The 223567-nt window shown below is 71.6% G+C and carries 222 protein-coding genes, 6 tRNA genes, 1 other RNA gene, 2 pseudogenes and 1 riboswitch (2 of these 232 cut by a window edge); of the genes and pseudogenes, 79 read left to right on the top strand and 152 right to left on the bottom strand.

Going from position 1 to position 223567, the window contains the following annotated elements:
* Window positions 1-334, top strand: partial view of a valine--tRNA ligase gene (gene valS, locus AC4H2S_RS07435; RefSeq protein ID WP_491496325.1) — the 3' end only. The gene continues 2303 nt to the left of window position 1, outside the view; only the last 334 of its 2637 coding nucleotides appear in the window; its start codon lies beyond the left edge, outside the window; it ends in the stop codon at window positions 332-334.
* A 50-nt stretch (window positions 335-384) separates the two neighbouring features.
* On the opposite strand, the gene AC4H2S_RS07430 is transcribed toward valS, so the two are convergent.
* The 4 genes from AC4H2S_RS07430 to AC4H2S_RS07415 all read right to left on the bottom strand — a co-directional run bounded on the left by AC4H2S_RS07430 (window position 385) and on the right by AC4H2S_RS07415 (window position 3919).
* Entirely contained in the window at window positions 385-1131 is a 747-nt protein-coding gene (locus AC4H2S_RS07430; protein WP_491496324.1) for a hypothetical protein, read from the bottom strand.
* A 132-nt stretch (window positions 1132-1263) separates the two neighbouring features.
* Entirely contained in the window at window positions 1264-2544 is a 1281-nt protein-coding gene (gene clpX / locus AC4H2S_RS07425) for an ATP-dependent Clp protease ATP-binding subunit ClpX (protein WP_491496323.1), read from the bottom strand.
* A gap of 155 nt (window positions 2545-2699) precedes the next feature.
* Window positions 2700-3308, bottom strand: coding sequence for an ATP-dependent Clp protease proteolytic subunit (locus tag AC4H2S_RS07420; RefSeq protein WP_186340784.1), 609 nt, complete (start codon window positions 3306-3308; stop codon window positions 2700-2702).
* Between the two features lie 5 nt (window positions 3309-3313).
* Window positions 3314-3919 carry an ATP-dependent Clp protease proteolytic subunit gene (locus AC4H2S_RS07415; protein WP_056908601.1) on the bottom strand — a complete coding sequence of 202 codons (606 nt, stop codon included), beginning with the start codon at window positions 3917-3919 and terminating at the stop codon, window positions 3314-3316.
* Between the two features lie 148 nt (window positions 3920-4067).
* On the opposite strand from AC4H2S_RS07415, the gene AC4H2S_RS07410 reads away from it, so the two are divergent.
* From AC4H2S_RS07410 to AC4H2S_RS07390, 5 genes are all read left to right on the top strand, one after another.
* On the top strand, window positions 4068-4919 hold the full coding sequence (locus tag AC4H2S_RS07410) for a hypothetical protein (protein WP_491496322.1): 852 nt from the start codon (window positions 4068-4070) through the stop codon (window positions 4917-4919).
* 92 nt (window positions 4920-5011) lie between these two features.
* Window positions 5012-7699: a hypothetical protein gene (locus AC4H2S_RS07405; RefSeq protein WP_491496321.1), complete on the top strand. Its 2688-nt coding sequence runs from the start codon at window positions 5012-5014 to the stop codon at window positions 7697-7699.
* Window positions 7700-7776: 77 nt separating this feature from the next.
* The gene (locus AC4H2S_RS07400) at window positions 7777-8766 is read left to right on the top strand and encodes an AAA family ATPase (RefSeq protein ID WP_491496320.1); all 990 of its coding nucleotides are present in this window, start codon (window positions 7777-7779) and stop codon (window positions 8764-8766) included.
* 10 nt (window positions 8767-8776) lie between these two features.
* Entirely contained in the window at window positions 8777-9919 is a 1143-nt protein-coding gene (locus AC4H2S_RS07395; protein WP_491496319.1) for a DUF58 domain-containing protein, read from the top strand.
* Window positions 9916-12099, top strand: a complete 2184-nt coding sequence (locus tag AC4H2S_RS07390; protein ID WP_491496318.1) for a transglutaminase TgpA family protein — start codon at window positions 9916-9918, stop codon at window positions 12097-12099. The genes AC4H2S_RS07395 and AC4H2S_RS07390 overlap by 4 nt, the downstream gene beginning before the upstream one ends.
* Here the strand turns inward: AC4H2S_RS07390 and AC4H2S_RS07385 are convergent.
* From AC4H2S_RS07385 to AC4H2S_RS07335, 11 genes are all read right to left on the bottom strand, one after another.
* Window positions 12086-13708, bottom strand: a complete 1623-nt coding sequence (locus AC4H2S_RS07385; RefSeq protein WP_491496317.1) for a serine/threonine-protein kinase — start codon at window positions 13706-13708, stop codon at window positions 12086-12088. The two genes, AC4H2S_RS07390 and AC4H2S_RS07385, sit on opposite strands and share 14 nt — an antisense overlap.
* Before the next feature lie 146 nt (window positions 13709-13854).
* Window positions 13855-15273, bottom strand: a complete 1419-nt coding sequence (gene tig / locus AC4H2S_RS07380; RefSeq protein WP_491496316.1) for a trigger factor — start codon at window positions 15271-15273, stop codon at window positions 13855-13857.
* 119 nt (window positions 15274-15392) lie between these two features.
* Window positions 15393-15465: transfer RNA gene (locus tag AC4H2S_RS07375), tRNA-Pro, on the bottom strand.
* Window positions 15466-15511: 46 nt separating this feature from the next.
* A tRNA-Gly gene (locus AC4H2S_RS07370) sits at window positions 15512-15585 on the bottom strand.
* Window positions 15586-15677: 92 nt separating this feature from the next.
* Window positions 15678-16733 (bottom strand): PP2C family protein-serine/threonine phosphatase, encoded by a 1056-nt coding sequence (locus AC4H2S_RS07365; protein ID WP_491496315.1) that lies wholly within the window; start codon window positions 16731-16733, stop codon window positions 15678-15680.
* Window positions 16730-17641, bottom strand: a complete 912-nt coding sequence (locus AC4H2S_RS07360; protein ID WP_491496314.1) for an Fpg/Nei family DNA glycosylase — start codon at window positions 17639-17641, stop codon at window positions 16730-16732. The genes AC4H2S_RS07365 and AC4H2S_RS07360 overlap by 4 nt, the downstream gene beginning before the upstream one ends.
* Entirely contained in the window at window positions 17634-18167 is a 534-nt protein-coding gene (locus AC4H2S_RS07355; protein WP_491496313.1) for a ribose-5-phosphate isomerase, read from the bottom strand. Before AC4H2S_RS07355 ends, AC4H2S_RS07360 begins: the two co-directional genes overlap by 8 nt.
* Before the next feature lie 69 nt (window positions 18168-18236).
* Window positions 18237-19106, bottom strand: coding sequence for an alpha/beta hydrolase (locus AC4H2S_RS07350; protein ID WP_491496748.1), 870 nt, complete (start codon window positions 19104-19106; stop codon window positions 18237-18239).
* Window positions 19107-19155: 49 nt separating this feature from the next.
* On the bottom strand, window positions 19156-19731 hold the full coding sequence (locus AC4H2S_RS07345) for an LURP-one-related family protein (RefSeq protein ID WP_491496312.1): 576 nt from the start codon (window positions 19729-19731) through the stop codon (window positions 19156-19158).
* 9 nt (window positions 19732-19740) lie between these two features.
* Window positions 19741-21555, bottom strand: a complete 1815-nt coding sequence (gene metG, locus AC4H2S_RS07340; protein ID WP_491496311.1) for a methionine--tRNA ligase — start codon at window positions 21553-21555, stop codon at window positions 19741-19743.
* 78 nt (window positions 21556-21633) lie between these two features.
* Window positions 21634-22233 (bottom strand): mycothiol-dependent nitroreductase Rv2466c family protein, encoded by a 600-nt coding sequence (locus AC4H2S_RS07335; RefSeq protein ID WP_491496310.1) that lies wholly within the window; start codon window positions 22231-22233, stop codon window positions 21634-21636.
* Between the two features lie 91 nt (window positions 22234-22324).
* Between AC4H2S_RS07335 and pepN the strand changes: the two genes are divergently transcribed.
* Window positions 22325-24892 (top strand): aminopeptidase N, encoded by a 2568-nt coding sequence (gene pepN / locus AC4H2S_RS07330; RefSeq protein WP_491496309.1) that lies wholly within the window; start codon window positions 22325-22327, stop codon window positions 24890-24892.
* Window positions 24893-25265: 373 nt separating this feature from the next.
* On the opposite strand, the gene AC4H2S_RS07325 is transcribed toward pepN, so the two are convergent.
* Window positions 25266-25649 carry a DUF5130 family protein gene (locus tag AC4H2S_RS07325; protein WP_491496308.1) on the bottom strand — a complete coding sequence of 128 codons (384 nt, stop codon included), beginning with the start codon at window positions 25647-25649 and terminating at the stop codon, window positions 25266-25268.
* Entirely contained in the window at window positions 25636-26025 is a 390-nt protein-coding gene (locus AC4H2S_RS07320) for a hypothetical protein (protein WP_491496307.1), read from the bottom strand. The genes AC4H2S_RS07325 and AC4H2S_RS07320 overlap by 14 nt, the downstream gene beginning before the upstream one ends.
* 31 nt (window positions 26026-26056) lie before the next feature.
* On the opposite strand from AC4H2S_RS07320, the gene AC4H2S_RS07315 reads away from it, so the two are divergent.
* Both AC4H2S_RS07315 and AC4H2S_RS07310 read left to right on the top strand, forming a co-directional pair.
* The gene (locus AC4H2S_RS07315; RefSeq protein ID WP_491496306.1) at window positions 26057-27175 is read left to right on the top strand and encodes a mechanosensitive ion channel family protein; all 1119 of its coding nucleotides are present in this window, start codon (window positions 26057-26059) and stop codon (window positions 27173-27175) included.
* 31 nt (window positions 27176-27206) lie between these two features.
* On the top strand, window positions 27207-27584 hold the full coding sequence (locus tag AC4H2S_RS07310; RefSeq protein ID WP_491496305.1) for a globin: 378 nt from the start codon (window positions 27207-27209) through the stop codon (window positions 27582-27584).
* Here AC4H2S_RS07310 and AC4H2S_RS07305 read toward each other — a convergent pair.
* Window positions 27568-28428 (bottom strand): acyl-CoA thioesterase, encoded by an 861-nt coding sequence (locus tag AC4H2S_RS07305; RefSeq protein ID WP_491496304.1) that lies wholly within the window; start codon window positions 28426-28428, stop codon window positions 27568-27570. The two genes, AC4H2S_RS07310 and AC4H2S_RS07305, sit on opposite strands and share 17 nt — an antisense overlap.
* 232 nt (window positions 28429-28660) lie before the next feature.
* On the opposite strand from AC4H2S_RS07305, the gene AC4H2S_RS07300 reads away from it, so the two are divergent.
* Both AC4H2S_RS07300 and AC4H2S_RS07295 read left to right on the top strand, forming a co-directional pair.
* Window positions 28661-29872, top strand: coding sequence for an acetyl-CoA C-acetyltransferase (locus AC4H2S_RS07300; protein ID WP_491496303.1), 1212 nt, complete (start codon window positions 28661-28663; stop codon window positions 29870-29872).
* A gap of 35 nt (window positions 29873-29907) precedes the next feature.
* Window positions 29908-30402: a MarR family winged helix-turn-helix transcriptional regulator gene (locus AC4H2S_RS07295; RefSeq protein WP_491496302.1), complete on the top strand. Its 495-nt coding sequence runs from the start codon at window positions 29908-29910 to the stop codon at window positions 30400-30402.
* 104 nt (window positions 30403-30506) lie between these two features.
* Here AC4H2S_RS07295 and ettA read toward each other — a convergent pair whose 3' ends face one another.
* Window positions 30507-32189 carry an energy-dependent translational throttle protein EttA gene (gene ettA, locus AC4H2S_RS07290; protein ID WP_491496301.1) on the bottom strand — a complete coding sequence of 561 codons (1683 nt, stop codon included), beginning with the start codon at window positions 32187-32189 and terminating at the stop codon, window positions 30507-30509.
* Between the two features lie 149 nt (window positions 32190-32338).
* On the opposite strand from ettA, the gene AC4H2S_RS07285 reads away from it, so the two are divergent.
* Both AC4H2S_RS07285 and AC4H2S_RS07280 read left to right on the top strand, forming a co-directional pair.
* Window positions 32339-32860, top strand: coding sequence for a SigE family RNA polymerase sigma factor (locus AC4H2S_RS07285; protein ID WP_491496300.1), 522 nt, complete (start codon window positions 32339-32341; stop codon window positions 32858-32860).
* Entirely contained in the window at window positions 32857-33741 is an 885-nt protein-coding gene (locus AC4H2S_RS07280; protein ID WP_491496299.1) for a hypothetical protein, read from the top strand. The genes AC4H2S_RS07285 and AC4H2S_RS07280 overlap by 4 nt, the downstream gene beginning before the upstream one ends.
* 55 nt (window positions 33742-33796) lie before the next feature.
* Here the strand turns inward: AC4H2S_RS07280 and AC4H2S_RS07275 are convergent, their stop codons facing one another.
* The 4 genes from AC4H2S_RS07275 to AC4H2S_RS07260 all read right to left on the bottom strand — a co-directional run bounded on the left by AC4H2S_RS07275 (window position 33797) and on the right by AC4H2S_RS07260 (window position 39035).
* Entirely contained in the window at window positions 33797-34234 is a 438-nt protein-coding gene (locus AC4H2S_RS07275; RefSeq protein ID WP_491496298.1) for a single-stranded DNA-binding protein, read from the bottom strand.
* Between the two features lie 146 nt (window positions 34235-34380).
* A complete protein-coding gene (locus AC4H2S_RS07270) occupies window positions 34381-36036 on the bottom strand; it encodes a YfjP family GTPase (RefSeq protein WP_491496297.1) in 1656 nt (551 codons plus the stop codon).
* A gap of 42 nt (window positions 36037-36078) precedes the next feature.
* Window positions 36079-37920, bottom strand: coding sequence for a dynamin family protein (locus AC4H2S_RS07265; RefSeq protein ID WP_491496296.1), 1842 nt, complete (start codon window positions 37918-37920; stop codon window positions 36079-36081).
* Complete coding sequence (locus tag AC4H2S_RS07260) at window positions 37917-39035, bottom strand: PrsW family intramembrane metalloprotease (RefSeq protein ID WP_491496295.1); 1119 nt, start codon at window positions 39033-39035, stop codon at window positions 37917-37919. The genes AC4H2S_RS07265 and AC4H2S_RS07260 overlap by 4 nt, the downstream gene beginning before the upstream one ends.
* 106 nt (window positions 39036-39141) lie before the next feature.
* Here AC4H2S_RS07260 and AC4H2S_RS07255 point away from each other — a divergent pair, with 106 nt between their 5' ends.
* From AC4H2S_RS07255 to AC4H2S_RS07240, 4 genes are all read left to right on the top strand, one after another.
* Window positions 39142-40548: an aminopeptidase P family protein gene (locus AC4H2S_RS07255; RefSeq protein WP_491496294.1), complete on the top strand. Its 1407-nt coding sequence runs from the start codon at window positions 39142-39144 to the stop codon at window positions 40546-40548.
* Window positions 40541-41710: a 23S rRNA (uracil(747)-C(5))-methyltransferase RlmC gene (gene rlmC, locus AC4H2S_RS07250; protein ID WP_491496293.1), complete on the top strand. Its 1170-nt coding sequence runs from the start codon at window positions 40541-40543 to the stop codon at window positions 41708-41710. Before AC4H2S_RS07255 ends, rlmC begins: the two co-directional genes overlap by 8 nt.
* 267 nt (window positions 41711-41977) lie before the next feature.
* Window positions 41978-43372 (top strand): dicarboxylate/amino acid:cation symporter, encoded by a 1395-nt coding sequence (locus AC4H2S_RS07245; RefSeq protein ID WP_491496292.1) that lies wholly within the window; start codon window positions 41978-41980, stop codon window positions 43370-43372.
* Window positions 43373-43456: 84 nt separating this feature from the next.
* Window positions 43457-43532: transfer RNA gene (locus AC4H2S_RS07240), tRNA-Arg, on the top strand.
* Window positions 43533-43692: 160 nt separating this feature from the next.
* On the opposite strand, the gene AC4H2S_RS07235 is transcribed toward AC4H2S_RS07240, so the two are convergent.
* From AC4H2S_RS07235 to AC4H2S_RS07225, 3 genes are read right to left on the bottom strand one after another with little or no spacing between them, the layout of a single operon-like run.
* Window positions 43693-44706: an adenosine deaminase gene (locus tag AC4H2S_RS07235; protein ID WP_491496291.1), complete on the bottom strand. Its 1014-nt coding sequence runs from the start codon at window positions 44704-44706 to the stop codon at window positions 43693-43695.
* 25 nt (window positions 44707-44731) lie between these two features.
* On the bottom strand, window positions 44732-45514 hold the full coding sequence (locus tag AC4H2S_RS07230) for a DsbA family protein (protein ID WP_491496290.1): 783 nt from the start codon (window positions 45512-45514) through the stop codon (window positions 44732-44734).
* Window positions 45480-46025 (bottom strand): MauE/DoxX family redox-associated membrane protein, encoded by a 546-nt coding sequence (locus AC4H2S_RS07225; RefSeq protein WP_491496289.1) that lies wholly within the window; start codon window positions 46023-46025, stop codon window positions 45480-45482. The genes AC4H2S_RS07230 and AC4H2S_RS07225 overlap by 35 nt, the downstream gene beginning before the upstream one ends.
* A 74-nt stretch (window positions 46026-46099) precedes the next feature.
* On the opposite strand from AC4H2S_RS07225, the gene orn reads away from it, so the two are divergent.
* Both orn and AC4H2S_RS07215 read left to right on the top strand, forming a co-directional pair.
* Complete coding sequence (gene orn / locus AC4H2S_RS07220) at window positions 46100-46744, top strand: oligoribonuclease (RefSeq protein WP_491496288.1); 645 nt, start codon at window positions 46100-46102, stop codon at window positions 46742-46744.
* 45 nt (window positions 46745-46789) lie between these two features.
* Window positions 46790-46862 (top strand) — tRNA-His (locus tag AC4H2S_RS07215).
* Between the two features lie 189 nt (window positions 46863-47051).
* Here the strand turns inward: AC4H2S_RS07215 and AC4H2S_RS07210 are convergent.
* The 3 genes from AC4H2S_RS07210 to AC4H2S_RS07200 are packed head-to-tail and all read right to left on the bottom strand — an operon-like array spanning window position 47052 to window position 50335.
* Entirely contained in the window at window positions 47052-47888 is an 837-nt protein-coding gene (locus AC4H2S_RS07210; protein WP_491496287.1) for an MBL fold metallo-hydrolase, read from the bottom strand.
* Complete coding sequence (locus tag AC4H2S_RS07205) at window positions 47875-49239, bottom strand: MFS transporter (protein WP_491496286.1); 1365 nt, start codon at window positions 49237-49239, stop codon at window positions 47875-47877. The genes AC4H2S_RS07210 and AC4H2S_RS07205 overlap by 14 nt, the downstream gene beginning before the upstream one ends.
* A complete protein-coding gene (locus tag AC4H2S_RS07200) occupies window positions 49229-50335 on the bottom strand; it encodes a carbon-nitrogen hydrolase family protein (RefSeq protein ID WP_491496285.1) in 1107 nt (368 codons plus the stop codon). Before AC4H2S_RS07200 ends, AC4H2S_RS07205 begins: the two co-directional genes overlap by 11 nt.
* A 174-nt stretch (window positions 50336-50509) precedes the next feature.
* Between AC4H2S_RS07200 and AC4H2S_RS07195 the strand changes: the two genes are divergently transcribed.
* The gene (locus AC4H2S_RS07195) at window positions 50510-51349 is read left to right on the top strand and encodes a TrmB family transcriptional regulator (protein WP_491496284.1); all 840 of its coding nucleotides are present in this window, start codon (window positions 50510-50512) and stop codon (window positions 51347-51349) included.
* Here the strand turns inward: AC4H2S_RS07195 and AC4H2S_RS07190 are convergent.
* Window positions 51322-52398, bottom strand: coding sequence for a MerR family transcriptional regulator (locus tag AC4H2S_RS07190; protein ID WP_491496283.1), 1077 nt, complete (start codon window positions 52396-52398; stop codon window positions 51322-51324). The genes AC4H2S_RS07195 and AC4H2S_RS07190 overlap by 28 nt on opposite strands.
* A gap of 71 nt (window positions 52399-52469) precedes the next feature.
* Window positions 52470-53570, bottom strand: a complete 1101-nt coding sequence (locus tag AC4H2S_RS07185) for an FUSC family protein (RefSeq protein ID WP_491496282.1) — start codon at window positions 53568-53570, stop codon at window positions 52470-52472.
* A 175-nt stretch (window positions 53571-53745) separates the two neighbouring features.
* On the opposite strand from AC4H2S_RS07185, the gene AC4H2S_RS07180 reads away from it, so the two are divergent.
* Complete coding sequence (locus AC4H2S_RS07180; protein WP_491496281.1) at window positions 53746-54063, top strand: rhodanese-like domain-containing protein; 318 nt, start codon at window positions 53746-53748, stop codon at window positions 54061-54063.
* Window positions 54064-54194: 131 nt separating this feature from the next.
* On the opposite strand, the gene AC4H2S_RS07175 is transcribed toward AC4H2S_RS07180, so the two are convergent.
* A complete protein-coding gene (locus AC4H2S_RS07175; RefSeq protein ID WP_186340752.1) occupies window positions 54195-55094 on the bottom strand; it encodes a universal stress protein in 900 nt (299 codons plus the stop codon).
* Window positions 55095-55248: 154 nt separating this feature from the next.
* Here AC4H2S_RS07175 and AC4H2S_RS07170 point away from each other — a divergent pair, with 154 nt between their 5' ends.
* Together AC4H2S_RS07170 and AC4H2S_RS07165 are read left to right on the top strand one after the other, a co-directional pair.
* The gene (locus AC4H2S_RS07170; protein WP_491496280.1) at window positions 55249-56817 is read left to right on the top strand and encodes a phytoene desaturase family protein; all 1569 of its coding nucleotides are present in this window, start codon (window positions 55249-55251) and stop codon (window positions 56815-56817) included.
* 59 nt (window positions 56818-56876) lie between these two features.
* Window positions 56877-56949 (top strand) — tRNA-Lys (locus tag AC4H2S_RS07165).
* A gap of 286 nt (window positions 56950-57235) precedes the next feature.
* Here AC4H2S_RS07165 and AC4H2S_RS07160 read toward each other — a convergent pair.
* The 8 genes from AC4H2S_RS07160 to AC4H2S_RS07125 all read right to left on the bottom strand — a co-directional run bounded on the left by AC4H2S_RS07160 (window position 57236) and on the right by AC4H2S_RS07125 (window position 62582).
* Complete coding sequence (locus tag AC4H2S_RS07160) at window positions 57236-57379, bottom strand: GPGG-motif small membrane protein (RefSeq protein WP_186340748.1); 144 nt, start codon at window positions 57377-57379, stop codon at window positions 57236-57238.
* Window positions 57380-57476: 97 nt separating this feature from the next.
* A complete protein-coding gene (locus AC4H2S_RS07155; protein WP_491496279.1) occupies window positions 57477-59486 on the bottom strand; it encodes an NAD(P)-binding domain-containing protein in 2010 nt (669 codons plus the stop codon).
* Window positions 59487-59518: 32 nt separating this feature from the next.
* Window positions 59519-59851, bottom strand: coding sequence for a GroES family chaperonin (locus AC4H2S_RS07150; protein ID WP_491496278.1), 333 nt, complete (start codon window positions 59849-59851; stop codon window positions 59519-59521).
* Window positions 59852-59856: 5 nt separating this feature from the next.
* Window positions 59857-60105, bottom strand: coding sequence for a DUF3618 domain-containing protein (locus tag AC4H2S_RS07145; RefSeq protein ID WP_491496277.1), 249 nt, complete (start codon window positions 60103-60105; stop codon window positions 59857-59859).
* Entirely contained in the window at window positions 60102-60857 is a 756-nt protein-coding gene (locus tag AC4H2S_RS07140; protein WP_491496276.1) for an energy-coupling factor ABC transporter ATP-binding protein, read from the bottom strand. The genes AC4H2S_RS07145 and AC4H2S_RS07140 overlap by 4 nt, the downstream gene beginning before the upstream one ends.
* Window positions 60854-61522 carry a cobalt ECF transporter T component CbiQ gene (gene cbiQ, locus AC4H2S_RS07135; protein WP_491496275.1) on the bottom strand — a complete coding sequence of 223 codons (669 nt, stop codon included), beginning with the start codon at window positions 61520-61522 and terminating at the stop codon, window positions 60854-60856. The genes AC4H2S_RS07140 and cbiQ overlap by 4 nt, the downstream gene beginning before the upstream one ends.
* Window positions 61522-61896: a PDGLE domain-containing protein gene (locus tag AC4H2S_RS07130; RefSeq protein ID WP_491496274.1), complete on the bottom strand. Its 375-nt coding sequence runs from the start codon at window positions 61894-61896 to the stop codon at window positions 61522-61524. The genes cbiQ and AC4H2S_RS07130 overlap by 1 nt, the downstream gene beginning before the upstream one ends.
* Window positions 61893-62582, bottom strand: coding sequence for an energy-coupling factor ABC transporter permease (locus AC4H2S_RS07125; protein WP_491496273.1), 690 nt, complete (start codon window positions 62580-62582; stop codon window positions 61893-61895). Before AC4H2S_RS07125 ends, AC4H2S_RS07130 begins: the two co-directional genes overlap by 4 nt.
* Before the next feature lie 190 nt (window positions 62583-62772).
* Here AC4H2S_RS07125 and bcp point away from each other — a divergent pair, with 190 nt between their 5' ends.
* The 3 genes from bcp to AC4H2S_RS07110 all read left to right on the top strand — a co-directional run bounded on the left by bcp (window position 62773) and on the right by AC4H2S_RS07110 (window position 64280).
* On the top strand, window positions 62773-63243 hold the full coding sequence (gene bcp / locus AC4H2S_RS07120; protein WP_491496272.1) for a thioredoxin-dependent thiol peroxidase: 471 nt from the start codon (window positions 62773-62775) through the stop codon (window positions 63241-63243).
* 7 nt (window positions 63244-63250) lie between these two features.
* A tRNA-Leu gene (locus AC4H2S_RS07115) sits at window positions 63251-63327 on the top strand.
* A gap of 62 nt (window positions 63328-63389) precedes the next feature.
* Window positions 63390-64280 (top strand): bile acid:sodium symporter family protein, encoded by an 891-nt coding sequence (locus AC4H2S_RS07110; protein ID WP_491496271.1) that lies wholly within the window; start codon window positions 63390-63392, stop codon window positions 64278-64280.
* Here the strand turns inward: AC4H2S_RS07110 and rdgB are convergent.
* Together rdgB and rph are read right to left on the bottom strand one after the other, a co-directional pair.
* Entirely contained in the window at window positions 64269-64898 is a 630-nt protein-coding gene (gene rdgB / locus AC4H2S_RS07105) for an RdgB/HAM1 family non-canonical purine NTP pyrophosphatase (RefSeq protein WP_491496270.1), read from the bottom strand. The genes AC4H2S_RS07110 and rdgB overlap by 12 nt on opposite strands.
* Window positions 64895-65623, bottom strand: a complete 729-nt coding sequence (gene rph, locus AC4H2S_RS07100; protein ID WP_491496269.1) for a ribonuclease PH — start codon at window positions 65621-65623, stop codon at window positions 64895-64897. Before rph ends, rdgB begins: the two co-directional genes overlap by 4 nt.
* 247 nt (window positions 65624-65870) lie before the next feature.
* On the opposite strand from rph, the gene AC4H2S_RS07095 reads away from it, so the two are divergent.
* Both AC4H2S_RS07095 and AC4H2S_RS07090 read left to right on the top strand, forming a co-directional pair.
* Window positions 65871-67025: a sensor histidine kinase gene (locus tag AC4H2S_RS07095; RefSeq protein ID WP_491496268.1), complete on the top strand. Its 1155-nt coding sequence runs from the start codon at window positions 65871-65873 to the stop codon at window positions 67023-67025.
* Entirely contained in the window at window positions 67022-67672 is a 651-nt protein-coding gene (locus tag AC4H2S_RS07090) for a response regulator (protein WP_491496267.1), read from the top strand. The genes AC4H2S_RS07095 and AC4H2S_RS07090 overlap by 4 nt, the downstream gene beginning before the upstream one ends.
* Here AC4H2S_RS07090 and AC4H2S_RS07085 read toward each other — a convergent pair.
* Complete coding sequence (locus AC4H2S_RS07085) at window positions 67669-68466, bottom strand: MBL fold metallo-hydrolase (protein ID WP_491496266.1); 798 nt, start codon at window positions 68464-68466, stop codon at window positions 67669-67671. The two genes, AC4H2S_RS07090 and AC4H2S_RS07085, sit on opposite strands and share 4 nt — an antisense overlap.
* Window positions 68463-69287: a glutamate racemase gene (murI, locus tag AC4H2S_RS07080; protein ID WP_491496265.1), complete on the bottom strand. Its 825-nt coding sequence runs from the start codon at window positions 69285-69287 to the stop codon at window positions 68463-68465. Before murI ends, AC4H2S_RS07085 begins: the two co-directional genes overlap by 4 nt.
* 92 nt (window positions 69288-69379) lie before the next feature.
* Here murI and AC4H2S_RS07075 point away from each other — a divergent pair, with 92 nt between their 5' ends.
* A complete protein-coding gene (locus tag AC4H2S_RS07075; protein WP_491496264.1) occupies window positions 69380-70429 on the top strand; it encodes an alkaline phosphatase family protein in 1050 nt (349 codons plus the stop codon).
* Between the two features lie 37 nt (window positions 70430-70466).
* Entirely contained in the window at window positions 70467-72008 is a 1542-nt protein-coding gene (locus AC4H2S_RS07070) for a CotH kinase family protein (protein ID WP_491496263.1), read from the top strand.
* A gap of 13 nt (window positions 72009-72021) precedes the next feature.
* Here the strand turns inward: AC4H2S_RS07070 and AC4H2S_RS07065 are convergent, their stop codons facing one another.
* Window positions 72022-73950, bottom strand: a complete 1929-nt coding sequence (locus AC4H2S_RS07065; RefSeq protein WP_491496262.1) for an FUSC family protein — start codon at window positions 73948-73950, stop codon at window positions 72022-72024.
* A gap of 87 nt (window positions 73951-74037) precedes the next feature.
* Window positions 74038-74985: a PLP-dependent cysteine synthase family protein gene (locus AC4H2S_RS07060; RefSeq protein WP_491496261.1), complete on the bottom strand. Its 948-nt coding sequence runs from the start codon at window positions 74983-74985 to the stop codon at window positions 74038-74040.
* An 89-nt stretch (window positions 74986-75074) separates the two neighbouring features.
* Between AC4H2S_RS07060 and AC4H2S_RS07055 the strand changes: the two genes are divergently transcribed.
* Genes AC4H2S_RS07055 through AC4H2S_RS07040 form a run of 4 tightly spaced genes read left to right on the top strand, consistent with a single transcriptional unit; the run spans window position 75075 to window position 78591 of the window.
* Complete coding sequence (locus AC4H2S_RS07055; protein ID WP_491496260.1) at window positions 75075-76010, top strand: ABC transporter ATP-binding protein; 936 nt, start codon at window positions 75075-75077, stop codon at window positions 76008-76010.
* Entirely contained in the window at window positions 76007-76765 is a 759-nt protein-coding gene (locus AC4H2S_RS07050) for an ABC transporter permease (protein ID WP_491496259.1), read from the top strand. Before AC4H2S_RS07055 ends, AC4H2S_RS07050 begins: the two co-directional genes overlap by 4 nt.
* Before the next feature lie 36 nt (window positions 76766-76801).
* Window positions 76802-77953: a sensor histidine kinase gene (locus AC4H2S_RS07045; protein ID WP_491496258.1), complete on the top strand. Its 1152-nt coding sequence runs from the start codon at window positions 76802-76804 to the stop codon at window positions 77951-77953.
* Window positions 77950-78591 (top strand): response regulator, encoded by a 642-nt coding sequence (locus AC4H2S_RS07040; protein ID WP_491496257.1) that lies wholly within the window; start codon window positions 77950-77952, stop codon window positions 78589-78591. The genes AC4H2S_RS07045 and AC4H2S_RS07040 overlap by 4 nt, the downstream gene beginning before the upstream one ends.
* Before the next feature lie 10 nt (window positions 78592-78601).
* Here the strand turns inward: AC4H2S_RS07040 and AC4H2S_RS07035 are convergent, their stop codons facing one another.
* Window positions 78602-78889, bottom strand: coding sequence for a MoaD/ThiS family protein (locus AC4H2S_RS07035; protein ID WP_491496256.1), 288 nt, complete (start codon window positions 78887-78889; stop codon window positions 78602-78604).
* Window positions 78889-79359 carry a M67 family metallopeptidase gene (locus AC4H2S_RS07030; RefSeq protein WP_491496255.1) on the bottom strand — a complete coding sequence of 157 codons (471 nt, stop codon included), beginning with the start codon at window positions 79357-79359 and terminating at the stop codon, window positions 78889-78891. The genes AC4H2S_RS07035 and AC4H2S_RS07030 overlap by 1 nt, the downstream gene beginning before the upstream one ends.
* Before the next feature lie 87 nt (window positions 79360-79446).
* On the opposite strand from AC4H2S_RS07030, the gene AC4H2S_RS07025 reads away from it, so the two are divergent.
* Complete coding sequence (locus AC4H2S_RS07025; RefSeq protein WP_491496254.1) at window positions 79447-80700, top strand: MFS transporter; 1254 nt, start codon at window positions 79447-79449, stop codon at window positions 80698-80700.
* Between the two features lie 102 nt (window positions 80701-80802).
* Here the strand turns inward: AC4H2S_RS07025 and AC4H2S_RS07020 are convergent, their stop codons facing one another.
* From AC4H2S_RS07020 to clpS, 3 genes are read right to left on the bottom strand one after another with little or no spacing between them, the layout of a single operon-like run.
* Window positions 80803-82008, bottom strand: a complete 1206-nt coding sequence (locus AC4H2S_RS07020; protein WP_491496253.1) for a DUF429 domain-containing protein — start codon at window positions 82006-82008, stop codon at window positions 80803-80805.
* Between the two features lie 7 nt (window positions 82009-82015).
* Complete coding sequence (locus tag AC4H2S_RS07015) at window positions 82016-82606, bottom strand: DUF2017 domain-containing protein (RefSeq protein WP_491496252.1); 591 nt, start codon at window positions 82604-82606, stop codon at window positions 82016-82018.
* Window positions 82607-82651: 45 nt separating this feature from the next.
* The gene (gene clpS, locus AC4H2S_RS07010) at window positions 82652-82957 is read right to left on the bottom strand and encodes an ATP-dependent Clp protease adapter ClpS (RefSeq protein WP_491496251.1); all 306 of its coding nucleotides are present in this window, start codon (window positions 82955-82957) and stop codon (window positions 82652-82654) included.
* A gap of 18 nt (window positions 82958-82975) precedes the next feature.
* On the opposite strand from clpS, the gene AC4H2S_RS07005 reads away from it, so the two are divergent.
* The 5 genes and pseudogenes from AC4H2S_RS07005 to AC4H2S_RS06985 all read left to right on the top strand — a co-directional run bounded on the left by AC4H2S_RS07005 (window position 82976) and on the right by AC4H2S_RS06985 (window position 89213).
* Window positions 82976-84277 carry a nicotinate phosphoribosyltransferase gene (locus AC4H2S_RS07005; RefSeq protein WP_491496250.1) on the top strand — a complete coding sequence of 434 codons (1302 nt, stop codon included), beginning with the start codon at window positions 82976-82978 and terminating at the stop codon, window positions 84275-84277.
* Between the two features lie 211 nt (window positions 84278-84488).
* Window positions 84489-84977: pseudogene (locus AC4H2S_RS07000) on the top strand (ATP-binding protein); the annotation flags it as partial.
* Between the two features lie 215 nt (window positions 84978-85192).
* Window positions 85193-87253 (top strand): LuxR C-terminal-related transcriptional regulator, encoded by a 2061-nt coding sequence (locus tag AC4H2S_RS06995; protein WP_491496249.1) that lies wholly within the window; start codon window positions 85193-85195, stop codon window positions 87251-87253.
* A 102-nt stretch (window positions 87254-87355) separates the two neighbouring features.
* The gene (locus AC4H2S_RS06990; RefSeq protein WP_491496248.1) at window positions 87356-88513 is read left to right on the top strand and encodes a methyltransferase domain-containing protein; all 1158 of its coding nucleotides are present in this window, start codon (window positions 87356-87358) and stop codon (window positions 88511-88513) included.
* Window positions 88514-88637: 124 nt separating this feature from the next.
* Window positions 88638-89213, top strand: coding sequence for an isochorismatase family protein (locus AC4H2S_RS06985; RefSeq protein WP_491496247.1), 576 nt, complete (start codon window positions 88638-88640; stop codon window positions 89211-89213).
* A 6-nt stretch (window positions 89214-89219) separates the two neighbouring features.
* Here the strand turns inward: AC4H2S_RS06985 and AC4H2S_RS06980 are convergent, their stop codons facing one another.
* The 3 genes from AC4H2S_RS06980 to AC4H2S_RS06970 all read right to left on the bottom strand — a co-directional run bounded on the left by AC4H2S_RS06980 (window position 89220) and on the right by AC4H2S_RS06970 (window position 91622).
* The gene (locus AC4H2S_RS06980) at window positions 89220-89756 is read right to left on the bottom strand and encodes a DUF1697 domain-containing protein (protein ID WP_491496246.1); all 537 of its coding nucleotides are present in this window, start codon (window positions 89754-89756) and stop codon (window positions 89220-89222) included.
* Window positions 89757-89787: 31 nt separating this feature from the next.
* Window positions 89788-90597, bottom strand: a complete 810-nt coding sequence (locus tag AC4H2S_RS06975) for a hypothetical protein (protein WP_491496245.1) — start codon at window positions 90595-90597, stop codon at window positions 89788-89790.
* A 116-nt stretch (window positions 90598-90713) separates the two neighbouring features.
* On the bottom strand, window positions 90714-91622 hold the full coding sequence (locus tag AC4H2S_RS06970; protein WP_491496244.1) for a LysR family transcriptional regulator ArgP: 909 nt from the start codon (window positions 91620-91622) through the stop codon (window positions 90714-90716).
* A gap of 72 nt (window positions 91623-91694) precedes the next feature.
* Between AC4H2S_RS06970 and AC4H2S_RS06965 the strand changes: the two genes are divergently transcribed.
* Window positions 91695-92294 carry a LysE/ArgO family amino acid transporter gene (locus tag AC4H2S_RS06965; protein ID WP_491496243.1) on the top strand — a complete coding sequence of 200 codons (600 nt, stop codon included), beginning with the start codon at window positions 91695-91697 and terminating at the stop codon, window positions 92292-92294.
* Window positions 92295-92297: 3 nt separating this feature from the next.
* On the opposite strand, the gene AC4H2S_RS06960 is transcribed toward AC4H2S_RS06965, so the two are convergent.
* Both AC4H2S_RS06960 and hppD read right to left on the bottom strand, forming a co-directional pair.
* The gene (locus tag AC4H2S_RS06960) at window positions 92298-93095 is read right to left on the bottom strand and encodes a helix-hairpin-helix domain-containing protein (protein ID WP_491496242.1); all 798 of its coding nucleotides are present in this window, start codon (window positions 93093-93095) and stop codon (window positions 92298-92300) included.
* Window positions 93096-93158: 63 nt separating this feature from the next.
* Window positions 93159-94391: a 4-hydroxyphenylpyruvate dioxygenase gene (gene hppD, locus AC4H2S_RS06955; RefSeq protein ID WP_491496241.1), complete on the bottom strand. Its 1233-nt coding sequence runs from the start codon at window positions 94389-94391 to the stop codon at window positions 93159-93161.
* Between the two features lie 82 nt (window positions 94392-94473).
* On the opposite strand from hppD, the gene AC4H2S_RS06950 reads away from it, so the two are divergent.
* Complete coding sequence (locus tag AC4H2S_RS06950; protein WP_491496240.1) at window positions 94474-94947, top strand: Lrp/AsnC family transcriptional regulator; 474 nt, start codon at window positions 94474-94476, stop codon at window positions 94945-94947.
* On the opposite strand, the gene AC4H2S_RS06945 is transcribed toward AC4H2S_RS06950, so the two are convergent.
* The 5 genes from AC4H2S_RS06945 to AC4H2S_RS06925 form a co-directional block, all read right to left on the bottom strand.
* Window positions 94940-95575 carry an IclR family transcriptional regulator gene (locus tag AC4H2S_RS06945; protein WP_491496239.1) on the bottom strand — a complete coding sequence of 212 codons (636 nt, stop codon included), beginning with the start codon at window positions 95573-95575 and terminating at the stop codon, window positions 94940-94942. The two genes, AC4H2S_RS06950 and AC4H2S_RS06945, sit on opposite strands and share 8 nt — an antisense overlap.
* A gap of 24 nt (window positions 95576-95599) precedes the next feature.
* Window positions 95600-97282, bottom strand: coding sequence for a DEAD/DEAH box helicase (locus AC4H2S_RS06940; protein ID WP_491496238.1), 1683 nt, complete (start codon window positions 97280-97282; stop codon window positions 95600-95602).
* Window positions 97283-97374: 92 nt separating this feature from the next.
* Window positions 97375-97662 (bottom strand): DUF3039 domain-containing protein, encoded by a 288-nt coding sequence (locus AC4H2S_RS06935; protein WP_491496237.1) that lies wholly within the window; start codon window positions 97660-97662, stop codon window positions 97375-97377.
* Window positions 97663-97673: 11 nt separating this feature from the next.
* Window positions 97674-99014, bottom strand: coding sequence for a WD40 repeat domain-containing protein (locus AC4H2S_RS06930; protein WP_491496236.1), 1341 nt, complete (start codon window positions 99012-99014; stop codon window positions 97674-97676).
* Window positions 99015-99127: 113 nt separating this feature from the next.
* Window positions 99128-99682, bottom strand: a complete 555-nt coding sequence (locus AC4H2S_RS06925; protein WP_491496235.1) for a YqgE/AlgH family protein — start codon at window positions 99680-99682, stop codon at window positions 99128-99130.
* A 133-nt stretch (window positions 99683-99815) separates the two neighbouring features.
* On the opposite strand from AC4H2S_RS06925, the gene AC4H2S_RS06920 reads away from it, so the two are divergent.
* Window positions 99816-100466, top strand: a complete 651-nt coding sequence (locus tag AC4H2S_RS06920) for a TetR/AcrR family transcriptional regulator (RefSeq protein ID WP_491496234.1) — start codon at window positions 99816-99818, stop codon at window positions 100464-100466.
* Here AC4H2S_RS06920 and AC4H2S_RS06915 read toward each other — a convergent pair.
* The 3 genes from AC4H2S_RS06915 to AC4H2S_RS06905 form a co-directional block, all read right to left on the bottom strand.
* Window positions 100450-101412: a DUF3048 domain-containing protein gene (locus AC4H2S_RS06915; RefSeq protein WP_491496233.1), complete on the bottom strand. Its 963-nt coding sequence runs from the start codon at window positions 101410-101412 to the stop codon at window positions 100450-100452. The two genes, AC4H2S_RS06920 and AC4H2S_RS06915, sit on opposite strands and share 17 nt — an antisense overlap.
* Window positions 101413-101634: 222 nt before the next feature.
* Window positions 101635-102252, bottom strand: a complete 618-nt coding sequence (locus AC4H2S_RS06910) for a C40 family peptidase (protein ID WP_491496232.1) — start codon at window positions 102250-102252, stop codon at window positions 101635-101637.
* 18 nt (window positions 102253-102270) lie between these two features.
* Window positions 102271-102464, bottom strand: a riboswitch (cyclic di-AMP (ydaO/yuaA leader).
* Window positions 102465-102573: 109 nt separating this feature from the next.
* Complete coding sequence (locus tag AC4H2S_RS06905; RefSeq protein ID WP_491496231.1) at window positions 102574-103341, bottom strand: SDR family NAD(P)-dependent oxidoreductase; 768 nt, start codon at window positions 103339-103341, stop codon at window positions 102574-102576.
* Window positions 103342-103471: 130 nt separating this feature from the next.
* On the opposite strand from AC4H2S_RS06905, the gene AC4H2S_RS06900 reads away from it, so the two are divergent.
* Window positions 103472-104524 carry a phosphatase PAP2 family protein gene (locus AC4H2S_RS06900; protein ID WP_491496230.1) on the top strand — a complete coding sequence of 351 codons (1053 nt, stop codon included), beginning with the start codon at window positions 103472-103474 and terminating at the stop codon, window positions 104522-104524.
* A gap of 19 nt (window positions 104525-104543) precedes the next feature.
* Here the strand turns inward: AC4H2S_RS06900 and AC4H2S_RS06895 are convergent, their stop codons facing one another.
* Entirely contained in the window at window positions 104544-104954 is a 411-nt protein-coding gene (locus tag AC4H2S_RS06895) for a winged helix-turn-helix transcriptional regulator (protein ID WP_491496229.1), read from the bottom strand.
* Between the two features lie 137 nt (window positions 104955-105091).
* Between AC4H2S_RS06895 and AC4H2S_RS06890 the strand changes: the two genes are divergently transcribed.
* The gene (locus AC4H2S_RS06890; RefSeq protein ID WP_491496228.1) at window positions 105092-106489 is read left to right on the top strand and encodes an MFS transporter; all 1398 of its coding nucleotides are present in this window, start codon (window positions 105092-105094) and stop codon (window positions 106487-106489) included.
* 22 nt (window positions 106490-106511) lie between these two features.
* Here the strand turns inward: AC4H2S_RS06890 and AC4H2S_RS06885 are convergent, their stop codons facing one another.
* Window positions 106512-106976 (bottom strand): HIT family protein, encoded by a 465-nt coding sequence (locus AC4H2S_RS06885; RefSeq protein ID WP_491496227.1) that lies wholly within the window; start codon window positions 106974-106976, stop codon window positions 106512-106514.
* Window positions 106977-107237: 261 nt separating this feature from the next.
* Between AC4H2S_RS06885 and AC4H2S_RS06880 the strand changes: the two genes are divergently transcribed.
* The 3 genes from AC4H2S_RS06880 (at window position 107238) to AC4H2S_RS06870 (ending at window position 109416) form a co-directional block, all read left to right on the top strand.
* Window positions 107238-107861: an MSMEG_6728 family protein gene (locus AC4H2S_RS06880; protein ID WP_491496226.1), complete on the top strand. Its 624-nt coding sequence runs from the start codon at window positions 107238-107240 to the stop codon at window positions 107859-107861.
* 311 nt (window positions 107862-108172) lie between these two features.
* On the top strand, window positions 108173-108886 hold the full coding sequence (locus AC4H2S_RS06875) for an excalibur calcium-binding domain-containing protein (RefSeq protein WP_491496225.1): 714 nt from the start codon (window positions 108173-108175) through the stop codon (window positions 108884-108886).
* Window positions 108887-108900: 14 nt separating this feature from the next.
* Window positions 108901-109416, top strand: coding sequence for a putative immunity protein (locus tag AC4H2S_RS06870; protein ID WP_491496224.1), 516 nt, complete (start codon window positions 108901-108903; stop codon window positions 109414-109416).
* Between the two features lie 30 nt (window positions 109417-109446).
* On the opposite strand, the gene AC4H2S_RS06865 is transcribed toward AC4H2S_RS06870, so the two are convergent.
* Window positions 109447-109875, bottom strand: a complete 429-nt coding sequence (locus AC4H2S_RS06865) for an organic hydroperoxide resistance protein (RefSeq protein ID WP_491496223.1) — start codon at window positions 109873-109875, stop codon at window positions 109447-109449.
* 41 nt (window positions 109876-109916) lie between these two features.
* Here AC4H2S_RS06865 and AC4H2S_RS06860 point away from each other — a divergent pair, with 41 nt between their 5' ends.
* Window positions 109917-110366, top strand: coding sequence for a MarR family winged helix-turn-helix transcriptional regulator (locus AC4H2S_RS06860; protein ID WP_491496222.1), 450 nt, complete (start codon window positions 109917-109919; stop codon window positions 110364-110366).
* A 132-nt stretch (window positions 110367-110498) separates the two neighbouring features.
* On the opposite strand, the gene AC4H2S_RS06855 is transcribed toward AC4H2S_RS06860, so the two are convergent.
* The 15 genes from AC4H2S_RS06855 to AC4H2S_RS06785 all read right to left on the bottom strand — a co-directional run bounded on the left by AC4H2S_RS06855 (window position 110499) and on the right by AC4H2S_RS06785 (window position 125266).
* The gene (locus tag AC4H2S_RS06855) at window positions 110499-111161 is read right to left on the bottom strand and encodes a fasciclin domain-containing protein (protein WP_186340696.1); all 663 of its coding nucleotides are present in this window, start codon (window positions 111159-111161) and stop codon (window positions 110499-110501) included.
* A 126-nt stretch (window positions 111162-111287) separates the two neighbouring features.
* A complete protein-coding gene (locus AC4H2S_RS06850; RefSeq protein ID WP_491496221.1) occupies window positions 111288-111962 on the bottom strand; it encodes a DUF6629 family protein in 675 nt (224 codons plus the stop codon).
* A 195-nt stretch (window positions 111963-112157) separates the two neighbouring features.
* Window positions 112158-112528, bottom strand: a transfer-messenger RNA (tmRNA) gene (ssrA, locus tag AC4H2S_RS06845).
* Between the two features lie 69 nt (window positions 112529-112597).
* Window positions 112598-113992 carry a hemolysin family protein gene (locus AC4H2S_RS06840; RefSeq protein WP_491496220.1) on the bottom strand — a complete coding sequence of 465 codons (1395 nt, stop codon included), beginning with the start codon at window positions 113990-113992 and terminating at the stop codon, window positions 112598-112600.
* A 9-nt stretch (window positions 113993-114001) separates the two neighbouring features.
* A complete protein-coding gene (locus tag AC4H2S_RS06835; RefSeq protein ID WP_491496219.1) occupies window positions 114002-115003 on the bottom strand; it encodes an ROK family protein in 1002 nt (333 codons plus the stop codon).
* Window positions 115004-115355: 352 nt separating this feature from the next.
* Entirely contained in the window at window positions 115356-117449 is a 2094-nt protein-coding gene (locus tag AC4H2S_RS06830) for a YhgE/Pip domain-containing protein (RefSeq protein ID WP_491496218.1), read from the bottom strand.
* Window positions 117446-118261: a hypothetical protein gene (locus AC4H2S_RS06825; protein WP_491496217.1), complete on the bottom strand. Its 816-nt coding sequence runs from the start codon at window positions 118259-118261 to the stop codon at window positions 117446-117448. Before AC4H2S_RS06825 ends, AC4H2S_RS06830 begins: the two co-directional genes overlap by 4 nt.
* Before the next feature lie 116 nt (window positions 118262-118377).
* Window positions 118378-119307 carry an urea transporter gene (locus AC4H2S_RS06820; RefSeq protein WP_491496216.1) on the bottom strand — a complete coding sequence of 310 codons (930 nt, stop codon included), beginning with the start codon at window positions 119305-119307 and terminating at the stop codon, window positions 118378-118380.
* A gap of 81 nt (window positions 119308-119388) precedes the next feature.
* Window positions 119389-120429 (bottom strand): urease accessory protein UreD, encoded by a 1041-nt coding sequence (locus tag AC4H2S_RS06815; RefSeq protein WP_491496215.1) that lies wholly within the window; start codon window positions 120427-120429, stop codon window positions 119389-119391.
* Window positions 120396-121031 carry an urease accessory protein UreG gene (gene ureG, locus AC4H2S_RS06810; protein WP_491496214.1) on the bottom strand — a complete coding sequence of 212 codons (636 nt, stop codon included), beginning with the start codon at window positions 121029-121031 and terminating at the stop codon, window positions 120396-120398. The genes AC4H2S_RS06815 and ureG overlap by 34 nt, the downstream gene beginning before the upstream one ends.
* Window positions 121032-121073: 42 nt before the next feature.
* Complete coding sequence (locus tag AC4H2S_RS06805) at window positions 121074-121772, bottom strand: urease accessory protein UreF (RefSeq protein ID WP_491496213.1); 699 nt, start codon at window positions 121770-121772, stop codon at window positions 121074-121076.
* A gap of 7 nt (window positions 121773-121779) precedes the next feature.
* Complete coding sequence (gene ureC / locus AC4H2S_RS06800; RefSeq protein WP_491496212.1) at window positions 121780-123504, bottom strand: urease subunit alpha; 1725 nt, start codon at window positions 123502-123504, stop codon at window positions 121780-121782.
* Window position 123505: 1 nt separating this feature from the next.
* Window positions 123506-123925: an urease subunit beta gene (locus AC4H2S_RS06795; RefSeq protein ID WP_491496211.1), complete on the bottom strand. Its 420-nt coding sequence runs from the start codon at window positions 123923-123925 to the stop codon at window positions 123506-123508.
* A gap of 127 nt (window positions 123926-124052) precedes the next feature.
* Window positions 124053-124964, bottom strand: a complete 912-nt coding sequence (locus tag AC4H2S_RS06790; RefSeq protein ID WP_491496210.1) for a sirohydrochlorin chelatase — start codon at window positions 124962-124964, stop codon at window positions 124053-124055.
* Window positions 124961-125266: an urease subunit gamma gene (locus AC4H2S_RS06785; protein WP_491496209.1), complete on the bottom strand. Its 306-nt coding sequence runs from the start codon at window positions 125264-125266 to the stop codon at window positions 124961-124963. The genes AC4H2S_RS06790 and AC4H2S_RS06785 overlap by 4 nt, the downstream gene beginning before the upstream one ends.
* Window positions 125267-125442: 176 nt before the next feature.
* On the opposite strand from AC4H2S_RS06785, the gene AC4H2S_RS06780 reads away from it, so the two are divergent.
* The 3 genes from AC4H2S_RS06780 to crcB all read left to right on the top strand — a co-directional run bounded on the left by AC4H2S_RS06780 (window position 125443) and on the right by crcB (window position 129786).
* On the top strand, window positions 125443-128886 hold the full coding sequence (locus tag AC4H2S_RS06780) for an FUSC family protein (RefSeq protein WP_491496208.1): 3444 nt from the start codon (window positions 125443-125445) through the stop codon (window positions 128884-128886).
* 79 nt (window positions 128887-128965) lie between these two features.
* A complete protein-coding gene (locus AC4H2S_RS06775) occupies window positions 128966-129409 on the top strand; it encodes a fluoride efflux transporter FluC (protein ID WP_491496207.1) in 444 nt (147 codons plus the stop codon).
* On the top strand, window positions 129406-129786 hold the full coding sequence (crcB, locus tag AC4H2S_RS06770) for a fluoride efflux transporter CrcB (RefSeq protein ID WP_491496206.1): 381 nt from the start codon (window positions 129406-129408) through the stop codon (window positions 129784-129786). Before AC4H2S_RS06775 ends, crcB begins: the two co-directional genes overlap by 4 nt.
* A 7-nt stretch (window positions 129787-129793) precedes the next feature.
* On the opposite strand, the gene AC4H2S_RS06765 is transcribed toward crcB, so the two are convergent.
* The 5 genes from AC4H2S_RS06765 to ftsE all read right to left on the bottom strand — a co-directional run bounded on the left by AC4H2S_RS06765 (window position 129794) and on the right by ftsE (window position 134209).
* Window positions 129794-130669 (bottom strand): amidohydrolase family protein, encoded by an 876-nt coding sequence (locus AC4H2S_RS06765; RefSeq protein ID WP_491496205.1) that lies wholly within the window; start codon window positions 130667-130669, stop codon window positions 129794-129796.
* 7 nt (window positions 130670-130676) lie between these two features.
* On the bottom strand, window positions 130677-131156 hold the full coding sequence (gene smpB, locus AC4H2S_RS06760) for an SsrA-binding protein SmpB (protein ID WP_179617930.1): 480 nt from the start codon (window positions 131154-131156) through the stop codon (window positions 130677-130679).
* A gap of 42 nt (window positions 131157-131198) precedes the next feature.
* Entirely contained in the window at window positions 131199-132467 is a 1269-nt protein-coding gene (locus tag AC4H2S_RS06755; RefSeq protein WP_491496204.1) for a peptidoglycan DD-metalloendopeptidase family protein, read from the bottom strand.
* Between the two features lie 87 nt (window positions 132468-132554).
* Entirely contained in the window at window positions 132555-133463 is a 909-nt protein-coding gene (ftsX, locus tag AC4H2S_RS06750; protein WP_491496203.1) for a permease-like cell division protein FtsX, read from the bottom strand.
* 56 nt (window positions 133464-133519) lie between these two features.
* Window positions 133520-134209, bottom strand: coding sequence for a cell division ATP-binding protein FtsE (ftsE, locus tag AC4H2S_RS06745; RefSeq protein ID WP_186340665.1), 690 nt, complete (start codon window positions 134207-134209; stop codon window positions 133520-133522).
* Window positions 134210-134365: 156 nt separating this feature from the next.
* Between ftsE and AC4H2S_RS06740 the strand changes: the two genes are divergently transcribed.
* A complete protein-coding gene (locus AC4H2S_RS06740; RefSeq protein ID WP_491496202.1) occupies window positions 134366-134890 on the top strand; it encodes a DUF3995 domain-containing protein in 525 nt (174 codons plus the stop codon).
* A 126-nt stretch (window positions 134891-135016) separates the two neighbouring features.
* Here the strand turns inward: AC4H2S_RS06740 and AC4H2S_RS06735 are convergent, their stop codons facing one another.
* The 9 genes from AC4H2S_RS06735 to AC4H2S_RS06695 all read right to left on the bottom strand — a co-directional run bounded on the left by AC4H2S_RS06735 (window position 135017) and on the right by AC4H2S_RS06695 (window position 146862).
* Complete coding sequence (locus tag AC4H2S_RS06735; RefSeq protein ID WP_491496201.1) at window positions 135017-135319, bottom strand: hypothetical protein; 303 nt, start codon at window positions 135317-135319, stop codon at window positions 135017-135019.
* A 9-nt stretch (window positions 135320-135328) separates the two neighbouring features.
* Complete coding sequence (prfB, locus tag AC4H2S_RS06730) at window positions 135329-136444, bottom strand: peptide chain release factor 2 (protein ID WP_491496200.1); 1116 nt, start codon at window positions 136442-136444, stop codon at window positions 135329-135331.
* 153 nt (window positions 136445-136597) lie between these two features.
* Entirely contained in the window at window positions 136598-137374 is a 777-nt protein-coding gene (locus tag AC4H2S_RS06725; protein ID WP_491496199.1) for a hypothetical protein, read from the bottom strand.
* A gap of 45 nt (window positions 137375-137419) precedes the next feature.
* Complete coding sequence (gene treZ, locus AC4H2S_RS06720) at window positions 137420-139183, bottom strand: malto-oligosyltrehalose trehalohydrolase (RefSeq protein ID WP_491496198.1); 1764 nt, start codon at window positions 139181-139183, stop codon at window positions 137420-137422.
* Window positions 139183-141528 (bottom strand): malto-oligosyltrehalose synthase, encoded by a 2346-nt coding sequence (treY, locus tag AC4H2S_RS06715; protein ID WP_491496197.1) that lies wholly within the window; start codon window positions 141526-141528, stop codon window positions 139183-139185. The genes treZ and treY overlap by 1 nt, the downstream gene beginning before the upstream one ends.
* Window positions 141525-143705 carry a glycogen debranching protein GlgX gene (gene glgX / locus AC4H2S_RS06710; RefSeq protein ID WP_491496196.1) on the bottom strand — a complete coding sequence of 727 codons (2181 nt, stop codon included), beginning with the start codon at window positions 143703-143705 and terminating at the stop codon, window positions 141525-141527. The genes treY and glgX overlap by 4 nt, the downstream gene beginning before the upstream one ends.
* Window positions 143706-143778: 73 nt before the next feature.
* Window positions 143779-144198, bottom strand: coding sequence for a hypothetical protein (locus AC4H2S_RS06705; RefSeq protein WP_491496195.1), 420 nt, complete (start codon window positions 144196-144198; stop codon window positions 143779-143781).
* A gap of 1 nt (window position 144199) precedes the next feature.
* Window positions 144200-146131 carry an ABC transporter permease gene (locus AC4H2S_RS06700; protein WP_491496194.1) on the bottom strand — a complete coding sequence of 644 codons (1932 nt, stop codon included), beginning with the start codon at window positions 146129-146131 and terminating at the stop codon, window positions 144200-144202.
* Entirely contained in the window at window positions 146128-146862 is a 735-nt protein-coding gene (locus tag AC4H2S_RS06695) for an ABC transporter ATP-binding protein (protein ID WP_491496193.1), read from the bottom strand. The genes AC4H2S_RS06700 and AC4H2S_RS06695 overlap by 4 nt, the downstream gene beginning before the upstream one ends.
* Before the next feature lie 110 nt (window positions 146863-146972).
* On the opposite strand from AC4H2S_RS06695, the gene AC4H2S_RS06690 reads away from it, so the two are divergent.
* Together AC4H2S_RS06690 and AC4H2S_RS06685 are read left to right on the top strand one after the other, a co-directional pair.
* On the top strand, window positions 146973-148175 hold the full coding sequence (locus AC4H2S_RS06690) for a sensor histidine kinase (RefSeq protein WP_491496192.1): 1203 nt from the start codon (window positions 146973-146975) through the stop codon (window positions 148173-148175).
* Entirely contained in the window at window positions 148172-148828 is a 657-nt protein-coding gene (locus tag AC4H2S_RS06685; RefSeq protein ID WP_491496191.1) for a response regulator, read from the top strand. Before AC4H2S_RS06690 ends, AC4H2S_RS06685 begins: the two co-directional genes overlap by 4 nt.
* Window positions 148829-148888: 60 nt before the next feature.
* Here the strand turns inward: AC4H2S_RS06685 and AC4H2S_RS06680 are convergent, their stop codons facing one another.
* Genes AC4H2S_RS06680 through AC4H2S_RS06650 form a run of 7 tightly spaced genes read right to left on the bottom strand, consistent with a single transcriptional unit; the run spans window position 148889 to window position 152507 of the window.
* Entirely contained in the window at window positions 148889-149332 is a 444-nt protein-coding gene (locus AC4H2S_RS06680) for a Tad domain-containing protein (protein WP_491496190.1), read from the bottom strand.
* Window positions 149325-149807: a hypothetical protein gene (locus AC4H2S_RS06675; RefSeq protein ID WP_491496189.1), complete on the bottom strand. Its 483-nt coding sequence runs from the start codon at window positions 149805-149807 to the stop codon at window positions 149325-149327. The genes AC4H2S_RS06680 and AC4H2S_RS06675 overlap by 8 nt, the downstream gene beginning before the upstream one ends.
* Window positions 149804-150199: a TadE/TadG family type IV pilus assembly protein gene (locus AC4H2S_RS06670; protein WP_491496188.1), complete on the bottom strand. Its 396-nt coding sequence runs from the start codon at window positions 150197-150199 to the stop codon at window positions 149804-149806. Before AC4H2S_RS06670 ends, AC4H2S_RS06675 begins: the two co-directional genes overlap by 4 nt.
* Window positions 150200-150206: 7 nt before the next feature.
* A complete protein-coding gene (locus AC4H2S_RS06665; RefSeq protein WP_491496187.1) occupies window positions 150207-150404 on the bottom strand; it encodes a hypothetical protein in 198 nt (65 codons plus the stop codon).
* 23 nt (window positions 150405-150427) lie between these two features.
* The gene (locus tag AC4H2S_RS06660) at window positions 150428-151369 is read right to left on the bottom strand and encodes a type II secretion system F family protein (RefSeq protein ID WP_491496186.1); all 942 of its coding nucleotides are present in this window, start codon (window positions 151367-151369) and stop codon (window positions 150428-150430) included.
* Window positions 151366-152220, bottom strand: a complete 855-nt coding sequence (locus tag AC4H2S_RS06655) for a type II secretion system F family protein (protein WP_491496185.1) — start codon at window positions 152218-152220, stop codon at window positions 151366-151368. The genes AC4H2S_RS06660 and AC4H2S_RS06655 overlap by 4 nt, the downstream gene beginning before the upstream one ends.
* Complete coding sequence (locus AC4H2S_RS06650) at window positions 152220-152507, bottom strand: hypothetical protein (protein WP_491496184.1); 288 nt, start codon at window positions 152505-152507, stop codon at window positions 152220-152222. Before AC4H2S_RS06650 ends, AC4H2S_RS06655 begins: the two co-directional genes overlap by 1 nt.
* A 455-nt stretch (window positions 152508-152962) precedes the next feature.
* Between AC4H2S_RS06650 and AC4H2S_RS06645 the strand changes: the two genes are divergently transcribed.
* Window positions 152963-154681 carry a hypothetical protein gene (locus AC4H2S_RS06645; RefSeq protein WP_491496183.1) on the top strand — a complete coding sequence of 573 codons (1719 nt, stop codon included), beginning with the start codon at window positions 152963-152965 and terminating at the stop codon, window positions 154679-154681.
* A gap of 141 nt (window positions 154682-154822) precedes the next feature.
* Here AC4H2S_RS06645 and AC4H2S_RS06640 read toward each other — a convergent pair whose 3' ends face one another.
* Window positions 154823-155005, bottom strand: a complete 183-nt coding sequence (locus AC4H2S_RS06640; protein WP_491496182.1) for a hypothetical protein — start codon at window positions 155003-155005, stop codon at window positions 154823-154825.
* A 148-nt stretch (window positions 155006-155153) separates the two neighbouring features.
* Here AC4H2S_RS06640 and AC4H2S_RS06635 point away from each other — a divergent pair, with 148 nt between their 5' ends.
* The 3 genes and pseudogenes from AC4H2S_RS06635 (at window position 155154) to AC4H2S_RS06625 (ending at window position 157274) form a co-directional block, all read left to right on the top strand.
* Window positions 155154-155303: a DUF6578 domain-containing protein gene (locus tag AC4H2S_RS06635; RefSeq protein ID WP_491496181.1), complete on the top strand. Its 150-nt coding sequence runs from the start codon at window positions 155154-155156 to the stop codon at window positions 155301-155303.
* 478 nt (window positions 155304-155781) lie between these two features.
* Window positions 155782-156960 (top strand): annotated as a pseudogene (locus AC4H2S_RS06630) (IS3 family transposase).
* A gap of 11 nt (window positions 156961-156971) precedes the next feature.
* Complete coding sequence (locus tag AC4H2S_RS06625) at window positions 156972-157274, top strand: IS3 family transposase (RefSeq protein WP_491496747.1); 303 nt, start codon at window positions 156972-156974, stop codon at window positions 157272-157274.
* Between the two features lie 275 nt (window positions 157275-157549).
* Here the strand turns inward: AC4H2S_RS06625 and AC4H2S_RS06620 are convergent, their stop codons facing one another.
* The 15 genes from AC4H2S_RS06620 to AC4H2S_RS06550 form a co-directional block, all read right to left on the bottom strand.
* Window positions 157550-158224 carry a GntR family transcriptional regulator gene (locus AC4H2S_RS06620; protein ID WP_491496180.1) on the bottom strand — a complete coding sequence of 225 codons (675 nt, stop codon included), beginning with the start codon at window positions 158222-158224 and terminating at the stop codon, window positions 157550-157552.
* A gap of 41 nt (window positions 158225-158265) precedes the next feature.
* Window positions 158266-159435, bottom strand: a complete 1170-nt coding sequence (locus tag AC4H2S_RS06615) for an alpha/beta fold hydrolase (protein WP_491496179.1) — start codon at window positions 159433-159435, stop codon at window positions 158266-158268.
* Window positions 159436-159453: 18 nt separating this feature from the next.
* Complete coding sequence (locus AC4H2S_RS06610; protein ID WP_491496178.1) at window positions 159454-160116, bottom strand: ABC transporter ATP-binding protein; 663 nt, start codon at window positions 160114-160116, stop codon at window positions 159454-159456.
* Window positions 160117-160153: 37 nt separating this feature from the next.
* Window positions 160154-161065 (bottom strand): ABC transporter ATP-binding protein, encoded by a 912-nt coding sequence (locus AC4H2S_RS06605; RefSeq protein WP_491496177.1) that lies wholly within the window; start codon window positions 161063-161065, stop codon window positions 160154-160156.
* Window positions 161062-162066: a branched-chain amino acid ABC transporter permease gene (locus AC4H2S_RS06600; protein ID WP_491496176.1), complete on the bottom strand. Its 1005-nt coding sequence runs from the start codon at window positions 162064-162066 to the stop codon at window positions 161062-161064. The genes AC4H2S_RS06605 and AC4H2S_RS06600 overlap by 4 nt, the downstream gene beginning before the upstream one ends.
* 3 nt (window positions 162067-162069) lie before the next feature.
* Entirely contained in the window at window positions 162070-162984 is a 915-nt protein-coding gene (locus AC4H2S_RS06595) for a branched-chain amino acid ABC transporter permease (protein ID WP_491496175.1), read from the bottom strand.
* A 70-nt stretch (window positions 162985-163054) separates the two neighbouring features.
* On the bottom strand, window positions 163055-164176 hold the full coding sequence (locus tag AC4H2S_RS06590) for an ABC transporter substrate-binding protein (protein ID WP_491496174.1): 1122 nt from the start codon (window positions 164174-164176) through the stop codon (window positions 163055-163057).
* A gap of 253 nt (window positions 164177-164429) precedes the next feature.
* A complete protein-coding gene (locus AC4H2S_RS06585) occupies window positions 164430-164750 on the bottom strand; it encodes a hypothetical protein (RefSeq protein ID WP_491496173.1) in 321 nt (106 codons plus the stop codon).
* On the bottom strand, window positions 164747-165091 hold the full coding sequence (locus tag AC4H2S_RS06580) for a Dabb family protein (RefSeq protein WP_491496172.1): 345 nt from the start codon (window positions 165089-165091) through the stop codon (window positions 164747-164749). The genes AC4H2S_RS06585 and AC4H2S_RS06580 overlap by 4 nt, the downstream gene beginning before the upstream one ends.
* A gap of 4 nt (window positions 165092-165095) precedes the next feature.
* Window positions 165096-165824: an aspartate/glutamate racemase family protein gene (locus AC4H2S_RS06575; RefSeq protein ID WP_491496171.1), complete on the bottom strand. Its 729-nt coding sequence runs from the start codon at window positions 165822-165824 to the stop codon at window positions 165096-165098.
* Between the two features lie 83 nt (window positions 165825-165907).
* Entirely contained in the window at window positions 165908-166849 is a 942-nt protein-coding gene (locus AC4H2S_RS06570; RefSeq protein ID WP_491496170.1) for a hydroxymethylglutaryl-CoA lyase, read from the bottom strand.
* Window positions 166846-168048, bottom strand: coding sequence for a CaiB/BaiF CoA transferase family protein (locus AC4H2S_RS06565; RefSeq protein WP_491496169.1), 1203 nt, complete (start codon window positions 168046-168048; stop codon window positions 166846-166848). Before AC4H2S_RS06565 ends, AC4H2S_RS06570 begins: the two co-directional genes overlap by 4 nt.
* Window positions 168049-168101: 53 nt before the next feature.
* Window positions 168102-168425, bottom strand: coding sequence for a hypothetical protein (locus AC4H2S_RS06560; protein WP_491496168.1), 324 nt, complete (start codon window positions 168423-168425; stop codon window positions 168102-168104).
* A gap of 31 nt (window positions 168426-168456) precedes the next feature.
* Window positions 168457-168636 carry an FAD-binding protein gene (locus AC4H2S_RS06555; RefSeq protein ID WP_491496167.1) on the bottom strand — a complete coding sequence of 60 codons (180 nt, stop codon included), beginning with the start codon at window positions 168634-168636 and terminating at the stop codon, window positions 168457-168459.
* Window positions 168633-169895, bottom strand: coding sequence for an FAD-dependent oxidoreductase (locus AC4H2S_RS06550; RefSeq protein WP_491496166.1), 1263 nt, complete (start codon window positions 169893-169895; stop codon window positions 168633-168635). Before AC4H2S_RS06550 ends, AC4H2S_RS06555 begins: the two co-directional genes overlap by 4 nt.
* Window positions 169896-170041: 146 nt before the next feature.
* On the opposite strand from AC4H2S_RS06550, the gene AC4H2S_RS06545 reads away from it, so the two are divergent.
* The 3 genes from AC4H2S_RS06545 to AC4H2S_RS06535 are packed head-to-tail and all read left to right on the top strand — an operon-like array spanning window position 170042 to window position 172684.
* Window positions 170042-170815, top strand: coding sequence for an SDR family NAD(P)-dependent oxidoreductase (locus tag AC4H2S_RS06545; protein ID WP_491496165.1), 774 nt, complete (start codon window positions 170042-170044; stop codon window positions 170813-170815).
* A 58-nt stretch (window positions 170816-170873) separates the two neighbouring features.
* Window positions 170874-172109 (top strand): homogentisate 1,2-dioxygenase, encoded by a 1236-nt coding sequence (locus AC4H2S_RS06540; protein ID WP_491496164.1) that lies wholly within the window; start codon window positions 170874-170876, stop codon window positions 172107-172109.
* A complete protein-coding gene (locus AC4H2S_RS06535) occupies window positions 172106-172684 on the top strand; it encodes an NADPH-dependent FMN reductase (RefSeq protein ID WP_491496163.1) in 579 nt (192 codons plus the stop codon). Before AC4H2S_RS06540 ends, AC4H2S_RS06535 begins: the two co-directional genes overlap by 4 nt.
* Window positions 172685-172692: 8 nt before the next feature.
* Here AC4H2S_RS06535 and AC4H2S_RS06530 read toward each other — a convergent pair whose 3' ends face one another.
* Entirely contained in the window at window positions 172693-173187 is a 495-nt protein-coding gene (locus tag AC4H2S_RS06530; protein WP_491496162.1) for a carboxymuconolactone decarboxylase family protein, read from the bottom strand.
* A gap of 226 nt (window positions 173188-173413) precedes the next feature.
* Here AC4H2S_RS06530 and AC4H2S_RS06525 point away from each other — a divergent pair, with 226 nt between their 5' ends.
* Window positions 173414-173770 (top strand): hypothetical protein, encoded by a 357-nt coding sequence (locus tag AC4H2S_RS06525; RefSeq protein WP_491496161.1) that lies wholly within the window; start codon window positions 173414-173416, stop codon window positions 173768-173770.
* A 389-nt stretch (window positions 173771-174159) separates the two neighbouring features.
* Here the strand turns inward: AC4H2S_RS06525 and AC4H2S_RS06520 are convergent, their stop codons facing one another.
* The 6 genes from AC4H2S_RS06520 to AC4H2S_RS06495 all read right to left on the bottom strand — a co-directional run bounded on the left by AC4H2S_RS06520 (window position 174160) and on the right by AC4H2S_RS06495 (window position 180097).
* Window positions 174160-175860, bottom strand: a complete 1701-nt coding sequence (locus AC4H2S_RS06520) for a CocE/NonD family hydrolase (RefSeq protein ID WP_491496160.1) — start codon at window positions 175858-175860, stop codon at window positions 174160-174162.
* A 678-nt stretch (window positions 175861-176538) separates the two neighbouring features.
* A complete protein-coding gene (locus AC4H2S_RS06515; protein ID WP_491496159.1) occupies window positions 176539-176928 on the bottom strand; it encodes an ATPase, T2SS/T4P/T4SS family in 390 nt (129 codons plus the stop codon).
* An 81-nt stretch (window positions 176929-177009) separates the two neighbouring features.
* Window positions 177010-177456, bottom strand: coding sequence for a hypothetical protein (locus tag AC4H2S_RS06510; RefSeq protein WP_491496158.1), 447 nt, complete (start codon window positions 177454-177456; stop codon window positions 177010-177012).
* Entirely contained in the window at window positions 177447-178199 is a 753-nt protein-coding gene (locus tag AC4H2S_RS06505) for a rolling circle replication-associated protein (RefSeq protein WP_491496746.1), read from the bottom strand. Before AC4H2S_RS06505 ends, AC4H2S_RS06510 begins: the two co-directional genes overlap by 10 nt.
* 340 nt (window positions 178200-178539) lie before the next feature.
* Complete coding sequence (locus AC4H2S_RS06500; protein ID WP_491496157.1) at window positions 178540-179676, bottom strand: hypothetical protein; 1137 nt, start codon at window positions 179674-179676, stop codon at window positions 178540-178542.
* Between the two features lie 13 nt (window positions 179677-179689).
* Window positions 179690-180097, bottom strand: a complete 408-nt coding sequence (locus AC4H2S_RS06495; protein ID WP_491496745.1) for a hypothetical protein — start codon at window positions 180095-180097, stop codon at window positions 179690-179692.
* A 38-nt stretch (window positions 180098-180135) separates the two neighbouring features.
* Here AC4H2S_RS06495 and AC4H2S_RS06490 point away from each other — a divergent pair, with 38 nt between their 5' ends.
* The 4 genes from AC4H2S_RS06490 to AC4H2S_RS06475 all read left to right on the top strand — a co-directional run bounded on the left by AC4H2S_RS06490 (window position 180136) and on the right by AC4H2S_RS06475 (window position 184898).
* Complete coding sequence (locus tag AC4H2S_RS06490) at window positions 180136-181806, top strand: recombinase family protein (protein WP_491496156.1); 1671 nt, start codon at window positions 180136-180138, stop codon at window positions 181804-181806.
* A gap of 934 nt (window positions 181807-182740) precedes the next feature.
* Complete coding sequence (locus AC4H2S_RS06485; protein ID WP_491496155.1) at window positions 182741-183673, top strand: hypothetical protein; 933 nt, start codon at window positions 182741-182743, stop codon at window positions 183671-183673.
* Between the two features lie 81 nt (window positions 183674-183754).
* On the top strand, window positions 183755-184045 hold the full coding sequence (locus AC4H2S_RS06480) for a hypothetical protein (RefSeq protein WP_491496154.1): 291 nt from the start codon (window positions 183755-183757) through the stop codon (window positions 184043-184045).
* A 46-nt stretch (window positions 184046-184091) separates the two neighbouring features.
* Window positions 184092-184898 carry a hypothetical protein gene (locus AC4H2S_RS06475; protein ID WP_491496153.1) on the top strand — a complete coding sequence of 269 codons (807 nt, stop codon included), beginning with the start codon at window positions 184092-184094 and terminating at the stop codon, window positions 184896-184898.
* Between the two features lie 1181 nt (window positions 184899-186079).
* On the opposite strand, the gene AC4H2S_RS06470 is transcribed toward AC4H2S_RS06475, so the two are convergent.
* The 6 genes from AC4H2S_RS06470 to AC4H2S_RS06445 form a co-directional block, all read right to left on the bottom strand.
* Window positions 186080-186355 (bottom strand): HNH endonuclease, encoded by a 276-nt coding sequence (locus AC4H2S_RS06470; protein WP_491496744.1) that lies wholly within the window; start codon window positions 186353-186355, stop codon window positions 186080-186082.
* 495 nt (window positions 186356-186850) lie between these two features.
* Window positions 186851-188872, bottom strand: coding sequence for an ATP-binding protein (locus AC4H2S_RS06465; protein ID WP_491496152.1), 2022 nt, complete (start codon window positions 188870-188872; stop codon window positions 186851-186853).
* 62 nt (window positions 188873-188934) lie between these two features.
* Window positions 188935-189513, bottom strand: a complete 579-nt coding sequence (locus AC4H2S_RS06460; RefSeq protein WP_491496151.1) for a hypothetical protein — start codon at window positions 189511-189513, stop codon at window positions 188935-188937.
* Complete coding sequence (locus tag AC4H2S_RS06455; protein WP_491496150.1) at window positions 189510-189827, bottom strand: hypothetical protein; 318 nt, start codon at window positions 189825-189827, stop codon at window positions 189510-189512. Before AC4H2S_RS06455 ends, AC4H2S_RS06460 begins: the two co-directional genes overlap by 4 nt.
* A gap of 488 nt (window positions 189828-190315) precedes the next feature.
* A complete protein-coding gene (locus AC4H2S_RS06450) occupies window positions 190316-191569 on the bottom strand; it encodes an RNA polymerase sigma factor (RefSeq protein ID WP_491496149.1) in 1254 nt (417 codons plus the stop codon).
* On the bottom strand, window positions 191566-191922 hold the full coding sequence (locus AC4H2S_RS06445) for a YciI family protein (RefSeq protein WP_491496148.1): 357 nt from the start codon (window positions 191920-191922) through the stop codon (window positions 191566-191568). The genes AC4H2S_RS06450 and AC4H2S_RS06445 overlap by 4 nt, the downstream gene beginning before the upstream one ends.
* Before the next feature lie 190 nt (window positions 191923-192112).
* Between AC4H2S_RS06445 and AC4H2S_RS06440 the strand changes: the two genes are divergently transcribed.
* The 3 genes from AC4H2S_RS06440 to AC4H2S_RS06430 all read left to right on the top strand — a co-directional run bounded on the left by AC4H2S_RS06440 (window position 192113) and on the right by AC4H2S_RS06430 (window position 193425).
* Window positions 192113-192259, top strand: a complete 147-nt coding sequence (locus AC4H2S_RS06440; RefSeq protein ID WP_491496147.1) for a hypothetical protein — start codon at window positions 192113-192115, stop codon at window positions 192257-192259.
* Window positions 192260-192321: 62 nt separating this feature from the next.
* On the top strand, window positions 192322-192729 hold the full coding sequence (locus AC4H2S_RS06435) for a DUF3224 domain-containing protein (protein WP_491496146.1): 408 nt from the start codon (window positions 192322-192324) through the stop codon (window positions 192727-192729).
* A gap of 189 nt (window positions 192730-192918) precedes the next feature.
* A complete protein-coding gene (locus AC4H2S_RS06430; protein ID WP_491496145.1) occupies window positions 192919-193425 on the top strand; it encodes a DUF1269 domain-containing protein in 507 nt (168 codons plus the stop codon).
* Window positions 193426-193469: 44 nt separating this feature from the next.
* Here AC4H2S_RS06430 and AC4H2S_RS06425 read toward each other — a convergent pair whose 3' ends face one another.
* From AC4H2S_RS06425 to ligD (AC4H2S_RS06410), 4 genes are all read right to left on the bottom strand, one after another.
* Window positions 193470-194660: an NAD(P)/FAD-dependent oxidoreductase gene (locus AC4H2S_RS06425; RefSeq protein ID WP_491496144.1), complete on the bottom strand. Its 1191-nt coding sequence runs from the start codon at window positions 194658-194660 to the stop codon at window positions 193470-193472.
* A gap of 22 nt (window positions 194661-194682) precedes the next feature.
* Window positions 194683-195375 (bottom strand): response regulator transcription factor, encoded by a 693-nt coding sequence (locus tag AC4H2S_RS06420; protein WP_491496143.1) that lies wholly within the window; start codon window positions 195373-195375, stop codon window positions 194683-194685.
* Window positions 195376-195452: 77 nt separating this feature from the next.
* Window positions 195453-196355 carry a non-homologous end-joining DNA ligase gene (ligD, locus tag AC4H2S_RS06415; protein WP_491496142.1) on the bottom strand — a complete coding sequence of 301 codons (903 nt, stop codon included), beginning with the start codon at window positions 196353-196355 and terminating at the stop codon, window positions 195453-195455.
* On the bottom strand, window positions 196352-197284 hold the full coding sequence (ligD, locus tag AC4H2S_RS06410; RefSeq protein WP_491496743.1) for a non-homologous end-joining DNA ligase: 933 nt from the start codon (window positions 197282-197284) through the stop codon (window positions 196352-196354). Before ligD (AC4H2S_RS06410) ends, ligD (AC4H2S_RS06415) begins: the two co-directional genes overlap by 4 nt.
* Window positions 197285-197376: 92 nt before the next feature.
* Here ligD (AC4H2S_RS06410) and ku point away from each other — a divergent pair, with 92 nt between their 5' ends.
* On the top strand, window positions 197377-198354 hold the full coding sequence (gene ku / locus AC4H2S_RS06405; protein WP_491496141.1) for a non-homologous end joining protein Ku: 978 nt from the start codon (window positions 197377-197379) through the stop codon (window positions 198352-198354).
* Window positions 198355-198437: 83 nt separating this feature from the next.
* On the opposite strand, the gene AC4H2S_RS06400 is transcribed toward ku, so the two are convergent.
* Genes AC4H2S_RS06400 through AC4H2S_RS06385 form a run of 4 tightly spaced genes read right to left on the bottom strand, consistent with a single transcriptional unit; the run spans window position 198438 to window position 203419 of the window.
* Window positions 198438-199337 (bottom strand): alpha/beta fold hydrolase, encoded by a 900-nt coding sequence (locus tag AC4H2S_RS06400; RefSeq protein WP_491496140.1) that lies wholly within the window; start codon window positions 199335-199337, stop codon window positions 198438-198440.
* 58 nt (window positions 199338-199395) lie between these two features.
* Window positions 199396-200874: a carboxyl transferase domain-containing protein gene (locus AC4H2S_RS06395; protein ID WP_491496139.1), complete on the bottom strand. Its 1479-nt coding sequence runs from the start codon at window positions 200872-200874 to the stop codon at window positions 199396-199398.
* A complete protein-coding gene (locus tag AC4H2S_RS06390) occupies window positions 200871-202091 on the bottom strand; it encodes a CaiB/BaiF CoA transferase family protein (RefSeq protein ID WP_491496138.1) in 1221 nt (406 codons plus the stop codon). Before AC4H2S_RS06390 ends, AC4H2S_RS06395 begins: the two co-directional genes overlap by 4 nt.
* An 8-nt stretch (window positions 202092-202099) precedes the next feature.
* The gene (locus AC4H2S_RS06385; RefSeq protein ID WP_491496137.1) at window positions 202100-203419 is read right to left on the bottom strand and encodes an SLC13 family permease; all 1320 of its coding nucleotides are present in this window, start codon (window positions 203417-203419) and stop codon (window positions 202100-202102) included.
* 120 nt (window positions 203420-203539) lie between these two features.
* Here AC4H2S_RS06385 and AC4H2S_RS06380 point away from each other — a divergent pair, with 120 nt between their 5' ends.
* On the top strand, window positions 203540-204247 hold the full coding sequence (locus tag AC4H2S_RS06380) for a FadR/GntR family transcriptional regulator (protein ID WP_491496136.1): 708 nt from the start codon (window positions 203540-203542) through the stop codon (window positions 204245-204247).
* The gene (locus AC4H2S_RS06375) at window positions 204244-205014 is read left to right on the top strand and encodes a sulfite exporter TauE/SafE family protein (RefSeq protein WP_491496135.1); all 771 of its coding nucleotides are present in this window, start codon (window positions 204244-204246) and stop codon (window positions 205012-205014) included. Before AC4H2S_RS06380 ends, AC4H2S_RS06375 begins: the two co-directional genes overlap by 4 nt.
* Here the strand turns inward: AC4H2S_RS06375 and AC4H2S_RS06370 are convergent.
* Window positions 205000-205662: a TetR/AcrR family transcriptional regulator gene (locus AC4H2S_RS06370; RefSeq protein WP_491496134.1), complete on the bottom strand. Its 663-nt coding sequence runs from the start codon at window positions 205660-205662 to the stop codon at window positions 205000-205002. The genes AC4H2S_RS06375 and AC4H2S_RS06370 overlap by 15 nt on opposite strands.
* Before the next feature lie 59 nt (window positions 205663-205721).
* On the opposite strand from AC4H2S_RS06370, the gene AC4H2S_RS06365 reads away from it, so the two are divergent.
* Window positions 205722-206228, top strand: a complete 507-nt coding sequence (locus AC4H2S_RS06365) for a cupin domain-containing protein (RefSeq protein ID WP_491496133.1) — start codon at window positions 205722-205724, stop codon at window positions 206226-206228.
* Window positions 206229-206275: 47 nt separating this feature from the next.
* On the opposite strand, the gene AC4H2S_RS06360 is transcribed toward AC4H2S_RS06365, so the two are convergent.
* Window positions 206276-211129 (bottom strand): NAD-glutamate dehydrogenase, encoded by a 4854-nt coding sequence (locus AC4H2S_RS06360; RefSeq protein ID WP_491496132.1) that lies wholly within the window; start codon window positions 211127-211129, stop codon window positions 206276-206278.
* Window positions 211130-211309: 180 nt separating this feature from the next.
* On the opposite strand from AC4H2S_RS06360, the gene AC4H2S_RS06355 reads away from it, so the two are divergent.
* Window positions 211310-211783 carry a DUF2505 domain-containing protein gene (locus tag AC4H2S_RS06355; RefSeq protein ID WP_491496131.1) on the top strand — a complete coding sequence of 158 codons (474 nt, stop codon included), beginning with the start codon at window positions 211310-211312 and terminating at the stop codon, window positions 211781-211783.
* Window positions 211780-212421: a maleylpyruvate isomerase N-terminal domain-containing protein gene (locus tag AC4H2S_RS06350; RefSeq protein ID WP_491496130.1), complete on the top strand. Its 642-nt coding sequence runs from the start codon at window positions 211780-211782 to the stop codon at window positions 212419-212421. Before AC4H2S_RS06355 ends, AC4H2S_RS06350 begins: the two co-directional genes overlap by 4 nt.
* Here the strand turns inward: AC4H2S_RS06350 and AC4H2S_RS06345 are convergent.
* Genes AC4H2S_RS06345 through AC4H2S_RS06330 form a run of 4 tightly spaced genes read right to left on the bottom strand, consistent with a single transcriptional unit; the run spans window position 212414 to window position 216128 of the window.
* Window positions 212414-212629 (bottom strand): hypothetical protein, encoded by a 216-nt coding sequence (locus AC4H2S_RS06345; RefSeq protein WP_491496129.1) that lies wholly within the window; start codon window positions 212627-212629, stop codon window positions 212414-212416. The genes AC4H2S_RS06350 and AC4H2S_RS06345 overlap by 8 nt on opposite strands.
* 37 nt (window positions 212630-212666) lie before the next feature.
* Entirely contained in the window at window positions 212667-214295 is a 1629-nt protein-coding gene (pruA, locus tag AC4H2S_RS06340; protein ID WP_491496128.1) for an L-glutamate gamma-semialdehyde dehydrogenase, read from the bottom strand.
* A gap of 43 nt (window positions 214296-214338) precedes the next feature.
* Complete coding sequence (locus AC4H2S_RS06335) at window positions 214339-214683, bottom strand: DUF6912 family protein (protein WP_491496127.1); 345 nt, start codon at window positions 214681-214683, stop codon at window positions 214339-214341.
* Entirely contained in the window at window positions 214680-216128 is a 1449-nt protein-coding gene (locus AC4H2S_RS06330) for a WS/DGAT/MGAT family O-acyltransferase (RefSeq protein ID WP_491496126.1), read from the bottom strand. Before AC4H2S_RS06330 ends, AC4H2S_RS06335 begins: the two co-directional genes overlap by 4 nt.
* A gap of 110 nt (window positions 216129-216238) precedes the next feature.
* Between AC4H2S_RS06330 and AC4H2S_RS06325 the strand changes: the two genes are divergently transcribed.
* A complete protein-coding gene (locus tag AC4H2S_RS06325; protein WP_491496125.1) occupies window positions 216239-216664 on the top strand; it encodes a hypothetical protein in 426 nt (141 codons plus the stop codon).
* A complete protein-coding gene (locus AC4H2S_RS06320; protein ID WP_491496124.1) occupies window positions 216661-218004 on the top strand; it encodes a hypothetical protein in 1344 nt (447 codons plus the stop codon). Before AC4H2S_RS06325 ends, AC4H2S_RS06320 begins: the two co-directional genes overlap by 4 nt.
* On the opposite strand, the gene AC4H2S_RS06315 is transcribed toward AC4H2S_RS06320, so the two are convergent.
* From AC4H2S_RS06315 to AC4H2S_RS06305, 3 genes are read right to left on the bottom strand one after another with little or no spacing between them, the layout of a single operon-like run.
* A complete protein-coding gene (locus AC4H2S_RS06315) occupies window positions 217967-218866 on the bottom strand; it encodes a calcium-binding protein (protein ID WP_491496123.1) in 900 nt (299 codons plus the stop codon). The two genes, AC4H2S_RS06320 and AC4H2S_RS06315, sit on opposite strands and share 38 nt — an antisense overlap.
* Window positions 218867-218919: 53 nt before the next feature.
* Complete coding sequence (locus AC4H2S_RS06310) at window positions 218920-220239, bottom strand: CpaE/TadZ family protein (protein ID WP_491496122.1); 1320 nt, start codon at window positions 220237-220239, stop codon at window positions 218920-218922.
* 5 nt (window positions 220240-220244) lie between these two features.
* The gene (locus AC4H2S_RS06305; protein ID WP_491496121.1) at window positions 220245-220970 is read right to left on the bottom strand and encodes a CpaB family protein; all 726 of its coding nucleotides are present in this window, start codon (window positions 220968-220970) and stop codon (window positions 220245-220247) included.
* Window positions 220971-221070: 100 nt separating this feature from the next.
* On the opposite strand from AC4H2S_RS06305, the gene AC4H2S_RS06300 reads away from it, so the two are divergent.
* Window positions 221071-221310, top strand: coding sequence for a helix-turn-helix domain-containing protein (locus AC4H2S_RS06300; RefSeq protein ID WP_491496120.1), 240 nt, complete (start codon window positions 221071-221073; stop codon window positions 221308-221310).
* 56 nt (window positions 221311-221366) lie between these two features.
* Here AC4H2S_RS06300 and AC4H2S_RS06295 read toward each other — a convergent pair whose 3' ends face one another.
* The 3 genes in view from AC4H2S_RS06295 to sigE are tightly spaced (each overlapping or abutting the next) and all read right to left on the bottom strand, a layout consistent with a single transcriptional unit that may run on beyond the window.
* Entirely contained in the window at window positions 221367-223007 is a 1641-nt protein-coding gene (locus AC4H2S_RS06295; protein ID WP_491496119.1) for a S1C family serine protease, read from the bottom strand.
* Window positions 223004-223516: a zf-HC2 domain-containing protein gene (locus AC4H2S_RS06290; protein WP_491496118.1), complete on the bottom strand. Its 513-nt coding sequence runs from the start codon at window positions 223514-223516 to the stop codon at window positions 223004-223006. Before AC4H2S_RS06290 ends, AC4H2S_RS06295 begins: the two co-directional genes overlap by 4 nt.
* A protein-coding gene (gene sigE, locus AC4H2S_RS06285) for an RNA polymerase sigma factor SigE (protein ID WP_491496117.1) crosses the window boundary here: on the bottom strand, window positions 223516-223567 show its 3' end. 548 nt of this gene lie beyond the right edge of the window; the window shows 52 of its 600 coding nt (coding positions 549-600); its start codon lies off the right edge, out of view; its stop codon occupies window positions 223516-223518. The genes AC4H2S_RS06290 and sigE overlap by 1 nt, the downstream gene beginning before the upstream one ends.

Genomic DNA, 223567 nt, shown 5'->3' with positions numbered 1-223567 from the left:
GTGGTGGCAGGAGGGCTCCATCCACCACGCCGCCTGGCCCACCGCCGCCGACCTCGGCGCCGCGGCCGCTGCCCCGCCCCTCGTCCTCGACGCCGTGGCCGCCGCGCTGACCGGCATCCGGGGTGCCAAGTCGCAGGCCAAGGCCAAGATGCGCACGCCTCTCTCCCGGGTGGAGATCACCGGGCCGGCGGCGCTGCTCGAGGCGGCCCAGCAGGCGCAGGACGACCTGCGCGCCGTGGGCACGATCACCGGCGAGCTCGACTTCGTCACCGACGAGTCGAGCGCCGAGCTGCGGGTGACCGCGGCCGAGCTGGCGCCCACCCCCGAGGACTGACGCTCACGGGGTCCCCCGCGCCCGCCCGGCGGTGCGCGAGGGGCTCCGGCTCAGCCCTTGCCGGGGCCGTTGCCGGGGCCGGGGCCGTGGCCGTGGGCCGGGCCCTGGGCCGCGTCGCGCTCGGCCTTCGCCGCGTCCCGGTCGGCCTTGGCAGCGTCACGCTGAGCCTCACGCTCGGCCTTCGCGACGTCACGCTCGGCCTTGGCAGCGTCACGCTGAGCATCCCGCTCGGCCTTCGCGGCGTCACGCTCCGCCTCCCGATCGGCCCTGGCAGCCGCCCGGTCGGCCTTGCGCTGAGCCTTCTGGGCGTCACGATCGGCCTTGGCAGCCTCCCGGTCGGCCGTGCGCTGAGCCTTCTCGGCGTCGCGCTCGGCCCGGCGGGTGGCCCGGTCGGCCTCCTGCTCGTCGGTCTGCTCGTCGGTCTGGTTGGTGTTGGTCGAGCCCTGCTCGTCGTCGGTCGCGACGCCGGACCCACGGCCCGAGCCGGACCCGCGGACGAGCGAGGCGCTGGACCGTCCGGCGGTGCGACCGGCGCCGGGAGCGGCCGCGGCGGCGGCAGCGGCGACCACGCCGATCGGCTGTGCGGTCAGCTCCGCAGGGATCGTGGCGGCCTTGCGGACCGCCTCGGCGGTGCGCGGCTCGGGAGCGGCCGGCTTGGCCCGCTCCGCGATGGGGCGACCCTGGTGCACGAGGCCGTCGAGGCCGAACCCGCGCCCGACCGACACCATCATCAGGACCGCACAGAGCACGGTGACGAGAGCGAAGCCGATGAGCGGCCGCTTCTGGTCAACCCCCACCGGGTCCCCTTCCCACATGCAGACGAGACGCCAGTGTCTCCGGACCGTGACGCGGCTCCCGCGTCCATGGCCCGGAATAGCCCGAAATGACTAGACCGGTCCGGCCCGATCGGGCCAGGGCCAGGGTCAGGGTCAGGCGGACTTCTTCTTGCGGCCCTCGGCCTCGCGCAGGACCAGGGTCGGGGCGACCCCGTCCTCGACGACCTCGCGGGTGACGATCACCTTGGCGACGTCGCCGCGCGACGGGACGTCGTACATCACGTAGAGGAGCACCTCCTCGATGATGGCCCGGAGCCCGCGGGCACCGGTGCCACGCTCGAGCGCGGCCTCGGCGATCGAGTCGATCGCCTCGTCGGTGAACTCGAGCTCGACGCCGTCGAGGTCGAAGAGCTTCTGGTACTGCTTGACGAGCGCGTTGCGCGGCTCGGTGAGGATCTGGACGAGCGCCTCGCGGTCGAGCTTGCTCACGCTGGCGATCAGCGGCAGACGGCCGATGAACTCCGGGATCAGGCCGAACTTGGTGAGGTCCTCGGGACGGACCTGGGCGAGCAGGTCGTCGGCCTCGCGCTCGGCGGCGCCGCGCACGTCGGCGGTGAAGCCGAGGGACTTCTTGCCCACGCGCTGCTCGATGATCTGCTCGAGACCGGCGAAGGCACCACCCACGATGAAGAGGATGTTGGTGGTGTCGATCTGGATGAACTCCTGGTGCGGGTGCTTGCGCCCGCCCTGCGGGGGCACCGACGCGGTGGTGCCCTCGAGCATCTTGAGCAGCGCCTGCTGGACGCCCTCGCCGGAGACGTCGCGGGTGATCGAGGGGTTCTCCGCCTTGCGGGCCACCTTGTCGATCTCGTCGATGTAGATGATGCCCGTCTCGGCCTTCTTGACGTCGTAGTCGGCGGCCTGGATGAGCTTGAGGAGGATGTTCTCGACGTCCTCGCCGACGTAGCCGGCCTCGGTCAGCGCGGTCGCGTCGGCGATCGCGAAGGGGACGTTGAGCATCCGCGCGAGCGTCTGGGCGAGGTAGGTCTTGCCGCAGCCGGTGGGGCCGATCACCAGGATGTTGGACTTGGCCACCTCGACCGCGTCCTCCTTGGCCTTGCCGCTGACGGGCTGCAGGCCGGACTGGACGCGCTTGTAGTGGTTGTAGACCGCGACGGCCAGGGACTTCTTGGCGTGCTCCTGGCCGATCACGTAGGAGTTGAGGAACTCGAAGATCTCGCGCGGCTTGGGCAGCTCCTCGAGGCTGACCTCGGCGCCCTCGGCGAGCTCCTCCTCGATGATCTCGTTGCACAGCTCGATGCACTCATCGCAGATGTAGACGTTGGGGCCAGCGATGAGCTTCTTGACCTGCTTCTGGCTCTTTCCGCAGAAGTTGCACTTGAGCAGGTCGCCGCCGTCACCGATTCGTGCCACGAGTCGTGTCCTCCAGTCGTGCCGGATGGGGGTTCCGGCTCCTCACACCTTGCAACAGGCCGTACGACGGTACCCCGAGCCGGCCCCCGACGGGGGCCGGACACGGGATGTCGGCGACCATGATTTCGAGCCTCTCGACCAGCCTCGGCTCACCCTCAGGTGAGGGCCGGGGCACCCTTGCGGGACTCGATGACGGCGTCGATGAGGCCGTACTCGACGGCCTGCTCGGCCGTCAGGATCTTGTCGCGCTCGATGTCACGGCTGACCTGGTCGATGTCCTTGCCGCTGGAGTCGGCGATCATCCGCTCGAGGAGCTCGCGCATCCGCAGGATCTCGTTGGCCTGGATCTCGATGTCGGAGGTCTGGCCGAACGTGCCCTCGGTGTAGGGCTGGTGGATCAGGATCCGGCTGTTGGGCAGCGCCATCCGCTTGCCCTTGGCCCCGGCGCCGAGGAGGATCGCGGCCGCCGAGGCAGCCTGGCCCAGGCACACGGTCTGCACGTCGGGCTTGATGAAGCGCATCGTGTCGTAGATCGCGGTGAGCGCGGTGAACGAGCCGCCGGGGCTGTTGATGTAGATGCTGATGTCGGTGTCGGGGTTCATCGTCTCCAGGCACATGAGCTGGGCGATGACGGCGTTGGCGACGTCGTCGCTGATCGGCGTGCCGAGGTAGATGATGCGCTCTTCGAAGAGCTTGGCGTAGGGGTCGATGCGGCGGAAGCCGTAGGACGTGCGCTCTTCCCACTGCGGGATGTAGTAGTTCATTGCTGTCAGTCCTTGGTCCGGGCCGGGCGGCCCTCGTCGGCGGCTTCGCGGGCACTGGTGATGACCTGGTCGACGAGGCCGTACTCGACGGCCTGGTCGGCGGTGAACCACCGGTCACGGTCGGCGTCGGCGACCACCTGCTCGACGCTCTGGCCGGTGTGCTCGGCGATCAGGTCGAGCAGCACCTTCTTGATGTGCAGCGACTGCTGCGCCTGGATCTTGATGTCGGAGGCGGAGCCACCCATGCCCGAGGAGGGCTGGTGCATCATGATGCGGGCGTGGGGCAGGGCGTAGCGCTTGCCCTTGGTGCCGGCGCACAGCAGGAACTGGCCCATGGAGGCCGCGAGCCCCATGCCGACGGTCGCCACGTCGTTGGGGATGTAGTTCATCGTGTCGTAGATGGCCATGCCGGCGTCGACCGAGCCGCCGGGGCTGTTGATGTGGAGGAAGATGTCGGCCTCCGGGTCCTCCGCGGACAGCAGGAGGAGCTGCGCACAGATCGCGTTGGCGTTCTGGTCGCGCACCTCCGAGCCGAGGAAGACGATGCGCTCACGGAGGAGGCGCTGGTAGATGTGGTCGTCGAGGCCATACATCCCACCGGCGCCGTTCATCTCGGGCGAGAGGGCTGGGCTGGAGTTCTGGTTCACGCTGGCGACACTAGCCGGAAGGACGGACACTTCCACGCGAGACCGGCCCTTGTTCGCCCACAGCGGATCGAAGCGCCTCGCGGGGCCCTGACCGTGTGGTCTACTCGGGCCCATGCTGCGGGTCACGCTTCGGGGGGCAGACCTGCCCACTGCCACGCTCGGCAGCGGCGAGCGCCTGCTCTTCGGGCGCGCGCCCCACCACGGACTGCGCACGGAGGAGCCCGACAAGGCCCTCGACGTCACGGTCCTCTCGCTCCCCCACTGCGCACCGCACGTGTCGCGCCTGCTGGGCGAGCTCGAGATCGGCGAGGAGATCGCCCGGCTGCGCTGGCACGGGGCGGGCGAGACCCAGGTGGCGAGCCTGTTCGACGCCCCGGGCGGGGCCCGGCGGGTGACGCTGGTCGAGGGCATGTCGCTGCTGCTCGACGAGGGCGAGAACCACCTCGTCGTGATGCGCGGGCGCGAGCGCGACCCCGAGGTCTACGACGACCTGACGATCGTCGTGGAGGTCTCCACGCCCGGGGAGGAGGCGGCGCCCCGCCCCACGGTCTCCGACAGCGGCGTCGACCGCGACTCCTCGGCCACCGCCCCGTCGCCGGGGCTGGTCCGGCACTCGCGCGAGTGGTACGTCGCCCTGGCGCTGGCGGAGCCCTGGCTGGTCGGCACCGACGACTACCCGCGTCCGCCGACCAACCGCGAGATCTACGAGCGCGTCCTGCGGTGGCACGGCTACGCGTGGAACCTGGAGCGGTCCCAGCGGGTCGACGACGCGATCAAGGCCATCTCCTCGCTGGCCTTCAGCGTCCGCGACGACCCGTTCCGGGCCAGCAGCGGACGCGCCAGCAACGTGCGCTTCGCCGTGGGCCGGCGCACGGCCGAGGTGCGGCTGGTCACCGCCGACGACCTCGCGGGCGCCGAGGCGGCGGCCCGCGAGCGCGCCGCGGGAGCCGCGCGCCCGGACTGACCGCGGACGGAACGGAACGTTCCGCCGTGCGCACGGTGGTGCCGGGCGGGAGGTTCTGTGAGACTCGCCGCGCACCGCGACGAGGGGGATCCATGGGGGCAGGTCGGGCGACGACGGACGCCGGGCGCGCAGGCGCGCCCCGCACCGCGAGGCTGCGCAGGCTCGCCTCGAAGCGCCAGTCGAAGGGCGCGGCCGAGCTCTCCGTCGTCCTGGTCGCGGCCTCGCTCGTGGCCGGAGTGCTGTTCGGCAACGGCCTGTCCCGCACCGCGGTCGAGCTGGCCGACGGCCTCACCTGGCTGGCCGACGACCCGAGCGGCGACGTCATCCAGGTCAACCCCGCCCTCGGGCGCGCCGAGGTGCGTCGCTCGGTCGCCGCGGCCGGCAACGACCTGACCCTCGCCCAGTACGCCGGCTTCCTCTACGTCGTCGACAACACCGACGGCGTCCTGTCGACCATCGACGTCACCACGCTGGAGCAGTCCGGGCGCCGCAGCGTGCCGGGCGACGGCGCCGCGGAGACACTGAGCGACGGCACGACCGTCTTCCTCGTCGACCGCACGGCCCACAGCCTCGCGGCGATCGACCCCATCACCACCGACGAGATCGGGCGGGTGTGGGTCGAGCGCCGCGGCCTCGCCGACGTGGCCGTCGACGGGCAGGGGACGGTGTGGTCCCTCGACCGCACGGGCCGGCTCACCGCGCTGCGGTGGTCGACGACGTCGGCGGAGTTCCTCGAGCAGGACACCCACCAGCTCGACGTCCGGGGCGACGCCGTGGTCGTGGCGCACGATCGGGGCGTCACCGTGATGGGCGCCGAGCCCGGCGTGGTGCAGCAGGTGGCCACCGAGCGCGAGGTGCGCACGCCCACGACCGCGCTGGAGGGCGAGGTGCTCGCGCCCCTCCGGACGCCGAGCGAGCTGACGGCCGCCGCGGCGCCGGACTCCTCGACCGTCGTCATCCTCGCCGCGGGCCGGCTGGCCGAGGTGGCCGTGGCCGCCTCGGGATGCGACTCCCCCGGGCGCCCCGAGGTGTTCGCCGGACGCGTCTACGTGCCCTGCGCCGGCCAGGCCAAGGTCCTCCAGCTCGACGCCGCCGGCGAGATGGCCGGACCGCCCATCGTCACGCCCCGCGGCAAGGACCCCGAGCTCGTCCTCGACGACGACACCCTCCTGATCAACGTGCCCGGTGCGCGCACCGGGATCTCCGTGGGGGCCGACGGCTCCCTCTCGGAGTTCTCCCGCGGCAGCGGCGGCGACGCCGTCACCGACCCGCAGGAGATCACGATCCCCGAGACGCAGGCCGAGGCCGACCGGACGGGCGACGAACAGGCGGTCGAGGACCAGACGCAATCCGGGTCCGATGCGACGCGGGGCGGGCGCGACCCGGGCCGCAACGGCGACCAGGGCACCCGCGGAGGCGGCAACGGGGGCGGGGGCGGCCGCGACGACGAGGACGACGAGCCGGTGCCGGACCCGACCACCTCGCCCACGGCGACGCCCACGCAGGTCCCCACTCCCACCACCACCCCGACCGCCACGCCCACCACCACCCCCACCACCACCCCCACCGCCGCGCCGAGCGCGCCCACCGACGTGAGCGCCACGGTGCTCGGCAGCACGCAGGTGCAGGTCGACTGGTCCTACAGCGGTGAGACGCCCGACGACTTCGTGGTGACCCAGCCCGGTGGCCCGGCCCTCGCCACCGTCGGCGGCACCAGCCGTCGCGCGGTCGTGGACGTCACGCCCGGCTCGAGCCTCGCCCTCGTCGTGACCGCCCGGCTCGGTGGCCAGACGGCCACCTCGACGGTGTCCAACACGGTGACCACGCAGCCCGACCCGGTCCTCGGCACGCCGACCTCGGTCCAGGCCTCGGTCGTCTCGAGCACCCAGGTCCAGCTCGGCTGGGCCTACACCGGCGACGTGCCCGACGAGTTCGTCCTCGCCACCACCGGCGGCACCCGGGTCGGGCGGGTCGGCGGCGACCAGCGCCAGGCGGTCGTCACGGTCCCGGCCGGCCAGCAGGTCGCGTTCCGGGTCACGGCGTTCCTCGGCAGCGACTCGAGCGCCTCGGCGGCGTCCAACGCCGTGACCCCCGCCGGCGTGCCCGGGCAGCCGCCCGGTGTCGCCGCCACCGGCGTCTACGGCGGCAGCTGGCAGGGGCCGACGTACGCCGTCACCCTCCGCTGGGGCGCCGCTCCGGACAACGGCTCGCCCATCACCGGCTACCGGGTGACGGTGTCCACCGGCACCAGGTCCGAGACCGTCACGCTGGGCGCCTCCGCGCGCTCGCACACCCTGCTCAGCAGCTGCGACCGCACCCAGGACGCCTCGTGCTCCCCCGGTGGCAACGGCACCGCCTCGGTCATCGCGATCAACGGCGAGGGCGCCGGCCCCCAGGCCTCCGCCGGCGCCAGCGACACCGGGAGCATCCCGGTCGAGCCCTTGCCGGGAGGCGGGCGACAGCACGTCACGGGCCAGTCGGGCGGCGATCTCAGCATCGAGGGCATCGGCACCTCGCGGCTGCAGCTCGCGCCCGCCGACTGGGCGGGGTTCGGGGGGACGTGCGCGGTCGACGACGGGTCCGGCTGGTCGCCCATCAGCTGTGGCGCGACCTCGCTGGAGATCCAGCACAACGGTGACTACATCCGGGAGCCGAGCTCCGGCGTCCGCTCCCACTCCGTCCAGTTCCGGGCGAGCAACAGCTCGGGCAGCGTGCTGAGCGCCCGCTACACCTGGGAGACGAGGCAGCCCACCCTCTGCGAGGACTGCCAGATCCCCTGACCTGCCGCCGACCTGCCGGCCCGCCCTCCGCTCGCCCGACGCCCCACGCCACCTCTCGTCCCCCAGGAGCCATCCTCGTGACCACCCTCGCCCCGAGCGCCGCCACCACCGAGCAGGAGGTCGTCGAGTTCCGCCGGGTGCACCAGCGCCTCGGCGACGCCGTCGAGGTCGCCGTGCGCGGCAAGCGCGGCGTCATCGACCTCGTCCTGGTGGCGACGTTCGCGCGGGGCCACGTGCTCGTCGAGGACCTGCCCGGCACCGGGAAGACCACGCTGGCCCGGGCCCTGGCGAAGGCGCTGGGCGGCGAGATGCACCGGGTCCAGTTCACCCCCGACCTGCTGCCCAGCGACGTGACCGGCACGAGCGTGTTCGACCCTCGCGACGGCCAGGTGCGGTTCCGGCCGGGTCCCGTCTTCGCCAACGTCGTGCTCGCCGACGAGATCAACCGTGCGGCCGCCAAGACCCAGTCCGCCCTCCTCGAGGTGATGGAGGAGCACACCGTCAGCGTCGACGGCACCGCACACCCGGTGCCCGAGCCGTTCACGGTCGTCGCCACGCAGAACCCCATCGACCTCGACGGCACCTACCGGTTGCCGGAGGCGCAGCTCGACCGGTTCATGGTGCGCACCAGCCTGGGCTTCCCCGACCTCGAGCACGAGCTCGACGTGCTGCGTCCCGGCAGCACCGCCGGCAGCATCGACGACGTGCCCACCGTCAGCGACCCCACCGAGATGGCCCGGCTCGCCGCCGTCGTCGAGCGGCTCCACGTCGCCGACCCGATCCTCACCTACGCGCGGGAGGTGGGGGTGGCGATCCGCGAGGACCGGCGGGTGCGCCTCGGCGCGAGCACCCGTGGGCTCCGCTCGCTCGTGCGCGCCGTGCAGGCCCACGCCGCCTCGCGTGGTCGTCACTACGCCATCCCCGACGACGTGCGCCGCCTCGCCGAGCCCGTCCTGGCCCACCGCACCGTGCTCACCCGCGAAGCGCTCCTGGAGGGCCACACGTCGACCGGCGTCGTGCAGCAGGCGCTCGAGCGGGTCGCCCCACCCCAGCCGGACCGGGTGTGAGGCTGCGGCGATGACGCCGTGGCGTGCCACCGCGCCCCGGGGCAGGTGGATGCTCGGCACCGGCCTGCTGCTGGCCGCGAGCGGGGTCCTGCTGCGCTATCCCGTGGTCGCCGCGCTCGGCACCTTCCTGGTCGTGCTGGTGGTCGTCGAGGTGGTCGCCGTGCTCCGCCGTCCCGACGTCGACGTGCACCGCACCGTGGACCCGCTCGTGGTCGTCCGTCAGGACCCCTGCGCGGGCCACCTGCGGCTGGCGGGCCGGCGCGCCGGCCTGGTGCGCACGCTCGCGCAGGAGAGCGTCGACGGGCGGCTGACCGCCCCGGTCCAGGTCGACCCGCGCGGCGCGGAGACGACGTACGACATCCCGACCAACCGCCGCGGGGTGGTCGAGGTCGGTCCGCTCAGGCTGCAGCGGGTCTCCCTCCTCGGCATGGCGGCGACCACCACCGAGGCCGGCGACGTGGTGGGGCTGCGCGTCCTGCCCCGTCGCATCCCGCTGGGCTCCCTGCCCGCCGGTCACCGACGCGCTGCCGTCGGCGGCGGCGACAGCCTCGAGCTCGGCGGCACCGACCTGGTCGGCCTGCACGAGTACGCCGTCGGCGACGACCTGCGCCGGCTGCACTGGGCCACCAGCGCGCGCACCGGGACGCTGATGGTCCGCGAGGACGCCGACCCGGCCCAGCCCCACGTCTGCGTGCTGCTCGACGACCGGCAGGAGAGCTATGCGGGGGCGGACGACTTCGAGGAGGCCGTCGAGCTCGCCGCGGCGCTGTGCCGGGTCGCCGTCGAGAGCGGCGACCCGCTGTGGTTCGTCACGTCGAGCGGGCGCCACGACGTCACGGTCCCCGGGTCGACCACCCGCCAGGTCCCGCGGGAGGCCCACGAGCTGGAGCTCATGCTCGCGGAGATCGACGCCGGCACCGGCCGCGGGCTGCAGCCGGTGCACCACCGCGGTCTCGACGTCGCGGCGGTCGTGACCGGGAGCGTCGCCGACCTCGGCGTGCTCGCGCTCGCCGTCGGTGCGGCCCTCGACGCCACGCTGTGCGTGGTGGACCCGCAGCCCGCGACGCCCTCGGGCGTGCTCGGCGGCACGACCGTGCTCCGCGCACCCGGCTCGCGGGCGCTGGCCCGGCTCTGGGACGGGCGGATCCCGTGACGACCCTCGCTCCTCCGGCTCCGCCCGCACCCGCGCCCTCCCCCGAGTCGTCGGCGCCGGTCGCCCCGGCGGCCCCGGCGGCCCCGGGGCTCTGGACGGGCGCGTGGGCGGGCGCGCTCCTGGTGCTCGGCGCCCTGTCGCTCGCGACGGCGTGGAGCGGTCCGCTCCCGGCGCTGTGCCTGGCGGGCGCCGCGGTGGTGCCGCTGGCGGTGTGCCGGGGGGTCGTCCGCCTCGGGGTCTCGCCCTGGGCGAGCGCGGCGGTCCTGGTGTCGCTGCTCGTCCTGGCGGCCTACGTCCTCGCCGCCGACGCCCAGACGGCGTTCTCCGACACCGTCACCGACGCCGTGCCGCGCCTGCTCACCACCCCCCGGCCGCTCCCGGCCCGGGCCGACGTCCTCGTGGGCCCGTTGCTGCTGACCGCACTGGTGTCGCTGCTGGTCGCGATCCGGCTCACCTCCCGCCGGCTCGTCGCGCCCGTCGTGGGAGCGCTCGCGCTGTACGTCGCCGGGGCGCTGCTCACCACCGGCGAGGGCGACCGCTGGGGCCTCCTGGCCTCGCTCCTCGTGGCGTGCGCGCTGCTCGGCTGGGTCGTGCTCGACGAGCACCGGCACCGGACCGGGCGGCGGGTCGCATTGGCCCTGGTCGCGGCACTGGCGGCCACGGGCCTGCTGGTGGCCTCGACCACCGTGCAGTGGTCCGCGCCGTTCGAGCCGCGGACGCTGGTCGACCCACCGAGGGTCGACGTGGTCGCCAGCAACCCCCTCGCCCAGCTCGGGGCCTGGGCGAGCGACCCCGACCGCGAGCTGCTCGACGTGTCCGGCCCGGTCGGTCCGCTCCGGCTGGTCACGCTCGACGGCTACGACGGGGCGCAGTGGAGCGCCGGCACGCGCTACTCACCCGTCGGCGAGACCTACGACGCCGCTCCCCTGCTCGGCGGCAGCACCCGCTCCACGACGGTGGAGGTCGAGATGGTCGACATCGAGGGGCGCTGGCTGCCGAGCCCGGGCTGGCCCACCGAGGTGTCGACCGACGACGCCGTGGTCGAGCCGGTCTCCGGCAACCTCTGGCTCACGAGCGACGACGGCCTGGTGCGCGGCGGCACCGACGCCCCCACCACCCGCGGCGTCTCCTACACCGTCACCGGGCTCGTCGACGATCCCGACGGCAGCCGGCTGGCGAGCGCGACCGTGCCCGTCGACGGCGGCCTGGCCCCCTACCTCGAGCTCCCGCCCCTGCCCCAGCAGCTGAGCACCTTCGCCGAGCAGACCGTGGCCGGCGCGGTGACGCCCTACGACCGGGCGGTGGCGATCGAGACGATGCTGCACGATCGGGCCCGGCTGTCCCCGAAGGCGGTCTCCGGGTCGCAGCTGTGGCGGATCACCACCTTCCTGCTCGCCGAGCCGGGCACCGTCGGCGCGCGCGTCGGCACCGCCGAGCAGTTCGCGACGTCGTTCGCGGTGCTGGCGCGGCACAACGGCCTGCCGACCCGGGTGGTCGTGGGCTTCCGCCCCGACGAGGACGCCCGCCGGGCGGCGACCGGCGGCTGGTCGGTGCGCGGTCGGCACGCCACCGCGTGGCCGGAGGTCTTCTTCCAGGACCTCGGCTGGGTGGCGTTCTCCCCCACCGACGCACGCGAGGTGCCGCGGGCGGAGGAGGAGACCGTCGAGCGCGGCCGGGGTGACGACCCGGGCCCCGGGCCCACCCCGGACGACTCCGCGACCGGCACGGGGTCGGGCACCGGCACCGGCGAGGCGGGTCGCTCGCGGCCCGGCGGGTCGGGCGGGTGGGCCGTCCCGGCCGCTGCAGGTGCGGGCGGCCTGGTCGGGCTCCTGGCACTCCTGCTCGCCGCGCGGCGACTGCGGTCGTGGCGACACCTGCGACGCGGCCCGGGCGGGGCGTGGGCCGAGGCACGCGACGCGCTGCGCCTCGCCGGGCTCCCGGTCACGGCGCACCAGAGCGCCGACCAGGTCGCGGCCATGGCGGGCGAGCGCCTCGGCACCGACGCGGTCCACGTCCTCGCCGCCATGTCGCAGCGAGCGGCGTTCGCCCCACCCGGGACCGACGCCGGCGACCATCGACCGGCGCTGCACGACGTACGCCGTGCCGCGCGCGGGGCCGTGCCTCGCTGGCGCCGGTGGTGGTGGCCCTTCGACCCGTCGGTCTTCCTCAGCCGAGGGTGACGCACCGCTGGTCGGAGCGTCCGAGCGAGCCGTCGGGCATGTGCAGCACCATCACGAAGCAGGCCCGTCCGGGAGGCTGGGGCAGGCTGAACGTCGCCTCGGTCAGGCCGGTGTCGAACTCCTGCACCGGCCGGGCCTCCGGGCTGGTCTGGGAGATGTGGAACCAGCCGGTGCCCTCGCTCGGGTCGTTCCACACCACGGTGACCTCCCCGGCGCTGCCACGGAGGTCCTCGATGCGGAAGGCGAGCGCGGGGTCGAAGGCGTCGGGCGGCCGGTCGGTCAGGCCGGGGTCGTCCTCCTCCGGGGCGGTCATGCCGAGACCCGCCTGCTCCTGCGAGTCGCTGGGTGGGGCGTCGCCGTCGCCCTCGCGCAGCAGCGCGCCGGCGAGGCCGAGGGCCGATCCGACGACCAGCGCGAGCACCCCCAGCAGCGCGACGGCGCGGCGCCGTCCGGTGGGCCGGGCGTCGCCGTCGGCGGGCGACCCGTCGGCGTCAGGCCCGGCGTCGGGCTCGTCGTCGGGGCGTGGCCGGAGGTGGGTGTGCTCGTGCGCTGCGGGCGACGGCACAGGGGGAACGGCGTCGGCCTCGACGCCCGCGGGGGCGGGCACCGCCGGCAGCGGCGCGACCGGGACGTCGGGCCCGTCGCCGCGGCGACGGGTCGCCTCACGGGGTGGCGGCGCGGCCGCCTGCCCCGCGACAGGCGCCCCGACAGGCGCGGCGACCTGCTGGCCGGCACCGGGCTCCCACGCGCCGTGGCGCATCCGCAGCAGTGCGTGGTGCACGTCCGTGACGCTGCCCCACCGCTGCGTCACGTCCTTGACCAGGCAGCGACTGATCACCTCGCCCAGCGCGCCGACGTCGGTCGAGAACGGCCGGTGCGGCTCGGTGCGGGCGCGCCGCAGGTAGGCCAGGGCCGAGTCGTCGTCGGGGTCGTCGCTGGCGAACGGCGCCCGCCCCTCGAGGAGGGTGTAGAGCGTGGACCCGAGCGACCAGATGTCGTCCGCGGGGGTCGGGGGGTGGCCGTCGAGGATCTGCGGCGAGGCGTGCCGGTAGGTGAACGCCTCGACCGACGAGGTGTACTCCGCGTCGACCAGGCGGGCGATGCCGAAGTCGGCCAGCACCCACGAGGTGGGCAGGACGAGCACGTTCTGCGGCTTGACGTCGCGGTGGAGGAAGCCCTGGTCGTGGGCGAAGGCGAGGGCGTCGGAGAGCACCAGGCCGATGCGGACGACCTCCTCCGGCGGGAAGGGACCGTGCTCGCGGAGCCGGTCGTTGAGGGTGCCGCCGTCGTAGTACTCCATGACGATCGCGGGTCGGCCGGATTCCGTCGTGCCGGTGTCGAGCACCGTGACGATGTTGGGGTGCTGGCGGCCCAGGCCGACGGTGATCTCGATCTCCCGGGCGAACCGGGCTGAGCTCTCGGCGTCGTCGACGAGCAGCACCTTGACCGCGACGTCACGGCCCAGCCGGGGCTCGCGGGCCCGGTAGACCACCGACTCCCCGCCGCGTCCCACCACCACGAGGTCGGTGTAGCCCGCGAGGGACTCAGTGGGCGGCGGTCCGTCGGCAGGCGGGCGCCACGCGTGGTGCTCGCTCGCGCTGTCGACCATCCGTGCTCCCCCGGTGTGTCCGATCCCCTCGGACAGCCGCGATCGTACCCGGACCGGACCGGGTCCGCGGGGGTCCGCTGACGAGCCGGGAAATGCGGGACCGGCGCCCACCCGAGGGTGGACGCCGGTCGCGGGAGCGGGTCGGGTCAGGCCTTGCCGGACTCGTCGGTGCTCTCGTCGGTGCTCTCCGCCGCGGAGTCCTCGGCGGTCGCGTCGGCGGTCGCTTCGACGGGCTCGCCGATGGTGCCGTCGGGGCGCAGGTTCTTGAGCTCGACCACGTTGCCCGACGCGTCCTTGACGGTGGCGGCCTCCACGATGGTGGCCAGCGCCTTGCCGCGCAGGATCTCCTGCACGAGCTCGGGGATGTGGTTGTGCTCGAACATGTGGTTGGCGAACTCCTGCGGGTCCTGGCCGGACTGCTGGGCGCGCCGCACGAGGTGCTCGGAGAGCTCGGCCTGGTCGATGCCGAACTCCTCCTTCTTGGCGACCTTGTCGAGGATGAACTGGGCGGCGACGGCGTCGCGGACCCGGCGGTCGAGGTCGGCCTCGAACTCCTCCTGGGTCTGGCCCTCGTCCTCGAGGTACTTCTCCATCGCGATGCCGGCCATGGCGAGCTGCTGCTCGATGTTCTGGCGGCGCGCGTTGAGCTCGTCGGTGACCATCACCTCGGGAAGCGGGACGGAGACCTTCTCGAGCAGGGCCTCGAGGACCGCGTCGCGAGCGGCGGCGGCCTGCTCGAGGCGCTTGCCGCGGCTGAGGCGCTCGCGCACGTCGGCGGTGAGCTCGTCGACGGTGTCGAACTCGGAGGCCAGCTGGGCGAACTCGTCGTCGTACTCGGGGAGCTGCTGCTCCTGCACGGCCGAGACCTTCACGGTCACCTGGACCGGCTCGCCGACCAGGTCGCCGCCGACCAGCTCGGAGTCGAAGGTCTTCTCCTCGCCGGCGGAGAGACCGACCAGGGCCTCGTCGAGGCCGTCGATCATGCCGCCGCGGCCGACCTTGTAGGACATCCCGGTGACCTCGCCGCCCTCGACGGTCTCGCCATCGCGGGCCGCGACCAGGTCGATGGTCACGAAGTCGCCGTCGGCGGCCGCGCGCTCGACCGGGACGAGGGTGCCGAAGCGCTCACGCAGCGCCTCGACCTGCTCGTCGACGTCGGCGTCGGTGATCTCGACGTCCTCCACGCTGGCCTCGAGGCCCTCGTAGTCGGGGAGCTCGAAGTCGGGCTTGACGTCGACCTCGGCGGTGAACTCGAGGGACTCGTTGTCCTCGAACTTCGTCACCTCGATCTCCGGCTGGGCCAGCGGCTCGAGGTCGTGCTCCTGGAGCGCAGCCATGTACTGCTGCGGGACGACGGCGTTGATCGCCTCGTCGAGGACCGGACCACGGCCGACCTGACGGTCGATGACCGCCGGCGGGACCTTGCCACGGCGGAAGCCGGGGACGTTGATCTGCTTCGCGATCTTCTGGTACGCCGCGTCGAGGCTCGGCTTGAGCTCCTCGAAGGGCACCTCGACGGTCAGCTTGGCCCGGGTGGGGCTCAAGGTCTCGACGGCGCTCTTCACAAATGTCTCCTGATGCTGAAGGTCATGGGTACGCCTGCGGACGAGCCGGGGGAAGAGGCGTCCGCAAACCATGTGAGTCTATCGGCGCTGCGGGCACAGGCCGAATCAGGCTCCAGCGGTCGGGGCGACAGGACTCGAACCTGCGATCTCCTGCTCCCAAAGCAGGCGCGCTAGCCACTACGCTACGCCCCGCCAAACCGGCCCCGGTGCGCTCCCGACGGAGGCGCCGCGGCCTGCTTGGAGCGGATGACGGGAATCGAACCCGCGTAGCCAGTTTGGAAGACTGGGGCTCTACCATTGAGCTACATCCGCGCGCGTCCGACGGCGTCCTCGCCGCCGGTGCGGGAGTCATGGTGCCACACCCGCCGTCCGGCACCCCAACCGCCTCGTGAGCTCCACCCGCGTCAGCGCCGGTGCACGAGGAGCAGCGCGCGGTCGTCGTTGCGCGAGCCGAGCGCCTCGACGAGCCGGGTGGCGCCGCCCTCGAACTCCCCGCGCAACAGCCGCTCGGCCTGGCCGAGCATCCGGTCGATGCCGAGCGAGATGTCGCGGTTGCGCGTCTCGACCATCCCGTCGGTGTAGAGCAGGAGCGCGTCGCCGTGGCGCATCTCCCCCGAGACGGCGGGGAAGGTCGCGTCCTCGATCAGCCCCAGGACCGGACCCTCCGACTCCAGCACCTCCCAGCGCCCGGAGCCCGCGTGGCGCAGCGCGGCCGGCGGGTGGCCGGCGCTGCGGATGTCGTAGCGCCCGGTGGCGAGGTCGAGCGAGAGGTGGATGGCCGTGGCGAAGCCCTCGTCCCAGTCCTGCTGGAGCAGGAACTGGTTGGCGCCGTCGAGGAACTCGCTGGGCGGCAGCGCACTGAGCAGACCGCCCAGGGCGCCGCACAGCAGCAGCGCGCGGGTGCCGGCGCCCTGGCCCTTGCCCGACACGTCGACCACCGCCACCTCGAGGCGGCCCTCGACACGCGTGGCGACGACGAAGTCGCCGGCGAACGGCGTGCCACCGGCGGAGCGGAGCTCGCTGGCGGCGTACCACTCCGGGGGCAGGTCGGGGATCCCGCCCTGCCGCAGGATCCGGTCGCGCAGGTCGACGAACATCGTCTCGCCCTGGATGCCCGCCACGCCCAGGCGCGTGCGGCGCAACGACGCGACCAGCACCATGAGGCCGAGGCTGTAGATGATGACCACGGTGAGCACGATGCGCAGGTCGATCTCGTCCTGGGCGGGCACCACGAGCGCCACCACCAGCAGGACGAACACGACGAACCACGGCAGCTGGCGCGGCCCGAGCACCAGGCTCGAGGCCAGCAGCGGGACCAGCAGGGTGACGAGCGGGACGCTCTCGTGGAAGCGCCAGATGGTCAGGCCGATGAGCAGGGTGACGACGACGAGCAGGACGAGCATCCGCGACCCGCGCGGGATCAGCCGGCTCGCGGCGGCACTGAGTGATGGAGAACTCACGGACGAGCCCCTCCTGATCTCCCAGTCCCCTTGGTGGGAGATCGTAAGGCCCGCGAGCGGAACTTCGGCTGGCATCGGGGGCACCAGAACGTGTTGCGTCCGACGAGCTCGCCCGTGCGCACGGCCGTGCCGCACACCAGGCACGGAAGCGACGTGCGCCGGTAGACGTAGACCTCGCCCCCGTGGTCGTCCTTGCGTGGCTCGCGGCCCATCGCCGCGGGGGTGTGCTCGGGGCGCACGGTGTCGATCCGGCCGGTGCGCACGCCCTCGGCCATGAGCCCGACGAGGTCGTCCCACATCGCGCGCCACTGCCCGACCCGCAGGGTGTTGCCGGGCCGCAGCGGGTGGATGCGGTGGCGGAACAGGACTTCCGCGCGGTAGACGTTGCCGACGCCTGCCAGCACCTTCTGGTCCATCAGCAGGTCGCCGATGGGGCGCGGGCTCGCCGAGATCCGGCGCCAGGCGCGATCGGGGTCGGCGTCGGGTCGCAGCGGGTCGGGTCCGAGGCGGTCGATCACCTCGGCGCGTCGGGCGGGACCCACGAGGTCGCACACGATCGCGCCGCGCAGGTCGGCGTACGCCGGGGGGCGCGGGCCGGGGTCGGGGAGCGTGACGAGCCGCAGCCGGACGGCGCCGACCGGGTCGGGAACCGCCCCGAGCCCTCCCTCGACGTCGGCGTGCACGTCGAACTGGCCGATCAGGCCGAGGTGGACGTGCACGAAGCGCTCGCCCTCGAGCTCGAGGAACAGGTGCTTGCCGGCGGAGTCGGCGTCGACCACCCGCGACCCGTCGAGCAGCGCCGCGTCGGCCGCGAACCGGCCCTGCGGCGACGTGACCCGCACCCGCCGTCCGGCGAAGGCCGCGGTGAGGTCGTCGGCGAGCTTGCGGAGGGTGTGCCCCTCAGGCATCCGTGCGATCGGGTGAGGAGTCGGGGACGGTGCCACGCAGGGCCGACTCCGGCAGCGGCGGCAGCTCGCCCGTCTCGTCGTACGTCGTGAGCTGGCCGATGCGCCGCACGTGGCGCTCGTCGCCGGAGAAGGGGGTGGTGAGGAAGAGCTCGATGAAGCGGGTCATCTCCTCGACCGGGTGCATCCGGCCACCGACCGAGACGACGTTGGCGTCGTTGTGCTCGCGCGCCAGCACGGCGGTCTCCTCCGACCAGGCGAGGGCGCACCGGATGCCCTCCACCTTGTTGGCAGCGATCTGCTCGCCGTTGCCCGAGCCGCCGATCACGACACCCATGCTGTCCAGGCCGTCGGCGCGGTCGGCGGCCACGCCCTCGGCCGCCCGCAGGCAGAAGCACGGGTAGTCGTCGAGGGCGTCGTAGACGAACGGTCCGTGGTCGACGACCTCGTAGTCGTGGTCGACCAGCCAGGTGGTCAGGTGGTCCTTCAGCTCGAGTCCGGCGTGGTCGGAGCCCAGGTGTACGCGCATGGGAGGAGTCTCCCAGAGCAGCCCGACGCCGACACCACCCCCACGAGATCGCGGATGTCCTCCTGCGGCTCAGGCGAGGTGCAGGTCGAGCCAGCCGGCGACCTGCCGCACCAGCGGCTCGGACGCGGTGAAGCCCGCGTGCCGCCAGAAGCCGTGGGTCTGGCCCAGGTAGCGCACCCCGACGGTCTCCACGCCGGTCTCGGCGACCCGCCGGGCGAGCTCCTCCCCCTCGTCGCGCAGCGGGTCGGCCTCGGCGGTGGCGACGAACGTGGGCGGCAGGGTGTGCAGCCGGTCGGAGAGCAGCGGCGCGAGGTCGGGGTCGTCGTAGTCGGCCTCGCTGCGTGCGTACTGCTCCCAGTACCACCGCGCCTGGTCCGGGTCGAAGCCCGAGTCCGCCCCCTGCTGCCACGACGGGAACGCGTTGCGCGGGTCGAGGAAGGGGTAGACCAGCGCCACGGCGCGGAAGAAGCCGGGGTTGCGCAGGGCGGCGACCAGGGCGAGGTTCGCGCCCGCCGAGTCGCCGTGGGCGGCGTACGCGCCCGGCGGGCCCTCGCGCCGCAGCCAGCCGACCACGGTGTCGAGGTCGTCGGGCGCCGCGGGGAACGGGTGCTCCGGCGGGCGGCGGTAGCCGACGCTCAGCACGGGCCGGCCCAGGCGGTTGGCGAAGCGGCGGCAGATGCCGTCGTGGACGTCGATGTCGTGGAGCACGAACCCGCCGCCGTGGGCGTGCACGACGAGCCCCGGCCGGGCGTCGGCGGGCGTGTAGAGGCGGCAGCGCACCCCGTCGGCGTCGACCTCCTCGACCGCCGCGACGTCCTCGCGCGGCTCGAGGAGGCTGGCACGGCGCGCCTCCTCGCGGTGGGCGGCGAGGTCGAAGCCGGGGGCGCGGAGGTCGGCGCCGTCGTCGGCGGCGAGCGCCGCGCGCACCTCGGGATACATCACGTCGGGTCTCCTGGTCGGGGAAGTCGCGGAGTCGGGGAGTGGGTGGCTAGCGCGACATCAGCGCGTCGAGGCCGACGGCGACCGCGGCGGCGACCCGGAAGTCGACCCGCTGGTCGGGCACCGTGACGCGGTAGCGGTCACCGATCGACATCTTGCGCTCGACCGAGAAGAGCGGCGCGCCGGCGGTGTCGACGAAGTCGAAGTGGATCGGGATGAAGTCCACGTCGGTGAATCGGCGCACCAGCGCGACGGCCTGGTTGCGCTCGCGGCCGGAGCCGGCGTAGCCGGGCCCCTCGACCAGGAAGGTCGAGCGGAGCAGCGAGGCGCCGAACTCCTTCTTGAAGAAGCCGATCGACGCGCCGGACTCGTCGGTGATGTCGTAGCCGGCGTTGAGGTCGAGCGCACGGCGCGCCTTGAACCCGAAGACCGGGCGCGACTTGCTCGCGTCGGCGAAGAAGGTGACCTGCTCCTTGAACGCCATCCGCTTCTGCTCCGCCAGCGCCATCAGCCGCGTCGGGTTGCCCGCCTCGTCGGACTCCGAGATCTCGTAGCGGTTGATCATCATGGTCAGCTTCTGCTTGACCACGAACTGCGGCAGGTACATCTCGGCGGTGTCGGACATGGGGGGAGCCTAGCCAGCCGCGCGGGCGAGCTCCTCCTCCACGACCGACGGGTCGAGCTTGGTGAACACCGGCGTCGGCTTGCCGACCTTCGCGCCGACCGGCACCGGCCGCGACTCCCAGGCGGGCGTCGCGGAGTAGTCGCCGGTGATGATCGTGTACGACGTGTGGCCGGCACCGTTGCCGGGCTCGAGCTCGTCGACCTGCTCGACGCGCGGCATCGGCATCAGCTCGCCCTCGCCGCCGAGCACCGCGTGCACCTTGTTGGCCGCGTGGGGCAGGAACGGCGACAGCAGCGTGTTGCAGTCGCTCACGCACTGCGCGGCCACGTGCAGGACCGTGGCGAGCCGCTCGCGCTGCGACTCGTCCTTCATCTTGTAGGGCTCGGTGACGGTGAGGTACTTGTTGACCTCGCCGACCACCCGCATCGCCTCGGCGACGGCAGCCCGCAGCCGGTGCTTCTCGATCAGGTCGCCGACGCTCGTGAAGCCCCCGCGCACGGTGGCGAGCACCCGCTCGTCGACCTCCTCGAGCGGCCCGGCCGCCGGGATCTCGCCGAAGCTCTTGGCGATCATCGTGGCGGTGCGGTTGACCAGGTTGCCCCAGCCCGCGACGAGCTCGGAGTTGTTGCGGGTCACGAAGTCGGCCCACGTGAAGGCGGCGTCGGAGGTCTCCGGACCGGCGGCGCAGATGTAGTAGCGCAGCGCGTCCGGGCCGTAGCGGGCGAGGAAGTCGCCGACGTAGATGACGTTGCCGCGGCTGGTGGAGAACTGCGAGTCGCCGAAGGTGAGGAACTCGCTGGAGACCACCTCGGTCGGCAGGTTGAGCATGCCGAACGCGCCGGGCTCGCCGCCCTTGTCGCCCTCGCCGTTGTAGGCCAGCAGCTCGGCCGGCCAGATCTGGGAGTGGAAGACGATGTTGTCCTTGCCCATGAAGTAGTAGGACTCGGTATCGTGTCCGTCCTCGGCGGGGTTCCACCACGCGCGCCACTTGTCGGGCTCGCCCAGCCGGCGCGCCCACTCGATCGAGGCGGAGAGGTAGCCGATGACCGCGTCGAACCAGACGTAGAGCCGCTTGGTCGGCTGGTCCTCCCAGCCCGGGACCGGGATGCCCCAGTCGATGTCGCGGGTCATCGCCCGCGGGCGGATCTCCTTGAGGATGTTCTGGCTGAACTTGATCACGTTGGGGCGCCACAGGCCGGTCGCCTCGCGCTCGTCGAGCCACGTGCCCAGCGCGTCGGCGAGGGCCGGCAGGTCGAGGAACCAGTGCTGGGTGTCGCGGAACTCCGGGGTCTCGCCGTTGATCTTCGAGCGCGGGTCGATGAGGTCGGTCGGGTCGAGCTGGTTGCCGCAGTTGTCGCACTGGTCCCCGCGCGCCTGGGCGTACTTGCAGATCGGGCACGTGCCCTCGATGTAGCGGTCGGGCAGCGTGCGGCCCGTCGAGGGGCTGATCGCGGTCTTCGTCGTCTCCTCGACCATGTAGCCGTTGCGGCGACACGTCTCGAACATCTCCTGCACCACCGCGTAGTGGTTGCCGGTGGTGGTGCGGGTGAAGAGGTCGTACGACAGCCCGAGGCCGCAGAGGTCGTCGACGATCACCTGGTTGTACTTGTCGACGAGCTCGCGGGCGGGCACACCCTCGTCGTCGGCGAGCACCAGGATCGGCGTGCCGTGCTCGTCGGTGCCGCTCACCATCAGCACGTCGTGGCCCGCCATCCGCATGTACCGGCTGAACACGTCGGAGGGCACGCCGAAACCGGCCACGTGGCCGATGTGGCGCGGGCCGTTGGTGTACGGCCAGGCGACGGCGGACAGGACACGAGTCATGGACGCAAGCCTAGTGACCGGGTGCCACCCGGTTTGCGCGGGTGGCACCCGTGGTCACGGGCGGGCGGCGAGGCCCGGTCAGGAGAAGTCGAGGTCGCCCGTGCGCGAGCGCTTGAGCTCGTAGAAGTAGGGGAACTTCGCGACGGCGACGGCGCCGTCCCAGAGCTCGCCGGCCTCCTCGCCGCGCGGGATCTTCGACAGGACCGGGCCGAAGAAGGCCGAGCCGTTGATGTGGATGGTGGGCGTGCCCACGTCGTCGCCGACGGGGTCCATGCCCTCGTGGTGGCTCTTGGCGACCGCGTCGTCGAGCGAGGCGTCGTCCCAGGCCTCGATCAGGTCGGCGGGCAGGCCCACGTCGGCGAGCGAGGCGGCGACCGTCTCCCTGGTCAGCTCCTCGCCGTTGTTGTGGTGGCGGGTGCCGACAGCGGTGTACCAGTCGCCCAGCGCCTTGTTGTCGTGCTCCTGCGCGATCTTGATCGCGACGCGCACCGGCTTCTCGGAGCCCGTGAGCATCTCCCGGTACTCGTCGGGGATGTCCTTGTCCTTGTTGAGGTAGGCCAGCGACATCACGTGCCACTGCACGTCGATGTCGCGCACCTGCTCGACCTCGCGGATCCAGCGCGAGGTGATCCAGGCGAACGGGCAGAGGGGGTCGAACCAGAGGTCAGCGGTAGCCATGTCCACCACAAGACCCCGGCCCGGCCACCTATTCCCCACCGCTCCCCCACCGGTATGGGCCGGCGACCCACCCCGGTGGCAGGATGCCCGCATGCCTGGAACCAACCTCACCCGGGACGAGGCCGCCACCCGCGCCGCCCTCCTGGACGTCACGGCGTACACCGTCGACCTGGACCTGACGTCAGCCACCCAGCCCGAGGAGACCACCTTCGTCTCCACGACCACGCTCGAGTTCACCTGCCGGGAGCCAGGGGCCGCCACCTTCGCCGACCTGGTCGCTCCCAGCGTCCGCGAGATCACGCTCAACGGCCGCAGCCTCGACCCGGCCACGGCGTACGCCGACCACCGCATCGCGCTCGAGGGGCTCGAGGCGACCAACACGCTCGTCGTGACGGCCGACTGCGCCTACTCCAACACCGGGGAGGGCCTGCACCGCTTCGTCGACCCCGCCGACGACCGGGTCTACCTCTACAGCCAGTTCGAGGTGCCCGACGCCCGGCGCGTCTTCACCACCTTCGAGCAGCCCGACCTCAAGGCCGTGTTCACGTTCAACGTCACCGCGCCCTCGCACTGGGTCGTGGTGTCCAACGCCGCGACCCCCGAGCCGGTGGAGGCGGGTGACGGCGCCTCGCTGTGGCGCTTCCCCACCACCAAGCGGATGTCGACCTACATCACCGCGATCGTCGCCGGCGAGTACCACGGCGAGTTCGACACCTACGAGGGCAAGTTCGGCAGCATCCCGCTCGGCCACTACTGCCGCCAGTCGCTCAAGGAGCACATGGACACCGCCGAGCTGGTCAAGCTGACCAAGCAGAGCTTCGAGTGGTTCGAGGAGCAGTTCGACTACCCCTACCCGTTCGGCAAGTACGACCAGCTCTACGTGCCGGAGTACAACGCCGGGGCGATGGAGAACGCCGGCTGCGTGACCCTGCGCGACGAGTACCTCCCCCGCAGCCGCCAGCCGCGCTCGTTCTTCGAGTTCCGCGCCTCGGTCATCACCCACGAGATGGCGCACATGTGGTTCGGCGACCTGGTGACGATGAAGTGGTGGGACGACCTCTGGCTCAACGAGTCGTTCGCGGAGTGGGCCTGCTACTGGTGCGAGGCCAACGCCACCGAGTTCACCGACGCGTGGACCGGCTTCGCCAACGCCCGCAAGCAGACCGGATACCGCGCCGACCAGCTGCCCTCCACCCACCCGATCGCGGCCGACAACGTCGACCTGCACGCGGTCGAGGTCAACTTCGACATGATCACCTACGCCAAGGGCGCGTCGGTGCTCAAGCAGCTCGTCGCGTGGGTCGGCATCGAGCCGTTCCTGAAGGGCCTGCGGTCCTACTTCAAGGAGTGGGAGTACGGCAACCCGGAGTTCAAGGACCTGCTCGCCACGCTGGAGAGGTCCTCGGGCCGCGAGCTGCAGGGCTGGGCGCAGGAGTGGCTCCAGACGGCCGGCGTCAACACGCTCGCGCCGGTCTTCGAGCTCGACGACGACGGCGCGTACTCGTCGTTCGCCGTCGCCCAGTCGGCGCATCCTGACTGGCCGACGCTGCGCCGCCACCGCCTCGGCATCGGCCTCTACGACGAGGTGTCCGACGAGGAGGGCGCCGGGCGCCTGGTGCGTCGCGACTACCTCGAGATCGACGTCGACGGCGCCAGCACCGATGTCCCCGGCCTCGTCGGCACCCGCCAGCCGGCCCTGCTGCTGCTCAATGACGAGGACCACGCCTACGCCAAGATCCGCCTCGACGAGCGCTCGCTGGCGACCGCGATCTCGGCCCTGTCGACGTTCGAGGACTCGCTCCCCCGGGCGCTCGTGTGGGGTGCCGCGTGGGACATGACGCGCGATGCCGAGATGCGCACCCGCGAATGGCTCGACCTGGTGCTCGCCAACATCGGCCAGGAGACCGACGCGTGGGCGGTGACCCGGATCCCGGCGTCGACCGCGCTCGCCGTCAACTTCTACTCCGACCCCGCGCACCGGCCCGAGCTGAAGGCACGGTGGGAGACCGGCCTGCGCGAGCTGCTGCTGGCTGCCGAGCCCGGCAGCGACCACCAGCTCACCTTCGCCCGCTCCTACGCCGGCGCCGCCCACAGCGACGCCGCGCTCGACGACCTCATCGGCCTGCTCGACGGGTCGTTCGAGGTCGAGGGGCTGGCGATCGACCAGGACATGCGCTGGGTGCTCATCACCGCCCTGGCCAAGCAGGGACGCTTCGGCGACGCGGAGATCGACGCCGAGCTCGAGGTCGACCGGACCATCTCGGGCAAGGAGCAGGCCGCCGCCGCCCGGGCCGCCCAGCCGACCGCGGAGGCCAAGGCCGCCGCGTGGGACGCGCTCCTCGACCCGGCGACGCCCAACGAGACCTCGCGCGAGATCGCGTTCTCGATCTTCCGCTTCGGCCAGGAGGACGTGCTCGAGCCCTACCTCGAGAAGTTCCTCACCGCGTCGCAGACGCTCGTCGACACGCTGGGCTTCCACAAGGCCTCGACGATCCTCGAGTACGGCTTCCCGCGCCCGCTCGGCTCCGCTGCCACCCTCCAGCGCCTCGACGAGTGGCTGGCCGACGGCTCCGCGCCCAAGCAGGCGCAGCGCTACGTCGGCGAGGCGCGCGCCGAGATCGCCCGCGCGCTGGCCGCGCAGGAGCACGACGCCCGCTGACGGGTCGAGTGGGCGCGTCCTGACACCCCAGAAGGGTCGAGTGGGCGCGTCCTGACACCCCAGCAGCACCGAGTCGGCGCGTCCTGACACTCCAGCAGCGTCGAGTCGGCTCGTCCTGACACCCCAGACGGGTCGAGTGGGCGGGTCCTGACACTCCAGCAGCTTCGAGTCGGCGCATCCTGACCCATCGAGGTCAGGATGCGCCGGCTCGGGGCCATTTTGGCGCGAGGATGCGCCGGCTCGAGGCCATTGCGGCGCGACGATGCGCCGACTCGAGGCCATTTTGGCGCGAGGATGCGCCGACTCGGCTCGGTTGCGGCGCGACGATGCGCCGCCTCGACACCACTTCGGCGTCAGGACGAGCCGCCTCGGTTCAGGCCGGGGCCGACTCCTGCGCCTGGGCGCGCTCGGCCAGCATGGCGATGCCGCGCTGGAGGCCGGCGAGCAGGTGGCCGGCGGCGAACTCCGACGACATCGCGTCGACGGCGTGCTCGACCTCGGCGTCGGACACGAAGCGGCGTACGTCGCCGCCGGTGACGACCTCGACCACCCGGCGACGCGGGTCGACGAGGACCAGCACGCTGCGTGCTGGGACGACGAGGCGGTTGTGCAGGCGGGTCGCCCAGGCGCGCGTGTCGTCACCCTCCACCGGACCGACGTAGACGGAGAACTCGAAGCGGGAGGCCTGCTCGGCGAGCCGGATGGACTTGTCGAGGGCCAGCCGGTCGGTGTCGCTCAGGGCTTCACCAGCGGCCACTGGCGCCACCTGCTCGAGAGTCCGCGCCGTCGGGGGCGGGGAGCTCGGCGACACCCTGGCGGGGACCGCCGATCCACTGCGGCTCGCCGGCCGAGTGGTCGGGCAGGAGGCGCTCGCCGCGGATCATCGGCGGCAGGTAGACCGCGACCGCGATCACCACGAACGCCAGGAGCGGGATCCCGACGAACAGCGCCAGGGAGTGCAGCGAGTCGAGCTGCATGCGCTCGGTCTGGCCTCCCCAGCCCTCGGGGACGTCGGCGCGGGCCGGCGCGGCGAGCAGGGCGAGGGCCGTGCCCCCGGCGAGGGCCGCGGCACGGCCGCCCCAGCGGGCGCGGGCGCTTCGGGGTGAGCGGGAGGGGCTGACGTGCGTGGTCACGGGTCACAGCGTATCGCCCATACTGGCGGGCATGCCTCACCCCCTCACCACCCCGATCATGCTGATGAGCGAGGCCTCCGGGAGCGAGACCAACCCCTGCAAGGACGACGGCCGGCTCTGCGACTGGACCTGGGAGCGCACCGGCGACGCGTCGCTGTCCACGGCGGTCGACTGGGTCGTCGGCAAGCCGCTGGCCCTGGTCGGCCTGGTGATCATCGGGTTCGTGGTGCGGTGGATGCTCCACCGGCTCGTCGACCGCATCGTGAGCAGGGCCGAGCACGGGGTGCTGCCCGACCGCCTGAGCCGCGCGATCTCGGGCGGGCGGATGGGCGCGGCCCTCAACCTGCGCGAGGACCCGACCTACACGCGGCGCGTGCAGCGTGCGGCCACGATGGGCTCGCTGCTCAAGAGCGTCATCACCGGCGTCGTCCTCACCGTGGTCTCGCTGATGTTCATCGCCGAGCTGGGCTACGACATCGGGCCGCTGATCGCCAGCGCCGGCATCATCGGCGTCGCCATCGGCTTCGGCTCGCAGGCGCTGGTCAAGGACTTCCTGTCGGGCATCTTCATGATCTTCGAGGACCAGTACGGCGTCGGCGACGAGGTCGACCTGGGCGAGGCCTCGGGCACCGTGGAGGCGGTGGGCCTGCGCGTGACGCGGCTGCGCGACGTCAACGGCACCGTCTGGTACGTCCGCAACGGCGAGATCCTGCGGGTCGGCAACATGAGCCAGAACTGGGCCCGCACCGTGCTCGACGTCGGCGTCGCCTACGGCGAGGACCTGGCCCGCGTGCAGCGCGTGCTGGCCGACGTCGCGCACGACCTCTGGCAGGACGAGGACTTCACCGGTCGCGTCATCGAGGAGCCGTCGGTGTGGGGCGTGCAGGAGCTCGGGCCGGACGGCGTGCTGGTGCGCGTGGCGCTCAAGACCGCGCCGCTGGAGCAGTGGGCCGTGGCCCGCGAGATGCGCCAGCGGATCAAGGCCAGGTTCGACCTGGAGGGCATCGAGATCCCGTTCGCCCAGCGCGTGCTGTGGATCCGCGACCAGCAGCGCCCCGAGGCCCCGCCGGCCGACGACGCGCACCCGCCCGCCCGTGGTCCGGGGCAGACCGAGGCCGAGATCTCGCCGACCGGGGAGACCCCGCCCTGAGCCCGCTGGGGTGGCACGGGAGGATGGTCGCGTGACGACCACGTTCTACGACGAGATCGGCGGCGAGGAGACGATCCGCCGGATCGTGCACCGCTTCTACGAGGGCGTCGCCGACGACGAGGTCCTGCGCCCGATGTACCCCGAGGAGGACCTCGGCCCCGCCGAGGACCGGTTCGCGCTGTTCCTCATCCAGTACTGGGGCGGCCCGACCACGTACGGCGACACGCGCGGCCACCCGCGGCTGAGGATGCGCCACGCGCCGTTCCGCGTGACGCCGGAGTCCGCGCAGCACTGGCTGCGGCACTTCCGCGCCGGCCTCGACGAGGCCGGCCTCACCCCCGAGCAGGACGAGCGGTTCTGGGACTACGTCACCCACGCGGCGCAGTTCATGGTCAACTCCCCGGAGTGAGCGCCCCGGCGCGCTCGCGCAGCACGGCGGGCACGGGGGCCGGACGCCCGGTGGCGCTGTCCATGCAGACCCCGACCACGCGCGCGCGGGCCAGCACCTCCTCGCCGTCGCGCACCACCGAGTCGAACACGACCGACGTGGTGCCGATCCGCGAGATCCACGTGCGGCAGTCGTAGGGCTCGGGCCGGAAGAGGATCGGGCGCCGGTAGTCGACATCGACCTGGGCGACCACGAGGTGGTGCCCCTGTCCCAGCTCGGCCCCGCTGGCCGTCATGAGCTGGATCCGCGCCTCCTGGAAGTACTCGAAGTACTTCACGTTGTTCACGTGGCCGTAGACGTCGACGTCGCTGAATCGGACGTGCACCGGGTAGTGCCCGCCGGGCACGTCGACGACGTCGGGTGCGCTCGGCGTACGCACCGGCTCGTCCGGCTCGAGCAGCCGCACGAGCGACTCGCGCTCCTCGGGGTGCAGCCGGCGTGGTCGCTCGGTGGAGAAGACGTAGGGGGTCAGGACGGTCCGGGCTCGGACGTAGACCGTGCGCTCGCCCGACGCGTCCTCGGCGAAGACCTCGTAGGCCATCGTGAAGCTCGCGGCGCGTATCTCGGTCACCCAGCACTCGATCGAGACCGGCTCGGGGCCGAAGGTCAGCGACGAGAGGTAGGTGACCTCGTGCCGCACGACGACGACGCCCTCGGCCAGGTCGTCGGCCCGGCTCGCGGGGGCGTGGGTGCGGAACATGTCGACCCGCGCCTCCTGGAGGTAGTCGACGTAGGTGACGTTGTTGACGTGGCCGAGCAGGTCGAGGTCGGCCCACCTCAGGGGGCAGCGATAGAGATGGCGCACGCCCCGATCGTCGCAGACGACGACCGGGCGGGCGATCAGTGTGCGACGTGCAGACGGCGGTGGTGGGCCGGGATGGACTCGTGGCGCGCGCCCGGCGCTCGACTCGCGAGGTTCGCGCAGTGGCGCAAGGAAGGCGCAAGCACCTGGCATGGTCCGCGAGATGATGCCGCACTAAGGTGCGGAGGCAGCAGCACGACGACCCGTTCCGCCCACCGAGTCACCGGAGTTCTCCATGCCCGAGGCAGTGATCGTTTCCGCAGCGCGCTCCCCCATCGGCCGCGCCAACAAGGGCTCGCTCAAGGACTTCCGCCCCGACGACCTCACCGCGCTCGTGGTGCAGGCCGCGCTCGAGAAGATCCCCGCCCTCGACCCCGCCACGATCGAGGACCTGCTCCTCGGCTGCGGGCTCCCCGGTGGGGAGTCGGGCAACAACATGGCGCGGGTGGTCACCACGCTGCTCGGCCTCGAGGTCCCCGGCGCGACCGTGACCCGCTACTGCTCGTCGTCGGTGCAGACCACCCGGATGGCGTTCCACGCGATCAAGGCCGGCGAGGGCGACATCTTCGTCTCCGCCGGCGTGGAGACCGTGTCCCGCTTCGCCAAGGGCACCTCCGACCACATTCCCGACACGCGCAACCCGCGCTTCGCCGACGCCGCGGCCCGCACTGCCGAGTACGCCGAGGGCGGCCGCGACTGGCACGACCCGCGCGAGGACGGCGAGCTGCCCGACATCTACATCGCGATGGGCCAGACGGCCGAGAACGTCGCCCGGCTGCGCGGCCTGGACCGCAAGGAGCTCGACGAGTTCGCCGTCCGCTCGCAGAACCTCGCCGAGAAGGCGATCGCCGACGGCTTCTGGGAGCGCGAGATCACCCCCGTCACCACGCCCGACGGCACCGTGGTCAGCAAGGACGACGGCCCGCGTGCCGGCGTGACGTACGAGGCCATCGCCGCGCTCGACCCGGTCTTCCGTCCCGACGGCGTGGTCACCGCCGGCAACTGCTGCGCGCTCAACGACGGCGCCGCGGCTGTGGTCATCATGTCCGACACCAAGGCCGCCGAGCTCGGCCTCACGCCGCTGGCGCGCATCGTGTCGACCGGCGTCTCGGGCCTCTCCCCCGAGATCATGGGCCTCGGCCCGGTCGAGGCCACGAAGAACGCGCTGAAGCACGCCGGCATGAGCATCGGCGACATCGACCTCGTCGAGATCAACGAGGCCTTCGCCGCCCAGGTCGTCCCGTCCTACCAGGACCTCGGCATCGACCTCGACCGGCTCAACGTCAACGGGGGCGCGATCGCGGTCGGCCACCCCTTCGGCATGACCGGCGCCCGCCTGCAGAACACCATGCTCAACAGCCTCGACTGGCACGACAAGTCCACCGGCCTGATCACGATGTGCGTCGGCGGCGGCCAGGGCATGGCGATGATCCTCGAGCGGCTCTGACCTCATCCCGGCCTCGCCAGCACTACGCTGGTCCCATGACCACGACGGGCGAGCCGCGCTGGCTCGACGACGACCAGCAGCACTCCTGGCGCGCGCTGATGATGGGCATGACGCTCCTCGAGGAGCGCCTCGACGACGACCTGCGGCGTGAGTTCGGCATGTCGCTCACCGAGTACGAGGTGCTGGTCAGGCTCTCCGAGCGGCCGGGCCGCGCGATGCGGATGGCCCAGCTCGCCGACGCGATGGCCCACTCGCGCAGCCGGGTGACGCACACCGTCGCCCGGATGGAGGCCGCCGGCTACGTCACCCGCGGCACGACCCCGGAGGACGGGCGCGGGGTGGTGGCGACCATGACCGACCAGGGCTACGAGCTGCTGGTGCGCGCCGCGCCGTGCCACGTGGAGAGCGTGCGGCGCAACATCGTCGACCTGGTGCCCGACGAGGACTTCGCCGCCGTCGGGCGGGTGTTCAACCGTGTCGCCGATCACCTGGTCAACCGGCACCCGGAGTCGGAGATCCGGCCCGCCTGAGCCCGTCCGCCCACGTGTGTCCGGCCGCGCGGGGGTGAGCGGTGGCTGAGCAACCTTCTACCCCGCCCAGAACGTTGCCCACTCACCGCCCAGGCGGCGGCGGGTCAGTCGCGGGTGAGCCGGCGGTGGGTGACGCGGTGCGGGCGGGCGGCCTCGATGCCGAGCCGCTCGACCTTGTTCTCCTCGTAGGACGCGAAGTTGCCCTCGAACCAGAACCACCTCGCCGGGTCCTCGTCGTCGCCCTCCCACGCCAGGATGTGGGTCGCCACGCGGTCGAGGAACCACCGGTCGTGGGAGGTGACCACGGCACAGCCGGGGAAGTCGAGCAGCGCGTCCTCGAGGGACGACAGGGTCTCCACGTCGAGGTCGTTGGTGGGCTCGTCGAGGAGCAGCAGGTTGCCGCCCATCTTCAGCGTCAGCGCCAGGTTGAGGCGGTTGCGCTCGCCACCCGACAGGATGCCGGCCTTCTTCTGCTGGTCCGGGCCCTTGAAGCCGAAGGAGGCGACGTAGGCGCGGCTGTTCATCTCGAAGTTGGCGACCTTGATGAAGTCGAGCCCGTCGGAGACGACCTCCCAGACGTTCTTGTTGGGGTCGATGCCGCCGCGGGACTGGTCGACGTAGGACAGCTTGACGGTCTGGCCGACGGTCAGGGTGCCCTCGTCGGGCTGCTCCGAGCCGGTGATCATCCGGAAGAGGGTGGTCTTGCCGACGCCGTTGGGGCCGATCACGCCGACGATGCCCGCGCGGGGCAGCTTGAAGGACAGGTCGTGGATCAGGGTGCGGTCGTCGAAGCCCTTGCCGAGCCCCTCGGCCTCGAGCACGATGTCGCCCAGGCGCGGGCCGGCCGGGATGTTGATCTCGGAGGTGTCGATCTTGCGCATCCGGTCGGCCTCGGCCGCCATCTCCTCGTAACGGGCCAGACGCGACTTGCTCTTGGCCTGCCGGGCCTTGGGGTTGGAGCGGACCCACTCGAGCTCCTTCTCCAGCATCCGGGCGCGCTTGGCGTCCTTCTGGCCCTCGACCTTGAGCCGGTCCTTCTTGGTCTCGAGGTAGGTGGAGTAGTTGCCCTCGTAGGGGTGCGCCTTGCCGCGGTCGAGCTCGAGGATCCACTGCGCGACGTTGTCGAGGAAGTAGCGGTCGTGGGTGACGGCGAGGACGGCGCCGGGGTAGGAGGCGAGGTGGCCCTCGAGCCACTGCACCGACTCGGCGTCGAGGTGGTTGGTGGGCTCGTCGAGCAGGAGCAGGTCGGGCTGCTGGAGGAGCAGCTTGCACAGCGCCACGCGGCGGCGCTCACCACCGGAGAGATTGTCGACCAGCGCGTCGGGCGGCGGGCACCGCAGGGCGTCCATGGCCTGGTCGAGGCGGCTGTCGAGGTCCCACGCGTTGGCGTTGTCGAGCTCGGTCTGGAGGTCGCCCGTCTCCTTCATCAGGGCGTCCTGGTCGGCGTCGGGCTCGCCCATCTCCATGTAGGCCTCCTCGAGGCGCTTCATCTTCGCCTTGAGGTCGCCGACCGCCTCCTCCACGTTCTCCAGGACGGTCTTGCCCTCGGTGAGCGGCGGCTCCTGCTGGAGCATGCCGACCGTCGCCTCGGGGTCGATGATGGCGTCGCCGTTGTTGGGGTGGTCGAGCCCCGCCATGATCTTCAGCAGCGAGGACTTGCCCGTGCCGTTGGGGCCGACGACTCCGATCTTGGCGCCGTGGAGGAACGACAAGGTGACGTTGTCGAGGACGACCTTGTCGCCGTGGGCCTTGCGCACATTGCGCAGTGTGAAGACGTACTCAGCCATGCAGGCGAGCCTACGGGGAAGCGACCCCCGGCCGACAATCGCACCTACGCTTGCGCCACCCGTCCGGCGACGACCATGAGACCGGCTCGGTGCTCCACCGCGTCAAGGGGGTGGACGGCCTCCGCCCGGGAGGCCAAGGAGGGGGATCGATGCGCGCGAGCACCAGCGTCGACGACGAGTTCACCTCGTTCGTCGCGGCGGCCTCGGCACAGCTGCACCGCAAGGCCTGGCTGCTGACGACCTCGTCGGCCGCCGCGGACGACCTGCTGCAGTCGGCGCTCGCCAAGGCGTACGTCCACTGGCGCCGGGTGAGCGCCGCCGACGACCCGACGGCCTACGTCAGCGGGATCGTGCTGAAGACCTTCCTCAGCGACCGACGACGACGCAGCAGCACCGAGGTCGCCGTGGCCGAGGTCGCCGACCAGCAGTCGGTGAGCGACGACCCCGCGCTGCGGCTGACGCTGCTCGCCGCGCTGCGCACCCTGGCGCCGCTCGACCGCGCCGTGGTGGTGCTGCGCTACTGGGAGGACCGCTCCGTGGAGGAGACCGCCCATGCCCTGCACCTGAGCACCGCAGCGGTGAAGAACCGCTCCCTGCGGGCCCTGGCAGCGCTGCGCGCCGAGCTCGCCGACCTGCGCACCCCCGCCGCGACACAGGAGGGTCCCCGATGAGCACGACCAGCCCCACCACCCCCACGCCCGAGTCCGACGAGCACCTCGTCCGCGAGGTCATGGACTCCGCGATGGCACACACCCGTCCCCCGCTCGACCTGCCCGTCGCGGCACTGGCCCGCGGCCGCCGGCTGCGGGCGCGGCGCCGCGTCGGCATCGCCGGCGCGGCCGTCGCCGCCAGCGTCCTCTCCGCCGTGGCCCTCCCCTGGGCGTTCGGCGGTGACAGCACCCGCGCCACCGAGGGCAGCGGCCTCGTCGCCACGCAGGGGGCGGCCCCGGAGGAGCAGGCACCGCCCGGTTGGTGGGACATGCCCGCGGCCGAGATGGTCGGCACCGTGGAGGCGATCCTTCCCGACGGCATCACCGTGACCGCCCCCGGGCCCCTCGAGGCCGACACCCCCGAAGGTGGGCCCGCGACCGGCTGGATCAACGCCGAGCTGATGGGGACCACGGGACAGGGCAGGCTCAACGTGATGGTCTATCGCGACGCGAGGCCCGCGCCGGACCCCGATGACGCGGACCCCGATGACGCGACGATGGTGCCCACGCCGAGCAGCGACCCCTCGGTCGCGGGCGGGGACGGCGCCGAGCCCGACCGCACCCGGTGCGGTGAGGAGCTCACGGGGCAGACCGAGTGCGCGGAGATCCGCGACGAGGACGGCGCGGTGATCGGCCGACGGCTGACCCACCGGTCGGGAGCGCTCGTCGTGACCGAGGTCGTGATCGAGCGCGACGGCGGCATTGTCTACGCCGCCAGCGCCAACACGCTCGACGAGAAGTGGGACGCCGACTCCCCCGTGACCGCCACCCGTCCCCCGCTGCACCTCGGCCAGCTCGAGGCCCTGGTGCGCAACGACGCCTGGGTGTCGTACGAGCCCTGACCGACGGCGCGTCGGGCGATCCTCGGCCGCCGGTCGTCCCACGCCCGGCAGCGCGTCAGGCCGCCTGTTGCCCAGCCTGCTGCCCGGCCTGCGGCTCGGCCTCCCCCGCGACCTGCGGCACCTCGGCGGGCACCTCGGCGGGCGCCGCCTTGGTGAAGCTGGTGGTGCCGTGGAACAGGTCGTGGCCGACGGCGGAGGCCACCACCTCGACGGAGGTCTGCGGTGCGCCGTCGCGCTCCCACAGGTCGGCCACCAGCCGCCCGTGGACCACGACCGGGTCGCCGTTGTGCAGCGAGGAGGCCGCGTGGCGGGCCAGCCGGTTCCACGCCTTGACGGTGTGCCACGACGTGGCGCCCCTGACCCACTCGCCGTCGCGCCAGCGGCTCGGCGTGCAGGCCATGCGGAAGGTCGCGACGGCGCGGCCGTCGGCGATCTCGCGCAGCGTCACGTCGCCGCCGATCCGGCCGGTCAGGGTGATCTGGGTGTCGTACATCGGTGCCTCCTGGCTCGGGCGACGGCCGTCCCGCCGCGATCACCCAAGGCTCACTGCCGCGACCGACAGGGCGCGCCGCCCCGGCGCGAGGCTGGGGACAACCCGCCGCCGCGGCGACCTGGGGACGGTCTGCGGCCAGCGAGAGGTCAGCGCAGCGCGGCGGCGAGGCCCTCGCGGACCGTCGCGTAGGAGGCCAGCTCGGCCTCGATGGGGGCGACGACCATCTCGGCGGACACCTCCGAGATCGCGTCGCGCAGCCGCTTGTCGGCCGTCCGTGCCCGCTTGCGCGCGGTCGCGGCCACCAGCCAGCGGCAGACGAGGGCGAGGAGCAGGCCCAACGCGATCCCCCCGAGCAGCAGCAGGGTGGGCAGCGGGAAGGCGCCGACCTCCGGTGTCGGCGGCTCGGGCAGCCGGGCGTAGGACCCGAGCGCGAGGAGGGCCAGCCAGCCGGCACCGACGATCGCGGCGAGGATCAGGACGTACTGCAGGACGCGCACCAGCCCGGCCCATGCCGGGATCTTCGCGGCGCCGAGGTCGACGCCGGCCACGGCCCTGTCGAGGCGGTCGCCGAGGTCGGGCAGGCGCGACACCGACGCGGCGCGCACGGCCGTGGCCCACGGCGGCGCCATGCCCTCGCCCACCTGATCGGCCAGGGCGCGCACCTCGGTGTCGATCCGGGCGCGCTGCACCCCGGTCGCCTTCGGGACCGAGGTGCGTGCGGTGCCGGTGAGCTCCTTGCCGGCGGCGCCGAGGTCGAGGTGGAGGCGCTTGAGGGGGTCGGGCTTGAGGCGGGAGAACCACGCCGTGACCGGCCAGCCGGTGGCCCGGTTGGCGCGCATGCGGGTGGAGTCGGCGACAGCCTTCACCACGGTCGGGACGCCGGCCGCGTCGGCGAACGCGTCGTCGAGCGCGGCGACCCGCTCCTTGGACAGCGTCGGCACCTTGCCCGTGCCGGTGGCCTGCTCGAGGCGCTGGGCCGCCGTGCGGACGTCGGCCTCGAGCCGGGCGCGGGTGAGCTTCTTCTCCGCCACCCGCTTGGCGATCATGCCGCGCAGCTCCGGGATGCCCCAGCCCTGGCGGGCGCTGACCGGCAGCACCGGGACGCCGGAGAGGCCGTCGGCCTCCAGCAGGCGGCGCACGTCGTCGACCATGCCGGCGCGACGGTCCTCGGGCACGGTGTCGATGTGGTTGAGCACGACCAGCATCACGTCCTGGTGGCCCGCGAGCGGCTTGAGGAAGCGGTCGTGGATGGCGGCGTCGGCGTACTTCTGCGGGTCGAGCACCCAGACCAGCATGTCGGCCAGCTGCACCAGCCGCTCGACCTCGAGGTGGTGGGAGACCTCGGTGGAGTCGTGGTCGGGCAGGTCGAGCAGCACGACGCCGCGCATCTCGGCGTCCTCGTCGGCCTGCGAGAGCATCGAGTCGCGGGTGACCTGGTGGCGCGGCGGGATGCCGAGCCACTCCAGCAGCTCCTCGGCGCCCTCCCTGCCCCACACGACGGCGGTGGCCCACGACGTGGTGGGACGGCGTACGCCGACCGCGGCCAGCTCGAGCCCGCTGAGGGCGTTGAACGTCGACGACTTGCCGGAGCCTGTGGCGCCGCCCAGCGCGACCACCGTGTGGTCGGCCGACAGCTTGAGCCGGCTGGCGGCGCGCGCGGCGACCGCGGCGGCGTCGTCGACGACGGCGTCGTCGACCCGGCCGCGGGACGCCTCGGCGGCTCGCTCGAGTCCCTCGACGCGTGCGCCGATGTCAGAGCTCCTGGTGACCAGCTTCTTGGCCCCTTCGAGCAACGACGTCATGTCTCCCTCACGGTCCGAGCTGCGGTGCTTGTGACCACAACCCTAGGGGGCGTCGTCACCAGTGCCCGACACCCGGGGAGGTCGCTGCGCCTCCGCGAAGCGCAGGTCGTCGACCTTGCGTGCGGCCGCCCGCATCCGCTCGGGCGACTCGGGAGCGATCTGGAGGCTGTCCAGCAGGTCGGTGTAGCGCCGGCGCTCGGAGTCGAGCAGGTCGTTGACCGACGCCTCCAGCCGACGCCGGGCCCGCTCGGCGAGCGAGCGCACGGCCTGGTCGCCGAAGACGGCCTCGAGCAGCTTCTGGCCGAGGATCGCCGACCCGCCCGCGATGCCCGCCTCGGCGCCGGTGACGCCGGCCGTGTGGGCGAACACCACGATCATCAGCGCGACGGACAGGCCGTTGACGCCGAAGGCGAGGAAGCGCGCGGTCGAGCGCTTCTCGGCGCCCTCGGTGCGGACCATGTCGAGGACGTCGGACTGCCAGTCGCGCACCGCGCGCTCGGCGCGCCGGCGGAAGTCGCGCGAGGCCCGGCCGAGGTCCTCCCCGGCGTCGCGCAGCAGGACCTGCCCGGCGGCGGTGCCGTGCCACGAGGCCTCGGCCCGCTCGGCCGCCGCCTCGGCGTGCTCGAGGATCAGCGTCTCGAGGCCGGACTCGACGGCCACGGTGACCCGCTCGGCCTGCTGCGGCTTGCCCTTGACGGCGTTGACGACGCGGTCGCGGATCCAGCCGACGCGGGTCTCCAGCGTGCGCAGCAGCTCGCCCGTGCCGACGAACTCCTGCCAGCGCGCCAGCACCTCGCCGCGAAGCAGGGTGCCGTCGGCGGAGGCCTCGCCCACTGCGGCGACAGCGCGGTCGTAGGCCTCGTTGGCGTCCTCGCGGAGCCGGCGGACGGCGTCGACCTGCTCCGTCGCCGCATCGGCCACGGCGTGCGTACGACGCGCCAGCGTGCGGATCGCCCCGTCGAGCGTCTGCTGCACGACCGACTGGCGCGCCTCCTGGTCCTCGGCGAGCGCGCGCAGCCACTGGCGGATCTCCATCACCGACGGCGAGGGCAGCAGGCCCATGTCGGAGACCTCGCCCTCCTCGACGACGAAGAGCGGCGAATCCTTCAGCCCGCGGCTCGCCAGCATCCGGGCCAGGTGCGTGGTGATGGTGTCCACGGCCTCGGGCGGGGTGCGGTCGAGCACGATCGCGACGGCGGCCGAGCGCTCGGCGGCCTTGCGCAGGAAGTCCCACGGCACCTGGTCGGCGTAGCGCGCGGCGGAGGTGACGAAGAGCCACAGGTCGGCGGCGGCGAGCAGCTGGGCCGCCAGCACGCGGTTCTGCTCCTCGACCGAGTCGATGTCGGGGGCGTCGAGGATCGCCAGGCCCGGCGCCATCACGGGCGAGGGCACCAGCTGGAGGGCAGCGGGGTCGTTGGTCTGCCGGTCGACGCGCTCGAGCTCGGGCAGCAGCCGGTCCTGGCCGAACCACTTGGCGTCGGAGGGGTGGTGCACGAGCACGGGCGAGCGCGTCGTGGGGCGCAGGACGCCGGGGGTGGTGACGCGGGTGCCGACGAGGGAGTTGACCAGCGTCGACTTGCCCGCGCCGGTGGACCCGCCGACGACCGCGAGCAGCGGCGCGTCGAGGGTCATCAGCCGCGGGATGACGTAGTCCTCGAGCTGGTCGACCATCTCGGCCCGGGCCGCGCGCTGCTCCGCGGCGCCGGGGAGCTCGAGGGGCAGCCGGGCCTCCTGGAGCGCACCGCGCAGCCGCACGAGAGCGGTGACCATGGCGGTCGTCGTGTCGTCCTCGCGGCGTCCCGCCGCCTGCTGCTCGGCAGGCTGCTGCTCGGCGGGCGGCTGGTCGGCCGGCTGCTCCGCGGTGACGTCGTCGTTGTCGTTCATCGGGTGGGGACCACCTGTCCGGGGAAGGAGATGTAGGGGCGGATCCGGCGGAGTTCGTCGACGTGCTCCTGTCCGCGCACGGCGAAGTCGTCGGGCGCCGTGCCGCGCAGGTAGCGGTGGTGGAGGTAGCCGAGCTCGATCGCGGCGGCCTGGTAGTCGCGCATGGCGCGCTCGGCGAGCGGGCCGCCCGCCTGGCGTGCCCAGCGGCGGGCGTGGCGGCGGGCGCGCAGGTCGACCAGCCACGGGATGTCGGTGGCGGGGAGCAGCTCGCGGTCGGCGGCGTCCTGGAGGGCGAGGGCGAGCATCGGGCGCTCGGAGCGGCGGCGGTAGACGGCGAACGCGACGACACCGACGAACGCGGGGAACATCAAGGTGCCGTAGACGACGAGGAAGTCGCCCGTGCCGGTGATCGTCGAGGTGTTCCACGCCCCGTGCAGGAAGGCCGCGATCAGCAGGCCCGCGACGGGCGCGAGGAGCCGCACCGACATCCGCCGCGAGGCGATGGCGAGTCCGACGCCGATGCCGACGAACGCCGTGAAGAACGGGTGGGCGAAGGGGCTGATCAGGCAGCGCACGACGAACGTGGCGGTCAGCGCCGTGGTGCCGCCGGGGCCGAGGCCGTCGGTGCCGTCGTAGGCGGCGGCGAGGTAGAGGATGTTCTCGGTGTAGGCGAAGCCGATGCCGACCATCCCGGCGTAGACGATGCCGTCGAGCACCCCGTCGAGCTCGTGGCGCCGCCACCACAGCAGCAGGAAGAGGAACGCGCCCTTGGCCACCTCCTCGGTGACGGGGGCGACGACGCTGAGCACGTCGCGCTCGCTCGCGCCGCCGGCGAAGCCGAGGCCCTGGAAGACGATCGCCGCACCGGTCGCGGCGAACGCACCCCACAGCAGGCCGGCCACGAGCAGGTTGCGCGGCTCGGGCTCGTAGCGGTCGAGCCACATGAAGCAGCCGACCAGCGGGCCGACCGGGACAGCGGCGAGGAGGGCCGCCAGCGCGAGCGACCCGGGAGCCCCGGAGAGCGCGACGACGGCGGCCATGAGGACGCCTCCGAGGAGGACCAACGCGGCAACCACCACGGTGAACGCGACACTGTCGCGACGGCCTCGGTGCATGGGCTCGACCCTAACGGAGCAGCGGCCGTCGGCTTGTGCTGGCGCACCCGTCGGGAGGGACAGTGCGTGAGGCGGCGCGACGCCCGGCGCGGCGTAGAGTGGCCGCGTGAGCGAGCCGACTGCCGAGAACCCCGCCGAGAGCGTCCAGACCCCCGACGCCGACGAGCACCCCCGCACCGAGTCGCACGACCCCGCGGTGCCCGCCGCCTACGCCGCCTTCATGCGCCAGGGCTGGGGCGACCGTGCGCTCGACATGCCGCGCCACCCGGTGGCCGACCGGGCCGCCGCCCGTCGCGCGCGGCTGGCCGAGGCCTTTCCCGACGACCGCCTGGTGCTGCCCGCCGGGACCTACAAGGTCCGCGCCAACGACACCGACTACCGGTTCCGGCCCGACACCGCCCACACCTACTTCTCCGGCAACCAGACCTCCGACGCGGTCCTGGTGATCGAGGACGGCGAGTCGGTGCTCTACGCCCGACCGCGCTCGGAGCGCGACACCGACGAGTTCTTCCGCGACCGCCAGTACGGCGAGCTCTGGGCGGGTCGCCGCCCGTCGACGCAGGAGATCTCCGACTCGCTGGGCATCGAGGTGCGCCACGTCAAGGACCTGCCGTCCTTCGACGATGACCGCAAGACGCGCGACCTGACCCGCGACGAGGACCTCGCCCGCGTCGCCGACGAGCTGCGCCTGGTCAAGGACGACTGGGAGATCGGCGAGCTGCAGGAGGCGTGCGACATCACCGCCCTCGGGTTCGACGACTCGGTGCGGGAGTGGGACCGCGTCCTGGAGTTCGGCGAGCGCTGGATCGAGGGCACGTTCTTCCGCCGGGCCCGCGCGATGGGCAACGACATCGGCTACGACTCGATCTGCGCGGGCGGCTCCCACGCGACCACGCTGCACTGGATCGACAACACGGGCCCGATCGAGCCCGGCAGGCTCGTGCTGCTCGACATGGGCGTGGAGGGGCACAACCTCTACACCGCCGACGTCACCCGCACGCTGCCGGTCGACGGCCGCTTCACCCCGCTGCAGCGCGACCTCTACGACCTCGTGCAGAAGGCGCAGCAGGCCGGCATCGACGCCGTACGCCCCGGCGCGCCGTTCCTCGCCGCGCACCACGCGGCGATGGAGGTGCTCGCCCACGGCCTGGAGGCCATGCAGCTGCTGCCGGTCTCGGCCGAGGAGGCGCTCGACCCGGAGTCCAAGGTCTACTCGCGGTGGACGCTCCACGGCACCTCGCACATGCTCGGCATGGACGTCCACGACTGCGGCCGCTCCTCGGCCGACATCTACCCCAAGGGCGACCTCGCCGAGGGCATGGTGCTGACCGTGGAGCCGGGTCTCTACTTCCAGGAGGACGACCTGCTCGTCCCGGAGGAGCTGCGCGGCATCGGCATCCGCATCGAGGACGACATCCTCGTCACCGCCGACGGCCACCGCAACCTGTCCGCCTCGCTCCCCCGCACGTCGGGCGAGGTCGAGGAGTGGATGGGGTCCCGCATCGGTGGCTGATCCGGCCGGATCGCCGCCGCCCAGCCTCGCGATCGTCGACGGGCTGCCGCGCTGCCACCACTTCGACGCGCACCGCTGCGCCTCATGCACGCTGCTGGGCGTGCCGCGGGCCGTCCAGCTCTCCGACAAGGAGGCCCACGCGCGCTCGCTCGTCGACGCCGAGGTGTGGCTGCCGACCGTCGCCGGAGCCGACGTCGGCTTCCGCAACAAGGCCAAGATGGTGGTCGGGGGCACCGCCGAGGCGCCCACGCTCGGCATCCTCGACCGCGACCTGGCCGGCGTCGACCTGCGCGACTGCGGCCTGCACTCCGACGGCCTGCGCGCGAGCCTGCAGCGCGTCGCCGACTGGATCACCGAGGCCGGCCTGGCGCCGTACGACGTCGCGGCGCGCCGCGGCGAGCTCAAGCACGTGCTGCTGACGGAGTCGCCCGACGGGGAGACGATGCTGCGGCTCGTGCTGCGGTCGACGGCACTGGAGGCCCGCATCCGGTCGCGGCTGCCAGCGCTGCTGGCCGCGGTGCCGTCGCTGCGGGTGGTGACGATCAACGTGCAGCCCGAGCACAAGGCGGTGCTCGAGGGCGAGCGCGAGATCGTGCTGACCGGGACGGCGACGCTGCCGATGCGACTGGCCACCGGGGTGACGCTGCGGCTGGGGCCGCGGTCGTTCTTCCAGACCAACACCCGCGTCGCGGAGGCGCTGTACGAGCAGGCCCGCTCGTGGGTGTCCGACCTGCCCGACGTCCGCAGGGTGTGGGACCTCTACTGCGGGGTCGGCGGGTTTGCCCTGCACCTGGCCGCCGCGGGCCGCGAGGTGCTCGGCGTCGAGGCCTCCGCCGACGCGGTCGCCGCGGCGACGGCCACCGCGGCCGAGGCGGGCGCCCCGGCACGGTTCGTCGCGGCGGACGCGACGGCGTACGCACTCGCCGCCGACACCGTGCCCGACCTGGTCGTCGTCAACCCGCCCCGACGCGGCGTCGGCGCCGACCTCGCCGGTTGGCTCGAGGCCTCGGGCGTGCGCCACGTCGTCTACTCCTCGTGCAACGCGCAGTCGCTGGCCCGCGACCTGGCCCAGATGCCGTCGCTGCGCCCGGTCGAGGCGCGGGTGCTCGACATGTTCCCGCACACCACCCACTACGAGGTCATCACGCTGCTGTCGCGGTGAGTGGGCGCGCTGCGGGGCCGCAACCCATGCGTGAGGCGCGTCACGGGAATCGCCGGACGTCCGACGGGGTTGTGCCTGTCGTGCGCCCACACATCCTCGTCCCCACGACCGTCGGCGAGCTGCTGACGCAGCGTCGTGCGGTGGACCTCGCGCGCACCCAGAGCGCCCTCTGTCGCTGAGCGCAGCGCCCTCAGACCGTCCTCCCGCACCACCCGGTCCCGGCGCCCGCGTTGACGGGCCGCCTCTCGGAAAGGCAACCTTTTCAGTATGACTACTTCTGTTACGGATGACGCGAAGCGCACCCGCTTCCGTCTCCCCTCGTTCGGCACCCAGGTCCTGATCGGACTGGTCCTCGGCGTCGTCCTCGGTCTCGTCGCCCGCAGCATGGGTGCCGACGGCGTGGATGCGGCGAGCGGCGAGGTCGACCCCAACTGGCTCACCGAGACCCTCGACACGGTCGGCGGCACGTTCGTGACGCTGCTGCGCGCGGTCGTACCCCCGCTGGTGTTCCTCGCGATCGTCGCCTCGATCGCCAACCTGCGCGACGTCACCGGCGCCGCCCGCCTCGCGTGGAAGACCCTCATGTGGTTCGCGATCACCGCGCTCATCGCCGTCGTCATCGGCATCGTGCTCGGCCTGGTGCTCCAGCCCGGCGACCACACCAGCGTCACCTCCGACGCGGCGTCGGCCCCCTCGTCGAGCGGATCGTGGCTCGACTTCCTCACCGGCCTGGTGCCGGCCAACGTGCTCGGCCTCGAGGGCTACGACAACGGCGACGGCTCGGTCGGCTTCTCGTTCAACGTGCTGCAGATCCTGGTGATCTCGATCGCCGTCGGCATCGCGACCCTCAAGGTCGGCGAGGCGGCGGAGCCGTTCCTGGCGTTCGTCCGGTCCGCGCTGGCCGTCGTGCAGAAGGTCCTGTGGTGGATCATCCTGCTCGCTCCCCTCGCGACCGTCGGCCTGCTGGGCAACGCCGTCGCCAGCTACGGCTGGGACGCGCTGGGCTCGCTCGGCATGTTCACCGTGGCGATCTACGCCGGACTGGCGATCGTCATCGCCGGCGTCTACCCCGCCCTGCTGCGGCTCAACGGCCTCTCGGTGCGCCAGTTCTTCTCCGGCGCCTGGCCGGCGATCTCGCTCGCCTTCGTGTCCCGGTCCTCGATCGGCACCATGCCGGTGACCGAGTCGGTCACGGAGCGCAACCTCGGCGTGCCGCGCGCCTACGCGTCGTTCGCCGTGCCGCTGGGCGCCACCACCAAGATGGACGGCTGCGCCTCGATCTATCCCGCGATCTCGGCGATCTTCGTGGCGCAGTTCTTCGGCCTCGACCTCTCGATCACCGACTACGTGCTCATCGCGTTCGTCTCCGTGATCGGCTCCGCCGCCACGGCCGGCGTCACCGGCGCCACCGTGATGCTCACGCTGACGCTGTCCACGCTCGGCCTGCCGCTCGAGGGCGTCGGCCTGCTCCTGGCGATCGACCCGATCCTCGACATGGGCCGCACCGCGGTCAACGTCACCGGCCAGGCGCTGGTCCCGACCATCGTCGCCAAGCGCGAGGGCATCCTCGACCAGTCGACGTACGACGCCCCCCGCGGGCGCGAGGCGTGGCGCGAGGACGCCGACACCGACGCGCGGGACGTCACGCCCGCCGCGGCCTGACTCACCGGTCGCCACCACGGCCCGCGCTCTGCGACCACCTTGCGGAGCGCGGGCCGTGCGCTACTGGGATACTGACCCCGCCCAGCCCCCGTGGCGCAACGGATAGCGCAACGGCCTTCTAATCCGTGGGTTGCAGGTTCGAGTCCTGCCGGGGGCGCCAGGAGTCCACCGAGGAGTCCTCCGCCGGTCACCGACACGCCCGGCGAGGTCCCCCGGGATGCCGGCCCGCTCCGCCAGAGTTGTCGTCAGGCCCCGCCACGTATGAGGTAGCGGGGCCTTCACCTTTGCCCGCCCGGCCCTGCGGGTGGCGGAGGCGGGCGCTACCGGGCGGCGTACGCGTCGATCTCGGTGCTGATGCGCGCCTTGACGTCGGGTGGCGCGAACGAGGCGTCGACGGCGGCCCGCGCGAGCGCGGCGACGCCGCGCTCGTCGAGGTCGAGCAGGCGCGCGGCCACCTCGTAGTCGTGGTTGAGGGTGGTCGCGAACATCGGCGGGTCGTCGGAGTTGATCGTCACCGCCACCCCGGCCTCGACGAACGTACGGAGCGGATGGTCCTCGATGCGGTCGACGGCACGGGTCGCGACGTTCGACGTCGGGCACACCTCGAGCACCACCCCGGTGTCGGCGAGGTGGGCGAGCAGCTCGGGGTCGGCCGCCGCCGAGCAGCCGTGACCGATCCGCTCGGCGCCGAGCAGCCGCACCGAGTCCCAGACGGTCTCCGGCCCGGTGGTCTCGCCCGCGTGCGGCACCGACCGCAGGCCGGCGGCGCGCGCGGTGCCGAAGTGCTCGCGGAACTGCGCGCGAGGCACCCCCACCTCCGGCCCGCCCAGCCCGAAGCCGACGAGCGCGTCGGTGCGGTGCTCGAGCGCGTACTGCAGCGTCGCGTGGGCGGCCGGCAGCCCGGACTCCCCCGGGATGTCGTAGATCCACCGCAGCACCAGCCCGAAGTCGCGCTCGGCGGCGGTCCGCGCGTCCTCGATCGCCTCGGTGTAGGCCTCGATCGGGACGCCGCGCAGGACGGAGGTGTAGGGGGTGCAGGTCAGCTCGGCGTAGCGGAGGTTCTGGCCCTCGGCCATGTCGCGGGCGACCTCGTAGGTCAGCAGCCGCACGTCCTCGGGCGTGCGGACGAGGTCGACCACGGAGAGGTAGACGTCGATGAAGTGGGCGAAGTCGCGGAACGTGAAGAACTCCCGCAACGCCTCCAGGTCGGACGGCACGCCCGCGCCGGGGTGGCGCGCCGCGAGCTCGGAGACGATCCGCGGCGACGCCGACCCGACGTGGTGGACGTGCAGCTCGGCCTTGGGCAGGCCGGCGATGAACGACTGGAGGCTCACGCCCCGCAGTGTCGCAGAGCGCAGGTCAGCCCAGCGGGCCGACCATCGCCTCGGCGATCTCGTTGAGGGTCTGGCCCTCGACCTTCTCGCCGTCGACGAGGACGGTCGGCGTCGAGTTGATCCCGGCCTTGGACGCGGCGTCGCCGGCGGCGTCGACCCAGCCCTCGAAGGCCATGTCCTCGATGCCGGGACGCACGGCGTCCTCCTCGGCGCCGGCCTCGACGGCCCACTCCACGAGCTGGTCGTCGTCGGGGAACGGACCCGACTCGGCGGGCTGGTTGTCGTAGAGCACGTCGTGGAACGACTTGGCGACCTCGGGCCCGGACGCGTCGAGCACCACGGCGAGGGCGTTGGCCGCCCGCGGCGAGAAGTCGCTGATCCGCTCCAGGAACGGCAGCGGGCGGAACTCGACCTTGACCTCGCCGGCCGCGACCGCCTCGTCGAGCTGGTCGCCGACGGTCTGCTCGAGCTGGCCGCAGAACGGGCACAGGAAGTCCTCGTAGACCACGATCGACTTCGGCGCGTCGTCCTCGCCGACGACCAGCCCGTAGTCGTCGCTCGCGCCCGCGGGAGCGGTGTCGGGCTTGTCGGAGCCGAGGTTGCTGATCAGGAAGTAGCCGCCCACGACGAGGACCAGCACGCCGGCGATCAGCCCGAAGCGGGTGAGCTGCTCCTTGCGCTTGGCCTTCTTGCGTCGCTCCTCGGCCTGCGCCCGGGCCCGCTCGGTCCGCGCCCGCCGCGCCTCCCGCTTGGCCGCGTTGGCGGCCTTCTCCTCATCGGTCCTGTGCGAGGTCTTCTTCTGCGCCATCGAGGCTTCCTTCGTGGTCGGTGGTGTCGTCGGTCGGGGGGTGGGTGCCGGGATCGGCGGTGGTGGCGAACAGCACGTTGTCGAGCGCGAGCCGGGACGCGGGGCGGACGACGAGCCACAGGCTCAGCGCCAGCAGCCCGACGTCGCGCGCGATCTCGCCGGGGTACTTCGCCGCGGCGTCGGGGATCTCGCCCCCGCCGCCGAAGCAGCCGCAGTCGATCGACAGCCCGCGCGCCCACGCGCTCGAGATCCCGATGATGAAGGCCAGGAAGAGCAGGGCGGAGACGACGGAGCTGCCGCGCACCAGCACGCCGAGGATCAGGCAGAGGCCGATCACCACCTCGACGACGGGCAACAGGTGCCCGACGGTGGGGACGATCGCCTCGGGCAGCAGGTCGTAGGCCCGTACGGCGCGCACGCTGTCGGCGGGATGGGGCAGCTTGAGCGCCCCCGCCACGACCCACACGCCTCCCGTCACCAGGCGCGCGACGAGGCCGATCCAGTCCTTCACGCCCATGACCCTAGGAGGTGAGGCTGAGTCGTCCCTGAGAACCCCCCAGCAGGCCCCCAGTAGGGTGGCACGTCGTGAGCGACAGACTGGTGTGGATCGACTGCGAGATGACCGGCCTCGACCTGGGCGCCGACGCGCTCATCGAGGTCGCGGCCCTCGTCACGGACTTCGACCTCAACGTGCTGGGCGAGGGCGTCGACGTGATCATCAAGCCCTCCCAGGAGGCCCTCGACCAGATGGTCGAGTTCGTCCGATCGATGCACGAGAAGTCCGGTCTGCTCGACGAGCTCGCCGCCGGGACGACGCTGGCCGACGCCGAGCAGGAGGTGCTCGACTACATCAAGGAGCACTGCCCCGACGGGAGCCGTCCCCCGCTCGCCGGCAACACCGTGGCCACCGACCGCGCCTTCCTCGCGCGCGACATGCCCGGCCTCGAGTCGTTCCTCCACTACCGCATCGTCGACGTCTCCTCGATCAAGGAGCTGTCGCGCCGGTGGTATCCCCGGGCCTACTTCGCGGCTCCGACCAAGCGCGGCAACCACCGGGCGCTGGCCGACATCCAGGAGAGCATCGAGGAGCTGCGCTACTACCGCGAGGCCGTCTTCGTACCCCCGCCCGGGCCCGACAGCGCCCGCGCGCGGGAGATCGCGGCCCGCCACGGCGGCCAGCTCACCGGCCTCGGCCCGGACACGGACGCCGATTCCGGCTCTCCGGACTGAGTGCCCTACACTTCTCGTCGTCCACAGCGCGAGCTGAGGGGCATGGTGGGTATAGCTCAGCTGGTAGAGCGCCGCCTTGTGGTGGCGGATGTCGCGGGTTCAAGTCCCGTTACTCACCCTGAAGAGATCGAGCCCCCGACCGGATCCGGTCGGGGGCTCGATCGTCTTCCCGGGCCAGGGGCCTGCTCACACGTCCTGGACGCGCTGGCGACGGCCTTCGCCTCGCCGCCACGTTGCTGAGCCGCGGATCGTCGACTGCTGTCGGAGCACCACGAGCCCCCACCGTCGCTCCTGCACGCGGGAGGTGTCAGTCCGCCACATGGCTGCACCACGACCCAAGAGGCGCGTCGCACAGAAGGGCCTCGGTGCCGGCGGATGCGAAGGCGTGGCGGGTGGCACTTGGCCCTTGGGCGAAGTGCGCCCATCCTGTCTGGTGGGCTACCACGACGTGACGAGCGCCGAGGACCTCGGCGGCTGCGGCAGCCCGGTCGGCGGTGAGGGTGAGGGGCCGTCCGTCGAACTTCGTGGACACCGCGGCCGCGCCGGCGAACAGGACAGCGCAGTCCAGCCGACGACCGCCGGCGCGGACGTGTTCGCGCACCTCTCGAACGTGCTCCACCGAGGCGTTGTCGCCGCTGACGTAGACCACCGGGCCGCCGCGTGCCTGAAGAAGGAATCCCGTGACTGCGCAGTTCACGAAACCGTCCTCGTCCGGCTGACCGTCTGCTGGGCCGTGTCGGGCAGGTACGGCCGTGATGGTCAACGCACCCGAGTCGCTCGCCCAGGTCGACCACGTGGGAAGGCCCTGTGCCGGTCCGCCGAGCCGTACCGCAGACGTAGGGGTGGTCAGCAGGACCGGTGCGGCGAGCGCCAGCCTGCGACCGGAGCCGTCGAGGTTGTCGACGTGCTGGTCGTGACTGACGAGCACGACGTCGACGTCCCCCACATCATCGGGGGGCGCGGCCGGGCCATCGAGCTTGCACAGGTACCCGTAGTCGCCCGGCGGGTCGAAGGTGGGGTCACACAGGATCCGGTGCCCGGCTACGTCGATGAGCGTGGTTGGCCCCCCGAGGACCGCCACGCCGAACGGAACTCGTTCGGGCGTGACGGCCACAGGGCTGCCTGCGATGTCAGAGGTGGACATGCCTCAGGTCCTTGGAGATGTACGACCCGACCAGGAGGAACAGGCCTCCGGCAACGATGATGACCAACGGCGTGTAGTCGTAGTTCATCGTGTTGCCCAACCACAGCATGTAGTAGGGGTAGAAGGCTGGGATGACGCTCGGCAGGCTGTAGGCGATGCCGTACCCGGACGAGCGAACCTCGGTGGGGAACATCTCCATGATGTAGGCAGTGATCATCGCGAACACAGCCAAGCCACCCACGATGGCCACCGCTGACCCGACAATCACCGTGACCGTGGAGGTGTGGTCCCCGATGGCGAGCGAGAAGGCGATGGTGCCGGGTACGAGGTTGAACAGCGCGATCGCCATCATCACGTGCCGGCGACCGTACTTCTGGCCGGCAGCACCGATGAGCGGGAACAACGCGACACCGGCGACTGCGGAGACGAGCACGGTGATGTTGACGGTCATCGGGTCGGTGCCGAGCTTCTTGAAGTGGCCCCCGAACACGCCGATGGTGCCGTCGAGGATCAGCCACGCCCCGGTGGAGGTCACGAAGGCGACCCCGAAGTTGCGCAGGTTCTGGCCCCTCATCAGCGCCTTGAGCGGGTTGCCGACGTTCGTGGACTTCGCCCAGAGCTCAGACTCCGGCACCGAGCGCAGGTAGTGCCAGAAGACAGCGAAGGACAGCAGGAACCCGACGACGAACGGGATGCGCCAGCCCCACACGCTGTATGCGGCATCGGCGTCGCCCGACGGCATGACCATCAGAATGAGCATGGTCAGCAGGGTCATGAACCCCAACGCGGCCGGGTAGCCGACGTTGAGCAGCGAGCCGTAGAGGCCACGCAGGTGCCTGGGCGCGTACTCCATGGCCAACGGGTTCGCTGCCGTGTACTCCCCCCCGAGGAAGATGCCGTCGACCAGGCGCAGGAAGATCAGTAGGCCCGCGGCCCACCATCCCATGGTCGCGTAGCCGGGCAGCAGCGCGATGAGTCCGGTGCAGACGGTGAAGCCGGCAGCGACCCACACTGTCGTCTTGCGGCGGCCGACCCGGTCCCCCAGAACACCGAAGATGATGGACCCGATCGGCCGGCCGACGAGGGAGACGGCGAAGATGAGCGCAGTCAGCGTCGCGGCTTCGGTCTTCGACGCGTCAGCCGGGATGAAGTACGCGATGGCCGGCGCGAGCGCGATGACCGGTAGGTACACGTCGTACATGTCGACGAAGAACCCGCCGATGGCGGCACGGAGCGCCTTGCGTCCCTTCGCGCGGTACTCAGGGTCGTCGGCCTGATCCAGGCGCGGGTCGTCCGGAGCGCCACCGGCGGTGCCGGTGCTGTCGGTGTGGAGGTTGGCGTCAGCGGACATCGCGCGTGGCCTCCCTCTGGGTCAGGTCGTCCAGGGGGGAGACGCCGGTCGGAGTGGAGCGGCCCTCGGACCGCGCGTGCGAGTCGTGGTGTCCTCGGTCAGATGGGACGTCGTCCTGCTCGATGGTGGTGATCGCACGGTGGCGCCGCTTGTCGACGCGTAGGTCGAAGATGTCGAACCGGTTGTAGGTCCCGACGATGTCGTGCGCCCTCTTGAGGACCACCTCCTCGTTCAGGTCGATCGTCGCCGTCACGATGCCCTCCTCGCCTTCCGGGGGCCCGGCGATGATGTCGCCGCGCGGGCCCACGATCATCGACACGGTCGGGGTGGCCCGCAGCTGGGCCTCGATGCGCTCGTCACCTCGAGCGACCTCGTCGATCGCGTGTTGGTCCAGCACGGACGCCGCAACGACGGTGAACACCTTTCCCTCGAAGCTGTGCGCGGCGCTGCGCAGCCGGATGCTCTCGGCAAGGTCATACTCGGGGGCGTCGGTGCGCTGGTCGAACGGCCATGCCGGCGGATACGTGGCAACGTGCAGCCTCTCGCCCTGCGCCAGCAGTGTGTACTTGGCGAGGGTGTTGGTGTTCTCCCCACAGATGAGTGCTCCGAGGAACCATCCGTCCAGCTCGACCGGCTCGAGGTCGTGCGCGTCGCCGTGGGACCAGGTGAGCCGCTCGTGCCACGTCCCGACGAGCTTGCGCCTATGGTTCACGAGCTCACCGCGACCGTTGAAGATCAGGTTGGAGTTGAAGACCTGGCCCAGGCTGTGGGAGGCGCGCTCGTTCACCCCGACCGAGACCACGACGCCGTGGTTGGCGGCGATCTCCCCGAGCCGGCGAGCGTGCGGGCCAGGGACGGTGATGGATGACTCGAACAGGCGCTGGTGCAGGTCGTGCTGGTCCACGGGCGGAAGCACCGACCCCCAGATCGGGAACCCCGAGACGAACGACTCCCCGAACGCAACCAGCTCGGCTCCCTGAGCAGCCGCGTCTGCGACGAGGGACTCGAGCTTGTCCAACGTGGCCTCTCGGTCGAGGAACACAGGTGCGGCTTGGACGGCCGCCACTCGCACTGTGGGTAGACGGTCGTTCGGCATATGACACTCCCTTGTGAATGTGTCGCGAGAAGTCGACACTTCATCGCGATGTGGTTTGCATCACGGGACCGTAGGGAGCCTCACAGCTGTGCGTCGAGGCCACTTGTGTCGACAGATTCCGACAACAACCTGCGGCGCGGTGGAGGAGCACGAACGAGGAGGCAGAGGACTCGCATGTGGCAGTCGTTGGTCGAGGCCGGACTCGACGCGAAGGACGCGCACTTCTACCTTGCTGTCCTCCGCAGCGGTAAGAGCACCATCGCTGAAGCCGCCAGGCAGGCGCACGTCAGTCGCACCAGCGGATACGACATCGCCCGCCGGCTCCAAGCCCGTGGCCTCATCAGCAAGATCGAGTCTGGTCCCGGCGAGGGCGAGGACCTGCGCACCCACAGCCACCTGGTGGCGAACGACCCCATGCACCTGCTCGATGAGTGGGCTTCGCGGCGACAGGTCCTCGACGACCTCGTCCCGCAGCTCCGAGCTCTGTTCTCGGAGAACCGCGCTCGTCCCAAGGTGCGCTACCTCGAGGGCGTCGCCGGCATCCGCGCAGCGCTGTTCGAGACCCTCGAATGGGCGTCGCCGATCCGAGGCATCCTGTCCATGCGCGACCTCATGGCCGTGCCCGGCGAGGCCGCCATGGCCGAGTACATCGCTGGCCGCCGCCAACGCGAGTTGCTCCTACGCGTCATCCGCACCCGCGATCATGACTGGCCCGGTGGCTGGCTCACCAGCGCTCACGACTATCGCGTCGTCAAGCACGCCCCGCCGGAGTACGAGTTCACGATGACGACGCTGATCGGCACCCACCAAGCCGTCGCGCTCTCCTCAGCGCAGGAGACGTTCGCCATGGTGATCGAGTCCGTCGAGTACGCCCAGATGCAGACGAACTTCTTCGACGTCCTCTGGGGCGTCAGCAAGGAAGCCGAGGTGGACGAGTCAGGATTTCCCCCGGCGCACCCGCGTGCCTCCACGGGCCAGGCGTCTGCTCAGACCTCCACCACGACGACCGCGTAGTTGTCCGGGGCCCCGGCCGCCAGGACGGCCGCCTCCACCGACGCCGCCACCTCGTCGGGCTCCCCCGGTGCGGTCAGCAGGTCGGCCAGCAGCCGCGGCTCGAGCACCGCGTGGACGCCGTCGGTGGTGAGCACCAGCCGCTCGCCCGGGGCGACCGGCCGCACGGACAGGTCGGGCGCGGTCGGCGTGCCGTGCCCGAGGGCGCGGTTGAGTACGGCCGGCGACGGCTGGTCGCCCGCCTCCTCCGGCGTGAGGCGTCCCTGGTCCAGCATCGACTGCACGACGGTGTGGTCGTGGGTGAGCCGGACGAGTCCCTCCGCCCCGATGGCGTACGCGCGCGAGTCGCCGACGTGGGCGACCAGCGCGCGGTCGCCCACGAGCAGCAGCGCGGTCAGGGTCGTGCCGCTGCCCGGCGCGTCGTCGGCGCGGCGGGCGACGGCGTCGGCGGCGGTGCGGACCGCCGCGTCCAGGGCCCCGAGCGGGTCAGGGCCGGCGGGAGCGGCGTCCAGGGCGGCCAGGGCGTCGAGGGCGACCCCCGCCGCGCCGTCGGCGTCGCCGAAGCCGTCGGCCACGGCGAAGAGCCGCTGCCCCGTGACCTGCGCCGCGAGCCGGTGGGTGCGGGGATGTACCGCGTCGAGCTGCGCGTCGCGCGCGCCGCGCCCGGCGCGGTGGGCGGACCTCGGGATCCGTGTGCTGGTCTCGGTCGTGTCGGTCATGGCGTGACGTCCTCTCATCTGGGCGAGGAGCGACGCGACGATGCTGCGGGCCGACGCGGTGTCCGCCTCGACCTGCCGCCAGTAGGACAGCAGCTCGGCCACCGCCACCTCGGGCGTCGTCGCACCGGCGACCGCTGCGATGGTGCGCAGCGGCACCCCGGCCACCCGCAGGCGGGCGACCAGGCGCGCGTGGTCCACCTGGTCGGCGGTGTAGCGGCGGTAGCCGGTGCGGTCGTCGACCTCGGCCGGCGTGACCAGCCCGAGCTCGTCGTAGAGGCGCAGCGCCTTGGCACTGAGCCCGGTCTCCCGGGCGAACTCGCCGATGGACAGCATCGTCGTTCCTCTCCTGCCGGCGACCCTGCGCCGTCGGCTGACCGAGCGTGTGCCCTGCCCCAGCGGCAAGGTCAAGCGCGACGCTGCGGGAGGCGCAGCGGCAACGGCGGTCCGCCGATCGGGTTGGCCTCGGCGACCCGGTCCATGGCGTCGACGATGTTGCGCAGGTTGATGATCAGCGCGCCGTAGACGGGCCACTCGGACGAGCGCTCGGTGGAGCGCAGCTCCTCGGTGAACTCCACCAGCCGGCGGCGCACGTCGAGCAGCGCTTCGGGGTCGGCGGCGCCGGTCGCGCGGCCGGCGTCGCCGAGCATCGAGATCCACGGGACGGCGAAGTCCTCCCCCCACGTCTCGCGGTGGGCTCGCTGGCCGCCGAGCGTGCGGGCCAGGCTCCGGGTCTCAGCCACGGCCTGCTCCATGCGGCGCAGCAGCTCGTGCCACTCCTCCGGGTTCTTCATCGGGCGTGCCGAGCGGCGCGGGTTCATCCGGGCGCTCTCCTCGGCCTGCCGCACGAGCGCCCACGCGTGGCCGAGGTCGACGTCGATGTCGCGCGTGCGGTCGACCCAGGCCGTGACGTCCTCGTCCTGACAGCCGTCGCCCAGACCGCCCGCCATGTCGACCAGCAGCTCGCCGATGCTCTCATCGACGCGGTCGAGCGCCTTGGCGGCCGTGTGCCGGCGCAGCGGCGGCCAGACGAGGACGTTGACCAGCAGGCCGACCCCCACGCCGATCGCGGTGTCGAGCAGGCGCGCGAGGAGGATCACGTCGTCCTGGAAGCCGGTGGTGAGCACCACCAGGCCCGTCGTCGCGATGGTGGTGGCCTCGGCGCCCAGCCATGGGACGGCGCCCAGCACGAGCGCGACCACCAGCAGCAGCGCGATGGCCCAGGTGCTCAGCCCCAGCACCTCGCCCACCAGGGTCGCGAGCAGGACGGCGACGACGGTGGCCGCGACCTGCTGCATCCCCTTCGAGAACGTGCGGTAGACCGTCGCGTGCACCACCAGCAGCGCCGCCCAGGGCGCCAGGAACGGCTGGGGCAGGTCGAGGACGCTCGCCGCGATGACCCAGGCGGCGACCGCCGCGAGCACGGTCTTGGCCAGCTGCAGGACGTCGTTCCACCAGATCGGGTCACCGAGCCGGTCGTCGACGCGTTGCCTCCACTTCTCCCTCACGACGCTCCCTCTCCCTCGGCTCTCCCTCGGCGCCGCACCCTACGGGCTCCACCGGAGGTGAGGGTCGCGACCGCCCTCCGACCGAATACCCCTCGGGGGCATTTGCGACTTCGGTCCGCGCCCCGGCGGCGCGGTAAAATCGGCGGTGCACGAGGCACTCCGGAGAGAGGACCGCATGTCACACCGCACGCCCGAGATCGCCGTCGAGGAGTTCGCAGCCGAGCGCGGGAGCGGCGTGACCGTGGACGTCCGCGAGCCGGGCGAGTACGCCGAGGGCCACGTGCCCGGAGCACTCTCCGTGCCCATGGGCCGGCTCCCCTCCCGGCTCGGCGAGCTCGACCGCGGCTCCCGCGTGCACGTCATCTGCGCCTCGGGCAACCGGTCGAAGGCGATGACCGACCTGCTGGTCGCCAGCGGCTTCGACGCGGTGTCGGTGGCCGGCGGCACCAAGGGCTGGGTGGCCTCGGGACGCGAGGTGGAGGTGGGCGCGTGATGTCCGACCTCACCGTCCTGGTGGCCTCGCGCTCGCGCAGCGCAGTGGTGCAACGGCCGGCCCACGGCTGAGGAGAAGGCCGCCGCCGGGAGCGGCAAGGGGTTCCTCTCACGGCTCCTCGGCCGCTGACCTCACGGGTGGTAGGCCGCCGGGTGGGATCGCGGGGTCGCGAGCAGCACCGGGCAACCGGACTCCCGGAGCACCGCGCGCGCGATCGGTCCGACGTGCGACCCGATCGGCACGAGCGGGTCGTGGCGACCGATGACCAGCAGCTCGGCGTCGAGTGAGGCCCGCACCAGGCAGTCGGCCGCGCGGCCCTGCTCGATGCGCACCTCCGCGTCGGTCGCCGCGGAGAGGTCGCCGACACGGTCCAGCGCGGACAGCACCTCGGCCCGTACGGAGTCCGACCAGCGCCCGACCTCCTCGGCCCTGGTGACCCCCTCGTAGGGGCGCGGCAGGGACCACGCGTGGACGACCCGCAGCTGCGCGCCGCGCGCGTGCGCCTCGGCCAGGGCCGCGCGCAGCACCTCGTCGGAGCGCTCGGGCACGTCGACTCCCGCGACCACGACGCGCTGCGCCCCGTCGGGACGCCACCCGCTCGGCACGGCCACGACCGGCACCCGCAGGTGCGCGGCGACGCCGCCGGCGACCGTGCGGTTGACGATCCGCGAGAGCCGCGACAGGTGCCGGTGCTCCAGCACGACCATCCGCGCCGACCGTCCGGCCTCGACCAGCGAGCCGACCGCCGTGCCACGGACCAGCTCGTGGGTCACGGGCACCGCTCCGTCAACCAGGCCCTCGGCCCGCTTCACGGCGTCGGCGAGGTGCTCGACGCCCCAGGCCTGGAGATCGGCGGCGACCAGCCAGGCCTCCGGACCGGCCGGCGCCAGGTCGAGGGCGTGCAACAGGTGCAGCCCGCACCCTGCGCGTACGGCCTCGGCGGCCGCGAACGCCAGCGCGGACTCCACGTCCTCGGGGCCGACCCCGACCACGATCCTGGGTCCGCGGGTGGCGGTGAGCTGCTCGGTCATGACGTCCTCCTCGACTGTTCCGGTGCCTCCACTCTTCGCCGCCCGGAGCGCCGGACGAAGGGTCCTTGGACCCCACCCGGGCGGCGAAGGGCCCTGCTGCGGCGCGCCCCGCACCGGGCGCGGCCGAGCACCGGCGGGGGTCTAGGTTGGTGCGGTGGACCAGGGCACCAACAGCTATGACGTCGTGGTCGTCGGCGGCGGGCACAACGCCCTCGTCAGCGCCGCCTACCTCGCCCGGGCCGGGCTCTCGGTGGTCGTGCTGGAGCGACTCGGGCACACCGGCGGTGCCGCCGTGTCGGTGGAGCCCTTCGCCGGGCACCAGGCCCGGCTCTCGCGCTACTCCTACCTGGTGAGCCTGATGCCCCAGCAGCTGATGGCCGACCTCGACCTCGACGTCCGGCTCGCCTCGCGCACCACGGCGTCGTACACGCCCTGGAGGCGCGGGGACCGCAGCGGCGGGCTCCTCGTCGAGCGGCCCGAGGGCGACGCGACGCGCGAGTCGTTCCGCGAGCTCACCGGCGGCGACGACGAGCACGCCGCGTGGCAGGCGTTCTACGACGAGGTGGGCCGGCTCGCCGGCGTCGTGGCACCGACCCTGATGCAGCCGCTGCCGCTCGAGCGCGACCTGCGCTCGCGGGTCGACGAGCGGATCTGGGCCGAGGTGGTCGAGGAGCCGCTCGGCCGCGCCATCACGCGGCGCTTCTCCGACGACACCGTGCGCGGGGTGGTCGCCACCGACGGCCTGATCGGCACGTTCGCGTCGATGGACGACCCGTCCCTCGTGCAGAACCGGTGCTTCCTCTACCACCTCATCGGCAACGGCACGGGCGAGTGGCGGGTGCCGATCGGCGGGATGGGCGCGGTGACCGACGCCCTCGCCCGGGCCGCCGTCGAGGCCGGTGCCGAGATCGTGACCGGGGCCGGCGTCAGCTCCATCACCCCCGGCGCGGACGGCGCCGAGGTCACGTTCCACGACGGTGAGCGCGAGCACGCGGTGACCGGGCGGCGGGTGCTGTCGGGGGTCGCGCCCTGGGTGCTGCGGATCCTGCTCGGCGAGGGCGAGGACGCCGAGACCAAGCCGTCGGGCTCGCAGCTCAAGATCAACGTCCTGCTCGACCGGCTGCCCGCCCTGAGGTCGGGCGCCGACCCCGCCGTCGCGTTCGCCGGCACCCTGCACCTCGCCGAGGACTACTCGCTCCTCGAGCGGGCGTACGCCGCTGCGGCCGGCGGCGCGGTGCCCGACCCGCTGCCGGGCGAGGTCTACTGCCACAGCCTCACCGACCCCTCGATCCTCGGCGACCGGGCCGGCTCGGCTCACACCCTGACCTACTTCGGCCTGCACACCCCGGCCGGTCTCTTCGACGCCGACCCCGGCGCCCGCGACGTCGCCGTCCAGCGAGCCCTCGCCTCCATCGACGCCGTGCTGGCCGAGCCGCTCGCCGACTGCATCGCCACCGACGCCGACGGCCGGCCGTGCATCGAGGCGAAGGTGCCCCAGGACGTCGAGCGCGACCTCGCGATGCCGGGCGGACACATCTTCCACGGCGACCTGGAGTGGCCCTGGGCGCCCCACCGCTCCCGCCTCGACACTCCCGCTCAGCAGTGGGGCGTACAGACCGAGCACGACACCGTCCTGCTGTGCGGCTCCGGCGCGCGACGCGGCGGCGCGGTGTCGGGCCTCGGTGGGCACAACGCCGCCCATGCGGTCCTGGCCGACCTCTGACCGACCGCGATTTCGCCTGCCGATGGCGACGGGGTACAGTTCTACTCGCTTCACCGCCTGCGCCATTAGCTCAATTGGCAGAGCAGCTGACTCTTAATCAGCGGGTTCGGGGTTCGAGTCCCTGATGGCGTACCGATCAGTTCAGAGGCCCTTCACGGAGAGATCCGTGAAGGGCCTCTACTGTCTCCCCATCCCGGCCAGCGCGGGGCCGGGGTGGCGTGTAAGCCGCGTACGGGATCGGATTGACGTAACGGGAGACTTGGCGGCCGAGTCCGACACCTGGAGGCCGTTGCAACCCCCTCCAAGTGACGGAGTCCCCGCTCGAGCGGGGACTCCGACGGCGGCCGCAACGCCCCGAAATCGGAGCGAGGAGCCGGTCCAGACGGACCAGCTCCTCGCACGCTCTCCCGCAGGGCTGCTACGTGAACAGGCTGACTCCACCGGGGCCGACGAGCAGCCCGACGATGATGAGCACGATGCCCCAGAGCATCTGACCCCTGATCAACGAGACGATGCCGGACACCACGAGGATGACGGCAAGGATCCACAGCAGAAATGCCATTTCGCATGCTCCCTTCGGTTGAACGCTCAACGTACAGTTCGACCCGGGCCGAACGGTACCGATCACACCCCTTGGGGCGGGCCGAAAGGCAGGGGTCTCAGCCCTCCTCGCGCAGGCGGGGCGGGGTGAAGTCGGCGGGCCGGATACCGGTCTTGTCGGCGTAGAAGGCGCGGACCAGGTCCATGTCGGCGCCGACGTCACCGGTCGGGTGGAAGGTCGGCCCCCACCCGACCGTGCGAGACGGCGCGTCGATGAACGCGAGGGTGATCGGGAGGCCGGTCTGGCGGGCGATCCGGTAGAAGCCCGACTTCCAGTGCTCCCCGCGTGAGCGGGTGCCCTCCGCAGCGATGCCGAGCAGCCAGGGCTCGTCACCCTCGGCCTCGGCGAGCAGCTCCTTGATGGTCGCGGAGGGGTTCTTGCGGTCGAGCTCGACCGCTCCGGTGCGGCGCAGGAGCCAGCCAAGGGGGCCGACGAAGAGCTCCTTCTTGACGAGCAGCCGGATGTCGATGCCGTAGCGCCAGGCCAGCAGGATGGTCAGCACCCAGTCCCAGTTGGACGTGTGCGGTGCGCCGACCAGGACGGCGCGCTGGGGCACCTCGCCCACGGCCCGCCAGCGGGCTGCGCCGAGGAGCAGGCGGGCGAGCGTGCGCCGCACTCCCCCGCCGTCCGACGTCGGCGCGGCAGCAGGAACGGACGCGGAGACCCCCGGCCCAGCGGGTGAGCCGAGGGACGGCGTGCGAGTCGCGGCCCGCGCCCGGCCGGCCCGGCGCTCGCGGTCGAGGTCCCACAGGTAGTGGTCGAAGTCGACCTCCATCGTGTGGCGCGGCGAGGCGTAGAACTGCCGCTTGTCGCGACGGTGCTCGGCGTCCATCTGGCGGCGTACGACGTCGTCCGCCGGTGGGACGTAGCGCCCGGCGAGCGTGTCCGCGATCCACGCCGACTGCGCCTCCGCGATCGGCATCACCGCACCGATGGCCTGGACGAGGCCGATGAAGTAGAGGCCGGGAAGGTCCGGGTGGACGGTGCGCTTCCACAGCGGCAGGTCGTTGTCGTGCGCGGAGACCAGGTCGGGTGACAGGAACGGGAAGCTGACCCGGTAGCCGGTCGCCCAGACGATCAGGTCGGCAGGCGCCTCGGTGCCGTCGACGAAGACCACCCGGTCGCCGTCGAGCCGCTCGATGCCGGGCCGCGCCGTGATCGCCCCTGCGTCGAGGCGCTCGCGGATCCGGTCGGACTGGACGGGGTGCGACTGGCCGGGCTTGTGGGTCGGGGCCGGCAGCCCGTACTTGGCCAGGCTGCCCGCGTGGGTGGCGCCGAGCCGCAGGCGCGCCGCCGTGACCCACCACGGCAGCCAGCCCGGCAGGGCGACCTGGTCGCTCGGCCGGCCGAGGAAGAACTTGCGCAGCACCCACTCCGTGCGGCGCACCGACCACGTGGTCGTGCGCGCCACGAACGACGACTCCACCGCGATGTCCATCGCGGAGTTGCCGGCACCGACCACGACGACGTCGCGCCCGGCGAGCTGGTCGCGGGAGCGGTAGTCGTGGGCGTGGATCTGCTCACCGTCGAACGTCCCGGGATAGGCCGGCTCGGGCCACCGCGGGTCCCAGTGGTGGCCGTTGGCGACGAGCACCGCGTCGTAGGTGCGGGTCTCGGTGCCACCGGGGCCGGTGATCCGCACGTCCCAGCGGCCGTCGGCCGAGCGGGAGACGTCCTCGACGGTGGTGTCGAAGGTGATCGTGTCGCGGAAGCCGAAGTGGTCGACGTACTGCTCGAAGTAGGCGTGCACCTGGTCGTGGCGCGCGTAGGGCGGGTAGTCCGCGGGCATCGGGAAGTCGGAGAACGCCATCCGCGGGCACGACGTGTTGATCTCGAGGGTGTCGTAGCAGGCCGACTGCCCGTTGGAGTTGTCGAGGACCCAGGTGCCCCCGATGTCGCTGCCCTTCTCGAAGCAGTCGAAACCTATGCCGGCGAGGTAGAGCTGCTTGGCCGCGGCGATGCCCGACGAGCCGGCGCCGATGACGCACGCGCGCGGGAGCGACCCGTCGACCGGGACGGGCGAGGTGACCGCGGGGGCGCGGTGGGACTGCTTGACGAAGTAGGCCATCGGGCGCTCCTGGCTGGCGGAGAAGGGGCGGGCTAGAGGTAGAGCCCGGTGGAGCCGCCCTCGAGGCGCTCCGCGGCGACGGCGTGGACGTCGCGCTCGCGCATGACGACGTAGACCTCGCCCTGCACCTCGACCTCGGCCTTGTCCTCGGGGTCGAAGAGCACGCGGTCACCGACCTCGACGGCGCGGGCGTGGGGGCCCACGGCGATCACGCGCGACCAGGCCAGTCTCCGTGCGCCCATCGCGGCGGTCGCCGGGATGACGATGCCGCCGGTGGACCGGCGCTCCCCGGCCTCCTGGTCGACCTCCACGAGGAGGCGGTCGTGGAGCATCTTGATCGGGGCGCTGCCCCCCGCACCCGGCATGGCGCTCAGCGTGCGACCTTGCGGACGATGCCGAAGAGGACGACGACGCCGACCACGATGCCGGCGGCCTGGAGGATGTTGTCGGTGCGCGGCTCCCCCGTGTCGAGGTCGACGAAGTGCGCCTTCAGGGTCGTCACCTGGCGGCCGATGATCGTCTTGGGGTGGGCACGGTAGGCGAGCTGGTCGATCGTCGAGGCCAGCCGCTCGCGCGTCTCCTCGATCTCGCGCTCGAGCGCGCTCATGTCCTGGGTCACCCGGGAAGGCTATCAATGCGCCGCGGGTCGAACCCCCACGGCAGCTCGAGCCGGTGCGCGGCCATCAGCTCGTCGTCGGTGAGGACGTCGAACGTCGGCCGGTCGGCGACCACGACCCCCTCGCTGAGCACGACGCTGCGCGGGCACAGCTCGAGGGCGTAGGGCAGGTCGTGGGTGACCATCAGCACCGTCACGTCGAGGCTGCGGAGGATGTCGGCGAGCTCGCGGCGCGAGGCGGGGTCGAGGTTGGAGGAGGGCTCGTCGAGCACCAGGACCTCCGGCTCCATCGCCAGCACGGTGGCGACCGCGACGCGGCGGCGCTGGCCGTAGGACAGGTGGTGCGGCGGCCGGTCGACGAAGTCGGCCATGCCGACCCGGTCGAGCGCGTCCATCACCCGGCGGTCGAGCTCGGCGCCCTTGAGGCCGAGGTTGGCCGGCCCGAAGGCGACGTCCTGGCGGACGGTGCCGAGGAAGAGCTGGTCGTCGGGGTCCTGGAAGACGATGCCGACGCGGCGCCGGATCTCGAGGAGGTGCTGCTTGGCGACCGGGAGGCCGCTGACCGTGACCGATCCCCTGCCGGCGGTGAGGATGCCGTTGAGGTGGAGCACGAGGGTGGTCTTGCCGGCGCCGTTGGGGCCGAGCAGGGCGACCCGCTCGCCCCGGTGGACGTGGAGGTCGACCCCGAAGAGCGCCTGGTGGCCGTCGGGGTAGGCGAACGCCAGGCCGCGGACGTCGAGGACGGGGGTGCTCACGACGGCAGCTTCCCGTCGTAGCCGCGCGACAGCATGGCGAGGTGGACGCGCTCGCCCCGCTCGTAGGACCGGATGAACAGCGCGCCCAGCGAACGTGCCAGCACCGGCCAGTGGCGCGGCGAGCGGGGGTCGCAGCCGCGCGAGCGCAGCGCCGTCATCATCCGGGTGAGCTCCTCGGTGACGACGTCGAGGTAGCGGATCATGAAGCCCATGATCTGCACGACCAGGTCGGGTGCGCGCAGCCGCTGGAGGCCCCGGAGCAGGTCCTGCGGCTCGGTGGTGGCGGCGAGGGTGAGCGAGGCGAGCACGCCGATGCTGCCCTTGACCAGCAGCGCGACGCCCGCGACCAGCCCGGGCTCGGAGACGGTCACCCCCAGCACCTCCGTACGCGGCCCGTGGGCGATGAAGGGCATCAGCACGGCGAAGACCACGAAGGGCAGCTCGACGACCATGCGGGGCAACAGGTAGCGCAGCGGGACGCGGGAGAGCGCGATGACGCCGAGCAGCACGGCGGCCTCGACCGCGAAGAGGGGGTAGGCCTGGCGCGGGGTCGCGACGACCACGAGCATGAAGCCGAGCAGCGCCAGCACCTTGAGGTGCGCTGGCGCGCGGTGGACCGGGCTGTGCGCGTGGAAGTGGAGCCGGTGCCCGTGCCCGGCACCCATCAGGATCCCGACCGGTGCGGCGCGGCGGGCGCGTCGTCGGTGACGTCGCCGGATGCGCCGTGGGGCCTGTGGTCGAGCCCGTCGTGCCCGCGTCGGCGCACGAGCCAGAAGAGCCCGGTGCTCAGCACCAGCATCACGAGCACGCCGATGACGCCGGCAAGCCCGCCGCTGATCCGGGCGTCGTCGACGCCGGAGGTCTGGTAGTCGGCGAGAGGGCTGTCGGCGGTCGCGGAGTCCTCCGCGGAGTCGAGGAAGCCGGTCTGCTCGGCGACGTACTCCAGGCCGTCGGGGTGCGAGCTGGCGTAGTAGCTCGCGACGCCTGCGACGAGCAGGCTGACGACCAGGGCGACGGCGAAGAAGCGGCGGGTGCTCATCGGTGGACTCCGTCTCGCAGCTCGAGCTCGCGCTCGACGAGGAGTGGTTGGGCGCCGTGGACGAGGTCGGGGCGGGCCGCGACGACGCTCGCGACCACCAGGCTGGTGACGACGGCCTCCCCGATGCCGATGACGGTGTGCCAGCCCACCATCGCGGCGAGGACGGTGCCGAGGTCGACCTCGATGTTGCCGCCGACGGCGAAGAGGCCGGTGAAGACGAGGGCCGCGACCGGCACGCTCACCAGGGCGGCGACCGCGGCGGCGGGCGCCACCATGCCGAGCCGCTTGGGCAGCACGCGGCGCAGGCCGACGAAGACCACCCAGCCGACGGCGACGGTGACGATCCCGATGAGGGTGATGTTGGTGCCGAGAGCGGTGATGCCGCCGTCGGCCATCAGCAGGGCCTGGACCAGGAGCACCACCGACAGGCAGAGCACCGCCGTCCACGGTCCGACCAGGACCGCGGCGAGGGCTCCGCCCATCAGGTGGCCGCTGGTGCCGGCGCCCACGGGGAAGTTGATCATCTGCGCGGCGAACACGAACGTCGCGACCAGCCCCGCCATCGGCGCCGTACGGTCGTCGAGCTCGCGTCGCGCACCGCGCAGGGACAGGGCGACCGCGGTCGCCGCCACGACCCCGGTGGCCACCGAGGTGGGGGCGTCGAGGAAACCGTCGGGCACGTGCACGGGTCGCTCCTGCTGGTGGGGGTCTCGGATGGATGGCGGTCCTGGGTGCCACTGGCCGCGACTGGTTGGATGAGTGGTGTCCGGCGCGGATCCCCCGATACCGCTGTCGACACCCTCGACCTTATTGCAAATGTCTTGCAACAACCACACCCGGGCCGCGGCCCGGGCCGACCAGCGCACAGGAGCCCCGATGCCCGACCGCCTCTCCCCCGGCGACGCCGCACCCGACTTCACCCTGCCCAGCGACACCGGCGACCGGGTCTCGCTGTCGGGTCTGCGCGGGCGCAAGGTGATCCTCTACTTCTACCCGGCCGCGATGACGCCGGGCTGCACCAAGCAGGCCTGCGACTTCTCCGAGTCGCTCGAGTCGCTGCGCGGGGAGGGCTACGAGGTCCTGGGCGTGTCCAAGGACGCCCCCGCCAAGCTCGCGAAGTTCCGCGAGCGCGACGCGCTGACCCTGACGCTGCTGTCCGACGAGGACCTGGCGGTGCACAAGGCCTACGGCGCGTTCGGCACCAAGAAGCTCTACGGCAAGGAGGTCGAGGGCGTGATCCGCTCGACCTTCGTGATCGACGAGGACGGCACGGTCGAGCTGGCGCAGTACAACGTGAAGGCCACCGGCCACGTCGCCAAGCTGCGCCGGGACCTAGGGTTGGCCTGATTCGGCGGCGCCCGTAGCCCAACAGGCAGAGGCACACGGTTTAGGTCCGTGACAGTGTGAGTTCGACTCTCACCGGGCGCACCACGATCCGCACGCGATGCGGCGAGTGGCTGCGGTGTGACCCACGTCACCACTAGGGTCCGCGCATGGACTCCGCGCTCACCACCGTCGGGCTGCCCGTCGCGCTGGCGATCATCATGTTCGGCCTCGGGCTCGACCTGACGGTCGGCGACTTCAAGCGCGTCGGCCGGGCGCCACGGGCGGTGGCCGTCTCGCTGGCCTGCCAGGTGCTTCTGCTGCCGGTCGTCTGCTTCGGGCTCGTGGTGCTCTTCGACCTGCCTGCCCTGCTCGGCATCGGCATGCTCCTGCTCGCCGCCTCCCCGGGCGGCACGACCGCCAACCTGTTCAGCCACCTCTTCCGCGGCGACGTCGCCCTCAACATCACGCTGACGGCCATCAACACCGTCATCGCGGTGGTGACCCTGCCCGTCATCACCGGGCTCGCCATCGCCTACTACGACCGGCAGGACGACGTCTCGATGCCGCTGGTCGAGATCGTCAAGGTGTTCGCGCTGATCCTGCTGCCCGTCGGCATCGGCATGGTGGTCAACGACCGCGCGCCCGCCTTCGCCCGCCGCATGGACAAGCCCGTGCGGATCGGCTCCGCGGTGATCCTCGCCGTGCTGGTGCTCGGGATCCTGCTCGACCAGCGCGAGAACGTCGCCGACTACCTCGCCGACGTCGGCCTCATCGCCGCGCTCTTCTGCGCGATCAGCCTCGTCGTGGGCTACTACGTGCCGAAGGCGCTGGGCGTCACCGGACCGCAGGCGATCGCCTCGTCGATGGAGGTCGGCGTGCACAACGCGACGCTCGCCATCTTCGTCGCGGTCGAGGTGCTCGACGAGGTCGAGATCTCGGTGCCGGCGGCGGTCTACTCGCTGGTGATGTTCGCCTTCGCCGCCCTGTGGGGCACGTGGGTCAGCCGGCAGGTCGGTGCCCGGGAGGGGGCTGCCCCCGATCGGGACTCAGTCGCCTGACAGGTCGGCCGCGACCTGCGGCGCCAGGGCGCGCAGCGCCCGCCCCCGGTGCGAGATCCGGTCCTTCTCCCCCGGCTCGAGCTCGGCGGAGGTGAGGTCGTCGGCGTCGTGCTCGAGCGCCACGAACACCACGTCGTAGCCGAACCCGCCGCTGCCGCGCGGTGCCCGGACGATGCGGCCGTCCATGCGGCCCTCGACGACGCGCTCGCGCCCGTCGGGCGTCACCCACGCCACGGCGCAGGTGAAGTGCGCGCCGCGGCGCTCGTCGGGCACGTCGTGGAGCTGGTCGAGCAGGAGCCGGTTGTTGCGCTCGTCAACCGACGCCTTGTCGTCGCGCGGCGTGCCCGACCACCGGGCCGAGAGCACCCCGGGCATCCCGTTGAGCGCGTCGACGCACAGCCCGCTGTCGTCGGCGATGGATGGCAGCCCGGTGGCGGCGACGCCCGCGCGCGCCTTGAGCAGGGCGTTGCCCTCGAAGCTCGGCTGGTCCTCGACGGGCTCGACGTAGCCCTCGACGTCACCGATGCCGAGCACCTCGATCCCGGGCACGTGCTCGGCCAGGATCCGCTGCATCTCGACGATCTTCTTGGCGTTGGCCGAGGCCAGGAACACCTTCACCGGGCCAGCGCCTCCTGCTGGAGGCGGGTCAGGTCGGCGCACCCCTTCTCGGCGAGGGTCAGCAGCGCGTCGAGCTCGGCGCGGTCGAAGGCCGCGCCCTCGGCCGTGCCCTGCACCTCGACGTAGGCGCCCTCACCGGTCATCACGACGTTCATGTCGGTCTCGGCGCGCACGTCCTCCTCGTAGGGCAGGTCGAGGCGGGGCACGCCGTCGATGATGCCGACGCTGACAGCGGCGACCGACCCGGTCAGCGGCTCGCCGGCGAGGGCACCGGTCTCGCGCAGGTGCGCCACCGCGTCGGCCAGCGCGACGTAGGCCCCGGTGATCGCGGCGGTGCGGGTGCCGCCGTCGGCCTGGAGGACGTCGCAGTCGAGCACGATGGTGTTCTCGCCGAGGGCCTGGTAGTCGATGACGGCGCGCAGCGAGCGGCCGATCAGCCGGGAGATCTCGTGGGTACGACCGCCGATGCGGCCCTTGACCGACTCGCGGTCCGAGCGGGTGTTGGTCGCCGCGGGCAGCATCGCGTACTCCGCGGTGACCCACCCCAGGCCTGATCCCTTGCGCCAGCGGGGCACGCCCTCGGAGGCGGACGCGGCGCACAGCACCTTGGTGCCGCCGAACTCGACGAGGACCGATCCGGCGGCGTGGTCGAGCCAGTGGCGGGTGATGGTGATCGGGCGGAGCTCGTCGTCGGCGCGACCGTCGGCGCGGGCAGCAGAAGTCATGGGCACGACCCTAGACGTGGCCGAGCCGGGTCCGGTCACCCCCGTGTGTCACCGGACCCGGTCCGGGGCCTTGATCCGAGGCCCCGTCCCCAGTGGGGCCGTCTGTGGGAGCCGGCCCCGCGGCCGTGCGGACTGCTTCACACGGCTGGGAGCCTCCACCATGCGTCGCGGAGGCGTCGCGTGCATCGGTCGCGGGTCGCATCGTGACGCAACCAAAGTAGGAGCCGCGCTGGCTAACCTGTGGGCCGTGGAGCCGCGTCCCGACACCCAGCCCGAGCTCACGTGGGTGTCGCACGCATGGCGCTACGCCGCCTGCCTGGTGTTCTCCGCGGCCGTCTGGCAGCTGGTGGCGGCGACGGAGTGGCGCGAGCACCGGCTCCTCTTCACCGTCGAGCTCGTGCTCGGTGCCTCCGCCTACGTCCTCGTCCACTTCCGCCGGCGGGCCCCGGTGCAGGTCGCGCTGGCGGTGGCCGCGCTGAGCGCCGTCTCCGGCATAGCGGCAGGGCCCGCCACGCTGGCGGCGTTGTCGGTCGCCACGCGACGGCGCTGGCGCGAGGTGCTGCTGGTCGGCGCCACCAGCATCGTGGCAGCGCAGGCCTGGACGACGATCGCACCGGTCCACGGTGACGGCATCGTCGTGACCACCCTGATCAACGTGGCGATCAACGCCGGCGTCATGGGGTGGGGCCTCTACATCGGGTCGCGACGCGAGCTGCTCGGCGGCCTGCGCCACCGCGCGGAACGGCTCGAGCAGGAGCAGGAGCTGCGGCTCGCGCAGGCCCGCTCAGCCGAGCGCGCCCGCATCGCGCGCGAGATGCACGACGTGGTGGCGCACCGCATCACGCAGGTCTCCATGCAGGCCGGCGCGCTCGCCTTCCGCGACGACCTCGGCACCGACCGGCTCCGCGAGGGCCTCGGCGAGATCCACCGCCAGGCCAACGACGCGCTCCACGAGCTGCGCGGGGTGCTGGGCGTGCTGCGCCAGGACGACCCGAGTCCGTCCACCGCCCGCCCGCAGCCGACGTACGACGACGTCCCCGCCCTCGTCGACGAGGCGCGTTCGCTGGGCCTCGAGGTCGACTGGGACGACGAGGTGGACACGACCGCGGCGGTGCCGCCCGCCACCGGTCGCACCGTCTACCGCATCGTGCAGGAGGGCATCACCAACGTGCGCAAGCACGCGCCCGGCGCGCAGGTGCGGATCCGCTCCACGGGCGACGAGGAGCGCGGCATCACGGTGGTGCTGAGCAACCCGCTCGGCGAACGTCCGAGCGCTGCGCCGGGAGCCGGCCTGGGGCTCGTCGGACTGCGCGAGCGCACCGAGCTGCGCGGTGGCCGGCTCGACAAGCGCACGGAGGGGGCGACATTCGTCCTGGAGGCTTGGTTACCGTGGGCGCCGTGATCCGCGTGCTGCTCGTCGACGACGACCCGCTCGTGCGCTCTGCGCTCACCCTGATGCTCGGGGGGCAGGCCGACCTCGAGGTGGTGGGTGAGGCGTGCAACGGCGAGGAGGGCGTGGCGCAGGTGCTGCAGCACGAGCCCGACGTGGTGCTCATGGACATCCGGATGCCGGTGATGGACGGGCTGGAGGCCACGCAGCTGCTCCACTCGCGTCCGTCGCCGCCGGCCGTGGTCGTGCTGACCACCTTCGATGCCGACGACCACGTCCTCCGCGCGGTGGCCGCCGGGGCCGACGGCTTCCTGCTCAAGGACACCGCGCCCGGCGACATCGTCGGCGCCATCCGCACCGTCGCAGGCGGCGACGCGATGCTGTCTCCGTCCGCGACCCGCAGCCTGGTCTCGCGACTGCGCGGGACCTCGCCGACCACGCGCACCTCCACTGCCGCCGAGCGCCTGGCTGTGCTGACCGAGCGCGAGCTCGAGGTCGCCGTGTGCGTGGGCCGCGGCCTCAGCAACTCAGAGATCGCCTCGGAGCTCTACCTCTCGATCCCGACCGTGAAGTCCCACGTCTCGCGCCTGCTCACCAAGCTCGAGTGCACCAACCGGGTGCAGGTGGCGATGGTCGTGCACGACGCGGGGCTCGTCTAGACGTCATACGTCGCCCCGGCGCGGGCCAGGTCGACCGGTCCGTCCCAGGCTGCGCGGGCCTCGGCCTCGGCGTCGGCCGGGTCGTGCCACGGCGGGATGTGGGTGAGGACCAGCCGGCCGGCGCCCGCACGTGCAGCGATGTGGCCGCAGTCGGTGCCCGTGAGGTGGAGGTCGGGGGGGTTGGGGTCGCCGGTGCGGAACGACGCCTCGGCGAGCAGCAGGTCGGCGCCCGCCGCGATCACGTCGAGCTCGGGGCACGGGGCGGTGTCGCCGGAGTAGACGAGCGTGCGGCCGCCGGCGGTGACCCGGAGCGCGTAGGCGGTGACGGGGTGGCGCACCCGACGGGCCTCGATCCGGAACGGGCCGAGCTCCACCTCGGCACGGCCGGCGACGCGGCCGTCGTGGTCGCCGTAGGCGTGGAAGTCGAACTCCTCCGTCATGCCGGGCTCGAGGGGCAGGTCGTAGGCGCGTGCCATCCGCGCGGCCGTGCCGTCGGGACCCCACACCGGGATCGGCGGCTGTGCGCCGGTCGGGTGGTACTTGCGCATCACGTAGTAGCCGCACAGGTCGAGGCAGTGGTCGGCGTGGAGGTGGCTGAGGAACACCGCGTCGATGCTCAGCGGGTCGGCGTAGCGGTGGAGCTGGCCGAGCGCACCGTTGCCGAGGTCGAGGAGGATGCGCCACGTGCGGCCGTCGTGCTCGGCCTCGAGCAGGTAGCAGCTCGCGGCCGAGTCGGGACCGGGGTAGGAGCCCGAGCACCCCACGACGGTGAGCCTCAGCGGGTGCGGACTCACGCGCGACCGCCCGCGAACTGCGTCGCCCCGAGCAGCTCCGAGCCGAGGAAGCGGCGCCCGACCGTGGCGAAGTCGTGGGGGCTGCCGGTGGTGGAGAACCTGTAGGTGGGCTCGCCGTCGGGCCGCATCAGGCCCGTGCCGGCCAGCATCTTGTAGACGTCCTTGGCGCACTCCTCCGCCGAGCTCACGAGCGTCACCTCGTCACCCATCACGTAGGAGATGACGCCGGTGAGCAGCGGGTAGTGGGTGCAGCCGAGGATGAGCGTGTCGACGCCGGCCTCCACGAGCGGGTCGAGGTAGTCGTGGGCGGCGGCGAGGAGCTCGTCGCCACCGGTGACGCCCTGCTCGACGAAGTCGACGAACCGCGGGCAGGCCCGGATGTGGAGGTCGAGGTGGGGCGCGGCGGCGAAGGCGTCGTCGTAGGCCATCGAGCTCGCGGTCGCCCGCGTGCAGATGACGCCGACCCGTTGGTTGCGGGTGGCGGCGGCGGCCCGCCGCGCCGCCGGGAGGATCACCTCGACGACGGGGACGTCGTAGCGCTCGCGGGCGTCGCGCAGCATCGCCGCGCTGGCGGAGTTGCAGGCGATGACCAGGGCCTTGACGCCCTGCTCGTAGAGGTGGTCGAGACACTCGAGGGCGTACTCGCGGACCTCGCCGATGGGCTTCTGGCCGTAGGGCTGCCGGGCGGTGTCGCCCAGGTAGGTGACGGACTCGTGCGGGAGCTGGTCGATCACGGAGCGGGCGACGGTGAGCCCGCCGAAGCCCGAGTCGAAGATGCCGATGGGGGCGTCGGCGGTCTCTCTCGCGGGGGGCGTCGGCACAGGGAGCAGGCTAGGCGCTCGGGCTGTCACCGGTCACGCGATCGCGTGCGTCGGCCCCGTCACACCCCGTCCACGCGGGTTAGGGTCGCCGGGTGATCCTGCGCTCCGTGCTCGCCTCCCTGCTCGCCTGCACCGCCCTCGCGGTGTCCCCGGCGTCGGCCCCGGCCGCGGTCCCCGACGGCGAGCTGCCGCCCCCCACGCTGCGGGTGTCGGCCGACGACGCCATCGCCTCGGTGGTCGCCATCTCCGTCGACGGGCTCAACACCGACGCCCTCGGTCGGCTCGGGCCCGAGCGCACCCCCCACCTGCACGACCTGATGGCCTCGGGGGCGTCGACCCTCAACGCCCGCACCGAGCACGAGCTCACCATCACGCTGCCCAACCACACCGGCATGGTGACCGGGCGCCGGATCGACGCCCGCACCGGCGGGCACGGCGTGACCTGGAACGACGACCGCCGCCGCCCGGCGACCGTCCAGGCGGCGGCCGGCGAGCGCGTCGAGTCGGTCTTCACCCAGGTCAGCGCCGCCGGCGGCGCCACGGCCCTCTTCGCGAGCAAGACGAAGTTCTCGCTGTGGCGGCGCAGCTGGCCGCTCGCCATCGACACCACCCGCATCCAGCTCGACAACACCCGGCTGGCCCGGTCGGTGCGGCGCGACCTGCGCGAGCACGAGCGCGCCTTCCGGTTCGTGCACCTCTCCCTTCCCGACTCGGTGGGCCACGACAGCGGCTTCATGTCGCGGCGCTACCTGCGCGCCGTCGAGAAGGTCGATCGGCTGGTCGGGCTGATCGTCGGCACCATCAGGTCCGACGCCGAGCTGGTCGGCCGCACCGCGATCATCCTCACGAGCGACCACGGCGGTCTCGGCGCCAGCCACTCCGACCCCCGCCGGCTCGCCAACTACCGGGTGGCGTTCATGGTGGCCGGCCCGGGCGTCGCCGCGGGCGCCGACCTCTACGAGCTCAACCCCGACGACCGCCGCGACCCGGGCACGCGGCGCACCACCTATCGGCAGCCCGTCCAGCCCGTCCGCAACGGCGACCTGGCCAACCTCGCGCTCGACCTGCTCGACCTGGACGCCGTGCCGGGAAGTGAGCACAACCTTCGCCTCGACCTCGACGTCTCACGTCCGCCCGCCTGAGCGCATCCGCCCACACACCGGGTCGAAGGAGACACCGATGTCCGTCCTGAAGAGGCTCTCCGTGCTGACCGCGCTCGCGGTCACGGCATCGACCCTGGCGCTCGCCCCGGCATCCGGTGGGGCCACCGCTCCGGACGGGGCGGCCGCCGCGGTCGGCTGGCCGCCGGCCGCCCCCGCCCAGCTCGTCATCGACACCGGCGGGGTGGACGTCGGTCGTGAGGACTACGTGCCCGGCACGGTGACCCTGGACGGCGTCACCCGGGTCACCGAGGTGCGCGGACGAGGCAACTCCACGTGGGGCTGGGCCAAGAAGCCCTACAAGCTCAAGCTCGAGGACGACGCGGCCCTCATCGGCACGCGCGCCTTCGACGAGTGGGTGCTGCTCGCGGGGTACGCCGACCGCAGCTCGCTGCGCACGGCCGCGGCGTTCGCCGTCGCCGCGCAGACCCGGCTGCGGTGGACGCCGCGGTTCCGCTTCGTCGAGGTCGTCCTCAACGGCCAGCCCCAGGGCCTCTACATGCTCACCGAGCAGGTCGAGGTCGGCAAGGGTCGTGTGGACCTGCCCGACGACGGATACCTGCTCGAGGTCAACCAGCGCTACCTGCGCGACGACGAGCCCGGCTTCCGCACCCGGCGCGGGACGCCCGTGGCGTTCAAGGACCCCGACGAGATCACCAGGCGCCAGCGCCGCGAGGTCCGGCGTGCGGTGTCGCGCTTCGAGAAGGTGCTCTACGGCCCCCACTTCGCCGACCCCGACCGCGGCTACGCCGCCTACGTCGACGTCCGCAGGATCATCGACTGGTACCTCGTCGAGGAGCTCTTCGCCAACCAGGACTCCAACTTCCAGTCGAGCGTGCACTTCACCTGGGTCCCGGGCAAGCGCTTCGTCTTCGGGCCCGTCTGGGACTTCGACCTCAGCGCCGGGACCCGGTGGCGCGCGTCCAGCGAGCCCGACGCGTGGCACACCCGTCTCGGGCGCCACTGGATCGCGCGGATGCTCCAGGACCCGGCGTTCTCCTCCCGGGTCAAGAGCCGGTGGGCCCGGCTGAAGCCCGGCGTGCGCCAGGTCGTCTCGCAGCTGCCCGCAGCGGCGGCGACGCTGGAGCCCGCCGCGACGGCCGACTGGGACCGCTGGCACGCCGCGGGCGACCTGGAGTGGACCCACCACGGCCGCGACCACCGGGCCGAGGTCGACTTCCTCGGCGACTGGCTGACCAGGCGCATCGCCTGGCTGAGCCGCAACGAGGTGCGCCTCGGCGGCATCCGGCACCGCACCGCGGAGCGCGAGCGCACGGTGTGGGTGCCCGTCCGCCTGCAGTCGGCACCGAGCTCGCCGGTCGACGTCACGTTCGGCGTGCAGGCTGGCACGGCCACCCCGGGCGAGGACTTCGTCGCCGGCCAGGGGCAGGTGACCTTCGCCGCGGGAGAGGTGGAGCGCTACGTGCCGGTCCGGATCCTCGACGACCGGGTGACGGAGGGTCGCGAGACGGTGCAGGTCGTCCTCACCGGCGCCTCGCACGACGTCGTGGTCGGCTCGCCCTCGACGGCCGTGGTGGCCATCGCGGCCAGCACGCGCTGACGGCTCGTCCGGCTCAGGCACTGACCGGGAGCGTGCGGAGCAGGTAGCGCTCCGCCGACCCGGCCTGCTGGGCCAGCTCCAGCACGGTCGAGAACGCGACCGGGGCTCGGTCACGGTCGTCGCCGGCCGGCTCGTCGACCCCGTCGACCGGAGCCGTCGGGCCGTCAGGACCCAGCTCCTGCAGCACCTGGTCCAGCTCGCCGCGGCTCAGCCCCGTGGCGGCGGCCAGGACGGTGAGGTCGCCCAGCACGGTGCGGAGCGTGTCGAGCTCGGCGCGCTGCCTGTCGTCCAGCTCGTCACGGTCCGGCACGAGCTCGTCCTGCATGGTCGCAGCGTCGCGGAACACCGCGAGGTCCTCGGTCCGGAGCGGCCCCGTGCCGGCCGCCCGGAGCGCGGTCGCGGTGGCCTCGGCCGCGGCCTCGACGCGGCGCCGCAGGGGTGCGGGCCGGAAGCGAGGGATCAGCGTGAAGCCGAGGACGACCCCGACGAGCACCGCGCACGCGGTGAGCGCGACGTACTGCACGAGGAGGTCTGCGGCGTCGAGGTCGCGGGACACGGCGTTGAACCCGACGCTGACGAGGACCATGAAGGCGTTGCCGAGCGCGGGGCGGGTGACGATGTACCACAGTCCCAGGCACAGGGAGACCGCTGCGACGGCGACGAGGAACCTCGACGGCACGACCAGCAGCACGACCGCGACCGCGAGCGAGCCGGCGACCACGCCGACGACCTTGTTCCTCGTCTTGGTCGCCGTGTCGGTCCAACTGGCCTGGAGGATGCCGAAGGTGGCCAGCAGCGAGGTGGAGACCAGCGGATCGCCGCGCTCCAGGCCGGAGGTGATCAGCAGCATCAGCAGCACCGCCAGCGCCGTGCGGAACGCGTGGCGCACCTGGATCGACCGCATCCTGGCCGAGGGGTGCAGCACCGCGTCCCGCAGCCCGTGGCGCCGGGTGCGGCCGAGCTGGACCGCCGTCGTGTCGCGGTCGTGCATCGCCTGCTCGACGGCGTCCAGCGCACGTACGGCGTCGGCGAGGGGCACCTCGTCGACGGAAGGTGCGGCGTGGGGTCGCCTCGCCTCCTTGGCCTCCCCCGTGTCGCGCGCCGGCTTGGCCTTGAGTGCCTCAGCGAGCTCGTGCGCCCGGGCCCGGAGCTCCGCGGCGTCGTCGGGGCCGCCCGTCGGCCGCACCTCGGCGGAGCGGAGCGCCAGCCGGTAGCGGGAGGCCCCGTCGAGGGCCGCCGCGAGCCAGCGCTGCCTCCCGTCGCTGAGCCAGGTGCCGAACGCCGTGGCGGTGGCGCCGGCGACGTCGTCGGCGACCAGCACCTCGGCCACCTGCTCGCGCGTCGGCTTGGACGGGTCGGCGATGCCCATGAGCACGCGCAGCAGGAGGGCGACGACGACGCCGGCGATGGCGGCCGCGAAGACCTGCTGGTGGTCGGCCCCACCCATCGGCGCGTAGCCGTAGCCGAACATCGTGGTCATGCCCAGCCCCATGCCGGCGTTGCCGTAGCGGGGACCGAGCAGGGGGAGCAGCGCCGCCACGAAGACCAGCAGCACCACGAGCGCCATCGCGGCGGGCCGCGACACCTCGGCCACCAGGCGCGGGACGGCCGCCGCGACGACGAGCAGCGGCCCCAGCACCGCGGCGAGTCGCAGGTCCGGACGCAGCGGACCACCCATGAAGGCCACCAGCGAGAACATGCCCGTCAGGCCGCCGATGATCCCCGCCGCGCCGGCCCCCCACGCGTCGGCGAGCAGCACGGAGGGGAGCACCACGATCATCATCAGCACGAGCAGCATCGGGCTGCCCTTGGCGCGCGCGGCACGGCTGGGGCCACCGTCGCGCTCGTGGCGCCCGTGGCGCCCGTGGCGGCCGGACGCGGACGCCCCGCTGTCGTCGGAGCCCTCGGCGGGACCCCGCGGGAGGTCGGCAGACGCGGTCATCCGCCGACGGTAAGGCGCAGGCGCGGGAGGCGGCAGAGGCTTCCGCCCCGGTCCTCCGGACGCACCCGCGGCGCCCCGGAGGTCGCGCTAGGCCCAGAGCTGTCCGTCGAGCCGGTCCTCGGCCTCGTCGACGGTGCCCTCGTAGGCGCCGGTGGAGAGGTACTTCCAGCCGCCGTCGCACACCACGAAGGCGATGTCGGCGCGCTCGCCGGCCTTGACCGCCTTGGCGGCCTGGCCGAGCGCGGCGTGCAGGATCGCGCCGGTGGAGATGCCGGCGAAGATGCCCTCCAGCTCGAGCAGCTCGCGCACCCGGCGTACGGCGTCGCGCGGCCCGACGCTGAATCGCGAGTCGATCAGCGAGGCGTCGTAGAGCTCGGGGACGAAGCCCTCGTCGAGGTTGCGCAGGCCGTAGACCAGCTCGCCGTAGCGCGGCTCCGCGGCCACGATGCGCACGTCGGGCTTGGTCCGGCGGAAGAACCGGGAGACCCCCATCAGGGTGCCGGTGGTGCCGAGACCGGCGACGAAGTGGGTGATCTCGGGGAGGTCGGCGAGCAGCTCGGGGCCGGTGCCCTCCTCGTGCGCGAGGGCGTTGGCCTCGTTGCCGTACTGGTAGAGCATCACCCAGTCGGGGTGCTCCCCCGCGACCTTCTTGGCGACGCGGACCGCCTCGTTGGACCCGCCGGCGGCGGGCGAGGAGACGATCTCGGCGCCCCACATGCGCAGCAGCTGGCGCCGCTCCTCGGAGGTGTTCTCCGGCATCACGCACACGATGCGGTAGCCCTTGAGCTTGGCGGCCATCGCCAGGGAGATGCCGGTGTTGCCGCTGGTCGGCTCGAGGATGGTGCAGCCCGGCCGCAGCGTGCCGTCCTTCTCCGCCTGCTCGATCATCCTCAGCGCCGGCCGGTCCTTGATGGAGCCGGTCGGGTTGCGGTCCTCCAGCTTGGCCCAGATCCGGACGTCGGGGCTCGGCGAGAGCCGCGGCAGGCCGACCAGGGGCGTGCCGCCGACGGACTCGAGCAGGCTGTCGAAGCGCATGCGTCCAGCATGACATCCACCGATCGGTGGATGGCCGGATGCGCCGGTTGCCCGATGTGCGAGACGGCTCGGACCACGAGGCTGGAGCCATGATCTCGATCTCCCACCTGCGCAAGGCCTACGGCGACACCCTCGCCGTCGACGACGTCTCCCTCGAGGTCGCCGAGGGTGAGGTGCTCGGCGTCCTCGGTCCCAACGGGGCAGGCAAGACCACGACCGTCGAGTGCGTCGCCGGGCTGCGAGTGCCCGACTCCGGCACCGTCCGGGTCGCCGGACTCGACCCGCGCACCGACCGCAACGCGCTGACCCGGCTGCTCGGCGTCCAGCTCCAGGAGAGCAGGCTGCAGCCGAAGATCACCGTCGACGAGGCGCTGCGGCTGTGGTCCGCGCTCTACGACGACCCGCTGCCGTGGCACGACCTGCTCGGCAGGCTCGGGCTCGAGGAGCAGCTCCGCACGAGGTTCCGCGACCTGAGCGGGGGCCAGCAGCAGCGTCTCTCCATCGCGCTCGCCCTGGTGGGCCGTCCGCGCGTGGTGATCCTCGACGAGCTCAGCACCGGGCTCGATCCCCGCGCCCGCCGCGACGTGTGGCAGATCGTGCGCGACCTGCGCGCCGACGGGGTCACGGTCCTGCTCGTGACGCACTCGATGGAGGAGGCGCAGCAGCTGTGCGACCGGATCGCCATCATCGACGGTGGCCGGATCCGGGCGCTCGACACCCCCGACGCGCTCATCGCCGGAGCGAGCGCCGCCACGGTCACCTCCTTCACCACCGACCACCCGCTCGACCTCGAGTCGCTCCGTGAGCTCGCGTCGGTCTCCGCGGTCCGGACCGAGTCGGACCGGATCGTCGTGGAGGGACGCGACGGAGCGGCGCTCGAGGTCTTGGACCTCCTGTCCGGCCAGCACGTGACGCCGCACGGCCTGCGCGTGGTCGACGGCACCCTCGACACCGCCTACCTCCAGCTCACCGGCACGCCCGCCGACACCGCCGACGCAGCGCTTGCCGAGGAGCAGCCCGCATGACCACCACAGCCACCACGAGCCCGACGGCCGCCGTCGTGCGCACCGAGGCGCGGCTCTTCAGCCGCGAGCTCGGCTCGCTCTTCTGGATCCTGCTGTTCCCCACGATCCTCCTGCTCATCATCGGTCTCATCCCGGACTACCGCACGCCCGAGGACGACCTCGGCGGCCAGCGGGTGATCGACCTCTACGCCTCCGTCTGTGTCGTCCTCGCGATGATCATGGCCGCGATCATGGCGATGCCGCCCGTGATCGCCGGCTACCGCGAGAGCGGGGTGCTGCGGCGGCTGCGCACGACACCGATGCACCCGGCCTCGCTCCTGGGCGCCCAGGTCGGCCTCCACGCAGCAGCCGTGCTGACCTCGATCGTGCTGGCGCTCGGCGCCGCCCGGGTGGTGTACGACGTGCCGCTGCCCGGTGCGGTCGGGTGGTACGCCGTCTGCGTCGTCCTGGCGACCGCGGCCGCGTTCTCCATCGGGGCGGTCGTGACCGCGGTGTCGTCGAACACCCGAATCGTGCAGACCGTCGGCACCATCGTCTTCTTCCCGCTGATGTTCACCTCCGGCGTCTGGCTGCCGGTGCAGGGCATGGGCGGGTGGTTGCACGACCTCGTGGTCGCCACCCCGCTCGGCGCGGCGGCCGAGGCCCTCAACGACTCGCTCGTCGGACGCACGCCGGACCTCGTCGACCTCGCCGTCATGGCCGGATGGGCCGCGGTGCTGTCGCTCGTCGCCGTGCGCAGCTTCCGGTGGGAATGAGCGGGAGGAGCCCGGATGTCCTGCCAAGATGTCGCCGTGAGCGATGAGAAGTGGCTGGCCCGGTTGCCGTTCGGGCTCCTCGCTCTCGCCACCGTGGTCGCGACGGTGGCCTCACCTGCCCTCGGGGACGACGCGGCGGACATCCGGTGGACCCTCGCGCTCACCGCCGTCACCGCGCTGTGGATGTTCACCACGCCGCGGCCGAGCGCACTCCACTACGTGGGACGGACCGCCCTCGCCTTCGTGCTGGTCTGGCTCAACCCCTTCTACGCCGTCTTCGGCTTCGTCGGCTTCCTCGACGCCTACGAGTCGCTCAAGGGGCGTTGGGTCTACGTCGGCATGCTGGTGGTCGGCATCACCCAGGCCGGGTCCCAGTCCGGCGGGTTCCCGCCCGACGACGCGACGCAGTTGTGGGTCTTCGTCGCCCTCATCGGGCTCAACGCAGGCCTGGCCACCACCTTCATGAAGATGGGCATGCGCACCGAGGAGCGCAACGCCGAGCTCGAGCGGCTCAACGCCGAGCTGGAGCGCGCGCTCTCCGACAACGCCGCCCTGCAGGACGAGCTCGTCGCCCAGGCGCGCGGGGCCGGCGTGCAGGAGGAACGGGCCCGCCTGGCCCGCGAGATCCACGACACGCTCGCCCAGAGCCTGGCCGGCATCGTCACCCAGCTGGAGGCCGCTGTCGGCGGCGAGCGGCAGGAGCGCGCGCTCGCGCTGGCGCGTCAGGCACTGGCCGAGGCTCGCCGCTCGATGCTCGACCTCTCCCCCGGCGACCTCGACGGCACGACGCTGGCCGAGGCACTGTCCTGCGTCGTCGCGGCCTGGTCGGCCGAGCAGTCCGTCCGCGCCGACGCCGTAGTCGTCGGCGACCCCGTCGCCCTGCATCCCGAGGTGGAGGCGACCGTCCTGCGGGTGGCCCAGGAGTCCCTGACCAACATCGCCAAGCACGCCGGCGCCACCAGGGTAGGCGTCACGTTGTCGTACGACGGTGACGAGGTGGTGCTCGACGTGCGCGACGACGGCGTCGGCTTCGACGTCGACGTCCCGACCGGCGCGAGCTCGTTCGGCCTCCGTGGCATGCGCCAGCGGGTCGCGCGGCTGGCCGGCGAGCTCACCCTCGAGTCCGTGACCGGGCGCGGCACGGCCGTGTCCGCCCGGCTCCCCGCCCTGGCACGCGTGGCCGCATGAGCACGCCACGCCCGACCGTCACGATCGTCGTGGTGGACGACCACCCGGTCGTCCGCGACGGCGTGCGCAGCATGCTCGCCGGCGTCACCGGCTTCGAGGTGGTGGGCGAGGCGGCAAGCGGTCCCGAAGCGGTCGAGCGGGTGCTGGCGACCGACCCCGACGTGGTCGTCATGGACCTCCGCATGCCCGGCGGCGGGGGCGTCGACGCCGTCCGCGAGCTGCGCGAGCGCGGCGCCCGCGCGTCCGTGCTGGTGCTGACGACCTACGACACCGACTCCGACACGGTGGCCGCGATCGAGGCCGGCGCGACGGGCTACCTGCTCAAGGACACGCCCGCCCAGACGCTCTTCGACGCGGTGCGCGCGACGGCGGCGGGCGAGACGGTGCTGTCACCCGCCGTGGCGTCGCGCCTCGCCTCGCACGTACGTCGTCCGGCCGCGACGGGCGTGCTGAGCGCGCGCGAGCGGGAGGTGCTCGCGCTGGTGGCGCGGGGACGCTCCAACCGGGCGATCGCCGAGGAGCTGTTCGTCAGCGAGGCGACGGTCAAGACCCACCTCGTGCACGTCTACGACAAGCTCGGCGTCAGCGACCGCGCCGCCGCGGTGGCGCGGGCCTACGAGCGCGGGATCCTGGGTTGAGCGCCCTTGCTCAGCAGCCGCCCGCGACGGCGGGCAGCACGACGACCTGGTCGCCGTCGGAGAGCTCGGCGTCGAGGCCGCCCATGAAGCGGACGTCCTCGTCATTGATGTAGACGTTGACGAAGCGGCGCAGGTCGACCGAGCCGGCCTTCTCCTCGACGAGGCGGTCCTTGATGCCGGGGTGGCTGCCCTCGAGGTCGTCGATCAGCGCGGACAGCGTGCTGCCCGATCCCTCGACGGCCTTGGCGCCGTCGGTGTAGGTGCGCAGGATGGTGGGGATCCGGACCTCGATGGCCATCAGGGGGTGCTCTCTTCCTCGGTCTGCTCGGGTGTCTCTGGCGTCGCCGGCGTGGGTGCGACCGTGACGTCCTCCTCGGTCACGACCCCGTCGACGATTCTGTAGGACCTGAACTCCACCGGGCCCTCACTATTCCCGTGCTCGCGTGTGCTGACGAGCACGTAGTGGGCGTTGGGCTCGCTGGCCAGGTTGATGTCGGTGCGGCTGGGGTAGGCCTCGGTGGCGGTGTGCGAGTGGTAGATCACCACCGGCTCCTCGTCGCGGGCGTCCATCTCCTTGTAGAGCGCGAGCAGCTCGCCGGAGTCGAACTCGTAGAACGTCGGGCTGCCGGCCGCGTTGACCATCGGGACGAAGCGCTCGGGACGGTCGCTTCCCTCCGGGCCCGCGACGACGCCGCAGGCCTCGTCGGGGTGGTCGCGCCGCGCGTGCGCCACGATGGCGTCGTAGATCTCCTGGTCCAAGGTCAGCACACGGCCAAGCGTAGGCACGGGGCCGATGCGGCAGGCGCGCGTCTCACGACATAGTCTTGACGTCGAGATACTTTGTCGAGGAGAGCCATGTCGTCGTCGCAGGCGCACGCGCCGCTGACCCGGAGGGGGATCCCGCTCGAGCGGGACCTGCGGGTGCTGGCGCTGGGGTCGTTCGCCAACCGGTTCGGGGCCGGCGCGGTGATGACCACCAGCGCGCTCTACTTCACCCGGCAGGTCGGCTTCTCCGCCGCCGAGGTCGCGTTCGCGATGGCCGTCGCGGCCGTGGTCGGGATCGTGGTGCAGGTGCCGGCCGGCCAGCTCGCCGACAGCCGGGGACCGCGGCGGGTGCTGACGGCGTTCATGGTCGGCGCCGCCCTCACCAGCGCGCTGCCGGCGCTGGCCCGCACGCCGTGGCAGCTCGCGCTGCTGCTGGCGCTGCTCACCTTCTTCGAGCGCTCGGCCGGGTCCGTGCAGCAGGGCGTCATCGCCCAGCTCGCCACGGGTGGGCGCGGCGTGCAGTTCAAGGCCTACCTCCGCGCGGTGACCAACACCGCGATCGGCCTCGGCTCGGTCTTCGGCGGCGCCGCCCTCGTCGTGGACGAGCCGTGGGCCTACATCTCGGTGTTCGTCCTCAACGCCGTCTTCACCGGCTTCGCCGCGTGGAACACCACGCGGCTTCCCGACCTGCCGGCCTACGTCCGGGTCGAGGGCGAGCCTCGGCTGGCGGTGCTGCGCGACTGGCCCTACGTCGTCGTGGTGGCCCTGACCGGTCTGTTCTCGCTGCACTTCTTCGTGATGGAGCTGGGCCTGGCGCTCTACATCTCCGAGCGCACCTCCGCCCCGCCGGTGATGGTCGCGATCCTGCTCATCGTCAACACCGCCTGCGTCGCACTGTTCCAGGTCCGGCTCTCGCGGCGCGCCGACTCGGTCGAGGCGGGCGCCCGCGCGCTGGTGCGCGGCGCGGTGTGGATCGCCGCCGGCTTCGCCATCGTCGCGCTGGCCGACCGGGGCGACGCCACCTTCGCGGTGGTCGTGCTGGTCGTCGGCTCGCTGGTCCACGTCGTGGGCGAGATGATCGGCTCCGGCGGCCAGTGGGGGCTCCAGATGGGCCTCGCGCCGCACGAGAAGCAGGGCCAGTACCAGGGCTTCGCCGGGCTCGGGTTCAGCGTGATCGCCGTCGTCGGCCCGCCCGTGGTGACCCTGCTCTGCGTCGAGATGGGCGAGACCGGCTGGCTGGTGCTGGCCGCGTTGATGCTCGCGGTGGCCCTGGTGTCGGTGCCCGTCTCCCGCTGGGCGCTCGCCTCCCGCGAGCGCTACGGCGTGCTCACCCACTCGGGCTGAGGGCGTCCGCGAGCCGACCGGGTCAGCGCCGGCAGGACGTCATGGGAAACCCCGGTCCGGACCGGGGTTTCCCATGACGTCCTGCGGGTGGGCGTACGCCGCTCAGGCCCAGATCGCGGCCGGGATCTCGTCGGAGAAGACCTCGGGCTCGTCGGGGTACGACTCCGCGACCCCGTGCGCGTCGCGCACCGCGGACCAGGCGGCCGCGCAGGCGTCGAGCAGGTCGTCCTCGCCGAAGCCGGCGCCGCGGAACCACGCCGGCGCCACGACACCGTGCGCGGCGAGCGCCTCGCGCCGGGCGCGGACGCCGTCGACGTCCTTCTTGCGCGCCAGCACCGGCGCACCCGCCATCCGCGCGAAGCTCAGCTCGGGGTGGACCTCGATGACGCGGGTCCCGGGCCGCCCCCGCACCCACGCGTCGACCTGCAGCACCTTCTCGCGCAGCGCGTAGGCCTGGGCGCTCACGCTGGTGCGCCCACCGGTCGCGGCGAGGTTGGCCGCGCGCGCCTGCTCGTAGGTCTCCGCCTCGAGCGCGGCCCGCACGGGCGTGGAGAACACCGACGACGCCTTCCCCACCAGCGCGCGCCGGGCCTCCGCGTCGGCCCGCCGGCCGCCCGCATCGGGCAGCCCGATGGGGATGTCGACGGCCACGACCGCGACGTCGTGCTGCTCGCGGACCAGCTCGAGGAGGCCGGTGATGTCGGGCGCGACGAAGACGGAGGCGCGGAGCCGGGTGTCGAGCACCACGCCCACCCAGCCGGCCGGGCAGGCATCGACGCCGAGGACGGGGGCCGGGGGCGCGAGGACGGGCGGCGGCTCGACGTCGTGCTGGCCCGGCGGCCGCACGAATCGTGCCTCGAGGTCGCCGCTGAGGGCGGCCTCGATGCGGGCGGTCATCAGCTCCGACATCGGCGGCAGCGCACCGACGGGCCACCATCGCACCTCGCTCGACTCGTCGTCGGCCACGTGGGCCTCGCCCTCGAGCCAGGTGCAGGCGAAGGTGAGGTCGAGGTAGGAGGCGCGGTCGCCGTTGGCGTGCACGATGTCGCCGTGCACGCCGGTGGAGGCCAGCCGGTCCACCCGGATCCGGACCCCGGTCTCCTCCAGCGCCTCCCGGGCGGCGGCCTCGGCCGGCTCCTCCCCCGGCTCCGGGATCCCGGTGACGGGCGTCCAGTGGCCGTTGTCGGCGCGCTTGACCAGCAGCACCTGGTCGCCGCGCCGGACGACCGCGGTGACCCCGGGCAGCCAGAGCGGGTCGTGGCCGATCTTCTCGCGGAGCGCCAGGACGAAGTCGGGCACCGGGCTCACGGGCGGCTCACGAGGTGAGCGCCTCGACGATGGTCTCCTGGAGGTAGCCCACCCACTCGTAGATGTCGTGGGCCTGCGCGCGGGGGTCGTCGTCGGGCAGCGAGTGCCAGTAGTGCTCGTCGCCGGCCTCGACGCCGAGCCGGGTGGCCAGCGCCAGCCGGATGTCGGTGAAGGCGCGCATCCACGTCTCGGCCTCGGCGTCGGTGAGCTCGACGTCGATGACCAGGCCGTCCTGGTCCAGCTCCGACGGGAGCCCGGCCTCCTCCAGGGTGTCGATGATCGACCCGGCGGTGGCCGCCTTGCCGTCGCGCAGGCCGCCCTCGGTGAAGCGGCGGAAGTCGGCGGCCGCCTCCTCGTCGTCGGGGTAGGCGGTGGGGAAGAGCCGGGCGAGCACCGGGTCGTCCGGGATGGTCGTGGCGCCGGAGAACTCGGCCATCATCGCGTCGAACGGGTCGGCGCTCGCGGCGGCGGGCTCGGCGCGCTCGTTGCGCAGCAGCTCGACCATCTGCGAGGCCAGGGACCGCAGCAGGTCGGCCTCGAACCCGGTGAACGTGGCGATGACGTGTCCGGACCTGCGGTGCCGCTCGAAGCCGCTCATCTCAGGCACCCCACGTGGTGGCGTGGCGGTCGAAGTCGAGGTGCACTACGACGCCTTCTCCATCGTCGCCCACAGGCCGTACTCGTGCATCGCCTGCACGTCGCGCTCCATCTCCTCGCGCGTGCCGGTCGAGACCACCGACCTGCCGTCGGTGTGCACCTCGAGCATGAGCCTCTCGGCCTTGGCCTTGTCGTAGCCGAAGTACTTCTGGAACACGTAGGAGACGTAGGACATCAAGTTGACCGGGTCGTCCCAGACGAGGGTCACCCACGGCTTGGCCAGGAAGGTGATCTCGTCAGGGGTGACGGTCGGCTCGACCTCTACGGGACTGGCGGCTGACACGGGTCCCATCGTGGCACAGTGTGGGTCGTGACCAGCTCACCCCGTGCGTCGACCGCGCTCCTGACCGATCACTACGAGCTGACCATGGTGCAGGCCGCGCGCCAGGCCGGCACGGCCGAGCGCCGGGCGGTCTTCGAGCTGTTCCCCCGGCGGCTCCCGGAGGGCCGTCGCTACGGCGTCGTCGCCGGGGTCGGCCGGGCGCTGGACGCGATCGAGGACTTCCGCTTCGACGCGGCGGCGCTCACCGCGCTGGAGGGCATCGTCGACCCCGGCATGCTCGACTGGCTCTCCTCCTACCGCTTCTCCGGCGACGTGTGGGGCTACGCCGAGGGCGAGGCCTACTTCCCCCACTCGCCGCTGCTCGTCGTGGAGGGCACCTTCGCCGAGGCCGTGCTCCTCGAGACGGTCCTGCTCTCGATCTACAACCACGACTCCGCGATCGCCTCGGCCGCGTCGAGGATGGTGCTGGCCGCCCACGGCAGGCCGTGCATCGAGATGGGCGCCCGTCGCACCCACGAGGAGGCGGCCGTGGCGGCCGCCCGGGCGGCGTACGTCGCCGGCTTCGACGCCACCAGCAACCTCGCGGCCCGTGCTCGCTACGGCGTGCCGTCCACCGGCACCGCGGCCCACTCGTTCACGCTGCTGCACGACGCCGAGGCCGACGCGTTCCGCGCCCAGGTCGAGACGCTCGGTGTGGGCACCACGCTGCTGGTCGACACCTACGACGTCGCCGAGGCGGTGCGGCTCGCCGTCGAGGTGGCCGGCACCGGGCTCGGTGCGGTGCGCCTCGACTCGGGCGACCTCGGCGACCTCGCCCGCGAGGTGCGCGCCCAGCTCGACGGGCTCGGCGCCCACGACACCCGCATCGTGGTGACCAGCGACCTCGACGAGTACGCCATCGCGGCGCTCGCGGCGGCGCCCGTGGACGCCTACGGCGTCGGGACGCAGCTGGTCACCGGCTCCGGGCACCCGACGTGCGGCTTCGTCTACAAGCTCGTCGCCCGCGAGGGCACCGACGGCGAGCTGGTGTCGGTGGCCAAGCGGTCGACCGACAAGCTGTCCATCGGCGGGCGCAAGCACGCCCTGCGCCGCCGCGGGCCCTCGGGCATCGCCCAGGCGGAGGTCGTCGGGATCGACGAGGCCCCCGCCGACGACGGGGACGACCGCCCGCTGCTCGTCCCGCTGGTGCGCGACGGTGAGGTCGTCGGCCGGGCCACGCTCGAGGAGGCCCGAGCGCGGCACCGCGCGTCGGTCGCCGAGCTCCCCCGCGCCGTCACGATGATGTCGGCTGGCGAGCCGGTCATCCCCACGGTCCACCTCGGCGGGTAGCGCGCCACCTGCCCCGGGGCGGCCGGGGCGTGTCGGACAGGACAAACCGCGCACCCGGCCGTCCGCCAGGCGTACGCCCTCGCCGGGCGGCCGACTTCCTCCTGTCCGACCCGCCGGGCCGCAGGTCGGGGCGGGGCGGGGCAGGGCGTGCGGCGCTTGCGTCCCGCGGCAGGCCGCGCACGGGTGCACGGCGCGGATTCCATGCTGCTCGATGGGCTGCCATCATGCCCCCATGGGTCTCGTCGCGCGCGACGCCGAGCTCGCAGTCATCGCCGGGGTGCTCGACCAGGAGCCGGCCCCGGTGCAGGCCCTCGTGCTCGAGGGCGAGCCGGGCGTGGGCAAGACCAGCCTCTGGGAGCAGGCGCTGGTGGGGGCGCAGCACCGCGGCCTCCGCGTGCTGTCGGCGCGGGCGAGCGCGTCCGAGACCGAGCTGCCGTTCGCTGGACTGATCGACCTGCTCGACGGGGTCCTGATCGAGGGGCTGGGGATTCCCGCGCCCCAGCTCCACGCCCTCGAGGTGGCGCTCTACCGCGCCGACCCCGGGGAGCAGCCGCCCACCGAGCAGGTCGTCTCCCTCGCCCTGCTGTCGGCGCTGCGGGCGCTGGCCCGCCACCAGCGGCTCCTGGTCGCCGTCGACGACCTGCAGTGGCTCGACGCCTCCTCCCTGACCGCACTGGCCTACGTCGCGCGCCGGCTCCCCGACGACGTGACCGTCGTGGTCGCCCGACGCCCCGGCGCGCCGACCTCGGTCGAGCAGGCGTTCCGCGACGGCCTGGTCGAACGCCTCGCGGTGCGCGCCACCACGCTCGGGGGCACGCGCCAGATCCTCGCGACCCGGCTCGGGCTGCGGCTGCCCACCACCTCCTGCGCCGTGTCTACGACACGACGCTGGGCAACCCCCTGTTCGCCCTCGAGGTGGGCCGGCTGCTGGCCCGGCTCGACCCGGCGACGCTGGGCGACGAGCTGCCGGTGCCCGACGCGGTCGAGGACCTCCTCGGCCTGCGGGTGGCCGACCTCGACCCGACCACGCGCCGGCTGCTGCTCGCGCTCGCCCTCGACGCCGACCTGCGCGTGCCCCGGCTGGAGGCGCTGTTCGGGCCCGACGCGCTCCAGCAGGCCTCGGCCGCCGGCGTCGTCGACCTCGACGGCGAGCGGGTGCGCTCGGCCCACCCCCTCCTCGCGCAGGCGGCGCGGCGGGCGGCGTCGGACGCGGAGGTGCGCGGGCTGCACGCCGACCTCGCCGCGGTCGTGTCCGACGACCCCTGCCGGATGCTGCAGCACCTCGCCCTCGCCACCACCGAGCCCGACGCGCTCCTCGCCGAGCGGCTCGACGGTGCCGCCACGCGTGCCATCGCCCGGGGCTCGACCAGGCTCGCCGCCGACCTCGCCGCCCACGCCCTGCGCCTGACACCGACCGGCGCCCCGGACGCGGCCCGCGTGATGGTGCTGGCGAAGGTGCTGCACATGGCCGGGGAGAAGCAGCGCCTCACCGAGCTGCTCGGTCCCCGCGCGGCCACGCTGCCCGACCGCGCCGACCGGGTCCGGGCCTACGTCCTGCTCACCGGTGGCGTGGTGCGCGGCAACGCCGACATCCGCGCGCTGCTCCAGCAGGCCCTCGACGAGGCGGGCGACGACCACGACCTGCGCCTGCGGGTCCTGTGCCACCTCGCCGAGAACGAGGCCGTCATCGCGGTGCGCCACGTCGCGCTCGCCGACGCGCGCGCCGCCCAGGCCGTCGAGGCGTCCGCGACCGGGACCGGCGGCGACCAGCGACTCGCGCTCTTCACACGGGTGTGGACCTCGGCCCTGCGCGGGCGACCGCTCGACGACCTCCTCGAACGCTACGAGGCGTTGGCCAGCCGGTCGACCTACCTCGCCCGCACCCCGGGCCGGGTGGCCGGACAGCAGCACGTGTGGCGCGGCGAGCCGGGCCCGGCCCGCGAGCGCTTCGAGGCGTTCCGCGTGCTCGCCGCCGAGCGCGGCGAGCCCAACGCCTACGCGCTGGCCCGGCTGCACCTGTGCGAGCTCGAGCTGCGCGTGGGTGGGTGGGACGCCGCCGAGGAGCTGCTGGACGAGTGGGCGGCCTCGACCGACAGCAGCCTGCTGCACTGGCCGATGTACGAGCGCTGCCGCAGCCTGCTCGCCGCCGGTCGTGGCGACGCCGCGGCGGCGCGCGACTGGGCCCAGCGCGCCGTCGCCCAGGCGGACGAGACGGGCGTGCGGTGGGACTGGCTGGAAGCCACGCGGGCGACGGGCGTGGCCGACCTGCTCGACCACCGCCCCGACGAGGCCGCCGGCAAGCTGCGCGCGGTGTGGTCGTACACGCGCGAGGAGGGCGTGCTCGACCCCGGCGCCTTCCCCGCGGCCCCCGACCTGGTCGAGGCCCTCGCCGACGTCGGCGACCCCGGCGCCCTGGCCGAGGCCGGCGAGGTCGTCGACGCCCTGGCCGCCGCCGCCGACCTGCAGGACCACGGCTGGGCCCGGCTGGCCGCGGCGCGCGGCTCGGCGACGCTCGCGCTGGCCGGCGGGTGGTCGGACGCCGACGCCGCCGCGCTGGCCGGCGTCGCGTCGGGCTACCACGACCGTGGGCTGGTCGCCGAGGCCGCCCGCACGTGGCTGGCCCTCGGCCGCGCGCAGCGCCGCTCACGCAAGTGGGGCGCGGCCCGGGAGTCCCTCGGGTGCGCGGTCTCCCTCTTCGAGGCGCAGGGCGCCCCCGGCTGGGCCGACGCCGCGCGCGGCGAGCTGGAGCGCGTCGGCGCCCGGCGCCCGGGCGCCCCCGGCCGGTTGACCACCGCCGAGCGCCGGGTCGCCGACCTCGCGGCGCAGGGACTGGCCAACAAGGAGATCGCCCGGGCCCTCGTCGTCACGGTCAGCACCGTGGAGTTCCACCTCCGCAACTCCTACACCAAGCTCGGGATCCGCTCCCGGATGGAGCTCTCACCGCGCCTGGCGGACCTCGACGCCGACGCGACCTGACCGTCCCCCCAGGCGGGCCGGTGTCGACCGGGGTCCCCTCCCGGTCAATTCCTCGGGTCATCCACAGTTTCGCCGACCGGCTCGGGGGCGCACGGTGGAGACATGGCCGAGTACCTCGTCGAGCTCTACGTCGCCCAGGGCGACCACGCCGCAGCGCGGCGCCACGTCGCGCTGGCGGAGCGGGCCGGCGCCGACCTGTCCCGGGAGGGGCGGGCCGTGCACTGCCTGAGGTCGATCTTCGTGTCCGAGGACGAGACGTGCTTCCTGCTCTACGAGGCCGAGTCGCCCGACCTGGTCGCCGAGGCGGTGCGACGGGCCGGGCTCCGGCTCGAGCACATCTCGGCGGCCACCACGTCCGTCGCCGGCGTTCCCGAGACGCCGGTCGGCACCACGAAAGGAACCCGCATGACCAGCACCAGCAGCACCAGCGCCAGCAGCACCAGCCAGAATCCCGGCCCGGACCTCACCGAGCTGCGCGACAAGCAGCAGAAGGTCTGGAGCAGCGGTGACTACAACAAGATCGCCGCCCTGACCGTCCCGGTGTCGGAGCACCTCGTCGACCACGTCGGCGTGGGCCCGGCCGACCGGGTGCTGGACGTCGCGACCGGCACGGGGCACGTCGCCCTGGCAGCCGCGCGCCGCGGCGCCGAGGCGGTCGGCATCGACTACGTCCCGGCGCTCCTGGAGATCGCCCGGCGCCGCGCCGCCGCGGAGGACGTCGCCGTCGACCTCGCCGAGGCCGACGCCGAGCACCTGCCGCACGACGACGCGTCGTTCGACCTGGTGCTGTCGGCGATCGGCGTCATGTTCGCCGCCGACCACGACGCAGCGGGGCGCGAGCTCGTGCGGGTGACCCGCCCCGGCGGGCGGATCGGGCTCGCGAGCTGGACCCCGGAGGGCTTCGTGGGCGGCATGCTGCGCACCGTCGGGTCGCACGCCGCGCCGCCACCCGGTGCCCAGCCCGCCACCCGCTGGGGCACGGAGGAGGTCGTCGCCGGCCTGCTGGGCGACGCCGTGGGCGACGTGCGGTCGCAGACCGCCACGGTGACCCAGCGCTTCACCGACGCCGGCGCGTTCGCCGACCTGTTCCTCACCTACTACGGGCCCACCTTCGCCGCGGCGAGCCGGCTGGACGAGCAGGGGCGCGCCGCGCTCCGGTCCGACCTGGTCGCCCTCGCCGAGTCGTACGACCGCGGCGCCGGGTCCGGCGGTCTGGTCTGCGACTGGGAGTACCGCATCGTGACAGCCACCCGCCGCTGAACGACGCGGACAGGGAGGCTCCCTGTCGCACCGGCCCGGCCCCCTCGGGGCCGAGGCCGCGAGCAGCCCTCCTGCCGCGAGGCGGGAGGGCTGTTCCCACGACGGCGACCGCTAGCCTCGTGCCATGGCCCGAGCCCTGATCGTCGTCGACGTCCAGAACGACTTCTGCGAGGGCGGCTCGCTCCCCGTCACGGGCGGCGCGCACGTGGCGGCCGGCATCAACGACCTGCTGCACCGCTGGCACGCGCAGGCCGAGGACGCCCCGGCCTACGACGTCGTGGTCGCCACGAAGGACCATCACGTCGACCCCGGTCCGCACTGGTCGGCCAAGCCCGACTTCACCGACTCGTGGCCGGTGCACTGCAAGGTCGGCACCGAGGGGGCGGCGTTCCACCCCAACCTCGACCCCCAGCCCTTCGACGAGGTCTTCTACAAGGGCGAGCACGCGGCCGCCTACAGCGGCTTCGAGGGACGTACGTCGTCGGGAGAGGCGTTGGCCGAGTGGCTGCGAGCCCGGCAGGTGGACGAGGTCGACGTGTGCGGCATCGCCACCGACCACTGCGTCCGCGCGACGGCGCTCGACGCGATCACCGAGGGGTTCACGACCCGGGTGCTGACCGCCCTGTGCGCCGGCGTCGCGGAGGAGTCGTCGGCCGCGGCGATCACCGAGCTGGCGCGCACCGGGGTGGAGATCGCCTGAGGGCCGTCAGCACCACTTCTCGGTGACGGTGCGCAGCACCTTGATGGTGCGTGCGGTCCCCCGCCCGAGGGCGGCGAGCTCCTTCGCCGCCATCACCCTCGAGGTGTGGATGTCGCCGTCGAGCAGCACGTAGGCGGCGCGGCCGTCGACGACCACGGTCTCGCCGGGATGGGCCAGAGCGTGGACCGCGTCGACCGCCGCCGCGGGCGGCGCGTCGGCGTACAACGTCACGTAGTGCTGCCCGCTGGGCTCGTGCTCGGCGTCCAGCTCCTCCCCCCGGGCGGTGAGCGCGGCGAGGTCGGGTGCGGTGAACACCACGGTCGGCACCTCGAAGCCGGCCTCGGCGGCGTACGCCTGCTCCAGCACCGCCTGCACCTTGGCCACCGAGCGGGCCGGGTGGGTCAGCCGGACGTTGCCGGTGTTGATGTAGGTCTCCACGTCGGTGCCCCCGGCCGCCTCCGTCGCGGCGCGGATGGCGTCCTTGGGAAACTTGCGCGTCGCGCCGAGGTTGATCGCGCGCAGGAAGGCGACGTACGTGGGCATGCCGGGAGTATGCCCCCGCAGCGGCGTGGGGTCAGCCGCGCTTGCACTGGCTGGGCGGCGTCACGGCAGGGTCGAAGACCCGCTTGGGCGGCGTGATGCTCGTGCCGTCCTGCGACTCCTTCATCGTCATCGCCCACCAGCCCGCCTTGCGGGTCCGGATGGCGGCGCGCTCGGGGGCGGGGACGTCGTTCCACATGTTCAGGACGTCGACGCCGACCTCGATGAGGTGGCCGTGCGGGGTGACCACCGCGCCGGCCTCGATCTTGTCGAGCGCGGGGGGCACGGACGGGAAGAGCCCGCGCGGCATCCCGGTGATCACGGTGCGCGCCGGCACACCGACCGCGACGCCGTCGCCGGCGAGCCGGATCGCCCTGGCCTCGACGACCGGCCAGGTCGGGTCGAGGTCGGTCGGCAGGCCCCAGCTGCGGGCCTCGTCGCCGGTGATGTCGGCCCAGCAGTCGGCGGCGTTGGCGCCCCAGGCCTCGCTGTTGAAGTAGGTGCGGCCGGCGACGACGAGGTAGTCGACCTGCTGGCGGTTGCCGTCGATGGCGGAGTCCATGGAGAGCGCGCTGTAGCCGGTGGACGGGCTGTAGCGGCCGTCGAGGTCGAAGATCCGCTTGCCGCCGTTGTCGGGGTTCTTGGTCAGCAGCTGGCCGTGCCACTCCACGATGCCCATCTTGGCGACCTGGCCCTTGATCGCGTCGAGTTGTTCGCCCTCCAGCAGCACGTCGGTGCCGCCCTTGGTCGCGGCGGCATCGCCCGATCCCCCGCACGCGGTGAGGGTGAGCAGGAGGCCCGCGCAGGCGGCGGTGGCCCGCCCTGCGGCTCGACGACGTGTCACTGGCCTTCCCCGATCAGGTCGGTGACGAGCTCCGTGCTCGATCTCGCTCGGAGCCTAGGACCGGCGCCCCTGCCTGTCACGGGAATCGCGGATCTGGTCGAGCGGCGGCAGCGCCGTCAACCGGCCATCCACCCGCGGGCGGCTCCCACCACCGCGTCGGTCAGGTCGTCGACCAGCGCCGAGCCGAGGCGCCAGTGCTGCCAGAACAGCGGCACCTCGGGCCTGCGGCCGGGCACGAGCTCGACGAGGTCGCCGCGATCGAGCTCGTCGACGACGTCCGACTCGGGCAGCAGGCCCCACCCCATGCCGACCCGGATGGCCCGATCGAACTCGCGCACCGACGGCACGTAGGTCACCGGCGGCGCGAGGTGGCGCCGCGTCACCCGGCGGATGAAGTCGTGCTGGAGCGAGTCGTTGCGGTCGAACGCCACGATCGGCGCCTCGCCCAGCGAGCCCGTGGCGACACCGTCGGCGAAGTGGGCGGCGTGGAAGTCGCGGGTGGCGACGGCGGCGTAGCGGAGCCGGCCCAGGCGCACCACCCGGCAGCCCGGCACGGGCTTGGGCTCCCCGGTGATCGCCGCCACGACCTCGCCGCGCCGCAGCCGCTCGGCGGTGCGGGTGTGGTCCTCGCGGACCACCTCGAACACGACCCGGTGGCGCGACTGGACCTCCGCGAGGGCGTCGACGAACCAGCCGTAGAGCGCGTCGGCGTTGACGGCGATCGGCAGCGAGGCGTACGACGTCGTGCCGCCGTCCTCCTCGACCAGCTCGGCGACGGCCTCGCGCTCGAGGAGCTCGGTCTGGGTGGCCAGCCGCACCAGCACCTGGCCCGCCTCGGTGGGCGCCAGGGGCTTGACGCGGTGCAGCAGCACGCGGCCGATCCGGGTCTCGAGCGCCTTGATGCGCTGGCTCACCGCCGACGGCGTGACGTGCAGCTCCCGAGCGGTCGCCTCGAAGGTGCCCAGACGCACCGCGACCGCGAGTGTGCGCAAGGCCACGGGGTCGAGCTGGGTGATGTCTTTCATAACAAGACATCCTAATGATTGCTCAAAATCGTTCGCTGGATTGCACCTTGTAGGCGACCTACCGTTGACCGTGTGTTCCAGGTTGCTCTCACCGGTCTGCTGACCGGACTCGCTCTCATCGTCGCCATCGGCGCGCAGAACGCCTTCCTCCTGCGCCAGGGGATCCGCGGTCAGCACGTGCTGCCGATCGTGCTGACCTGCCTGCTCTCCGACGTCGCGGCGATCACGGCGGGGGTGGCCGGCCTGGGCGTCGTGCTCGAGCGGTGGCCGGGCGTGCTGCCGGTCGCGCAGCTGCTGGGCGGGCTCTACCTGATCGCGTTCGGCCTGCACGCCGCGATGCGCGCCTGGCGGCCGTCGGCGCTCGACGCGGGCGAGGGCACCGCGCTCACCCCGGGCCGCGCGGTGCTCCTGACGCTCGCCCTGACCTGGCTCAACCCGCACTTCTACCTCGACGCGGTGCTGATGCTGGGCACGGTCGCCAACAGCTTCGGCACCGACCGCTGGTGGTTCCTCTCCGGCACCCTCGTCGCGAGTCTGCTGTGGTTCTTCGGCCTGGGCTACGGAGCGCGCCTGCTGCGCGGGCTGTTCGCCCGCCCCGCCGCCTGGCGCGTGCTCGACTCGGCGATCGCCGTGGTCATGGGCACCCTCGGCGTCGGGCTCCTCGCGCACTGACCCCTATCGGTCGGCGAACGACAGGTCGTGCTCGGCCAGCGCCTCCCCGAGCCGGGTGATCGCCATCGGCCCGACGCCGTGCATCGCGGCCAGCTCGTCGGCGCTGCGGGTGGCGACCTGCTCGAGGGTGGTGAGCCCCGCCCCGCGCAGCGCCCGGGTCGCGGGCGCCCCGATGTTCCGCGGCAACGGCGTGCCCTCCTCCCGCGGCGCGCGCCGGCGCGGCGCCGGCAGCCCGGCGTCGACCACCGCCTCCCCGCGCGGTGACAGCAGGTAGCCGATCGCCAGCGACTCGGTGAGGCCGAGCTCCTTGAGCTTGCGCACGTCCTTCTTGAAGTCAGGCGTCTCGCGGCCCACCCGAGCGGCGAGGTCGGGGGCGCGGACGGTCGGGTTGAGGTCGATCAGGTCGAGCGTCTCCCGCGTCCACGGTCCGGCGGCAGACGCGGCGTCGAGGCGGTCGAGGCGCGCGTTGATGGCCGCGATCTCCTCGGCGTCCGGCACGGTGGAGCGCAGCACCTCGCGCGGGTCGGGGCCGGCGTACGCCAGCCCGATGCGCCACGCCGGGTCGTCCGGGCGTGCCGCCAGCGCCTGCTTCAGCGCCGCCAGCGACGCGGCTCCCGCGCGGCGAGCGTCGTCGGCGCGCAGGCTCGAGACGCTGACCTGCTCGACCGAGGTCACCTCGACGACCCCGACGGCGGTGCGCATCCGGGTGCCGACCACCACCCGGGGCCGGGCCCAGCGACGGAACGCCAGGTCCACGGTCCCGGCCTTGATCGCGGCCAGCTCGGCCGGTCGGATCATCATGCTGCCGATTTTGCCAGCACGCGGCCGCGCTGTCTCCGGCGGTCGGCCGCGCGCCGGGCTCGGTCAGAGGTTGCCGCGGGCGTCCTGCTCGCGCTCGATCGCCTCGAAGAGCGCCTTGAAGTTGCCCTTGCCGAAGCCCAGGGAGCCGTGGCGCTCGATGAGCTCGAAGAACACCGTCGGCCGGTCGCCGAGCGGCTTGGTGAAGATCTGCAGCAGGTAGCCGTCCTCGTCGCGGTCGACGAGGATGCCGCGCTTCTGCAGCTCCTCGATCGGCACCCGCACCTCGCCGATGCGCGCGCGCAGCTCGGGGTCCTCGTAGTAGGAGTCCGGGGTGTTGAGGAACTCCACGCCGTTGGCACGCAGGGCGTCGACGGTGGCGAGGATGTCGCCGGTGGCGAGCGCGAGGTGCTGGGCGCCGGGGCCGTTGTAGAACTCGAGGTACTCGTCGATCTGCGACTTCTTCTTCGCGATCGCCGGCTCGTTGAGGGGGAACTTCACGCGGTGGTTGCCGTTGGCGACGACCTTCGACATCAGCGCGGAGTAGTCGGTGGCGATGTCGTCGCCGATGAACTCGGCCATATTCACGAAGCCCATCACCTTGTTGTAGAAGGTGACCCACTCGTCCATCCGGCCGAGCTCGACGTTGCCGACGATGTGGTCGAGGGCCTGGAAGAGGCGCTTGGGCTGGTCGGCCTTCTTCTCCCAGCGCGGCTCGACGGCGACGTAGCCGGGGAGGTAGGGGCCGGCGTAGGTCTCGCCGTCGACGGTGCGCTGCACGAGCGTGTGGCGGGTCTCGCCGTAGGTCGCGATCGCGGCGACGCGGACCTTGCCGTGCTCGTCGGCCACGGTCTGCGGCTCGACGAGCACCGTCGCACCGGCCCGGCGGGCCTGGGCGATGCACTGGTCGACGTCGGGCACCTCGAGGGCGATGTCGACGACGCCGTCGCCGTGCCTGGCGTGGTGGGCGATCAGGTCGCTGTCGGGCGCCACCGCGCCGCTCAGCACGAACTTGATCGAGCCGGACTTCAAGACGTAGGACTTGTGGTCGCGGTTGCCGTTCTCCGGGCCGGAGTAGGCGATGAGGTCCATGCCCCAGGCCGAGGCGTAGTAGTGCGCGGCCTGGGTGGCGTTGCCCACCACGAAGCAGATCGCGTCCCACCCGGTCACCGGGAACGGGTCGGCGTCGGCGTCGTACTCCACGAGGCCGACGAGCTGGCGCAGCTGCTCGAGGGAGAGGTCGGCCTTCATCTCGTCCACGGTCAGGGCGCCACCGGTCGAGGCGATGTCAGTCGTCATGGTCCGAACCCTGCCGACCGACGGCACAATGTGCAACAGTAGGCCGAAACATCGTGCAGATTGCCCAGCCGAAGGAGCCCTGATGGACGAGATCGACGGCAAGGTGATCGATCTGTTCGCCGGCGAGCCGCGCCTGGGGGTGCTCGAGGCGAGCCGCCGGCTCGGCATCGCCCGCGGCACCGTGCAGGCGCGCCTCGACAAGCTGGTCGCCGCCGGCGTGATCACCGGGTGGGGACCCGACCTCTCCCCCGAGGCGCTCGGCTATCCCGTGACGGCCTTCCTGACCCTCGAGATCCGCCAGGGCTCGGCCGAGCGCGGCGGCCACGACGCCGTCGCCGCCCACCTGGCCGGCATCCCCGAGGTGCTGGAGGCCTACACGATCACGGGTGCCGGCGACATGTGGGCGCGCGTCGTCGCCCGCTCCAACTCCGACCTGCAGCGGGTGATCGACCTCGTGCTCACCGAGCCCGGCATCGACCGCTCGACGACCGTGATCGCGCTGGCGACGCAGATCCCCTACCGGGTGGTGCCGCTGGCGCGGGCCGCGCTCAGCTGAGCCTGTCCGCGACCGCAGCCGCGGCCGCGATCACCTGTGGCGCCACGACGTCCTCCTCGATGGCGCCGTCGAGCGTCACGATGCCCACGCTCGCCCGCAGTCCCTCGACGCCGCGCACGGGCGCGGCGAGGCCGCGGGCGCCGGTCTGCAGCTCACCGCTGGTCACGGCGTACGCCGGCTCGTCGAGGTCGGCCAGCGCGATGGCCTTGCCGGCCGCACCCTGGGTCAGGGGGTGGCGGGCGCCGATGCGGTAGGAGACGTGGAAGTCGGTCCAGGTGGGCTCGACGACGGCCAGCGCGAGCGCCTCCTCGCCGTCGGCGACGGTGAGGTGGGCGGTCGCGCCGAGCGCCTCCGCGAGCCGCCGCAGCTCGGGCAGCGCGAGGTCGCGCAGCAGCGGCTGCACCCCGCTGGCGAGGTGGAGCACGCCCAGGCCGATGAAGAGCCGCGAGCGGGCGTCGCGGCGCACGAGGCCGTGCTGCTCGAGGGTGCTGATCAGGCGGTAGACGACCGTGCGGTTGACCTCGAGCCGGTGGGAGATCTCGGTGACGGTCAGGCCCTCGGGGCTCTCAGCCAGCACCCGGAGCACCCGCAGGCCACGGTCGAGCGTCTGCGAGGTCTCGGTCGCCACGCGTCCACTATGGCAGTGCGAGCCTCAGGAGGTCTGCCGCACCGCCCACTCGCGGATCCGGTTGATCCGCTCGTGCAGCTGCTCGGCGTTGGCCACCGCTGCCGGCGGGCCGCCGCACTCCTTGCGCAGCGCGTTGTGCGTGATGCCGTGCGCCTGGCCGGTGCGGTGGTGCCAGGCGGCGACCAGCCCGTTGAGCTCGCGCCGGAGCACGCCGAGCTGCTGGTGGGTGCTGAGCTCCTGGACCGAGTCGACCACCCGGTCGCCCGCGCCGTCGGCACGCTGCTTGCGCGCACGCTCGCTCTGGCGCGAGTGCAGCAGCTCGCGGACCTGGTCGGGCTCGAGCAGGCCGGGGATGCCGAGGAAGTCCATCTCCTCCTCCGAGCCCACGTTCACCTCGCCGGAGTGGCCGAACTGCGCGCCCTCGTAGAGCACGTGGTCGAAGGACGCGGTGGAGCCCAGCGCCTCCCACGACATCTCGAGCTCGTCGGAGGCCGACTCGCCCTGCTGCGCCTCGGCGAGCAGCCCGTCCTCGGCCGCGAAGATGTCGTCCTCGTCGTTGACGCGGCGCCCGAGCACGTGGTCGCGCTGGGCCTCCATGTCGGACGCGAACTCCAGCAGGTGCGGCACCGACGGCAGGAACACCGACGCGGTCTCACCGCGCGAGCGGGCGCGGACGAAACGGCCGACCGCCTGGGCGAAGAACAGCGGCGTGGAGACGGTGGTCGCCCAGACCCCGACCGCCAGGCGCGGCACGTCGACGCCCTCGGAGACCATCCGCACGGCCACCATCCAGCGGTCGTCGGAGGCGGTGAACTTCGCGATCTTCTTCGACGAGCCCTTCTCGTCCGACAGCACCACGGTGGGCGACTCGCCGGTGATCTTCTTCAGCAGCCCGGCGTAGGCGCGGGCCGACTCCTGGTCGCCGGCGATCACCAGCCCGCCGGCGTCGGGCACGTGGCGGCGTACCTCCGACAGCCGCGTGTCGGCCGCCTCCAGCACCGCCGGGATCCACGACCCGCGCGGGTCCAGGGCCGTGCGCAGTGCCTGGGCGTGCATGTCCTTGGTGAGCGGCTCGCCGAGCCGGGCGACGACCTCGTCGCCGGCCCGGGTGCGCCACTGCATCTCGCCGGAGTAGGCCATGAAGATGACGGGGCGCACGACGTGGTCGGCCAGCGCGTGGGCGTAGCCGTAGGTGTAGTCGGCGGCCGAGACCGGGATGCCGTCCTCCCCGGGGGCGTAGCTGACGAACGGGATCGGGTTGATGTCGGAGCGGAACGGGGTGCCGGTGAGCGAGAGCCGGCGGGTCGCCGGGTCGAACGCCTCGCGCACGCCCTCGCCCCACGACAGCGCGTCGCCGGCGTGGTGGATCTCGTCGAGGATCACCAGGGTCTTGAAGCGCTCGGTGCGGATGCGCATGGCGAGCGGGTTGACCGCCACCCCGGCGTAGGTCACCGCGATGCCGACGAAGTCGTCCGAGGTCCTGCCCTTGCCCGCCGAGTAGGTGGGGTCGATCGGGATCCCGGCGCGCGCCGCGGCCTCGGCCCACTGCGTCTTGAGGTGCTCGGTGGGCGCGACGACGGTGATCCGGTCGACCACCCGACGGCTGAGCAGGTCGGCCGCGACGGTCAGCGCGAACGTCGTCTTGCCGGCGCCGGGCGTGGCGACCGCGAGGAAGTCGCGGGGCTGCCGGGACAGGTAGATGTCCATCGCGGCCTGCTGCCAGGCACGGAGGGAGGGCGCGGTGCCCCAGGCGGCCCGGTCGGGCCACGCGGGAGGCAGCGGCGCGTCAGGCCGCCCCGTCACGCCTCGGGGCCCGAGCCGTCGGAGCCCTCGCCACCGGGCTTGCCCGGGTTCATCGAGTCCCAGATCTCCTTGCACTCCGGGCAGACGGGGTACTTCTCGGGGGACCGGGACGGCACCCAGACCTTGCCGCAGAGCGCGATGACGGGGGTGCCCATCACCATGGCCTCGGTGAGCTTGTCCTTCGGCACGTAGTGCGAGAAGCGCTCGTGGTCACCCTCGTCCGTCGGGACGGTCTGACGCTCTTCGATCGTCTGGCTGCCCGGGGAGAATCCGATGGTGCTCATGATGGACAAGCCTAACGCGCGCGCACCCAGATGAAGACGTTGGCGACGCCGCGCCGGGTGCCGCGCAGCACGTCGTGGGCGTCGCTGGCGTACGCCACCCGCGAGGCGTCGTCGCTGAGCGACACGCTCTCCTGCGTGCCGGCGGGCCGTGCGACGAAGGCCGCGGAGCGCTCGCCCGTGGCGGTGTCGACCACGCGCAGCGGGCGTCGCGACGTGGCCACCGTGTAGTGGCCGCCGTCGGCGGTGACGGCGGCGCCGAGGTTGTCCCGCGACGGCCCCAGCGGCGCACCGAGGAGCGTGTCGTGGACGCCGCCCACCGGCTCCCCGCCGTCGCCGCAGCAGGCGGGAATGCCCGCCCCCGTCACCGACACCAGCCGTCCGTCGTTCGACACCTCGACCCGGCTCGTGCTGCCGCCCTCGACGCCGAGACGGCCGAGGTCGCGCACCGAGCCGCTGGGCGTGTCGAGCATCCGGCTGCGGTCGGAGTCGACGAGCACCACGTGCCGGGCGTCGTCCGACATGCCGGCGAACACCTGCGACCCCAGGTCGGGCACGACCGTCCGGGTCGCTCCGGTGGCGAGCGTCCACTCCAGGAGCTGCGGCGCGGGCGGGCCGAGCGCGGAGTGGCGGTCCTGGTAGACCACGCGGGCGCCGTCGGCGGTCAGCGCCGCGCCCAGGGCACTCGGCGCGACCTCGGTCAGCGACCCGTCGGAGCGGTCGAGGAGGACGAGCCCGGGGTCGAGGTCGAGCAGCACGCGCCGGCCGTCGTGGCTGAGCCCCTCGACCTGCGCCCAGGCGCCGGGGTGGAGGAGCGTCACCCGCCGGGACGCCGCCTCCCAGACGTAGAGCCGCTGGGCGCTGCGGCGGGTGCCCGCGACGAGGTTGGTGGCGGTCGAGGAGAACACCACCGTGCTCCCGTCGCCTGAGACCGTGACGGCGCCGCTCCACCCGTTGGCCGGACGCCCGTCGAGGCCGCGCGTCACGAGGACCGTGCCGGGCGCGGCGCGCCGGGTCACGGCCTTCACGACCAGCGTCGTACGCCGGGTCTCTCCCCGTTGCGTGCGCACTCCACGCTCGAGGAGGCTGACCCGCCAGGTCCCCAGTCGCGGAGCCGTGCCGGTGAGCCGACCCTCGCGCAGCCGCAGCCACCGCGGCAGGCCGTCCGCCTCCCGCACGCGCCAGCTCTGGCGCCGGTAGTCGTAGCGCTCCCCCCGCAGCACCGTGTCGACGACCCGGTTGCCAGCGGCCTCCGCGGTGGAGGCCACGGGTGTCGACGCGGCGGCGCCCACCGCTCCAGCGGGCGGCACCGCCACCAGGCCCCACGCCACCGCCGCGGCCGCCAGGGCAGCCACCCCACCACGGACCCCGCCACGGACGCCGCCTGTGATCGTGCCCCGAACCGTGCCGATGGTCGTCATGGCAGTGGAGACGCCCGCCGACGGCTCCTGGTTGCCCGCACCGCGGATCAGTTCATGTCGGGATCGACGGGGCGGTTGACGTGCCAGGCCAGCATCCCGGGCTGGCGGCGCATCACGTCGCGACGCAGCCCGTCCGGGTCGTCGCGGAACGCGTCGGCCGCCTCGCTGGTGACGACGTACCAGCTGCCCTCCTCGACCTCCCCCTCGAGCTGTCCCATGCCCCACCCGGCGTAGCCGGCGAAGACGCGCATCGCGGTCAGCGCGCCGTCGACGAGCTCGGTCGGGGTGTCGAGGTCGACCATGCCGAGCAGGCCGGCGACCGGGCGCCAGCCCACGGGCGGGTCCTTCGGGTCGCGCAGCGCCGCGACGGCGAGGGCGCCGTCGGTGCCGACCGGCCCACCGCGGAACAGCACCTCGGGCTCGGCCACGACGTCGCGCCACGGTTCGAGGACGTCGGCGACGGGCACCTGGGACGGCCGGTTGAGCACCACGCCGAGGGCGCCCTCCTCCGTCACGTCGAGGAGGAGCACCACCGTGTCGGCGAAGTTGGGGTCCTGCAGCGCCGGCGTGGCGACCAGGAGCATTCCCGATGCGAGCTGCATGGCGTCCACTATGGACTGGTCCCACCCGGGCGCACATCATCCCGCGGAAGGGCTCCCGAAGGACCGCTCGCCCCGCCCGAGGGCATCCCGGCAACGCCCCCGCGCAGGGCTCCGGTCACCTAGGCTGCGAGCCATGGAGACCCGCCGGCCGCGCTCCTCCGACGCCACCAGGCAGGCGCTGGTCGACGCGGCGCGGGACCTGTTCACCCTCCACGGCTACCCGGCCGCCTCGCTGGAGGCGATCGCCGAGGCCGCCCAGCTCACCAAGGGCGCGCTCTACCACCACTTCAGCGGCAAGCAGGCCGTCTTCGAGGCCGCGCTCGAGCTCGTGCAGTCCCGCGCGAGCGCGGCGATCGTCCACGCCACCTCGCAGCACGCCGACCCGTGGGAGCAGGGGCAGGCGGGTCTTCGTGCGTTCCTCCGGGTCGTGCAGGAGCCCGACTACCGCCAGATCGTCGTCTCCGACGGCCCGTCGGTGCTCGGCGCCGCACGCCACCGCGAGCACGAGCGGCCGACCTACGCCGTCGTCGCCCACCTCGTCCGCTCGGCGCTGTCGGACCGCGACCGGTCCCCCGACGACGCCATGCTCGACACGTTCGCCCGGGTCGTCTTCGGCGCGGTGTCGGCCGCCGGCGGCGCGGTGGCCACGAGCGAGGACCCGACGGCCGCGGCGGTCCGCGCGGAGGCGGCGATCGGCGCCGTCGTCACCGGCCTGCGGCGCCTGCTGGAGGACACCGCCGGCGGGGTCGCGGAGATCGAGCCCGGCGCTACTTGGCGAAGGTGACCTCGCCGTTGACGGCCGGCACCAGCTCGATCCACACACGACCGGCGGGCACCGTGAGCTCGCCACGCTTGGTGGAGAGCTCGATCGCGCCGTTGAGGCCGTCCTTGCGCCAGGTGCCCTTCACCACGCGGCCGCCGTGGAAGAGCAGCGCGGCGCCCTTGCCCTCGAGCTTGGTCTCGGGCACCGGGTAGCCCGCGGGGTCGCGGTAGCCGGCGTCGCCGACCCGCACCCGCAGCACGAGCACGGAGTCGGCCGGGAACTGGTCGCCATCGGCGGCGTAGGAGTCGGTGTTGACGTAGCGCCCGCGCTGGAACTGCCAGCTCGTCGAGTGGGCGCCGAAGTCAGCGGTGAGCGTGCTGGCCTTCGCGCCCTTCGGCAGGTCGGCCTCCTCGCCCCACGGCAGGTAGGGCGGCGGCTCCTCCTCGGCCTTGACGCGCTTGGCGATCTCGCCCAGCCGGGCGAAGAGGTTGTAGGGGGCCGAGCGGGAGGTGTCGCGGTAGACCCCCGCGTCGCCCTCGGTGATCCACGGGATCCCGGCGCCGTTGATGCGCTTGATGGTGACGGCCGCGGCACCACTGGTCACCACGGTGGCGCCCTCGGGCACGATCCCGATGTCGCTCGCGCGCATGGAGCGCACCGGCCCGATGGAGCCGGGCACCTTGGAGTAGTAGAACGCCGCCAGGCGGGTGTAGCCGCCCTCGACGAGCTCCTCGACGACCAGGTCGGCCGAGCCGAGCCCGACCTGCGGGGCGCTCGAGGAGGTGTTGTCGACCTTGGTGACGAGGACGGGGTGCTTGGGGGCGTCGCCCTTGCGCTCCAGGCCGGTGAGGGGCCAGAAGCTCGGCTCCGGCGGGGCCTCGGTCGTCTCGGACGGGCTCGGGTCGGCCGAGGCGGACCCGCTCGCCGGCTCGTCGTCGCCGCCGCTGCACGCGGTGAGGAGCAGCACGCTCGCTGCGAGCGTGGCGACGACCGCTCGGACGGACGAGGTGGGACGACGGTGACGCACGGTGACTCCGATCGAACGGGGGTGCCGGGCCGGTGGGGCCCGTCGGGGGCATCTCTGGAAAGTCTGGGGGCGCGCCCTCCCCGATCGGGGAAGGCGCGCCACAGGGTAGATCAGCAGGAACTGCCTACCAATCCGAGCCTGTCGCCCGGGTGGTGACGCCGCTCAGGCGCGCCGCAGGGTGCCGCCGAACCAGCTCGGGGTCCATGCCGTGGCGACGCGGACCCGCTGGCCGGTGCCCGGGGCGTGCAGCATCAGGGCCTTCCCGCCGGCCCAGCGCAGGAAGATCGCGGCGTGGTAGACCCCGCTGCCGCCGTAGAAGAACATCAGGTCGCCGGAGCGCATGTTGCTCTTCGCCACGCGACGGGCGTGGCCCGCCTGCGCACGCGAGGTGCGCGGCACGGCGAAGCCGGCGCGGCTGTAGCTGTAGCGGATCAGCCCGGAGCAGTCGAAGCGGTCCGGTCCGGCGGCGCCGTACGCGTAGGCGTCGCCGCGCTGGCGCATCGCGATGTTGCGGGCGGCCAGCACCCGGCGGTCGACGCTGCGCCTGGCGCTGGTGCGCGCCGACTTCCGCGCGTGCTTGCGCGGGCTGGTCCGCTTGGCGCCCCGGTCCTTGGAGCTCCGGTCCTTGGAGCTCCGGTCGGTGGCGTCGTCGCTGGTGGTGCGCGTGCTGGTGGTGCGGTCGGACTGGCCGCCGGCCGGGGCGGCGCTGGCGGGCAGGGCGCTCAGCGTCGATCCGGCGAGGCCGAGCCCGGCGAGGGCGAGCGCACAGGCTCGCGCCATACGAGTGGTCGTAGGCATGGTTGTTCCTTTCCACGCCTGTGAGGTGAGCTGTCGGGCTAGGGCTGGAAAGTGCCCCGCCCCGTCCTCCGAGGAGTCCGGTGGCTTCGCCCCGAGCCGGTCGACGACCGGCGCTGGAACCTGTGGGTCCCCCACTCCTGCCCTGGTGCTGTCGGGGGTCGTCCCGGCCGGGCAGGACTCGGCGTACTCCGGGACGGTTGGGTCTTGCGACCTCCTCCAACGTGACAGGACGACCCCGGCAGATCCAAACCGGCCACGGCCCCTGAGGCAGGGACCGTGGCCGATCTCACGCGGAGGAGGGGCTCAGCCCAGCTTGCGGCCCCCGTCGACGTACAGCGTCTGACCGGTGATGAACGACGCCTCGTCGCTGCAGAGGAACGCGGCGGCCGCCGCGATGTCCTCGGGCTGGCCCACGCGCCGCACCGGGGTGGCCTCGGCGTTGAGCCGCTGCAGCTCCTCGGGCTCCATCTTGAGCCGGCGGGCGGTGGCGTCGGTCATCTCGGTGACGATGAATCCCGGCGCGATGGCGTTGGCGGTGATGCCGAAGGGGCCGAGCTCGATGCCGAGCGTGCGGGTGAGGCCCTGGATGCCCATCTTGGCGGCGGAGTAGTTGGCCTGGCCGCGGTTGCCCAGCGCGGAGACGCTGGAGAGGTTGAGGATCTTGCCGTACTTCTGCTCCACGAAGCGGGACTGCGCGGCCTTGGTCATGTTGAAGACGCCCTTGAGGTGGACGTTCATCACCAGGTCCCAGTCGTCCTCGGTCATCTTGAAGAGCAGGTTGTCGCGGGTGACACCCGCGTTGTTGACCAGCACGTGGATGCCGCCGAGCTCGTCGACGACACGCTGCACAGCGGCCTCGGCGGCGGCCGAGTCGACCACGTCGCAGGCGATGCCGACGGCGCGCGCACCCTCGGCGAGGTCGAGGCGGCCCGCGGCCTCCTGGGCGGCGGCCTCGTCGAGGTCGAGGATCGCGACGGAGGCGCCCTCGCTCGCCAGGCGCTGCGCGATGCCGAACCCGATGCCTCGGGCTGCTCCGGTGATGACGGCTACGCGGCGGTCGAATCGACCCATCTCGTGACTCCTCAGGACTCGGTTGCTGTGTGCGTGAGGGTAGTGCGTGGCTCGGTGCGGCCCTCACCCACCGTGTGGAGCTGGTGCATGTCACTCGCGCGCGGGTCGCGCGGTGCCCTAACGTGCGGGCATGGCACGGGGCGACTTCCGCGGCGCGATGGGCGTCGCGGCCGCGATGGCAGTCGCCACATGGGCGGTCGCGGCCGCACACGACCTGCCGGTGCGCGACCCCGACGGCGTCTCGGTCCCGACGTGGGTGCGGCTGCCGCTCATCGTCCTCCTCGCCGTCGTGCTCGACGTGGTGCCGCGGTGGGTGGCCCGCGCGCGTGCCACACCGCGCCCCGGCGCGCGGGCGGCCCTGGGCACCGTGCTCCGCGACCGCTGGACCCGCGACCAGGTGTGGTTCACCCTGAGCGGCCTCGCGGCCTGGTACGTCTCCTACGTCGCGTTCCGCAACCTCAAGGGCTACCTCCCCTTCGTCAACGACCGCCTCTGGGACACCGAGCTCGCGCGCCTCGACCGGCTGCTCTGGCTGGGCCACGACCCCGCCGGCGTGCTGCACGACCTGCTGGGCACCGGCTGGGCGGCGTGGGTGCTCTCGGGCGTCTACGTGCTGTGGATCGGGCTGGTGCCGGCGGCGCTGGCGATCGCGCTGGTCTGGACCCGGCGCTCGGCCACCGGCGCGCTCTACGTCACGGCGGTGTCGTTCAACTGGATGCTCGGCGCGGCCGTCTACTACCTGGTCCCCTCGCTCGGGCCCATCTACTCGCGGCCCCAGCAGTTCACCGACCTGCCCCGCACGTTCAACACCGACGTGCAGGAGCTGCTGCTCAGCGACCGCGTCGCCGTGCTGGCCGGGGCGTGGGACACGCGCGCGGTGCAGACGGTGGCGGCCTTCGCGTCCCTGCACGTGGCCATCACCGTGACCACGTGCCTGGTGATGGAGCTGCTGCGGCTCCCGCGCCCGGTGCGGGTGGCCGGCTGGGTCTTCGCCGGGCTCACCTGCCTGTCCACGGTCTACCTCGGGTGGCACTTCTTCATCGACGTGATCGGCGGGATCGCCGTCGGGACGCTCGCGCTGGTGCTCGCCGCGTGGGTGACGGGCCATTCGCTGAGGCGCCGCGAGCGGCCGTGGTCCCGCGCCGCGGCCCGCGACCTCGACGAGGAGCCGGTCGCCTCCTAGGGCTCCTGCCGCACCGCGCCTAGGCGGACCGCCCCCCGCGTGCGGTGCGCTCGTCGAACTCCGCACGGGCGTGGGCGATCTGGTGCTGGTGCAGCTCGGTCCAGTGCACCAGGGACTGGATGATCTCGAGCAGCGTGCACCCCAGCGCGGTCAGCCGGTACTCGACGCGGGGCGGCACCTCAGGGTGCACGGTGCGCCCGACGAGCCCGTCGCGCTCGAGGTGGCGCAGCGTGACCGTCAGCATGCGCTGGCTGATCCCGTCGATCTCCCGGCGCAGCTCGTTGAAGCGCATCGTGCGCCGCTCCAGCAGCGCGATCACGAGCAGCGACCACTTGTCGGCGATCCGGTCGAGGATCTGCCGCACCTCGCATCCCTCGCGCACGTCCCACTGGAAGGCGTCGGGGCAGCCGCACTCGGGGGCCTCGTTCACCGTGGTCACCTCGCGGGAACCAGGTGACTTCGAAGTGCCTACTTCCGTCATCACTCCATCGTCCCCACGATGAGACGTGGTTACAAGTGGTAACCCAGAGACGAATCGGAACTGGAGGCATCGTGACCGAGCGGTGCATGGAGACGGGGGAAGACCGAGCGAGCACGCGCCGGGCCTGGGGCCTGCTGATGGTCGTCTGCGGGGCACTGTTCCTCGAGGGCATCGACATCGCCATGCTGAACGTTGCGGTACCGGTGATCGCGGCCGACGTCGGGCTGGGCGCCGGCGCGGCGCACTGGGTGATCAGCGCCTACGTGCTCGGCTACGCCGGGTTCATGCTGCTCGGCGGACGGACCGCCGACCTCGCCGGCCGGCGCCGCGTGTTCCTGCTCGCGCTGGGCGTCTTCGTCGCCTTCTCGGCGATCGGTGGCCTGGCGACGGCGGACTGGGTGCTGGTCCTGGCCCGGTTCGCGACCGGTGTGTCCGCCGGGTTCCTGACACCCGCCGGGTTCGGCATCGTCGTCACCACCTTCCCCGAGGGGCCGCTGCGCGACCGGGCGCTGGTCGTCTACGGCTCGGTCGGGGCGGCGGGTTTCGTGCTCGGCACGGTCGCGGGCGGCGTGCTGGCGTCGGCGAGCTGGCGGCTGGTCTTCTTCGGCCCGGCCGTCCTCGCCCTGGTCCTGCTGGTCGCCGGCGCGAGGCTGATCCGTCCCGACGAGCACGACGGCCCACCCGGAGGCTTCGACGTGGCGGGGGCCGTCACCGCGACCGCCGGGATGGTGGCTGTCGTCTATGCGGTGATCACCGTCGGCGAGGGCGGCGCGCTCGGCGCCGCGGTCCTCGTCGTCGGCGCGGCGGTGGTGCTCCTCGGGGGCTTCGTCGCGATCGAGTCCCGCCACTCCTCGCCACTGCTCCGCCTGGGGATGCTGCGCGAGGGCCTCCTCCTGCACGCGAGCCTCGCCGGCCTGCTCTTCATGGGCGCCTTCTTCGGCTTCCAGTTCGCCGTCACCCTCTACCTCCAGGACCTGCGGGGCTGGAGCCCGCTCGAGGCGGGTCTCACCTTCGCGATCATGGGCCTGGACCTGGTGGCCGCGCCGCTGCTGACGCCGTCGCTGGTCCGACGCTTCGGCGCTGCCCGGGTGATGACCGCCGGCCTCGTCGCGGCCGCCGTCGCGTTCGGTCGCCTGCTCGGGCTGGGGAACGACTGGTCCTACCTGGACTTCCTGCCGAGCCTGCTGTTGGTCGCCGCGGCGTTCGCCCTGGTCTACGGACCGCTCACCTCGCTGGCCGCCGAAGGGGTGCCGGAGGCCGAGCAGGGCTCCGCCGGTGGCGTCGTCTACACCGCGTTCCAGTTCGGCGGGGCGCTCGGCCTGGCGGGCGTCACGGTCGCGCTGGGCGCGGGACACGCCGACGGCGCCGCCCTCGGCGACTACCAGCGGGCGCTCGTCGTGCCGACGCTGGCGGCGGTCGCAGCCGCGGTCGTCGGCGTGCTGGCGGTGGTGCGGCGTCGGGAGCGTACGACGTCGCCGGGGTGAGGTGGCGGCGCGACGTCACCGGCTAGGAGCCGAGGGCGGCACGCAACCGCTCAGCGTACGCCGCCGCCTCGCCCTCGGCGTACTTCGTGCGCGGCCAGAAGAACCCGCGCAGCCCGTCGCCCTTGGTCCGCGGCACCACGTGGAGGTGGAGGTGGGGCACCGACTGGCTGACCGTGTTGTTGATCGCGACGAACGACCCCTGCGCGCCGAGGGCGTCCACCACCGCGGTCGCGAGTCGCTGGGCCGCGGCCAGGAACCCGTCTCGCTGGCCCGCCGGCAGGTCGGGCAGCGTCTCGAGATGGGTGCGGGGCACGAGCAGCACGTGGCCCTTGAACACCGGCCGGGTGTCGAGGAAGGCGACCAGGTCGTCGGTCTCCAGCACCAGGTGCCCGGGCAGGTCGCCGGCGATGATCTGGCAGAACACGCATCCGTCCATCCCCCGGATGCTGCCACGGAGCGACGACGTCGAGACGTCGAGTCGGCGCATCCTGACGCCCCTAGCCCGTCGAGCCGGCGCATCCTGACGCGCCCAGCCCGTCGAGCCGGCGCATCCTGACGCGCCCAGCCCGTCGAGCCGGCGCATCCTGACGCGCCCAGCCCGTCGAGTCGGCTCGTCCTGACGCGTCAGGCGTTGAGCACGGCCCAGGCGATCAGCTTGTCGAGCCCCCGGATGCCCTCCTTCTTGTCCAGCTTGATCCCGCTTCTTGTCCAGCTTGATCCCTCCGGCGCGCCGCCTAGCCTCGAATGGGTGCAGACCTTCCTCCCCTACCCCGACTTCGAGGCGTCGGCGCGGGCGCTGGACCAGAAGCGGCTTGGCAAGCAGCGGGTGGAGACGATCCAGGTGGTGCGCGCGCTGACGGTGCCGGGCTACGGCTGGGCCAACCACCCGGCGACGCTGATGTGGAAGGGGCACGAGGAGGCGCTCGGGCGCTACGGCCTCACCTGCTGCGAGGTCTGGCTGGAGCTCGGCTTCGGCGACACGTGCGCGGCGACCATCGCCGCCGACCTGGCCGAGGCCGGCGTCACGAGCGTGCGTACGCAGGCCGAGCTCGCCGCGGCCGACGCCCTCCCGGCGTGGCTGGGCGACCCCGCGCTGCACCTGAGCCACCGCTCGGCGCTGGTGCGCAAGGACCCCGACCTCTACCGCGAGCGGTTCCCCGGCGTCCCGGACGACCTGCCCTACGTCTGGCCGGTCCGCTCCCCTGCCGTGCTCGAGACCGAGCGCCGCCGGGCGGAGACCGCAGCGCGGCGCGAGCGCCGGGCAGCCGAGCGACTGGTCGAGGAGGAAGAACGGGCGCGCCGGCGCCGCAGCCGGGCCGCGCGCAAGGGGTGGCGCACGCGGCGGCAGACACCCACCGAGGACGCCAACTGACCCACCCGTCCGTCGAGTCGGCGCGTCCTGACGTGCCCAGCATGCCGAGTCGGCGCGTTCTGACGCAGGACGGGGCGACTCGGCAGGGTCTAGGAGCCAGAATGCGCCGACTCGACCCGATCTGGGTGGCAGGACGCGCCGACTCGGCGGGATCTAGGAGCCAGAATGCGCCGACTCGGCGGGATCTGGGGGTCAGGATGCGCCGACTCGGCGGGATCTAGGAGCCAGGATGCGCCCACTCGCGAGGTTCGCGGTTCGGCCACGCGTCAGGCGCGTCGGTGTGAGGCTGTCCCCTCAGCACACCCGATCCCGTGGGGGACACCATGCTCGACACGATCGTCCGCGCGCTCGCGCTGGCCGTCGCGGCGCTCGGCCTGAGCGCCACCGCGCCGGCGCCGCCGTCCGCCGTCGTCGACCGCGACTGCGGCGACTTCGCCAGCCAGGCCGGCGCACAGCAGTTCTTCCTCAACGCCGGCGCGGGCGACCCGCACCGCCTCGACGACGACGGCGACGGCGTCGCGTGCGAGTCCAACCCGTGCCCGTGCATCGGGCGGGGAACGACCTCACCGCAGCAGCACGCCGGCAGCAGCAACACCCAGCAGCCGGGCCCCCGGACCTACCGCGAGACCGGCAACGTCGTACGCGTCACCGACGGCGACACGCTGCGCGTGCGGCTGCGCAGCGGTGCCCACGTCTCGGTGCGGATGCTCGGCATCGACACCGCCGAGAGGGGCCGCTGCGGAGCGGACGCTGCGACGGCCAACCTGCGCCGGCTCGCGCCGGTCGGCTCGACGGTCACCCTCGTCTCCGACCGCACCCAGGCCGCGAAGGACCGCTACGGGCGGCTGTTGCGCTACGTCGGCCGCAAGGGCGGGTACGGCGACCTGTCGTTCCGCCAGGCGTGGGACGGCCACACCCGGCCCTACGTCTTCGGCGGCAAGCCAGTGGCCCGGCACCGGGAGTACGTCCGCGCGATCGACCACGCCCGCACCCACGACCGCGGCGCGTGGAACTCCTGCTGGTGACGTAGCGTCAGCCCGTGATCCTGCCGCAGGTCCGTGACCCGCGCCTGATGACGATCCGGCGCGGAGGGACCCTGCGCGACGAGGACCACCACCACCTCGCCCTCTGGGCCGCCGCGTGCGCCGAGCACGTGCTGGCGCACTTCGAGGAGGCTCGCGAGGACGACCCCCGGCCGCGCGAGGCGATCGAGGCCGCCCGCGCCTGGGTCCGGGGAGAGCTGCCGATGATGCGTACGCGGGCCGCGGGCGGCCACGCGATGGGAGCGGCTCGCGAGCTCGTGGGTGCGCCGCGCTTCGCTGCGTACGCCGCGGGGCAGGCGGCGGTGGTCGCGCACGTGCCCGAGCACGATCTCGGCGCCGCGGCCTACGCCATCAAGGCAGCCATGGTGGCCGCGGGGCCCGACCGCCAGGAGGCCGCGCGCATGGCCGAGTGTCGGTGGCAGCACGCCCGGCTCCCGGGCGAGGTCCGCGCACTGGTGATCGAGGACCAGCGACGTCGCAACCCGATCTGCTGGAACGTCTTCGACGTCTAGCGTCGCCCGCCCGAACGTCCGCTCGACTCGTCAGGCGACGGTGAGCGTGACCTCGATGTTGCCGCGGGTGGCGTTGGAGTAGGGGCACACCTGGTGCGCCTTCTCGACCAGCTCCTCGGCGAGTGAGCGCTCGACACGGGGAAGGGTGACCTCGAGGGCGACGGCGAGGCCGAACCCGCCCTTGCCGTTGTCGCCGATCGAGACGTCGGCCACGACCTCTGACTCCGAGACGTCGGCGTCCGAGCCCCGGGCCACCGCGTGGAGCGCGGAGTGGAAGCACGCGGCGTAGCCGGCCGCGAACAGCTGCTCGGGGTTGGTGGCCCCGCCGGGGCCGCCCATCTCCTTGGGGATGCGGACGTCGACGGCGAGCAGGCCGTCGGTGGACTCGACGTGACCGTTGCGGCCCTCGCCCGTGGCGACGGCGCTTGCGGTGTAGACAGTTTCCATGTGCTCGATCATATTGCGCACAATTGAATTGCACAACCGGTATCATCGACGTCGTGGACGACTACCCCCAGCTCGCGCTCGACGAGCAGATCTGCCTGCCGCTCTACGCGACGTCGCGGGCCCTCACCCGGCGCTACGGCGAGCTGCTGGCCGGCGCCGGCCTGACGTACCCGCAGTACCTCTGCCTGCTCGCGCTGTGGGACGCCGACGGTCCACTGACGGTGGGCGAGCTGGGCGCCCGGGTGCACCTCGACTCGGGCACCCTGACGCCGCTGCTCAAGCGGATGGAGCAGGCCGGCCTCGTCACCCGCACCCGCGACCACCTCGACGAGCGGCGGGTGCTCATCGCCCCCACCGAGCGCGGCCTGGCCCTCCGGGCGGAGGTGGCCGGCGTACCGGCGCAGCTGGTGGAGGGCATCGACATGAGCGAGGACGAGGCCCGTACGCTGCGCCGGCTCCTCGACCGGCTGCTCGGCGAGCTCGAGGCCGGCGCCCGGCCATAGCCCGTCCGCGACGGGGCACGAGGTGCGGCGAGATCCCGGCGGCGCGTAGCGACGAGGCCCTCCGGCGACAGGGGGTGGGGGTGGCCCGCCGCGCCGGAGGCCCTCGTGCTCGACTACGCCTGGCCTGTCACGTCACAGGTCGGCCGGGCGCAGGACGAAGGTGATGCCGTGGGCGATCTGCGCGTTGCCCCGGTTGATGTCCAGGGCGAGCGGGTTGACGATCGGGTCGACGTCGTTGGGGTCCTGGTCACGAAGGATGATGATCGGCAGGAACCGGCTCGGCACCTTGACGCCGATCGTGGGCCCGAGGGCCGTGGTCAGCTGGGCGCCGTTGGACCTGAGCGCGTCGCGGGCCGTGATGGTGGCACCCGGGACGACGTGGTAGAGCAGGACGTTCTCGACCGTGTCGATGCCCAGGCTGGCGACAGCGGCGAACACGTCCGCCTCCGAGCGCACCCACCGCCCGGTCAGGTCCTTGACGAGCACCTGGAACGCGCGGTCGTTGGGCAGGAACGCGGTCAGCGCCACCGACCCGTCGGCGAGCAGGCGCACGGGGCTGTTGGCGTCGGAGTCCGCGGCGATCACGGCCAGCACCGCCTCGGTGACGATGTCGTAGTCGTACCAGTCGCGGTCGAACTGGTTGCCGTCGGCGGTGAGCACCGACGCCAGGCTGTTCGTCCCCGTGGCGCCGGCGCCCCCCGATCCGGAACCGGCAGCGTGGGCGGCAGCTGGGGCGACCAGTGCCGTGGTGAGGGCGAGAGCGAGAGTTGCGGTGGTGCGGCGGAACACGTTCATGGGCATGTCCTCTCGTGGGTGACCGCGATCTGCGGTCACTTCCTTCTCCACGCCACACCGCCCACCGGATGCACCCGCGACCGGCGAATCCCAGGAATTCTCTGTCTCGTCCACGTCGGCCCCGCCTCAGGCGGGCGCCAGTGCCTGACCCTCGAGGCGGTGGAGGTCGGACAGCCGGCGGCGAAGCACCATGTGCACGGTGATCAGCGCGGACGTCAGCGCGGCGTACACGCACCACAGCGATGCGAAGGCCTGGACGTACACGACCGCGACGACCGTGAGCCCGACCAGGTTGAGCAGCCCGAAGGCGACGATGGAGGGGTAGCCCGACAGCAGCGACGGACCGATCACCGCCACGACGTACAGCACCGCCCACATCGGCCCCCAGGTGAGCCCGACGTCGTAGACCAGCGCGTGCGCCTCCTCCCGGACCACGAGCGGGCCGCTGAGCACCGCCCAGAGCAGGTAGGCCGCGACCACCGCGCCGAGCGCGACGAACGGCGTCACCCGTTGGCGGCGTCCCTTGGGCTCGAGGAGCAGCACCGCGAGTGGCACCAGGATCGGGAGGACGGGGAACGCGAAGAGGACGTAGGCCATCGCTGCGGCGTGCTGGACCCCGGGCGAGACGACGTCGGACGCACTGTGCCAGACGAGTGCCTCGGTCAGCTGGTGGAACGCGAAGAGCAACGGCAGCGAGGCGAACGGCACCTCGCGCAGCGTGCGCACCTCGCTCAGGCAGAACACACCGACGGGGAGGAGGACCACGCCCGCTGTCAGATCAGCGCCTACCGAGAAGCACACCCTCGGACGCTATCCCGGCCAGCGCCCACCGTGACGGGCCACAGTGCCCATGCCGAACGGCGCGGGCATCACGCACGAGAGCCGCTCCGACGGGTGTCGGAGCGGCTCTCGTTCAAGAGGGCTGGCTCTCGATGGGGTGACCCATCGGGACCGATTGCTCTGCGAAGTCTTCGCGTTGTCTCTACGAGGACCCCTCAGTGGAGCTGCGGGGAATCGAACCCCGGTCCTCGAGCGTCGATCCAGGTCTTCTCCGGGTGCAGTCAGTGTTGTCGCTTTTCTCGGCCCCGGCGCTCGCACAGACACGTCGCCGACAGGCCCAGTCAGGATCAAGTCCCGGTCACCCCTCCTGACAGAGAGTGACCAGCAAGTCCCCTAGATGAGGCCTGGATCCGGGACGGAGACGGGTGCCCGGTCAGACCCTTCGATCACTGCTCAGGCAGCGAGAGCGAAGTCGTTGCGATTGGTGTTGGCAACTATGGTTTTCCAGCGGTCGTTTACGAGATGACGCTGGCTTCTCGACCCGCTTCCCCTGGAACTAACGTCCCAAGTCGAAACCGATCAGCCCCTCTTGTGTTGTCAAGCAGGCCCGAGCCCGCGGGCCCAGCCTACTGGTCACAACCGACAGCGCGCGAACGCTATTCCGTCCGGCTGCCCTGGGCGTCGCTGGTGGAGTCGAGGTTCGCGTCGGCGTGCGCGTCCGGACGCCGCTCGCCGGCTTCGTCCGGCGACGGCGCCGAGCCGTCGTCGGCAGCGTCCGGGTGCCCGGCGGGCGGGGCGTGGAGGCGTACGCGGGTGATGCGGTGGCCGTCGACCTCGACGACCTCCAGCGGGCGGCCGGCGACGAGGACGGAGTCACCCACCTCGCCCATCCGTGCCAGGCGGTGCAGCAGGTAGCCGGCGACCGTCTCGTAGGGGCCGTCCTCGAGCTCGAGCCCGGTCCGCTCGCGGAACTCCTCGATCGTCATGCCCGCGTCGAGGGTGGCCGGGTCGGCGGACGCGGCGATGGCGGCGTCGGTGTCGTACTCGTCGTGGATCTCGCCGACGAGCTCCTCCATGAGGTCCTCGAGGGTGACGATCCCGTCGGTGCCGCCGTACTCGTCGACGACCAGGGCGATGTGCGCGCCGAGGTCGCGGAGCTGGTCGATGGAGGGCAGCACCCGGTTGGTGCGCGGCAGCACCGGAAGCTCGCGCGCGATGTCGGCCACCCTGGTGGAGCGGTCGTCGGCGCGGCCGAGCACGTCGCGCAGGTGGAGGTAGCCCAGCACCTCGTCGAACGACTCGCCGGTCACCGGGTAGCGGGTGTAGGGCTGGTCGACGATCACGGCCACCGCCTCGGCGAGGGTGAGGTCGCCGGCGAGGAAGACGACGTCGCCGCGCGGCTTCATCACCTCGCTGAGCGAGCGGTCGCCCGCCTCGAAGACGTCGTGGACGAGGCGGCGTTCGCCCTCGGGGATGTCCTCGTGGCCGGAGATCATCATCCGCAGCTCCTCCTCGTCGACCTCGTCGCCGGCCGCGTCGGGGTTGCCGCCGAGGAGCCGGACGAGCAGGTTGGTGGAGAGCGACAGCAGCCAGATGACCGGGGTCATCACGGTCGCGAACCGGCCCAGCGGCGGCGCGAACAGCTTGGCCACCCCCACCGAGCGCTGCAGCGCTAGGCGCTTGGGCACCAGCTCGCCCAGCACCAGGGAGAGGTAGGACACCACCAGGGTGGTGACCACCAGCGACACCGTGTCAGGCGCCGGGACGCCGAGGCTCTCGAAGACCGGCGCGAACGACGGCGCCAGCGTCGAGGCGCCGAAGGCGGCGGAGAAGAAGCCCGCCACGGTCACGCCGATCTGCACCGCCGACAGGAACCGGTTGGGGTCACGGGCCAGGGAGGCGACCGCATGCCCGCGGCCGCCCTGCGTCTCCAGGCGCTCGACCTGTCCGGAGCGCAGGGAGACCAGCGCGATCTCGGTGGCCGCGAAGACGCCCCCCACCAGGATGAAGGCGAGGACGAGCAGGACATCGATCCAGGTGCCGGGTTCCACCGCCACAACCTATCGAGCGGCCCGTGACGCCGCCGAGCCCGCGGCGCCTCGTACGACGTCCACGACCACCCGGCTACGCCCAACCGCCAGGATGGCGGCGCCGACAGCGGCGACGGGGTGGCCGGACGGCACCAGGGTGAGCCGGTCGGCGAGGCCGAGCGAGGCGAGGAACGGCGAGCCCTCCCCCAGTGCGTGCAGCTGGCGGACCACCTGCTCGCGAAGCAGCTCCCCCAGCTCGGCCACGCCGCCGCCCAGCACGACCCGCTCGGGGTCGATCGTCAGGCCGAGGACGCGCACGGCGCTCGCGACGCCCCAGCAGAAGCGGTCGCGCACGGCCACGGCCGCCGGGTCGCCCGCGGCCGCCGCCGCGAAGACGGCCGCCGCCGGCCAGCCGTCGGGCGTCGGCCAGGCGCGGGCGAGCGCACGGCCGGACGCGATGGTCTCCAGGCAGCCGGTCTGACCGCAGCCGCACCGGTCACCGGCGGGGTCGACCGGCAGGTGGCCGACCTCGCCCGCGGCCGCCTGCGCGCCGCGACGCAGCCGGCCGGCGATGACCACGCCCGCCGCGAGCCCCGTGCCGACGCTGAGGTAGACGACGTCGTCGGCCCCGACGAGCGCACCCGCGGCCAGGGCGGCGGCGTTGACGTCATTGTCGACGACCACCTCCACGCCCAGTCGCTCCGCGAGCAGGTCGCGCAGCGGCAGGTCGGCGCCGTCGACGCCGAGGTTGACCGCGTGCCGCACCACCCCTCGCTCGGCGTCCACCAGGCCGGGGACGCCCACCCCGACGCGGCCGGGCAGCCCACCGACCTCGCGCGCGAGGTCGTCGTACACGCCCGCGGCGGTCGCGACGACGCCGCCGCCCCCCGGTCGCGTCGCCGCCCTGGCTCGAGCCAGGACCGACCCGTCGGCGGCGAGGACGACCCCGAGCGTCTTCGTGCCCCCGATGTCGAGGCCCACGGCGCGGGCCGCCGACGCCGCGCCCGCGTCCGTGCTCGCCTTCGTACCCACCGCGTCCACCCCGGTCCTCCCGGCGCCCGCCTCGCGGCGCCGTCTCCTGGACGGTGCGGGGCGCGGGCAGTCCACCGCGCGTAGGTCAGCGCACCCAGGCCACACCCGTCAAGACGGCGCCGGGTCAGGATGAGCCGACTCGACGGGCTGGGCGCGTCAGGATGCGCCGACTCGACGGGCTGGGCACGTCAGGATGAGCCGACTCGACGGGCTGGGCGCGTCAGGATGCGCCGACTCGACGGGCTGGGCACGTCAGGATGCGCCGACTCGACCTTCCTGCCTGCCCCTGCCTGCCCCTACCTGCCCCTGCCTGCCCCTGCCTGCCCTGCCCCTGCCTGCCCACGCCGGGGGGTCAGAGCACCAGCTCGGGCTGGAGCCGCTCGGGGGTCCACACCCGCTGGCGGTGGGCGGCCCACGCCGTCGCCGCCATGGCGACCAGGCCGACCGCGGCCAGCACCGCGAGGTCGCGGGCGAGCGTGGAGTCCTCGCCGCCGTAGAGGCTCTGGCGCAGGCCGTCGACGGCGTAGGTCATCGGCAGCAGCCAGTGCAGCGAGCGCAGCGGCTCGGGGATCGTCTCCCACGGGAAGGTGCCACCGGCCGTCACGAGCTGGACGAGCATCAGCACCAGCCCGGCGAACTCGCCGACGGTGCCGAACCACGCGTTGAGCGCCTGGATGATCGCCACGAACGCGATGGACGCCACCAGCAGCAGCGCGATCGTGCCGAGCAGCTCGTCGGGCACGATGCGCAGGCCGAAGCGGACGATGAGCAGCATCACCGCGACCTGGAAGATCCCGACGGTCACCGGCGGGAGCAGCCCACCGAGCGCGGTGCGACCGGGTGGGCCGTTGGCGGCGAGGGCGCGGGCCGACAGCGGCCGCACGAGCAGGAACAGGATGTAGGCGCCGATCCACAGCCCCAGCGACATGAAGAACGGCGCGAGCCCGGCGCCGTACGACCCCGCCGGTGCGAGGGTGTCGTCCTGCAGCTCGACGGGGTCGGCGATCGTGCGCGCCGTCTCCTTGCCGGTCGCCTTGTCGAGGTCGGGCACCTTCTTCAGCCCGCGGCGCAGGCCGTCCTTGAGCCGGGTCGTGCCCGACCCCAGCCGCTGGGTGCCGTTGCGGAGCTTGGTGCTCGACTTCGCCAGCCGGGTGGCGCCGGACGAGACCTGGCCGGTCCCGGAGGCGAGGGTCGAGGCGCCGCTCGCCAGCGTGCGGGAGCCGGCCGCGAGCCGCGTGCTGCCGGAGGCGACGCGGTCGCCGCCGGCGGCCGCGGTGGCCACACCGCGGGCGAGGGCCGGCGCGGCGCCGGCGAGCCTGCCGGCGCCGGCTGCCACCTGGTTGGCGCCCGAGCTCAGCTTGCCGAGCTTGCCCGCCGCGCCCTCGGCCGTGCGTACGGCGTCGTCGACACCGGCTCGCGCGACGTCGAGGACCCGCGTCAGCCGGGCCGCCTCGGCGGGCGTCAGCCGCCCCTGCCGCACGAGCTGCTGCACGATCGCCGTCACGTCGCCGCGGGCCACGGCGAGCTGGCGGGCGATCGCGCGGGCCGCGCCGGCGGCGTCCCGGCCGACGGCAGCCACCTTCGCGTTGCCCGCGGCCACCTGGCGGGCACCGGCGGCGAGCCGCTGGGTGTCGGCGGGCAGCGCGGCCGTGCGCTGGCGCAGGGTGCGCAGCCCGCCCGCCAGCTGCGTCGCGCCGCTCGCGAGCTGGGCGCTGCCCTGTGCCCCTCGGCCCGCGCCGGAGGCGAGGCGGTTGGCACCGCGTGCCGTCCTGGCGGCTCCGGACGCGAGCCGGTCGGTGCCACTGACGAGTCGGTCGGTGCCCTTGCTGAGCCGCTTGGTGCCGGCCACCAGCTTGCGCGCGCCCTTGAGTCCCTTCTGCAGGTCGACGTGCACCTCGTCGAGACCGCGGATGAACGTGCTCGCCGAGGTGGAGCCGACCTCCCGGGCGATCTCGTCGCGCACGTCGCCGACGACCGTCTTGGCCAAGGTGGTGGCCATGTAGTTGTTGGCGTCGTTGGTCACCAGGCGCAGGCTCGCCCGGTGGGGCTCGTAGCGGGCCACGGAGGTCAGGTCCTCGGAGAAGTCGCTGCCGACGTACAGCGCGGCGTCGTAGCGACCCGACCGCACCCCCTCGTCCGCCTCCTTCGCGCTCGTCTCGACCCAGCCGAACCCGCCGTCGCCGTCGACGAGGCGCTCGGCGATCCGGTGGCCGTAGTTGACCTCCTCCGAGCTGCCGGTGACCGGGTCGGTGAGGCTGGCGCCCTGGTCCTCCACCACCAGCGCGGCGGGCACCCGGTCGAGCGAGCCGTAGGGGTCCTTGTTGGCGAAGACGTAGAGGCCGGCGTAGAGCGTGGGGATCACGATGAGGGCGAGGACGGCCAGCTTGGGGAGCGTGCCTGCGCTGATGCGCCGCAGCTCGGTGATGGCCAGACGGAGGGCGATCATCGGCCTTCGTTCCTCTCCTGCGGTGGGGGTGGTGGGTCACCCCGGTCGGGCGGTGGAGTGCCCTCGAGCACGCGGGTCTCGGTCGGGTCCTCGGAGACCACCGTGCGGGTGTCGCCCAGCTCGCCGGCGGTGCCGGCGGACGGCATCAGGCGCAGCGCCTCGACGGGCGTGATCCGGTGGGCCTGGCCCCCGCGCGCCGGGGGGAGGTCGGCGCCGAGGTCGCGCGCCGACGACCTGTTGCACTGCACGAGCACGCCGTAGCCGAGGGCGGCGTAGGACGTCGCGAGGCCCCACCACCCGTACGCCTCGCCGCCGTGCCGGTCGGGCAGCGTCATCACCAGGAACCGGACGTCGGGACGCTCCGCCGCGAGCCCGGTGAGCAACGCCGTGCGGACGACCCCCTCGACGGCGTCGACCCGGTGGTCCTCGAACCCCTCGAGCGCGTGCTGCTCCAGCCACGTGTGCACCGCACCGGACGTGGAGTCGTGACCGGCCAGGGCGAGGTCCTCTGCGGCGACGGTCTCGACGGGCATCACGTCGTCGGGCTCGGAGACGCCGGGCAGGTCGACCACGGCCGTGATCCGCCGCAGCTCTGCCATGTCGTCGCTCCCGGTGCCGTCGTCGGTGACCAGCCGGACGGAGCCGCCCGTGGGCACGAGACGGCCGGTCGTGGCCAGCGCGAGCGCGGAGTGGCCCTGCCCCGGCTCGCCCGCCACGAGGACGCACTCGCCGGTGCTGACGGCGAGGTGGTCGATCTCCAGCAGGCGCCCGCGACGCCCCATCACGTGCACCTGGTCGAGCTCGAGGCGCATCGTCTGCCCGGGGTGATCGGCCCTGCGGTGGGAGTGTGGCTGGGGATGGGTGGGGGGTCGGGTCTGGGGTGGCACACCCCGATCCGGGTCGGGAGAGGCCACCCCGTTCGAGGTGCTCACGGTCGCTTCAGTGCCGGGATGAACGAGGCGATCACCAGCAGGACCCAGGTCGTCAGGATGTAGGGCCACGTGTAGTGGGGCTCGCTGGACAGGTTGGTCATGCCGAGCGTGACCAGTGCCGTCACGGCCGCGCCGAAGGCGCCGTAGACCCACGACGCAGCGCTGCTGCGGAGGAAGACCACGGCCAGGGCGATGGCGGTCAGGACGCCGGAGTATCCGGCGAGCCCCTCCACGATCGTCTCCGCGCTCTCCCCCAGCCCCAGCGCGCACAGGGTGCCGATGACGCTTCCCATGACGGCAGCCAGGCCGACCTTCCACGACGCGATGAAGAGCCCCAGCAGGATCAGCGCCCCCGCCCACACGTTGTTGATGAGCACCACCTCGGAGACGTTGGTCAACAGCGAGCGCAGCAGCGATCCGGCCGACTCGTCGACCACGTGGTTGGGCGCCGAGGTCTCGTGGATGCTCGTCGTGGCGATGTAGAGGATGCCCGCCACGGTGCAGAAGGGCGCCGTGGTCGAGGGCAGGCTGAACCGTGACAGGGCCGGGGTCGCGAAGAGCCACCCGAAGAACCAGGTGACCGGAGCACAGGCCAGGGCGCCGACGACCGTCAGCACGTAGGTCCAGACCTGCACGCCGAGCGCGGTGTAGAGCGCGGCGCCCACGAGGGTGCCGTTGAAGCCGTGCATGCCGATCTTGAGGTCGTCGGCCTTCCCCCGCATGAGCGCGCCGCCGAGCGTGGAGCAGATCGCGCCGATCAGAGCGAGCAGGGCCATCTGCCAGTCCGCGACCACGAACGCCGCCAGGATCAGCAGGCCGGTCCAGGTGTTGCTCTGGAAGAAGATCTCCGACACCCCGCGGGGCACGACCTCCCAGGTGAGCCACGTGCTGGGCGCAGCCGTCGTGGCCGTTCGAGGTGTTGTCATGTCAGCTCCCTGGTCCGTGGTGGTGGTACGTCGGGTGGAGCGCCGGTCGACCCGCAACGCGCTGCGCTGGGGCAGGTGCGGTCAGGTCTTGCGGATGGTCGGGGCCGTGCCGCCGGTCAGCAGTCGTCGCAGCGACTGCCAGGCGAGCGTCGTCGCGGCGCCGACCGAGCGGGTGTCGTCGCCGAGGAGCCGCACCCAGACGCCCGCGTCATCGGGGAGGGCGCTGACCCCGAAGACCACCCCACCTGTGGTCGACGGGGCCAGCGCGCTGTGGAGCAGCTCGGTGACCTCGGCCACCGGAGCCTGCGAGGTGAGGACGTAGAGCATGGACAGGACGTCGTGGTCGTCGAGGACGGCGAGGTCGCCGGTCGCCCCGTCGGCGGGAGCGAGCCGCACCCGGTCGAGCGCCACGATGGTGCCGTCGGGCCGGCAGACCTCGAAGTCGGAGGCGAGCGCCGAGTAGAGGTGGCGCTCGTCGTGGGCCAGTCGCCCGGCCACGAGGGTCTCGCCCACGATGACCGTCGCCGACGCGGGCAGTGTCAACCGGGTGCGCTGGTAGAGGCGCGCGTCGGCGAACAGGATCACCGGGTCGGGGAGGTACTCCACGTAGGCGTCCTCGCCGACCGAGATGTTGACCTGGGCAACCGCGTAGTCGTGCTGCATGCGCAGCACCTTGGTCCAGGCCGAGGTCGTCACGTGCGCGGACGTTCCCGGGCCGAAGACGAGATCGGTGCGCAACCGGTCGCCCTGCATGACACCCGCGCCGGTGGCCATCAGGTAGGTGTAGGGCATGTCCGGACGGGCCGGGTCGTAGTAGAGCGGGCGCATGATCTGCAACGGCGCCTTCTGGTAGTGCTGCACCAGCTCGGTCCCGCGCGGCGTGCAGGCGAACTCCAGCTCGAGCAGGCCGACCTTCCCGGGACTGCCGGCGGGCAGGGTGTCGATCCCCCCGGCGTAGCGCGCGACGATCTCGGGCACCCGGTCCGGCTCGTAGTACGCCGGGTCGAGACGCGGCCCGCCATAGCGTGCCGTCGGCAGCGCCACGGTGCTGGAGGGGACCGGGTCCCGCTCGCGCAGGAGCGAGGTGTTCATCGCGAGGACGCCACGGGACGCCTGTCCCACGCGGCGAGGATCAGGTCCTGCAGCTGATCCACCCCCTCGCCGGTCAGGGAGTTCGTCAGGACCACGGGCTTGTCGTCGCGGACCCGCCAGGCATCGGACTCCATGACGGCGAGGTCGGTCCGCACGTACTGGGCGATGTCGATCTTGTTGATCACCAGGATGTCGGACTCGGTGATCCCCGGGCCGCGCTTGCGGGGCATCTTCTCCCCCTCGGAGGTGTCGAGGACGAAGACGAAGACGTCCGCCAGGGACGGAGAGAAGGTCAGCGTCAGGTTGTCCCCGCCCGACTCGTAGATCAGCGTGTCGACCTCGGGGTGGCGCTCGAGCATCTCGGCACCCGCGGCCAGGTTCATCGTCGGGTCGTCGCGGACCGCGGTGTGGGGACAGGCGCCCGTCTCGACCCCCACGACCCGGTCGGGGTCGAGCACTCCGTCGAGCTCGCGGCGCACGTGGTGGGCGTCCTCCTGGGTGTAGATGTCGTTCGTGATGACCGCGGGGTGCCGGCCGGCAGCCAGGAGCCGGGGCACGAGTGCCTCCGTCAGGGCCGTCTTGCCCGAGCCCACCGGTCCGCCGATGCCGATCCGCAACACGTTCTCGCTCATTCGTCCACCTCGTTGTCGTCGTCGTGCCGGCTGGGGAGATCCTCAGCTGGCGAACAGTCGTGCTTCCGCGCGCTCGTGCTGCGCGGACATCGCGTCGGTCATCGGAGCGCACCCGCCCATGTCCGCGAGGTCCCGCTCGACCGCCTCGGCGCTCACCTGCGCGATGACCGGTCCCATGGCGTGCAGCAGGACCTGCAGGTGCTTGTACTCGGTGAGCCGGAGCCGCAGGGCCGCGCTGAGGAAGCTCACCGCGAAGGAGGACAGGTCCGAGGCGACGGCCTGGGCCACGGGCACGCCCGCAGCGGCGTAGGCCACCGCGGTCGCGACGGGCTGGCACCCGGGCGTCTCCTTGGCCGCGACGGCGCGCTGCCACTCCTGCAGGTGCGGCCCGCCGACCACCGCCATCGCGACGTCGGTGACCTGGTGACCGCTGCGCACCGAGGCCCGGCGCAGCTCGGCGTTGAGCTTGCTCGCGAACAGCAGCTGGTCGACGAGGCGCACGCGCGCCCAGTCCCCCTGCCCGACCGCCTCGTGGGCGCGGGCGAGGGCGGTCGCGTCGCCGGGACCCACCGAGTGCAGGAGCAGCCCCCGCAACAGGCCCTCGAGACCGTCCTGCTCGACCGCGTGGGCCTGGGCGAACCCCTCCAGCCCGTGCGACATCGTGTAGAAGCCGCTGGGGAAGGCGGAGTCCGAGAGCTGCAGGCTCACCAGCAGCTCGCGGATCGCGGTCGAGGAGGTCATCGCGTCCTCATGCCAGGAAGAAGAGCTGGTTCATCGGGAGGGACTGCGCCGGGTCGATGTGCGCCGACTTGCCGTCGTAGGTGACCTTGTAGGTCTCGGGGTCCACCTCGATGACGGGCGTCCGGTCGTTGCGCACCATGTGCTCCTTGCCGATCCCCCGGCAGCGCCGCACCGGCAGCACCTGGCTCTCCAGCCCGAGCTGCTCGGGGACCCCCAGGTCGATCGCGGCCTGGGACATGAAGGTCACCCGGGTCTTCTGCCGCGCCCTGCCGTAGGCGCCGAACATCGGCCGGTAGTACACCGGCTGCGGCGTCGGGAGGGACGCGTTGGGATCGCCCATCTGCGCCCAGCTGGTCAGCCCGCCCTTGATGACCATCCGCGGCTTGACCCCGAACGAGTCCACCGGCCAGATCACGATGTCGGCGAGCTTGCCGTCCTCGAGCGACCCGATGTGGTCCGAGACCCCCTGGGTGATCGCGGGGTTGATCGTCACCTTGGCGAGGTAGCGCAGCACCCGGAAGTTGTCGTTGCCCTCGGCGTCCTCGGGCAGCGCTCCGCGCTGGTCCTTGTTGTGGTGGGCGGTCTGGAAGGCCCGCGTCACCGACTCGCCGATGCGCCCCATCGCCTGGGAGTCCGAGGAGAACATCGACAGCACGCCCTCGTCGTGGAGCACCGTCTCGGCCGAGATCGTCTCCGCGCGCACCCGCGAGTCGGCGAAGGCGACGTCCTCGGGGATGTCGTGGGAGAGGTGGTGGCAGACCATCACCATGTCGAGCAGCTCGTCGACGGAGTTGACCGTGTAGGGCAGCGTCGGGTTGGTCGAGGAGGGCAGCACGTTGGGCAGGCTCGCGACCTTCATGATGTCCGGCGCGTGACCGCCGCCGGCCCCCTCGGTGTGGTAGGTGTGGATGGTCCGGCCGTTGATCGCGGAGATGGTGTCCTCCACGAACCCCGACTCGTTGAGGCTGTCGGTGTGGATCGAGATCTGGATGTCGAACTCGTCGGCCACCCGCAGGGCGCTGTCGATCGCCGCCGGCGTCGTCCCGTAGTCCTCGTGCACCTTCAACGACGAGGCTCCTGCCTTGATCTGCTCGACCAGGGCCTCCCTCATGGAGCCGTTGCCCTTGCCGTGGAAGCCCATGTTGACCCCCACGTCCTCGGCGGCCTGGATCATCCGGTGCAGGTTCCAGACACCCGGAGTCGTGGTGACGCCGTTGGTCCCGTCCGTGGGTCCGGTGCCACCGCCGAACAGCGTGGTGATCCCGTTGGACAGGGCTGCCTCCGCCTGCTGCGGCGAGATGTAGTGCACGTGGGAGTCGATGGCACCGGCGGTCGCGATGCAGTGCTCCCCCGCGAGCAGCTCGGTGCCCGGCCCGACGACGAGGCGCGGGTCGACGCCGCTCTGCAGGTGGGGGTTGCCCGACTTGCCGACGCCGACGATGCGGCCGTCCTTGACGCCGATGTCCCCCTTCACGACACCCAGGACCGGGTCGAGGACGATCGCGTTGGTGATGACGAGGTCGAGCACGCCGGTGGCGCTGGTCGCCTGCGGGTCCGCCGCCATCCCGTCGCGGGCGGTCTTGCCGCCGCCGTAGACGACCTCGTCGCCGTAGTGCCCCTCGTTGTAGTCCTTCTCGATCTCGATGACCAGGTTGGAGTCGGCGAGCTGCACCTTGTCGCCGGTCGTCGGCCCGAAGAGATCGGTGTACTGCTTGCGCGAGATGATGGCCATGTCAGTTCTTCTTTCCCTGCTTGTTGGCCCCACGGTTCTTCGCCGCGGGGGCGCCGTCCTTGAACTGCCGCTCGGTCATCCGGGCGAGGGCATCGATCCGGGTCTGCCCGGCGTCGAGGCCGCCGTTGACGAGGCCGTTGAACCCGTAGACGTACCTGGTGCCGGCGTAGGCGGTCAGGGTGACGTCCCTGGTGTCGCCCGGCTCGATCCGGACCCCGGTCCCGGCCGGGATGTCGAGGTGCATCCCGTAGGCCTTCTCACGATCGAACTGCAGGGCGCGGTTGACCTCGAAGAAGTGGAAGTGGGACCCGATCTGGATCGCTCTGTCGCCGGTGTTGCTGACGGTGAGGGTGACGCTCTCGCGACCGGCGTTGATCTCGATCTCGTTCTCGTTGTGGTCGTACTTGGGGCTGCCGAGCATGGGACGTCCTTTCCTGGTGGGCAGCGCGAACGCGCGTCGCCCGGGACTCCGGGGTGTCGGCCGGGCGTGGACCCGGTCTGGGGGGACGCCGCGGCCTCGGCGTCTCGTGGTGGCTGGCTGTCGTCGTCTACCCGTGCGGGCCGGTCGCACCGGCCTCCTCGCGGCGAGGAGGTGACGGGGGGTGGGCGTGGCGGTGGCTCGTGCCGTCGGCCTGGACGTGGGTGTGGGAGTGAGCGTGCGGGTGGGCGTGGCCGTGCTGGTGCTCCGCGCCGGCGTCCTCGAAGGCGTGGGAGTGTGCGTAGCCGTGGCCGTGGTCGGCCAGCAGCCCTTCCTCGATGCCGTCGCGCCCGTGGCCGAGGTCGTGCTCGGCGGCGGCCACGCGACGGCGCACGACCTCCAGCACTGCCTCCTGGGAGAGCAGGGGGCCGAAGAACGACGCGTCCTCGGGGAGGCCCGGTGGCGGGGTGCGGGCGAAGCCGGCCGGGACGACCACGACATGGTCGGCTCCCAGCAGTCTCGCCCGGCGTACGGCCTCGGCCAGGTCGCCGGGCTCGGCGACGCACGCGACCTCGACCGGCACCCCCGCGCCGTGGGTGCGCACCAGGTGCGCGACCCGGTGGAGGTCGGCGTCGTCGAACGGGTCGCCCGACGGTGCCGTGACGACCAGGGTCGTGCCCGGTCGGGTCGAGACCCGCTCGGCCGCGCGACGCAGCCACGCGACCAGGTGGTCGACGGTGCCGAAGTCGGCACTCTGCGCGACCCGTCCCGCTCCCGCCGTGGCACTGATCCACCGCAGCGTCTTCGCCGTGTCGGCCACCATGACGGGGTCGCGCCCCCAGGTCATCGGGACGACCACGACGCGGTCCTCCCCCTCGGTGAGCAGTGCCGTCACGACGTCGTTCAACGGTCGGCCCGAGGTGGTGACGACGGCGCCGAGGGTGTCGGCGATCGGCGCCAGGTCGGCGCCCCCGGCGCTCTCATGCCCTGCGACCAGGACTGTCCTGGCCTGCCCGGACATGACCGAGGACATCTCCCTCACGCCGCCACTGGATCGTGGCAGGACACGAGCTTGCTGCCATCGACGAACGTCGCCTCGACCTGGAGCAGGGCGAGCCGCTCGCGCACGCCCGGCATGCAGTCGGCCTCGGAGACCACGTGCTTGCCCAGCTCCATGCACTCGGCGACCGACTTGCCGTCGCGGGCCCCTTCGATGATGGCCTCCGAGATCAGCGCCTGCGCTTCGCTGAGGTTGATCTTCGTGCCCCGGTCTCGCCGACGACGGGCGAGCTCGGCGACCTGGTAGATGTACAGCTTGTCGATCTCACGTGGAGTCAGTTGCATGTGCTTCGACCTCCTGGCGATGGGTGGGCTCGGGTATGCGTTTCCTGTGGGGCCCTCGCTCACCTTCATCCACGTCCGCGCGCCTTAACAAGGGCCCAGGAGGTTCGGCCCGTGCCATCGGTATGAGCCTTGCCGGGCACGGCTTCGCGGCCCCGAAATGCGGTTAGCCTGCACAGGTGGAGACCGTCTGGTGGGTCCTCGGCGCCGCGGTTCTCGCCGCGACGCTGGCCGACGTCTTCCTCACGGTCCTCAACTACGACGAGGCTGGCTTCCTCTCCGGACCGGTCGCTCGCGGGCAGTGGCACCTGCTGCGCCGCGTCACCCGCCGGCTCCCCCGCCGGTGGCGCCCGTACGCCCTGCGCCAGGTGACCGGTCTCCAGGTCGTGATCGGCATCCTGGTGTGGGTCTTCGGGGTCATCCTCGGATTCGGGCTCATCTACTACGGGCTGATGTCCCCGACGTCCTTCTCCGTCTCCGGGCGGGGGTCGAGCCTGGACTTCTTCGACGCGATGTACTTCAGCTCCGCCCAGCTGGCCACGGTCGGCGGCTCGGCGCTCACGGCGGAGACCGACGTCCTGCGCTTCCTGAGCATCGTCGAGACGCTGTGCGGCGTCGTCCTGATCTCCCTGATCCTCACGTTCCTGCTCGGCGTCTACTCGGTCATCAGCGACCTCAACGCGCTCTGCCGCCACTTCTTCACCGCCGAGCGCGGGGCCGGCTCCCCCGTCGACAGCCTCGCCCCGTTCTTCCAGGGCGGCCAGCAGCCCGGGCTCGACGGCCACCTCGACGGCATCTCCGACGCGTTCGCGTCCTACACCGACGGCCTGCGGCTGCACCACGCCGCCTACTACTTCCAGAGCGGACGCGACCACTTCGCCCTGCCCTACGCGGTGCGGATGATCGGCGGGACGATCGGCGCGCTGCGCTGGTGCCTGCCGACCGGACACCCCGCCGCCACCCAGCCGGCGCTGGTGCCGCTCACCTTCCAGTTCCTCGAGTTCGGCGAGCAGCTCGAGCGCACCGTGCACCTCGACGAGCCCGTTCCCGAGGTGGTGGACATCGAGACGTTCTCGGCGCTGGCCAAGGGCGAGCAGGCGCCCACCGACCAGTGGGTGCCGCGCTTCGTGCAGCTCGAGACCGCGATGGCGAGGCTGGCCGGCACCGAGCCGCTCGCCGACCTCCACGACTCCTACACCCGCTACACCCGCTGGCTGCCCTTCGCCTACCGCAGCCAGCAGCTGACGCTCGGGGTCAGCGACGACCTGGACTACCAGCCGGTGATCGTCGCCGACCGGCCCGTCTCGGGCCTCGGCGACTCCGACCCCGTGGCCACCCGGACCGTGCTGGGCGGGCACCCGCCCCCGGTGGACGACCCGACGGCCGCCGGCGTCCGGTCCACCCGCCTCCCCCTGCCGCGCTGGCGGAGGTTCGCGCAGCGCCACCTCGCGCAGGTCGACCCCGGCTACGCGCGGCTGCGCACCGCGATGCGCTCGGTCGTCGCGGCCGTCCTCGCCGTGGCCTCGCTCTACGTCCTCTTCGACGCGGCCACCGACCGCGCCGCCATCCAGCCGGCCATCTTCGGCGGCTTCGTCGCCATGACGAGCACGGGCGTCGCCGTCGACAGGTCGCAGCGCGGGCAGGTGCTCACCAGCGTGCTGCAGCTCGTGCCGATCGGCGTCGTGGTGTTCCTCGGCGCGCTGGTGTCGGACTCGACGCTGCTCACCGGTCTCCTTCTGGCCGTCGTGGCCCTGGTCGGCACGTGGGTGGGCCACTTCGGCGCCCGCTGGGCCGCCATCGGCCGGGTGTCGTTCATGGCCTACTACTTCGCGCTGATCCTCCGGCTGCAGCCCAGCGACGCACCGTGGTTCCTCGGCGCTGCCGCGGCGGGGGTGCTGTGGGCGCTGGTCGTGAGCTACGTCCTCCTGCCCGCGCGCCCGCGCAAGGAGCTGCGCGACGGCATCGAGGGCTTCACGGCCCAGCTGGTCTCGGCGATGGACACCCTGGTCGACGCCATCTCGTGGGCCCGCTGGAGCGGCGACGTGCGCAAGCGGGCCGACCTCGAGCTGGGCCAGCTGCGCCGGGCCGGTGCATTCATCGGAGGATGCATGACCGGCGACGAGGACAAGATCGGCGTCTCCCCCGAGCGCGCGGCGGCGCTGCGCCTGCGGTTGTTCGACACCGAGCTCGCCGTCAAGAATCTCGCCTCCGCCGCACGCGACGTCACCGGCACCACCTTGTCGCTGGAGCTGCGGGCGCGATTGGCCGGTCGGCTCGAGCTGCTCCAGGTCCATGTCGCCCGCACGACCGCGTCGGCGACGACCGACGCCGGCCTGAGTCCCGACCTCGCGGCACTGCCGCCCTGGACGGAGGAGGAGCCGCCGCGGGACTGGCCCCGCCAGGCGCGTGCGCTGCACGCGGCGATCGACCAGCTGCAACGCGTCGCGGAGAAGCTGCGGGACGCGGTCGACGCGGCTCTTCACCCGGAGGTCGCCTACACCGTGCCCCTGGCCGAGGAGGGCGAGGTGGGGGCCGAGGCGCTGGTGGCGCCCGGCGCGCGCCAGGCCGCCGAGGACGCTCCCCCGGCGGGGCGTTCCATCGCGCCGTCGACGCGCCAGGCGGTCCAGGCCGCGGTCGCGACCGGCCTCGCGCTGGCGGTCGGGGGGCTGGTGTCGTCGAGCCACCAGTACTGGGCGGTGCTCGCGGCCTACCAGGTGCTGGGCGGGACCGACGGCGAGACCCTGGTCAAGGGCGCCCAACGCCTCGCCGGCACCGTCGGGGGCGCGGCGATCGGCTTCGCGATCGCCCTGGAGAGCGGGTCGGACCCCGCGGTGGTGCTGCCGGTCATCGCGGTGGCCGTCTTCGCCTCGGCCTACTACCGCCAGGTGTCCCCGGCCGTCTCCGCCCTGTGGACGACGATGATCTTCGCGATGCTCTACGAGTACCTCGGGCGGCTGACCAGCCTCGCGCTGGAGGAGCGGGTGCTTGAGACGGTCTTCGGTGCGCTGGTCGCGCTCGCCGTGGCCGCGCTCGTGCTTCCGCGCCACACCCGCACGACCTACCACGCCAACCTCGCCGACCTGGTCGAGGACGTCGACGTGATCGTCACCGCCAGCCTGTCGCGCATGGCCGGCGACCACTCGATCTCGCAGACCGCCGTGCGCCAACGGCTCCTCGACGCCGACCGGCACGTCCGCTCCATCGCGACCGCGGCGGACCCGCTGCGTCGCTCGGCCGGCGCCCTCGAGCCCGGAGGCGTGGAGAGCCAGCTCACCGGGGCGTGGTCGCTGGTCTTCCACACCCGGCAGCTGGTGGGCGCGGTCGAGGGCGCCATCGCCTCGGGCGTCGATCCGGGCGCCGACCCGGGCGTGGACTGGAGGGCCCTGAGCCGGTCGACCAGCGAGAACGTCGCCGCCCTCACCACGGCGCTGTCCGGCCGGCTACCAGGGGCGGTCGACACCTCCGTCGGCGACGCCAACGACGTCGACGCGCCCGTGCGGTCCGTCGACGCCGTCACGCTGGAGGTCAGCCTGGTCAACCTGACCCTGCTGGCCCTGCTGGACGCCGTCTCCCCCGGCGCGGTCGGTGCTGCCGATCCCGCCGCCCACCCCGCCAACGCATGAGGAGGCACACGATGGACACCGATCTCGGTTGGACCACACGCAGGGGGCGGGTCACCGCGCCCCCGGAGCCGACGCGACCATGAGCGCCGCGGCGCAGCACGACTCGCGACTCACCTCGGTCGCGCTGGTACTCGCTGGGGGCATCGTGGGCGTCGGGGCGCGCGAGGGGTTCATGCTGGCCGTGCCCAACGAGGACAACATCCCCATCGTGGTGCCGATCGTCAACGTGCTCGGCGCGTTCGTGCTGGGCTACCTCTACGAGGCGCTCACCCGCGACGACACGCCGCCCCAGCTGACCTCGCGGCTCAAGCTGCTCATCGGCACCGGGTTCTGCGGGGGCCTCACCACCTACAGCTCGCTGGCGACCGACACGGCCGTGCTGCTCGACGACTCGCGCGTGGGCGTGGCCGCGACCTACGCCCTCGGCACCCTGGTGGTCGGCGGCCTGGCCACCCTCGCCGGCATCGCCCTCGCGGCGAGCCGGCACGGGCCCCGCCACCGCGCCGAGGGAGCGAGCCGATGACACCGGGACTCTTCGCGCTGCTCGTCGTCGCCGGCGGCCTGGGCGCCAGCGTGCGCTACCTCCTCGACGCCTGGATCAAGTCCAGGACCAAGGGCTCCGCCTTCCCGTGGTCGACGGCGATCATCAACCTCACCGGCTCGCCGGTGCTCGGGTTCCTGACCGGCCTGGTCGCCAGCCACCTCGCCTCGACCGACGTCAGCGCCATCGTGGGCACCGGGTTCCTCGGCGGCTACACGACCTTCAGCACCGCCAGCTACGAGACCGTCCAGCTGGTGCGCGAGAAGCGCTACGGCCTGGCGGCGGCCTACGGCGTGGGCGTGCTGGTGCTCAGCATCGCCCTCGCGTTCGGCGGCTACTACTGGGGTTCGCACCTGTAGGCGGCGCTCAGCCCAGCAGGGCGGTGGTGTTGTCCCAGCAGACGGCGCGCAGCCAGTCCTCGCCGAGCCCGAGCCGCTCGAGCGACTCGAGCTGCACGGCGTAGGGGTAGGGGATGTTGGGGAAGTCGCTGCCGAGGTGCACCCGGCCGGCCAGCCCGAGGTCGCGCAGCCGCGGCAGCAGGTCGTCCGGGTAGGCGCCGCCCATCTCCTCGAAGAACGGCGTGAAGGCCATCGTCGTGTCGAGGGCGACCCGCTCGTGCCGCTCGGCGAGCGCCAGGAACTCGGCGTACTCCGGGGCGCCGGCGTGGGCGATGACCAGCCGCAGCCGCGGATGGCGCGCGAGGAGCGCGGCGACCGGGGCGGGGCCGGTGTGCTCGGTCGCGACGGGACCGCTGCCGGCGTGGAGCACGACGGGCGTCCCGGTCTCTGCGACCACGCCCCACGCCTCGTCGAGGAGGGGGTCGGTGACGTCGAACGCGCCGACCTGCACGTGCACCTTCCAGACCTCGACCGGCTCGGGGCCCGCGGACCGGGAGGCGACGTACGCCCCCGCACCGGGCTCGGGGTAGAACGTGCCGCACACCGCCGCCTCGGGCACGCGCCGCGCGAACCCGGCGGCCCAGTCGTTGAGGAACTCCGCCATGCCGGCCTTGTGGGCGTAGGGCAGCGCGGTGAAGCGACGCACGCCGAACGAGCGCAGCCTCTCCACGAGGGCGTCGTCCGCGTCGCGGTAGTGGAGCGGCCACGGCCGGCCGATGAGCGGGCCCGCCGCGTCGAACTGCGCCCGGACCTTGGCCATCACCCGCGGCGGGAGGAAGTGGGTGTGCAGGTCCTGGAGGCCGGGCAGGCCGAGGGCGCGGGCGAACGCGACGGGATCGGTCACCCGGGGCTCAGTCCCGGTGACCCTTGAGCCGGCGCTGGACCGCGTCGACCTTCTCGCGGTTGGCCTGCCGCTCGGCCAGGGTGTGGCGCTTGTCGTAGGCCTTCTTGCCCTTGGCGAGCGCGATCTCGACCTTGGCCCGGCCGTCCTTGAAGTAGAGCGCAAGCGGGACGATCGTGTAGCCCTTGTCGGTGATCTTGCGCTCGATCTTGTCGATCTCCGAGCGGTTGAGCAGCAGCTTGCGGCGCCGCCGGGCGGAGTGGTTGGTCCACGTGCCCTGGCTGTACTCCGGGATGTGCACCCCGAGCAGCCACGCCTCGCCGTTGTCGATCTCGGCGAACCCGTCGACGAGCGAGGCCCGCCCCTGCCGCAGCGACTTCACCTCGGTGCCCATGAGGACCAGGCCGGCCTCCCACGTGTCCTCGATGTGGTAGTCGTGGCGCGCCTTCTTGTTCTGCGCGACCATCTTCTGGCCCTGCTCCTTCGCCATGGGCCCATCCTCCCAGAGCGGCACCAACGACTGTCCAGCGCGTTACAGCCAGTTCATCGGGTCCACGGCCTGGCCGTTGGCCATCACGGTGAAGTGCAGGTGGCACCCGGTCGACCAGCCCGTGCTGCCCTCGAACCCGATCACCTGTCCCACCTCGACCCGGTCGCCCACCCCGACGTTGTAGCCGCTGGCGTGGTTGTAGATCGTGGCGATGCCGCGTCCGCCGAGCACGCCGTGGTCGATCACGAGGCGGTTGCCGTAGACGCCGCTGTAGTAGGACGACACCACCTTGCCCGGCGCCGCGGCGCGCAGCGGCGTGCCGCACCCGCCGCCGAAGTCGATGCCGTCGTGCAGTCCCCAGTAGTGGTAGATCGGGTGCGAGCGGTAGCCGAACGGCGAGGTGACGTAGCCGTCGACGGGGTAGGCGAGGATCCCCGAGCCCGGGCTGGGCGCGGGCGCCTGGGAGCGGGACTGGGCCCGCTGGCGGCGCAGCGCGGCGAGCGCGCGCCTGCGCAGCATCTCCTCGATCCGCTGCTGCTCCTTCTCGAGCTTGCGGAGCTTGGCGAGGTCCTTCGCGCGGGCCTGGCGTGCCCCGGCGCGGGCGTCGCGTCGCTCGACGACGAGCTCGACCACCGCGTCCTTCGCGGCGCGCTCCTCCGCCTCGAGGGCCTGCATCACCTCGAGGTGCTCGGCAGCGGCCTCGCGCTTGACGGCCACGTCGTCGCGGGCCTCGGCGACCTGGTCCTCGCGCACCTCGAGCAGCACCTCCGAGGCCTTGAGCTCGTCGTACTCGCGCGCCTCCTGGCCGACGACGACGTCGCGCACCCCGTCGCGGCGGGTGAGCTCCTCGGTCGACTCGGCGTCGAGCAGCGAGGAGAACGCGAGGAGCTCGGGGTCGCCCTCGGAGTACATGTCGGCGACGGTGCGCGCGACCTTCTGCCGCTGGGTGTCGCGGTCGACCCGGCCCTGGGCCAGCGCCGCCTCGGCGGCGGCGAGCTCGGCCTCCGCGACCTCGAGCGCGGCCTGCATCCGCTCGTCGCGCTCGTGGGCCACCTCGACCTTGCCGCGAGCGGTGGCGAGGCGGGTCTTGGCGACCCGGAGCTGCTGCTGGGCGGCGTCGAGGCGGGCGGTCGCCTTGCGCAGCTGGGCGCTGGACGCGTCGAGGTCCTGGTGGGCGCCCTTGAGCTCGCGCTCGACCTTGTTCTTCTTGTCCTTGAGGTCGTCGGCATGGGCCGCGGACACGCTCAGGGCCATGACCGCGACAAGTGCTGCGGCCAGGCGGCGTTGAGCGGCACGGGGGAAGGTACGCACCGGGGAAGCCTTTGCGTCGGGGAAGCGGGGAAGGGTGCCACTCCCGACTGACGCCGGGCGAGACGCCTAGACGCTAACCCCCGCGGGTCAGACTTTGAGGTATTTGCGGGTCAACACGAGTGTCGGGAGCAAGGTGAGCACCGGACCGAGGATCCCGATGGCCCCGGCGGCGACCCAGTACTCGTTCCACCCGATCCACGGGACGAACCTCAGGTTGGCCGCGAGGTCGCCGATCGCGAAGTGCAGGAACGCCGCCAGCGCTCCCCCGGCGAGCGCGACGCTGATCAGCGCGGTCACCAGCGCCTCGAGGAGGAACGGCAGCGCGATGTAGAGCGTCGAGGCGCCGACCAGGCGCATGATGCCGATCTCCTTGCGGCGCGCGAAGGCTGCGAGGCGGATCGTGTTGGCGACGAGCAGCAGCGCGGCCAGCACCAGCAGGCCGGCGGTGCCGAGGGCGTACGTGCGCATCTTGGTGATCGTGGTGAGGATCGGCCCCACCTGCTCGCGCAGGTCACGCACGCGGGACACACCGTCGAGGCCCTGCACGGCGCTGGTGATGCCCTCGTACTCCTGCGGGTCCTCGAGGGTGATCCAGATCGTCTCCGGCATGTCCTCGGCGGTCAGCGCCGGGTTGTCGCCGGAGAACAGCTCCTCGCCGTAGAGCTCCTTGGCCTTCTCCAGGGCGACCTCGCCGGACTCGAAGCGATAGCTCGCGACCTCCGGGTTGGCATCCACGACCGCCTCGATCTCGGCCTTCTGCGCCTCGGTCACCGGGTTGGGGCAGACCGGGTTGGAGTCGTTGAGCCGGCACAGGTAGACGGTGATCTGGAGCTGGTTGCCGAAGTGCTCGGCCGCCCGCGTGGCCTGCTGCTGGAACAGCAGGCCGATGCCGACGAGCGTCAGCGACACGACGAGGGTGAGGATCACCGCCAGGTGCATCGTCAGGTTGCGTCGCAGGCCCTGGCCGAGCTCGGAGAAGACGTAGCGCAGCTGCATGGAAGGAGGATCTCGATTCGTTCGGGGGTGCGGATCGGGGCCGGGGCGCGCCCCGCTCAGTTCTGGTGGCCGTAGACGCCCTGTGCCTGGTCGCGCACGACGTGACCGTTCTCGAGCTCGATGACGCGCTTGCGCATCTGGTCGACGATGCCGGCGTCGTGGGTGGCCATCACGACCGTGGTGCCGGTGCGGTTGATGCGGTCGAGGAGCTTCATGATGCCCACCGACGTCGTCGGGTCGAGGTTGCCGGTGGGCTCGTCGGCGATCAGGATCATCGGCCGGTTGACGAAGGCCCGCGCGACCGCGACGCGCTGCTGCTCGCCGCCCGAGAGCTCGTCGGGCATCCGGTCGCCCTTGCCGCTCAGCCCGACCAGCTCGAGCGTCTCCGGCACGACGTCCTTGATCTCCTTGCGGGACTTGCCGATGACCTGGAGGGCGAAGGCGACGTTCTCGGTCACGGTCTTGTTGGGCAGCAGGCGGAAGTCCTGGAAGACGGTGCCGATGTCGCGGCGCAGCCGCGGCACCTTCCAGCTGGCCAACCGGTTGATCTCCTTGCCCGCGACGTAGACCCGCCCGGAGGTGGGCCGGTACTCGCGCAGCACCAGGCGCAGGAAGGTCGACTTGCCCGAGCCGGAGGAGCCCACCAGGAAGACGAACTCCCCCTTCTCGACGTCGACCGAGACGTTGTCGAGCGCGGGGTGGGGGTGGCCGGGGTAACTCTTGGTGACCTTCTCGAAGCGAATCACGGCGTCGAGGCTACGTGAGGGGTGCGCGGGATCGGCGAATCCCGGCTGGGCCGCCGGCTGTGAGGTGCCCGACGCGTGCCGGGGCGACGGGCCAGCGACTCACGGCCGACGTCAAATCCGTGGCCCGCATCGCCTCGACGACGTCATCATGGCTGAGTGAGCGTCAACCGACCGACGACACCCGTGACGACCCGCGCCGTGCACGATCGGGTCGCTCGCGCAGCGTTCGGCGCCCTGGCCCTGTGGTCGACGCTGTTCGCCGTGCCGCACCTCTACTGGGCCTTCGGGGGCCGCCGCGGTCTCGGGGCAGACAGCGGGGCGGCTGACGCCGCGCTGGAGACCACCTGGTTCAGCGCCTACAACTGGGGCGTCACCGGCGCCTCGGTGGTCGCCGCGCTCCTGTGCGGCTGGCTGGTGCTGCACCCGCGGACCTACATCCCCGGCTGGCGTCTCGCACTGCGGATCACCGGTGTGCTCCTGCTCCTCAGAGGCGCCATCGGACTGCTGTCCCTGGCCATGCTGGTGCCCGACGGCCCGGTGCCCCCCTACCTGCTGATCGCCGTGGAGCCGTGGTTCGTCATCGGAGGGCTGCTGTGCCTGCGCGCCGCTCGCGCGGCGATCGCGCCACGCCCCTCGAGGGCCGGGCACGAGCCCTGTCCACCTGACACCACCCACGCCTGAAGCGAGGCCACCGGCTCGTCCCGAGCCGCGCGCGCCATGAGCGGCACCAGCACCCACGTGAACCCGACTCAGCCGCTGCCGTGGATGCGCGCCGGCTGATGACGTCGCCGAGCGGGACACAGCCGGTCAGCCCGGGAGCGCCTCGACGGCGTCCTTGGCCTGCTTGAGGCTGGCGCCGGTGTGCTCGCGATAGACCTTGATCGCGTGGATCGTCTTGCCGGCGCGGCGCAGCGCCTGCACCTCGGCCAGCCAGGGCTCGGTCGCGAACGGCGCGAGCGCAGCCGGCCCCGTGAGCGACGCGGCCCGGGCCAGCTCGGCCAGCTGGGCCTCCAGCGCGGCGACGCGTCGCTCGAGATCCGCGATCCGGGTGCGGTCCGCGTCGCTGCCACCGCCCGGGCCGATCATCTCGGGCTTGCCGAAGAGTCCCATGGTGGCGCCTCAGGCGTCGACCTTCTCCGCCCCGCGGCGCCAGCGGATGCCGGCCTCCATGAAGTCGTCGAGGTCACCGTCGAAGACGGCGCTGGGGTTGCCCGACTCGTAGCCGGTGCGCAGGTCCTTGACGATCTGGTAGGGGTTGAGCACGTAGTTGCGCATCTGGTCGCCCCAGCTGGCGGCGACGTCGCCCTTGAGGTCCTTCTTGAGCGCGGCCTCCTCGGCCTTCTTCTTCGCCAGCAGCTTGGCCTTGAGCACGACCATCGCGGAGGCCTTGTTCTGCAGCTGCGACTTCTCGTTCTGGCAGGAGACGACGATCCCGGTGGGGATGTGGGTCAGGCGCACCGCGGAGTCGGTGGTGTTGACCGACTGGCCGCCCGGCCCACCGGAGCGGAAGACGTCGGTGCGGATGTCGTTCTCGTCGACCTCGATCTCGTCGGTCTGTTCGAGGACGGGCACCACCTCGACGGCGGCGAACGACGTCTGGCGGCGCCCCTGGTTGTCGAAGGGGCTGATCCGCACCAGGCGGTGCGTGCCCGCCTCGACCGACAGGGTGCCGTAGGCGTAGGGCGCGTGGATGGCGAACTCGGCGGACTTGATGCCCGCCTCCTCCGCGTAGGAGACGTCGTAGACCTCGACGCCGTACTTGTGCTGCTCGGCCCAGCGCGTGTACATCCGCATCAGCATCTCGGCGAAGTCGGCCGCGTCGACGCCACCGGCGCCCGAGCGGATGGTGACGATCGCCTCGCGCTCGTCGTACTCCCCCGACAGCAGGGTGCGGATCTCGAGGGACTCGACCGACTTCTTGATGCGGGCGAGCTCGGCCTCGGAGTCGGCGAGCGAGTCGGCGTCGCCCTCCTCCTGCGCCATCTCGACCATCAGCGCGAGGTCCTCGATGCGGGTCTCGAGGCCCGTGAAGCGGTCGAGCTCACCCTGCAGCGCGGAGAGCCGGCCGGTGATGCGGGTGGCGCTCCCGACGTCGTCCCAGAGGTCGGGTGCGGCGACCTGCTCGCCCAGGTCGGCGATCTCGCCGCGCATCTTGTCGAGGTCGAGGACCTGACCGATGGTCTTCATGGTCGCCCGGAGCTGCTTGATCTCTTGGTCGAAGTCGATGCCTGCCACGAGAGCCAACACTACGGCCAAACACCAGCCGGGTCCCGATCGACGCTGCCCCCACGACGCCACCCCAACGACGCTGCCCGCACGCGCAACAGCGGCGAGCACTTCCGGGCCTGTGACCCCGGTCGTGCCCGCCGCTGCCGGATCGGGTGCGCGTCAGCGCGTGCAGAGCACCTCGGGCGTCGCCACGGCGGCGACCGCGGCGGGCGTCGCGGTGGTGGACAGGTCGATCTTCAGGCGGAACACGCCGGAGAGGTCGAGGACCTCGTCGGCCACGACCGTGCCGACCGCCAGCGGGTGCGTGGCCAGGACGGCGCCGTCGGCGGTGACCGTCACCGCGCCGCTCGAGCCGGTGGCCGAGCTGTCGGTGAGGGCGTACGTCGCGCGCAGGGCGCTGCACTTGCGACCGAGGGTGTACTCCACCGACGACGGCTCGCCCGACGTCGTGGTCGCCAGGCTCTGGCCGTAGTAGTCGGCACCGATGAGGACGCCGGTCGAGTCGAGGTTCACGCGGGGGCCGCTGGTGCGGTAGGCGAGCTTCTCCCACTTGTAGACCTCGACGGCGACGGGCTTGCTGAAGCCCTTCGCGATCCCGTTCGAGGCCGGCTTGAGCACGCGGTACTCGCGGGAGCCCGGGGTCGAGGGCTTGTCCTTGAGCAGGTAGGTGCCGTTGCCCTTGACCCGCGCGTTGCCGGTCACCTTCCACGTCTTCTTGTTGCCCACGCGCTGCTGGAGCACGACCTTCTGGCCGGCCGCCTTCGGGGTGACGCGGCCGCGGACCTTGACCGTGTCCTCCTTGGCGACGGCGACCTCGATGTTGGCCTTGGCGGTGACCTTGTAGGCCTTCGCGGGCGCGGCCTGCGCCGGCGCGGAGAGCGCCAGCGAGCCGGCGGCGAGGGCCACGGTGGCGGCGAGTGCGGTGATGCGGTTCATGGTTCGTTCCCCGTTGTGTGTGGGCCCGGGTTGCGGGCCGTTCACTCAGGGAGACGCGGTGGGTCGGGCGAAAGTTGTGGCGGGGCCGAGCAGCGCCCCTGCGTGGCCCGGCACGCTCAGCGTGCCGCCGCCGACCTCGACGCCTGCGGGCGTCTCGAAGAGCACGTCGCGCTCCCCCACCTCGACCGTGGCGGGCTCCTCGCCGGTGTTGACCACGACGAGCAGGTCGCCGCGGGCCATGGTGAAGACCCGGCCCTCGACGGTGCACGACACCGAGCCGAAGGACGGGTCGGTGAGCTGCGGCAGCTCGCGACGCAGCCGCCCCAGCCGCCGGTAGCAGTCGAGCACCACCGCGTGACGACCCTGCGACCGCTCGTCCCAGTCGAGCCGGGAGCTGTGGAACGTCTCGACGTCCTGCGGGTCGAGCACCTCCGCGGGGTCCCAGCCCATCTTCGCGAACTCCTCGATCCGGCCCTCGGCGGTGGCCTTGCCGAGCTCGGGCTCGGGGTGGGAGGTGAAGAAGGCGAACGGCGTCGAGGCGGCCCACTCCTCTCCCATGAAGAGCATCGGGGTGAACGGCCCGGCCAGCGTCAGCAGCGCCGCGCAGGCGAGCTGGTCGTCGTCGAGGTGCTCGGCGAGCCGGTCGCCGCGGGCGCGGTTGCCGACCTGGTCGTGGTTCTGGTTGGCCACGACGAGACGCCAGGTCGGTATGTGCTCGGTGTCGACCGGTTTGCCGTGGTCGCGCCCGCGGAACGAGGAGAACGTGCCGTCGTGGAAGAAGCCCTTCTCACAGACCTTGGCCAGCGCCTCGAGCGGCTCGAAGTCGGCGTAGTAGCCGGTCGTCTCGCCGCTCAGCGCGACGTGCACGGCGTGGTGGAAGTCGTCGCTCCACTGGGCGACGAGGCCGTAGCCACCCGCCTCGCGCGGGCTCACCAGGTGCGTGTCGTTGAGGTCCGACTCGGCGATCAGCGTCAGCGGGCGGCGTACGTGGGCGGACCAGGCGGCGGTCTCGATCGCCATCTCCTCGAGCAGGTGCACCGCGGAGGTGTCGCTGAGCGCGTGCACGGCGTCGAGCCGCAGCGCGTCGACGTGGTAGTCCTCGAACCACATCCGCACGTTGTCGAGGATGTAGCGGCGCACCTCGGCCGAGCCCTCGCCGTCGAGGTTGACCAGGTCGCCCCACGTGTTGCGGCCGTCCTTGAGGTAGGGGCCGAACAGCGGGAGGTAGTTGCCGGAGGGGCCGAGATGGTTGTGCACGACGTCCTGCACGACACCGAGCCCCGCGGCGTGGCAGGCGTCGACGAAGCGACGGTAGCCGTCGGGCCCGCCGTACTGCTCGTGAACGGCGAACCAGCCGACGCCGTCGTAGCCCCAGTTGTGGGTGCCGTTGAAGGCGTTGACCGGCATCAGCTCGACGAGGTCGACGCCGACGTCGACGAGGTGGTCGAGCCGCCCGGCGGCCGCGTCGAACGTGCCCTCCGGGGTGAACGTGCCGATGTGCAGCTCGTAGATCACCGATCCGGGCAGCTGGCGACCGGTCCAGTCGGAGTCGCGCCACTCGTAGGTCGTCAGGTCGCGCCGCGACAGCCCGTGCACGCCGTCGGGCTGCCGACGCGACCGCGGGTCGGGGCGCGGGTCGGGGTCGTCGTCGAGGAGGTAGCCGTAGTCGACGTAGTCGCCCGCCGACGGCACCGGCGCGGTGGGGCTCCACCAGCCGTCGTCGCCGCGGGCCATCTCCACCACGTCGCCGGCGACCTGCAGGCGCACGCGCTCGGGCCGCGGTGCCCAGACGTCGAACGGCCCGCGCATCAGTCGTTCCTCACGAGCAGCGCGACGGGGTGGACGGCGAGCAGGTCGGCGAGCCGGCCGTCGGTGTCGACGCCGGTCAGCACGTCGTGCCACCGGCCCTCGGGCAGCTCGAGCGCGGTGTCGCCCCAGCCGCCGGCGGCGGCGAGCCCGACGGGCAGCCGGGTGGCGACGGCGATCGCGCCACCGCGGTCGAACGCGACGACATGGTCTGCGGCCGACCCGGCGGCGAGCACCGGGGCGTAGGTCGTGAACAGCTCGGGGCGCTCGCGGCGCAGCGTCAGGGCGGTGCAGGTGACGTGCAGCTTGGTCGCGGCGTCGTCCTCGGCGGTGCCGGCCAGCACCGCGGCCCGGTGGTCGAAGTCGACGGGACGGCGGTTGTCGGGGTCGACCAGCGACGTCTCCCACAGCTCGCTGCCCTGGTAGACGTCGGGCACGCCCGGCATCGTGATCGCGAGCAGCTTGGCCGCGAGCGCGTTGGCCTGCGCGGGCTCGTCGATCCGCGCGGCGAGGTCGAGGAGCGCCCCGCGCACCTCCTCGGAGTCGAAGACGGCGTCGACCGCGGCGTGCACCTGCTTCTCGTACGCCTCGTCGGGCTCGGTCCAGGTGGTGCGGTCGCCGGCCTCGCGCATCGCCTTCTCGGCGTAGCCGTGGAGCCGCTCGCGCAGGTCGGGCAGGTGGTCCGGCGTCTCCCAGGTCCAGGCTGCGCCGAGCACCGCCTGCCACAGCAGCGAGCCGAAGCCCGGGTCGGGCACGGGCGCGAGCCGCAGCAGCTCGTCGAGCGCCCGCTCCCAGTGGCCGGGCTCCTCGGCGAGCACCGTGATGCGGGCGCGGACGTCCTCGCCGCGCTTGGTGTCGTGGGTCGAGAGGGTCACCATCGCGTCGGGCCAGTCACGCTGCCGCGCGGCCATCGCCTCGTGCCAGTCGTCGACCCCGATGGAGAAGATCGAGGGGTCGCCGCCGACCTCGTTGAGCGAGGTGAGCCGCGACCAGCGGTAGAACGAGCAGTCCTCCACGCCCTTGGCCATCACCATGCCGGAGGTCTGCTGGAAGCGGCGCGCCGGCTGGCCCCACTCGTCGTTGAGCAGCGGCTCCAGCACGTCGTACGTCGCCTCGAGGTCGGGGCGGTGCGCACGCGCGGCGCCGAACGCCTGGTCGAGGTGCTCGCGGCCCTCGGGGAGGTAGGAGCGGTAGACCGGGAAGCAGGCGAGCAGCTCGGCGACCGCGTCGGCCACGGAGTCGGCATCGGCGCCCGGGCCGGCCTCCTGCTCGCGCGAGCCGAGCACGCGCTCGACCTCGCGGGTGATCCGCAGCACCTCGGCGTGCAGGATGCCGTCGGCCACGGCGCGCTTGTTGTCGTGGACCATCTGCTGCCAGTCGACGAGCGTGCCGCGGAGCCGGTCCTCGAGCACGGTGAGCGGCGCCTCGCCGGCCGGGTCGGTGAGCACCCGGTCGATCAGCGCGAGCGCGTCGTAGCCGGTGGTGCCGGCGGTCGCCCAGTCGGCGGGCAGGTGCTCGCCGGGCTCGAGGATCTTCTCGACCAGCACGTAGGCGCCGCCGGTGAGGGCGGCGAGGTCGTCGAGGTAGCGCTTGGGGTCGCGCAGGCCGTCGGGGTGGTCGACCCGCAGGCCGTCGACCAGGCCCTCGTCGAACCACCGCTTCACCTCGACGTGGGTCTCGGCGAAGACCTCGGGGTCCTCCACCCGCACCGCGGCGAGGGTGTTGACGGCGAAGAACCGGCGGTAGTTGAGGTCGTCGTCGGCCGCGCGCCAGCTGACCAGCTCGTAGTGCTGCTCCTCGAGCGTGGACGTGCCGGGAGCGAGCGGGAAGCGCTGGTCGTGGTAGCGCACCTCGCCCTCCCCCGTCTCCGACAGGGCGAGGTGGATCGCGTCCTCGTCGTCGTCGCCGACCACGGGGATCAGGATGCGCCCGTCAGCGGCGGCCCAGTCGACGTCGAACGCCGACGCGTGCTCGGACTCGCGCCCCAGCTTGAGCACGTCCCACCACCACGGGTCCTCCGCCGGGGTGGCGATGCCGACGTGGTTGGGCACGATGTCGACCAGCACGCCCATGCCGAGGCGCCGAGCCTCCGCCGACAGCGCGGCCAGGCCCTCGGCGCCGCCGCGCTCGGGGTCGACGTGGTCGAAGGCGACGACGTCGTAGCCGTGGGTGCTGCCGGGCTCGGAGGCCAGCAGCGGCGACAGGTAGACCCAGTCGACGCCCAGGTCGTGCAGGTAGGGCAGCACCCGGGTCGCGTCGTACAGCGTGAACTCGGGGCTGACCTGGAGGCGGTAGGTGCTGTGCGGCGTACGCCGCTCGGGCCGGCTGGGACTGGGGGCGTCGGTCACGAGGCGTCCGTACCCGAGCGGGCCGCCAGTGATGCCGCCACTGAGTGGTCGGGGTTGGTCTCCGGCTCGGAGTGCTCGCGCAGGACGACGACGCTGTGGGTGTCGAGGTCGAAGGTGGCGCCGGCCTGGAGCGTCGGGTCGGCGTCGGGGTTGCCGCTGGTGTCGATCACGACGTCCCAGGCTGCGGCGTACTCCTCCGCGGGCAGGGTGACCTGCGCCGGGCCGTCGGCGTTGAAGTAGAGCAGGAAGTGGTCGTCGGTGATCGTGGCGCCGCGGGCGTCCTTGCCGGCGATGCCGTTGCCGTTGAGGTACATCCCGATCGCCTTGCCGCCCTCCCAGTCGCCGTCCTCCATCGGCTCGCCGTCGAGGTCGAGCCACACGATGTCGTTGAGGCGCTCGCCGTCGCCGGTGCGCACGGTGTTGCCGGTGAAGAAGCGCTTGCGGTGGAAGGTCGGGTGCTCGGCGCGCAGCCGGGCGACCGCCGCGGTGAACTCGATGAGCGGCCCGTCCGCCTCGTCCCAGTGCACCCAGCTGATCTCGCTGTCCTGGGCGTAGGTGTTGTTGTTGCCGTGCTGGGTGCGGCTCAGCTCGTCGCCGTGCAGCAGCATCGGCACGCCCTGGCTCAGCAGCAGGGTCGCGATGAAGTTGCGCTGCTCGCGGGCGCGCGCTTGGAGGATCTCGGGGTCCTCCGTCGGGCCCTCGACACCGTGGTTCCACGAGCGGTTGTGGCTCTCGCCGTCGTTGTTGTCCTCGCCGTTGGCCTCGTTGTGCTTCTCGTTGTAGGACACGAGGTCGCGCAGCGTGAATCCGTCGTGGGCGGTGACGAAGTTGATGCTGGCGAATGGCCTCCGGCCGGAGTGCTCGTAGAGGTCGGAGGAGCCGGAGAGCCGCGAGGCGAACTCGCCCAGCGACGGCTCGCCGCGCCAGAAGTCGCGCACGGTGTCGCGGTAGGCGCCGTTCCACTCCGTCCACTGCGGCGGGAAGCCGCCGACCTGGTAGCCGCCGGGGCCGATGTCCCACGGCTCGGCGATCAGCTTGACCTGGCTGACGACCGGGTCCTGCTGCACCATCTCGAAGAAGGTCGACAGCTTGTCGACGTCGTAGAACTCGCGGGCCAGGGTCGCGGCGAGGTCGAAGCGGAAGCCGTCGACGTGCATCTCGGTGACCCAGTAGCGCAGCGAGTCCATGATCAGCTGCACCGAGTGCGGGTGGCGCACGTTGAGCGTGTTGCCGGTGCCGGTGTAGTCAACGTAGTAGCGCTGGTCGTCGTCGACGAGGCGGTAGTAGGCCGCGTTGTCGATGCCCTTGAAGCTCAGCGTCGGGCCGAGGTGGTTGCCCTCGGCCGTGTGGTTGTAGACGACGTCGAGGATGACCTCGATGCCAGCGCTGTGCATCGCCTTGACCATCGCCTTGAACTCCTGGACCTGCTGGCCCTGCTTGCTCGAGGCGTAGTCGGCGTGGGGGGCGAAGAAGCCGAGGGTGTTGTAGCCCCAGTAGTTGCGCAGGCCCTGCTCGAGCAGTGTCGAGTCCTGCACGAACTGGTGCACCGGCATCAGCTCGATGGCGGTGACGCCGAGCTTCTGCAGGTGGGCGGTGATGGACGGGTGGGCCAGCCCGGCGTACGTCCCCCGCTGCTCCTCGGGGATGTCGGGGTGCAGCTGGGTCAGGCCCTTGACGTGCGCCTCGTAGATGAACGACTCGTTGTAGGGGATGTCGAGGCGCCGGTCGCCCTCCCAGTCGAAGAACGGGTTGATGACCACGCCGTGCGTCATGTGCGCGGCGGAGTCGTCGTCGTTACGGCTGTCCTCGTCGCCGAAGTTGTAGGAGAACAGCGCCTGGTCCCAGTCGATGTCGCCGGCGGTCGCCTTGGCGTAGGGGTCGAGCAGCAGCTTGCTGGGGTTGCACCGCAGGCCGCGCGACGGGTCCCACGGGCCGTGCACGCGGTAGCCGTAGCGCTGGCCCGGCTGCACCGTGGGGATGTAGCAGTGCCACACGTAGGCGTCGACCTCGGTGACCTCGAGGCGGGTCTCGAGGAAGCCGCCGGGGGCGTCCGGGTCGGGGTCGAACAGGCACAGCTCGACCCGCTCGGCGACCTCGCTGAAGAGCGCGAAGTTGGTGCCGGTGCCGTCGAACGTGGCACCCAGAGGATAGGCAGTGCCGGGCCAGTTCTCGATCATGCGACGAAACGTACCGGCGACTCGCCGGTAGTCACCCATGCCTCATTCGATGGGGTGGGACCGGTGACCACCATCACCGGCCGTCGGGCGGGAGACCTGGCTGGCTGCGGGAGGCAGTGGGCACGCCCTTCCCGTTGATGGTCACGCGTGTCCCGTCCGGCACGGTGACGACGTAGCTGCCCTCGCAGATGCCGATGTAGCCGTGGGTGCAGGGATCGCCGAGGTCGAGGGTGTCGTCGGCGAGGGTCCAGGCAGGGGTGACGGCGTCCTTGCCGACCGCCGTCGTGGTCGTGACGCTGACCGTCACCCGGTCGGTGTCGGCCGACCTGAGGGAGACCGGCATGTTGTCGTTGTCGTTGGTGATCTCGAGGGTGCGGCCCGAGTAGGGGAACGAGGTGTACTCGGTGTGCTCGCCGCTGCCGCACGCCGAGAGGGCTGCGAGCGCGGCCGGCGTCGCGATGACCGCGATCGTGGTCCTGGTCACGCGCGTCATGTCACTCCTGGCTGGCGATGTCGTGGATGGGGAGGCGCCTGGTCGCGACGAGTGCAGCGACCGTCGCCGTCCCCGCGGCCAGGAGGGCGACGGTCACGCTCATGCCGCCGAGCAGCTGCCAGGGGATCGCGACGACCGGCGTCCCCAGCTGGCGCCACGTCGCGACCCACAGCCCGACCAGCGCGGCGACGGAGACCACGGTCCCGAGGACGAGGCCGATGAGCAGGACGGCGGCCGTCTCGGTGAGGACGACCCGGACGACCTGCCGGCGGGTGATGCCCGAGAGGCGGTCGACGGCGAGCTCGGAGCGACGCTGGGTGATGGCGATGGCCAGGGTGCTGAGCAGGCTGATGAGCGCGTAGACGCTGCCCACGCCGACGAGGGCCGCCATGACCGCCCGGTTCTCGTCGTCCTTGCCCGCGGTGCGCTCCTCGGCGTCCTCCTCCGGCGTGGTCACCTCGCCGAGGGCGAGGGCCTCGACAGCGGTGCGGACCTGCTCGGGCGAGGCTCCGCGGTCGAGGGTCACGAGGACGGTGGAGGGGGACCTGGCCAGGACGTGCTCCGGGACCACCTGTCGGGCGACGTAGCAGCAGTCCGCTGCTGCCAGGCCCTCGCCCGTACGCGCGGCCTCGCGCAGGATCCGGGTCCGTCCGCCGACGGTGACGGCGATGCGGCCGATGGGCCGGGCTATCCGCTCGTCCTCCACCCCCGGCCCGAGGACGATGTGGCGCGCGTCGAGAGCCGCGAAGCTTCCTCTGCGCGGAGGGTGGGGACGCATGGCTGCGAACCGGGACGGATCGACGGCCAGGACCGTCCCCCGGAGCACACTGACGACGCCGTCCTGGGTGATCTCGACCTTCGCCGGCACCTCGACCTCGGTGTCGGCGCTGGCGACGCCCTCGACGGCGGCGACTCGTCGCGACGGATCGCCCTGGGTGCGGACGATGAGGTCGGCGCTGGTGAGGTTGGCGATCTCGAGCTGGCCGGCCTTGGTCTGGGTGTCGAGCAGACCCTGGAGGCCAGCGACCAGGCCGATGAGGACGATGAGGGGCGCGGCGACCTGGGCGGCACGGCGTGCGTCGTCACGGATCTTCGCGAGCGCGAGCCGGCCGAGTGGGTCGCGCACCGCCGGGCCGACGAGCCATGCGAGGAGCGGGACCAGCAGCGGGCTGAGCTGGCTCATGGCGATCGAGCCGGTGATGATGATCCCCAGGGCGAGCACGAGCGGCCCGAGGAGGCCGCCGACCGTCACCGCAGCGGCGATCTGGGCGACAGTGCCGACGACGCCGAGCGTCCCCCAGACCCACCGGGACACGGTCATCGTCGAGCCCTCCGCGCCGCGACGGTGCAGCGCCTCCAGCGGGGTGATCCGGGTGGCCCGCTTGCTCGCGGTCCGCGCACCGAGCACCGCGACCCCGATGCCGACCGCCGCGTCGGCGACCAGGTGGGCGGTGCTCCACTCCACGTGCACGTCGTCGGGCAGGACCCCCATGCCCACGAAGATCCTGGTCTGGATCGCAGCGACGACCACGCCGAGGGCCGCCCCCGCCACCGCACCGGCTCCGCCGAGCAGGGCGGCCTCCCCGAGCAGCAGCAGCCGGAGCTGGCGCCGCCTGAGCCCCGCGACCCGCAGCAGCGCGAGCTCTCGTCGTCGTTCGGTGATCGCGAAGTCGACGGTGGAGCGCACCACGAAGACCGTCAGGAAGACGCCGAGGATGCTCGCGAGGCCGTTGAGCGTGTTCGCACCGCTGAGCCGCGCCTCGTACGCGCCCCGCTCGGCAGCGGACAGGTCGGCCGGGGGCGACGCGGACGCGACGGTGCTGGCGATCGACAGTCCGGCATGGACGAGTGCGACGCCGATCGCGATGGCGCAGAAGGTGCCGAGGAGGAGGTGCCAGCGGTCCCGGAGCACCCGCACCGTGAGGCCGATCATCGCAGCTGCTCCAGCCCGCCGAGGCGGGCCGCGATCTGTGCCGACGACTCGCCGCTCGCCTCGTCGACCACCAGGCCGTCGCGCATGTACACGACACGGTCCGCGCGGGAGGCCACCGCCGGGTCGTGGGTGACCATGAGGACCGTCTGGCCGTGCCGGTCGACCAGAGCGCGGACGAGGTCGAGGACCGTGGAGGCGGAGGCGCTGTCGAGCGCCCCGGTCGGCTCGTCCGCGAACAGCACGGCCGGTCGGGTGACGACCGCGCGGGCTATCGCCACCCGCTGCTGCTGGCCGCCGGAGAGCTCTCGCGGGCGGTGGGTGACGCGGTCGCCGAGCCCCAGGTCGGCGAGCACCCGCCGGACGGTGGCCGTGTCCACCTTGCGTCCGGCGAGGCGCAGCGGCAGCGTGACGTTCTGCTCCGCCGTCAGCGCGGGGATGAGGTTGAAGCCCTGGAAGATGAAGCCGATCGTCGTACGACGCAGCTGCGTCAGCGCGTCGTCGTCCAGCGCCGAGAGGTCGTGGCCGGCCAGGGTGACCCCTCCGTCGCTGGGGCGGTCGAGGCCCGCCCCGCAGTGCAGGAGCGTGGACTTGCCCGATCCGGACGGCCCCATCACCGCGGTCCAGGTGCCCGAGGTGCAGGCCAGCGAGACGCCGCGGAGCGCATGGACGACGTTGTCACGGGTGCCGAAGCGACGGCTCACGTCACGGATCGTGAGGACTGAGGTGTTCACGGCTCCAGTCCACAGCGGATCCGGTCCGTGCACACTGGCGCCAGCTGCCGCATCGAAGGTATGGCCAGCCACACCGTCCGGGCGTCCTGTCCCCTCCTATGATGGCCGCCATGCCCGGACGACCAGGTGCCGTGCTCGCCCTGCTCCGTCTCGCGGTGAGCGGTCTGGAAGTCCTGGCGGTGTGGCTGGTCATGGCCGTCGGCCTCGTCCCCGGCGTCCTCGGGGGGCAGCGGGCCCTGCTCGGTCCGGACCGCGTCGCCGGGCTCGCCCTCCTGGTGACCGGTCTCGTGCTCTCAGGCCTGCTGGCCGTCGCGACGGCCCGCCCCCTCGCCGCGCGGTCGCGGCGACGCCTGCGGACTCCGGTGCGCCCGACGGGGTGGCTGGACGGCCCGTCCCTGGCCTGGCTCGCCACGACGCTCACCGTCCGGTCCGCGGGCACTGCGATCGTCCTGCTCGTCGTGCTCGCCGCCGGGGTGGCGGCGATCTCCCCGTGGCTGGTCTCGGGCGGTGACCGGGTCGACCTCGGCCCCTGGCAGATCGCCGACCCGGCGCCGGCCGTCGGCGTCGCGCTCGTCGGGCTGGGCTGCCTGGGCGCGGTCCTGGCGGGCGCCCCGCGCCTCGCGGCGCTCGACTCCCGCCTGGCGCAGAGCGTGCTCGTCGGCCGCGAGGAACGACTCGAGCGCGACCTCGTCGCCGCGACCACGTCCCGGGCGCGGATCGTCGACGCGTTCGACGTCGAACGCCGCCGCATCGAGCGCGACCTGCACGACGGCGTGCAGCCCGAGCTGCTGCGGGTGTCCATGACCCTCGGCCTCGCCCTGGCCGCCATGTCGGAAGAGGACTCGGCCCGGCCACTCGTGGCCCAGGCGCAGCGCGAGTCGCTGTCGGTGCTGGAGACCCTGCGCCGCTTCGTGCGCGGCATCCATCCCCAGGTGCTCGACGACCATGGCCTCGTCGCCGCCCTGGGCGAGCTCACGAGCGCGGCGCCCATGCTCGTCACCATCGATGACCGGCTCGGCGCGCGCCTGCCACCACACGTCGAGGCCTCCCTCTACTACGCCACCGCCGAGCTGCTCAGCAACGTCACGAAGCACGCGCACGCTGACCGTGTCGAGATCGGCGTGGTCAGGCACGACGACACCGTCACCGTCACCGTCACCGACGACGGCCGCGGAGGCGCCGACCCGGCCGGCGCCGGCCTCACGGGCGTCAGTGACCGCCTGGCGGCCATCGGCGCCGACCTCGCGCTCCACTCCCCCGCCGGGGGTCCGACGCGCGCGACCATCACCGCAGCGATCGGGGCCCACCCATGACGCTGCGCGTGGTGCTCGCCGAGGACAACGCCCTGCTCCGTGAAGGACTGAAGGCGATCCTGAGCCTCGGCAATCTCGACGTCGTCGACACCGTGGGGGACGCCGACGCCCTGACCGCGTCGGTCGAAAGGCACCGGCCCGACATCCTCGTCACCGACGTACGCATGCCGCCGCACCTCGGTGCCGACGGCCTGCGCGCGGCCACCCGGCTCCGTGAGCGGCATCCCGACCTGCCCGTGATCGTGCTGAGCCAGTACGTCGAGCGCAGCTACGTCACCGACCTGGTCGACTCCACGTCCGGCGCGGGGTTCGGCTACCTGCTGAAGGATCGCGTCACCCACGTCGCGGAGTTCCTCGAGACCATCCACCGCGTGCACGCGGGTGGCACGGCGCTGGACCCCTCGGTGGTCACCCAGCTGCTCAGGACCAGCACCCACCCCCTGACCCGCCTGACTCCCCGGGAGCACGAGGTCCTGGCCCTCCTCGCCGAGGGGCTCTCCAACCAGGCCATCGCCTCGCGCCTCTTCGTCAGCGAGTTCGCCGTGGTGAAGCACGTCGGCAACATCCTCACCAAGCTCGACCTGCCGCCCGACGAGGACCAGAATCGCCGCGTCATGGCCGTCCTCGCCTACCTGCAGGGACCGGGCTCCTAGCTCGGATCGACCGAGGTGGGGCGGCGTGCCGTCGGCCGCCCGGCCCCCGCGATGCGGGGATCAGCCGCCCGGCATCACCGTCACGGCAGCGGTGCTGCTTGCGCCGACGACGGGATCGGCCGGCGAGCCGGGGATCGTCAGCGGGAGGTCGAGGGGCGCGCTGAGTCGTACGGTGACCGAACGCCCGACGGGGTCGACGCGTACGCCGACGTCGATGCCGGGGTACTTCGCACCGGCGCCGGCACGAACGAGGTAGTCGCGCACCGCGGCCTCGACCGCCGCCTCCTGCTGGGTCAGCCGCTCGCCGTCGAGGCCCTGCTCGTAGATGCCGGCCGATCCGAGATCGGCGCCGTAGAGGGCGGCGCCATCGGCGAGGTTGTCGAGACCCTGGCGCTGGAGGTAGGCGGCCGACGCGTCGATGACCACCACGATCGCCATGAGCAGGATGCTCGCGAAGCCGATGATCAGCAGCGTGACCTGGCCCTGCTCGTCGCGGTCACTCATCCGCCGCGCTCTCGTCGTCGGGGTCGCCGGACTCGACGTACTGCCCGATCGGGACCGTGTGCGTCGCGTCGAGGGAGAAGCTCGCCGCCCCCCGGCCGAGGATCGAGGGGAAGAACGGCAGGTCGACGCCGGAGTCGACGCGGACGGTGATCACCGACGTGCCGACGTGGCAGCTGCCGGCCGGGGAGTCACAGGTCACGGTCACCCGGGCGCGCTGGCCCGGCGTGCCCTGGTCGGCGAGGACCTGGCGGACGACCGCCTCGGCTCGCCGCGCGCCGGTCGCGTCGTCGGGCGCGAGTGCGTACGCGCGCCCGGCCGCTCGCGCGGCGGCGCTGGTGGCGAAGGCACCCTGCTGGACCTCGAAGACGGAGATCACGATCCAGACCAGCGGCACCAGCAGGATGATCGCCAGCCAGCTGAGCTCGACCAGCGCCGAGCCCTCGTCACCCCGCGGGCCGGCCAGCCGCGGGCTCACGGGGTCGTCACCTCCGCGACCGCGTGGCCCGAGACGCGGATCGGGACCCCGGTGCGACCGAAGCCCAGCAGGCCGACCTCGGCCTCGACGACGGCCACGTAGCCGGGCGCGCCCCCGACCAGCGCGGGCCGGACGGCGACGGTGTGGACGAAGTCGCGCGAGAGTGCGCCGTCGACGAGCTCGTGCACCTTGGCCTGGCCGGCAGGTGCGGACGACCCGGCAACCGCGGCGTGCCGGGCGCCCTCGGCCGCGGCCGAGGCGAGGGTGTTGCGGACGTGCAGCACCAGCGCGAGCTGGAGGATGCCGATGACCAGCGGCAGCAGGACCAGCAGGACGAGGACGAAGTCGACGACCGCTGCTCCCCGCTCGTTGGTGCGGGTGCCGCGGAGCACGTCCGTCCTAGCCGCTGACCATCGAGAACGCCCTCGACAGGAGCGAGCGCAGCTCGTCGCTGACGAAGGGAGTGAGCGCAGCCACCACGATGGCGGTCATCAGCGTGACCATCACCCAGCCCGGGACGTCGCCGCGGTCGTCGCGCCGACGGCCCGCGAGGTCGAGGAGCAGGTGGAGGAGTGGTCCCGAGATGGATGGAGGCATGGTGTGTCCTTTCGTTGGAGGCGTCAGGGGGTGGTGAGGCGCAGGCCGAGCACGCCCGGGTAGAAGGCGAACAGGATGGTCACCGGCAGCACGAAGAACACGACCGGAGCCATCATCGCGATCTCCTTGCGCGCCGCCGTCTCGATGAGGAGGCGCCGACCCGCCTCGCGTACGTCGGCGGCCTGGGCATGCAGGACGTCGGCCAGCGGGGTGCCGCGCTCCATCGCCACGGTGATGCCCGTGGCGAACCGGGCCACGATCGGCAGCCCGGTGGAGCGCGCGAGCGACTCGAAGGCGGCGCCGACGGGCTCGCCGGTGCGGATCCGCGCGAGCTCCTGGGCGAGGTCGTCGGAGAGGGCGCCGTTGCTGCGGCGGACGACCCGGTCGAGCGCTGCGACGGGACTCTCCCCGGCTGCTACGGACAGGGCCAGCAGCTCGGCGACGGTGGGGAACTCGACGAGGACCTGGCGCTCGCGGTTCTTCACCTGCGTGCTGAGCCGGTTGTCGCGCAGGAAGACGCCGCCGACGAACCCGAGCAGGCAGAAGACCAGGCCGGACGCGACGCCGCCGACCCCGCCGAGCGCGCGCAGCAGGACCACCGCGGCAGCGGTCGCGAAGCCGACGAGGCCCCACACCACCTGCTCGGTCCGGAAGTCCTGGACGGTCCGGTCGAGGCCGGCGCGCTGGAGCCGGCGGCGCACCGACGCGCTCCCGCCGAGCACCCGCTCGACCACGTCGGCTGCCCGGCGCAGCGATGGCCCGAAGATCCGCGCGGCCGCCGAGGTCGGCGTGGTCACCGTGGGCCGCAGGACCGCGGTCTCGTCGAGACGTGGGACGTCGCGCAGGTAGGGCAGCACGCGCACCGAGAGCAGCGGGCGCCGAAGCACCGCGACCCGCGTCAGGACCAGCAGCAGGCCGGCACCGGCGGTGCCGCCGAGGAACGCGCCCCAGACCGCGGTGCTCACGACAGGATCCGCTTCTCGGTCGGCAGCCGGCCGATCCGCATCATCGCGGCGTAGGCGAGCACACACACCCCGAACCCGATGCCGAGCACGACGACGCCGCCGGGTGAGGCGTACTGCCGGATGGCGGTGGTCTGGAACGACATCAGCAGCAGCACGATCCACGGCGACGCCACGGCCAGTCGGGCACCGTTGACCGTCCAGGCCTGCCGCGACTCGAGCTCGGACCGGGTGCGCGCGTCGTCGCGCAGGAAGCCGGAGAGGTTGCGCAGGAGGCGCCCGAGGTCTCCGCCACCGACCTCGCGTGCCAGCCGCAGGCCCTCGATCACCCGGTCGCCGACGGGGTCGGCGAGCCGGTCCTTGAGCCGGTCGAGGCACTCGCTGAAGCGCCCAGTGACCTGGTAGTCGAGCGCGAACTGGGCGAAGTCGGCGCGCAGGGCCTCCGGCCCGTTGGTGCCGAGGGCGGCGACGGCGTCGGGCAGGGAGAGACCGGCCCGCACGGCGCTGGCAAGGTTGTCGACCGCCTCGGGCCACACCTCGGCAAACTCGCGCAGCCGCCGCACGGCGCGCTGGCGGAGCACGGCGATGGGCAGGTAGGCCGCCATGGCAGCGAACGCGAACGCCACCGGCGGGGTGCGCGAGACGGCCTGCACGAGCGCGAAGGCGACCGCGAAGAGCACCGCGCAGAGCACCAGGACGCTCGCCGGGGTGACGTCGGAGAGCCCAGCACGACCGAGGAGGCGGCCGAGCGCCGTCGAGGTCGGCGCTCCGGACCTCGGCCGCCGCGGCAGGACGAACGCCGACCAGATCAGGAGCAGGCCGACGCCCACCCCCAGGCCGACGAGCGCGCCCATCAGCGACCGCCCTCCTCGGACGCGAGCACCTGGTGGACGTCGATCCCCACCCGTTCGTAGCGCTCGACCCGTGCCGGCACGCCCCCGGTGCGACGCAGCTCGCCGCCGTGGCGCACGAATATCGGCTCGACCTCGATGATGTCGGCCTCCACCCGGCCGGGCACCGACACCACCTCGTTGACCCGACGTACGCCGTCGGCGCCGAGGCCCAGGTGCACCACGATGTCCACGCTGCTTGCCACCGTCGGCACCACGAAGCGCGCCGAGATGTTGTCGCCCGCCAACATCGCAAAGGGGGTGTGCAGACACGTTCTGAACCTGTTGGTATCGAGGCGAGTCGCGGCGGCTCCACCTCGCTCGCTGACGGTCCGTGCTGGCGCGGCCTGTCACCGTCGACGTAGCCCCTTGCGCCGCGTGAAGGTGCGGTGTGGTGCGCGCCAACCTGGGAGTCGGGCAGGGCCAAGGCACGTCCCGTGGATGGAGGTGGTCAATACTAAGCGGCTGTCGCTGTATACGTGCCGCATCACGCCGCTGCTGACCGCGGCAAGATCGACGAGCATTTCAGGCTCCGCTAACAGGCAGTAAAGGAACATGTAGGAGGAAGCGGCCACAAGGGCCGAGCAGGGCCTCCAACCAGGGCCTCCAATCAGGGCCGCCGACTTTCGAGTTGCTGTTCACCGCTAGATTTGCCCGTCCATGCAAAGCTGCGACGTAGAAGAACTATCCCGCCTAGGGTGCAGGCATGTGGATCTCTCGCCCCGCACGAGTCGTAGGCACCGCACTTGGTTCTCTCGCCATTCTTGGAACCGCACTCGGCCCCTCAACCGCGCAGACCACTCCGGTCCCCGGCATTCCGGGCCCCGCGGGCGAGCAGGAGGGACCCGCGGTTGCGACCGGCACCGGCGGAGCTGTCTTCGTCGGCGACAAGACGGGCACCATCCGCCAGCTCAACGAATCTGGAGCGCTGATCCGCACCGTGGCATCGCTACCGCACGGCATCACCGGGCTTGCTCTGGACTCGGCAGGCGTGATGTTCGCGACCTCTCACTGGTTCGACTACGACAAGCTGCTCTGGCAGGCAAGCGTGTCGCGGATCGAACCCTCCGGCGCGCTCACGTGGTCGACGTCCACAGTCGTAGGAGGCACCGTCGCAGTGACTGGCGACACTGTCTGGGTGGGTGGCGTCCGGTCCGACACGGGGGCTGCGAACGTCGTCTACGGGCTCGACGCAGAGGACGGTTCGGCAACTACCAGCTATCCGGTCGGCGAGCAGCCGGTGCGAGACCTAGCCGCGCTTCCCAACGGCAACCTCATCGTGGCTACCGACCACAACGCTCACGAGTACCAGGCTGACGGACAGCAGGTGCGCCAGTTGAATGACTTCGGCGCTCTCGTGGCCGTCGGACCTAACGGCGACCTCTACGGCGCGGCTGGCCGAGCGCCCGGCGGTGTCGCCGGACCACACTCGTTCCAGCTTCACCGCTCCGATGCGCAGGGACAGCTGCTGAGTGACTACGCCCCCGCTTCGGACTTTGTCAGCGACTTGGCGGTTTCGAGCAGCGGTGTGGTGTGGGCGGTCGGGTACCAGAACATGCCACTGGCGAGAATCGATCCGACGACGCCTGACGCGATGTTGAAGGCAGCAGAGTCCGTCATCAACACGGGCGCGTCCGTGCAGCTGGACGCCTCCGCGTCGTCTGCGGCCTTCAACAAGATCGTCGGCTACGAGTGGGACCTGGACGGCAACGGAAGCTTCGAGACGCCGTCGGGCACATCCCCTACGACTAGTGCGTCGTTCGCAACGCCGGGCTTCCGGCGCCCAGCAGTGCGTGTGATCGCATCGGGAGGTGGTTCGTCCGTGGCGTCGGTCGAAGTCGACGTGCGTAAGCTGTCACCCGCCGGGCCCCTCGGCGTGTCCATCAACGGTGGTGCCCAGTTCACCAACGATCCGAACGTCATCGTGACGGCGCGGTGGCCGCGCTTCGCCACGCACGCCTGGGTGTCGAATGACGGTGGGTTCGGGACTTTCGGCAACCTTGCCTTGAACGACCAGCTGGCGTGGACGCTGGAGTCCTCCGGCCCGGAACGACTCCCCAAGACCATTTACGTTCGCTTCGTCGGCGGAACGTCTGGAGCGGAGACGTACCAGGACGACATCATCTTGGACGAGACGAAGCCCAAGGTCCTGCGCGCCAGCGCATCCGCAATGAAGGGCGCCAACCAGCGCCTTGCCGTCCCGGCGAAGCCCGGCAGCAAGCGCGTCGTCGTGCTGAAGCTCAAGGCGAAGGACAAGACCTCCGGCGTCGACACAATGCAGATCGCCACCCATAAGGGCCGGCCCGGGCGATGGCTTGTCTACAAGCCGAAGGCGAAGGTTCGCCTCGCCGGAGCCAAGGTCTTCGTGCGAGTAAGAGACCGTGCCGGGAACCCCTCGAAGTGGGTGAAGGTTAAGGTCCGCTAGAACACAAGGCGTCGAAAGATCCGAGTTGATTAGGCCAGACACTGCGTCGGCTGTGGCCTACGGTCTTCGCGAGAGGGTCGACAATGCATTACAGTTAAGTACGTCAAACCGTCGCGTGTGCCCCTCCGCATAGCTCCGGTCCTAGGCAGATGACTCGGCCTCCATGTCTGAGATGGCCTTGGTCAGTCCAGCAACTGCGTTCGAGAGACCGAGGTAGCGCGGGTTCGCGTTGGACTTTGGATCGCAGTAGCGATCGCGGATGTAGCGGATGCGCTCCTGCATTGTTCGCATCTCGCCGATGACATCGTCATAGAAGGTCGTCATGATCCGATCAGACACCTGCGGCGGCTGACTGTCGAGATTGCGAAATCTGGTTCTGAGGTACGAGGAGCGTCCCTACCAGGGGGTCACAGCGCCGCCTGTCGGGAACGTGCGGCCCTGCCGATGCCAGTGTTCATGGGAGTCTTCGGGCATGTCGGTTGTTGTGTGGGTCGACGCTTGGCAACAGCAGTGCTGCGGCGAGGACTCCCAACTCGGATCCGAGGTGTCGTGGTCAATGACGCAGACGGGCGGTCCGGACTCGTGGATCGACCTCATCTGCCCGAGTTGGCAGATGAAGTGATCTACCACGAAGATCACCACCAGGAGGACGACGTGCACACAAGGTCGCTCTCCGAGCGCGTGACCTCCATCCATGAAGTGCGATGCCGACGCGTCCCGGAAATACAAGGAGCCGGCACCGTGCTCGCCCCCGTCCTCGGTCCGGTCGCTTGACCGAAGTCGACCACGCCGATCCTTGGGCTCCGGAGAAGCCCGACGATGCACGGGACGCCGTCACATTTGACGGGTGGATCGTCGGGGCTCCAACTCGATGAGGAGTAGCCGCCGGGCATTGGATCTGACGCGATGAGTGCGTCCTTCCGCCGCGACGCGCGCGTCGCGAGGGCCACGGACGGCTACCAGTCAAGCCTTCGACCAGTCATTGCACTAGAAACCAGACCGACATCAGCGACGGCCTCCCCGTCATATGGGTCTGCTGAACGAATAGGGGACTTCCAGATCGGCTAGGACGAGGGTCCTGGCTGGAAGGATGGTCCGTCGTGGCTGGCAGGTATCCCAAGGAGTTCAAGGAAGACGTGGTCCGGGTCGCCCGGGACCGTGGGCCGGGCGAGACTCTCGAGCAGATCGCGCACGACTTCGGTGTGCATCCGGTGACGTTGTCGAAGTGGCTGCGCCAAGCCGATGTCGAGGACGGCATCAAGCCCGGTGTCACCAAGGACCAGGCCGCCGAACTCCGCGCCGCACGCAACCGGATCAGGCGACTGGAGCAAGAGAACGAGGTCCTGCGCCGGGCTGCGGCCTACCTGTCGCAGGCGAACCTTCCGGGAAAAGGCTCTACCCGCTCGTGAGAGACCTCGCGGCGAGCGGTGTGCCTGCTGAGGTCTCCCTGGAAGTGCTCGGGCTTGGCCGCTCGGCCTACTACCGGTGGCGAGCGAAGCCGATCACCGACAGCGACTACGCCGAGGCGTATCTGGCCAACGCGATCTTCGATGCCCACCGTGACGACCCCGAGTTCGGCTACCGGTTCCTTTTCGATGAGGTCACCGATGCCGGCCACGAGGTCAGCGAACGCACCGTGTGGAGGATCTGCTCGGACAACGGCTGGTGGAGCGTGTTCGGGAAGAAGAAGCGCGGCAAGAAGGCCAAGGTCGGCGTCGCGGCCCATGACGACCTCGTCCGTCGAGACTTCACCGCGGCGGGCCCGAACCTGCTGTGGCTGACCGACATCTCCGAGCACCGCACCGACGAGGGCAAGCTCTACATCTGCGCGATCAAGGACGTGTGGTCCAACCGCATCGTCGGCTACTCCATCAGTGACCGGATGGAGTCCAAGATCGCCGCCGACGCCCTCAACAATGCCGTCGCCCGACGAGCAGTCGATGGGCAGAAGGTGGCCGGGTGCACGCTGCATTCGGACCGCGGGTCGCAATTTCGTGCGCGGAAGCTTCAGCAGGAACTGTGGTGCCATCAGCTCCTCGGATCGATGGGCCAGGTCGGCTCAGCCGGCGACAACGCGGCCATGGAGAGCTTCTTCGCGCTGCTCCAGAAGAACGTCCTGAACCGGAAGCGATGGACCACCCGCGAGGAACTCCGCATCGCGATCGTGACCTGGATCGAGCGGACCTACCACCGCCGCCGACGCCAAGAACGGCTCGGACGTTTGACCCCCCATCGAGTTCGAACTCATCATGAGCAAGGCCGCCGATCAGGCAGCGTAGTCAGAAGTCCCCTGATCGTTCAGCAGTCCCAGATCGCCGTCGCCGAGTACATCGACTGGTTCAACCACCGACGCCTTCACGGCGAGATCGGACTCGTCCCACCGATCGAGTTCGAGGACAACTACTACCGGCACAACATCGCGCCGACTACCGTTGGCGCGTTAGTACAGAGCCTCCACTGGACCCGGCACGCGACAGATCACCTCAAAGCCCACCACCCCGCGGGGCTCTGCCATCGACTGTGTCCTGAGTTTCCTTACGATGCAGGCGCAAGACCCGTTCTGGCGGAGTTACAACTTGCAAATGACCAATGAATGGCAGCCTCGGGCAGTTGCGTCGTCGTCTGGTCAGGCAAACGCGCCGAGCCCCTTTCGCGGACCATGGTGAGCCCGTCGACCCACTCGCAACGGCACCTGGCACCAGGTCACCAACAGGGAACGCCGCTGGTTCGAGGTCCGGCAGAACACCGAATTGGACTGGGCCACCCGCTCACACGTTCCGCAAGACCGTGGCCACCCTGATCTCCGAACGTGCCGGCGCCGACACCGCCGCGCAGCAGCTCGGCCACTCCTGACCCAATTGCCCTGGGCTACCCGTCCAGCTCATCGGGGAGATCGTGGTCAACTTCTCCGTCGGGGTCCTTCCCTAATGCATCGACCACGGTCGTCTGCGCAGCCATGATGTGCGCTCGCATCATCGACTCGGCCCACGCACTGTTCCGCACCCGCAAGGCAGCCACGATCTCTCGGTGGTGCATGTGTGAAGCCGCACGGCGGTCGGCGGAGTAGTGCTCAAAGGTTCGGTGCACAAGGGGCGTGTCCACGATGCCTCGCACGAGCGAGTCGAGCTGGGAGTTGCGCGAGGCGTGGACAATCAGCCAGTGGAACTCACTGTTGAGTGTCTTCACAACGCCGAGATCTTTGGCGGTCTCCATCTGGGTAGCCAGGTCGGCGAGTGCATCAACCTCTTCGGGCGTGATGCGCTGGGCAGCCAGTGAGGCCGCATGTCCCTCAAGCATCGCCCGAATCTCATAGAGATCTTCGAGTTCGCGAGCCGACCACGCCGTGACCCGGGCGCCTCGGTTGGGCACGAACTCGACGAGTCCTTCGGCGTCCAGACGCCGCAGGGCCTCACGGACGGGGGTTCGGGAGACACCGGCCTCGTGGGCGAGCTGTTCCTCACGGAGTCGGGTGCCACGTTTCAGCTCGCCTGACAGGATGCCCTCGCGAATCATCGCGTAGGCGGCCTCGGCTGCTCGTGCCACGGCGGAGCCCTATGTGCTTCCGCACGGGCGTCTGAGGGCGCTCATCGAACGAGGTCGTAGTCGGAAAGCCATTGGATGACTGTATCGGCGACGAAGTCCATCTTGTCCGGCTGGGAGGTCAGGTAGTGCAGTCCCTTGTCGACCGGCACCAGCGCCTTCTCACCGTGGGTGATGGCGTCGTACATCTGGGTGGCATAGCTTGGGAACACGACCTGATCCGCGGTGCCGTACATAATGAGCGCAGGCACGGAAATGCGTGCGAGGTGCAGCGGGCCGTTGCAGTTGGTGTCGTCGATGCTCCATTGGCTCAGCCAGGACCGGAGGCTGCAGAAGTGGCCGAGCGACGCCGGCATCATGTTCGCCACCTCGGTGGGGCCCCACATGGTGCCCGGTTCGCGATGCGACGGGTCGATGGTGACGTCGAGGAATCGGGGATCGGCCGTTGTGCCGTGCACGAGGAAGGGGAGGTCGGCGAGTTCGCCTCCCTTCTTCTCGAGGTGGGCGAGCTGATCGCGAACCCAGGCGGTGATCCGGCGGTTCCTGCCGAGCTGCGCTGCCCGGTAGCGCTCCAGGAACTCCTGGTCGTAAGGCGGCTTGATCTTGCCACTAAACAGGTCGAGGTCTGGGTCGCGGTCAAAGGGGTCAAGCTCGTTGCGGATGGCCGGGTCGAGCCAATCGACGAATACCTGCGCGCGTCCCGGGTGCGCCATAAGCTCAAGCAGCGCGTCGGCCTGAGGGAGTTCGGCCTTGGTCAGGTCGGGCGGGTCGCCGGCTGGCGTCTCGGTGATCGTCGGCGACTCGGCCTGGCTCTGGTAGAGCGCGGACAGACCACCGCCACCTGAATTGCCGATCAGCACGACCTTTCCGTAGCCGCGGTTGCGGAGGAAGCTGATCGCCGAGCCGATGTCGAGCACGCAGTTCTCCATCGTGAGCGTGCTGTCATTGCCGATGTAGCGCGTCGCCAGCCCGACCGCGTCGATGCCACGGGCGGCGAGCGGCTCTAGGAGGTAGTGGCCCATAAAGTTCGACGCGGGATGCACGATCAGCGCCACCGTCTTGGACGGTCGCTCCGCACGGTGCAGGGAGCCCCAGATCTTGCCCGCCATCCGGGCCACGCCCGAGTAGACGTCGATGCGGTCACTGGTTTGCATCTGGATCCCAAGCAGCTCTGTCTGGGTCACGCCATCTCCTAGGTCGTCGATCTTCGTCACGTCTTGTGTGGTCGAGGTTCAGCCGATAAGTGACTCTTCGAGACGTCCGGTGTCGCTCACCAAGCGCTGCGGTTCGGATTCGTCAATCAGGATCTCGCCGAGTCGCAACACGTAGGCGTGTGTGGCGATGTCGAGGATCCGGACGTTCTGCTCGACGACTAGCAGGGTCAGGCCGGTCTCTTGGTTGAGGCGCTGGAGGGCGTCGACCACCACGTCATTGACCGAGGGAGCCAGACCGAGGAATGGTTCGTCGAGCATCAGCAGCTTGGGTCCGCACATCAAGGCGCGTCCGATGGCTAACATCTGGCGCTCACCACCGCTCAGCGTCCCGGCACGCTGCTTGAGCCGGTCCGAGAGCTGGGGGAAGACCTCTAGCACGAGGTCGAGGCGCTCCTGGACCAAAGCGGAGTCGCGGACGGTGTAGGCGCCGAGCCGGAGGTTCTCGCTCACGGTGAACTCTCGGAACACTCCTCCGGCCTCGGGCACGAGCGACATGCCCCTGGCCACGTTGGAGGCCACCGATGGGTTGCGCAGTTGGTGGCCGTCGAAGGTGAGCTCGCCGGAGGTGACCTTGGCCGAGCCCATCAGGGCGCGCAGGGTAGTCGATTTTCCGGCGCCGTTGGTGCCTAGGATCACCGTGATGGCGCCCTGCTCGACCACCATGTTGACGGCGTTCAGCACCTGGCGACGTCCGTAGCCGGCGCATAGGTCTCGGGTTTCAAGAAGCATTTTCGCCCCGCTCAGCCGTCTCGGTCTTGGTGTTGATCTGGGTCCCGGACACTTCGGCTGACTCTGTGTCGTTGGTGCGGCCGAAGTACGTAGCCATCACTTGTGCGTTGCGCTTGATCTCGGCGGGGGTCCCGGTGGCGATCACCTGGCCGTGATGCAGGACGACAACGTGGTCTGCGTACGTCATGACGAGGTCCATGTTGTGGTCGACCAGGACGACGGTCCGTCCCCGCGCAGCGATGCTGGCGAGGAGCCCACCAATCCTGTCCAGGTGGGCGGCGGGCAGGCCGGAGCCCGGCTCGTCGAGCATGAGCAGGTCGGCCTCCGTGGCGAGCAGCCGGGCCAGCACGAGCATCTTCTGGTCGCCGTAGGACAGATCGGAGGCAAGCACATCGGCCCGGTCAAGCAGACCTACCTCGTGGAGGATGGCGGCCGTGCTGGCCATGAGTTGCCGTTTCTCCCGCATGCAGGCCCGGGGGGTGAGGAACAGCCGCCAGAGCTTCTCGCTCATCGGGGCCGGGAAGCCCAAAATGACGTTCTCAGCCACGGTGAGGCGTTGCATGACCTCGAGGTCTTGGAACGTTCGTGCCATGCCCAGCGCGAGCGCCTGGTGGGCGCGCATCAGGGAGATGTCTCGCCCGCGGAACCAGATCTCGCCCGAGGTCAGCGTCTGGAAGCCTGAAATCGCGTGCAGCAAGGTGCTCTTGCCCGCACCGTTGGGGCCGATGAGTGCGGTGATCTTCCCCGACGGAACATGGACGGAGACGTCCTTGAGCGCGTCCAGTCCGCCGAACCGGACCGAGGCGTTCTTCACCTCGAGGATAGTGGTGCCATCCTCGGCCGCCGTTCCGGCCGCGCTGTCCTTGCCACTCGTGGGTCGAAGCACACTCGTCTCGGTCATCGTGTCACTCCTGCCGTGCTCGTGTCGGGGCTGGCGTCAGCGGTGCTGAAGGTGGCGGCCGCGGTCGGTGTGCCAGACTCCGGGGTGTCAGACATCTGGATGCCGGAGCGCCGGAGGAACCGCGACATTCGCAGTAGGGGGTGCTCTGGCCACAACCCGCGTGGACGCATCGAGATGAAGAGCAAGAGCACCGCGCCGTAGACGATTTGGTTGACCGGCCCGATGAGGTTGGTTGGGACCAGCTCGAGCTCCTTGATGAGCTCAGGGAGGCTCAGCATGAAGATCGCGCCGACCAGGACGCCCGGCATATTCCCGAGGCCGCCGACCACCAGGTACGCGATCGCAATGACCGAGATCATGACCCCGAACGAGTCGGGCGACAGGAAGCCGACCATGCTGGCCTGCATCCCGCCGGCGAGACCGGCGAACAGCGCGGAGATCACCACGGCCGAGATCTTCAGCGTGGTGGTGTTTCGCCCCAATGCACGCATGCTCGGCTCGCTCTCCCGTAGGCCCCGCAGCGCGAGGCCGTACTGGCTGCGGCCCAGATAGATAAGCACCACAGCGGCGACGGCGGTGAAGGCCAGGATGACCGAGGTGAACTGCACCAGGTCGTACATCGGTACGCCGTCCACAGTCGGCCGCGGAACGCCAGCGAGGCCGTAGGTTCCCCGGGTAAGCGACGCCCACCGGCTAATGATCTCGATGATCACCATCTGCAGGGCGAACGAGACGAGGGTGAACTCGTCACCAGTTGCGCTCGCCGTCGCGAGGCCGAAGATGACCGCGGCAGCTGCCGTCACGAGTGCGCCGAGCATGATCGCCCAGATCATGTTGATTTCTGCTCGCATCGCAATGATCGCGGCAGCATAGGCACCGACCGCCATGAAGCCAGCGTGGGCGATGGTCACCTGTCCGGTGTAGCCCATCACCAGGTTGAGCGACATCGCCAGGATCACGCCCACCGACATAAAAATGGTCAGGGTCAGGAAGTAGTCCATGAGTCAGGCCTTCACTCGGTCGGCGGCCCTGCTGGCCGCGGTGTAGCGCACCGTTCGCCCAATCCCCTTGACCCCACCGGTGCCACTCTCACCGGGTCGGAGGACCAGGTAGACGAGCATCACCGAGAAGGCGAGCAGGATGCGAAACTCGGTCGGGAACTTCCACGCGACCAGAGCCATGAAGACCCCGAGCCCCATGCTCCAGGCGGCGACCCGATTGAGGTTGCCGGCGCCGAGCATGGTGGCGATGAACGCGAAGAGCATGATGTCGAAGCCCGACGTGGGCTTGATGCCGGTGCGGGCGATGTCGGCCATGCCGGAGATCGCTCCGACCCCCGAACCGATCGCATAGGCCAGGACCTTGATCTGGGTGCTGCGGATACCGACGAGCTCGCTCATTTCGGGATTCTTCATCACCGCGCGGACCGCGAGGCCGACCCGGTGCCGCTCCAACATGCTCCACAGCACCACCCAGACCAGGAGGAATGAGGCAAGGGTGACGACGTCGATGTAGCGACCGACGACCACGTCGCTCACGCTGATGGCCTTGGTCAGGGTGCTCTGAGGGAGCACCTGTTCGCTGGGTCCGTAAATCAGGTGCAGGCCGTTCTCGATGATGATCGCGAGACCGAACGAGAAGAGCAGTACGCCGAGGTGGTCGCGCATCCGCCGATAGCAAAAGTACTGCACGGCGGCTCCGGCTGCTGCGCCGCAGACCAGGGCGACCACGATGGCGATGGGCGCGGGAGTACCGAACTCGATCGCGAACTGGAAGTAGACGTAGCCCGACGCCGTGCTCAGTGCTCCGAAGGCGAAGTGCAGCTCCTTGGTCGTGTAGAAGATCAGGGCGAAGCCCAGGGCTGGGAGGCCGATGCGCGCTCCCTCAAAGAAGCCGCTGGCAATCAGGTCGAGGCCCACGTCAGTTCCTTTTGTGAGTGCCACGTCAGCGGACCACCGCGGTCCGCTGACGTGGCGGCTGGATGAGTGGTCAGCTCCACGAACCGACCTGGCCGGAGTCGTCGATCTCCCAGCGGCTGAGCGGGATCTCGACCTCACGGTTATCGCCCATAGCCGTCGTACCCATGACACCCTCGAATCCGCTCAGGTTGGCGACGTAGTCCATGAGTGCCTCGCGGTCGTTGCCGACCTCCTCAATGCCGTCCGCCAGGATGCGCATTGTGTGGTATGAGATCGCGGCATAGGTCGTGGGCGGCATGTCGTACTTCGCCTCGTAGCGCTCGGCGAAGTCCTTGCCGGCTCCCTGAGTCGAGTCGAAGTTCACCGCGACGCCTCGCATCCCGTTCATCGCGTCTCCGGCGACTTTGAAGTTGTCGGGCGATAGGGCGTAGGTGTAGCCGAAGAGGGGCAGACCGAGCTCGAGTTCCTTGGCTTGCGCGGCGACATAGCCGACCTCGGTGACGTTGGCGCAGACGACGAGGGCCTCGGCGCCGCTCGACTTCACCTTGCGCAACTGGGCGCGCATGTCGGTGCTCGCGAAGTCGTGGCGCTCGGTCGCCACGACCTCACCGCCCAGGTCCTCGAACACCTCCGTGAAGACCTCGCTGGTGTCGATGCCGTAGTCGGCGTCGACCATCTCGACTGCAACCTTGGTAAGACCGGAGTCGAAGATCTGCTGAGCCAGGTCGGTCGCCTCGGCCTTGCCGGTCGGGATGAAGTTGTAGACCCAGGGGTAGTCGTCACCGGTGAGCTCAGGCGACTGGGCAGCGATGTTGGCGAGCATCAACTTGTTCTGTGCGGCCAGCGGCGCCATCGCGATGACGACGGAGCTGCCACCACTCATCACAGTAACCGGCTTCTTGGACATCAGGCCCTGGAACGCGGTGACTGACTTAGCCGGGTCGGCGTTCTCGTTGTCCTCATAGATGAGTTCGATCTCGGGGCCCCCGTCCTTCTCGATGTCCTCGAGGGCCATCTTGATGGCCTGGGTCGAATGCTGACCGAAGGCGGCCTGCGCGCCGCTCAGCTGACCAATCCAGCCGATCGTGACCTTGTCGGAGCCGGACGCGGAGTCACCTCCATCGCCGCCGCAGGCCGACAGAACGAGACCGCCGGCCAGGACGGCTACGAGTCCCAATTTGCGCAACTTCATGACGTAATCCTTTTCGTTGGCCGAGACTTCAGAAGAGTGACAGACGTCTCACTTCGACGTGTGCTGTATACATTGATGGGTCGTTTGATAGGTGTCAAGCACCTAGTCGGGGGTTCCCTAATCTTTCGCTAAACCGAGATTCTCAGGCGCAAACAGCGGGATGTGCGGGCAAACTCAGGGGCTGTTCACCTCGGATCCGAGAGCACAGGGACACGCGTAAACGTATACAAAATCGCGGTCCGGACTGGTGGTGTCAGACAACTTCCTCCAGCAGCCGACGACGCCCACCCGTGCGCAGGCGCTCGGCCAGCGTCAGCCAGTCGGTGGCCGCCGGCTCGTTGCCGAACTGGAAGAAAGTGCGGAATTGGGAGTAGTGCTGCCAGCTCTCGATCCGCCACAGAAAGACCAGCTCTTCCTCACCCGTGCCCCGTGGGCTCCGCAGCGTGCTGACCAGGTCCACGCCGTGCCCCTCAGTCATCGGCAAGTAGTCACGAGTGAAGGCGGCGAGATACTCCTCGGTGCCTCCCGGTAGGAGGTGCACGTGCTCCACCATGTACAGCGGTGCGGCCGTCACGGTGCCTCCCCAGGAACGCCGCCGGGCAGCTTGAGGGACTCGTCCCACCGCAGGCAGAAGATCTCCTTGACGACGTTGCTCGGGTGTTCGCGATACATAAAGTGATCGATCACGTTGCAGTGATAGGGGTGCACCAGATAGGCGTGGTAGTCATCCTCGCTCTGGAAGTCGTTCTCCCAGACCAGGTCCCACGGCGTGTGCGGGGTGACCTCGACAGCCACCTTCGAGGTCACCATCGTCTCGATGTGATCGGCGGCGCGGCGCAGCACCTCGACGAACTCGACGACCGTCTCGGGCGTGACCTCGGGTTTGAGCGCGATCGCGTATGCGCGGCGATACATGTGTTCACCTCTCCGTGCGTGGTTCGGGGGCGCCGACGGACCGGACGACGTTCAGGAGGTCCGGTGATAGGCGGGGATAGGACCAGACTCGGCCGGGCTCCAGCTGCGACCGCTGACGCGCGAGGGTCAGGAAGAGGGCGTGCAGCACGGTGACTCCGACGCAGTCCATGACTGGCGCGCCGGCGACCTTACTGACACCGGCGACCCGGAGCACCTCGCTGAGGATCCCCTCGGCGGGGATGATCAGGTCGGCGAAGTCGTCGACGCACGTCTGTGCGGCCCGGGTGAACCGGTCGACCACGGCACCCGGTGCGTCGAAGGCCACGGTGAGCTCGTCCTCGAAGACCTCGGGCTCCATCACCACGATCGGGCCGATCCGGTCCTGCAGCCCGTGCTTGGCGACCAGTTGGCGGGTGATGGCCGCTAGGTGCGGTGTGATCGTCACGATGCCGATGCGCGCGGCCTGGGAGCAGGCGGTGAGCAGCGTGGCCTCGGTCATGGTGGTCACGGGCATATCGATCAGCGAGCGGACCTCACGCACGTGGGGCTCCGTGTAGGAGCCGAGCACGAAGCAGTCGTAGCCCTCGTTCTCGGCTTGCAGCGCCTGCTCGGGGATGACGGACATCAGCCGGTGGGAGGCATAGGGATACTTCAGCAGCTGCATCGGCGGCAGCCCGCCGAAGGACCCTGCCGGCAGCCCGCGCAGGTGGAACTCGGCCAAGTCGCCGAGCACCTCCTGGCCGTGGGTTTTCAGGTGCTCTCGATAGGGGCCTGCCCAGTCCGGGCCACTGAGTGACTGCCACCAGATACGCATGGTCACGACCTTCCTGAGGGTTCGGGAAACGAGTTTGCTCGGGAGAGCGAGGAGAGCGGGGTCTTGCCGATCACGGCGCCCGCAGCGCTGGCCACCTCAATCAAGGCGGTCAGGTCGAGCCCAGTGGCGACTGCTGCGCGGTCGAGCAGGTAGACCAGGTCCTCAGTCGCGATGTTGCCGGTAGCCCGCGGCGCGAAGGGGCAACCGCCGAATCCTCCGGCGCTGGCGTCGAGCGCGTCGGCGCCGAGGCGTACCGCCTCCCAGGCGTTCGCAATGCCGGTGTTGCGGGTGTCGTGGAAGTGGAAGCGGAGGGCGGTGTCCACCGGCGTCACGTCGCGGACCAGTCCGCCGAGGTGCGCCACCTGGCTCGGTACGCCGACTCCGATGGTGTCGGCCAGGCAGATCTCGTGCGGTGCCGACTCGGCCACCTTCGCGGCGATCTTCTGCACCCGATCTGCGCCTACCTCACCCTCGAAGGGGCAGCCGAAGGCGGTCGCGAGAGTGACGGTGGTGACCAGCCCAGCCGTGCGTGCCTCCTGAACTACCTCCAGCGCGGTCTCGACGCTTTCGTGGGTCGAGGTGTTCTGGTTGCGCTGGCTAAAGGTGTCACTGACGCAGACAACGACGTTGATCTCGTCGACGCCCGCCGCGAGTGCTCGTGTGAGACCCCGGCGGTTGAGCACCAGACCACTCCAGCTGACGCCGTCCACCCTCTCGACGGCGGCCATCACCGCTTCGGCATCGGCCATCGCGGGTACTACCCCCGGGTGCACGAAGGAGACGGCTTCGATCCGGCGTGCTCCGGCCGCGACGAGCATCCCGGCCCAGCGCACTTTTTCCTTGATGGGCGCGATGACCTTCTCGTTCTGCAGGCCGTCACGTAGCAGCACCTCGACGACCTCGACAGAGGCCGGCAGGTCGGGCACCATGGTCAGGGCGCTCACGAAGGGCCCGTCTCGACGGACTCCTCGGGAGCTGCCGCAAGGAGCAGCTCGCCGCGGACCTCATCGTCGTGCGCCCCGTGGTCGGCCCCGCCCCAGCGGATTCCGCCCGGCGTCTTGCTCAGGCGCGGGGCGACCGCCTGCATCGGCACCCGGCCAAGCACCTCGTCCTCGATCTCCACGATGCTCTTTCGGGCCCGGAAGTGCGGGTCGGACAGCATGTCCTTTGCCACGAAGACCCGCCCAACCGGCACTGCGTGCTCGTCGAGCGCTGCCTCCACGTCCTCGGCGTTCAACGATTCCGTCCACTGCGCGATGAGGTCGTCCAGTTCGACCTGCCGCTGGCCGCGGGCCACGTGAGTGCCGTACTCCTTCGAGGTACCAAGCTCGGACTGGCCCATCGCGACGGTCAGCCGACGGAAAACGGTGTCCTGGTTGGCAGCGATCAGCAGCGAGTGCCCGTCCTTGGTGGGATAGACGTTGCTCGGCGCGACCCCCGGCAGTACCGCGCCTGAGCGCTCGTGGGTGACCCCGCCGACGGCATAGTCGGAGACCAGCGACTCAGTAAGGGCGAGCACCGATTCATAGATGGACACGTCGACCACCTGTCCCTGACCGCTGCGGTCTCGGACCCGGAGGGCCAGCAGGGTGCCCAGCGCCGCATGAGTGCCGGCAAGGAGGTCGCCGATCGAGACGCCGATCCGGCTGGGCGGACGGTCGGGGTCGCCAACCAAGTGTCGAAGGCCGCCCATCGCCTCACCGATCGACCCGTAGCCGGGGCGCGACGAATAGGGTCCGTCCTGGCCAAAGCCACTCACCCGGGTCAGCACGATTCCGGGCCGCGCTGCCTCCAGCACCTCGTAACCGAGGCCGAAGCGCTCAAGAGTGCCGGGCCGGAAGTTCTCCACCACGACATCGGCCTGCTTGACCAGCTCAAGCACGAGGTCGCGACCCTCAGACGTGCGCAGGTTGGCGGTGATGCAGCGCTTGCCCCGGGCAATCACGTTCCACGAGAGCGACTTGCCCTCGGTGATGACGCCCCAGGCGCGCATTGGGTCACCGCGATCGGGCTCCTCGATCTTGATTACGTCGGCCCCGAAGTCCGCCAGCAGCTGCCCGCAGAACGGGCCGGCGATCAACTGGCCGAGCTCCAAGACCCTGATGCCGGCCAAGGGTGGAGAGGCAGGATCCGGTGAGGTCATGGTCGGACGCTCCTTCGAGTAATGGGTGGACAGCGGCTGGGCGGAGGCGCGCCTCAACCGAGCTCGTTGTGGCTGAGCAGGCGATAATGGGCGTGACCCTGCGGCTCGACCAGACCGCCCAGGAGCTCATTGATCAGGGCGCCGTTCTCCGCGTGTTGCGAACTGTTCTGCGCATGCAGGAGGTCTTCCTCGGCGTCCCATCCCGAGAACGCCTGCACGGTGAGGCCATCGGTCGACACCATCCACGAGATGCTCTTCATCCCCTGCAGGGTCGTAGCCCGGGGCAGGATTTCGGACTCGAGCACCGCGAGGAGCTTGTCGATGGTTTCCGGGGTGGCCGGGGTCAGCAGGTAGCGGGTGGTGTTCAGGTAGTACACAGCGGTCTGCCTTTCATCGTGTGCTGGACGCTCAGAGGTGTGGGTGAAGAACTGTGGCCTGCGTGGACGCGCTCTGCCCGGCGGTGCGGCCGTTGACCAGGGCGTTGGCGATCGAGTTGCCGCCGCCGACATATCGGACGCCGAGGATTCCGCCGGCTGCCTCACCGGCCGCAAAAAGGCCAGGGATCCGGCGACCGTCGCGGTCGATCACGGCGGCGGTCTGGTCGATCTTGCATACCGGCGTGGCTCACCGCGAGCTCGGCCGGAAGGGTGCGGACGGCGTAGTAGGGCGGAGTCGCTATCGGGGTGAGCGCGGGGTCTGTGCCCTTGGCGGCGAGGGACTCGTGGCGCAGGAAGGAGGGGTCGATTCCGTGCGGCAGGGTGGCGTTCCAGGAGGTCATCGTGGCCTGGAGAGCAGAGCCGGGGACGCCCATCTGCTGGGCGAGGCCGTTCACGGTCTCCGCGGCGAGCGTCCGCCCCGACGCCGCTTCCTCGGCCACCCGGGCCGGGGTCCAGTCCGACATAGCCCCCGATTAGGCCGAGGCGGGCGGACTCGTCGAAGACCATCCACACCTCGTTGCCGTGGTCGGCGACGATGCCCGCGGCCACGGCATAGGGCGCGTCTTCGTCCATGAAGCGGCACCCGGTGCTGTCCACCATCATCCGGGAGACTGGCGGGAAACCAGACTTCCAGTGGTGGTGGCGCCGGAAATAGGCCGTGACCAGGAGCATGCCCCAGCCCTGGCTTACGATCGGGCTGCCAACTTGCTCAGCGAAGCCAATGTGGTCGCCCCGGGAGCCGGGGGCACTGGCCACGAAGAGGCTGTCGCCGGCGGCCAGAGCATCGGGGTAGTAGCGAGCCACCAGCTCGGGCGTGCGGGTGAGTCCCCCACTGGCGATGACGACGGCGGATGCGCCGACCTCGACGCCGTCCACCGCAACACCGCTGACCCGGCCTTCTTGGGTCAGCAGCCGTTCGACCGGCGCCCGAAGGATGACCTCGACGCCACGCTCTTTGCGGGCTCGGTCGAAGGCCTGCACCAAGCCATAACCCTCCCCCGCAGGGACGTGACCCCGCCAGGTGTCCTCCACGCCGGCTCGGCAGAGACCGGGCATGTGAGCGTTGTCGGAGCGTTGGGCGGGGATCTTCACCCCGATCGCAAGGAGCCACTCGAGCGTGTCGCGAGAGCGTTCGCAGAAGCTGCGCGCTAGCCCGGGCCGGAGCCGCCACTGGTTGAGGTCCTTATAGTGCTTGAAGTAGCGAGCGGGCGAGTCGTCTATCCCCAGCGCAGCCTGAATGCTGGTGCCGCCCGCGGTGAACATCCCCGCCGAGAGGTTGGTCGATCCGCCGATCTCGGGTTCCGACTCGAAGACGACAACCCTATTGCCGTGGTCCGCCGCGGCGATCGCGGCGCTCAGACCGCCGCCGCCGGCACCCACAACGATGACGTCCCAGTCCTGTTCAGACATCTCATGCCTCCTGGCGGCGTCGTGGCCTCTTCACATCAAGCGTCGCATTGTATACGTTCCGACCCGCTTGCAATGTTGTACATCACACCTCACGGTGGACGATTCGTCAACAACCGTGCATCCTGTACACAACTTGGGAGGGCGTTATGAACTTTGCGCAGCCGTTCGCCGAGCTTGTCGGCAAGACCGCTGTCGTCACCGGGGACGCCCGGGGCATCGGGCTGCGGATCGCCGAGGTGCTTCAGACCCAGGGCATGGAACTGCTCCTCGTGGACCGCGACGGACCCGAGCTCGAGTCGACCGTCGCCGAACTCCGATGTCGGAGTAGCGCAGTCGGCGTGGTGGCTTCCCTGAGTGGCGAGGAGTGCGTGGCACCGGTCGAGGCTGCCCTCGGCGAGCTGCCCCCACTCGCCGTTTGGGTCAACAACGCGGGGCGGGTCAGCCACGCGGAGGCGAAGGACGTGGATCTCGTCGAGTTCGAAAACGTGATGCGGGACAACACCGCGAGCGCGTTGCGCGGTAGCCAACTGGCCTATCGCGCGATGACCGGCCATGGGGCGGGCGGCACCATCGTCAACATCACCTCCCTCGTCGCCGGTAAGTGGCTGCCGGAGCGCCTCTCCTACGCCACGTCGAAAGCCGCCCTGGAGAACGTCACCCGCTACACGGCCGCCGAGTGGGCACCCCAGGGCATCCGGGTCAACGCCGTCTCCCCCGGCTACGTCGACACCCGGCTCACCGACTGGCCGGACGACGACCCGCGTGCCATCGCCAAGAAGGCCACGCTCGCCACTGTGCCGATGCGACGGTCGGGCACCGCGGAGGACATCGCGCGCACCGTGCTCTATCTCGCCTCGCCGCTCGCGGCGTACACGTGTGGCCAGACAATCTTCGTCGACGGCGGTTGGCACCTGATGTGAAGTCGCCAAGCCCCCTCGTGCTGCAGACTCCCACCCACGTACAACTCTGGAGGAACTGATGGTCTACTACCGCTCCGTCGGGCAGGTCCCGCCCAAGCGTCACATCACCTATGAGGTCGACGGGGAGCCGACCTTCGAGGAGTTCGTCGGCGAAGAGGGATTCTCCAGCACCGGGTCACTGCTCTATCACCGCGGCGTCCCCTCAAGCCTGGTGGATCACCGCGACTGGGACCTCGGTGACACCTTGACAACCGCCAACGCTCCGTTGGGCCCACGCCACTTCCGACTTCCGGACCTGTTCCCGAAGGACGGCAGTGGAACGAATGGTTGTGACGTCGTCCGCGACCGCCGTTCGATCCTTGTCAACAGCGACGTGCGCATCGGCTACGTCGTGGCCGACAGCCCGTCGCCGCTCTATTCCAACGGCATCGGCGACGAGGTGGTCTACATCGAGAGCGGCGAGGCGGTCGTCGAGTCCGCCTTCGGTGCACTGCACGTGCGGGCCGGCGACAACGTGGTCATCCCGCGCGTCAGCATCCATCGCTGGATCCCGCAGAACGTCGCTAAGGCGGGACCCCTGAAGGCATTCACCGTGGAGGGTTCGGGACACATCCGGTTCCCTGGCAAGTACCTCAGCAAGTACGGGCAGTTCCTCGAAGGCGCTCCGCTGTGCGAGCGCGACCTGCGCGTGCCGCAAGGGTCTACGTGCGTAGCCGAGGACCTGCTCTGGCAGGACACCGAGGTGTACGTGAAGCACCGCAGCGCGGGCGGGGTCGCCGGGTCGGTCGTGATCTACGACCACCACCCGTTCGACGTGGTCGGCTGGGATGGGTGCCTCTACCCCTACGCGTTCAACTACCGCGACTTCTCGCCGGTCACCGGAGAAATCCTGCAGCCACCGCCGACTTACCAGATCCTCGAGGGGCAAAACTTCGTCATCTGCAACTTCGTTCCGCGCCCGCTTGAGACGCACCCGCAGGCAATCAAGGTGCCCTACTACCACTCCAACGTGGACTCGGACGAGGTGATGTTCTACCACGCAGGCGAGACCGCCGCCCGGAAGGGATCTGGCATCGGCAATGCCTCTGTCTCACTCCACCCGGCCGCCTACACCCACGGCCCGAACAGGCAGGCCTACCTGGACTCTCCAGGCATGACCGAGAGCAACGAGATGGCCTTCATGGTCGACACCTTCAACCCGCTCGAGCTCGGTGAAGGCGCGCTGGCCTGCGACGACCCCGAATATCCCTGGAAGTGGTCCGGCCGCGGCCCCGGTCTCCGGGGCCAGCGATGAGACTGCTCATCATTCTGGCCAGCACCCGACCCGGGCGGGTAGGACCGGCGGTCGCGCGCTGGGCGAAGGACCATCCCCGGGCGGCCGAGCTGTTTCACGATGTCGAGATGGTCGATCTCGCGGACGTGCCCCTGCCGATCCTCGACGAGCCTAACCATCCCCGCGCCTCGGCGTACACCAAGCAACACACACAGCAATGGAGCGCAATCGTGGCGCCGGCCGACGCCTTCCTGATCGTGACGCCCGAATACAACCTGGTGCCGCCGCCATCGCTGGTGAACGCACTGGACTACCTGCACAACGAGTGGCGCTGGAAAGCCGCCGCCATCGTCAGCTACGGCGGGGCGGCCGGCGGGGTCCGGTCAGCCTCTGTGGTGAAACAGATGCTGGGATCAATGAACTGCTTCACCGTTCACGAGGCCGTGATGGTCCCGCTCGTCGCTGAAAGGATCGACCAGCGCGGAGAGCTGGCCGCACCGGCTGGATCCGACGACGCCGCCGCGGTGATGTTCGAGAACCTCGCAATGCTGGCGTCGGCATTGCAGCACGCCCGCCTGGAGGCCGTCGAAATCTAAGGAATGCGTCAGGGAATCGGGCAGACAGGGTTCTCCAGACCCAGCACCATGACAAGGCGACCAAACCCCAAGAACTGCGCGCACAGCATCCCGATCTCAACGACCTCTTCCTCATCGAAGTGGCGGCGCAACTCGACGAAGTCTGCCTCACCAATCGCAAAGTGATCCGCGCCAAACTTTGTGGCGAAACGCACCACAGCCAGTTCTGCTTTGGTGAATGCGCCCTCGTCCGGAGCGCCCAATGCGGCAACCTGATCCTCCGTCAAACCCTCGGCAAAAGCGTCGTCGCGTCGTCCCTTCAGGCAGATCGGGCACTGAGTCGTCTGAGCGATCGAAAGACGCAACAACTCGCAGACCTTCGGACCGATGCGGGTCTCGAACCGCACCCCGTTGTAGTACGGAAACAGTCGCTCCGCGTGCTCGGGAGCGTGGGCCATCGCGGACACGAACTTCTTGCCCCCGCCGCTTGCCGATTCCCAGGTCGCTCGCAGGGCGACGGTCATGTCCTGTGGTGCTATCGGACTTACGTACACGATGTACCTCCATGATGAACGGAATGCTCAGTTTGTATGCAAGGACGCCTGAAGGGCAACCCTTGGACCGCCTGCCATCTGCAAGAGTTAAGAGCGGTTTGTATACGCTCCTGCGAGTCCTACCCAAGACATGACCGCGCGGTGACCCCGTGGTAAGTCCGTCCGCCCGCGTCCACCATGGTCTTGCGCAACCCGGGTGAACCTCATTCGCCCAAGTCGCGGACGAGGGACCACACCTCGGCCAGATCCCTCCCCATTCCCAGGGGCGGGGGGCGACGTCTCATTCGCTCGGATTCCTGCCGTTGCGCGGGACGTAGCTCGACGGGAGGGAACGGGGATTGCCGGAGCGGCGACTCTGCGCAGCGGCCGCTACCAGGCTCGCTACACAGGCCCCGACGGTGAGCTTCACACTGCTGCCTCCACGTTCGAGGACGGGTCTGCTGCACGGATCGGTGACATCTTGACCTGCGTCGGGTTGCCGACCGCCGATCACGTCATCCGCCGATGGCAACATCGGGAGGGTGCACTCCGCCGCTCAAAGCGCGCCTGTTGAGGTCGCCCGTAAACACGTCAATGGGGATGTGCAGACTTAGCATCTCCTGGATGACAGGCACCTGGGAGCCGCCGTACGGCGGCGCTCCTACTGGCTGGGCAGACTACCTACGCTGGAGTGCTGCAGTTCGCCCAGAGGGAGGCGCCTTGGACGCCGGGCAACTTGTTATCCGGGACGGCGAGGCTATGCCCTCGCAGCCCGCCACCAGCAGGTCCCTGCGAAGCTCGACTGCCGCTGCAAGAGGTAGAGCCGCACTGAGGATCCTGACGTGTCTCGGAGACTCCAGTTGTTAGTTGAACTCGCACACTCCTTGCCGCGCCGCTCAGACGGCCGACAACGTCGAACGCCGCCGAGCGAGCGGTCAGTCACTCGGCGGCATTCCCGTCGGGCTACTGCGTGATCGGGGTTGGCATGATCGGGAGCGTGACCGAGGAGGCGCGCTTGCCGTCGTGGTAGACCACCTGCTTGGCGACCTTCAGGCGGGTGCCCTTCCCGAAGCGGCCACCCGTATTGGGGTTCCGGTCGAACATCGGGAAGTTGCTGCTGGAGATCTCGAGCCTGATCCGGTGCCCGGCCTTGAACAAGTTGCTGGTCGGCCACACCTCGATCGTGTATCGGTAGACCTTGTGGGGCTTAATCAGCCGTGGCTTGGCCTCAGACATGCGGTATCGCGCACGCTGGATGCCGTAGGAGATCAGCATGGACGTCCCGTCGGGGTGCACGTCGTTCACCTTCGCCGTCCAGTCGGTGTCCCTGGCTGAGGATGCGGCGTAGAGGGTGACCTTGATGGGCCCCGTCACCTCGACGTCCTCCTCCAAGGGCGGGGTGCTGTAGACGAGGACGTCGGGTCGCTGCTCGATGAGTCGTTGGTCCTGTGGTCCGGGCGGCGGCCCGGCGGACTGGAACCGTCCCCCGAAACTGGGGACAGGATTTCTCGGGTCGTAGCGGTACCGGTCGGTGCCCGCGCTCCCGTCGGCGGGGCGCCGGGCCTTGGTCAGCACTCCCGTTCCAGTGACGGTGTTGGCGTTGCCCTGGCTGTGCAGGTAGAACTTCTCGAACCGGGTCCCAGGGATCGGCCAGTCGGACGCGGTGCGCCAGGTGTTGGCGCCCATCACGAACACCTTGACGTTCGGGTCGGAGTCCACGCCGTTGTCGACGCCCTTCAGCCAGTGGTCGAACCATCGCAGCTGGAGTTGATCGATCGGGTTGGCCGCTTCGTCCCCGAAGTCGATGGCACCGACCACCTGGTTCCAGTTGAGGTGGTCCCACGGCCCGACGACGAGCTTGGTCCCGCTTCGGGCCACGGCGGAGCCGCCGCGCGCCTTCATACCCTCGTAGTTCTCGATGGCGCCCTTGACGAAGATGTCGTACCAGCCGTCAAAGTTGAGCGTCGGCACCTCCACCCGGTCATGGCGCCGGCGGATGCTCCACTGCTTCCAGTAGCGGTCGTAGGTGGGGTGATCGAGCCAGTCGAAGTAGTAGGGGGCGACTCTGCGGTCATCGGGACGAAGCGGCGGGAACTGGTCCAACGGCAGGTGCCAGTACCACTTCCCGAACAGGTTCTGCAGCGCTCGGTTCATTGCCGCGTTCAGCTGGGCGCCGTCGGGGTAGCGCCTCACGTGACTGTTGGCCAGCGAGCCTAGGGGCCAGCTCTGGGCGAACGACTGGTTCAGCGCGCCACCCTCGTAGGTCCAACCATCGTAGTAGTCGGACGACGTCATCGCCGGGATGATCGTGACCAGGTGCGGGGGCTTCAGCGTCGCGGGCAGCCACTGGGTCGCTCCTACGTAGGAGAACCCGTACATGCCCACCTTCCCGTTCGAGCCCGGCAACTGTGCGGCCCACTCGATGGTGTCGTAGCCGTCCTTGGCCTCGTTCCTGAAGGTGTAGAAGGAGCCGTCCGACTTGTACTGGCCACGCACATCCTGGATGACGACGAGATAGCAGTGGGAGGCGTAGAAGCCCGGGTCCTCGTAGACGTACGTCTGTGCGGCGTCCTTGTTGTAGGGCAGCCGCATCAAGATCACGGGGAACTCGCCCGGCCCCTGCGGCGTGAAGACGTTCGACCGCAAGACGGTGCCGTCCCGCATGCGGGTGGCGACATCCGACTGCTGGGTGTAGGAGCAAGTATCCTGCGAGCTCGCCAACTGAGTGTCTCCACGCAGCGGAACCTCATCGAGGCCGGCCGTGGGAGCCGCCCCGCGCGCGGTCGAGTCAGGGCCGAGGGAGAGCGTCGCGGCCAGCGCGCCAGAGGCTAAGACGGAGAGGGACCGCCTCAGCAGTGTTCGATTGTTCATGGTTACCGCCGGTGGTTCGTCGGGTGACGTGATCCAACATCAGGGAGCCAGGGCTGGACTGCCCGCCGAAGGGTGGCGTCGTTGCCGGGCGTCTGTCGATTACAGAAGCGCTGGACGAAAAGGCTGGACCGCCGAACTCACGGCGCGTGGATCCAGCACCCCTCACTCGGGGCAGCCCCCGCGACCGAGGGACCCGTCAGCTGGGCCATGGCCGTCACCGTCTTGACGTACACCGTTACCTCCCGAGATGTCGCGGTTGTCGCGAAAGAGGTGCAACTATCAGGCTGTCACCACTGAGTGAGGCCCGCAACCACCGGAACCAACCCGGGGTCTGCTGCCTCCTCATGTTCGTCGCCCCGACAGCCAGCTTCATCAGCTTCTCCCGAGGCACTCACCTAGGCCAGCCGTCGCCCACGGGGTCTGCCGCACGAACTGGTGTCAGGTTTGACGAAGGCGCCTGGGTGGCAGCCATTACTGGCTTACCGCGACTCCAACATCGGGAGGGTGCGCTTTCACGCTCAAAGCGCCCCTGTAGCGGTCGCCGGCCAGCAGCGGCAGGGTGCACATCTTGACCAGCGCCTCCCGCGCGCTGTTGGCGTGGAGGGTGCACATGCCGGGCAAGCCTGAGTTGAGCGCGAGGAGCAGGTCGAGGCACTCGGCCGCGCGGACCTCGCCGACCAGGATCTGGCTCGGGCGCATCCGCAGCGCCTCCTTGACCAGGTCGCGCAGCACGATCTCGCCGGTCTGCTCGAGCCCGGCCTGCCGCGTCTGCATCGGGACCCAGTCGGGGTGGCTGAAGCGCAGCTCGAAGACCTCCTCCGCGCTGACCACTCGCTCGCCGCCCGAAGCGTGCTCGGTCACGTCGTGGCGCTGCTGAGCGGGGCGGATGCTGGCGCCCGCGCGCACGCGCGGAGCGCGAGCACGGGGCCGGCGCCGGCCGGCTCAGAAGCGCCAGACGGGCCGAACGCGGTTGACGCTGACCGATCGGGCTCCGCGAACGCCGGGCATGACTTCCACGTACTCAATCAGAGCGTCCGTGATAGCGCGTTGCCGGTCGAGGTTGAGCTCGGACCACTGCAGGCGCAGCGCTTCGCCTTGACCGATGCAACTGTCAATGTTGCGTGTGCCGGATAGCGCGGACAGTGCTCGCCGTGCAGAGGTCCGCCGCGTCTCGATCGTGGCGCGTGCTTTGACCCATTCCGGTGCGGTGATCGCTCGGTCGGCGTAGAGCTGCGCGAGTTCTGCCAGTTGAGCGGTATCGGTGCTGATCTGGTCGGCGAGTGCCCGTGCTTGGTGATCGTCGCGGAGGACCGTCAGGGGCACCCCTTGGTCCTCGCACGTCTGCTTGACCAGAGCTCGCACTTCATCGGCCCACGCCATCAGTGCCACCGGACAGAGATAGCGGGAGCACCGCGCCAATCCTCGACTTCTCGTGACGACCACACCCAGGATGGCTCCGCCCCGATTTCGCGGCAGGCCGCATCGACCACCTGATCGGCGGACGTCCCACGAATCCGGACCACCTTCGGCTGAAAACCCTCCGCAACCTCGTATCGCTTTAGGTGCTTGGTCCTGTGATCACCGAACGCCTTGCCGACGTACTTGCCTAGGTACCCGGACGCCACTCGAGCTTCACCTACGCGACCTGACCCAACGGGCACATCGGATAGGAGCTTGATGTGAACGAAGCCCGCGCCTTCTACGTCCCAAGCTGCTTTCAGGACAGAGCGATGCACGTAGCGCCCGAGAGCGAAGTGCAGGTGCAAGCCGTGATCCGTCTTGTGCCACTCAGGAACCCAGGCGTAGGCCAGAGGCTGACCCCCGAGCGTGGTCCGAAGGTTTCGGAAGAACCGCGCAGCGTCCCGACGGAGTTGCTTTTCGTCGTGGCATCCGGCGCCCTCATACGTCAGCGTGCCAAGTCGGGAGAGTCGATTCGCGACGCAGAACCGCCGAAGGGTGGTGCGTGCCCGTCGAGCCGCCTCTTGGGCTGCACGCTCGGGATCGGCAGCTGGCGCACCCGGAATGCGATTGCTGGGAGTCCGAGTGGACGCTTGGAAAGAGCCACCAGCCTCGAAGGCGTCGGGATAGAGGTTGAGGTGCCACGCCGCTTGGGGCGTGGCCAGAGTGCGCATAGACACGAGACAGTCCTGGCGGGCGAGTGCGATTAGCCCCCTGCACCCGCTACATGTCTCGTAGGCAGATCGCTGCTGTATCGAATGGATGGATCGCCCGGGCTATGAGCGATCGGCGGGGTGCAGCGTCTGTGCGCGGCTCAAGGGCCGTTGGCCACCATCATGCAGGACCGATTCAACCTGACGCTAGCGACACGCGGAGAGCGCCACTTGCCCTGCTGCCCATCGCTGGGGCGGCTGTCCGCTCCCCCGCGCGGCAAAAACGTCCCGCGCGGGGCCCCTGCGGACCCGAGAACGCCGCCAGCTGTTGGTTGCCGCCCCGACGAGTTGTGTTGCTATTTCAAGTCAAGTGCCGCGCTTCGCGCGGCAAGCGGCCCTCCAGGAGGACGCGTGCGCGGGAGTATTCAGACTGAGCCCTCTCCGTGATGGCGGCAGTGTCACTGACCAATGTCGCCGCACGGCGCGCCGCCTGGGTCAGCACTCGATCCATGTGCGGTAACGCGAGGAGCGTTTCCGCGAACTCGGTCACGCTGAAGTACGCATCGACCAAAGCGTCCTCCGCGGATCTAACCGCAGCGATATCATCCTCCAGCGACTGCCGCTCTTCCTCAGTTTCCACCGTGCGGGTACGGGCTATTCCTGTCACGGCCTCAGCGAATGACATGAGGTGCTTTCGATACTCCTCGTTCGCAGGCGCCAGAGAGTCTGAATAATCGTCGAGGTCCTTGGCGGCGTCACGCATGATCTTGAGATAGACGCCCGCACCCTTGTCCCCAAGATTCTTGCGAGCTCGCTCCAGTTGCTCAGTGTGAGATTGAATCTGGTCGCCGACGTACGTAGTGGCCTGACCAATTCGGTCCATCACTTCAATCGTGCGCTCGCTGCCCGTGTGGAGATTCACGGCGTACTCCATCAGACCAGGCTCAGGCTCCTCGTCGTCGACCTGACCCGAAGCCGGGGACGGACCGGTCTCTCGAGCCGCCACCTCTCGTGGCCGAGGCGACTCGTTCACTTGGCTTGACGCGACAAGGGCGTCGGGCGCGAAGTCCTGCACAGGGTTGCTGAACTGCGCCGTACCAGCCATAACCGCATCGCCGACTTCTTTGAGGGTCGCCGCGATCTTCTCGGCTTCGTTGAAACGGGTCGAGTACGGGTTCGCACGGTAGGGCCGCAAGTCGAACGGAAGTTCCTCGATATCGCGAGTCAGCATCACCGTGCGCTTGCCCAAGGCGTGAGCCAGACCCAATTCGTACATCACATTGGCATTGAGCCCGCTAACGTCCGCCACAACTAAAGCCGCGTCGGCAATCCCCCGGATGACGTCCGCCAAAACGCTTCGTTGATTGAGCAGAGTGTCTGCGCGTCGTACTTCGAATCCGGCAGCCTCGAGGGGTGCCTGAATAAGTTGTGAGTAGACGTCTGCAAAGTCCGCGTCGAACGGCATGATGACGAACGCGAGCGGCTTCGGATCTGGCATGTGATTCCCTCCGTTAGGACTGCCATCCCAGCAGACTGGCTCGACCCCGGCCAGCGGGGGTGTCTTGACCATTGCTCGGGTTGCCGGCCTGGGTGCCTCCGGCGACGAGGATGTTCATCCCCGCGCGCACCGACGCCTCGAGGAAGCGAGCGGCCTGCGGCGTGAGGCTGCCGAGCGCCACGAGGTCGGACAGCCGGTGCGCCCGCAGCAGGAACTTGCGGATGTTGACCGCGGTGAACCCGCGCGTGATGCCCTCCAGGACGACGTGGAGGCGGTGGCCCTCGGGCAGCATCGCGTCGACGAAGGGGGTGGAGATGTCGAGGCGGCGCCCGCTCGACTTCAGCATCCGCTCGACGAGCTCGTCGACCTGTGCCGCGTCGAGGCGCAGGTTGGTCAGCTCGTGACGGCCCCGGCGGGCGATGAAGACCCGGCTGGGGTCGTTGATCCAGACCTCCTCGCATGAGCAACCGATCCCACAATCTCTCGCGAGCAGCCCGCTACCCGCTGGCGGACTCCTCCGGCATGACCTCCCCCAAAGACGCGCTCGTCGACCTGTACGTCCGCCTCTCGAACGCCGACGACGCCGCCGACTCTCTCGAACGGCAGGAGGCCGATCTCCGCGATTGGGCGCGGCGCGAGGGCCTCACCGTCCGCACGGTGTGGAGCGACTACGGCCGCTCCGGCTTCAAGAAGGACGTTCGTCGCGACGGCTTCGACTCCGCCGTCAGGGCAGCCCTCTCGGGTGAGGTCTCGACGCTTGCCGTATGGAAACTCGACCGCCTCTCTCGCCGTGGAGCGGGACACGTCGGCACGATCCTCGACGACCTCGAAGGGGTGAGCGGACGGCTCGTGTTTCTGAAGGACGGCCTCGACACGACGCACCCGTCCGCGCGCATTGTGATCCTGACGATCTCGGAGATCGCGCGATCGGAGTCCTCGAACACTTCCCTTCGCGTCCGGTCCCGCAAGGCGGCCGACCGCGCGGCCGGTCGCTACCTCGGCAGCAGCCCGCCGCTCGGTTACGTCGTCGACGCCGACCGACGCCTCCGCCCGAACACCGCCCTCGTCGACACGGCCAACGGTCGCAGCGTGAGCGAGTTCGACCTCATGAGGGAACTCGTGCGACGTGTGATGGAGGGCGAGAGCCTCCTCGTCGTCGCGCGCGACTGGAACGCTCGCGGCATCCCGTCTCGCCGTGCCGCCACGTGGCATCGCCGGAAGGCGGAGGGCTCGCTCAGCGCGAAGCAGGAACAGCAAGGCCCGCCCATGTGGAGGCCCTCGACTCTGTCCGTGGCGCTCCGCTCGCCGACCCTCGCGGGCCTCATGACCGAAATGGTCTCGCCCACCGATCGAGAGATCCGGGCCTACCGCGACCCGGCGACCGGCGAGCACGTCTCCCTCATGGCCGAAGGCTTCGAGCCAATCGCAACCGAGGGAGAGCAGGCTCGGCTACTGACCGTGATGGACGGCCGCCTACGACAGTGGGGACGCGGCCGTCGCCCGGTGAGGCAGCCGAAGAGCCTCCTAGGTCTCGTCGCCCGGTGCGCTACGTGCCGCCGATCTCTGACGACCTTCGGCGAGTCTTACCGATGCAAGCGGACGTTCGCCGACGGATCGGACTGTGCCGCGCCCGTCAGCGTTCGTGTCGAGGTCCTCGACAACGCGGTCCGGCGCGCATGGTCGAAGCGGCTTGCAGCGCTCGAACCGGACGACGCCGTGCTCGATCGGATCGGGGATCGCTGGCTAGAGAAGTTCGATCCGGCCCCCCTCGCCGAGAGAGCAGAACTCGCTGCCGAGATCGACGACACGAACGCGCGGCTTGCGAAGGCAGACGCCGACCACTACGAGCGCGGGATTCTCGACGCCGATCGGCACGAGCGCGTCACCGCCGCACTTGCTCGTCGCCTGTCGTCATTGCGTGAGCGCATGGCCGATCTCCCGGCGCCCGAGGCAAACCTCGGGGCGTTGCTCGACCCCGAACTGTCGCTACCGGCGATCTCACAAGCGCCGATCGCTGAGGCGCGAGACCTCCTCCGCCTCGCGATCGAGGCCGTGTTCGTCTCTCCTGCGCCCAAGCGCGGCGCTCGGTTCATACCGTCTGACCGCCTCACGTTCGGATGGGTCGAGTAGTCAACGAGACCCGTCGAGCCTTCGAGTGCCTCCCGCCGAGCGCCCCGGCCGGAGGCACTCGTCGTTCACACGGCGTCGCCGGGCCGGGGGCGCATCCCGATCGCCGAGGAGCGGAGGCCGAAGTGACGGAAGGCGAGAGGTGACGACTTCACACGTGATCTCTAGTGTTTTTCATAGGGACTGATCCCTCTCTCTATATGGGTAGAGACCGAGATCGGCACAGGGGTCGCCACCTCTCGCCTTCCGTCACTCCTGATGCCCTCCGTCCACGAGGCGAGCCGCCCCCTGGGACAGAGTGGTCCGGATGGTGAGAACCCCCGGCCGCAGGTGAGCAATCGGGCCGTGCTGGCGGACTCCTCATACGTCCCCTAGTGGGCACGAGCCCGGGCGGGGCTTCTCGCCCCGGTCGATCCGAACGGATCCGGCCGGGGCTTCCGCTCGCCCTAGTAACGCAAAACGCAACTCACGAGAGGAGGCCAAAGTGCCGCATCCCTGCCCCGCATGTGGGAGCCCCGTCGAGCAGCGCTCAGACGTCGGCCGCCCTCGTGTCTACTGCGCCGCCTCGTGCCGCGCACTTGCCGCGCGCCAACGCCTCGCCGCCCGTGAGGCGGCCTCGGCACTCGCTCCTCTCCTCGCCGAGGCGAAGGCGAGCGCCGCACTCCTCGCCGCGCTCGGCGCCGTACTGGCGCCCGCCGAGGACTAGGCCCGTACCGACTTACGTCCCGCAACACCTGAGAGCGGTTGTGGGACGAAAGGGGAGGACGCCGGGGCTTGGTCACCCCGGTCTCCGTCGTGTTGAGGACGAGGCTCCTCGGCTGGCACTAGCGCCCGTCGAGGGGCCTCGACCCAATGCACGCCCCAACCGACCACCGCGCACTGACCCCGCGCGGCCTCTCGACGACACGACCCCGCCCCTCTGACCGAAAGCCTCTCCGTGACCTCTCGCCTCACCCTCGACTCTGCCGCACTCGCCGCCCACCGCCCGCGCCTCCGCGCCGGACGCGACCGGTTCGACCGCTCGGCCCGCTTCTACCTCGACGACGACGGGACTCGGATCGCCGTCGATCTGCCCGCGCCTCGCGACGTAGCCCGGCTCGTCGACCTTCCCGGCGTCGACGCCTTCCGTCGCGGCCGGAACCTCCTGACGCGCCCTCGCGGCTCGACCGAGGCGCCGACGCCGATCGACCTGATGGACCTCGCCGCCGATCTCCGCGAGGCGCTTCGTGCGCTTCCCGCACGCTCGGACGCGCTCGGCCCGTACGTCGACCTGATACGAGCCGCCTCGGTTCCGTCGGTTGGCTTCGAGGAGTACCTCCTCCTCGTCCTCCGCGCCCTCCGTGACGACCTCCCGACTCCGCCCGCCGAGTCGACCCGCGAGAGCCGTACGCGGCTACGTCCGGCCAAGCCGCACGCGAAAGTGCTCCGCGACGCTCGCGCCCGCCGCAAGGCAGACGACGAAGCTTCCTCGCGTCTCTACCTCGGCGTGTGGCTCGATCCGGAGGAGCCGCCGACGCCCGGCCGATACCGGCTCGTGGATCTGCACGCCGAGGCCCTCGAGGTGCTCGACGAGTGGCGCGACGCGGGAGAGACGCTCTCCGACGGCCGCGAGATCACCGAGCCCGGCCCCCGCATCTTTGACTACGTCCTGAGGACCTCCCTCGGCGACGACGCACGTACGCGCACCAACCGAGGAGTGACCTACATCGTGAACCCGCAGAACACCGCTACCGCTCGCGCGATCCTCGACCGAGCCGCCCGGATGCTCCTCGATGAGGAGCGCGCCGGGATCGCCGCCGTGGCGGCCGAGATCGCCGCACCGACGCCGTACGCCGACCCCCTGGCCTCTCTCGTCGACGTGCGCGCGTGACCCCGGCGCCCGTGTGCCCACCCGGCGCACCGAAGGGCCGCAGGCCCGTGTATGCGCCTCTCCCTGAAAGGAACCCCGCCCGTGTCCCATGACGACCTTCGGCGAGCCGCTGAGGCGCTCACCGCCGCCCGCGAGCGCGTCGAGCGTCTCCTCGACGAGGCCCGCGCACTGCCACACGACGCCCTCGACCCCGGCGCCCGTCGACGCGCCCTCGCGGCCGACCTGCACAACGGCGCCGAGTTGCGAGCGATCCGCCTCCACGAGGCCGAAGCGACCGAGCGCGCCGACGAGGCCGCGAAGCGCGCCGGGTTCGCCGACGTCTTCGCCTCGGCGCTTGCGGCCTCCCGTTCGACGACGCTGCCCGACGCATGACCCCCTCCCCGATTACACGCCCTCACCCGAAGGACACCCACCCCTCATGACCGACCTGTCTAATCCCGCTTCCGCTCGCTCGGCGATCAAGTCCCTGACCGCCGCCGCCGACCGCTTCGACGTCGACCTGCCGAAGCCAGTCGTCGCCGTGGTCGACGCCGAGCCCGTCTTCCCGCCCGCCCGCGACGAGGTCAAGGCGACGGCCGCCTTCGCAATCGCCGAGGCGATCCTCCTGCCTGAGTCTCGGCGAGCGAAGGTCACTGCCGAGGCCCTCGACGCGGTCGCTCGCGCGGAGGCGACCGTCGGCGTTCGCCGCCGCGCTTCCGAGATCGTCGAGTCGATCCGCGTCGAGAAGATCCGCGAGCACGCCGAGACGATCGTCGATCTCTTCCGCGACGCGCTCGCGGACGACCTCGCCGCCCTCAACGCTCACGCGTCCGCCGTGCCACTCTCGACCCCCTCGATCGACACGCTGACCCCGGCGACCTTCGAGGCGTATGCGGAGAGCAAGAAGGCGGCGGGTCGGCTCGACGAGGTCGTCTTCGCGCTGGCTCCGTTCGCGGGGGTCGGAGGTGAGGCAGGCAGCATCGGCCGGGGCGACTGGCGGAGACTCGCCGCACTCGACGTAGAGGACCGCGACGTCGAGAAGATCGCCCACGCGCTGAAGGGCATCGTCCTCCCGGACAACGCCAACGCCCTCGGCTTCAAGACGGCGCCGTGGTACGCGCTGGCCGCCCGGGCTGGCGCAACGTTCGTCCTCGCTGACGCCGAGACCCGCCGCGCCAACGCCGAGCACATGGCGGCCGGGCGTGAGGGTGAGCCGATCGAGGGCCGACGCCGCTACGTCTACTAGTCCTGACCGGGCAACGGGAGATCGAGACCGCGAAGTGCGTCCCGGTCTGCCCGGTCACGCGGCCGAGGTCGCGCTCCGTCGTTTACGCGGCGACGTCGAGCGCGACCTCGGCTCATTCGGGGAGGGGGAGGTCCCCCACCCCGACCGCCCTGACACCCCTCGGCCATAGCGTCATTACACACACCGACTGCGCCATCCACAGTGCTTCGCGTCGGGGGCTGGCAACGCGACCATGAGTCGGGGCTAGGACATTGTCCCATCCGTACGGAGTGAAAGTACGGCCCGGCGCAGACGCTCGAGTTCTTCTTGCATGGCAAGTCGCGAATCACCGAAGGTTGCGAAGCCGACAACCGCCTTCCCGTCGCGATCCATGGACCTTGGTCGCGGAAAGTTGTCTCGTGGCTCACGTGAATCACCAACCACTAGCATTGCGTCCATATCGGTGTGAGAGACAGCCTGTCGACCTCTCTGCCATGCATTTAGCAGGCGTGATTGGCTGACATCGTCCCCCCATGCCTTGAAGTCCACTCCGATTCTGATTCCATCCGGCGAGCGCATGACCCCATCCGGCACAATCGTCCGAGGTAAGCCCGGCGTGGTCGAATCAAGAACTCTGAACGTCTGGCCCCGCGTGTATGTCCAGCCCTCCGGCAGAAGATTTGCGAGGCGCGTCATCCGAGCGTGGCCCTCACGCTCTGCCTCCGACGCCCGCTCGATTGTCGATGCGAGCCGCAGTTGGGTTGTCGACGGTGGCGTGTTATGCGATGGAGCCGAAGCGAGCAGCCGCCGGCTTAGTTCCTCAAGTTGTTCGGGAGCAAGCATGTCCGCCAGAGCGTCGGCGGTATCCACAGTCTCGTCGTAAGTCATGTCGACTTCCGCTCCGCCCATAACCCAGCGGAGCGGAACCTTGCCTACAAGCGCTATGAGGCCCGAGAGTCCGCCCACGGTAAGCAGACCCACCGTGCCTGCCTGATTCGCGCTCTCGAAGACCGCGACTCCTCCACTGATGAGGCCGGACATCCCGACCAGTGCGCTCGCACCACGCCTCACGCCGGAAATCTCTTGAAACGTGACGCGCCGTTGCTCTTTAGTCATTGCCGCCCCTCCTGGCTGGAGACGGCAACCTACCGAACAGGGGCGTCGTCCCCGACCCTGCCAGCAAGGCCGGGTAGACCCCGTGGTTACACACGGCCGAAGATACTCGCGTTGTGGTAGTCCAGACTCTTCTGATCAATCCTGTGGCCCGGAATCTCGGTGATCCCCGATCGCATCAAGGGGATCGCCCCCATGTCGCAGAGCGCGTGGTGATTTGGGCACAACACAATGACGTTCCCCGGCACGTCTGGCCCGCCGTGTCCGCGCCCGAGCGGAATGACGTGGTGTGCTTCTGAGTAGTTGGTACCTCGGTGCGGAACAGACAGGGTGCTACCGCAGAGCTGGCACTCGTGGCGGTGCATGACCTTGATTGCCCGCGCCATCTCTGTGTCGCGGAGGATCCGATACGTACTGACCTGCGTCCGTCCGGGAGCAGGGTTGCCTGGCGGAGGTTCGATGTCGACAGCAACGGGTACCGGATCAGCCATCCGTCGAAGGCCCCAAATGCCCTGACCAACGCCTGAGACGGAGAAAAACAGGTCGTCGCCGCGCTTGAACCCGGTTGAGTCCGAAGAGCGATCCTGGATAGTGCGTCGGATGATGTCCTGCCAGGATGGGGGCAGATTGGAGCGGCGCCCCTGCACTTCTCCATAGATCTGAGCAAGAGTCCCGGATCCATTGAGCCTCTCTAGCGCATCAACGATGTCCTCTACCCAAGTTGGCATGAACCGCGTTCCTTCTCAGTAGTTCCTAATGTCCAAGGTGACCCTAGGTGGCGTCGACGCGCCCGCGCAGGCGAAGAGCCTCGTTTCTCCGGAGCATGCCCGGCGAAGCGAGGCTCTTCGTCGTTTGCACGCCTACTGCGTGACCTCCCCGGCAGTTGGCTGACCGAGAATGGTCTCCGCCTCCGAGTCTTCATCGCCCGAGGCTTCGGCCCACCCGAGCCGTGCCGCCTCGGGAAGATATCGGCCGTGAGTCCGTTGCAAGTAGTCCATGCCGTGCGCCGTGGCGCTGGCGTAGTTGAGCGAGCGGCGGACGAACTGAAGCCGGTGCCGAGCCTCCTGGATCACCGATGCCCAAGTCACGACCCGGACGACGAACGCGTCCGTGTCGACGACAACGCCGGGCTCGCGATTGTTCTGTTGCGCCATCATTTGGACCGACTCATCGATCGTGTCCCCGACGATCCAGAACTCCCAGCGGGTATCTGTACCTGCAAAACGCCCGTCACGCGATACCGCCGTTGCATAGCGCTGGATCTGTGAGAACTGTTCGAGCCCAACATGAACGGTCGGCCGCTTCAGTTCAATGACTATGTGCTCGCGATGCCCGGCGTGCTGTTCGATCACTCGACTCAACATCAGGTCGACGACCGCACGCCTGCCGTCCTGGTCGAGCACCTCTTCCTCGACATCTTCCGGCGCGAGGTCATCGCGCCCGAGCAGGTCGATGTGAGACCGGAGCGCCGTGGTTAGGGTTTGGTCGTCCGCCGTAAGCGCGTACTCCTCTCGGAAGAGCCACGTCTCAGTGGCGAGGATGCGGTGCAGTTGGCTCCGCTCCTTGACGTGCTTCCGCAACTCCGCGTCGAAGACGATCTCTTCGAGTCCGACCAGAAAGTCGAGACGGTCCGTGATCGCACGGGCCGAGGAGATGATCGCGCTCAGGGTCGTCCGCTCTAGAAGCACTCGGAGTTCCTCGCGCCTGTCCTCGGGCAGGACCAAGACCTCCTGAAGCACCTCATGCAGCGTGTCGGGGCTCGTCTCTAGCGCTTCCCGGAGAAGTCTCAGGGAGAACGCACGCGATCTCGGCTCGGCGTCTTCCACGACCGGCGCGGCGGCCACCGCGACAACCTCGAACAGATCGCGCTCAGCGCGCTCGACGGCGTCGGTCGGTTCTTGCCTGTAGGGGTAGGTGTTGTCCGCCTTCCACGCCCGCATAAGTTCCGCGCCACGTTGGGCCGCCCGGTCCTTGAAGTGCGTCCTGAGGGCATCTCTGGCTGATTCCAGGACGGCTGGGAACGGCTCTTCGGCCATCTCGCCCAGCAGGATCTGAGAGTAGTTGTCCTTAAAGCCCTTCCACGAGAGGTAGGCAGTGAACTCGAAGCCGGGCGCATGGATCCGAGGCGGAATCTGTCCGAGAGCGACGCCGTCTTCGTCGCACAAGTGCAGGGCGCGATCAACCGGAGTGTTCCACTCAATGATCGTCAGTCGCACCTGGTCGACGAGGCCCTCGACGTCGAGATCGTGATACGTCGTCCGATGCTGAAGCGCGGCTGGGTCCAATTTCGAGCCCTGCCAGTAGATCGAGACAGGGTATTGCTGGAGATACAGGGCGAACGTTGCCGTCAGATCCGCGAGAACGCGCGGCTTCGCGAGGTCCGCCGCCGCTCGCTCCGAGAGATTCTCGGTCGTCACCTTGGTCCCGAGCGGGACGTCGTCCTCCACGGCCTGTGGGTCTGAAATCACGAACTCCCGGAGCGACCCGCGTCGTCCCGCGATAGAGATGCGCTGGCGTCCCTCGACTCCAACCGCGACTGAGTCCCACCGCACAATCTCGCCGAGGCCGTAGGCGGCCCAGCGGCCTTGTCCGAGGCGCCCATGTACTGCACGACCGCCGTCGGTTGCAGTCGCCGTCTTCTTCCACGACCCGCCGAGTTGCCCGAAGGCCATTCTCGCCCGCTCCGGCGTGATGCCGGTCCCGTCGTCCGCAACGACGACCGCGTCGAGGCCGCCCGCTTCGTTCTCCTCGGTTGTGATGACAACGTTCCTGGCGTCAGCATCCAACGCGTTCCAGATGATCTCGGCCAATCCCACCTGAGGACCCTCGATGAGCCGCTCTAGGTGGTCCTGCTGGACCGAGACCGTCAGACGTGAGGACACGAGCGCAGTCTCACACAGACCACAGACGTCAGGCGGCAGACGACCAGGTTCGAGTGCTGAACCTAGTCAGCTGTGCCGAGTTCAGCGCGCACGGCATCAAGGTAGGCATCGTGAGCCGACCGCAGTGTGTTCCTTGATCCCTCGGCCTCTGACCTCCGTAGGGCGTCCTCAGGCGTGTCGGACTCCGAGCGCAGGACGTCGTAGATGAAGACGCTCGCGTCGGCGTCTGTGAGCGCCTGGAACGCGGCCTCCGCTCGGCGTCGAGTGGTAGGCAGGCTCAGCATCTGTACGGCCGCTAGGGCTTCGCGGACTCGCGCAAGGTCCTCGTCCTGAAGCCCGGCGATCTGACCATCCGACATATGCATGAGTTGCTTGCGGTAGACACCGTTTGCGGATTCGAGAGCCGCCAGGTAGGCCGCGTGCGCCTCCTTGCGCTCCTCGCGCCAGTGATCACGGAGACCGTGTCGACGAACCACGGCTTCATGCGCCGCGCTGGCTTCTCGATCCCGCTCGCGTTCTCTTGCTTCATCGGATCGCCGACGATCGTCGCGGGCGTTGTTGATGCGGGTCTGCCACAACAACGCTCCCGCAGTCACAGAAGGGGCGACGACGGCTACCAAGAGCGTTTGCCACCAGTTCACGAGACAAAGAGTAGGGCCGTCTGACGACGTCCCGGAGCAGTGCGCGACTGTCGTGGTGGATTCGTACTAACCTCCTCGACCTCCGGGTCGTCGAGATAGGGCTGGAGCGGGCCGAAGCCGGAGACCCGCGCGACCAGCTCGCCGACCACGCCGCGGTCGTCGGCGAGCGGAGCGACCGCGCCAGTGAGGCTGAGCTCGTCGTGGGCGCGTACGACGTCCTCGGCGATGCGGCGCACGACCCCCGGCTCACGCTGTGGGTCCACACCCTCGCGCCGCACCTGCTCGCGCACGCGGGCGTCAAGGGCCTCGACCATGCTGTCTGCGGTGACTGGACGCGCCAGCGTCATGGTGGTGCCCCCATCCCGAGAAGGTTGCCGGCACCCCGGACGCTACCCATCGGGACCGGACACAAAACAGAGGTCTGGACCAATCTGTGGAGAGCAGGGACGGTCCGAAGGCCGACTCGATCGCGTGGACCGCGCACCGCCTCGCGCGCCTAAACGACGAGAAGAACGACGAGGTCTTCGACGCTGTCACCGTGGTGACGGACCGCACGGTGCTGGACGGTCAGCTGCAGGAGAATCCGCCAGGTCGATTCCGCCGACGGTGTTCGGGTCTGCTGCACGGACTGGTGACAGGTTGACCCAAGCGGCGCACGACCCCCGGCTCGCGCTGCGCGTCCTGGACGCGCCAGCGTCGTGGTGGTGCCCCCATCCCGAGAAGGTTGCCGGCACCCCGGACGCTACCCACCGGGACCGGGCGCAAGACAGAGGTCTGGACCAATCTGTGGAGAGCAGGGACGTCACCGACCCTGAGCGGTCCTGCGGCCGTGCCGCGCCTCGTCGAGACGAGTGGCGAGGAACTGACGCTCCGCCTCGTTGCCGGTGCGCTCCAACGCCGCTTCGTACGCCTCGATCGCCTCGCGGTGGCGGCCGAGTCGCAGGAGGAAGTCGGCGCGCGCCGCGCTGAGGTATCCGCCGTACGTCGCCAGCGCGGGCTCGTCCATCAGCGGCTGCAGTGCCTCGAGCCCGGCTCGAGGACCGTCACGGAGGCCGACAGCCACGGCGCGGTTGAGCTCGACGACGACGGAGGGGAAGCGGCGACGCATGATGTCGTAGAGGTCGACGATCTCCCCCCAGTCCGTCGCCTCCCACGTCGGAGCCTCGGCGTGGACCGCGGCGACGGCTGCCTCCAGGGCGTAGCGCGACGGCGGACCACCCCGCAGCGCTGTGCTTAGCAGGCGCGTGCCCTCCCCGATCGCGGCCCGGTCCCACTGCGAGCGATCCTGCTCGGCCAGGACGCGGAGACGGCCCGCGGGGTCCACCCGTGTCGAACGCCGCGCGTCGTTGACGAGGAAGAGGGCAAGCAGGGCCGCGACGTCCGCGTCGTTCGGCATCAGCGTGCGCAGCAACCTGGCGAGACCGAGGGCGCTGTCGACCAGGTCACGACGCACCAGCTGGGTCCCGACGGGCGCTGTGTGCCCGGTGGTGAAGATCAGGTGCACCACCTCGAGGATGGCTCCGACGCGTTGGGGCAGGTGGTCGGGGGTCGGCACCCGGTAGGGGATCGCGGCCACCGCGATCTTCTTCTTCGCCCGGGTGATCCGCGCGGCCATCGTCGACTCCTGCACGAGGAAGGCACGGGCCACCTCGACGGTGGACATCCCACAGACCAGCCGCAGCGTCAGCGCGACCTGTGCCTCGCGAGCGAGCGCAGGGTGGCAGCAGGTGAAGATGAGCCGCAGACGGTCGTCGTCGAGACCGTCCTCCGGGCCCGGCACCGACGCGCTCTGCACCAGCTGCGGCAGCGAACGCCGCCACACGGAGTCGCGTCGCACGGTGTCGAGCGCCCGGTTGCGGGCGACCTGCGTCAGCCATGCGGCCGGCCGTGACGGAACGCCCGACTGGGGCCACGTCTCCAGTGCCCGCGCGTAGGCGTCCTGCGTGCACTCCTCCGCGAGGCCGAGGTCCCCCGTCACCCGGGCCGTGGTCGCGAGGATCTTGGCCCAGTCGCTGCGGTGCGCGTCGGCGACCGCAGCGAGGACCTCATCGCTCATCCGTGGTCCACCAGCGGCCGGATCTCGACGCCGCTGTGGTGGGCATGCACCTCCTGCAGCCCGGGGACCAGTGCAAGCACCTCGTCGAGGTCGGCGGCCTCGAGCACGTAGTAGCCGCCGAGGACCTCCTTGGTCTCGAGGAAGGGCCCGTCCGTGGTGACGATCCGACCGCCGGCATCCGAGCGCACCGTCGTCGACATGGGTGGGGGCTGGAGCTCGGCGCTGTCGAGGATCCGGGGCCCCGCTGACGCGGCGAAGGCCGCGTGCGCCGCGTAGAGAGCCTCGTGCTCCTCGGGCGTCATCGCGTCCCACTGCTGCTGGTCGCCGTAGATCAGGATCATGTACTTCGCCATCGCGCGCGTCCTCTCGTGCTCTCCCGGGTCTGTCTACTCCTACGACGAACCGCCGGCGCCTCGATCGACAGGTCCCCGAGTCGGATCGACAGGTCGTCGGCCAGCCTGTCGATCCGGGCGCCTGGGTCTTCGTCGGACCAGTAGACCCGGTTCCGGCGACAGAGGATCCGGACGACCCGAAGGAGCACCCATGATGCCGCCGATCCGCGATGCCTACCCCGAGATGTTCCTCGCCGTCGCGCAGGACCACATCCGCGCAGCCGAGCACGCCGAACGCACGAGGCTCGCCCGCCGCCGGTGGTGGCGTGTCGTCCTGCGACGCGACGCATCGCGGTGACCGCCGCACCAGCCGACGGAAAGCACGTGCGTGCCCGGCAGCCACCACACTAGTCTCGCGCCATGCGCGCTGAGGCGACCTTCACGGTGGCGGAGTTCGTGCCCGCCACGATCAGCCCTGAGCCGGCGATCACGGCGCGGCTCCCGATCGGGGTGGCCGTGATGCAGAAGCAGTTCGAGGGTGAGCTCTCGGGTCGCTCGGCCACCGTCTTCACCTCCGTCTTCGACGAGACGACCGGTGTCGGCACCTATGCCGCGGTGGAGGCGTTCGAGGGATCACTGGGCGAGCGGAGCGGAGCCTTCAACTTCGTCCACTCGGCCACCACCTCGGGCAGTGACCGCACCGCGGAGCTCCTCGTCATCGTGCCGTCCAGCGGCTCCGGGGAGCTCGCCGAGATCTCCGGCTCCGGCGGGATCACCGTCGACGAGGCCGGCGTGCACCGGATCTGGCTGTCGTACGACCTCGCGTAGCGCCGGGCGCTGACCCTGGGCCGGACGATGCCCTTGACGTACGTCCTCCCCCGGGAGTGCACGGACGGGCACCGGGCATGAGGACCCGTGTCGTTCGCCCCTGTTAGGTGCAGGCCGGCCGGCCATAGCGTCGAACGGCGACCACGCCCCGTGGCCGTCTCACGCTGCACTGACCTCGGAGGAGCAGACATGGCCACATTGACCGTGTGGAAGTTCGACACCCCAGAAGGCGCCCAACAGGCCGAGCAGGCGCTGTTCAAGCTCCAGCGCCAGGAGCTCATCACGGTGCTCGACGCCGCCACGGTGTCGTGGCCGGAGGGGAAGAAGCGGCCCCGGACGCGCCAGGCCAACGACCTGTGGGGCCCGGGACTGCTGGGTGGGATGTTCTGGGGCCTGCTCTTCGGGATCATCTTCTTCATCCCGCTGATCGGCCTCGCCGTCGGCGCCGCCACCGGCGCCCTCATCGGCGCCCTGACCGACATCGGCATCGACGACAAGTTCATCAAGGACGTCCGCGAGAAGGTCACGCCGGGCACCTCGGCCCTCTTCGTGCTCAGCCAGGACGCCGTGGTCGACCGGGTCCACAGCTCCCTGCGCGACGAGGGCATCCACGGTGAGCTGATCGAGACCAACCTGTCCGCCGAGGAGGAGGCACGGCTGCGCGCAGCCGTCAACGACGACCACCAGGACGCCTGAGCGCCTGAGCGCCTGGAGCACCTGGCGCACGCGGCCGCGTCGCCTCAGACGCGGCCGCGCAGGATGCGGCGCCAGTAGACCTGCGGCAGGGCGTACCGGTCGACCCACCACGTCACCGCGCGTGGCACGGTGAGGTCGGGGAACGGCACGCTCGGCCGCGGTCGGCCGTCGCGGTCGACCTCGACGAGCATCAGCCGGCGCCGCGCGGTCGTGATCGGCATGACGGTGTAGCCGTCGTAGTGGGCCAGCGGGCGCCCCGTCCGGGCGGCGAGGATGTTGGGCGCCAGGACCGCCACCTGCTCGCGCAGGGCTCCCCCGGACGGCCGGGTCCGCAGGTCGGCGACGTCGCCGAGCGACCACACGTCGGGGAAGCGGCGGTGGCGCATCGTGAGCGGGTCGACGTCGACCAGGCCCGCGGGGTGCGAGCCGGCGAGCCCGGTGGCGAGCACCCAGCCGGGCGCGCGGTAGTGGGGCACGACGTGCGCGACGGCGACGTCGTCGAGCAGCTCCTCCCCCGTCGGCGTGGCCAGCGTGACGCGGCCGTCGTGGAGCCGGGAGACGACCGACTCGCGGTGGACGCTCACGCCGTACGACACCAGCGCCTCCTCGAGGGTGGCGTCCGGCCCGTCGAGGCCGAGCGGCGTGCGGTCGGGCAGCACCAGGTGCACGTCCACGTCGTGCAGCACGCCGGCACGGCGCCAGTGGTCGCAAGCCATGAAGAGCGGCTTGAGCGCGGTCGCGGCGCAGGGCGCAGGCTCGGGCGGGACGGTGAACACGACGCGCCCCGACCGCAGCCCCCGCAGGGCCGGCCAGACCCGCGCGGCGGTGTCGTCGTCGAACGTCGAGGCGGCCCACCCGGCGGCGTACGCCTCGCGCAGGCCCGGGGTGGCGTCCCAGTCCTCGTCGAGGCCGGGGCACACGACCAGCGTCCTGCCGGTGAGGCGGCGACCCGAGCGGGTCTCGACCGACGGCCCGGACGGGTCGACCGCCACGACCTCGTCGCGCAGGCTCGTGCAGCCGACGGGCACGACGTCCTCCGCCGGGCGGGACAGCGACGCCATGCTCGCCTCGCCGCCGCCGACGTAGTTGAGGAGCGGGCGGTAGCGGTGCACGGCGCGGGACTCGACCACGGCGACGTCCGGGGCGCCGTCGCGCAGCAGCCGGGCGGCGAGCGAGATTCCGGCGTTGCCGCCGCCGACGATCAGGACGTCGTGGTGCTGCGGGGTGTCGGGCACGCTGCCACGCTAGCCCGCGGTGTCAGGTGCCGGTCTCGAGGCGGAAGCCGACCCCGCGGATCGCGACGACCTTCTCGCTGGCAGCGGCGGCCTCGAGCTTGCTGCGCAGGCGCCCGATGGTGACGTCGAGGGTCTTGGTCGAGCCGTACCAGTTCTGGTCCCACACCTCGTTCATCAGCGTCTCCCGCGCCACGACCTTGTCGTGGTGGGCGGCGAGGACGGCGAGCACGTCGAACTCCTTGGCGGTCAGCGCGATCTCGCGCTCGCCCAGGTGCACCCGGCGCGAGCCCGCGTCGATGCGCAGGCCCGAGGAGGTGGTGACGGTCGTGTCGTCGTGCGCCTGCGTGCCGCCGCTTCGGCGCAGCAGGGCGCGCACCCGCGCGAGGAGCTCGGCGAGGCCGAACGGCTTGGCGAGGTAGTCGTCGGCGCCGACGTCGAGCCCGACGACGCGGTCGAGCTCGCCGGCGCGGGCGGTCACCATGATGATGCCGCCGAGGTAGCCGCCCGAGCGCATCTGGCGGCACACGTCGATGCCGTCCATGTCGGGCAGGCCCAGGTCGAGGATCACGACCGCCGGCCCCTCGGCGACGGCGAACGACACGGCCTCCGAGCCCACCGACACGCGGTTGACCTCGTAGCCCTCCCGCTCGAGCGTGCGCATGAGGGGGACGGCGATGTCTTCCTCGTCCTCCACCACCAGCACGTCATGGGCCATGGCGAGAGCATAGATGCCGTTCCCGGACTCCGTGCGGCTAATGGGCTGCTCGTTGCGGGCGTCCACCCCTAGGGCTGTCAGGCCTCGAAGACGTCGCCCAGCTCGGCCACCCGCCGGAGCACCTGGTCCATCGTCAGCTGCTCGAGCGCGAGGTCGTCCGCGGCGCCCTCCTCGACCTCCTCCCAGGTCAGCGGCGCCGCGACGGTCGGCTGCTCCCGGCCGCGCAGCGAGTAGGGCGAGATGGTGGTCTTGGAGCCGGAGTTCTGCGACCAGTCGAGGAAGACCTTGCCCGGCCGCCTGGCCTTGGTCATCACGCTCGTGACCTGCTCGGGGTGCTCCTTCATCAGCTCCTCGGCGACCTCCCTGGCCAGCGCCGTCGTGCCGTCGCTGTCGAGGCTGCCGCGCCCGGTGGGCAGCGGGGCGTACAGGTGCAGCCCCTTGCTGCCGCTGAGGACGGGCGTGCAGCCGAGGTCGCGCTCGGCCAGCGCGTCGCGCACCAGCAGCGCCACCTGCGCGCACTCGTGGAGCCCGGCCGGCTCGCCGGGGTCGAGGTCGATGACGAGCCGGTCGGGGTGGCGCGGCCTGCCCCTCGCGTCGACGGTCCACTGGTGCACGTGCAGCTCGAGGGCGGCGAGGTTGGCCAGCCAGGTGAGGGTGGCGAGGTCGTCGCAGATCGGGAAGCGGATGGTGCCGTCGCCCTTGCCCGAGCGCGAGCCCGTCGTCGGCACCTCGTGGGTGCGCACCCACGACGGCGTGCCGGAGGGCGCGTTCTTCTCGAAGAAGCTCGAGCCCTCCACGCCGTGCGGCCAGCGGATGCGGGTGACGGCGCGGTCGCGCAGGTGCGGCAGCAGGACCGGCGAGACCTGGGCGTAGTAGTTGAGCACCTCGCCCTTCGTCGTGCCGGTGCGCGGGTAGAGCACCTTGTCGAGGTTGCTGATGCTGAGCGTGCGGCCCTCGACGTCGACCTGCACCTCGCTCATGCTTGCCGCTCCCCTCGCGCGAGGTCCTCGGGCGTCACGTCGTCGCGCACGCCCTGGAACGACGGCTGGCGCAGCCGGTCATAGCCCAGCCCGTGGGTGTCGATGTCCACCACGACCCGCGGCTCCACCCAGAACGTGCCGGCCGCGTCGACCCGCGGCACCTCGTCGGCGAACGGCGACGCCCCGGTCGCGAGCGGGGCGAGCAGGTCGGCGAGGCGGGCGCTGGTGGAGCCGGCGATGCCGCTGCCCACGCGCCCGCGGTAGAGCAGGCCGTCGGGCGTCTGCTCGCCGACGAGCAGCGCCGCCAGGCGGTCCGTCGTGCCGACCTGGGGGCGCCAGCCGCCGACGACGAACGACCCGCGGTGGCGGTGGGCGAGCTTGCGCCAGTCCTCGCTGCGGGCGCCGAAGCGGTAGCGCGAGGAGCGGCGCTTGCTCACCACCCCCTCCAGCCCCTGCTGCAAGGTGGCCTCGACGAGCATGTCGCCGTCGTCGTACGCCGCCGGGACCTGCCACGCCGACTCGGCCAGTGGCAGTCCCTCGAGCAGCGCGCGCCGCTCCTCCAGCGGCCGGGACGTGAGGTCGTCGCCGTCGAGGCGGAGTAGGTCGAAGACCATCAGCGTTGCCGGCACCGCCGTCACGAGGCGGGCCGCCTCCCTGGTGTTGCGCACGTGCATGCGGTGCTGGAGCACCCGGAAGTCCGGCACGCCGCGCTCGTTGAGGGCGATCACCTCGCCGTCGACGAGCAGGTCGCGGTCGCCGAGCGGCGAGACGGCCAGGTCGGGCCAGGCTGGGGTGACGTCGTTGTCGTTGCGGCTGGTCATCCGCACGACGCCGTCGCGGACGTCGACGAGCACGCGCACGCCGTCCCACTTGACCTCGTGCAGCCACTCGGCCCCCGCGGGCACGCGGTCGGTCTTGCTGGCGAGCATCGGGCGCACGGGTGCAGTCTGGCATCCGGGCGCGCGCCGACGGCACCCTCCGAGGGGAGACGACCGTCAGTGGCGGCGGCTATCGTCGGTCCATGCGTGCGATCTGGAAGGGTGCCGTCTCCTTCGGCCTGGTCAGTGTCCCGGTCAAGCTCTACGCCGCCACGGAGAGCCACGACGTGTCCTTCCGGCAGGTGCACGCCAAGGACGGCGGCCGGATCAAGTACCAGCGGGTCTGCTCCCTCGACGGCGAGGAGGTGGCCTACGCCGACATCGCCAAGGGCTACGAGACCGAGGACGGCGAGATGGTCATCCTCACCGACGACGACATGGCCGAGCTGCCGTCGACGTCGTCGCGCGAGATCGCGGTGGAGAAGTTCGTGCCGCGCGAGCAGATCGACCCGCTGCTGTTCGAGAAGTCCTACTACCTCGAGCCCGAGGGCGCCGGCGCCAAGCCCTACGCCCTGCTGCGCCAGGCGCTCAAGGACGCCGACCGGATGGCGGTGGTGACCGTCGCGCTGCGCCAGCGCACCACCATCGCGGTGCTGCGGGTGCGCGAGACCGAGGCCGGCGAGGTCATCGTGCTCCAGACCATGATGTGGCCCGACGAGGTGCGCGTCCCCGACTTCAAGGTCGAGGTCGACGACGCCAAGCCGCAGGAGGTCAAGATGGCCCACATGCTCGTCGAGACGCTGTCGGGCGACTTCGACGCCACCGAGTTCGAGGACGACTACGCCGGCGCCGTCGAGGCACTCGTGAAGTCGAAGATCGAGGGCGGCGAGATCAAGCGCACCGAGACCTCCACCAAGACCTCCGGCGAGGTCGTCGACCTGCTGGCCGCGCTGCAGAAGTCGGTCGCCGCCGCCAAGAGCGCCCGCGGCGAGGACACCGACGACGCGTCCGACGACTCCGACTCCGACTCCGAGGACGAGAAGCCGGCGAGGAAGAGCACCGCGAAGAAGTCCACGGCCAAGAAGACGCCCGCCAAGAAGGCCGCTGCGAAGAAGTCCACGGCCAAGAAGACCGCCACCAAGAAGACCGCGGCGAAGAAGCAGGCCAAGAAGGCCAGCTGAGCCCGCCCTCCCCTCCCGGCCAGAGGCCCGGAGGGCTGGAGGGCTGGAGGGCTGGCCGAGGCCGTCAGAGCCGTCAGAGGCCGTCAGAGGCCGGCGAGGTCGCGCAGGTCGGCGAGGATCTCCTCGTTCCTCGCGACCAGCGAGATGTGCCCCTCGTCGTCGAACAGGTGCGCCCGCGCGCCCGGGATCGCGTCCGCCAGCCAGCGCCCGTGCTCGAAGGGCACCATCTTGTCGTGGGCGCCCTGCCAGACCGAGGTGGGCACGGTGAGCTCGGCGACGTCGAAGCCCCAGGGCCGCACGACCTGCAGGGTGTCCTCCACCAGGCCGCCGGGGCCCTGCGCCATGGCGTGGCGGAACGAGGCGGCGACCACCTCGGCGAACTCGCCCGTCAGCGCGGCGGCGTCGACCTCGTCGACCAGCCCACCGAAGGCGGCGACGATGTCGTCGGACGTCACCGCGCCGAGCTCGGCGGCCTGCTCGGCGGCGATCGGGAGGTAGGCCTCGCGACCGGACGCCGCGGCCGCGAAGTCGCGGAGGTTCTCCGGGCCCATCCCGGCGCTCCAGTCGAGTCCCGCCGCGTTGAAGGGCGCGACGCCCGCGAGCGAGGCCACCGCCCGGCACCGCTGCGGCATGGTCGCCGCGCACGCCAGCGCGCGCGGCCCGCCACCGGAGTGGCCGAGCGTGACGAACTCGTCGATCCCGAGGTGGTCGAGCAGGGCCGCGGTGTCGTCGGCGTCGGCGACGAGGGGCACCGGCCAGCCCTCCGGCGTCGGCCGCGGCGTGGAGGCGCCGTAGCCCGGGCGCGAGCACGTCACCAGCCGGAGGCCTGCGCGCCCGGCCGCGTCCCACAGGGCCGGGTCGAGGACCGCGGCGCTCGGGGTGCCGGAGTGGTAGACGAGCGCGACGCCGTCGGGGGCGCCGCCGGTGAGGTACTCCAGCCGCCGGCCGTCGGGCAGGGTCAGCAGCTCAGCCTGGGAGGTCATGCCGGATCGTCGCACAGGTCCCCCGGTCAGGACGCGCCGACTCGACCCCTTCGCGCGGTCAGGACGCGCCTACTCGACCCCTTCGCGCGGTCAGCTCGCGCAGCCGCGCGCCGATCTCGGCCGCGACCGCCACGGCGAGCTCGCGCGGCGACTCCCCCTCGACCTCGGGCACCAGGTGCTGCACCACCCCGTCGGCCAGCAGGTCGGCGGCCCGGATCCGATGCCGTGCGGCCATCTCGGGCGCGTGGGCGGTGTCGCCGTGCACGATCAGGCTGGCACCCTCGGGCGGGAGCGGCGCGAGCCACGCGTGCTCGGTGGCGATCACCGACCGCGCGGGCAGGAAGGCGAGCGCGCCTCCCCCGCAGCCCTGCCCCAGCAGCACCGACACGGTCGGCACCGTCATCGTGGTCAGCGTGGCGATGCAGCGGGCGATCTCGCCGGCGATGGCGCGCTCCTCGGCCTCGGGCGACAGCTCGGCGCCGGGGGTGTCGATGACGCTGACCAGCGGCAGTCCGAGCTCCTCGGCCAGTCGCATCCCGCGCCGCGCCTCGCGCAGCGCGCCGGGGCCCATCGCGTGCCCCGGGACCTGCCGCGAGCGGTCCTGGCCGATGACGACGCACGGCTGGTCGTCGAGGCGGGTCAGGGCGACCAGCACGGTGGAGTCGCGCTCGCCCTCGTCGGTGCCGCGCAGCTGCAGGGTGCCGGTGGCACCGTGGGCCAGGAGGTCGCGCACGCCGGCCCGGTCCGGACGACGGGTGTGCTCGACGCTGTCCCACGCCGCGTGGTCGCCGACCGGGTGGTCGCCGACCGGGCGCGCCGCCCGCAGCGGCAGCCCGCCGGCGCCGGGGCCGTCGACCAGCACCGCGAGCGCGCTGTCGACCATCGCGGGCAGGTCGTCGGCGGCCACCACGCCGTCGATGACGCCGGCGGCAGCCAGGTGCTCGGCGACCTGGACGCCCGGGCGGAACGGCCGGCCGTGGAGGCCGGCGTAGACCTTGGGCCCGAGGAAGCCGATCAGGGCGCCGGGCTCGGCGACCGTCACGTGGCCCAGCGAGCCCCACGAGGCGTAGACGCCTCCGGTCGTGGGGTGCCGCAGGTGCACGAGGTAGGGCAGCCCGGCGCTCCGGTGGTCCATCAGGGCGCGGGTGATCTCGACCATCCGCACGAAGGCGGGCGTGCCCTCCTGCATCCGGGTGCCCCCGGAGGCGGTGCTCGCCAGCAGCGGCAGTCCCTCGGCGGTCGCGCGGCGCACGGCCGCGGTGATCCGGTCGGCGGCGGCGCGGCCGATCGACCCGGCCAGGAAGGCGAACTCGTTGACCACGACCGCGACGGGGCGCCCGCGCACCAGCCCGCTCCCGGTGACCACCGACTCGTCGGTGCCGGCCCGCGCGGCGGCGGCCTCGAGCTCGGCGCGGTAGGCCGCGTCGGCGTAGGACAGGTCGACGGGTGAGTCCCACGAGGCGAAGGTGCCCGCGTCGAGCACCAGGTCGAGCAGCTCGTGGGACGTCCAGCGCCTGGCCGTCGCGTCTGGCGTCACGCGCCGCCCCCGCCGACCCACGTGCGGATCTCGTCGGCGTGCTGGTCGAGCAGCGGCGGGGCGACGTGGTCGCGCCGGGTGACCTCGGTGCCCTCGGCGTCGAAGAACCGCAGGGGCGGGCCGGGCAGGGTGATGTCGCCGAGGGTGGGGTGCGCGACGTCGACGAGCAGCCCCTGGCTGGCGACCTGGTCCCACTCGTAGACCTCGTCGAGGGTGCGCACCTTGCCCGCGGGCACGCCGACCTCGGCGAGCCGGGCGAGCAGCGGCTCGGCGTCCCAGTCGGCGAAGGCCCGCTCGACCACCTCGATGACCTCCTCGCGCCGGGCGACCCGCTCGCCGTTGGTGGCCATCCCCTCGGCCTCGGGGTCGAGCCCGAAGCCCTCGCAGAACCGCTTCCACAGCCCTTCGCTGCCCAGCGCGATCTGCACTGCTCCGTCGCGGCAGTGGAACAGCCCGTAGGGGGCGATCGAGGGGTGGTGGTTGCCCTGGGCGCGCCCGACCTCGCCGGCCACGGTCCAGCGGGTGCCCTGGAAGGCGTGCACCCCGACCACCGAGGCGAGCAGCGACGTACGCACGACGGTGCCCTTGCCGGTGCGCTCGCGCTCGTGGAGCGCGGCGAGCACGCCGTAGGCGCCGTACATCCCCGACAGCAGGTCGGCGATGGGCACGCCGACGCGCTGCGGGTCGTCGGGGCCCGACCCGGTGAGCGACATCAGGCCCGCCTCGCCCTGGGCGATCTGGTCGTAGCCGGCGCGACCGCCCTCGGGGCCGTCGTGGCCGAACCCGGTGATGGACAGCACGACGAGGCGCGGGTTGCGGCGCATCAGCTCCTTGATGCCGAGGCCCAGGCGCTCCAGGACGCCGGTGCGGAAGTTCTCGACCAGCACGTCGGCACGCTCCACGAGGCCGACCAGCACGTCCTTGTCGACCTCGTCCTTCAGGTCGAGCGCGATGGACTCCTTGTTGCGGTTGGTGCACAGGAAGTAGGTCGACTGGCGGGCGTCGGGCTCGCCGACGAACGGCGGTCCCCAGCCGCGGGTGTCGTCGCCGCTGCCGGGCGCCTCCACCTTGATCACCCGCGCGCCGAGGTCGCCGAGCATCTGGGTGGCGTGCGGGCCGGCGAGCGCGCGGGTGAGGTCGACGACGAGGAGGTCGGACAGCGGGCCGGCCGGGGCTCCGGTCGAGGATGCGGTCGGGGATGCGGTCGTGTCGGTCATGTCGGTGTTCACCATCCGGGGAGGACGAGGGCGGCCCAGACGAGCAGCGGCCCGGCCAGGGTGACGATCACGGCGTAGGTGAGGATCTGCTTGTAGTAGACCGGCTCCTCGATCGTGTCGGGCTTGTTGGCGAGCATCAGCGCGCCGTTGGTCGAGAAGGGGCTGACGTCGACGATGGTCGAGGCGACGGCGAGGGCCGCGACGAACATCGCCGCGTTGATGCCGCCGTCCGCGATGAGCGGCACGGCGATCGGGATGATCACCGGCAGCAGCGCGGTGGACGAGGCGAACGCCGACACGACACCGCCGACGTAGCACAGGACGAGGGCGCCGATGGCGGCCGCGCCGAGGCCGGCGGCCCAGCTGCCGACGAACTCCGGCGAGCCCGCGGTGGTGAGGATGGTGGCGTAGGTGCTGACGCCCGCGACGAGGAGCACGGTGGGCCAGGCCACCTGGCGGATGGCGTCCTTGTGCTCGTTGGGCGCGAGCATCGCGAGGATGACCGCGGCCGTGATGGCGACGAAGCCGATGTTCTTGTCGAAGACGAGCGCCACCAGGGCCACGCCGACGAAGGCGAGCAGGGTGAGCACCTGGTCGCGGCGCACGCCCTGGGCCTGGGTGCCGACCGGGGCGGTCGCGCCCATGCCGCGCGCCGGCACCGTCACGCCGCCGCGGTGCAGGTCGTCGGAGAGCGTGTCGTCGTCGTCCGGGTCGATCCGCATCGACATGAGCTTCCGGCCGCCGAGGGCCAGGAAGAGGATCGCGGCCATCACCGTGTTGACCACCAGGCTCGCGAGGAAGACGGTGATCTCGCTGGACGGCAGGCCGGCGTCCTCCATCACCGAGTTGGTGATGACGCCGTAGATGCTGATCGGTGAGAAGCCGCCGGCCTGGGCGCCGTGGACGACGAACATGCCCATCATCAGCGGGCTGATGCCGTAGCGCCCGGCGAAGCCCAGCGCGATGGGGCCGATGATCGCGCACGCGGCGGGGCTGACCGCGCCGATGCCGGTGAGGACGCCGGTGACGGCGAACATCACCCACGGGATCAGCGCCACGCGGCCGCCGACGGCGCGCACGGCCGTCCGCACGATCAGGTCGACGGTGCCGTTGTTGCGCGCGATCGCGAACAGGTAGGTGACACCGATCAGCGTCAGGATCAGGTCGCCGCTGACGCCGGCCAGGATCTCCTTCTCGTCGAGGTCGAGCGCGTACATGCCCACGAACCACGCGGCCACGTAGGCCAGCGCTCCCATGTTGATCGGCAGCACCGTGCCGACCACGAACAACGCGACCAGCGCGATGATCGCAATCCATTCCGGACCCATTGCGGTCCCCTTCCGAGTCGAGGGCGGCACGGCGGGGCCTCGGGGGGTGGCCCTGGTCACAGCGCGGCTCAGTGGCCTAGCCAATAGGGCAATGAGCCGGATCGTCAATAGGCTGGTCCCATGTCCGCGTCGTCCGAGTTCCCCCAGCGCCTGCTCCGCACGCGTCTCTACGAGCAGGTCGCCGGGCAGATCTCCGCGTGGATCGACGACAACGGGCTGACGGCCGGCGACCGGCTCCCGCCCGAGCGCGAGCTGGCCCAGCGCCTCGGCGTCAGCCGGGCCACGCTGAGCCAGGCGCTCGTCGCGCTCGAGGTGATCGGGGTGGTCGAGGTGCGCCACGGCGACGGGACCGTCGTCACCGCCCGGCACCGCACGACGAGCCGCATCGTCGACGCGATCCGCAGCCACGCCGACCGACTGCCCGAGATCATCGAGACCCGCGACGCCCTCGAGACCAAGATCGCCTCGCTCGCCGCCGTGCGCCGCACCGACGACGACCTCGCGCGCATCGACGACGCCCTCGCCTCGATGGCGGCCGACATCGAGGCGGGCGGGCGCGGCGTGGAGGGCGACGAGCGCTTCCACGGCGCCGTCACCGCCGCCTCCCACTCCCTGCTGCTGGCCCGGCTGATGGACGAGATCGCCGACCTCGTCAAGGAGACCCGGCTGGAGTCGCTCGGCCAGCCCGGCCGCCCGCAGGACTCGCTGGCCGGCCACCGCGCGATCGCCGAGGCGATCCGCGCCCAGGACGCGGCGGGCGCGGCCGAGGCGATGCACGCCCACGTGGCGCTGGTCAGCGACGTCGCCCTGCTCCGCGAGCAGCGGTGAGTCCCGCGGAGGTGGCCCTGGTCGTCGCGACCGGGCTCGGGGCGGGCGTGCTGTCGTCCACCGTCGGCGTCGCGTCCCTGCTGAGCTTCCCCGTCCTCGTCGCGCTCGGGCTGCCCCCGGTGACGGCCAACGTGTCCAACACCCTCGGGCTCATCCCCGGCGGCCTCGGCGGGGTCGTCGGCTACCGCCAGGAGGTCAGGGAGGCGGGGCGCGTGGCGTACGTGATCATGGTCGTCTGCGGCCTCGGCGCGATCCTCGGCGCCGCCCTCCTGCTGGGGCTCCCGCCGGGCGTCTTCGAGGCGATCGTCCCCTACCTCATCCTCTTCACCTGCGTGCTCGTCGGCATCCAGCCCCGGATCGCGGCCTGGCTGCGGGCGCGCCACGAGGCCCGGCACGGCGTCGCGCCGGCCGAGCGCCGCCACATGTCGCCCCTGACCACGTTCTTCGCCACGATCACCGGCGTCTACGGCGGCTACTTCGGCGCCGGCGCCGGGGTGATGATGGTGGCCGTGCTCGGCATCGGCACCGACCTCGAGCTCCGCATCGTCAACGGCCTCAAGACGCTGTCGCTGATGGTCGGCAACGTCGTCGCGGGCGCGATCTTCGTGGTCGTGGCCGACCCGCGCTGGGACGTCGTGGTGCTGCTGGCGGCCGGCTCGCTGGTCGGCGGCTACGTCGGTGCCCGCATCGGCCGCAAGCTCCCGGACGCGGTGTTCCGGGGCGCCGTCGTCGTGGCGGGCGTCGTGGCCGCGCTACTGCTCTTCTGAGCCGTCACGCGCCAGGATCGTGCGGGTCCACAGGTCGGCCAGGGTCGCGGCGTAGTCGTCGGGCGAGCGCCCGCGCGAGGTCCAGGCGGCGAACCACTCCGGGCTGTTGGTCGACCAGACCAGGTCGGCCACCTGCTCGTCGGTGAGGTCGTCGCGCACCGACCCGGTCGCCCGCAGGTCGGCGGCCAGCAGCAGCATGTTGGCGGCGCGGCGCTCGACCACGTGCCGCCAGGTGGCGGCGCAGGCGACGTCGGTGAGGCCGGCGTCGCGCAGGGCGAGCAGCAGCGGCGCCACGGTGGGCATCAGCCGCCCGAGCGCGGCGGCGTAGGTCTCGAGCTTGGCGACGGCCGACGGCGCCTCCTGCACCGCGCGGACGTAGTCGCGCTCCCCCGCGGGCAGGGGACGGTCGGAGGAGGCCAGCACCATGTCGACCACGACGAGGAGGATCTCGGGCTTGCGGCCGACGGCCGTGTAGACGGTGTCCACCGAGACGTCCGCCGCGCGCGCGATCTCGCTGACGGACGTGGCGGCGTAGCCGTGCTCGACGAACAGCCGGCGCGCGGAGGCGAGCACCCGGGCGCGGGTCCGCTCGGCGCGGGCGCGGCGGGCCGACCCGTCGTACGCGCGGGTCTTGCCCTCGGACGACACGAGGTCTACGTTAGCCGATATTGATCCGAAACACTTTCGGCTCAATATCGGGAGGCATCATGTCCGACCAGGCCACCGTGGTCATGCGACGCCCGGGCCAGGCCCACCACGCCACCTGGGCGATGGGGTCGCTCTTCGAGCACCTCCTGGTCCCCGACGAGTCCGGCGGACGGCTCGGGATCGCCACGGTGACCCAGCCGCCGGGCATCGCCACGCCGCTGCACCGCCACACGCGCGAGGCGGAGGCGTTCTTCCTGCTGGAGGGCGAGATGACCTATCGCGCCGGCGACGAGACGTACGAGCTCACCCCGGGCTGCTTCATCCACCTGCCGAAGGGGATCCCACACGCCTTCCGCACCCGCGGCGAGGGGCCCGTGCGCTACCTCGCCCTCACCGAGCCCGGCCACCTGCTCGCGCTCTACGACGAGGTGGGTGTGCCGGCCGCTGCGATGCGCATCCCCGGGGACGGGGAGGGCCGCGCGATGGACGAGGAGATCGCGCGGTGGAACGAGGTCGGCCCGCGCTACGGACTCGAGGTCGTGGGAGCGCCGATCCCGCCGGACTGAGCGGCGGGCCGCAGTGAGCGACCCGCCCGCCGGATGGGTTGCCCTCCTCAGGACAGCAGGCCGCGCACCACCCGGAGGCCGACCGACAGGCGCGCCAGCTCGGCGCTCTCCTCGCGGCAGATCTCCTCGAGCGTCTTGGCCGCCCGGCCGATCAGCTGCGCGTCGTCCTCCTCCCAGGCCGCCACGCGGACCGGTGCCGGGTCGCCGGCGTCGGTCGACTCGAGCACCTGGGCCGTGAGCTGCTGGTGCACACCGTAGAGGTCGTCGCGCACCGCCGCCCGCGCCATCGTCTGCCACCGGTCGTCGCGCGGCAGGCCGAAGATCCGCTCCACCATGGCCGGCAGCCCCAACCGCTCGCCGAGGGCGAAGTGCACCCGGGCCACCTCGACGGGGTCGAGGTCGAGCCGGTCGGCGGTCTCGACGATGCCGAGCAGCGCGTAGGCCGAGGCCAGCACCGCCACCCGGGAGGCCAGGTCGGCGGGGACGCCCTGGTCGGTCAGGCGTTTCTCGCGCGCCTGGTAGTCCTCGAGCTCGCGACCGCTCATGATCCCCGGCAGCTCGGCCATGACCGTCTGCACGCGCTCGCGGAAGAACTCGACGGTGGCGCTCGAGTCGAGCGGGGGCCGCCGGTTGGTGACCAGCCAGCGCGACGCGCGCTCGACGAGGGTGCGCATCTCGATGCGCATCCGGGTCTGCCGCTCCGCGGGCACCTGGTTGTCGAGCGCGGCGATCTCCTGGCGCAGCGGCAGCGAGCCGAAGATCTCGCGGGCGACGAAGTTGGCCCGGGTCAGGTCGGCCGGGCTGGCGCCGGTCTCGCCCTGTAGCCGAGGCCAGAACGTCATCCCGGCGCCGTTGACCAGGTCGTTGACCACCTGCGTCACGATGATCTGGCGCCGCAGCGGGTGGTCCTCGATGGCCGCCTCGAGGTCGGGCTTCATGCGGCTCGGGAAGTAGGCCAGGAGGTCCTCGCGCAGGTAGGGGTCGTCCGGCAGGTCGGAGTCGATGAGCTCCTCGGCCAGCACGATCTTGGTCCACGCCAGCAGCACCGAGAGCTCGGGCGTCGACAGCGCCTGCTTGCGGTCGAGGCGGCGGCGGACCTGACGGGTGCTGGGCAGCCCTTCGAGCTCGCGGTTGAGCACGCCGCGGCGCTCCAGCGCGCGCATCCAGTCCTCGTGCACGTGCAGCAGCGACGGCGCGTGCGCCTGGGCGTTGGCGAGCGCGAGGTTCTGCTCGTAGTTGTCGCGCAGGACCAGCTCGCCGACCTCGTCGGTCATCTCGGCGAGCAGCGTGTTGCGGGCGTCCTCGTCCATCGCCCCCGACCGCACCACGCGGTCGAGCAGGATCTTGATGTTGACCTCGTGGTCGGAGGTGTCCACGCCGGCGGAGTTGTCGATGAAGTCGGTGTTGATCCGCCCGCCGTCGCCGTTGACGCCGAACCGGGCGTACTCGACGCGACCGAGCTGGGTGAAGCCGAGGTTGCCGCCCTCCCCCACGCAGCGGGCCCGCAGGTCCTCGCCGTTGACGCGGATCGCGTCGTTGGCCTTGTCGCCGGCGTCGGCGTTGCTCTCCTCCGACGACTTCACGTAGGTGCCGATGCCGCCGTTCCAGAGCAGGTCGACCGGCGCGAGCAGGATCGCCTTCATCAGCTCGGCCGGGGTGAGCGCGGTGACGTCGGCGCCCAGCCCGAGCACCTGGCGCACCTGCGCGGACACCGGGATCGACTTGGCCGACCGGGGCCACACCCCGCCGCCCTCGGAGATGAGGGTGGTGTCGTAGTCGCGCCAGCTCGACCTCGGCAGCTCGAAGAGCCGGCGCCGCTCGGCGTACGACGTCGCGGCGTCGGGCGAGGGGTCGAGGAAGATGTCGCGGTGGTCGAACGCCGCCACCAGCCGGGTGTGCTCGGAGCAGAGCATGCCGTTGCCGAAGACGTCGCCGGACATGTCGCCGATGCCCACCGCGGTGAAGTCCTCGGCCTGGCAGTCGACGCCCATCTCGCGGAAGTGCCGCTGGACCGAGACCCACGCGCCGCGGGCGGTGATGCCCATCGCCTTGTGGTCGTAGCCCACCGACCCGCCGGAGGCGAAGGCGTCGCCCAGCCAGAAGCCGTAGTCCTTGGCCACGCCGTTGGCGATGTCGGAGAACGTCGCGGTGCCCTTGTCGGCCGCGACGACGAGGTAGGAGTCGTCGCCGTCGTGGCGCACCACCTCGGGGGGCGGCACCGTCCGGCCGTCGACGAGGTTGTCGGTGATGTCGAGCAGGCCGGAGATGAAGGTCTTGTAGCAGGCCACGCCCTCGGCCAGCCACGCGTCGCGGTCGGCGGGGTCGGGGAGCTGCTTGCAGAAGAACGCCCCCTTCGCCCCCACCGGGACGATGACGGTGTTCTTCACCATCTGCGCCTTGACCAGGCCCAGCACCTCGGTGCGGAAGTCGTCGCGACGGTCCGACCAGCGCAGGCCGCCGCGCGCGACCGCGCCGAAGCGCAGGTGCGAGCCCTCGACGCGCGGGCTGTAGACGAAGATCTCGAAGCGCGGCCGCGGCTCGGGCAGCTCGGGGATGGCCGAGGGCTCGAGCTTGAACGAGATGTAGGGGTGGACGTCCCCGTCGGCGGAGCGCTGGAAGAAGTTGGTGCGCAGCGTCGCGCGGATCAGCGTGCGGTAGGAGCGCAGGATGCGGTCGTGGTCGAGGCTGACCACGTCGTCGAGGGCCTTGGCCAGCCGCTCCTCCACCGCCTCCACCTTGGTCACGCGCGCCTCCGCGTCGTGCTCGAGCGCCCGGTCGCCGCGACCGGGGTCGAAGCGCGACTCGAAGAGCTCGACGAGCAGGCGGGTGATGTCGACGTTGCTGCGCAGCGCCTCCTCGATGTAGTCGAGGGCGAAGGGTGAGTTGCCCTGCTTGAGGTACTTCGCGTACGCCCGCAGCACGGTGGCCTGGCGCCAGGTCAGCCCGGCCGCGAGGACGAGCTGGTTGAAGCCGTCGATCTCGTTGTAGCCGTCCCACACCGCCCGCAGCGCCTCGGCGAACAACGTGCGCTCGCGGGGGGCGAGCACCCGGCCGTGGCGCAGGCCGAACTCGTAGATGAACGACGGGCGCGCGAGCCCGCTGAGCTCGTAGGGCCGCTCGTCGACGACCTCGACGCCCATCGAGGTGAGCATCGGCAGCATCGCGCTCAACGACAGGGGCTCGCCCACGCGGAAGACCTTGAGGCGCGACTCGCCCCGGCGGTAGGTGCCGCGGACCTCGTCCTGGTCGAAGAGCGCGAGGTCGATGCCGACCTCGCCCTGGATGGCCTCGATGCGGCCGAGGTCGGCGGAGCCGCGCTGGGGCCGGTAGTCCTCCTTGTAGGCCTCGGGGAACGCCTCGGACCACGCCCGCGCCAGCGTCGACCCCTGGTCGACGCCGTACTCGGCGACGACGGCCGCCACGAAGTCGTCGCGCCACGAGCGCGAGGCCTCCATCAGCCGCCGCTCGAGGTCGGGCACGTCGATCTCGGGCACCTGCGCGCCCTTGGGCGGGTGCACCACGAAGTGCACCCGGGCGGTCGTCGACTCGTTGACCCGGGCGGTGAACTCGACGTGCTCGCCGCCGAGCTGCTCGCGCAGGATGTCGGAGAACCGCTCGCGCACGGCGGTGCTGTAGCGGTCGCGCGGGAGGTAGACGAGGACGGAGACGTAGCGCCCGTAGGTGTCGCGGCGCACGAACGCCCGCAGCTGGCGGCGCTCGCGGGCGCTCATCACGTCCTGCGCGACCGGGGCCAGCTCGTCGGGCGAGGTGTGGAAGAGCTCGTCGCGGGGGTAGTTCTCCAAGGTGTCCATCAGCGCCTTGCCCGCGTGGCTGCGCGGGTCGAAGCCGGCGTGGCGCATCACCTCGGTGACCTTCTCGCGCAGCACCGGGATGCGGGTGACCGACTCGGTGTAGGCGGCGCTGGAGAACAGGCCGAGGAAGCGGCGCTCCCCGACGACCTCGCCGTCGGGGCCGAACGTCTTCACGCCGACGTAGTCGAGGTAGGCCGGACGGTGCACGGTGGCGCGCGAGTTGGCCTTGGCCAGCACCAGCAGCTTCTTCTCCCGGGCCTTGGCCTTGACGAGCGGCGGCAGCTTGGCGAACGACGACGACAGGTCCTGGTCGTGGCGCAGGATGCCCAGCCCCGAGCCCGGCACGGCGCGCAGCCCGCACTCGTCGGGGGCACCCTCCTCGGCCTCGAGCTGGTACTCGCGGTAGCCCAGGAACGTGAAGTGGTCGTCGGCCAGCCAGGTGAGGAAGTCGCGGCCCTGGCGCAGCTCCTCCGCCGGCAGCGGCGGCGGCGTCTGGTCGAGCTCGGCGACCACGGCGAGGGCCTGGGCGTGCATCTTCTGCCAGTCCTCGACCGACTCGCGCACGTCGCGCAGCACCCGCTGCAGCGCCTCGGTGATCTCGGCGGCCTCCTCGTCGTCGGTGCGGTCGATCTCGAGGTGCATCCAGGACTCGGTGTCCTCGGTGGTCGAGGCCTGCGGCTCGTGGGCGTGCACGTGCTGGAGGGTGCCGGTGATGTCGCGCTCGACGGCCAGCTGGGGGTGGACCACCGCGTGCACGGTGTGTCCGAGCCGGTTGAGCTCCATCGTCACGGAGTCGACGAGGAAGGGCATGTCGTCGGTGACCACCTCGACGACGGAGCGGCCCGACGCCGACCAGCCGGAGCCGGCGATCGTGGGGGTGACCACGCGTACGGCGGCGGTGCCCTGCGGTCGCGACGAGGCGAGCTCGCGGTGCGACGCCACGGCGCCGAGCAGGTCGTCCGGCGACCGCTCGGCGACCTCCTCCGGAGCGACGTGGCGGTAGTAGGCCCGCAGCAGGTCGCCCCACTCCGGCCGGTCCGCGGTCGCCGCGTCGAGCTGCTGGTCCTTGGTCTCCTCAGGCGTGGCCACGCATCGACCCTAGGTCGCGCGATGTGACCGTCACAACACGGGGCCGTGCCCCCGCGCTCGCGAGCCGTCCGGGGCGTGCGCAGGCCACCGTCCTCGCCGCGGAGCGCCCCGTCAGCCATGATGGGTCACCGGTCGGGACGCCGTCGCGACCGCTCGTACGAGCACCGGGAGGACCCAGGGATGGGCAAGCGCGTGGTCAAGGACATCACCTACGACGCCTCGATCGAGGAGGTGTGGGGGATGCTCACCGACCCGGCGTTCCGCGAGCGGGTGCTCGAGCGGATGAAGGTCGTGCGGGGCAGCGTCGTGGTCGCGGACGGGGTGGTGACCCTCGACCAGGTGCAGTCCGCCTCCGGCCTGCCGTCGTTCGCGACCAAGCTGGTCGGCGACGAGATCCGCATCGTGCAGGTCGAGACCTGGCGCTCCCCCGAGCACGCCGACATCGAGGTCACGATCCCGGGCAAGCCGGGCGAGATGTCCGGCACGGCGACGCTCACCGAGTCGGGCGGGCGCACCACCCAGCGCGTCGACCTCGAGGTCACCGTGCGCCTGCCGCTGGTCGGCGGCAAGATCGAGGGCCTCGTCGGCGACCTGCTCCTCAAGGCGCTCGACGCCGAGCACCGCACCGGCGTCGAGTGGCTCGCCTCGCGGTGAGCAGCCCGCTCGCCGCGTCGTACGACGCCCTCGCGGGCGTCGTCGCGGGCCTGCGCGAGGAGGACGCCTGGGTGCCGACGGGCTGCCTGGGCTGGACCGTGCGCGACCTCGTGTGGCACCTGCACGCCGACGCCGTCCGCGGCCTCGTCGCGGCCCACACGCCGGCGCAGCGCGACGCCGACTGCGACGCCGTCGCCTACTGGCGCTCGTGGGGAGCCGACCCGGAGTCCGACGAGCGCACCCGGCGCACGACACGGGTCGAGGCGGGCCTCCACGGGTTCGCCGACCTGCGCGGGCGCTACCTCGAGGCTGCTGCCGCGGCCCGGCAGGCGCTCGACTCCGTGCCGGACGGCGCCGTGCTGGCGACGCAGGGGCACGCGCTGCGCGCCGACGACCTCGCGAGCACGCTGGCGGTCGAGGCGACCCTCCACCACGCCGACCTGGTCGCGCACCTCGACGCCGACGGTCCCACCGACCCGGGGCTCGCGGAGGTGCGGCGGGTGGTCGAGGCACTCCTCGGCCGGCCGCTCGCGGACTGGCCGGACCGGCGGGTGGCGCTGGTGGGCACCGGGCGCTCCGAGCCGAGTGCCGCGGAGCACCGCGACCTCGCGGGACTGACCGTCCCGGTCTTCAGCTGAGCCGCTCGCTCCCGGAGGAGGTGGGCGTCTCCGGCTGCCCGGAGTCGTCGCGCGACTCGGCCCGGTCGTCCTCGCGGCGACGCCACCACAGCACCAGCCCGAGCAGCAGGAACGGGCCGAACGCCAGCAGCAGCGTCAGCGCCTGCTCGTAGGGGTGCAGGGCCCCCATGTGCCACAGGGGCCGGAGGGGGAGGACGGGGTCGAGCACGACCCCATTCTCCCCCATCCGCCCGAGGGACGAGACGTCAGCCCTGGTGGGGGTAGCGGTGGTCGGTCGGGGGGACGAAGGTCTCCTTGATCGAGCGCGGCGAGGTCCAGCGCAGCAGGTTGACCGCGGCGCCGGCCTTGTCGTTGGTGCCCGACGCCCGGCCCCCGCCGAAGGGCTGCTGCCCGACCACGGCACCGGTGGGCTTGTCGTTGACGTAGAAGTTGCCGGCAGCGAAGCGCAGCGTCTTGCGCGCCCACGCGATCGCGGAGCGGTCCTGGGCGATGATCGCGCCGGTCAGGGCGTACGGCGCGAACGACTCCATCTGCGCCACCACCGACTCGAAGTCGGCGTCGTCGTAGACGTGCACGGTGAGGATCGGCCCGAAGTACTCGGTGCTGAACATCTCGTCGGTCGGGTCGCCGCCCTGCACGATCGTCGGCCGGACGAACCAGCCCACGGAGTCGTCCACCTGGCCGCCGGCCAGGATGTCGAGCCCGTCGGTCGCCCGGGCCCGCTCGATGGCCTTCTTGTGCTTGGCGAAGGCACGGTCGTCGATCACCGCGCCCATGAAGTTGGACAGGTCGGTCACGTCGCCCATCGTGAGCGCCTCGGTGTCGGCGATGAGCTGGTCCTTGATCTTCGCCCACACCGAGCGCGGGACGTAGGCCCGCGAGGCCGCCGAGCACTTCTGGCCCTGGAACTCGAACGCGCCACGGATCATCGCCACCCGCAGCACGTCGGGGTCGGCGCTGGGGTGGGCGACGATGAAGTCCTTGCCGCCGGTCTCGCCCACGATGCGCGGGTAGGCGCGGTAGCCCGCGATGTTCTCCCCCACCGTGCGCCACAGGTGCTGGAACGTCGGGGTGGAGCCGGTGAAGTGGATGCCCGCCAGGTCGCGGTGCGCCAGCGCCACCGTCGAGACGTCGAGGCCGTCGCCGGGGAGCATGTTGATGACGCCGGGCGGCATCCCCGCCTCCTCGAGCAGCTCCATCGTCAGCGACGCGGCGAGCTGCTGGGTCGGCGACGGCTTCCAGATCACCGTGTTGCCCATCAGCGCCGGGGCGGTGGGCAGGTTGCCCGCGATGGCGGTGAAGTTGAACGGCGTGATCGCGTAGACGAAGCCCTCCAGGGGGCGGTGGTCGGTGCGGTTCCAGATGCCGGGGCTGTTGGCGATCGGCTGGTCGGTGAGGATCTGCTTGGCGTAGTGGACGTTGAAGCGCCAGAAGTCGATCAGCTCGCACGCCGCGTCGATCTCGGCCTGCACCGCCGTCTTCGACTGCCCCAGCATCGTCGCGGCGTTGAGCCGCTGCCGCCACGGCCCGGCCAGCAGGTCGGCGGCCTTCAGGATGATCGCGCACCGCTCGTCGAACGGCATCCCCCGCCAGCCCGGCGCGGCCTCGGCGGCCGCCGCGATCGCGTCCTCGGCGTCCTTCGTGGTCGCGTTGCGCAGCGTGCCCAGCACGTGGGCGTGGTCGTGGGGCTGCACGACCTCGATCTCCGCGCCACCGCCGTCACGGCGCTCGCCGCCGATCACGGCCGGCAACGGCCGCTGCTGCGTCTCCAGCCGCGCCAGCTCCGTCACGAGGGTCTCTCGCTCCGCGGTGCCGGGCGCGTAGGTCAGGTTCGGCTCGTTGGTGGGAGCCGGAGGAAAGGTGATCGCGTCCATGCGGTGATCGTCTCAGAGACGCCGGGGGGCATCCAAGCGGCCGTCAGCACGAGGTGAGCAGGTCGCCGATCTCCTGGGTCGCCCACCACGCGAGGTCGTCGTCGGCATCGGCGTCGTCGTCGGTGTCGACGTGCACGGCGACCACGTCGCGCCACCGGACCGGTCCGTCCGCCGCGGCCGTCTCGACGACCACCACGACCCGCCTCCGCCTGCCGTCGGGCAGCCCGGCCACCAGCTCGGCCGAGGCGTCCGCGGCGGTCATCAGGGCGGCGTACTCGCTCTCCTCGCCGTCGTCGGCGGCCACGACCGCGTCGGTCGTGCGCGGGCCGTCCGCCTCCCAGTCCTCGGCCAGGCGCGGGAGCGTCGACGGGACGTAGCGCCGGGTCACGTCGTCGCCTTCCGCGTGGCCTTCTTGCGACCGCGCGGGGCACGCGGGCGGGTGTCGGAGGCGGAGTCCTTGAGCTCGTCGAGGGCATCGCACACGCTCTGGGCGAGCACGTCGGCGTCGGGCACGGCGTCGCGGTCGGTGGTGATGCCGTAGAACACCCCGCCGTCGTAGGACGTGACCCCGATGGCGATCGGGTGGTCGGGCAGCAACGGGTGCACGGGGTAGGACTCGAGCATCCGGGCGCCGTCGGCGTAGAGGGGAAACTGCGGTCCGGGGACGTTGGTGACCGAGATGTGGAAGCCGCGCCGCATCTCGGCGACGGCGAGCCGCGACCCGAGCGCGTGGAAGGTCGTCGGCGCGAAGCCGGCGATGCCGGAGAGCCGCCGCGCCGAGACGTTGCGGCCGTTGTCGCGGTGGGCGCGCAGGTCGTAGCTGACCTGGTGGAGACGCACCACGGGGCTGGGCTCGCCGATCGGCAGGTTGACGAGGTGGCCGGTGATCTGGGTGCCGAGCGAGGTCGGCTCGAGCTCGTCGTCGATGACCGACATCGGCACGATCGCCTTGATCGTCCGCAGCCCGCTCAGCGACTCGGTGCGCGCCATCAGCCAGCCGCGGAGGCCGCCGGCCAGCGTGGCGAGGATGACGTCGTTGACCGTGCCGCCGTGCACCTCGCGGATCGCCCGGTAGTCGGCGAGCTCGGTGTGCACGGTCACGAAGCGGCGCTGCTGGGACAGCCTCCGGTGCACCGGGGTGGCGTGGACCGGCCCGCGGCCGGCGAGCGCGCTGGCCACCTCGGCCACCCGGGCACCCGACGCGGTCGCCGCGCGGCCCAGCGACTCGGCGTTGGCGCGGGTCGTCATCCAGAGGGTGCGCGGGCTCTCGAGGGTGTCGGTGACGGCGTCGAACGCCGCGGCCACGGGGCCCGGGGGGCGGCGCGGGCGCCACTCGTCGTGCCCGAGCGGCGACCGGTCGGGCGAGGTGTCGAGCAGCACCTGGCCGATGTCGACGGTCTCGCGGCCGTCCACGAGGATCTGGTGGCTCTTGGTGAGCAGGGCGACCCGGCCGTGCTCGAGCCCCTCGACGAAGTAGCACTCCCAGAGCGGGCGGCTGCGGTCGAGGGGACGCGAGGCGATGCGCGCGACGAGCTCGCGGAGCTGGTCCATCGAGCCCGGGCGTGGCAGTGCCGAGCGGCGTACGTGGTAGCCGAGGTCGAAGTTCTCGTCGTCGACCCAGGCCGGGTTGGCCAGCCGCCCGGGCACGAGCTGGAGGCGCTGGCGGTAGCGCGGGACGAACGCGATCCGGTCGGCGATCAGCTGGACCAGCCGGTCGTGGTCGAATCCGGAGTCAGCCGGGTCGAAGATCTCCACCGTGGCGTTGTGCATGGGCGTCGTGGGGGACTCGGCGGCCAGGATCGCCAGGTCCCGCGGCCGGAGCCGCTCACTCATGTGATGCCCTCTCGTCGATGATCTTTGTCCCGCATGGGATTCTGACAGAGGCCGCGAGCCGGCGTCCGCGCCGGCCGCTGCCTGTCCGCCACCCGCTGAAGGAGATGTCCGTGTCCGGTCGCGTCCTCGCGCGCCTCACCCCAGTCGTGCTCGTCCTCGCCGTGTCGCTCACGGCGTGCGGCGGTGACGACGACGCCTCGTCGTCGCCGTCCGGGTCCTCCTCCGCCTCGTCCTCGTCGCCCGATGCCTCGTCGGAGTCCTCGTCGGAGTCCGGCGCCGCGGCCGTGTCGGTGACGCGGGAGGGTGACACCTTCACCCCCAACGGGGAGCGCGTCGAGCTGGAGGTGGGGCAGACCCTGGTCCTGACGATCGACGCCGACGAGCCCGGTGAGCTGCACGTCCACAGCACCCCCGAGCAGGAGATCTCCTACGACGAGGGCACCTCGGAGCACGAGATCACCATCGACCGGCCCGGCGTCGTCGAGGTCGAGAGCCACGACCCGGACATCGTCCTGCTCCAGCTCGAAGTCCGGTGAGCGCGGGGCCCTCCGGCGTGGGCGGAGCGATCTCTGCGCACGGCCTGGGCGGCGCGAAGGACCTGCCGATCCCCTCCGAGCTGGCGATCGCCGGCGCGGTCGCCGCGCTCGTCGTCTCCTTCACCGTGCTGGCGGTGGCCTGGCGCGAGCCGCGCTACGACGCCGCCACCAGCGGCCGGCCCGCCCCGGCGTGGCTCGACCGGCTGGTGTCCTCCCGCGCCCTCGCGGTGACCGCCCGCGTGCTGGGCATGGCGTTCTTCCTCTACGTCGGCGCGGCGGCCGTGTTCGGCCAGGACACCCTGATCAACCCGTTCCTGGGCACGGTCTACGTGCTGCTGTGGGTCGGCATCGTGCCGGCCTCGCTGCTCCTCGGGCCGGTCTTCAAGGCGGTCAGCCCGGCCCGGACCATCAGCATGGTGTTCGCCAGGGTCTCCGGCGTGCCCGAGGGCCAGGGGCTCTACGCCTACCCCGCCCGGCTCGGATACTGGCCGGCGGCCGCCGGGCTCTTCGCCTTCGTCTGGCTCGAGCTGGTCTTCCCCTACTCGACCGACGTGGGCCCGGTCCGGCTGTGGTTCGCGGCCTACCTCGGCACCATGTTCATCGGGTCGGCGCTGTGGGGCACCACGTTCCTCGCTCGTGCCGACCCCTTCGAGGTCTACTCCTCGCTGGTCGCCAAGCTCTCGATCTGGGGACGCCGCGACGGCGTGCTGGTGCTGCGCAGCCCGCTCGCCAACCTCGACACCGTGGTGCCGCGCCCCGGCCTGGTCGCGGTGGTGGGCGTGCTCTTCGGCAGCACCGCGTTCGACTCCTTCCGCGAGTCGACGCCGTGGCTCAAGCTCGTGCAGTCGCTCTCCGGCTCGCGGGTGTGGCCGGACACCCTGGCGCTCATCGCGTTCTCCGCGGGAGTCGCCCTCGTGCTGACGATCGCCACGATGGCCACGGGCGTCACCAGCGACACGCCCCGGCGGGCGCTGCCCGACCTGTTCGCGCACTCGGTCGTGCCGATCATCGTGGGCTACATCGTCGCCCACTACCTGACCTACTTCGTCGAGTACGGCCAGCAGACGCTCATCCAGCTGAGCGACCCCTTCAGCCGCGGCGACAACTACCTCGGCACGGCCGACCTCCAGGTCGACTACTGGCTCTCCTCGCACCCGACGTTCCTCGCGGTCACCAAGGTCCTTGCGGTCACCCTCGGCCACGTCGTGGGTGTCGTCGCGGCCCACGACCGCGCCATCAAGCTGCTGCCGCGGCGACACCAGCTGACCGGTCAGCTGCCGTTGCTCGCCGCCATGGTCTGCTTCACCGCGGGAGGTCTGTACCTGCTGTTCGCGGCATGACGACCCGCTGCGGCGGCACCGGCCCGTAGGGCCAGCCCTCGGGCAGGACGTCCGTCACCGTGACGATCTCGCAGGACCCGCGGTAGTCGATCACGTCGGCCGGGTCGCGCCAGCCGACGAAGACCACCCGGTCGGCGTTGCCGTTGTCGCCCTGCGTCGGGTCGTCGCAGTGGATCTTGTCGCGCTGGCCGTCGGGCAGCACGTAGATCGTGTCGTTGCCCTGCTCGGTGAACACCTTGTCGGCGCCGGGGCCGAGGAAGACGGTGTCGTCGCCCTCGTCGCCCTTGATCTTGACGTCGTCGCCCTCGCCGTCGATCAGCACGTCGTTGCCGGGGCCGCCCTGGATCGCGCCGTCGTCGCCGGGACCGGCGTCGATCCAGTCGTCGCCGTCGTTGCCGATGTGCTTGTCGATGCCGTCGCCGCCGAAGAGCCGGTCGTCGCCCGCGCCGCCGCCGACGAGGTCGTTGCCGGCCTCGCCGTGGACCACGTCGTTGCCGGCGCCGGCCGTCAGCTTGTCGTCGCCCTCGCCGCCGTAGATCAGGTCGTCGCCCTGGCCCCCGTCGATCGAGTCGTTGCCCAGCCCGCCAGCCGCCCAGTCGTTGCCGGGCTGGAGCGTGATCCAGTCGTCCCCGTCGTCACCGGCCACGGTGTCGTGGCCCTTGCCGGCGTAGATGGTGTCGTTGCCACCCCGCCCCGTCACCTTGTCGGCGCCGCCGATCGCCATGATCCGGTCGGCGCGGTTCTTGCCGCGGATGACGTCGTCGCCGGTGGTGCCCTTGGTGAGCTTGGCCGACCACGCCGGCCCGGCTGCCAGGACGACGATCAGGCTCGCGGTGGTGGCGAGTCGCAGTTGACGTGACATTCGACCAACCTACGTCAATTCTTGATCTATTACAGACGGTTGCCGTCAGGCGATCACTCACCGCGCGGCGCGGAGCGCCTGCCGCGCCCCGGCCCGAGGTCGCGGCGGGTGCGCCAGCGATGCGGCCGCGAGCCGTGGCCCGCGGCCGGGGCACCGTCGATCGCGTGGTCGGGGAACACCGCGTCGGCCAGCGCCCCCACGCCCTGGACCAGCGGGGAGTCGCCGAGGTCGACGACGGCACGGCCGCTGACCAGCGCCCGGTCGAGCCCGGCCCGGTCGTCGGGGAGGAAGTGCAGGCCGGCGACCCTGCTGAAGCCCTCGACCATGCCCGCGATCTCCCTCTCCGACCACCCGATGGAGGAGCGCATGCGGTTGACGACGACGCGCACCGGCGTGCTCCCCGAGCGCTCGCGCAGGTCGACCAGCGCCCGGGCGAGCCGGGTCAGGCCGACCGGGTCGGCCGACCCGACGACGACGACCTCGTCGGCCTGCTCCAGTGCGGCCAGGGTGAGGGCGTTGCGCCCCGGCCGGCCGCTGAGGTCGGAGCCGGTCTCGTCCTCGAGGCTGAAGCCGGTGTCGACCACGACCTCGCCGTGGGCCCGGGCCCGCTCGAGCAGCCGGTCGACCTGAGCCGCCCTCACCTCGCGCCACCGGTCGGCGCGAGGCAACCCGGTGACCACGGCGAGGTGCTCGCCGACACCCCGGCACACCGACGCGAACCGCTCGTCGAGCTGGCCCGCTGCCGCGAGACGGGAGGCCGAGAGCAGCCCGGAGACCTCGTCGAGGATCCCCAGCTGTTGGGCGACGGCGCCGCCGTAGGGGTCGAGGTCGGCGAGCACCACCACCGCACCGCGACGCGCGACCTCCGATGCCAGGCTGGTCGCGACGGTCGTGCGGCCGGGGGCGCCGGCCGGACCCCACACCACCACGACCCGGCCCGAGGCGTCCGCCGCGGCGCCGGGTCCCGCGTCGGGCGGGTCGGGCAGGAGCGCCGAGCCCTCCCCCGCCCGGGTGTCGACGTCGTCGAGCGTGGTGACGACCCGCGGCAGCGTCGCCAGCTCGCCGCGGCCGACGAGCGCGCCGATGCCGAGGCGCGCGGCGTGCTCGCGCGCGTCGAGGTCCTCGGGGAGGGCCGAGGTGACGGCGACGGGGTGCACGGCGTGGCGGCGCAGGTGCGCGACGCTCGCCGGGTCGAGGCCCGGGGCGTCGAGCGACACCACGGCGACGTCGGCCTGGCCGCTGGTGACGGCCGCGAGCAGGTCGTCGACGTCGACGCAGCGCTTGAGCACCACCACCCCCGGGTGGGCCTCGAGGTCGGCCAGTGCCGGCGACTCCCACGGCTCGCCCGCCGCGAGCAGCAGCACGCAGATCACGGCGATCAGCCCCGCCCGACCACGCGCAGCCGGTCGTCACCGACGGCCGCCAGCACCGTGCCCAGTGCCTCGTCGTCGGCCTCGGGCACCGCCAGGACGAGCTGGCGCGCCGTCGCGGAGGCGAACGCATCCGACACCACGGGCGCGTCGAGAACCACCACGTCGCCGAGCACCAGCTCGGCGGCCGCGCGGGCACGCCGCTGGGCCAGGCCGGGCTCGGGCACCACCCACACGTCGACCCGCGAGCCCCGGACCAGGTCGGTGGGCACGTGCTCGGCCGCGACCGCGATCGAGAGCGACACCGTGTCGCCCGCTGTCTCCTCCCCCAGCGCCGAGGCCGGCACCAGCTCCCCGGCCGCCAGGGCCCGGGTCAGGGTCAGCGCTGCGGGCAGCTCGTCGTCGACGGCGAGGTAGCGGTCGTGGTCGGCCGCGTCGTCGAAGCGCACCAGCGTCGCCTCGAGGTCGCCCGCCGTCAGCGTCTGCCCCGCCACCAGGTCGCCCGAGGCCGACCACACCGCGGTCATGTCGTCGGCTCCGGAGAGCAGCCGAGCGCCCGCCACCACCGAGCCCGTCACGAGCACGACCCCGACCCAGAGGCGGGGGTCGCGCCACCCTGGCGTGGCGGCCCGGGTGGCCGCCGGCACGCCGACCGCGCGCTCGCCCGCCGGGGCGGCCGGTGGCGCGTGGCGGGCGATGCTGCGGGAGGTGGTCCGAGACGTGGTCCGAGGCACGACGCCATCATTGCCCCAGACGCCGGACTTCACACCTGTCCCTCCACAGGCCACGGCCGGGCAACGGCGGGCGCCGGACGGGCGGTGGCACGATGGGCCCATGGCCGACGACCCCCGCTTCCTGACGCTCGCCGACGTCGCCGAGGTGCTCAACACCTCGGGCGCGCAGGTCTACGCGCTGGTCCGCCGCGGCGACCTCCCCGCGATCAAGATCGGCGGACGCGGCCAGTGGCGCGTCGAGCGGGTGCAGCTCGAGGAGTTCATCCAGCGCATGTACGCCGAGACCCGCACGTTCGTCGACCAGCACCCCTTCGTCGACGTCGAGGCCGACACCGACTGACCACCGACCGGTGACCGACTGGTCACCCCGCGACCGGGCTCGCCCGGCGGCTCCGGTCAGCCGACCTTGCCGTCGAGCTCGACCTCGACGACCCGCTCCTCGTCGCCGCGGACCACCGACATCTCGACCGTCTCGCCGGGCCGGTGGGTGCGGATCGCCACGATCAGCGCGATGCCGTCGCTCACGGGCTGGTCGTCGACCGCGATGATCACGTCGTCCTTCTCCAGACCCGCGCGCGCGGCGGGCGTGTCAGGCATGACCTCGGTGATGGTGGCGCCGGTCGACTGCGACTCGCCGCCGGTGCGCACCTGGGCGCCGATGACGGGGTACTCCGCGCGGCCGGTGCGCAGGATCTGGTCGACGGTCGTGCGGACCTGCTCGATCGGGATCGCGAAGCCCACGCCGATGTTGCCCGACTCGCGCGACAGGCCGCCGGTCGTGGCGATGGCGGAGTTGACGCCGACCACCTCGCCGGTCAGGTTGACGAGCGGGCCGCCGGAGTTGCCCGGGTTGATCGCGGCGTCGGTCTGCACGGCGTTGATGTAGGACGAGTCGTCCTCCGACTGTCCCGTCGTCACCGGTCGGTTGAGGGCGCTGACGATGCCCGACGTCACCGTCTGGCTCAGGCCCAGAGGCGCGCCGAAGGCGACCACAGGGTCGCCGACGCGCAGCACCTGCGAGGCGCCCAGCGCCGCCGGCTCGAGGGTGTCGGCGGCCTCGACGAGCAGCACCGCGAGGTCGTAGACCGAGCTGCGGCCGACGACGGTCGCGTCGAGCCGTTCGCCGTTGGTGTCGATGACGACGATGGCGCCGTCGTCCTCGGCGGCCGAGGCGACGACGTGGTTGTTGGTCACGACGTGGCCCTCGCGGTCGAGGACGAAGCCGGAGCCGGTGGCACCGCCGGCCTCCCCGTCGAGCTCCGCGACGATCTGCACGGTGCTGGGAAGCAGCGCCTGGGCCACGGCGGCGACCGAGCCGTTCTCGGCCTCCAGCGGCGCGGCGGTCTGGGTGCGGACGCCGCTCAGCCCGTTGTCGTTCGTGCCGGGCCGGGACGACAGCTCGTCCTGGATCGCGGCACCGGCGAGGCCGCCGAGGATCCCGACCACCAGCGCCAGCGAGGCGACCGCAGGCCACACCCACAGCGGGATCCTGCGGGCGACGGCCGAGGGGCCGGCGTACGGACGCGGCTGCGGCCCGGGGCCGACGTAGGGCTGGCCCGGCTGCGCGGGCTGCTGGCCCCAGCCGCTCGGGAAGGGCACGGTGGGGGCCGCCGGGTCGTGGACCTGAGCGTGCCGGGGCGACACGGGCTCACCGAAGGGCGTGTGGTGCGGCGGCGGGCCGCCGAGCATCGCGTCACCGGACGGCTCGGCCGGTGCCTGCTCGGACAGCTGCTCGGACGGCTGCTCGGACGCCTGGTCTGACGCCTGGTCGACGGACCCGGGGGTCGGGTCGGCGCCGTAGGGGCGTCCCTCCGGCTGGGCGGCCGGTGCCGGCGACGCCGTCGTCGCGGCGTCGCCCTCGCGTGCGGGCTCGGGCGCCTGCGATCGCCAGCCGGCGAGCGGCTGGGTCGGCTCCTCGTCGGGCGCGGTCGTCTCCACGGGTCCGGGAGCCGGGGTCCCCGGCTGCTGGGCAGGCGTCTGCTCGGCCGGGACCTGCTCGTCGGGATCCCGCTCGTGCGGCCTGTGCTCGTCGCTCACGGGACAATCTTCTCCCGGATCGCCACGAGGCGCTCGGCCAGGGGCGTCCGGGAGGGCGTGGCCGGACCGCGGGTGGAGCGGTCGTCGACCAGGGAGGCCGGGCTGACCGGGCCGGTGGGTCGGCTCAGGTCGGTGACCGGCGGGCGGGGCTCGACGCGGGGGCCGCCGGCGACACCGAGGGCGAGCACGCCCACCACGCAGGCGCCCGCCGCACCCCCGCCGATCGCGACGAGGGCGCGCCGCGGGCGGTGCCGGGAGGTGGGGAACTGTGCGGCGCCCGCGCCCGGCTCCAGCGCGGAGCAGCGGCCGACCAGGGCGGACTTGAAGTCGTGCGAGGTCTGCCCGGGCCCGAACGACAGCTGGGCGAGCTGGGTCTTGACCCACCCCTCCTGCTCGACGAGGTCGCGGCAGGAGTGGCAGAGGTGGACGTGGGCCCAGCAGCGCTCCTCCTCCTCGGGCGTGAGGCGGCCGTCGAGGAGGGCGCTGACCCGCGATCCGAGGTGGCTCATCACGACACCCGCGAGTGGGCGCCGAGCGGACCCGAGTAGCGCGAACGCCCC

Source organism: Nocardioides sp. Z13_37 (assembly GCF_058355585.1).
This window is presented reverse-complemented; position numbering and strand designations above follow the sequence as displayed.

Coding starts and splice junctions, on each gene's coding strand:
- AC4H2S_RS07420 (WP_186340784.1), bottom strand. CDS start 3,308: ATGAACTACTACATCCCGCAGTGGGAAGAGCGCACGTCCTACGGCTTC.
- AC4H2S_RS07415 (WP_056908601.1), bottom strand. CDS start 3,919: ATGAACGGCGCCGGTGGGATGTATGGCCTCGACGACCACATCTACCAG.
- AC4H2S_RS07410 (WP_491496322.1), top strand. CDS start 4,068: ATGCTGCGGGTCACGCTTCGGGGGGCAGACCTGCCCACTGCCACGCTC.
- AC4H2S_RS07405 (WP_491496321.1), top strand. CDS start 5,012: ATGGGGGCAGGTCGGGCGACGACGGACGCCGGGCGCGCAGGCGCGCCC.
- AC4H2S_RS07395 (WP_491496319.1), top strand. CDS start 8,777: ATGACGCCGTGGCGTGCCACCGCGCCCCGGGGCAGGTGGATGCTCGGC.
- AC4H2S_RS07385 (WP_491496317.1), bottom strand. CDS start 13,708: ATGGTCGACAGCGCGAGCGAGCACCACGCGTGGCGCCCGCCTGCCGAC.
- AC4H2S_RS07360 (WP_491496314.1), bottom strand. CDS start 17,641: ATGCCTGAGGGGCACACCCTCCGCAAGCTCGCCGACGACCTCACCGCG.
- AC4H2S_RS07355 (WP_491496313.1), bottom strand. CDS start 18,167: ATGCGCGTACACCTGGGCTCCGACCACGCCGGACTCGAGCTGAAGGAC.
- AC4H2S_RS07350 (WP_491496748.1), bottom strand. CDS start 19,106: ATGTATCCCGAGGTGCGCGCGGCGCTCGCCGCCGACGACGGCGCCGAC.
- AC4H2S_RS07345 (WP_491496312.1), bottom strand. CDS start 19,731: ATGTCCGACACCGCCGAGATGTACCTGCCGCAGTTCGTGGTCAAGCAG.
- metG (WP_491496311.1), bottom strand. CDS start 21,555: ATGACTCGTGTCCTGTCCGCCGTCGCCTGGCCGTACACCAACGGCCCG.
- AC4H2S_RS07335 (WP_491496310.1), bottom strand. CDS start 22,233: ATGGCTACCGCTGACCTCTGGTTCGACCCCCTCTGCCCGTTCGCCTGG.
- pepN (WP_491496309.1), top strand. CDS start 22,325: ATGCCTGGAACCAACCTCACCCGGGACGAGGCCGCCACCCGCGCCGCC.
- AC4H2S_RS07315 (WP_491496306.1), top strand. CDS start 26,057: ATGCCTCACCCCCTCACCACCCCGATCATGCTGATGAGCGAGGCCTCC.
- AC4H2S_RS07300 (WP_491496303.1), top strand. CDS start 28,661: ATGCCCGAGGCAGTGATCGTTTCCGCAGCGCGCTCCCCCATCGGCCGC.
- AC4H2S_RS07295 (WP_491496302.1), top strand. CDS start 29,908: ATGACCACGACGGGCGAGCCGCGCTGGCTCGACGACGACCAGCAGCAC.
- ettA (WP_491496301.1), bottom strand. CDS start 32,189: ATGGCTGAGTACGTCTTCACACTGCGCAATGTGCGCAAGGCCCACGGC.
- AC4H2S_RS07285 (WP_491496300.1), top strand. CDS start 32,339: ATGCGCGCGAGCACCAGCGTCGACGACGAGTTCACCTCGTTCGTCGCG.
- AC4H2S_RS07280 (WP_491496299.1), top strand. CDS start 32,857: ATGAGCACGACCAGCCCCACCACCCCCACGCCCGAGTCCGACGAGCAC.
- AC4H2S_RS07275 (WP_491496298.1), bottom strand. CDS start 34,234: ATGTACGACACCCAGATCACCCTGACCGGCCGGATCGGCGGCGACGTG.
- AC4H2S_RS07270 (WP_491496297.1), bottom strand. CDS start 36,036: ATGACGTCGTTGCTCGAAGGGGCCAAGAAGCTGGTCACCAGGAGCTCT.
- AC4H2S_RS07265 (WP_491496296.1), bottom strand. CDS start 37,920: ATGAACGACAACGACGACGTCACCGCGGAGCAGCCGGCCGACCAGCCG.
- AC4H2S_RS07260 (WP_491496295.1), bottom strand. CDS start 39,035: ATGCACCGAGGCCGTCGCGACAGTGTCGCGTTCACCGTGGTGGTTGCC.
- AC4H2S_RS07245 (WP_491496292.1), top strand. CDS start 41,978: ATGACTACTTCTGTTACGGATGACGCGAAGCGCACCCGCTTCCGTCTC.
- AC4H2S_RS07230 (WP_491496290.1), bottom strand. CDS start 45,514: ATGGCGCAGAAGAAGACCTCGCACAGGACCGATGAGGAGAAGGCCGCC.
- AC4H2S_RS07210 (WP_491496287.1), bottom strand. CDS start 47,888: ATGTCCACCTCTGACATCGCAGGCAGCCCTGTGGCCGTCACGCCCGAA.
- AC4H2S_RS07205 (WP_491496286.1), bottom strand. CDS start 49,239: ATGTCCGCTGACGCCAACCTCCACACCGACAGCACCGGCACCGCCGGT.
- AC4H2S_RS07200 (WP_491496285.1), bottom strand. CDS start 50,335: ATGCCGAACGACCGTCTACCCACAGTGCGAGTGGCGGCCGTCCAAGCC.
- AC4H2S_RS07195 (WP_491496284.1), top strand. CDS start 50,510: ATGTGGCAGTCGTTGGTCGAGGCCGGACTCGACGCGAAGGACGCGCAC.
- AC4H2S_RS07190 (WP_491496283.1), bottom strand. CDS start 52,398: ATGCTGTCCATCGGCGAGTTCGCCCGGGAGACCGGGCTCAGTGCCAAG.
- AC4H2S_RS07180 (WP_491496281.1), top strand. CDS start 53,746: ATGTCACACCGCACGCCCGAGATCGCCGTCGAGGAGTTCGCAGCCGAG.
- AC4H2S_RS07175 (WP_186340752.1), bottom strand. CDS start 55,094: ATGACCGAGCAGCTCACCGCCACCCGCGGACCCAGGATCGTGGTCGGG.
- AC4H2S_RS07160 (WP_186340748.1), bottom strand. CDS start 57,379: ATGGCATTTCTGCTGTGGATCCTTGCCGTCATCCTCGTGGTGTCCGGC.
- AC4H2S_RS07155 (WP_491496279.1), bottom strand. CDS start 59,486: ATGGCCTACTTCGTCAAGCAGTCCCACCGCGCCCCCGCGGTCACCTCG.
- AC4H2S_RS07150 (WP_491496278.1), bottom strand. CDS start 59,851: ATGCCGGGTGCGGGGGGCAGCGCCCCGATCAAGATGCTCCACGACCGC.
- cbiQ (WP_491496275.1), bottom strand. CDS start 61,522: ATGGGTGCCGGGCACGGGCACCGGCTCCACTTCCACGCGCACAGCCCG.
- AC4H2S_RS07130 (WP_491496274.1), bottom strand. CDS start 61,896: ATGAGCACCCGCCGCTTCTTCGCCGTCGCCCTGGTCGTCAGCCTGCTC.
- bcp (WP_491496272.1), top strand. CDS start 62,773: ATGCCCGACCGCCTCTCCCCCGGCGACGCCGCACCCGACTTCACCCTG.
- AC4H2S_RS07110 (WP_491496271.1), top strand. CDS start 63,390: ATGGACTCCGCGCTCACCACCGTCGGGCTGCCCGTCGCGCTGGCGATC.
- rph (WP_491496269.1), bottom strand. CDS start 65,623: ATGACTTCTGCTGCCCGCGCCGACGGTCGCGCCGACGACGAGCTCCGC.
- AC4H2S_RS07070 (WP_491496263.1), top strand. CDS start 70,467: ATGTCCGTCCTGAAGAGGCTCTCCGTGCTGACCGCGCTCGCGGTCACG.
- AC4H2S_RS07065 (WP_491496262.1), bottom strand. CDS start 73,950: ATGACCGCGTCTGCCGACCTCCCGCGGGGTCCCGCCGAGGGCTCCGAC.
- AC4H2S_RS07060 (WP_491496261.1), bottom strand. CDS start 74,985: ATGCGCTTCGACAGCCTGCTCGAGTCCGTCGGCGGCACGCCCCTGGTC.
- AC4H2S_RS07055 (WP_491496260.1), top strand. CDS start 75,075: ATGATCTCGATCTCCCACCTGCGCAAGGCCTACGGCGACACCCTCGCC.
- AC4H2S_RS07050 (WP_491496259.1), top strand. CDS start 76,007: ATGACCACCACAGCCACCACGAGCCCGACGGCCGCCGTCGTGCGCACC.
- AC4H2S_RS07040 (WP_491496257.1), top strand. CDS start 77,950: ATGAGCACGCCACGCCCGACCGTCACGATCGTCGTGGTGGACGACCAC.
- AC4H2S_RS07035 (WP_491496256.1), bottom strand. CDS start 78,889: ATGGCCATCGAGGTCCGGATCCCCACCATCCTGCGCACCTACACCGAC.
- AC4H2S_RS07025 (WP_491496254.1), top strand. CDS start 79,447: ATGTCGTCGTCGCAGGCGCACGCGCCGCTGACCCGGAGGGGGATCCCG.
- AC4H2S_RS07015 (WP_491496252.1), bottom strand. CDS start 82,606: ATGAGCGGCTTCGAGCGGCACCGCAGGTCCGGACACGTCATCGCCACG.
- clpS (WP_491496251.1), bottom strand. CDS start 82,957: ATGGGACCCGTGTCAGCCGCCAGTCCCGTAGAGGTCGAGCCGACCGTC.
- AC4H2S_RS06990 (WP_491496248.1), top strand. CDS start 87,356: ATGGCCGAGTACCTCGTCGAGCTCTACGTCGCCCAGGGCGACCACGCC.
- AC4H2S_RS06985 (WP_491496247.1), top strand. CDS start 88,638: ATGGCCCGAGCCCTGATCGTCGTCGACGTCCAGAACGACTTCTGCGAG.
- AC4H2S_RS06980 (WP_491496246.1), bottom strand. CDS start 89,756: ATGCCCACGTACGTCGCCTTCCTGCGCGCGATCAACCTCGGCGCGACG.
- AC4H2S_RS06970 (WP_491496244.1), bottom strand. CDS start 91,622: ATGAAAGACATCACCCAGCTCGACCCCGTGGCCTTGCGCACACTCGCG.
- AC4H2S_RS06960 (WP_491496242.1), bottom strand. CDS start 93,095: ATGATGATCCGACCGGCCGAGCTGGCCGCGATCAAGGCCGGGACCGTG.
- hppD (WP_491496241.1), bottom strand. CDS start 94,391: ATGACGACTGACATCGCCTCGACCGGTGGCGCCCTGACCGTGGACGAG.
- AC4H2S_RS06950 (WP_491496240.1), top strand. CDS start 94,474: ATGGACGAGATCGACGGCAAGGTGATCGATCTGTTCGCCGGCGAGCCG.
- AC4H2S_RS06940 (WP_491496238.1), bottom strand. CDS start 97,282: ATGGACATCTACCTGTCCCGGCAGCCCCGCGACTTCCTCGCGGTCGCC.
- AC4H2S_RS06935 (WP_491496237.1), bottom strand. CDS start 97,662: ATGAGCACCATCGGATTCTCCCCGGGCAGCCAGACGATCGAAGAGCGT.
- AC4H2S_RS06925 (WP_491496235.1), bottom strand. CDS start 99,682: ATGCAGCTCGCATCGGGAATGCTCCTGGTCGCCACGCCGGCGCTGCAG.
- AC4H2S_RS06920 (WP_491496234.1), top strand. CDS start 99,816: ATGGAGACCCGCCGGCCGCGCTCCTCCGACGCCACCAGGCAGGCGCTG.
- AC4H2S_RS06910 (WP_491496232.1), bottom strand. CDS start 102,252: ATGGCGCGAGCCTGTGCGCTCGCCCTCGCCGGGCTCGGCCTCGCCGGA.
- AC4H2S_RS06905 (WP_491496231.1), bottom strand. CDS start 103,341: ATGGGTCGATTCGACCGCCGCGTAGCCGTCATCACCGGAGCAGCCCGA.
- AC4H2S_RS06900 (WP_491496230.1), top strand. CDS start 103,472: ATGGCACGGGGCGACTTCCGCGGCGCGATGGGCGTCGCGGCCGCGATG.
- AC4H2S_RS06890 (WP_491496228.1), top strand. CDS start 105,092: ATGGAGACGGGGGAAGACCGAGCGAGCACGCGCCGGGCCTGGGGCCTG.
- AC4H2S_RS06885 (WP_491496227.1), bottom strand. CDS start 106,976: ATGCGCCGACTCGACGTCTCGACGTCGTCGCTCCGTGGCAGCATCCGG.
- AC4H2S_RS06865 (WP_491496223.1), bottom strand. CDS start 109,875: ATGATCGAGCACATGGAAACTGTCTACACCGCAAGCGCCGTCGCCACG.
- AC4H2S_RS06855 (WP_186340696.1), bottom strand. CDS start 111,161: ATGAACGTGTTCCGCCGCACCACCGCAACTCTCGCTCTCGCCCTCACC.
- AC4H2S_RS06830 (WP_491496218.1), bottom strand. CDS start 117,449: ATGATCGCCCTCCGTCTGGCCATCACCGAGCTGCGGCGCATCAGCGCA.
- AC4H2S_RS06825 (WP_491496217.1), bottom strand. CDS start 118,261: ATGCGCCTCGAGCTCGACCAGGTGCACGTGATGGGGCGTCGCGGGCGC.
- AC4H2S_RS06820 (WP_491496216.1), bottom strand. CDS start 119,307: ATGACAACACCTCGAACGGCCACGACGGCTGCGCCCAGCACGTGGCTC.
- ureG (WP_491496214.1), bottom strand. CDS start 121,031: ATGAGCGAGAACGTGTTGCGGATCGGCATCGGCGGACCGGTGGGCTCG.
- AC4H2S_RS06805 (WP_491496213.1), bottom strand. CDS start 121,772: ATGACCTCCTCGACCGCGATCCGCGAGCTGCTGGTGAGCCTGCAGCTC.
- ureC (WP_491496212.1), bottom strand. CDS start 123,504: ATGGCCATCATCTCGCGCAAGCAGTACACCGATCTCTTCGGGCCGACG.
- AC4H2S_RS06795 (WP_491496211.1), bottom strand. CDS start 123,925: ATGCTCGGCAGCCCCAAGTACGACCACAACGAGAACGAGATCGAGATC.
- AC4H2S_RS06785 (WP_491496209.1), bottom strand. CDS start 125,266: ATGCAACTGACTCCACGTGAGATCGACAAGCTGTACATCTACCAGGTC.
- AC4H2S_RS06775 (WP_491496207.1), top strand. CDS start 128,966: ATGAGCGCCGCGGCGCAGCACGACTCGCGACTCACCTCGGTCGCGCTG.
- crcB (WP_491496206.1), top strand. CDS start 129,406: ATGACACCGGGACTCTTCGCGCTGCTCGTCGTCGCCGGCGGCCTGGGC.
- smpB (WP_179617930.1), bottom strand. CDS start 131,156: ATGGCGAAGGAGCAGGGCCAGAAGATGGTCGCGCAGAACAAGAAGGCG.
- ftsX (WP_491496203.1), bottom strand. CDS start 133,463: ATGCAGCTGCGCTACGTCTTCTCCGAGCTCGGCCAGGGCCTGCGACGC.
- AC4H2S_RS06735 (WP_491496201.1), bottom strand. CDS start 135,319: ATGGGACTCTTCGGCAAGCCCGAGATGATCGGCCCGGGCGGTGGCAGC.
- AC4H2S_RS06725 (WP_491496199.1), bottom strand. CDS start 137,374: ATGAACCGCATCACCGCACTCGCCGCCACCGTGGCCCTCGCCGCCGGC.
- treZ (WP_491496198.1), bottom strand. CDS start 139,183: ATGCGCGGGCCGTTCGACGTCTGGGCACCGCGGCCCGAGCGCGTGCGC.
- glgX (WP_491496196.1), bottom strand. CDS start 143,705: ATGATCGAGAACTGGCCCGGCACTGCCTATCCTCTGGGTGCCACGTTC.
- AC4H2S_RS06705 (WP_491496195.1), bottom strand. CDS start 144,198: ATGACGCGCGTGACCAGGACCACGATCGCGGTCATCGCGACGCCGGCC.
- AC4H2S_RS06700 (WP_491496194.1), bottom strand. CDS start 146,131: ATGATCGGCCTCACGGTGCGGGTGCTCCGGGACCGCTGGCACCTCCTC.
- AC4H2S_RS06690 (WP_491496192.1), top strand. CDS start 146,973: ATGCCCGGACGACCAGGTGCCGTGCTCGCCCTGCTCCGTCTCGCGGTG.
- AC4H2S_RS06685 (WP_491496191.1), top strand. CDS start 148,172: ATGACGCTGCGCGTGGTGCTCGCCGAGGACAACGCCCTGCTCCGTGAA.
- AC4H2S_RS06680 (WP_491496190.1), bottom strand. CDS start 149,332: ATGAGTGACCGCGACGAGCAGGGCCAGGTCACGCTGCTGATCATCGGC.
- AC4H2S_RS06665 (WP_491496187.1), bottom strand. CDS start 150,404: ATGCCTCCATCCATCTCGGGACCACTCCTCCACCTGCTCCTCGACCTC.
- AC4H2S_RS06655 (WP_491496185.1), bottom strand. CDS start 152,220: ATGGGCGCGCTCGTCGGCCTGGGGGTGGGCGTCGGCCTGCTCCTGATC.
- AC4H2S_RS06650 (WP_491496184.1), bottom strand. CDS start 152,507: ATGTTGGCGGGCGACAACATCTCGGCGCGCTTCGTGGTGCCGACGGTG.
- AC4H2S_RS06645 (WP_491496183.1), top strand. CDS start 152,963: ATGTGGATCTCTCGCCCCGCACGAGTCGTAGGCACCGCACTTGGTTCT.
- AC4H2S_RS06640 (WP_491496182.1), bottom strand. CDS start 155,005: ATGACGACCTTCTATGACGATGTCATCGGCGAGATGCGAACAATGCAG.
- AC4H2S_RS06635 (WP_491496181.1), top strand. CDS start 155,154: ATGTCGGTTGTTGTGTGGGTCGACGCTTGGCAACAGCAGTGCTGCGGC.
- AC4H2S_RS06605 (WP_491496177.1), bottom strand. CDS start 161,065: ATGACCGAGACGAGTGTGCTTCGACCCACGAGTGGCAAGGACAGCGCG.
- AC4H2S_RS06600 (WP_491496176.1), bottom strand. CDS start 162,066: ATGGACTACTTCCTGACCCTGACCATTTTTATGTCGGTGGGCGTGATC.
- AC4H2S_RS06590 (WP_491496174.1), bottom strand. CDS start 164,176: ATGAAGTTGCGCAAATTGGGACTCGTAGCCGTCCTGGCCGGCGGTCTC.
- AC4H2S_RS06580 (WP_491496172.1), bottom strand. CDS start 165,091: ATGTATCGCCGCGCATACGCGATCGCGCTCAAACCCGAGGTCACGCCC.
- AC4H2S_RS06565 (WP_491496169.1), bottom strand. CDS start 168,048: ATGACCTCACCGGATCCTGCCTCTCCACCCTTGGCCGGCATCAGGGTC.
- AC4H2S_RS06550 (WP_491496166.1), bottom strand. CDS start 169,895: ATGTCTGAACAGGACTGGGACGTCATCGTTGTGGGTGCCGGCGGCGGC.
- AC4H2S_RS06545 (WP_491496165.1), top strand. CDS start 170,042: ATGAACTTTGCGCAGCCGTTCGCCGAGCTTGTCGGCAAGACCGCTGTC.
- AC4H2S_RS06540 (WP_491496164.1), top strand. CDS start 170,874: ATGGTCTACTACCGCTCCGTCGGGCAGGTCCCGCCCAAGCGTCACATC.
- AC4H2S_RS06535 (WP_491496163.1), top strand. CDS start 172,106: ATGAGACTGCTCATCATTCTGGCCAGCACCCGACCCGGGCGGGTAGGA.
- AC4H2S_RS06530 (WP_491496162.1), bottom strand. CDS start 173,187: ATGACCGTCGCCCTGCGAGCGACCTGGGAATCGGCAAGCGGCGGGGGC.
- AC4H2S_RS06520 (WP_491496160.1), bottom strand. CDS start 175,860: ATGCGGGACGGCACCGTCTTGCGGTCGAACGTCTTCACGCCGCAGGGG.
- AC4H2S_RS06505 (WP_491496746.1), bottom strand. CDS start 178,199: ATGCGCACTCTGGCCACGCCCCAAGCGGCGTGGCACCTCAACCTCTAT.
- AC4H2S_RS06500 (WP_491496157.1), bottom strand. CDS start 179,676: ATGCCAGATCCGAAGCCGCTCGCGTTCGTCATCATGCCGTTCGACGCG.
- AC4H2S_RS06490 (WP_491496156.1), top strand. CDS start 180,136: ATGAGCAACCGATCCCACAATCTCTCGCGAGCAGCCCGCTACCCGCTG.
- AC4H2S_RS06475 (WP_491496153.1), top strand. CDS start 184,092: ATGACCGACCTGTCTAATCCCGCTTCCGCTCGCTCGGCGATCAAGTCC.
- AC4H2S_RS06470 (WP_491496744.1), bottom strand. CDS start 186,355: ATGCACCGCCACGAGTGCCAGCTCTGCGGTAGCACCCTGTCTGTTCCG.
- AC4H2S_RS06455 (WP_491496150.1), bottom strand. CDS start 189,827: ATGGTCGAGGCCCTTGACGCCCGCGTGCGCGAGCAGGTGCGGCGCGAG.
- AC4H2S_RS06450 (WP_491496149.1), bottom strand. CDS start 191,569: ATGAGCGATGAGGTCCTCGCTGCGGTCGCCGACGCGCACCGCAGCGAC.
- AC4H2S_RS06445 (WP_491496148.1), bottom strand. CDS start 191,922: ATGGCGAAGTACATGATCCTGATCTACGGCGACCAGCAGCAGTGGGAC.
- AC4H2S_RS06440 (WP_491496147.1), top strand. CDS start 192,113: ATGATGCCGCCGATCCGCGATGCCTACCCCGAGATGTTCCTCGCCGTC.
- AC4H2S_RS06435 (WP_491496146.1), top strand. CDS start 192,322: ATGCGCGCTGAGGCGACCTTCACGGTGGCGGAGTTCGTGCCCGCCACG.
- AC4H2S_RS06430 (WP_491496145.1), top strand. CDS start 192,919: ATGGCCACATTGACCGTGTGGAAGTTCGACACCCCAGAAGGCGCCCAA.
- AC4H2S_RS06420 (WP_491496143.1), bottom strand. CDS start 195,375: ATGGCCCATGACGTGCTGGTGGTGGAGGACGAGGAAGACATCGCCGTC.
- ligD (WP_491496142.1), bottom strand. CDS start 196,355: ATGAGCGAGGTGCAGGTCGACGTCGAGGGCCGCACGCTCAGCATCAGC.
- ligD (WP_491496743.1), bottom strand. CDS start 197,284: ATGCTCGCCAGCAAGACCGACCGCGTGCCCGCGGGGGCCGAGTGGCTG.
- ku (WP_491496141.1), top strand. CDS start 197,377: ATGCGTGCGATCTGGAAGGGTGCCGTCTCCTTCGGCCTGGTCAGTGTC.
- AC4H2S_RS06400 (WP_491496140.1), bottom strand. CDS start 199,337: ATGACCTCCCAGGCTGAGCTGCTGACCCTGCCCGACGGCCGGCGGCTG.
- AC4H2S_RS06390 (WP_491496138.1), bottom strand. CDS start 202,091: ATGACCGACACGACCGCATCCCCGACCGCATCCTCGACCGGAGCCCCG.
- AC4H2S_RS06385 (WP_491496137.1), bottom strand. CDS start 203,419: ATGGGTCCGGAATGGATTGCGATCATCGCGCTGGTCGCGTTGTTCGTG.
- AC4H2S_RS06380 (WP_491496136.1), top strand. CDS start 203,540: ATGTCCGCGTCGTCCGAGTTCCCCCAGCGCCTGCTCCGCACGCGTCTC.
- AC4H2S_RS06365 (WP_491496133.1), top strand. CDS start 205,722: ATGTCCGACCAGGCCACCGTGGTCATGCGACGCCCGGGCCAGGCCCAC.
- AC4H2S_RS06355 (WP_491496131.1), top strand. CDS start 211,310: ATGGGCAAGCGCGTGGTCAAGGACATCACCTACGACGCCTCGATCGAG.
- pruA (WP_491496128.1), bottom strand. CDS start 214,295: ATGGACGCGATCACCTTTCCTCCGGCTCCCACCAACGAGCCGAACCTG.
- AC4H2S_RS06330 (WP_491496126.1), bottom strand. CDS start 216,128: ATGAGTGAGCGGCTCCGGCCGCGGGACCTGGCGATCCTGGCCGCCGAG.
- AC4H2S_RS06315 (WP_491496123.1), bottom strand. CDS start 218,866: ATGTCACGTCAACTGCGACTCGCCACCACCGCGAGCCTGATCGTCGTC.
- AC4H2S_RS06300 (WP_491496120.1), top strand. CDS start 221,071: ATGGCCGACGACCCCCGCTTCCTGACGCTCGCCGACGTCGCCGAGGTG.
- AC4H2S_RS06290 (WP_491496118.1), bottom strand. CDS start 223,516: ATGAGCCACCTCGGATCGCGGGTCAGCGCCCTCCTCGACGGCCGCCTC.